The following is a 230,686-nucleotide window of genomic DNA, read 5'->3' as shown; positions in this document are numbered from 1 at the left end:
ATTTGTAATTTTTTTAATAGGTTATGCAAGAAGTCTAATATAAAATTTAAAAATACGAAATTATTCGTATTTTTATTTTGTTTTTTTAAGATTGCAATTGTTATTGGAAAAACTGAACTTTTTTATATATAATTACTATTAAACATATATAGAAACGAGGACATATTATGGAGTTGAAAGCTATTGGTGCTTCAAATGGAATTGCCATTGCTAAAGTATATAAGTTAATTGAACAACGAATTGAAGTTGAAAAAGAACAAGTTACTAATATTGAAGAGCAATTACGAAATTTAGAACAAGCATTTAATGTATCGCTTACTGAAATTCGGAAATTGTATACTGAAACTCTTAAAAAACTTGGTGAAGATAAAGCTAAAATTTTTATGGCTCATGAGCAAATTATTAGTGATCCCACTATTATTGATGAAATAAAACAGATGATTACTAGTGAACAAGTTACTAGTTCGTATGCGAGTTTTGTTGTTGCTAATAAATATATTGCGATGTTTAAAGCGATGGATGACGCTTATATGCGCGAAAGAGCAAGCGATATTGAAGATGTTACTAATCGTTTAATTAAGCATTTATTGGGAATAAAAATTCAAGATTTAGCAATTATTGATGAAGAAGTAATTATTGTTAGTTCTGATTTAACACCATCGCAAACGGTGCAATTAAATCCGGAATTTGTGAAAGGATTTCTTTGTGATATTGGTGGTAGAACTTCGCATGCGGCGATTATGGCGCGTAGTTTAGAAATTCCGGCGATTGTAGGATTAAAAGATATTACTAGTAAAGTAGAAAATGATGAACTAATTATTATGGATGGAAAAACTGGTGTTGTCATAACTAATCCTAGTAGTGCTCAACAAGTTGAATGAAAAGAATTGCAAACGCAATGAAAAATTAAGCAACAACAATTGCAAAAATATAAGGATGAACCAACGATAACTTTAGATGGGCATAAAGTTACTTTAGAAGGAAATATTGGTTCTTTTCACGATGTTGATAGTGTTATTGATAATGGTGGTAATGGAGTGGGATTATTTCGTTCGGAATTTTTATATATGAATAGTAATCAATGACCAACAGAGGAAGAACAGTTCCAAGCATATAAAGCTGTCTTAGAGAAAATACCTAATGATATGGTTGTTATTCGGACACTTGATATTGGTGGTGATAAGCATTTATCGTATTATCAGTTTGAATCGGAAATGAATCCCTTTTTAGGTTATCGCGCAATTCGTTTGTGTTTAGATCAGATTGATGTTTTTAAAACGCAATTGCGAGCATTACTAAGAGCATCGGTTTATGGTAAATTAGCAATTATGTTTCCTATGATTGCTACTGTGAATGAGTTTAAAGAAGCTAAAGCCATAACTTTACAATGTAAAGAAGAATTAAAGCAAGAAAATATTGCTGTTAGTGATGATATTCAAATTGGAATGATGGTTGAAATTCCTGTTGCTGCCGTAATGAGTGATATTTTTTCTCAATATGCTGATTTTGTTTCGATTGGAACTAATGATTTAATTCAATATGGAATTGCTGTTGATCGAATGTCACCGAAGGTATCATATTTATATCAACCTTATCATCCAGGAATATTAAGACTAATTAAAATGACAATTAATGGTGCTCATTTAAATAAGAAATGAGTTGGAATGTGTGGCGAAATGGCAGGAGAAATTTTGGCATTACCATTATTATTAGGAATGGGATTAGATTACTTTTCAATGTCATCAACATCAATATTAGAAGCAAGAAAAATTATTAATAGTTTAACTAAAAAAGAGACAGTTGTTCTTGTGAATGAGGCTTTAAAATGTCATAATGAAAATGAAGTAATTGCTCTTGTTACTAAATTTTTACAAGAAAAGAAATTAATTTAATGTTTTTAAATATGATATTGGCAACTACAACAATAAATAAGAATATGGGTATTGCTTTAACTGTTAGTTGTCTTATTTTGACAATTTTATGTTTTGTTATTCATTGACTATTAGTAACAAAATATTTTTCAAAAGTTGTTTATAAGGATACATTGTGATTTTTTATTAAGAAAAATATTTTCTTTTTATGTGGATGTATGTTTACTCTTGGGTTTATCGCTTCCTTAATTTCTGTATTGAGAATATTTAGTTAAAAGATATATGATAAGAAAGGATACATTATGATTTATTCACATCGTGCTTTAGAAAAAAAGTGACAAGAGTATTGAAAAAATAAACAAATATTTAAGACGCCTAGTAATATGGCAACTAAAAAAACTTATATTCTTGATATGTTTCCATATCCATCTGGTGCTGGATTACATGTTGGTCATTTAAAAGGTTATATTGCTACTGATGTAATGGCGCGATTTCGTAAGATGCAAGGTTATGCTGTTTTGCATCCTATTGGTTGGGATGCGTTTGGTTTACCAGCTGAACAGTATGCTTTAAAAACAAAAAATAATCCTGTAAGTTTTACTTTGGAAAATATTAGTAATTTTCGTCATCAATTGCAACGCTTAGGTTTTTCTTATGATTATAATAAAGAAATAAATACTACTGACCCTAATTATTATCAATGAACACAATGAATATTTTCACAAATTTATAAAAAAGGTTTAGTTCAATTAAAATGAAGTGATGTTAATTGATGTGAAAAATTAGGAACAGTTTTAGCTAATGAAGAGGTTTTAGTTATTGAAGGAAAAATGGTTTCTGAAAGAGGTCATTATCCGGTTATTAAAAAACCAATGCAACAATGAGTTTTAAAAATAACTAATTATGCTTCAAGACTATTAAAAGGATTAGATGATTTAGATTGACCTAATTCCGTTAAAGAATTACAAAGAAATTGAATTGGTGAACGATTAGGGGCATTAGTGGATTTTAAAATTCAAAATTCATTAGAAAAAATTTCAGTTTTTACTACAAGGTTGGATACGATTTTTGGTGTTAGTGCTATTATTTTAGCACCAGAGCATCCATTAGTAGTTTCGCTTACTATTAATAATAATGAGCAACAAATGAATGAGTATTTATCAGAAGTTAAAATGAAAACTGATTTAGAACGCCAAGAGTTAAATAATGATAAACAAGGGGTATTTACGGGTAGTTATGCGTTGCATCCGTTAACAAATGAATTACTTCCGATTTGAGTTGCTGATTATGTATTATATCATTATGGAACAGGAGCAATAATGTGTGTTCCCGCACATAGTGGTGAAGATTATCATTTAGCATTAAAATATAATTTACCAATAAAGATTGTTATTGAAAATGATAATATGAAAATGCCAATAACTGGTAATGGTATTCATATTAATTCTCAGTTTTTGAATGGACTAAATAATGAACAAGCCATTAGTAAAATTATTAATGTTTTAGAAGCAAAGGCAATCGCTAAAAAACATACAACTTATAAATTACGCGATTGATTGTTTTCTCGCCAAAGATATTGAGGTGAACCGTTTCCAATTATTTTTTGAGATGATGGTACGACTGGTTTAGTTGATGAGTTAGATTTACCGGTAATGTTACCATTAACAAATAATATTGTTTTAACAGTTAATGGTCAGTCGCCATTGGCAAATATGGTTGATTTTGTTAATGTTACTAGAAACGATGGTGTTAAAGGGAAAAGAGATACAAATACAATGCCACAATGAGCAGGTAGTTGTTGATATTATTTAGCATATATTTTGAAACAAGATGATGGTAGTTTTATTCCCTTAAATAGTAAAACCGCATTTAAATTATTAGAACAATGATTACCAGTTGATTTGTATGTTGGTGGTCAAGAACATGCGGTGTTGCATTTATTATATGCTCGATTTTGACATCAAGTATTGTATGATTTAAAAGTTGTTCCAACGCCAGAACCTTTTATGAAACTTGTTAATCAAGGAATGATTTTAGGTGTTGATGGTGAAAAGATGTCAAAATCAAAAGATAATGGTGTTAATCCTGATGATATCATTATGACGCATGGTGCTGATGCTTTACGCGTTTATGAGATGTTTATGGGACCATTAACAGCATCAATGCCATGAAATATTCAAGGTATTGATGGTACAAGGAGATGATTAGATCGGATTTATCGTTTAGTAACTGAACATCTTGCTTGAATTATTAAAAATAATGATGGTCAAATGGATAAAATTTATCATCAAACAGTGTTTAAAGTAACTACTGATTTGGAAAATTTAGGTTTTAATACGGCGTTATCATCATTAATGGTTTTTGTTAATGCTTGTTATAAAACAAAGCAAATTTATTTACCTTATTTTTTAGGATTTATCAAAATGTTAAGTTTATTTGCTGTGCATTTAGCAGAAGAACTATGATTAATATTAGCCCAAGAAAATAGTGTAGCTGTTCAAAAATGACCTGAATATGATGCTAAGTATTTAGTGAAAGATGAAGTTGTTGTTATTATTCAGGTTAATGGTAAATTACGAGGAAAATTAAATGTTGTGCCGAATTTATCACAAGAAGAAATTTTAAAAATTATTCAAAATGATGACTATTTACAAAAAATTTTATATCAATATGAAATTAAACAAACAATATTTGTAATGAATAAAATTATTAACTTTGTTACTAAAGTAGTGGATAAACACGATGATTAAGCGAGCGATTATTTTTGCGGCCGGAGTTGGCAGAAGATTAAAATTAAATCATCAACATAAATCATTATTAAATATTAATGGTGAAATTTTAATTGAAAAAATAATAAATAATTTATTAGTGGCTAAAATTAATGAAATTATTGTTATTACTGGTTATCGTCATCAAGATTTTTTATATTTAGTTGATAAGTATGTGCAAGTTAAGCTTGTTCATAATACGCAATATGAAAATGGTTCTAGTGCCTATGCTGGTTATTTAGTTAAAGATTACTTACAAGATAATACAATTATTATTAGTGGTGATATGGTAATGGGGCGAAATTTTTTTATGAATTTAACAGCAAAATCAATTATGTGTGCCGTTAAACGAGTAACTAAAAAGATTGATTGAGTGTATAATATAGGTAATAACAATAATATTATTGGTTATGAAAAAAGTAATAATATGCATAAGCTATTATTAGGTGAATGGTCATTGTTAGATGAACGATGAGCAAAGGCGATTAGAGAACAATTGCAAATTAAGTTTGCTGAAAATGAGATTTCTCAATATCAAATGGTGGATATTCTTATTGCTAGTGCTTTAAAAAATAAAATTGTTATTACTCCTTATATATTAAGTGAAGATGACCAATGAGATATTGATACACCAGAAGATTTAGAAATTTCAGTTGCTAAAACGATAAAAATTTCATAGTTATTATTGATATATTTAGTTTAAAGAGATTGTAAAAATTTCTTAGATTAACTAAATAATATTTGATTTAGTTATTAAAAATAGAGTGGAGGTTATTGCTTGAATTTTAAAATAAAAAATTTTTTAGAATTTATTTTTAAATTTAAATAGAAAAGGAACGGTTTATATGTCGTCAAAGCTTGGATTTAAAAAGTCTTTAGCTAGTTTTTGGAGTAACTTTAAAGAAAAAAGTCAAGGTGTTCTTCAAAAATTATCTAAAGCATTTATGTTGCCAATTGCGTTGTTACCAATTGCGGGATTATTTTTAGGAATTGGAGCAACAATTGAAACACTTGCTAAAAATGCTGATGCAGAAGCTTGAGAAACTTTTGGAACATTTTTAAAAATGATGGGTGATGTCCCATTTGCTAATTTACCAGTATTATTTGCAATTTCAGTTGCAATTGCTTTTACTAATGATGCGGGAGTTGCAGGTTTAACCGCATTAATTGGGTTTCTAATTTTTGTTGTTGTAATTGCGGTCTTTATGAATCAAGCGGTAATAAACTATAACTATGTTTTATCATATGTTGATGATGCGGGTAAAGATCAGAAGATTGTAGTTTCATTAAAGGAATTATATACGGTAAAAGATTTAATACCAAAATTAACTGCTGAATTTAGTAAATTATTAGGAGGAACATTGGGTGGAAAACCAATTGATGATACTTTTTATCAAGTAATATCGTCAAATGAAACGCCAATTAACTATAATTTATGATTTTGAAAAGGTGATTTAGCAGTTGATAATAAATTAACGACATCAATTTTAGGTATTGGACCAACACTAAATTCAGGAGTATTTGGAGGAATTATTGTTGGGGCGTTAGTTGCTTTTCTTTACAATCGCTTTTATCTAACAGAATTACCTTCTTACATTAGTTTTTTTAGTGGCGTAAAATTTGTCCCAATTGTGGTATTCTTTGCTGTTATTCCCTTGGCGTTTATTTTTATTTTAATATGACCGCCAGTTGGAGCAGCATTTAATTGATTTGGGCGTTCATCAGGAACATTACCTGTGGGATTAGATTCATTATTTTTTGGATTAATTGAACGGTCATTAATTCCTTTTGGATTGCATCATGTGTTTTATGCACCATTGTGATGATCTGGTGCTGGTGGAGCGATTAGTGACTTTGCTAGTACGGGGGATGTAGCTAATCCATTAACTTTAACAGCTGTTGGTGACCAAACAGGATTTATGGCAGTTATTGCTGATGGAAAATTAGCATTGCAAGATATGTGAGGTCGGGGATTACGACTAGGACGATTCCAAGCAGGTAAGTTTCCCTTTATGATGTTTGGATTGCCAGCCGCTGCCGCCGCTATGGCATTGACGGTACCTAAGGAAAATCGAAATACAGCATTAGGAGTATATGCTTCTGCTGGATTAACCAGTTTCTTAACAGGAATTACTGAACCGTTAGAATTTAGTTTCTTATTTGTGGCTCCGTGGTTATTTTATGGGATTCATGTGCCATTAGTAGGAATATCATTTATGTTAATGAATGTTTTACAAGTAAAAATTGGAATGACTTTCTCTGGTGGAGTATTAGACTGAATTATTTATGGAATTGTTCCAAGTTTTAGTGGTCAAACAACTAATTGATGAGTTGTACCAATTGTTGGTGCAGCCTATGCAGCGATTTATTTCTTCTTATTTTATTTCTTGATTTTACGATTTAATATTAAAATTCCGGGAAGAGAAGCTGTTGAGGGGCAGATTCATTTATTTACAAAAAAAGATTATCAAGCAGCAAAAAGTCAATCTAAGAATATGTCGCCAATAGAAGATAATATTATTAATGAGAAAAAAGAAAAGATTACCAATAGTAATGAAATGCTAAAAAAAGATAAGAAATCTGGAAAAGTAATCGTTACAGCAGAAAAAATATTAGCTGCTTTGGGTGGGGCAGAAAATATTGAAAATATTGATGCTTGTGCTTCAAGATTGCGAGTGCAAGTCGTTAATATCAATAAAGTTGATGCTGGCGAATTAGAAATTTTAAGTACTAAGCGTATTAAAAAGAGTGGTAAGAAGCAAGTGGCCGTAGTTTTTGGTGGTCAATCAGATATTTGAAAAAATAAAATTAAGGAAATTTTGTATCGCTCTTCTTCCGCATAAAATAGTAAAAAATAATAAATATTTAGTAGTAAATAGTAATTAATTAAGAGTGAATTTAAAAAAAATTAAATTCACTCTTTTTTCAGTTGAATTTAAAAATTAATATGTTTTAATAAGAAAAAGAAGCTGAAAGGATTGATTATTAAATGATGAATGATAAGTTAACTAAGTTATTAATTATTTCGAGTTTATCAATAGGAGTTACAAGCAATTTAGGTATTATTAATAATATTAAAAGTAAAGAAGAAAAATCTGTTGATGTTTTAAATCTTATTACCAATAAAACAGTTGATGAAGAACAATGAGAACAAAATATTAAATTTATCTTAGAAGATTTTATTTTTTCAAAATCGTTGATTTTTAATTGAACTGTTAATACTCTTAAAAAAGATTTTAATATTTCTGAACAACAAAAACAACCATATAATTTTTCTTTAACGGATGCTAAATATTATTATTACAAAATTCTTAATGATGTTAGAAGATTTATTGATAGTCAATTAAATATTCGGTGAAGGGTTGATCTTGAAGTTAAGAAAATTAAATGAAGAGATAGTAATGCGCAGTTAACAGCAGCTTTAATTAGTTCATTTGATTTATATGTTGATCGGCCTTTAACTAGTTATTTAGATGTGTATTTGTGAAGTAATAAAATGCAAAAGCATTATTTAGCAACAGGTCTTAGTTATAATGTTGGATTTAATATTATAAAATAAATTATTAAGGTAAGATGGTGGGATATATCACTTTTGTTTTAATGACAAAAGTGATTTTTTCACATATAATTAAAGATATATATAATATATGAAAGGAAAATAATTAAATGTTTAGTTTTGGTAATTTTTTTAAAAAAAAGCAAATTGAAATTTTATCACCAGTAGAGGGTGAAGTAATTAATATTACTGATGTTGATGATGAGGTGTTTAATGAAAAGATGTTAGGTGATGGTGTCGCATTAATTCCGACTGCTAATGAGTTTTATGCACCGTTTGCAGGTACGATAACTTCAATATTTCCTACGAATCATGCTTATGGAATTCAACATCGAACAAAAGTAGAATGTTTACTACACATTGGTTTAGATACGGTTAATTTAAAAGGTAGGGGGTTTGCACCAAAAGTTAAGCAAGGTCAAAAAGTAAAGGCTAATGAATTATTAGCAGTTGTTAATTGAAGTGAAATTGCTGGTGAGATTAAATCAAATCAATCGCCGTTAATTTTTTTACCTGATAGTTTAAAAGGTAAAAAAATTACTAATATTAAATTAGGTCCTGTTAAATCTGGTGAAGTTATTGCAATAATTCAATAAATTATTTAATAAAAAAGATGAATTCATTGAATTCATCTTTTTTATTAAAATTAGTATTATTTAGAATTATCTTTTAAATAAGTGTCATATAGTTTTTCAACTTCTTCTCAGTTAATAATGTCAAAAAATTTAGTTACATAAGTTTTACGGTCGGTACGATAGTCAATATAATAGGCATGTTCTCAAACATCAATACCGATTAAAGGATAGGATTTTAAAAATCAAGGATTATCTTGGTTAAAGGTGTTAAAAATTTTTAATTTACCATTACGATCAATTAATAATCATGTTCAACCACTACCAAAGACTTGTAAGGCGGCGTCACGCATTTTTTCTTGTCATTTTTCCATTGACCCGTAGGTTTTTTCAATGAGAGTTTTTAATTTACCATTACTAATTGGTTTGTCTTTCGCTAGGATACTAAAAAAGAAATTATGGTTAATTAATCCGCCACCGAATTGGCGAATACCAACATGGCATTCATTTGGTAAGGTTAAATAGTCGCGCATTAATTGATTTAGATCGGTAGGCTGATTGTTATTTTCTAATTTTGCAAGGGTATTATTTAAACCATCTTCATATGCTTTGTGATGTTTGTTGTAATGATAATCCATGGTTTCTTTAGATATAATTGGTTCTAGAGCATCTAACGAATAATTTAATTCTTTTCTTTGAAACATTTATAATTTCCTCCTTTTAATAAATTAATTATATACACATATACTATATAAATGTATAATAATTATATAAGAAAGTAAAAATGGAGTAAGGTTTAAAAGATGAGTTCTGAAAGTTTTTCGCATTCCCAACAATTAAAGTCGTGCAAATGATATTCTCCACAGTATCAAATTCCAAAAACTTTTGTTGATGATTTACAGGTTTATAATTATAAATTGTTTTCTAAAGTTAGTACTTGTTTATTTCTCATAACAGTTTTTGTTTTTCCAATAATTTTTGATTTACTTCGGATCTATGTTTTAAATAATAATAATTATATTTTTTTATTTTTAATTCTTAATTTAGTTTCGTATGGTTTTAGTTTTGGATGATTAATGGTTGAAGATGCAAAAAAATTTATTAATAGTGGTGCTTGAGCAATTTATTTATTTGTAGTTTCCCAAACAGTTAGTACGATTTTATTTGCTATTTTTATTAAAACATCGCCATTATTTTATGAGCAAGTTGGTAATAAAATCAAAATTACGAATGCTGGTTATGCTCTTAGTTCTTTTATCCAAAGCATTACTGGATTAGTAACAATTTTTATAATTTTGTTTTTTAGTAAGCAGTTAGCAAGTAAGATAGGTAATACATTATTTTATAATGTGCTATTAGTTGCTATTGTGATTATTATTTCTTTGTTAATTATTTTTCAAGTTACTACTGTTTTTAAGTTTATTAATGATGCTATTGGTATTAAGAAATCTGCTAATCAAACTGAAATTGAAAAATCTTTAAGTACTATTAGTGGCAAGATTGGTTTATTTATTATGGTTGTTATTACAGCACCATTATTGGAAGAATTAGCAACTAGGCATAGTATTTTTATGTTATCAAGATATCGTTGATTGGGGTTTTTTATTTCTTCTTTTTACTTTGCTTGAATGCATATCCGCTTGGCTGGCGATATTCAAAATATTTTTAGTTATTTAGGTTTTTCTTTGTCGTTGTCGTTACTATTTATTTTTGGTCGTGAGAATGTAACATATCCATTTTTAATTCATTTAATAAATAATTTGATTTCTTATACAGTTTTGGTTGCAACTTAGGATGGTACAATTTGTTATTGATGAAAATGATGCTCATCAAACAATTATTAAATTTATGCGAAAAACTTTTAATACTGTTCCTTTACGACTACTTTATAAGTTATTTCGTTTAAAAAAGATAAAATTAAATGGTGAAGTTATTACTGATTTGAAGTATTATTTAAAACCTAATGATACGATTATTGTTTTAGATAATTTAACTTTCAAAAATGAAGTAAAAAAGCAATTTGCTAGTCAAATTGCTTTAACAATTATTTATGAAGACGAATATATTTTAATTGTTGATAAACCCCATAATGTTTTAATTCACCATCCTGTGGGTGATTGTTTAGATTTAGCAGTTCGTAAGTATTTGCAAATTAATAACAGTTATTCTTTTACTATTAGTCATGTACATCGTTTAGATAAATTAACAAGAGGTTTAGTAATTTATGCGAAAAAGAAAATTGCTTTAAATATTTTTCATCAATTTTGAAATCAAAATAATATTACTAAAAAATATTTAGCGTTATTAGCTACTAATAAGGAATTACCATTAGTTGTTAAAGGTTATATATTTCAAGATATTATGCAAGGAAAAATGGTATTTAGTCCTAAATTAGAATTGCCAAATTGTAAAGTAGCAGTAACGAAGTTTAAAATGTTTAAAAAAGTATTAAAGTTTAGTTGATATGAGATCCAACTGATTACGGGAAGAAAACATCAAATTAGAGCATCTTGTGAATATTTAAAAACACCAATTGTGGGTGACATTAAATATGGTTCTAAATATAATTTAAATGATCGTATTATGCTTTTTGCTTATAAGTTAGAGTTTAAAAATTTACCGGTTCCTTTGGATTATTTAAATAATAAACAATTTGTTTTACCAGATATTGATAAGATATTAGAAATAAATAGCAGAGAAATTAATTAAGTTTGTGATAAAATGATTTAAATTGAAGGGGAATGGCCAATGTATTCAACAAGCAAAAGTTTTTTTAATACACTGTTAGGAATTATTGGAACATTTTTAGGTTCAGTTTTTCAGTTTGTTCTTATTTATTTAATAATTAAATATTATGGGGCGAAGATGAATGGATTAGTACGAACTATTATGGCAATTTCATTTACTATTGGTTTGGCTGAGAGTAGTTTAGGAATTATGGGAATTTTTTATTTGTATCATCCCTTAGCAAAGAAAGATTGAATTACTGTTAATGATATTGTTGGTACGATTAAAAATAATTATATTAAAACGGGGATAATTTATTTATCATTAGTTATTTTTTTAGGTTTAGGCTTTTCTTTGTATGCCTATTGAAATAATGTTAGTGAAATTATTACTGATGATGTTATTCAAGTGATGCCGTTTTGACAATTATGAATTATTATCATATCGTTGTCATTAAAAAATTTAATTTCATTTTTCATTGTTGGTGCTTATGAAAATTTAATTCAAGCAGATAATGGTAATTATTTTAATCGGATTGTGCATTTAACTTGTGATTTATTAGTTTTTACAGGTGTTATTTTGTGAATGTGGATTAGTGCTAGAAATGGCAATCCCAATGCTTATTTACCATTTTTAGTTTATATTTTTCATGGAATTATTAAATCAATTTTAATTTATATTTATGTGAAATTAAAGTATCCATGATTGCAAACTAAAGAGTGAACTAAAAATGATAAATTATTGCAAGAGAGTAACTATGTAGCGGTTAAAAGTTATGCGGTAGCAATTTTTAATAATATTGATTTTGTTTTAATTTCTTTATTTATTGGTTTTCGTACAGCGTCAGCGTATTCCATATATATGACGGTGGCGATAAATATGAGAGTAATTATGCTATTATTTATTACTTCGTTTAAAGACTTTTTTGGTACATGAATTTCTTATCAAGGAAGAATTCGTTGGAATACATTTGTTAAATTTGAATTGTTTGCTTATATGGTGGCTGCTTTTATGTTTGTTGTGCAATTTATTATGTCACCATATTTTGTTAATGGCTTATATGGTGAATTGAAGGTTCAAATGCTAGCAACTGTTAGAAGTTCTAGTAATCCAGAGTTTGAGAATATTGCGATTAAGACTATTTTTGATACCCCACATTTATCGCTAATTTTTGCTATTAATTCAGCATTATTAATGATAACTGAACCGGCGAGTATTTTAATTTATGGTGCGGGAAGACATCGTGAAACTACGAAGCATGCTTATATACAAGTGGTTATTAGTTTGATTATTAGTTTAATTTTAGGGTCAGTTTTTACATATTATTTAAAAGATGCACAGTTAACAATTTATGCTTTAGTATTATCAACAACTTTTGGATTATTTTATCGTTGAATTTATAGTAGTAGTTATACTTGGAAGTATTTAACATATAATAGTAATGCTCGGTTTTGATGAAAGAATTTGGCAATTATTATTATTCCAATGATTTTTTCAATTGTTATTGCTTATAAATTAATTTTTTCTAATCCTTATTATCAATTTGCTAACTATGAACAATTGTCGTCACAATTACGAATTAAAGGAATTATAAAATTATTTATGTTAATTCTTGTTATTTCTGTTCCGGGGATTATGTTATTAGCGGCGATTACTGAACCTTTGCAGTTAATGGCGATATTATCGCGAAGTTCATTAACTAATTGGATTATTGTTCGTTTAAAAAAACAATTGAAAAATAAAGATGATTTTTATACAAAAGATGAATTGATCGCTTTTGATGATCCCGATAAAATTAAAGTTCATAGTATTGAAGCCGAAGATAAATGAAAAGATAATGAGCGAACAAATACTAAAAATAAGCAACAAGCAATTTATACATTAACAGGTAAAAATTAATTTAAGGAGAAAAAAATGAGTTTACAAAAATTTAATGTTCATTTTACAAAGCAAGAGTTACTCACGGGTACAGGAATTGGTGTTATTTCAGCTTTTATGTATTCATTAGCACCATTACTAATTATTTTTTTAGATACGCGAGCATTAAATAGTTTTATTTTAGCAACAATGCAAGAATTTGTTTCTTGAATTTTAGTTGTTTGTCTTACTAATAAACCATTAAAGTTTTTAAAACAAATCTGGAAAAATACTAAAAGTATGTTAGGAATGATTGTAATTATTGCTGGTATTTTTGGTGGTCCGATTGCGCAAGTGTTGTATATTTTATCAATTCAATTGGCAGCCCAAATGAGTGCTACGGCAACAGTGTTAGTAAATATTGCCCCAATTTTTACAGCTTTATTATCAAGGTTATTATTAGAAGAAAGAGTATCTTTTATTGCTTGGGCTGGATTACTTTTAACATCTTTAGCGGTTATTGGTTTGGTTATTTGACAAATTATTACTGAGTTTAATAAAACAATATTAAGTCCTGATCCTAGTGATATTCAACCGTGAGTAAAAGCTACTTGGGCAATAATTTTGTCATTGTTAACGGCGATTTTATATGCAATTGAATCAACAATTCTTCATTTTGCAATGAGTAAGTCTAAAAATAAAATTGATGAGAAAGATGCATTAATTTTAAAAGCGTTTAGTTCATCGTGGATAATGTTAATTTTTGTTTTACCAATAGTTTCAGTAATAGGTGGGGGTTATGGTTATGAAGGCTGAGTTCAATTTAGAATTTTTGGTGAATTGAAGGGGTTAACATTTTTATTTATTATCATTTCTAGTTTTGCGATTGCAATTGGGCGAATTTTATTTTTTCGCAGTATTAAAATTTTAAATGGTTCTTTTGGAATTGCTGCTCAATTGGCGATGTTGTTATGAACGCCGTTGCTTTCTTTAGCAATTTTTGGTTTATATAAAGTTACTAATTGTAATTTTGGTATTATTCAATCTAATATTTTAGATATGCAAATTAAAGATTTGTATTTGGGTGCTACGCAATGAGAATATTATGTCTTTTTAGTTCCAGTGCTTATTGGGTTAATATTGTTGCTGTTTAATGAAAAATTTTTAAAAAAAGATAAGGATGTTTGAATACCTCCAATGGAGTTGAAATAATAGACTTCTTGCGATACCTTTTTTATTAAAATATTCTTATAAAATATAATTTATGAGGATATCAAAATATGAACAATAATAAATTTAATACTTTTAATGATAAAGAATGGTTAAGATTAACAGGAATAAAAAAATCCACTTTTAATAAAATGTTAGATATTTTACAAGTAGCTGAAATAGAAAAATTTAAAAAAGGTGGTAAAACTAATAAATTATCACTAGAAAATAGATTATTGATGACTTTATCATATTGACGAGAATATCAGACTTATTTTCATCTTGGTAAAAATTTCGGAATTAGTGAAGCTAATTGTTATCGCAATATCAAGTGAATTGAAGATATTTTAATTAAAAACTCTGATTTTCAACAACTTGCTGGTAAAAAAGCACTAATAAATGATTATTTTAATGATAAAACTATTATTATTGATGCTACCGAAACTCCAATCCAACGCCCAAAAAAAGACAAAAACAATCTTATTCTGGTAAAAAGAAAAAACACACCATTAAAACACAAGTAATTATCGAACAAGAAACCAGAAAAATTATTGCAACAAGTTTTTCACTTGGGAAAAAACATGATTATGCTTTATTTAAAGAATCAAAAATCCCAAATTAATAGTTGATAGTGGTTATCAAGGAATACAAAAAATTCACAATAATGTTCTAATACCTACAAAGAAAACAAAGAAAAACCATTTAAATAAAGCACAAAAACAACATAATAGACTAGTTTCAAAAATGAGAATTATTATTGAAAATATTTTTGCTATTCTTAAAAAATTTAAAATTATGACAGAAAAATATCGTAATCGTAGAAAAAGATTTGGTTTAAGATTTAATTTAATTGCCTCAATTTATAATTTGCAATTATTAATTTAACATAAAAGATTTATTTAAAATTAAAGAATTTAAATAATAAATTCATTTTTTGTTGTGGCAAAATATTAATTTTTTAGATAAAAGACATAATTAATTAAAATTATATTTTTCTATTACTGTCTTTTTACAAATATTTGTAATTTTTTTAATAGGTTATGCAAGAAGTCTAATATATAATTAGTTTAAAGTTTTACTTTTTTATATTTTTTTGTTATTATTAAATATTGATGCGTATATACTTATATAAAAAGGGAGATATATAATATGGATTTATTAGGTGCTTGAGGTATTATTGGTTTTATTGCGATGATTTTATTAGGAATAGAATTAGTGTTTGTGGCGATATGAAGTCTTGATCGTTTACTTGTAAAGCGTAAAAAAGCAGTTAAAGCAACTAGCATAGAAGAACAAGATAATACTATTGAAGAAGTTAAGGTTGAAGAAGTTGAGTTAGATGAAATTGCAGTTCCAACTACTAGTAGTGCCAGAAGAACAACAAGAAACAAAGTTATAATATGTTAAAAAGTCAATCAATAAATAATTGATTGACTTTTTATTTATTACTAGTTAGAGTTTAATTTATTAAATTATGAAGTAATTAGTCATAATTAATATATGTTATAATTTAATGGTGAAATATTATGGGGTGGCTCGAATGAATGAAAAATTAGCAAAAAAGGAAATTTTGCGGTTAAGAAAGTTAATTGAGCAGTGAAATAATGAGTATTATTTAGAAAATAAACCATCAGTTAGTGATGAATACTATGATGCGAAGATGAAAAATTTACAACAATTAGAAAATGATTTTCCGCAGTTTTTAAGCAAAAATTCACCAACACAATCTGTTAGTGGCAAAGTAGCTTATGGTTTTAATAAAGTTCAGCATAGTTATCCAATGTTAAGTTTAAATAATGCTTTTACCGAAGAAGATTTAATTAATTTTGATAATCAGATAAAATCTTTAACTGGTCAAGAAAGTATTGAATATCTTTGTGAATTAAAAATTGATGGTTTGTCGGTTTCGTTGCAGTATGATAATGGTTTTTTAATATCAGCAGCCACTAGAGGTGATGGTATTACTGGTGAAAATGTTACTGATAATGTTAAAACAATTGCTAATATTCCGCAAAAGATTGAATTAGTAAATAAGTTGTTAGTACGGGGTGAAGTATTTTTAGCTAAAAGTGATTTTAAAGATTTAAATGAATTGCGTTCTAAAGAAAAAATGCCAGTATTTGCTAATCCGCGTAATGCTGCTGCTGGTAGTTTACGCCAATTAGATGCAAACATTACGGCAAGTCGTAATTTAAAAGTTTTTTTATATTATTATGTTAATGGTCAAGAAAATGGGATGAAAACCCAAGAGGAAGTTTTAGTGACATTAAAAAAATTAGGTTTTCCAATTAATAATGAATATCGTTTATGCAATAGTATTACTGAAGTATGAGAATATATAAAAGAATATGACCTTAAAAGAAAACAATTAGATTATGATACTGATGGCATTGTAATTAAAATTAATGATTTATCATTATATAATATTATTGGACAAACAAGTAAAAGCCCTAAATGAGCAATAGCATACAAATATGCTGGTATTGTGGTAACGACTAAATTACTAGATATCTTTGCATCAATTGGAAGAACGGGTAAAGTAACATATAATGCTAAACTAGAACCAGTAAATTTACAAGGAACAGTTGTTAAGGCGGCGACATTGCATAATGCTGATTATATTATTAATCGTGATATTCGGATTGGTGATGTTGTATTAATTAAAAAAGCTGGTGATATTATTCCTGAAGTTATTAATCCCGTTTTAAAGTTAAGAAAAGAAGGAAATGAACCTTGAAAATTAATTGAATATTGTCCAAATTGTAATAGTAAATTAGAAAATGCTGTTTTAGAAGTTGATCAGTATTGTATTAATATTAATTGTTCACAAAGAATTGTTCGTTCATTAATACATTATTGTTCAAGAAGAGCGATGGATATTAGTGGTGTTAGTGAGAAAATAATTATTCGGTTGTATCAATTAGGTTGATTAAAAAAAGTTAGTGATTTATATTTATTGGAAAATCGGAAACAAGATATTATTGCTTTAGATAATTTTGGTGAAAAATCATTTAATAATATGATTAAGGCAATTAATCGTTCAAAGATGAAGTCATTGCAACATTTGTTATTTGGTTTAGGAATTCGTCATATTGGTGAGAAAACTGCTTTGCAGTTAGCAAAACATTATGAAGATATTGATAATTTACTTAAAGCTAAAAGTGAGCAGTTAGAAATGATCTATGATATTGGTGCGGTCATTATTGAAAGTGTGATTGATTGATTTTCACATCAAAAAAATTTACAATTAATTAATGATTTAAAAATTTATGGTGTTAATATGAAATATTTTCCAATGGCAAATGATAATAAAAATAATCCTTTTTTAAATAAAACAGTTGTGATTACGGGAACATTCACAAAACCAAGAAGTTATTATGTTGAAGAATTACAAGCATTTAATGCTAATATTACTAATACAGTTAGTAAAAATACTGATTATTTATTAGTTGGTAGTAATGCTGGCAGTAAATTAGAAAGTGCTAAAAAATTTAATATTAAAATTTTAACATTAGCAGAGTATGAGCAATTAAAAGAAGGAGTGTAAGTAGTAGTGGAAAATATTACTTCGGAATTATTACGAGAAATTACTAATAATTTAATGTTAGAGTTGGAAGAAGAAGAGTATAAGTTATTAGCAGAAGAGTTTTATATTGTTTTAGAACAAATGAAGTTAGTACAGACAATTGATGTGGAAGGTTATGAACCAATGCATTATCCATTTTTAAATTCGCAACATTTATTACGCGAAGATGATAATGTAATGATTAATGAACAATCACTTGTTTTGCAAAATGCGTGAGAAGTAAAAGATGATTATATTGTTATTAATAGGGTGGTTGAATAATGATGAAAATGACAATTGAATTATTGCATCAGCAATTATTACAGAAGAAAACATCACCGATTAAAATTGTTCGTGATGCGATTGCTAAGGCAAAAAAATATGAACATTATAATGGTGTTGTTAAATTATTAGAAGAAGAAGCGATGGTCATTGCTAAGCATTTGGAATCAATGCCAATTCCTGAAAATAATTATTTATTTGCTATACCTTATGCCGTTAAAGATAATTTAGCAACTAAGAACATTGTAACTAGTGGAGGAACAAAAATTTTGGAAAATTTTGTGCCGACATTTGATAGTAAAGTAGTTAAAGATATTAATGATTATCAAGCTGTTAATATTGCTAAAACAACGCTTGATGAATTAGGAATGGGTGGTACTGGTTTGGATAGTTTTACGGGTTTTGTTTATAATCCGTGAAATAAAAATCATATTACGGGGGGTAGTTCGTCAGGAAGCGCGGCGTTGGTTGCTTTGGGTGTTGTTCCGTTTGCCTTGGCAAGTGATACGGGTGATTCGATTAGAAAACCAGCATCGTATACAGGGATTGTTGGTATTAAACCGACTTATGGACTTATTTCTCGCTATGGATTATTTCCTTATGCACCGTCTTTAGATACTGTTGGTGTGCTTGCTAATACTGTTCGTGATTGTGCAATTGTTATGGATGCGACGGTTAAGTTTGATGCGAATGATTTGACTAGTCAACAAGCAAAGGAAAAAGATTATTTGCAAAATCTTAGTGCTGATATTAAAAAATATCGTTTGGCAACTATTAAGTCGGTTAATGATGGTTTGCGACCGTTAACGGGAGTTTTGTGGTCTTCGGTAATTAGTAAATTAAAAGAACAAGGTTTACTTATTGAGGATATTGATTTTCCGCTTGATTTATTAAAAGCATTATTACCAGTTTATATGGTTATTTCGTTTGCTGAAGCTACTAGTTCACAAAGTAATTTAACAGCAGTTAATTTTGGGAAACGAATTAGTAAAGAAGATGATTCTTATCAAAATATTATGATTAAAAGTCGTAGTGTATTGGGAAAGACAGTTAAAAGAAGATATGTTATTGGGGCATATGCTTTGGCACAAGCAAATCAACAGGAATTATTTTTGCAAGCAAAAAAGGTGCGACGAAAAATTGTTGATCATTTTGAAAAAATTTTTACTGATTATGATGGACTGTTATTGCCAGCAACTGGTGGTGATGCGCCAACAATTGAGAAAACTATTAATCATAAATTAGAGTTAAGTGATGTTAATAACTTAACAAATGATGCGTTGTTATTAGCTAATTTTTCGGGTGCGCCTTCAATTACAATTCCTATTGGTTTAGTAAATGAATTGCCATTTGGAATGACAATTAATTGTTTACCATTTGCTGATCAAAAGGCGTTAAATATTGCTTATGGAATTGAAAAAATTATTAACTTTGAAAATTCTTGTCATCATCGAAAGGAAAAATAAATAATGAAATTACAACCTGTTATTGGAATTGAAATTCATATTGAATTAAAAACAAAAACAAAGATGTTTTCTAATAGTCCGGTGACATTTGCTAGTATTCCTAATAGTCAAGTAAATGAAATTGATTTAGGTTATCCGGGAAGTTTACCCTCTATTAATAAGCAAGCTGTAGTATTAGCTATTAGAGCGTGTCAAGCGTTAAATATGAAGATTAATCCAGTATTATCATTTGATCGTAAGAATTATTTTTATCCGGATTTACCTAAAGGATATCAAATAACCCAACAAAATAATCCGATTGGTAGTAGTGGTAAATTAGCGATTACTACTAACAATATACAACAAGATATTTTGATTACGCGGTTGCATTTAGAAGAAGATACCGCTAAACAAATTCATTTAGATAATATTACTTTGTTAGATTATAATCGGGCGGGAATTGGTTTAATTGAGATTGTTAGTGAACCTGTTATTTATGATGTTGAGACGGCAATTAATTATATTGAAACATTGCGTAAGACATTATTACATTTAGGGGTTAGTAATGCTAAAATGAGTGAAGGTTCATTTCGTTGTGATATTAATATTTCTTTACGACCGATAGAAAGTAAGGATTTTTTTAAACGCGTGGAAGTTAAAAATTTAAATTCTTTAAATAATGTTAAAAGAGCGATTGAATTTGAAATTAAACGACAAACTAATTTAATTAATCAAGGAACGCCTTTAAAGAGTAATGAAACACGCAGATTTGATGAAAAAACAAAAACAACAATTTTAATGCGTTCTAAAGAGTCAACGGTTGATTATAAGTATTTTCCCGAACCAAATATAGTTCCGATTATTTTAGAACAGCATTGAATTGAAGAGATTATTAATACTAGTCCAGAATCGTATCCCCAAAAACAAATTCGTTATGTAGAAACATATGGTTTGCATATTAATGAAGTTAATGTTTTGTTACAAGATATTGAATTAACTAATTTTTTTGAAAAGACAATTGAACATACTAAACATTATCGTTTGGTATTAAATATGCTTATTGGTGATATTAGTGCTTATTTGAAACAAAAAGATGCTTCTTTATTAGATACGCAGTTAACAGCGATTAATTTGGTCCAGATGGTTAATATTTTACAACGAAAGGAAATATCACAAAGACAAGCCAAGACATTATTATTACATTTATTAGAAAATAATGTGAGTGTTGAGCAGAGTATTAAACAACTTAACTTACAACAAATAAATGATGAAAAGATAATTAGGAGTTTAATTAAACCGTTTATTTTGGAAAACTTACAAATATTGAAAGATTATCCTTCTCGCCCTGAGCGAGTGTTAAAGTTTTATATGGGACACTTAATGAAAGTTACTAAGGGACAAGTTAATCCTGAAATAGGACAAAGGATTATTGAAGAAATAATTGTTGAAAACATTAGTAATTAATTAAATTTAAAAACAGCACAATGTGCTGTTTTTAAATATCTTCGGTTTCTTTTGCTCCCGTAATGTATTCGTGAATTTCTTGGATGTATTTGTTTTTAGCAATGAATAGAACTTCGTCACCGTAGCTAAGAATGGTATCGGCATCTGGCAGGATAATTTTTTTGTTGTGTTTAATGTGAATGATGTTAACTCTTTTGTTGTTAATTAGTTTGATTTCTTCAAGGGGTTTTCCTAAGATAATTTTGTTTGTGGCTTCAACTAAACTAATGCTAAATTCACCATCAACATCTTTAATGTCAACTTCTAGACCTCATAGGGCTTTTAGGGCAGTTTGTCTTCCTGAGGAAATATCGGGTTTGACAATTTGATTAATCCCAATTGCTCGTAAAATCTTTTCATGAGGATTATTAATAGCTTTAGCAATGATATTGGTAGTTTGTAATTCTTTTAGGTTAACAGCTACTAGAACTGATGATTGAATGTTGCTACCGATAGCAATAATAATGTCATTAATATTTTTAATTCCAATACTTTCTAATGCTTCTAAGTCAGTGGCATCTAATTCGTAGCCGTTAATGTTAGCAAAATTTCCCGTAATTTTTCTGATTTTACTATTATCTTGATCAATAACAATGACATTGTGGTTCATTGATGCTAATGTTTCTGCAACTGCTGTGCCGAAATTACCTAAACCAATTATACAAAATTCTTTTGCTGCCATTATTTAACACCTCTTATATATTTGGAACTATTACCACAAAATTATACTATATTTTATCTTAAAATAATAATCTAAGTATAGTATAATTGGATAATAAACGAGTAATCGGCATCGCGAGGGTCAGAATGAAAGATATTGATAAATTTTCTAATAATAAAAAATATCTTACTTGATTTAAAAAACTTGGTCAAGTTTTTAAAAATATTTTTATTGGTAATACTGTTAATAAGAAAATTTTTCGAAATTATTTATATGCTGTTTTGATGGGAACAATTTTATTAATGACACCTTGAGCTGTTAGTAAGAGTTATCAATGAGATTTTTTAACAGCATTGTTTACTGCTTCAAGTGCATTTTCTGATACTGGATTAAGTTTAATATCGCCAGCTAAAGACTTAACTTTTTTTGGTCAAATTGTTTTATTGTTGCTAATTCAAATTGGTGGTATTGGAATTATGACTTTAAAGATTATTTTGTTTATTGTAATTGGAAAAAATATTAGTATTGAAGAAAGAATGCTTTTGCAATCAGAAAGAGGTAATACTAAACTTGGGGGCACTGTCCAGTTAATTAAAAATGCTTTTTATGTTTTAGCAATTGTGGAAATTACTGGTGGCGTGATGTTATTTTTTTATTTTTATTTTACACCGATTGATTATTTAAATTCTTTAAAATCACAATCAATTAATTCAATTATTGAGCTATTAGGAAAATCGTTTAACACGCCAGATAAATTTAAAGAAATGTTAATTGCTAAGGTTTCTGATTGAGAAAATTTTGTTACTGCGGGCAAGGAATTTCCTAATGAATTAGCACGAATTATTAATGGTTTTACTAATAAATATGATAATAATGCTGTAGGGTTTTTACAAATAATTGATAATGATTATTTGCAACAATTAATTACTAAGAATTTTAATGTTACCTATCGAAATTTTGGTAGTAGTTTTTGATCAGGGATTTTTCATTCGGTTTCAGCTACTAATAATGCTGGTTTTGATATTATTGGCCCTAATTCTTTAAGTCCCTATCGGACACAATATTTTGTTCAAGTAGTTTTTTTAGTTCAACTGATTATTGGTGGTATTGGTTATCCTGTTTTTTATGATTTAAAGCAAAAGTCGGTGGCGCGTTATCGTGGTATTAAAGTTAATTTTTCATTATTTACTAAAATAAGTATGATATACTATTTTTCAATTTCTTTTATTGGTATTTTAGCAGTAATTTTGGTTGAATATTTTGTCCCAACAAAGCTTAGTAATACTTTTATTAATGGTGGTATTAGAAATGTTACTAATACTAATGCTGAAACTTTAATGGCGATTATTTTTAATACTTTTTCAACAAGAAGTGCTGGATATAGTACGATTGATATTAGTTATTTTAAATCTCCCTCAAAGTTTATTTTTTCGATTTTGATGTGGATTGGAGCGTCACCTAGTTCTACTGGTGGTGGAATTAGAACGACAACGCTAGCATTAGTTATGGTGAGTATTATTGCTAGTGCGAGACGAAAAAGTAATATCAATATGTTTAAAGCTAAAGTTCCTAATGAGACAGCAAAGCGTGCAACAGCGGTTTTTATTATGGCGATTTTAATTGTCTTTTTGGCGTCTTTAATTATTATTAGCGAAAATGTGCAGGTGCCGATTGTTGAGGCTTTGTTTATATCTTCGTCGGCATTTGGAACGGCAGGTTTAACAATGATTCCTGATTTTGACCTAACTTTTTCTGATTATGGTGTTATCAGTAAATTATTTTTAATTATTTTAATGTTTATTGGTCAATTAGGAGTATCAAATACTTTATTATTAGCAGCAAGAAAAAATGAAATTGAACGATTTGCATATTTAGAACAAGATGTGCCTATTGGTTAGGAGGAAATATAATGGCAGTTATAATGGATGGAAAAGCGATTGCTAATGAGATTCAAAATAATTTGAAAAACAATATTAGTAATTATTTAGAAAAAAATTTACGAAAACCTCATTTAGTAGTATTTTTGGTGGGAACAGAAGAAGCATCAAAAGTATATGTTAATCACAAAATAAAGGTTTGTGAAAAGTTAGAAATTCAAGTTAGTTTAAAAACTTTTAATAAAAATGTTAGTGAGCAGGACTTATTAACAGTAATTAATAAAGTAAATAATGATGATACGGTTGATGCGATTTTGGTGCAGTTACCATTACCTAAACATCTTAATAAAAATCGGATTTTAGATCATATTAATGCTCATAAAGATGCTGATGGTTTACATTATATTAATGCAGGTAAGTTATTTCAAGGGTTAAAAACGATTGCTCCTTGTACCCCATTAGGAGTAATTAAACTGTTAGAAGCGTATAATATTGATGTTTTTAAAAAAACGGTTACAATGGTCGGAACAAGTAATCTTGTTGGTAAACCTTTGGCTATTATGTTGCATCATTTAGGGGCAACAGTTACATTATGTAATGAAAATACTGTTGATTTAAAAAAGCATACGATTGGTAGTGATATTGTTATTAGTGCTGTTGGTGTTGCTAATTTAATTGATGAAACAATGATTAAAGCTAATGTGATTGTAGTTGATGTGGCTATTGTTCGTGATTTGGAAACAAATCGAATTTGTGGTGATATTAAGTTTGATACGGTTAAAGAAAAAGTTAGTTATATTACTCCAGTTCCTGGTGGTATTGGACCAATGACAATTGCAATGTTAGTAACTAATGTTTATGACTTGTATGTTGTTAATATGAATAAGAAAAATTTGAATGTTGTTAATATGAATAATAAAAGTTTAATTGTGGAGTAGTAATTTATGTGAAATCATTTAGAAATTGTTAATCAAGTTTTATTTATTCTTATTAGTTTTTTATTAAGTATTATTTTTGTTGCTTATCTGGTTTTATCTTTATTGTGATTGATATTTTCTTTTATTAAAAAAGGTAATAGTAAAAATCGTTATGGTGGTGAATATTTAGAAGCTATTTTTCGTCAAGAAAAATATCATTTTAAAATTAAAATAACTAAAGTAACGATGCGTTATTTTAATGTTAAATATTATAAGCAAGAAGTTAATATTAAAACTAGTGATTATTATAACGATAGTATTTTTCATATTTATAATTGTTTAACTTATGTTGCAAAAATAAAATGAAAACAAAATGGTAAAGGGTATGTATTTTTTATTCATCTAGCAAATTTTATGTTTATTTTTGCATTATTATGTTATTTTGGAATGATAATTTTGTTTTTGCAGTTTTATTCACAAGATTTAATTAGTATTACAAATCTTAATTTAATTAGTAGTACGATTGGATACACTAGTTTAGTGGTACTAATTTTAGGTTGAACTTTATGAGTTTATTTTTATGAGTTAATGCGAAAAGATATTTTACTGTTAGCAGAAGATTATTTAAATGAGCAAGAATATGAACGCATTAGAAAAATTACTCTTATAAAAACTATAATTGTGGGTAGTGATTCATTGTTTATATTTACATTTTAAAAAAGTCCCTTCTTTTTTAAAGAAGGAACTTTTTTTATGAAGGAATTAATTTCTAATATGATAAATAAAGATAAATATTGAAATAAAATTAAAATAAAATATAATTAACAATATAATATATAGAATTGGAGAATATTATAAATTAATAGAAGAGTAGAAAGGTGGTAAGATGAGAAATATCTTAAAAAATTTGATTACAATGGTATTAACTGCTATTCCTGTTTTAAGTGTAGTTGCTTGCAGTAAAAATAATGATGATATATCTGAAAGTTCTGAAGAAAATGCTATAGTAGATCCTCTTGTTCAGGCCAAAAATTTAATTAATGAAGAAGTAATGAATAGACATCGCGAAAAAATTTATACTGCTAATAGTTTAGCTTTAAATGATTCCCAAATTAAAAATACTATGGATCCATTAGTTAGTAAAGCAAATCTTGAAAGTTCCGCTGTGTATTTAGAAAATAATGAGCAAATTAGTGAACAGATTTTGCGAATGTTGCAAAATGATTTAATTGGTTCTATTAACAGGAAACTTAAAGACAAAATGATTTATTTTGCAAATATAAAGACTCCGACAAGTTTTATTAAAGATAAGGCTAGATTTATAGTAACAAAAGTATCTTTTGACCAAATGATTAGAGTTCTTGGTGATTTAAAAGGTAAGGAATCACATAAGTTAAATATTAAATTTGATAGTAGAGAGCATTATGTTTATAAACTACAATTATGAATTGAACTTGATTTGGCTTTAAAGCAAGGTCAAGCCACACATAATATTTATCTTGATATTTATTTAACACAGGATAAAAAAGCTTTTACGAATAAGATTACTGAGTTAACGGCGTTAGTACAAGAACATATTAAAGCGAATGTTACCTTTGATTTAGAAAAAATGAATTTTCAAGCTTTAAGTGAAAAAAATATAAAAAACCAAATCTTAAACCAAATTAATACTAATAATGAAGAAAAATTAATTATTTCTAATACGGGTTTACAAACAAATCTATTAATAAATTCTTTAAATTCAACAACAAATCCTAAGGAATATTTAAAATTTTTGAAAATTTCTAATACTATAGAAATGAATACTAAAATAAGTGATTTTCTTACTAAAGATGAAAAATTTCAGAAATCTAATTCTGATTTTGCTACCGCACCGGCAGATAAACAAATTTGCTTGGGAAAATTTGATTTTACTTTTTGAAATGCTACTTATTTTGACTTACCATTGCAGAGAATTGTTTTAAAAGATAATATGATTGTAGCTTCTAAATTATCATTTGAAACACAATTATTGAATATTAGTGAAGTTTTGGTGTACTATTTTTCAAAAGTTTTTTCTGAAAAGAATAAAATTCGAGGTTCTTATAAAGATTCTGTATATCTGATAGTTCCTTCATCTGTATGAAAAAAATATGTGAACTTAACTAATGGTGTTGAAGACAATAAGGTTTTTAATACAGGTAAAAAAATGGATAAGATTTTTCAAGATACAATTGAAGAGTATAATAAAAAATTATTGCTAGAAAGTCGCTTTTCAAGTTCTGTCTTTAAGTCTTTGACTAAAGAAACTAAAATATTGGTTCAATGGGATGCGAAGAAAACACAGGGTGCTTTTCGACGACATTCGGGGTTAAGTAATGCTTCTGTGCAATTAGAAGCTGGATTTTTTACTTTAAATATTATCAAAGATGGTAATTTTTGATACGGTTTAGAGACTTAATGTACAGACAAATGTGGAGACAATAATAAATATATAGATAGTATAAAAAAATTTACTTAAGTAAATCTTAAGTAAATTTTTTTATTTTTTGTTTAAAATTACAGGAATTATTAAAGGATTTCTTCGTTTTATTTTTGAAATATAAGGACTTAGGGTTTCTTTAATTTCTTTTTTGATTGCTCCAAAAGTAGGATGGTTACTAGCTAATACCTTTTTGATTGCCTTTGTTACAATGTTAATTGATTCAGCAATAAGAGCACTGGAATCTTTAACATAAAATGAGCCACGAGAGATAATTGTTGGATTACATAGTAATTCATTAGTCTGACTATTAATGGAAACAACAACAGCAATTAAACCATCATTAGCAAGAATTTGGCGATCACGAGTTATTCTTGTTGTTAAACCAGAAGTATCTTTACCGTCAACATAAATTGCACTAGCTTCAATTCTTTTTCCAAGAATAGCTTTACCTTTGTAAAGATTAATTTGGTCACCATTGGCACAAATAAAGATATTTTCTTTAGCAACCCCAACGCTTTCTGCAGTTTGTCCGTGTGCTTTTAACATACGATAATCACCGTGCATTGGCATAAAGTATGTTGGCTTAATTAAGGTTAGCATTAGTTTTTGCTCTTCTTGTGAAGCGTGTCCTGATGTATGTAAAGAATTAAATGAGGAGTTTTCTAAGACATTAGCCCCTAACCGTGATAAGCGGTTAACAACCATTTCAACACTAGCTTGATTTCCGGGGATAGGACTAGAAGAAAAGATAACGGTATCACCAGGAATAATAGAAATTGCTTTATGAGTTCCAGTTGAAATTCGTGAAAGTGCTGCCATTGGTTCTCCTTGAGAACCTGTACAAATAATTAAAATTTCATCTTTATGATATTGATCAGTTTCGTGAGGTTTAATAAATTGTTTGTCAGAAATCTTTAAATGTCCCATTTCACGAATAATTTTAATAATTCGTTCTAAACTGCGACCAAAAATTAAAATTTTGCGATTGTATTTTTGTGCTACTTCAATAATTTGTTGAATGCGGTGGACATTAGAAGCAAAAGTAGAAATTAAGATTCGTCCTTTAGCTTTTAAAAAGTAATCACTAATATTTTTAATAATTTTTGTTTCGGTCATTGTATAACCTTCAATTTCAGAATTAGTTGAGTCTGATAAAAATAAGGTAACACCCGTTTGCCCCATTTTTGCCATTTCCTCTAAATCTGCTTTATGACCTAATGGTGTTCAATCAAATTTATAATCACCAGTAGTAACGACTTTACCATTAGGAGTATTAATAGCAATGCCAAAAGCATCAGGAATTGAATGATTAACAGCAAAATATTTAAGTTGAAAGTTTTTTAGCAGACCTTTCATTTTATTTTGATCTTCATTGCTACCATCAATTTCAATGATTTTGGTTTTTTGACCAATATTAAATTCTTTTAATCGTTCACGAATTAAGGCTGCTGCTAGTCTTGGCGCATAAATAAAAGGAATATCAATTTCTTTTAAAAGATAAGGAATACCACCAATATGGTCCTCATGGCCGTGAGTAATAAATATTGCTTTTACTTTTTTAGCATTTTCTTTTAAATATGTATAGTCAGGAATAATTGCATCAATTCCTAATAATATTCCTTCGGGAAATTTAACACCAGCGTCAATAATAATGATTTCATCATCATGTTCAATACAATAAGTATTTTTACCAACTTCTTCTAAGCCACCAAGGGCAAATACTTTAGTATTTCTAATATCATCAATAATAATTTCATTATTTTTGTTAGATGTTTGATTTTCATTGAAGATTTTAATTTTGGTATTTGGTTTATTTTTTTGATTTGTTGTCATGAATTTTTACACCCCACTCATTATTAAATGAAAGGTTTACTTAAAATCTTAAAAAATCATTTTTGCAAAATTTTTTTGTAAACATTTTATTTTTGGTTGCCTTTAAATTTAGGCAATTTTAGTTTATTTATTTCTCAGTTGAAATATTTATTACTTCGCTTATAAGTATAACCAATTGTCATTCTTTTTTCAAGGTTCATTTTTATCAATTAGGTCATAGTATAAAATACCTTCTAAATGTTTTTGCTCGTGTTGAAAAACAATTGCTTCATAGCCACGAGCAGTAATCGTAACATTTTTTTTCTTTAAATAATCATAACCAGTAACAATAACTTTAAAATAACGCGGAACAAACCCTTTATGGTAATTATCAATGCTTAAACAACCTTCGCCACTTTTTAAAGCAATAATTTGTTCACTATGAGCTGTAATTTTAGAATTAATTAAGGCATGTTGAATGATAGTTTTTTTATTACTTTTATCAATTTGTTCAATATGAATGTAATACATTTGCTTATTACAACCAATTTGGGGCGCTGCTAATCCCACAGCAGGAATTAGTTTTAGTGATGAGTTTAATGTTTCATTTTGGGAAGTAATAACAAAATCAATTAGTTTTTGCATTATTAATTCATCGTTTTTTGATACTGGAAATAATACAGGTTGACATTTTTCGCGTAATTTAATGTTATCATCTTTAACTAATCATTCATTACTAGGATTGTTGTCTTGGTACATAATTTACTCCTTATTTTGCTTATTTTTATAGATTATAGCATAAGTTTTTAGTATAATTAATATATTATTTATAGGTGAAAAAATGAAAATTATTGCAGGAAAGTATTATAAAAAAAATCTTATTAGTCAACAAAGTACAACAACAAGACCAATTTTAAGTAGAATTAGAGAGAATCTTTTTAATGTTTTAAATAATTATTTTTATTATGAAAATAAAGTGGCATTAGATCTTTTTGCTGGTAGTGGTAGTATTGGTCTTGAAGCATTATCAAGAAACATTAGTTATTGTTATTTTAATGATTATGATTCGCAGGCATTAGAATATTTAAAAAAAAATATTGTTAATTTAAAAGTTGCCGATCATAATTATATGATTACTAACTTATCATATTTGGTATGTTTAAAGTTTTTAGTTAGTAATAATATTAAAATTGATTTAGTTTTTATTAATCCACCGTATAAAGAAATTAGTTATTATTATGAAACAATAAAGTATTTATTGGCACAAAATATTGTTAATAACTATGGTATTATTATGCTTGAATCTAATATTGCATTAGATATTAATTATGAGCATTTAGAATTATTAACAATGAAGAAATATGGTAAAATATTCTTATATTTTTATCGCTACACTATGGAACGGAAGTAATTTCTTAAAATGAATAAAAAAATGGGATTATTAATTATTCTTTCTGGACCTAGTGGTGTTGGTAAAGGAACAATTAGAGAAGAATTATTTAAAGACCAAAATTTAAATTTAGTTTATTCTATTTCAATAACAACAAGAAAACCAAGAAGTAATGAATTAAATGAAAAGGATTACTTTTTTGTTAATGAAAAAGCTTTTCAAGAAAAAATTGCTAATAATGAGTTATTAGAATATGCTAAATTTGTTGATAATTATTATGGGACACCAGAAAAATATATTGATAAATTATTATCACAAGGTAAAAATGTTGTTTTGGAAATTGAGGTTCAAGGAGCGTTACAAGTATTAACAAAAAGACCAGAAGCGATATCGTTTTTTGTTTTACCGCCTAGTTTTGAAGAATTAACTAGAAGAATTATTGCACGTCGAAGTGAGCCAGAAGATATTGTTCAGAAGCGATTATTAAAAGCTAAAGGGGAAATGAATATTACTAGTAAATATAAATATGTTATTGTTAATGATAATTTACAACAAACTGTTTCAGAAATTAAAACTATTATTATGAATGAAATTAATGCTAATAAAAATTAAAAATCTAAGGAAAAATCCTTCCTTAGATTTTTTCTTACTAATTTACGATATAATTATATTATTAGAAAAGTAAAGGATGACTTGATATGAAAGTTAGCTTCCATTTTAATAGCGATATTGGTCAGTTTCGTGCTAATAATCAAGATGCAGTTCAATTTGTAAAAAATGAATATGGCCAATATTTTGGTATTGTTTGTGATGGTTTAGGAGGACATAATGGTGGTGAAACTGCTAGTTGAATGGCTGTTAATTTATATGTTAGCTTATTTGTTAAAACTGACTTTAGTAATTTTGGTAATTATGAAGTTAATAACTGACTTCGGCAGGCAACAATGTTTGTGCAAGAATCAATGATTAATTATGTTAAAGAATATCCGCAGTTAACTGATATGGGAACTACTGTTTCTTTAATATTAATAACCAATAACAAAGCTTATTTATTAAATATTGGTGATTCGCGGATTTATGAGTATTATCAAGAGAATTTTCAGCAATTAACAACTGACCATAATGTTCTTAATATGTTACATAATAATAAAACTAATGCTAATATTGAAAAAACATTGTGGAAAGCATTAACTAGTGCTTTAGGACCAAATAAGAAATTGCAAATTGATACTTTCTTAGTTAGTAATATTAAAGGCATAACTTTTATGCTAACTACTGATGGATTGCATGATTATTTAGAAAATTATGAAATGATTGATATTTTACAGAGTAATAATAAGTTGTCACAAAAAGCTAAGAGTCTAGTTGATTTAGCATTGGATAATGTTTCAACTGATAATTTAACAATTCTCATTGTTGAGATTAAATAAGGAGTTATGACGGATGCAAATAGAAAATGGTATTATTTTACAACAACGATATCAAATAATTAATAAAATTGCTAGTGGTGGGATGGCAGATGTTTATCGGGCTAATGATAGTTTTTTAAATCGAATTGTAGCGATTAAGATTTTAAATCAACAAGCAGCTAACAATTCACAAGTTTTAAAGAAATTTTATAAAGAAGTGGAAGCAACAACGAGAATTCGTCATGATAATGTTGTTGAAGTTTATGATGTTTTTGAACAAGATAACCGCTGATGCATTGTTTTAGAATTAGTTGAAGGTTATACATTAAAAGATCGATTATTACGAACAGGACCATTATCAATTAAAGAATGTTTACAGATTTTTCAAAGCATTTTAGATGGTGTTGCTGTTGCCCATCAAGGAAATATTGTTCATCGTGATTTAAAACCAGAAAATATTTTAATATCTTTTGATGGTAAGATTAAAGTATCTGATTTTGGAATTGCAATTATTACTGATGATGATAAGACAACAACAAGTAAAATTGTGGGAACAGCAAAATATATATCGCCAGAAACTGTCCAGTCATTACAAATTGATCATCGTAGTGATATTTACTCATTAGGAATTGTGTTATTTGAATTGTTAACTGGTTCTTGTCCTTTTAATGGTCAAAATCCAACATTAGTAGCGGTAAAGCAAGTTAGAGAACCGTTACCAAGTGCAAGAGGGATTAATCCAAATATTTCACAAGCATTGGAAAACATTATTATTAAATCAACGGCTAAAAATTGTGAAGAAAGATATCAGAGTATTAAGGCGTTAAGTCAAGATATTAAAGCATTACAAGATATTAGTAATGCTAAAATAAAACCTTTAAAATTAAAAAATTGCATTGTTTTAACACGCGATAACCGAAAGCAAAAGATATTTATTAAAAATCGTGAGCAATTAATGTCATATTTTTTAACTCCTAAGTTTCTAATGATGATTTTTATTATTACTAGTTTTATTTTTCTTGTTTTCTTATTATTGGTATTTTATAGTATATGATTGGTTTAGTCATTCGTGTCATTAGTGAGTTTTGTGATGTTATTATCAATAATGAAATTTATCATTGTCAAGCAAGAGGAGCTTTAAGATTATCTAATCAAAGAATTCTTGTTGGTGATTTTGTAACTATTGAAGTTATCAATGAACAAGAAAAGCAAGCGACAATTATTGAAATTCATCCCCGAAAAAATCAATTAATGCGACCAGCAGTAAGCAACATTGATCAAGTTATTATTGTTAGTGCTTTAAAACAACCTAATTTTAGTAGTTTTTTACTTAATAAGTACTTAATATGAGTTGAAGCTCACAATTTGGCAGTAGTTTTAGTTTTTACTAAAGCCGACTTGTTATTATCTGGTGATAAGGTTTATGATTATATTTCTAGTTATAAAAAATTAGGTTATGAATGTCTAATTTTATCAATTAATAATGCAAATAATCAATGAGAAAAGTTAAAGGAAGTTACAACTGATAAGATTTCAATTTTAAGTGGCCAAACTGGGGCTGGGAAGTCTTCAATTTTAAATATGTTAGATCCGCAACTTAAAATTAGAACGCAAGAAATATCTAAGGCTTTGAATCGTGGTAAACATACGACAACGCATAATGAATTAATAATTATGGCAAATAATATTAGAATTATTGATTCACCAGGATTTTCATCATTTTCGTTGAATGATATTTCATTATCAGAAATAGCGAACTCATTCCGGCTCTTTAAAAAATTTCTTGTTAATTGTCATTATCGGCAATGCCGACATTGAAAAGAACCAAAGTGTGGTGTTAAACAAGCATTAATTAATAAAGATATTCCGCAATTTATTTATGATGATTATATTAAAGTTTTAGAACAAAAACAATTACAAGAAAAAGGAAGGTACTAAATAATGAAAAAACTTGTTATTGCTGCTAGTATTTTAGATGCTAATTATTTGTGTTTAAAAAAGCAATTACAACAATTGCAAGAAGCAAATATTGATTGAATCCATTATGATGTTATGGATGGTAATTTTGTTAATAATTTAAGTTTTGGAGCTAAAATATTACAAGATATTACTAAATATTTTGATATTTTTATTGATTGTCATTTGATGGTAAAAGTTAATTGTAATATGGCAACATATTTAATGCCATATATTGAAGCTAAAGCTAATAGCATTACGATGCATTATGAAGCATTAACACCAGAGCAAATAAAAGAATTCATTAGTTTTTGTCAAGATAATAAAATTAAAAAGGTTTTAGCTTTAAATCCAACAACACCAATTGAATTATTAGAGCCATATTTAGAACAATTAGATGCCGTTCTTTTAATGAGCGTGGTTCCTGGTAAAGGCGGACAAAAATTTATAATGGCATCGTTAGATAAGATTAAAAATTTAAAAACCAAAATTGTTATTAATAACTATCATTGTTTAATTCAAGTTGATGGTGGTATTAATAATGATATTGCTAAGTTATGTCAAAAGCAAGGGGCAGATATTGTTGTTGTTGGGAGTTATTTAATGCAACATTCACATATGAAACAGGCAGTTAAGGAATTAAAAAATAATGAATAAAGATTGTTTTGTAATTGTTTGTTAAAATATTAATATTGATTTATCAAAGTGAAAAGATTGTCAATTTATTGCTGTTGAAAAAGGAGCCATAAAGCTAATTAATGAAAATTATCCGATTGTTTTAGCTTGTGCTGATTTTGACCCATTAGTAAGGAACAGTTAGAAATAATAAAAAAGCATGTTAAAAATATTGAAATACTACCACAAGAAAAAGATATTTTAGATAGCGAATATGCTATTAAAAAAGCGATTGCAATGCAGGCTACTAGTATTAAACTAATAGTTAGTGGTCATCGTTGAGGAATGATTTATGGTTTGATTAACTTATTAATTAAGTATCAAGATTATAATTTAGAAATATATAATGAAACGAATATTTTAAGATTTATTAATAGGACCACATTTTTTTAAAAACTGAATATTTTGAATATCGTTATTTTGATTTTTTACCGTTGATGGATACTAAATTAAGTTTAAAAGGTTTTAAATATTCTTTAAATGAAAATTATGAATTAAAACCATATGATAATTATTTTATTAGTAATGAATTAGAAGACCTTAGAGGGGAAATTAATATTAAACAAGGTTGTGGTATTTTAACAATTAGTAAAGAATATGAAAAAAATGACTAATATGATTTAGTCATTTTTTTCATATAGAATTAAATTCCTTTGCGTTTTAATGTTCTTAAAGCACGAGTTGACATTTTAACTTTTTTTACTTGGCCATCAATTTCCACTTTTACAGTTTGTAAATTAACATTTCATTTTCTTCTTGATGCATTCATGGCATGAGAACGCTTATTACCAGACAGAACACTTTTACCAGTTACTTCACATTTTCTTGACATTTTAGTTCTCCTTTATAAAATCAATATCACAACAATAATAATATCATACTTATTGGGCTTTTCAACAATTAAAATATTATTTTGACATTTAAACGGATTAATGTTATTATTTATAATGGTGAAAAAAAGAAAGGAGTTAATGTAATGAAAATGATAATAATTACCAATAATTCTTTTCTTAAATTAATTCCAGCTTTTAGCACTTAAATATAAATATTTAAGTGCTTTTTAATATAGAAAGGAAGCAGATATGGCTCAAAATTTACTTTTAACAGCATCACAAAAACCGCAAAATTATTATCAATGGTTTTTATTTTCTTGTCAGCATGTTTTTGCAATGTTTGGTGCGAATATTTTAGCACCATTAGTTATCAATAATATTTCCGGTCAAATGATAATTACTACTTCAATGGCATTATTTGCTTCGGGATTAGGAACCTTAATTTATATATTAGACTTCTTGCGATACCTTTTTTATTAAAATATTCTTATAAAATATAATTTATGAGGATATCAAAATATGAACAATAATAAATTTAATACTCTTAATGATAAAGAATGGTTAAGATTAACAGGAATAAAAAAATCCACTTTTAATAAAATGTTAGATATTTTACAAGTAGCTGAAATAGAAAAATTTAAAAAAGGTGGTAAAACTAATAAATTATCACTAGAAAATAGATTATTGATGACTTTATCATATTGACGAGAATATCAGACTTATTTTCATCTTGGTAAAAATTTAGGAATTAGTGAAGCTAATTGTTATCGCAATATCAAGTGAATTGAAGATATTTTAATTAAAAACTCTGATTTTCAACAACTTGCTGGTAAAAAAGCACTAATAAATGATTATTTTAATGATAAAACTATTATTATTGATGCTACCGAAACTCCAATCCAACGCCCAAAAAAAGACAAAAACAATCTTATTCTGGTAAAAAGAAAAAACACACCATTAAAACACAAGTAATTATCGAACAAGAAACCAGAAAAATTATTGCAACAAGTTTTTCACTTGGGAAAAAACATGATTATGCTTTATTTAAAGAATCAAAAATCCCAATTTTAAAAAATACCAAATTAATAGTTGATAGTGGTTATCAAGGAATACAAAAAATTCACAATAATGTTCTAATACCTACAAAGAAAACAAAGAAAAACCATTTAAATAAAGCACAAAAACAACATAATAGACTAGTTTCAAAAATGAGAATTATTATTGAAAATATTTTTGCTATTCTTAAAAAATTTAAAATTATGACAGAAAAATATCGTAATCGTAGAAAAAGATTTGGTTTAAGATTTAATTTAATTGCCTCAATTTATAATTTGCAATTATTAATTTAACATAAAAGATTTATTTAAAATTAAAGAATTTAAATAATAAATTCGTTTTTTGTTGTGGCAAAATATTAATTTTTTAGATAAAAGACATAATTAATTAAAATTATATTTTTCTATTACTGTCTTTTTACAAATATTTGTAATTTTTTTAATAGGTTATGCAAGAAGTCTATTAGTTACTAAGGCAAAAGTTCCAATATATTTAGGTTCTTCTTTTGCATATATGACAACTATAGGCATATTATTAAAAATAACGGATCGGACTAGCAATGGTTCTGTTTTTTTAGCGTTATTTTTTGTTGGTTTAGGATATATGTTAGTTGCTTTAATTATATATTTTATTGGTAATAAGTGAATTAATAAAATCTTACCACCCTTAGTAATTGGACCAATGATTATTATAATTGGTTTATCGGTGGCAGGAATTGCTATTAATAATTCAGGTTTAAATCCTCCAAATTGAGTAAGTGAAAAAGAGGTTTATCCTTACTGAATAGCAATTTTAATTGCAGGAATTACTTTATTGGCAATTATTAGTTTTAATATTTTATGTAAAGGAATTTTTAAGGTAATTCCGATTTTATTGGGAATGATTGTTGGATATTTACTCGCATTAATATTTCATTTTAGTAGTAGTTATGAAATTATTAATACATCTTTACTTACAAATGTTAATAATTGAAGCTGAGACCCTTGAAATAAAACTGTTTTTAAAGGAATTTGAAACATTGATAATAAAATATTAGTTACTGCTATTTTTAGTTTATTACCATTAATATTTATTACTATTGCTGAGCATATTGCTGATCATATAAATATTGGTCAAATTACAGGAAATAATTATTTAAAAAATCCAGGATTACACGGGACATTGTTAGGTGATGGTTTAGCTACTTCGGTGTCAGCAATTATTGGGGGGGGGGCCACCTAATACAACATATAGTGAAGATGCTTCGGTTGTTTCAATTACTAGAATGGGTTCTGTTTGGGTAACTGGTGGAGCGGCAGTAATCGCAATTGGGGTTTCATTTTTAGCTCCGGTTACTCAAATAATAACGATGGTTCCTAAACCCGTTATGGGAAGAGTAGGAATTGTTCTTTTTGGATTAAGTGCTACTAATGGCATTAAAGTATTATTTGATAATCAAGTAAATTTAAATGATATGAAAAATATATTTGTTATTGGTATTATGCTAATTTTAGCCATTGGTCAAGCTGTTCTGAATATTGCAGATGGTTTAAGATTAACAGGTATGTCATTATCTTCAATTGTTGGTATTATTTTAAATTTATTATTGCATAGTAATTTATGAATTAAACTTAAAATTTTATTAAATAAGGAATAATCGTATTTAAATTTATTCTTGTATTGTATCTTAAAGTTAGAATTATTGTAACTAAAAAATCCGGAAAGGTCGCGTTTAGTTTTCTTAGGTATTGCTTTGAAGAAGTAAAACAATCAGCTAATTATACTATTTAATTACTAAACTAACCCTACCTTTCTTGTTATTGTCATTTTTATTCATTATCATTTTATCATATTATTGAATTTTTACACAATGAAAAATTATTAATTTTATTAAATTTTCACTAATTATCTAAATTTATGTTTTCTATATTTATTCGTATATACAATACTGCCCTTATTAATTCAACTATCATCATTTTTATTATTATATTTATTTCATAATGAATTTTTATATATTTCTTTTCTGATTTCTATTTCTAAATTAATATTTTCATTAATGAAATGTAATACATTTAATTTGTTTAAATTTGCCATTCTTAAATGTAATAAGTTATTTAAATTCTTATGATTATATATTTTTGCTCCATATCCTAATTGTTGTTTTATTAAATGTGATACATCACTTTCAATGCTACAACCGATATTTCATTCTAAATTTTGGTTATGAATACCATGCTTATTGTTTTTAAAATAATTACTATTTATCCTTAAATTTGTTTTAATATCTTTATTTAATTCATTTTTAGCAACATTACGAATGTTTTTTATCAATTCTTGATGATTTCCATTTTTATATAATTCAATTCAACTATTTAGTGTTAATTTGCGATTTTCAAAAACAATATTAAATGCCATTTGTTTTAATTTTTTAATAGCGTGATAACCATCTAAAATATATCTAACATTACCAAAACTATTGGCAATTTCTCTAATTCAAGTAGCACCATCACCACAAACAATTATTCTGTCATAATTAATATTCACATAATGTTTTTGTAATTCCTTAATTAATAAATCACGATAATCCATCGTATTTATTCTTTTGCCAACTTTTAACATTAGAAAATGACCTCGTTTGTTTTCTAACGCTCTACGAGCATTTTTGTAATTTTTTTCTTTATGTCCGGTATGAAAAGTAACCAAACGAATTCTTTGGTCTTGCTTAACTTTTTGAGCTAATGTCGCTAAAAATGTCTCATCTAGTTGAATATATAGATCCTTATTTTTGAGATCAATTCTAGTTTTAGTTTCTTTTTCTGCTAATTGAAAATATTCAGCAATATCATATTTATTTAAAATATTCGAAATACTAGCTTTTGAAATATAACAATGATTTAGAGCATCTAAAACATCACGATAGCGCTTACCATCGCCCAAAAGACTTAAAACTTTAAATTGGACATCAAAATAAATTCTTTGTTTAGACAATAAACCAATTTCTTTATCTAGTAAACATACATATTCAAATTTACCTGATTTTTGATTTCAATATTTATATCGTCGTCGTTTAAAAGTAACATCACCAAAAATTGTAATAATTGTTCTTGATGCAAAATGAACTACTTTATAACCTTGCTTTAAGCGATAATGATATTTATATAAATATTCATCTAGTTTTTCGTATTCATTAGCTAGTTGTTCGCATTTGCTGATGTACATATTTTTATGGGTTGTAAATAAACTAAACCAATGCTTGTTTTCTGAGCTTTTTACATTATTATTAATTTTTAGCATAATAAATTACCTTTCTTGATAGTAATTTTAATAAAATTTGGTCAGCTTTTTTCTTTAATGATAAATGTTTTTTAGAACTAGTATTTAATATCGTGAAAAAATGATAGAAATTCTTATTTAATTGTTTATAATTAATTTGTAGTAATTAAACTTTATAAATTTGAGAAAGGACGCTGATTAATGGGTAAATTTTTATTAATTACTAAAAATTCACAAAAATAGAAAGTCAATAAAGATGAAAAAATTATTAGCAATCTTAGGAACAATAACAATAGCTGGAAGCGGGATGGCAGGCCTTGTAGGCAACGTTCCAGCCCCAACAAATAATAATATTAATTACAAACAAATAAATAATTTGGAAAGTTTAAATAGAGTTAAAAGGGCTAGAGCTGCTAATTATAGCCCAGATGAATATAATAGAGAAGCTGCTAACGGTTGTTATCCTGATATTGACAATAGTTTTAATTGAACGGAACTTGGTTTATCAATTTTAACTGGTGCGGGTTTAGGTGCCGCTAAATCAACCTTACCACAAGTAAACGCTCATCCACTTTTGAGTCTTAAAATAGGAAAATTTCATAAACCTTCTATATCTGGTGCCGTTAAAGGAGGGTTTGCTGCTGGGTTGGCTGATATAGGTAGCCAAAGTATTCAACCATTAAAAAATAAACTTTCTTCATGCGGAACTGGTTATACAAAAAAAAATTAACTTGTTTAGGAACAATCACTTTAATAGGAACAACTACAACCATTTTATTTAGTTTGTTGTCAAAATGATAATAATAAAAATATTCAAACCAGTAATTAGAATTACTGGTTTTTATTTTGCAAAAATAGAAAGGAGGGAAGAGATAAAACATGACATGGGAAATCTTCTATTGAATTTAAAGATGCAGATTAATGATTTTTATGCTTTAAAAAATAAAAAGATTATATAAAATATTGTTTTTGTTGATTTAACATAAAAAATATTCAAACCAGTAATTAATTAAAATTACTGGTTTTATTTTGTTAAAATAGAAAAAATGAAAAAATTGTTTAAGAGCAGTATTGTCATATAAAGCTACATTTTGGGGTAGCGATTTTAACAGTTTAATTATTTTTAAATTCAGTTTTAAATTCTAATATTTTTCATTTGGCATATCTTTCATTTTTATCTCATTCTTGTATTTTCATTTTTATGTTTTTTAATTTTTTATTTTGATATGATAAAAAATCTTTATTTTCTCAATATCTTGGTTCACTGTTTTTTTCTCAATTTAAATCATATTCTAATGATTTTAATATTGGTAGTATAATATTGTCATTTTTATCAACATAAAATTCTCAATCATTAAGTTTCATTCGCGGAGGCAAGTTTTTGGGCATAAATTCATTTTCTACATTAACTTTTATTTCTCATTTTTGATTTCACTTGCTGTTGTCATCTTTTGATGATTTAAGTGTTAATTTTGATTTTTTTAAGTTTAATTCGTATGACTCATTCTTAATTTGTAATATTGGTTTATTTTCTTTTTTAGAACAACCAACTATTGGTAATGTTGTTAGTCCTAAAAGAGCTATTATATTTAAAATTTTCACAAATTTAACTCGGTCGCGTTTAGTTTTCTTAGGTATTGCTTTGAAGAAGTAAAACAATCAGCTAATTATACTATTTAATTACTAAACTAACCCTACCTTTCTTGTTATTGTCATTTTTATTCATTATCATTTTATCATATTATTGAATTTTTACACAATGAAAAATTATTAATTTTATTAAATTTTCACTAATTATCTAAATTTATGTTTTCTATATTTATTCGTATATACAATACTGCCCTTATTAATTCAACTATCATCATTTTTATTATTATATTTATTTCATAATGAATTTTTATATATTTCTTTTCTGATTTCTATTTCTAAATTAATATTTTCATTAATGAAATGTAATACATTTAATTTGTTTAAATTTGCCATTCTTAAATGTAATAAGTTATTTAAATTCTTATGATTATATATTTTTGCTCCATATCCTAATTGTTGTTTTATTAAATGTGATACATCACTTTCAATGCTACAACCGATATTTCATTCTAAATTTTGGTTATGAATACCATGCTTATTGTTTTTAAAATAATTACTATTTATCCTTAAATTTGTTTTAATATCTTTATTTAATTCATTTTTAGCAACATTACGAATGTTTTTTATCAATTCTTGATGATTTCCATTTTTATATAATTCAATTCAACTATTTAGTGTTAATTTGCGATTTTCAAAAACAATATTAAATGCCATTTGTTTTAATTTTTTAATAGCGTGATAACCATCTAAAATATATCTAACATTACCAAAACTATTGGCAATTTCTCTAATTCAAGTAGCACCATCACCACAAACAATTATTCTGTCATAATTAATATTCACATAATGTTTTTGTAATTCCTTAATTAATAAATCACGATAATCCATCGTATTTATTCTTTTGCCAACTTTTAACATTAGAAAATGACCTCGTTTGTTTTCTAACGCTCTACGAGCATTTTTGTAATTTTTTTCTTTATGTCCGGTATGAAAAGTAACCAAACGAATTCTTTGGTCTTGCTTAACTTTTTGAGCTAATGTCGCTAAAAATGTCTCATCTAGTTGAATATATAGATCCTTATTTTTGAGATCAATTCTAGTTTTAGTTTCTTTTTCTGCTAATTGAAAATATTCAGCAATATCATATTTATTTAAAATATTCGAAATACTAGCTTTTGAAATATAACAATGATTTAGAGCATCTAAAACATCACGATAGCGCTTACCATCGCCCAAAAGACTTAAAACTTTAAATTGGACATCAAAATAAATTCTTTGTTTAGACAATAAACCAATTTCTTTATCTAGTAAACATACATATTCAAATTTACCTGATTTTTGATTTCAATATTTATATCGTCGTCGTTTAAAAGTAACATCACCAAAAATTGTAATAATTGTTCTTGATGCAAAATGAACTACTTTATAACCTTGCTTTAAGCGATAATGATATTTATATAAATATTCATCTAGTTTTTCGTATTCATTAGCTAGTTGTTCGCATTTGCTGATGTACATATTTTTATGGGTTGTAAATAAACTAAACCAATGCTTGTTTTCTGAGCTTTTTACATTATTATTAATTTTTAGCATAATAAATTACCTTTCTTGATAGTAATTTTAATAAAATTTGGTCAGCTTTTTTCTTTAATGATAAATGTTTTTTAGAACTAGTATTTAATATCGTGAAAAAATGATAGAAATTCTTATTTAATTGTTTATAATTAATTTGTAGTAATTAAACTTTATAAATTTGAGAAAGGACGCTGATTAATGGGTAAATTTTTATTAATTACTAAAAATTCACAAAAATAGAAAGTCAATAAAGATGAAAAAATTATTAGCAATCTTAGGAACAATAACAATAGCTGGAAGCGGGATGGCAGGCCTTGTAGGCAACGTTCCAGCCCCAACAAATAATAATATTAATTACAAACAAATAAATAATTTGGAAAGTTTAAATAGAGTTAAAAGGGCTAGAGCTGCTAATTATAGCCCAGATGAATATAATAGAGAAGCTGCTAACGGTTGTTATCCTGATATTGACAATAGTTTTAATTGAACGGAACTTGGTTTATCAATTTTAACTGGTGCGGGTTTAGGTGCCGCTAAATCAACCTTACCACAAGTAAACGCTCATCCACTTTTGAGTCTTAAAATAGGAAAATTTCATAAACCTTCTATATCTGGTGCCGTTAAAGGAGGGTTTGCTGCTGGGTTGGCTGATATAGGTAGCCAAAGTATTCAACCATTAAAAAATAAACTTTCTTCATGCGGAACTGGTTATACAAAAAAAAATTAACTTGTTTAGGAACAATCACTTTAATAGGAACAACTACAACCATTTTATTTAGTTTGTTGTCAAAATGATAATAATAAAAATATTCAAACCAGTAATTAGAATTACTGGTTTTTATTTTGCAAAAATAGAAAGGAGGGAAGAGATAAAACATGACATGGGAAATCTTCTATTGAATTTAAAGATGCAGATTAATGATTTTTATGCTTTAAAAAATAAAAAGATTATATAAAATATTGTTTTTGTTGATTTAACATAAAAAATATTCAAACCAGTAATTAATTAAAATTACTGGTTTTATTTTGTTAAAATAGAAAAAATGAAAAAATTGTTTAAGAGCAGTATTGTCATATAAAGCTACATTTTGGGGTAGCGATTTTAACAGTTTAATTATTTTTAAATTCAGTTTTAAATTCTAATATTTTTCATTTGGCATATCTTTCATTTTTATCTCATTCTTGTATTTTCATTTTTATGTTTTTTAATTTTTTATTTTGATATGATAAAAAATCTTTATTTTCTCAATATCTTGGTTCACTGTTTTTTTCTCAATTTAAATCATATTCTAATGATTTTAATATTGGTAGTATAATATTGTCATTTTTATCAACATAAAATTCTCAATCATTAAGTTTCATTCGCGGAGGCAAGTTTTTGGGCATAAATTCATTTTCTACATTAACTTTTATTTCTCATTTTTGATTTCACTTGCTGTTGTCATCTTTTGATGATTTAAGTGTTAATTTTGATTTTTTTAAGTTTAATTCGTATGACTCATTCTTAATTTGTAATATTGGTTTATTTTCTTTTTTAGAACAACCAACTATTGGTAATGTTGTTAGTCCTAAAAGAGCTATTATATTTAAAATTTTCACAAATTTAACTCCTTCATTTTGTTTTTTCAATATAATATATATATAATTATACAAAAATTCTTAATATCATTAGAAAAATGGCAAAACCGATTAAAAATTGAAAGGTATAGTAAAAAGCTGGTACCGTTTTAAAAACTGGAAAAATGGCGGTTGAAAAGTTAACTGTTGCTTTTGCAATAATTGCTAACGGTCGCAAAATCGTGATGATTTGTGAAGCTTTGAGTATTCAGTTTATCATTTTGATACTAGCATTTTGAATGGCACAACCAATATCATTAAAGGTTGGTATTCATCGTCCAGAATATTTGCAATTTGCTGGTGGAATTAAATCGTCTCATTCACTGTTATTTGAGCCATCAGGGATAAAGGCTGTTGAATTTAATACATTAAAGTCATAAATTTTAAAATTGTAGTTGGAGATATTCCCTTTGTGATAAAGTGTAAAAGTTAAGGTAAAAATGTTAATACCATAACGAATATCAATATCCGTATTTAAATAATTAATACTGTTAGCGGTTTTGTTGGTTGGCAAGGCAATGAGTTTATTATCATAAGATTTAAGAACATTAAAATCAATTTGATAAATGCTATTGGTGTTGTTAATAGCATTGTAATTATCTTGGTGCATTTTTTTGTCAAAAGTAAAGAAATAACTTCTTAGTAAGAATTCTGAGTTTCCTATAATATTTACTAAGTATTTTTTGGGATAAAAGGTAATTAATGAACGATAAAAGAAACCGATTTGAATAAAGTAATCCTTCTTATAGTTTTCTACACCCTTAAAATCAATTTCGGTATGAGTTTTTTCGTCCATATCAAAAGTCGCATAAAATAAACTAGCAAAGAAATTGCCAAGAATTTCATAGATTTCGTTAAAAACATTTTTGTAATCGCTATTGTTAATACTGGGAATGTTGTTTTTAAAATAAAGGTAAATATCATTTTTTAAATTGGGGTCATAGCGTAGAAAACTAAATCTAACATTGAGGTAATTTAAGGTACCAAAAAGATATTTAATTAGATAATAATCGTTAGAATTCGTAGTGCCATATTTTCAGATTTCATTTTCACCGTGTAGCAATTGTAAATACTTATTTCCAGCAATTAGAGTTTTGTTAAATGCCTTAATTTTCAAAACATTTTCATTTTTATCACTAGAAGTTTTATGATAAAAATAACTCTCGTCTTTAAAGCCGTGATTTTTAATCGTAAATTCTTTGTAATAACCTTTTTCTAGGGTGTCAATGAAATTAAATACGGGCGTTCAATAGAGATACGAGTAATTAAATTTATCAAAATCACCACGGTGAATCATTAAGTAATCAAGATTATCAACAACATCGTTATAGTTATGGTTGCCATCAAATTTGGTGGTTTTTTCTGGTAAATCAATATCAGTCGAGGGTTTAATTTCTGATTGTGCGTTAAATTCTAATATTTTTCATTTGGCATATCTTTCATTTTTATCTCATTCTTGTACTTTCATTTTTATGTTTTTTAATTTTTTATTTTGATACGATAAAAAATCTTTATTTTCTCAATATCTTGGTTCACTGTTTTTTTCTCAATTTAAATCATATTCTAATGATTTTAATATTGGTAGTGTAATCTTGTCATTTTTATCAACATAAAATTCTCAATCATTAAGTTTCATTCGCGGAGGCAAGTTTTTGGGCATAAATTCATTTTCTACATTAACTTTTATTTCTCATTTTTGATTTCACTTGCTGTTGTCATCTTTTGATGATTTAAGTGTTAATTTTGATTTTTTTAAGTTTAATTCGTATGACTCATTATTTTGCCTTTTACTTCTAATTAGTGATTGTGCTGTTGATTTGTCATTATTAATGTTTTGTGGAATGGTAAAAATGTTATTGAAACTAATAATTAACACGGTAAATATTTTCATAAACATTTTTATCACTCCTTTTTAAAATATTTTATTTTTCATTATTCTTTTAGTTTTAATCTTTTTTAATATAAAACGAATTAAACAGTTTACTATTTCTGTTATGGTTACTCACACTAATGAATAACCTATAATCATTAATTTACCAATTGCTCCAAAATTTTTAATAAATTGTTGCAAATTTTCAATATCTGTATGTAACAATAAAACTATACTTAAAGATATGAATATAATGTAATTAATTATTATTCATCAATATTTTTTTAAAGAATTAATGAGTTTGTTTGATTTCATTTTTCAAGGCTCTTTTTGCTTTAATTTTATGAATAATAAAGCGAATTAATTTTTCAAATTTAATTCCAAAATATATTGCTCCACCCCATCAAAAAACAAATATTCCCGCGAGCATAATACCACTATTAAATTTGCCAAAGAAATCAACCATTTCTTTATTCATAAAATTATTAAATTCATTACTTGTTCCAGTTATTCATTTAGTATCGCTTGCTGTTAATGCACAAATTAATAGGCTTATAAAAATGAAAATGATACTTAATAATATTTTTAACCACTGTTTTTTAAAAGAATTTTTAATTCTTAATTTTAATGGCATTTTTTCTTTTGAATTATCTTTTTTAAATAATCTTACTAAAAGTTTTTTCATTTTAACTCTCCTTTCATATTTTTTATCGTCCTTTAATCACAATAAATAAAGCAACAAGTACACAAGTAACGCCAAGAATGGTAAAGATTGGATGTTGCGAAAATGTTCGTGCCATTGGTTTAAACAGTTCTAAAATTGTTAAATTGCTAGTAATAAACTTTTGGAAATTGGCAAGGCCTTCGCTAATATAGTTTGTTAAAGTTTCAAAATGGCTACCAGCTAAAAGTCCAAGAACAGTTATTAAGATAAAAATAATAATTAGTTTAAACATTTTTAGTTACCTTGTTTTGTTTTTATTGGTTTTATTTGTTTTTTAGCTTTTCCTCATGCACTTAAACGACCTTTATTTTTAACCGCATATTGGCGTTGTCTTTCTAAATTAACTTGTTGACTACCAAATCCAAGAATAATTGCCATAAGAAATTCTACAGCCAGCGTTAAGAATAGAGGAAATATTAGTTGAATATTTGTCCCCGGTACTTCTAAACTTCAAATTAAGTCAAAGACCTTATAAAGCATTTGAGCAAGAAAGTCCGCCATTTTTGCAAGATTTGCCATTTTTTATTGTTCCTTTTCTTTCATTTTTCTTAAAAATTTGCTAAATTTATCCATTTTTAAGTATTCTAAGTCTTCTAAATCAATTGCTGTGTCAGTATAGTATTTGTCTTCATAGTCAGGATTTACTTTTGAATTTAAGTAATCTCTTAAAAACGCTAGGTAAAAAGAATTGTAAGTGTTTAATATTGGTAGAGGAATTTTTAGTTTAAAAAAATAAATATCAAGTTCAGGGATATCTCGGTATTTAATGCGACGACCTTTTTTGCTATTTTTAGCATCAATTAAGGTGTTTCGTCAGCGTTCATATTCTTCAATGCTCGTAAAGGTACCATAGATGACTTTTAAGTAGGGGCGAAAAATATTAACGGGTTTTTTACGAATTCCCACAATCACATTATTGGCAATATCACGAACTTTAACTCAAATATGTTTGTCTCTTTGACCGCTAGCTAACACAATATGACCGAAATGGCGTGCCAAAGCGAAATATTCTTGAATACCGGTTTCTTCGTTTTTGGTATTATTTTTTTCTCAATCAGTTCCTTCTAAAAATAAGTTGGTTTCATCTCATAAAAGTAAGGTTTTGTCTGGCAATACCGGATAATCAAAATCTAATAATCCCATATGACCTAAACTTAATTTTTGAGTTTCTAGTAATGGAAAGGTTGAGGCGATATGATATTTCTTCTTTTTTAGTAATTTTGATGCGTATACTAGAAAGGCAGTTTTTCCAGTTCCTAATGAACCAATAACGATGTTTAATGGTGAGTTTTTTAAGAAGTTAATAACTTTGTTAATTTGTGTTAAATTACCGATTTTAAAAAGGAAAATTAAAATACACCCTGCTAAAAATAAATAGCTCACAATGTTTTTAAAATAACCGTTGTAAATGTATCAAATTGCTCCTCAATGTCATAAAATTAAAAATGAGGTGCGATTTAATTCAATAAAATGGTTATTTTTTTCTATTATTCATTTGCAAAATTTCATCTTGCACCTCACTTTATTTTTTTGTTAGCGTACTGCTCCAAGTAATTTTTCAAACATTTTAAAGCAAATAAAGAATATTGCCAAAATAAATGGAAAAATGAAGATTCAGTAGTCAGCAAAGAAGTTACCGACTTGTGGCATATTAACAGCAATAATTTCTCACATTTTAGTAAACGCTGTTATAATCGCATTTCATAATTTAGTCATCGCGTCACTAGCTGTTATTTTTTCTACTGTTGCTGGTGCCTCGGCTAAGAAAGTTCCAATCATATAATCACCCCCTTTCTTCTTAAGGCCTTCTTCATTTGTCTTTATCTAAATACTGATATGGTTTTTCAAAGTAACATTAGAATAAATCACGCCATAATCGCTGTTAATAATCAAAAAGCAATGTTTGCTATTAAAAGCCAAAGTGGCGCTTCGGTTAAATCAATTTCTTTACCACCACTAATATGAGCCGGAATGGTTGTAATTTGAATAAATAAATCTCAGAAAGTTTGTTTAATTTGCTCTCAATTAAATTCTTTTAAGTTTATTGTCATTTTCTATTTCCCAAAAATCATTTTTATTGGTAAATACATAATTGAAATTAATGCGAAAAGAAAAGTAATGATAATAATTAATCCGGCAATAAACGCAACTTGTGCAGGCATTTTTTCTATCGGAACAAACAGTTTTAAGAACTCCATAATAATTTCTCAAAACATTATTTTTTATCCTTGTTATTTTCTTTTAAATTAGGAGTTTTAACTCATTCTTCAAAGCGGGCAATAAATACTTTTTCGTCTTTTGTGAAATTACCAGTATTATTTTTAATGGCATTTTTGTATTTAATTCGCATTTTTATTTTGGCATAAATTTTATAAGCAAAATATGCCGATAGCATTATGCTGATAATAATAAATATTAGTCCAATTGCAATATTCATTTTTAATCTCCTTTAAAATAGTTATAATTCATATCTTTTTTATTGTTTTCTTTTTCGGCAATGAAGAAACTTAATAATTCTTGGCCTTTAATTAACTTGGTTTCTTGTTCTTGTTGATTAATTGAAATTACTTGATATTTACTATCTTTTATTATCCCAATGCAAATGGAATTTTCGTATTTTCCTTTATAAACAAATCGCTTTGGAAACCAAATGCCGATTTGTTCATTAAATCACGGAATTTTTGGTGCTTTAATAAACATTGCGTTTTGTGTTTCTTTTAAGAGATATTTTTTAGTATTTAAGAAAATGTTTTCAATGTTTTTCATAGTAAATTACCTTTCTTATGAATAAACTAAGTTATATTAACTAAGTTGTTAGTTAACTTAGTTTTTTAAACACTTATATATCGCAGATTTAAGTGTTTAAAAAGCTTTGTTATTAAATTTTATTTTTTAATTAGATAAAGATTTTAATAATTTTAAACTTAGTATGTCCCTTATATAGAAATTTCTACACTTTAACATCCGCATCCTGCCCTTGGAACTAATTTAATAGCGTGTATATTTTCAGGAAATCCACCCATTCATTTTTTTATTGCAAAACGAAACAAATTGCTATAGCTAATAGGGGGTTATCTATCAACTGGTAAACTTCTTTCGGTTATGGCGACCACCCACAATTTATCGTGCTTTAATACATACCAACATTATTAATTCACTTGTATTTAATTTTCAAAGAACAAATTTTTAACACCTTATAAAATAAAAAGACAATCATTGCTGACTGTCTTAATACTTATTCAAATCTTTATCTACCTAACAAAACTTTATGCGTCCATCCGGAAATTTAATAAATGCAAAATTGTTAAACTATGGCATTTTTAGTTGCAAAAAAATTAAAAGTAGATATAATTTAAAATGATTGAATTAAACAATTGCCTAGTTAGCTCAGTTGGTAGAGCAACCGGCTGTTAACCGGTAGGTCGTAGGTTCAAACCCTACACTAGGCGCCATTTTAGGGCCCGTTGGTGAAGCGGTTAACACACACGCCTTTCACGCGTGCATTCACGGGTTCAAATCCCGTACGGGTCACCATTAAGTGATATAAATAATCTAACTTTACAATAAAGTTGGATTTTTTTGTTTTTATGATAATTTATTGGTGGTGTTATTTTATAGTAATTATTATATAATAGACTTCTTGCATAACCTATTAAAAAAATTACAAATATTTGTAAAAAGACAGTAATAGAAAAATATAATTTTAATTAATTATGTCTTTTTACAAATATTTGTAATTTTTTTAATAGGTTATGCAAGAAGTCTATTGTTAAAGAAACTATTCCGGGCGAAGAAAGTTGCAAATTTTAATAACATTTGATAAATAAGATATGAAAAAATATTAAGTCTTTTAGGAAAAATTATTTTAATTGGAACAAAAACAATAATTTAATCTCTGTGAAAAATAAGAAAAACATTCAAACCAGTAATTTTAATTAATTACTGGTTTTTATTTTGATAAAATAGAAAGGAAAAAAAGTAAAAATTACTTATTTGTTTAAGGGTATTGTTATCATAGAAAAATGCATTTCTGTCGTGGTTGCTTGAGTAGTTATTTAAAAGTGTTTATTTTAATTGGTTTCTGATTGTGCCTCGAATTCTAGTATTTTTCATCAGTTTCATCTTGCACCGGCAAAGGTATCTTTTTGGTATTCAAATTTTACTTTAATATTTTTTATTTTAATATTTTGTTTTTGTTCTTTTTCAACTTCTGTTCATTTTGTATTTATTTGTAATTCGTTAAGTTTTTTAATAATATTAATTTGATTTTGGTTTATATAACTTTGAATTCGCCCTTTATTGTTTCATAATTCTTCCACAGGATTTATCGGTTTTATTCCTGATTGCTTTTCTATATCATTTAATAAAAATTGTAATTCTGTTTTTCACGTTGATGCATGTTTATAAGGATTTTCATTTTTTCATATTGTAAATTCTGCTTTTTCTAAGTTAATTTTAGAAACTTGATTACTTTTTTTACTGTCTAAGTCTAACGGCGTTGGTCTATTTGTTTTATTGGAGCAAGAAGTTACGGATAATATCGTTAATCCTGAAACAACTATTGTACTTAAAATTTTCATTATTTTAATTCCTTTATTATCTTATTTTTTCAATATATATATATATATATATAATATATTACAGGAAAATCCTTAAAATCATTAGAAAAACGGCAAAACCGATTAAAAATTGGAAGGTATAGTAAAAAGCTGGTACTGTTTTAAAAACTGGAAAAATGGCGGTTGAAAAGTTAACTGTTGCTTTTGCAATAATTGCTAACGGGCGTAAAATTGTAATGATTTGTGACGCTGTTAGCATTCAGTTTAGCATTTTAATGCTAGCATTTTGAATGGCACAACCAATATCATTAAAAGTTGGTATTCAGCGTCCGGAATATTTGCAATTTGGTGGCGGAATTAGGTCATCCCATTCTGAGTTGGTTGAACCATCGGGGATAAATGCTGTGGAATTAAGAACATTAAAGTCATAAATTTTAAAATTGTATTTAGAGATATTACTTTTGTGATAAAGGGGGAAATGTTAAGGTAAAAATATTAATACCATAACGAATATCAATATCAGTATTGAGTTAATTGATATTGTTAGCGGCCTTGCTGGTTGGCAAGGTAATTAGTTTATTATCATAGGATTTTAAGACATTAAAATCAATTTGATAGATACTATTATTGTTTTTAAAGGCATCATAATTCTCTTGATGCGTTTTTTTGTCAAAAGTAAAGAAATAACTTCTTAGTAATAATTCTGAGTTTCCTATAATATTTACTAAGTATTTTTTGGGATAAAAGGTAATTAACGAGCGATAAAAGAAACCAATTTGAATAAAGTAATCTTTGTTATAGTTGTCTACTCCTTTAAAAACAATTTCAGTGTAAGTTTTTTCATCCATATCGAAAGTGGCATAAAATAAACTAGCAAAGAAGTTACCAAGGATTTCATAGATTTCGTCAAAAATATTTTTGTAATCGCTGTTTTTAATACTAGGAATGTTGTTTTTAAAATAAATGTAAATGTCATTCTGCAAGTCAGGGTCGTATCTCAAAAAACTAAATCTAACATTGAGGTAATTTAAGGTACCAAAAAGATACTTAATTAAGTAATAATCGTTAGCGCTCGCAGTGTCATATTTTCAGATTTTCTTTTCACCATGTAATAATTGTAAATAGTTATTACCTGCAATTAAAGTTTTGTTAAATTCCTTAATTTTCAAAACATTCTCATTTACTACATTTTTATCACTAGAGGTCTTATGATAAAAATAGCTTTCATCTTTAAAGCCGTGATTTTTAATCATAAATTCTTTATAGTAACCTTTTTCTAAGGTGTCAATGAAATTAAATACCGGTGTTCAATAGAGGTAGGAGTAATTAAATTTATCAAAATCACCACGGTGAATCATTAAATAGTCAAGATTATCAATAACATCGTTATAGTTATGGTTAGCGTCAAATTTGGTGTTTATTGTTGGTAATTCAATATCAGTCGAAGGTTTGGTTTCTGATTGTGCGTCTAATTCTAGTATTAAAATAGAATTAGAGGCAGTTTAGAAAATGCTACACCAGTAGCACTTGCTTATAGAGGAAATTTACCTCAAAATTATAATTTAAATAGTGAAATTGATAATCATTTTATTATAATTTATGGCGTTTATGGTGTTTTGGGAGCTAATATGCATGAAATAAATTCTAGCTCAGTTCTTACTTTTCGTTATATGGATCCTTCAACAGGAATAAACGGTACTGTTGATGCTTCACTTATAAGAACACTAATTTCTAATAGAGATAATTTGGGTAATTCATTAACAAGTTATTTAATTTCTTATGATAGTCAAAGACCTAATTTATCTTCAATGATTACAATCACAAATTTAGGAAATATACGTGGTTTGAATATGCCAATGAATGCAAATAATCAAAATTTGATTGATTTAAACATAGATTTAATTATAGATGAAGTAGTTTCGGCAAATATAATAAATGTTCCAGCTCGTTTTCAAGATAGAAATGGACAACGGCGCTTTTATATTTCTGATATGACTAGAAACTGGGCCGATATTAGGCATCGTGATTATAATGGTTTTGTAAGAGTTAATTTTTCTGGAACTAGCCCTCTTTCTAATATTACATATACACAAGCAAATAATCATAATATTAGACAAGCTTTAAACACATATAATTCAATGGATGAACAACATATACAAACTATTACAAACCAACTTAATGATCATTTAAGAACAAATGGAAATGGACATTTATTGCATTCTATTACAGAAGTTGGCCGAGCTGCTCTGGCTGGGGGGCTATATTATTGGCGGTTCTGTTGCTTTAGCTTCCGAAACTTTAGGCTTGTCTATTGTTATTGGTGGAATTGTTGCTCTGGGTGTATGGATTATTTCTTAGTAATTGTTGATTTTTTAGGTGTAATAAAACACTCGTTAAATTAACAAAACAAATAAAAATAAATAATAAATATGCAAAAATTATTAAGTTTTTTGGGTGTAATCACTTTTAATCGGAACAAACACAACAAGTTTAAATTTCTTGTGAAAATAATTATTCAAACTTTTAGAAATTACTTTGTTAAAAATTTTTGTAATATTTGAAATGGGGTTTTAGTGTTTAATGATGAATGATGACGCTCAAAGTTATAAAAGTAATAATATTTGTTTAAATAATTTTGAAGTTCGTTTTGACTTAATTTTTTATCCTTAAAATTAGAGTAAAATAATTTGGTATAATTTTGGTGGAATCGTTCAATCTTCCCATTAGATTGAGGCGAACGAATTGGTGTTGTCTCGTGAATGATTCCACTTTTTGAAAGAAAGGTTGTAAAAGGCCTTTCTTTTATTTTGTATGCTTTTTTATTACTTCAATTAGTAGTAGTGAATTCCGGAGCATTGTCAGTACGGAGGCGTTTAATGGTTATGCCAAGTTCACCAAAATCTTTCATTGCTCTTTGCACAGCGTTAATGGCGTTATTAGTTCCTAAACTATCATAAACATAACCAAATACTATGCGTGTCATTTCGTCAATGAAATCATAAATATAATATCTTTTATCAACCGGAAAATTTGATGTGGTAATAATTTTAGCATCCATTTGTAAAAGACCAATCTCGGAAACTTCATAACGCTTAAAATGGCGTTTTGTTTGTTTAATTTGTTGTTTTAATTCTTTTCAACGAGGGTCAGATTTAATTCAACGATAAAAAGTTTTGATATTTTTTGGAATTTCTGAATTTTTGACATTATGAAAATTAATTTTTAAATTATTAAATAAAGACCACATTCCACCGGCTTGAAGATTTTTGTAATCAAAATATAAGTCACATAATTTTTTGCGAGAATTTAAACTATATTGATAATTAAGATTTTGTGGTTTTGTAGTTTTAAACAATAACAAATCTAAATTATCAGAATAATAAGCGGTCATAATTTTTTGTGCCCAACGATAAAAGCTTTTTGTTGCATTTTTAAAATATTTTTTAATAAGTTTTGTTAAGGTGGTTTCTTCAATATAGAAATAAGTACATAAATTTAAATATGCAGTAATGCGTTTTTTAGTTTTATAGTAATAAGGATTACGGCAGTTAGCACTTAGTCAACTTTGGATTTTTGCTTTTAAATCTGCTAAATCAGCTTGGGAAATAATATATTTCATTTTTAAACTCCTTAAATTAAGAAAATCGCATTACAAAAAATACGATTTTCAAACATGTTTATTAAAATTGCTAATTAATTAGGTATTTTGGCATAGAAAGAAGTTATACTATAAAATAATCCTATTGATTTAGTAAATGTTATCTTAACCTTAATTATTTCAGAAATTTCATAACCAAAATCTGAATCTAAATAACTAAAATCATCATAATTTTTTTTAACACCGTTATTTTTATAAAAATTAATTCAATCTTTATTTTTATTTCCAAGAGATAAGCTAAAAATGCGAGTTCGTTTAATTTCAAGAGGCAAATCTATGTTATCTTGAAATTTAATTTTAGCACCACCACCAATTTTACTAGGAATTAAAAAACTATTGTAAATGCTAGGAAACTCTAAATCATATTTTTTTAAATCACTGCTATTTTTATTGCACCCAGAAATAAACATTACACTTATTAAATTTAAAGTTGATAAAAGTTTTCACATAACAAAAAATCCTCCTTTCAAAGAAATTAGATTATATAATAATTTAGAGATATTTAAGAAAACTTTTTTAATATCATTAATAAGATAGTAACCGCTTGTTCACCAGTAATTGCTACCGGTGTTATTGCTCCATCAAGAAAAATTCTAATCATATAATCACCCCCTTTCTAAACAAAATATGATTTAACCTTATAAAATAAAATAACCATAAATAAGACAATGAATACTAATACCATTCAAAAGGCAATATTCGCTATTAAAAGTCAAAGTAGTTCTTTGGTTAAATCAATTTCCTTGCCAGAAACTCACGCCGGAATAACTTTAATTTGAATAAATAAATCTCAAAAATACAATTTTGTCATTTCTCAATCTAAATCTTTTCAAGCAACTAAAAACATAATAATTACCGCTTAAAAGGTCAAAAGAGTAGAAAAATAATTGCCGAGAAGAGCATTACAATTATTAAAATTGAAAACAAAAATACAACTTGGGGTGGTAAATCGGTAGCTGGATAAATTAATTCAATTAACTCAATAATTATTTTTTTAAACATTTTCTAAACCTACTTTTTAATTTCTTTTTCATCTTGTTCTAATAAATTTCGCTTAAACTTTGCAATAAATATTCTTTGTGAATAAGTAAAATCTTTTGGCAACTGTTTTGCTTCGCTACCATATTTCTTTTTATCTTTAAAAAATCGATAAATATTAATCGCAATATAGTATGCTAGTAATAATGTTAAAATCGTAAAAAACACTAATCCAAAAATACTCATTTTTCTTTTCTCCTTAATTTTTTAATTTTTAATTCTTATTTTAAATTGCAATTTTTCTTTCACTTTTTAAATCCTAGTGCTTCATTTTTCTTAGTTGATTTCTAAATCTTAAACTTTCTAACGAAGCATAATTTGCACTTTCAAATTCTACATAATTAATATTTTTAAATTCATAGATTGCTCCGCACATTTTAGTTTTAAAGTTATTAACTGTTGATTTTAAGTACTTTACAAATTCAGAATTTATGGTTCTATTAACAATATTATTCAAAGTATCGGTAAATATTTGTTTTCTAGTAATGGGGTTTTGACAGTTATAAGAGAATTGATAAGCCTTGATATTTAAGTCATATTGATTTAATGATTTTTCATTCAGAACATTTTTAGTTATATATTTGGAGCAATATTTTACAACCATTTCATTAGTGTTTTCACGAACTCTAATATTTTTATTAATTCCATAAGGTCAAAATTGTAATATAATTTTATATGGTATTTTTTCGGTGATTAAAATATGAAAATGAATAACGCCTCGTTTCTGATATTCATAGGTATACAAATACTTAATATTTTTATTTTTAACTTTAAATCAATATTTTAATTTTTTAAAAAATTTATTTAAATCACGCTTACATTTTCTAATGTCAAATTCATTAACATCAGCATAAGTGAGAGTTAAAAATGTAAGTTTTTTACAATCTCAAAAATTATGATATGCCTTCCGAATAACATTAGATTTTGCACGAATATTGCTATTAAGCAATTTTGTATCACAATTACCTTTATTTTTAACTCCATTAGCATTACGAGTATTTGCTTTGATGCGTTCTAACGGCATAACAATATTGCGAATATATTGACCATAATAAATTGTTTTCATATAAAAATCAGTCGGATTTTGAGGTTGTAAATTCATATTTTATGCTCCCATTTTAAATTTTCGCCAGTTGTGCTATTTAATCAAGTAATAGTCGGCTTCGCCGACTAACCCGCTAGCGGGCGGGGCATACGCCTTCCGCACCGCTTCGCAGACCGAAGTGATTATCAATTAACTGGACAAGTTTTTTTGATTTTTTGATAATTCAATTTTTTGCAAGTTAACTATTTTGGGGGTTTTTTCAAAAGTTAATTCGCAACTAAAAAATGATTTAACGTTTTTTTTTAACAGTTTATAAATTTCTTGTTGTTCTAGATTGTTATCATCAATTCATAAAGCCTTTTGTTCTCCGGTAGGCTCAAATAAGTCATTTTCATAACGCAAAAATTCGGCAGAATAACCTGACATCATAGAGCCATCTTTATTTTTAAATATTTTTCTTTTTATACTAACTAATTTAACTTTAAACATTATTATCTAAATTCCTTTTACTTTTATTTTTTAAAATTTTTTTAATATGATTAATAAATTTTTTCTCACAAGCAACATGCAAATATCGTTTATCACTAAATAGATGTAAACACCAGCGACATATTTTATAATTTATCTTTCCTTTCAAAATTTAAAAACCCTTTTCATCGCAAGAATTACAGATTCCAACTGTATTTTTATTACCAATGACATAGCTTTCGCTGTCTCATTCAATACAAAATATTACTGCCAAAAGAAAACACCCCCTAAAAGTTTGTAGAAAACAAAATCTTGTCATATGTATATGGTTTCTACAGATTTTTTAGTAAAATGTAATATACCACAGATGTTTAGTACAATCAAGAAAAATATTAAAAAAGTAGAAATTAATTTATTAATTCTTGTAATTTTTGAAATGGTGATTTATTTTGTAATGCTGAATGACAGCGTTGGAAGTTGTAATAGTAATAATATTGATTTAAGAAATGTTGGAGTTCATTTTGATTTAATTTTTTATCCTTAACATAAAATAATTTAGTATAATGTTGATGAAACCGCTCAATTTTACCGTTACTTTATGGCGAACGAATTGGAGTGGTTTCATGAATAACCCCATTCCTTGAAAGAAAGGCCGTAAAAGGTCTTTCTTTTACTTTGTATGCTTTTTTATTACTTCAATTAGTAGTAGTAAATTCTGGGGCATTATCAGTACGAAGGCGTTTAATAGATATTCCAAGTTCACTAAAATCTTTCATTGCTCTTTGCACAGCGTTAATCGCGTTATTGGTTCCTAAACTATCATAAATATAACCAAATACTATGCGTGTTATTTCGTCAATGAAATCATAAATATAATACTTTTTATCAACTGGAAAATTTAATGGGGTAATTATTTTGGCATCCATTTGTAAAAGACCAATCTCTGAGACTTCATAACGCTTAAAATGGCGTTTTGTTTGTTTGATTTGTTGTTTTAATTGTTTTCAACGAGAGTCAGATTTAATTCAGCGATAAAAAGTTTTAATATTTTTTGGAATTTTTGAATTTTCAATATCGTGAAAACCCATTTTTAAATTGTTAAATAAAGACCACATTCCACCGGCTTGAATATTTCTATAATCAAAATATAAATTGCATATTTTTTCACGAGAATCTAAATCATATTGATAACTAATTTTGTTAGGTTTTTTATATTTTAAAATTAAACTATTAAAATCATCATTTTGATAAGCAGCAAGAATTTTATTAGCTCATTGATAAAATGTATTTCGTATACCGTGAAAATGCTTTTTTACTAATTTATTTAAAGTTATTGGTTCTAAATAAAATTGATTACATAAATTTAAATAACTAGTAACTCGTTTTTTGGTTTTATGGTAGTGTTTATGGTTATAAATTGTTGTTAATCAACTTTGTACTTTTGCTTTTAAATCTGCTAAGTCAGCTTGGGAAATAATATATTTCATTTTTTTAAACTCCTTAAATTAAGAAAATCGCATTGCAAAAAATACGATTTTCAAACATATTTATTAAAATTGCTAATTAATTAGGTATTTTTGCTAAAAATGAACTTATAAAATATTGTGGTTTATTTAATTGATATCTATCTAAATAAACAAATGACACTTTAATACTTTCAAGTTTAGGAATTTCTCAGCCATAAGTAGTCAATATATCTTCAGATGGTTTTGGTTTATAAACACCTTCTCGTTTAAAAAAATCCTCTATAGGATTATTAATACTTTGATTTTGGATTAAAAAGCTTTTTTCAGACATATCATCTGGAAAACGAACACCTTCGTCATAAAAAGTTATTCTTCCAGCAGAGCCAAAACTCTCTACATTAAAAAATGTATTATTTAAACTAGAAAATTGTAATTTTTTTTCATAAACATTACTTCTACACCCAAAAATAAACAGTACACATACTAAATTTAAAGCTGATAAAAATTTTCGCATAAAGAAAAATCCTCCTTTCAAAGGAATTATATTATAAAAAATATTGGCAATATTTAAGAGAACTTTTTTAATATCATTAATAAGATTGCTAATGGCACTACAAATTCAAATAACATCTGAAATGCCGGAATAACTTCAAACACTGGAAAGGCGGTTTTGGTAAAATTAATCGTTGTTTTGGCAATATCCGCAATGGGGCGAATTAAAAGATTAATCCCTGAAAGACCAAGCAATCAATTTAACATACTAACAGAAGCGTGCTGAATGCCACAAGATATCGCACTAAATAAACCTCAATAAGAACAATTGGGTGTCGGAATTAAGTCATCCATATTACCACTTATTCCACCGCCAATAAAAGCCGTTGAATTCAAAATGTTAAAATCGTATAAAGAATAATGATATTTAGTACTTTCATTTTTCTTTTTATATAGTGGAAAAGTTAGCGTAAAAATATTAATTCCATACATGACATCAACTTTAGCCTTGTAAAAATGCAATTTATTGCTAGTAACATTCCATAATTGGTTATCGTATGCTTTTAACACATTAAAATTTATTTGATAAGAACTTTTACCAGTTTTAAAATCATTAGCAATTTGTTTATCTTTAACAAAAAAATAGGAACGAAAAATCATATTCTTACTATTCTGCATTGTGGAATTAAAATTAATTAAATACTGTTTGGGATAAAAGGTAATTAAGGAGCGATAGAAAAAGCCCATTTGTAAAACATTTTTAGGAATTTCTTGCATTCCTTTGTAATCTAATTCTACATAAGTAGAAGTATCCATATCAAAACTTGCATAAAAGAATTGTACGAAAAAACCACCTAAAACTTTATAAATTTTATTAAATAAACCATTAATAAAATCAACAGTTAAATCTTTTTGATAATGAAGCATAAAATCTTTAAAATCAGTTTTTAATTTATCATCATAGCGTAAAAAATGGAAAGTATTACCATAATAATTAACTTGTCCAAAAAAAGTATTAATAAAATCTCCTCCAAAACCTGTTTGTGAGCCAGATTTTCAAAGTGATTTACCATTTTCTAAAAACTCATTATTACCCACAATACTACCGTGCTCAGTTTTTATAGTGATAACATCACCAAAACTAGAAAAGGAAAGTTTCCTAAAAATAACTTTTTCAATGAAACCTTGTGGATATGAATTTTTGCGACTTAAACTAAATTTACTATTTTTTTTAAAACCATTTAATTTTATTGACACTTCATTCATATATTTAAAATTATCGTCAAAGAAATTAAAAATAGGAACTCAATATAAGTAACTATAATTAAATTTATCAAAATCTCGGCGTTGTATCATCAAATAATCTAGTTTATCTTGAAACTGAGTATAATCATACTCACCATCATTTTTATTTATTTCCGTAGGTAACGGTTGCTCGTTATCTTTCTCTGGTTGTAGTGGCACTTTAGCTGAAAATAAACTTATAAAATATTGTGGTTTATTTAATTGATATCTATCTAAATAAACAAATGACACTTTAATACTTTCAAGTTTAGGAATTTCTCAGCCATAAGTAGTCAATATATCTTCAGATGGTTTTGGTTTATAAACACCTTCTCGTTTAAAAAAATCCTCTATAGGATTATTAATACTTTGATTTTCGATTAAAAAGCTTTTTTCAGACATATCATCTGGAAAACGAACACTTTCATCATAAAAAGTTATTCTTCCAGCAGAGCCAAAACTCTCTACATTAAAAAAAGTATTTTTAATACTAATAAACTCTAATTCACAATTATTTCCGCATTGACTAAGGTTTGAGGCTCGTTTTTGTCGTTTCATAAAGGAATGTTCCATATTAGGTTTTGGTGGTTGTTTTGTATCAAAGAAAGCCCCTAATGGCACCAAACCAATAAACATTATAATAAATCAAGAAATAATCTTATGCATCTCATCACGCCTTAAAACTCTTTTTTATCGCTTTAAAAGCATCACAAAATTTATATTGATTATGTTGTGGACATTCACAATTAACAACTTGCATTTGGTGCTTTCTAAAAACTTTATTAAAGTAATAACCCCTAATAATTAATTTATTAATACCAGTTATTAACAAATAAACGATTAATAATCAAAAATACACCTTAAAAACTACATTTTGGAAATCAAACAATATAAAATCTTTAAAAAACTCATCTGTGTTAGTTCGAATTTTTGTTAAAAACACTCAAATTATAACCATAACAGTATGAAATATAATAAAAAAATGCATAAAACCTAAAACGCTTTTAAATAATTTAATACTTAATATTTTCTTTAACATTTTCATTTTTTAACTCCTTAAAATTAAATATATTGTTGATAAAATACAAATCGTTCCTAAAATTTGAAAAATCGGATGTTGGGAAAATAACCTTATCATTGGTTTAAACAAATCTAAAATTTTAATATTATTTGATAGAACTTTATTAAAATATTCTAAACCCTCACGCACATAGGCTCATAAACCTAAAAAGTCGTTTAAAGCAAAAATGGAAAAAACAGCAACAAGAATAAATAATATTATTAATTTAAACATTTTCTAAAACCTACCTTTTTATTCGCCGTCCGGCTGCTTAACTCACGGTCTATTTTTAGGGCTATTACCACTAAATTTCTTAATTGAACCACTAGATGATTGTTTCTTAGTTCCTCAATTAGCAACTGATTTTCGATATTTTTTACGAAAACCAACTTTTGGTCGTTCAATATGAATACCTAAAATACCACCAATTACAAGATTTATCACAAGCATAATTAGCGGAAAAATAATAATGCGAATATCTGTTCCGGGAATGGTTAAAGTTCAAATTAAATCAAAAACTTTATAAAACATATCGCCAATCAAACTAGCCATTTTTTCTAAGTTTTCCATTTTTTAAACTCCTTTACTTGTTTTTCTTCTTCAGATTATTTTTTAACTTAGTAAGTATCTTACTGAATTTTTCCATTTTTAAATATTCTAATGCTTCAATATCCATTACATTATCATTTCAAAATTTATGTTGATAATTATCATTCAAAGCACGATTACTTAATTCACGCAAGAATGATAAATATTTATTATCATAAAGGTTTAAAATTGACATCGGAATTTTTAATTTAAAGAAATAAATGTCTAATTCCGGAATGCTACGATACTTGATTTTGCGACCTTTTTTATCATTTTTTGCATTAATTAGCGTTAATCGTCATTGTTCGTATTCACTTACCGATTTAAAAGTGCCATAAATAACTTGTAAATAAGGACGAAAGATACTAACCGGTTTTTTTCTAATACCAACAATTATTGAATTCGCAATATCACGAACTTTAACTCATATATGTTCGGCTCTTTGTCCGCTCGCTAATACAATATGGGTGAATTGTCGAGCCGAAGCAAAATATTCTTGTAAACCTTGGGTTACTCTATCATTTTCTTTATAATCAGTACCTTCAAGAAATAAATTAGTTTCATCTCATAACAGTAAATGTTTTTCATCTAAAATTGGATAATTATAATCTAAAAGTGACATATGCCCTAATGAAAGCATTTGTTTATCTGTAATCGGAAAAGTAGAAATCGTTTTTCAACCACTTAATAAGTAAGAAGTTAAAACCATTAAAGCGGTTTTTCCAGTCCCTAAGGCACCAATGACTAAATTTAAAGGTGAATTTAATAAGAAATTAATAAAACTTCGACGAGCAAAGAAATGAGAAATTTTAGTATATAAAATATACAAAGCAATTAATAAATAAATAATATCAAATAACATTCGTCAACTTTGGGGATTATAATAATGCAAAATTGCACCATAGAATCACTCAATAATAAATAAAGTGCGATTTAAAGCGACAAAATCATATAATCTTAAATTTATTTTCTTAAACAATAGCATAACTTAAATCACACTTTCTTTATTTTTATTACTATCTGCCCGGCATTAATTTTTCAAACATTTTGAAAGCAATTAAAAATAAACCAATAATTACCCCAAGCAAGAAAACTCAATATGTAGCAAAGAAATTAACAACATTTGGCATATTACCACCAATAATATCAGTTCAAATATTACCAAACGCTTTAATTAATGCTTTTCATAAGTTAGTAACCGCTTGTTCACCAGTAATTGCTACCGGTGTTATTGCTCCATCAAGAAAAATTCTAAACATATAATCACCCCCTTTCTAAACAAAATATGATTTAACCTTATAAAATAAAATAACCATAAATAAGACAATAAATACTAATACCATTCAAAACGCAATATTTGCTATTAAAAGTCAAAGTAGTTCTTGGGTTAAATCAATTTCCTTACCAGAAACTCACGCCGGAATAACTTTAATTTGAATAAATAAATCTCAAAAATATAATTTTGTCATTTCTCAATCTAAATCTTTTCAAGCAACTAAAAACATAATAATTACCGCTTAAAAGGTCAAAAGAGTAGAAAAATAATTCCCGAGAAGAGCATTACAATTATTAAAATTGAAAACAAAAATACAACTTGGGGTGGTAAATCAGTAATTGGATAAATTAATTCAATTAACTCAATAGTTATTTTTTTAAACATTTTCTAAACCTACTTTTTAATTTCTTTTTCATCTTGTTCTAATAAATTTCACTTAAACTTTGCAATAAATATTCGTTGTGCATAAGTAAAATCTTTTGGCAACTGTTTTGCTTCGCTGCCATATTTCTTTTTATCTTTAAAAAACCGATAAATATTAACCGCAATATAGTATGCTAGTAATAATGTTAAAATCGTAAAAAACACTAATCCAAAAATACTCATTTTTCTTTTCTCCTTAATTTTTTAATTTTTAATTCTTATTTTAAATTGCAATTTTTCTTTCATTTTTTAACTCCTAATGTTTCATTTTTCTTAGTTGGTTTCTAAATCTTAAACTTTCTAATGAAGCATAATTTGCACTTTCAAAGTCTATATAATTAATATTTTTAAATTCATAGATTGCTCCGCACATTTTGGTTTTAAAGTTATTAACTGTTGATTTTAAGTATTTTACAAATTCAGAATTTACAGTTCGATTAACAATATTATTCAAAGTATCGGTAAATACTTGTTTTCTAGTAATGGGATTTTGACAGTTATATGAGAATTGATAAGCCTTGATATTTAAGTCATACTGGTTTAATGACTTTTCGTTCAGGACATTTTTAGTTATATATTTAGAGCAATATTTTACAACCATTTCATTAGTGTTTTCAGGAACTCTAATATTTTTATTAATTCCATAAGGTCAAAATTGTAAAATAATTTTATGAGGTATTTTTTCGGTAATTAAAATATGAAAATGAATAACGCCTCGTTTCTGATATTCATAGGTATACAAATACTTAATATTTTTATTTTTAACTTTAAATTAGTATTTTAATTTTTTAAAAAATTTATTTAAATCACGCTTACATTTTCTAATATCAAATTCATTAACATCAGCATAAGTAAGAGTTAAGAATGTAAGTTTTTTACAGTCTCAAAAATTATGATATGCCTTCCGAATAACATTAGATTTTGCACGAATATTGCTATTAAGCAGTTTTGTATCACAATTACCCTTATTTTTTAAACCGCTAGCATTACGAATATTTGCTTTGATGCGTTCTAAAGGCATAACAATATTGCGAATATATTGACCGTAATAAATGGTTTTCATATAAAAATCGGTCGGATTTTGAAGTTGTAAATTCATATTTTATGCTCCAGTTTTAGATTTTCGCCAGTTGTGTTATTTAATCAAGTAATAGTCGGCTTCGCCGACTAACCCGCTAGCGGGCGGGGCGGCATACGCCTTCCGCACCGCTTCGCAGACCGAAGTGATTATCAATTAACTGGACAAATTTTTTTGATTTTTTTATAATTCAATTTTTTCCAAGTTAACTATTTTGGGGGTTTTTTCAAAAGTTAATTCGCAACTAAAAAATGATTTAACGTTTTCTTTTAACAGTTTATAAATTTCTTGTTGTTCTAGATTGTTATCATCAATTCATAAAGCCTTTTGTTCGCCCGTAGGCTCAAATAAGTCATTTTCATAACGCAAAAATTCGGCAGAATAACCTGACATCATAGAGCCATCTTTATTTTTAAATATTTTTCTTTTTATACTAACTAATTTAACTTTAAACATTATTATCTAAATTCCTTTTACTTTTATTTTTTAAAATTTTTTTAATATGATTAATAAATTTTTTCTCACAAGCAACATGCAAATATCGTTTATCACTAAATAGATGTAAACACCAGCGACATATTTTATAATTTATCTTTCCTTTCAAAATTTAAAAACCCTTTTCATCGCAAGGATTACAGATTCCAACTGTATTTTTATTACCAATGACATAGCTTTCGCTGTCGCATTCAATACAAAATATTACTGCCAAAAGAATATACCCCCAAATAATTTATAAAAACCAAATGTACTAAACATCTATGGTTTCTACAGATTTTTTAGTAAAACTTATTGCTTCTTATTTTTAAATGTGATATATTTTGTAATGAACTTACATTATGCGAGTGTAGTTTAATGGTAGAACTTCAGCCTTCCAAGCTGATTGTGTGGGTTCGATTCCCATCACTCGCTCCATTAGATAAATAAAACTAGACTTTTAGAAGTCTAGTTTTTTGTTGTATAATTTATAAGAGTGAGGGAATAGTGATGTTAAGTAGTGAAAAGATGCGAAGTGATAATAAATTAAGAAGTATTTTTTTTGTTTTGTGGCAAGCACTAATCCCGGGGTTGATGATTTGATTACTTTTAGATCCGCAATTAAATTTATTAAAATTGAATTTTAAAGATAGTATTGCTTTTGGATATATGTTTTTAATTGGAATGGGAATGCTACTATATGCTTTTATTACAACATTAGTTTGTTTTTTATGTGGTTATCATCAACAAGAACAGTTTATTTATAGTATTATTGTGATGTTAGAATTTGTTGTGTTATATTTAACTAGTTTATGATTATTATCAGTTTTTTGACGCTTCATTATTGCCATCTCATTAGCTATTTTAGGAACTTTAGTGATGACAATTATTGTGATGACAATTACAAATTATTTTTATAAAGAATAATAACTAAATAAATAATAAGTCATTTGTTCAACCTTTTTGTAACTCTTCGTATTTATCATTTAATATTTCTTGATAGATTGATGATGAAGTTTGTTCTCATAGGTAATTGACTCAATAGCCATCAAATTAGGTTTTGATATTGAATTCATCATCAAATCGTTTTAACATCAGTTATTGTTAAACTAAATTCGTGTAAAAAATGATTAATTAAATTGTTATTGCGATAAATAGTTTCGCTAATAAAAGAAGCAATATCAAATAAGGGATCGTTTTTCATTAGACTTCTTGCGATACCTTTTTTATTAAAATATTCTTATAAAATATAATTTATGAGGATATCAAAATATGAACAATAATAAATTTAATACTCTTAATGATAAAGAATGGTTAAGATTAACAGGAATAAAAAAATCCACTTTTAATAAAATGTTAGATATTTTACAAGTAGCTGAAATAGAAAAATTTAAAAAAGGTGGTAAAACTAATAAATTATCACTAGAAAATAGATTAGACTTCTTGCGATACCTTTTTTATTAAAATATTCTTATAAAATATAATTTATGAGGATATCAAAATATGAACAATAATAAATTTAATACTTTTAATGATAAAGAATGGTTAAGATTAACAGGAATAAAAAAATCCACTTTTAATAAAATGTTAGATATTTTACAAGTAGCTGAAATAGAAAAATTTAAAAAAGGTGGTAAAACTAATAAATTATCACTAGAAAATAGATTAGACTTCTTGCGATACCTTTTTTATTAAAATATTCTTATAAAATATAATTTATGAGGATATCAAAATATGAACAATAATAAATTTAATACTTTTAATGATAAAGAATGGTTAAGATTAACAGGAATAAAAAAATCCACTTTTAATAAAATGTTAGATATTTTACAAGTAGCTGAAATAGAAAAATTTAAAAAAGGTGGTAAAACTAATAAATTATCACTAGAAAATAGATTATTGATGACTTTATCATATTGACGAGAATATCAGACTTATTTTCATCTTGGTAAAAATTTCGGAATTAGTGAAGCTAATTGTTATCGGAATATCAAGTGAATTGAAGATATTTTAATTAAAAACTCTGATTTTCAACAACTTGCTGGTAAAAAAGCACTAATAAATGATTATTTTAATGATAAAACTATTATTATTGATGCTACCGAAACTCCAATCCAACGCCCAAAAAAAGACAAAAACAATCTTATTCTGGTAAAAAGAAAAAACACACCATTAAAACACAAGTAATTATCTAACAAGAAACCAGAAAAATTATTGCAACAAGTTTTTCACTTGGGAAAAAACATGATTATGCTTTATTTAAAGAATCAAAAATCCCAATTTTAAAAAATCCCAAATTAATAGTTGATAGTGGTTATCAAGGAATACAAAAAATTCACAATAATGTTCTAATACCTACAAAGAAAACAAAGAAAAACCATTTAAATAAAGCACAAAAACAACATAATAGACTAGTTTCAAAAATGAGAATTATTATTGAAAATATTTTTGCTATTCTTAAAAAATTTAAAATTATGACAGAAAAATATCGTAATCGTAGAAAAAGATTTGGTTTAAGATTTAATTTAATTGCCTCAATTTATAATTTGCAATTATTAATTTAACATAAAAGATTTATTTAAAATTAAAGAATTTAAATAATAAATTCGTTTTTTGTTGTGGCAAAATATTAATTTTTTAGATAAAAGACATAATTAATTAAAATTATATTTTTCTATTACTGTCTTTTTACAAATATTTGTAATTTTTTTAATAGGTTATGCAAGAAGTCTATTATTGTTCATATTTTGATATCCTCATAAATTATATTTTATAAGAATATTTTAATAAAAAAGGTATCGCAAGAAGTCTATTATCTCAAACATTTAGAGCACCCGTAATCGCATCAACAACTTCACTAACTTTACTAATAATATTACCAACAACTGGAATATATCCAATAACTGGTAAAGCAATTTGCTCAATAATTTTTAAAATTTTATTGTTTTCTTCTTTAAAATCCAATTGTAATGCTTCATTAGGAAATTTCGGGTTAAGATAACCATTGTGTTCTAAAAGTTGGTTATAATTTTTAAAAGGAATAACAATATCTTTTAAAGAATAGTCATCAGATATTAATGATGACAGCACTAAGGCATCGCAATTATCAACAAAATAATCAGTAGACTTCTTGCATAACCTATTAAAAAAATTACAAATATTTGTAAAAAGACAGTAATAGAAAAATATAATTTTAATTAATTATGTCTTTTATCTAAAAAATTAATATTTTGCCACAACAAAAAACGAATTTATTATTTAAATTCTTTAATTTTAAATAAATCTTTTATGTTAAATTAATAATTGCAAATTATAAATTGAGGCAATTAAATTAAATCTTAAACCAAATCTTTTTCTACGATTACGATATTTTTCTGTCATAATTTTAAATTTTTTAAGAATAGCAAAAATATTTTCAATAATAATTCTCATTTTTGAAACTAGTCTATTATGTTGTTTTTGTGCTTTATTTAAATGGTTTTTCTTTGTTTTCTTTGTAGGTATTAGAACATTATTGTGAATTTTTTGTATTCCTTGATAACCACTATCAACTATTAATTTGGGATTTTTTAAAATTGGGATTTTTGATTCTTTAAATAAAGCATAATCATGTTTTTTCCCAAGTGAAAAACTTGTTGCAATAATTTTTCTGGTTTCTTGTTCGATAATTACTTGTGTTTTAATGGTGTGTTTTTTCTTTTTACCAGAATAAGATTGTTTTTGTCTTTTTTTGGGCGTTGGATTGGAGTTTCGGTAGCATCAATAATAATAGTTTTATCATTAAAATAATCATTTATTAGTGCTTTTTTACCAGCAAGTTGTTGAAAATCAGAGTTTTTAATTAAAATATCTTCAATTCACTTGATATTCCGATAACAATTAGCTTCACTAATTCCGAAATTTTTACCAAGATGAAAATAAGTCTGATATTCTCGTCAATATGATAAAGTCATCAATAATCTATTTTCTAGTGATAATTTATTAGTTTTACCACCTTTTTTAAATTTTTCTATTTCAGCTACTTGTAAAATATCTAACATTTTATTAAAAGTGGATTTTTTTATTCCTGTTAATCTTAACCATTCTTTATCATTAAAAGTATTAAATTTATTATTGTTCATATTTTGATATCCTCATAAATTATATTTTATAAGAATATTTTAATAAAAAAGGTATCGCAAGAAGTCTAATAAATAAAAATGGATAATTTTATTTTGTTATTATTTGCATTAAATTGATAAAAAATATAAAATTAAAAAGTAGATGTTGAATAAAATTAAAAACTATTAATAATTTTTGAAAGGAGAAAATGATATTGATTAAAACAAATTCTAATCATTGAAAAAATATTAATAAAATTACTAAAAAAATAACTATTGTTAGTAAAAATAAATTGTGATTAGGATTAATTTTAACTTTTACAGTTATTGCGATAATTATTCCAGGTGTATATTTATTAACATTAGATATGGTTAGTGTTTTTACCAATGCCATTAATTTAGAGGATAGTGATAATAAAAAAATTCCAGATATTAGTCCTAAAATCCTTAATCCTGATGATAAAGGGTTAACTGTTAAACCAATTCCTGATGATTCAGCACCTGGGATTATTAATGATAGGTTACTTTTAGATGGGGCTAAAATTAGTGTTAAAAACTATGATAAGTTTAAAAGTTTACGGTTTATTGAATTAGAGAATTTAGTATTAAAATATTTTAAAAATTATGTTCAAAATAATAAATTTTTACAAAAAAATAATAAAACTTATAAAAAATTTGATTATCGTTATAAATATCTTACTGCTGAAAATGGTAAAGAAATTGATAATAGTTTTATTCAAGATGATGTGAAAGTAAAAAAAGTGTTAGTTAAAGATATTGAAAGATATGAGATTAATCGCCCTGATATTTATGAAGTTGTTAATGCTAATATTTTTTCATTATCTTTTAATTTAAAAATTATTAATACAAATGTGTTTTATAAAAATTATTTTGACTTTTATTCATTTCAAGGGTCTAGAGAGCAAATTTCTCAAAATAATATAACTAATGCTACTACTGGTTATTTAACTAGTGAACGGGTATTGTTTACTGATAAAGTATTAGGAAAAGAAATTTATCGCGAAGTAAATGATTCGTTAAGAGATTTTATTTTTGCAAATCCAATTGAGTTTGGTAATGATATTAAGATTAAACCAATAATTACTACCCAATTTCTTAATGAGTGTGCTAATATTAATGATTGAGATACTTGTAGAGAAAAGTTATATGATGCATCCCAAGTTCTTATTGAAGAAAATAAAATTTATCGTTCTGATTTAGTAATTTATATTTATTTTATTAGTAGTAATATTAAAGTTGATAAGTTATATGAATCTTATGAGCAATTGCCAATTCAGCCTTTTATTGTAACTAATCATTATACTAATAAAGTTGCTAGTCAGAAATTATTAATTAGTTCAACGAATCGATTGAAACAGAAGCGCAACAAAACTATTGCTGAATATATTGCTTTTGCTATTTCATTTCCAAAACTTGTTTTAGAGAAAATTCAAGATTGAGAATTTTTAAATGATAATTGAAAAGATAGGGTAAAAAAAGGAATTTATAATTATCTTTATAATTATCTTGTAACTAATAAAAAATTTAATATTATTGATGATGTTAGTTTACCAATATTATCGGAAAATCAATATTCTAATTTATTAAATTTAAAAAAGAAGTTAAACATTGTTGAAATTAAGCAGATTAATTTTAATGCCTACAAATATACTATGAATATTATTGGTTTTAATGATGAAGAAATTATTTTAACAGGAATTAGTTTTTTTGCTTAGAGAAATTATTGTTAGTATTGTTGCTAAAAATATTGTGTTATTAAATAATGAAAGAATGGTTAAAAATGTTAAATAAAAATGATTTAAATGAAAGTAATGATATTTATGAAATAGGTAAAAAACGATTAGATCAAAATAATAATCGCATTATTACTTTAAAGCAAGATATTAATGCCACAAGAATTTACTATGGCTCATTTTTAGAAAAAATGGCACGATTAATATTAATTTTAAGTCAGGTTTTATTTATTGTTACTATTTTTTTAAATGCTATTAATTATGCGAAATGATTTTTAGATTTTAATAGTGAAGTCACAACAACAGTTAGAATGATTATTATTTCCATAATATTTATTTTTTCAACGATTATGGCGTTATTATCGTCATTATTTTTTATTATTCCATTATTAGTGTGCAAAACTATTGTTAGTATTAAAAGTTGGTCAATTGTGTTTATTTTAACTGGTATTATCATTTTTTCTCTTATTTTTGCATTTAGTATTTATTTGAGAATTTATAATATTGGAACAAATAATACTATTATTTTAAGTATTGTGGGGTTTATTTTATTAATAAGTGGCGCGTTATTGTTATTAAGGAAAGTGAAAAATATGTCACGTGATTTAGAAAAAGCAATTATTGAAAGTTATTTTCTTTAAATATTATTTTGAACATTAAATTTAAAATGTTATAAAAGATGATGAAAAGTGGTGATATAAGTGAGTTTGAAATTAATAAAAAAAGCAACATTAAAAGTTTGATGGAATACTAAACGAGAAATAACATTGCGGTTATTAATAATTATTAATGTTGTTTTATTTTTATGTTTAAGTTATTTCATTGGTTTTGGTTGAGGACAAAATTTGCAAATTGATAAATTTATTATTGGTTTAATAAAGGATAGAAAATTTTTTAAAAATTCATATTATTTAGGACTAAGTAGTTGTGGTTTGACAGCAGTTTTAACATTAATTACGCTTATTGTAATGTTAAAAGTTAAAGAAGAAAATTTTTTGAAAATATGAGTTATCATAATTGCTGTTTTATGAATAATTTATTTTTTAATAGTTTTTACTATTAGTTTATTAAATAACTATTGACCACAATGATTATTAACTAGTTTTATTATTTTTAATTTAAATTTTCTTATTTTAGAAGTTAGTACCATTTTTTTATTTAAAGAAATAAAATATCAAAAAATTTTAAAGTTATCTTTTGAATATAAAAATGATAATAAAATTGGAGTAAAATAATGAAAAAAAAAGTTAAAAAATCACAAAAGAAAAAAATAAAGATTAGTAATAATCTTTATTTAAAATTATCAGTTTCTTTTTCAATTTTAATTATTTTTGTTAGTATTGGTTTTACTATTTTTAAATCTTATAATTGGGTATTTGAATATAATCCCTATAATAAAGATTGTATTAATTTTTCAAAAGAAATTGATAATATTTTCTTATTTGGCAAAGAACATAAATTTTTTGTTGCTGAAAAATCTAACGAACAAAATTTTTTAACAAAAGATTTAGCAAATTCAATTGTTAAAGAATTTAATGAACGATCACTAGTTAATAGTTTATCCTCAATTAATTATACTTTAAGAAAGGAATTCTTAGATAAATTAAATATTAAAAAAGATGGTTTAAAATTTTTTTATGAAGCAAAGGAAATTAAGTATCTGAAATTTTTGCCAGTTAGACATAATATGAATAGTTATGGTGTTGTTAATCTTAGTCATAATAACTATTGGTATAATTTAAAAATTAATTATTTATATCAAATAGTTATATATACCGATAAAGATGTTAAACCAACAATTTTAAATAAAAGACCTTTATTTACTTATGAGATAAATAATATTGATATAAAAACATTAATCCAAAAATATGTTGAAAATTTCCCTAGTTTTTTTGATTTAAATAATTTTATAAATAATCATTTTCTTTAAATTTGTAATTATAATATTAATGATATTCATCAAGATTTTCAAAATCAACTTGAATTTAAGGTATACTATCAATACGCAATATATTAATAGTTTAAAGCAGTTAGATAGTTTTAGCTTTAATAAAAAAATTTATTGTATATTAAACTAAGAAACTTGCAAATTAATTTATCAAAAACAAATATTAATTTTAATATTAAGGAATTACCTAAATATGAAGGAAGAAAACAAAATGATAATAACTCTAGTTTACGACCAACTTTTTTAGGAACAATCCTATTAACTGTTAATGATCAGCAATTAGAAGTAAAATTGAATTTTCAACCACAAGAAATTATTATTTTTGAATCTGAGACTGACAATGTTGCGAATTTAAAAATGAATAAAGGAGAAGTTAAATAATGAGTTCAAAAGAAAAAAAATTATTTAGTTTTAGTGAACAATTCCCAGAATTTGATAAACTAGAACAAGAATATAATGCTTCACCGCCAACTAAGAAATTAAATGAATTAGATGAACAACGATTTCAATATGTTAATCCGCTTCAAAATAGTTTGTCGCAACGAAAAATGTATTGAGATTCGAAATCGGAAAGAGGTGCTCGGATTTTAATTATTTTCGCACAAATTTGTTTAGTAGTTATTTCGTATTTTTTTGGTCGCGATATTCTTGGGAAATCAATTTTATTATTAGCTGATCAATTAGATTTTCAATTTATTACAGATTTAGAAGTATCATTTGATAAAATAATTGGAATAATTTTTTTAACTTTATCGACATTATATTCATTATTATATTTTATTCCTATGGCCGTTTGTCGGCGTGCGGGCACTATTTTTGGTTGAGCGATAGCATATATTATTTTTGCTGTTTTTTATTTTTTAATAATGATGGTTTTTATTGTGATGGCTTTAGTAGTTTTTTCTAGTTTTAAATTTGTCGCGACTAATTTAGCAATTTATTTAACAATGATTTTTATTTTAGTAGTAATATGAATTGTTGGTGCTGCTGTGTTAATTGTCAAAGCTGATGATATTAAACAACAAATAAGTGTTGAATAAAAAGGAGAATGAAAATAATGGCAAATACAGAACTTAGGCAACGAATTTTAAAGTTAATGCAACAAGCATCAGTTGGTATTTTTGAGAAAGAAAATGTTTTTAAATTGGCAACATTAGCAATGTTAACTGGTGAATCAATTTTTCTTTTGGGAAAACATGGTGTAGCTAAGTCGTTAGTTTCACGGCGAATGAAATATTTATTTTGCCAAGCCAATGTTTTTGAAAATTTAATGAATCGTTTTTCAACGCCAGAAGAAATTTTTGGACCAATTTCAATAACTGATTTACAAAATGGTATTTATCGGCGGTTAACAACAAATTATTTGCCAAGTGCGGATATTGTATTTTTGGATGAAATTTGAAAAGCTGGACCTTCAATTCAAAATACATTGTTAACGATTATTAATGAAAAAATATTTCGTAATGCGGGGAAAGATTATAAGGTACCATTAAAATTATTAATATCAGCATCAAATGAATTGCCAGAAGTTAATCAAGGATTAGAAGCATTATTTGATCGCTTTATTATTCGTTATGTGGTTTGCAGTATTGCTAATGAAGAAAATTTTAATGCTATGATTGAATCAGCAACTAAATTAGATGTTATTGTTGATGAACAATTACAAATTACTAATACTGAGTATCATACTTGGTTACAAGAAATTGCTAAAGTAAAATTATCAGATTTATCATTAAAGTTTATTTCTCGGTTCCGGAAAAAATTATATTTAGTAACTGAAGGGAAAGCATATATTTCTGATCGTCGTTGAAATAAGATTGCTTTTTTGATGAAAGCATCGGCTTTTTTTAATGCTCGTCTTGAAACTGATAAACCAGATTGAATTATTGTTGTTCATTGTATTTGAGATACAGTAGAACAACAAAAAGAATATGCTAGTTTATTTTATGAGGTTTATACTAATGCATTAACATATGAGTTAAAAGAAAAACAAGAACAACTAGAAAATCGATTAGATAAATTAAATGAACAATTAAATAAAGTTCAATTAGAAAATATTAAGTTTTCAGTATATACTAATCCTTTTAAAGGGCAATTAGTTGGTAATTATCATCGCTTATTAGTAACAAATAAAGATTTGCCGATTTGTTTTCTTTCATTAGCTGATTATCAAAAAATTAGAAAAAATTTTGATGATTTTGAAATTGTTAAATTATCTTTTGGGAAAACCTTAAATCAATTAAATCGTCATATTAAAGTCAATTTATCTTATTATACCGATAATAAGTTAATTGATAGCAAAAAAAATATTTATCCGATTGAAATTGAAGATTTGGAGTCAACTTTAAATCAAGTTACAAAAATAACAAAAGAGGTTGATAAAACGGAAAAAGAAATTAAAAATTTAACAAAAGATTTTAAAAATGAAAAAGACCGTTTATGTTCTTTATCAGCAATATTTTTTGATGAACAGTATAAAATGATTTTAGATGTTGCTTTTAATGATTTAGAAACTATTGATGAAGAAAAATTTGATATTTTACAAATTAATTCATAAGAAAAAGAGTTGTTACAAATGATAAAGTTTTTAGAAAATGCTATTGATTTAGAATTAAAAAAGCAAATTTTACTATTAAAAGAAGTTGATAAAAATATAAAATCATTTCAAACTTTTAAAACTAATTTTAAATGATTGGCAACAGCATTTGATGATGAGATTAATCATTTTTATGCGAGTCAAATTGAATCAGAAATTATTTCTCAATCATTATCGGTTAACATTAAACAAGAAATTTATTTATATTATTGAATTCGTGAAAATGGCATTAAAGGTTTAAAAGATAATTATGAAAAAGTATATTTTACTTTAGAAAAGGTGGTATCACCATTTGTAATGAAAATGAATTACTATCACTATCTTTTAAATGATAAAACGAAAGACTTACAACTTATTTTTCAAAATTTTATTAATAATTGAGAACAATTATTAATAAAGCGAGTTATTGATTTTAAATTATCATCAATTAATGAATTAAGAAAAAAATATTTACGCGAAGTATATGACCGCATTGAAGTTGTTAAAAAATTTCGTCGTTTATATGGATTTATTTGAAATTTTTTTGGTCGTTTTTGAGATGGCAATGTTAAAGAACTTGAAAAGTTAGATTTAACACAATTACAAAAATTGGCAAATTTTTTGCAGACTGATCCGGCAATTATGACAATTGCTAAATTATTAGGACGATTAAAAGGGCAATCTGATAAATTAGAAGCCGTAATTACTGAAAAGATTAATATTGAATATGAAATTCGTCCTGCTAGTAAATGACCAGAAGAAATTATTGGGATTACCGAAAGTGCTGATTTAGAACATTTATTACCAATGGAACTAGTTCATTTAAATATTCCTAAGTTACAACCAATTTTTTATAAAAAATTTCTTGAAAAAAAATTATCAACATTTGAATTTATTTCTAATGATGTAGTTAATGTTGAAACAATAACAAAAGAAAAAAGTCATCATCCACTTCCAGAAACTGAGGGACCATTTATTTTGTGTATTGATACTTCAGCTTCAATGCGTGGTGAACCGGAATATATTGCTAAGGCATTAAGTTTAGCAATTGTTAAACTTGCTTTAAAGCAAAGGCGAGATTGTTATATGATTAATTTTTCTGATTCGTTAGAAGTATTTGATTTAACAACAGTTAGATCATCATTAAAAAATTTAGTTAAATTTTTATCACATTCATTTCATAGTAGTACGAATATAACTCCTGCTATTATTCAAACTATTAATGTGATGAATTATAAAAAATATCAAAATGCTGATGTATTAATTATTAGTGATTTTTTAACAATTGATTTATCATCAAAACTAGTTAATCAAATTCAAGAACTTCATAATAATCGTAATCGTTTTCATTCAATAACTATTGGTAATAATGGAAATGAACAAGTAACAAGATTTTTTGATAATAATTGAATATATGACCCGCAAAATCCTTTTACTAAAAATGATATTATTGCGGATTTAGAAATTAAAACTAGGAGTAAAAGTAGTGAATAAAAAATATTTAAGATCTAATCTTTTAGAAAAAAGAGGAATTCATTAATGTGAATAAAATTTAAGGCAATACTTTTTAAAAAATCATTTAGTTTAACTTTTTGTGGATGCATACTATTATTATTTTCGTTACCATTGTGTGTTTTGATTGTTGATATTCTAATAGTAGTAACCAATTATTAAAAATTAATCTTGCATATATTTTAAGTCTTTCGCCAGTAACTTCATCATCAAATGTGGCTTTGATAACTTTTTTGTTATGAGGATTTTTATTTTCTTTAGCAATTATTCCTTTTGTTTATTGAATAGACTTCTTGCATAACCTATTAAAAAAATTACAAATATTTGTAAAAAGACAGTAATAGAAAAATATAATTTTAATTAATTATGTCTTTTATCTAAAAAATTAATATTTTGCCACAACAAAAAATGAATTTATTATTTAAATTCTTTAATTTTAAATAAATCTTTTATGTTAAATTAATAATTGCAAATTATAAATTGAGGCAATTAAATTAAATCTTAAACCAAATCTTTTTCTACGATTACGATATTTTTCTGTCATAATTTTAAATTTTTTAAGAATAGCAAAAATATTTTCAATAATAATTCTCATTTTTGAAACTAGTCTATTATGTTGCTTTTGTGCTTTATTTAAATGGTTTTTCTTTGTTTTCTTTGTAGGTATTAGAACATTATTGTGAATTTTTTGTATTCCTTGATAACCACTATCAACTATTAATTTGGTATTTTTTAAAATTGGGATTTTTGATTCTTTAAATAAAGCATAATCATGTTTTTTCCCAAGTGAAAAACTTGTTGCAATAATTTTTCTGGTTTCTTGTTCGATAATTACTTGTGTTTTAATGGTGTGTTTTTTCTTTTTACCAGAATAAGATTGTTTTTGTCTTTTTTGGGCGTTGGATTGGAGTTTCGGTAGCATCAATAATAATAGTTTTATCATTAAAATAATCATTTATTAGTGCTTTTTTACCAGCAAGTTGTTGAAAATCAGAGTTTTTAATTAAAATATCTTCAATTCACTTGATATTCCGATAACAATTAGCTTCACTAATTCCGAAATTTTTACCAAGATGAAAATAAGTCTGATATTCTCGTCAATATGATAAAGTCATCAATAATCTATTTTCTAGTGATAATTTATTAGTTTTACCACCTTTTTTAAATTTTTCTATTTCAGCTACTTGTAAAATATCTAACATTTTATTAAAAGTGGATTTTTTTATTCCTGTTAATCTTAACCATTCTTTATCATTAAGAGTATTAAATTTATTATTGTTCATATTTTGATATCCTCATAAATTATATTTTATAAGAATATTTTAATAAAAAAGGTATCGCAAGAAGTCTAATGAAAAATGATCATCTGTAATATAGCACACACTTATGTTAGTTTAATAATTTGTGTTATTACGATTATTAGTGTTACTAATGAGGGATTAAAAATCATGAATGTTTGAATGGTTTTTATTACTTTTGCAATTGGCATTACTTATGAATGTTATGAGTGAGTGTTAGAATTTTTACAAAATAAACAACAACATTTAAATCAAATTAAATATGCTTTAAATAAAGAAAATTCTATTAATCAAGAAGAACAATTATTAATTGCAGTTGATAAATTAAAAATTCGTTTACAAAAATTAAAAAAAAACATTGGATTGTGCTCATATAAATGGTAATATCATTTCACAAAATTTAGAATTGAAGCAAATTAAAAGTTCTTCTTATAATAAAAAATATTATGAAAATAAAGTTAAGGAAAAAAATTTAGTTTAGGATATATTAAGGGACGCATAAAGTTTTGTTAGGTGGGAAAATATTTGAATAAGTATTAAGACAGTCAGCAATGGTTGTCTTTTTATTTTATAAGATGTTAAAATTTGTTCTTTGAAAATTAAATACAAGTGAGTTAATAATGTTGGTATGTATTAAAGCACGATAAATTGTGGGTGGTCGCCATAACCAAAAGAAGTTTACCAGTTAATAGATAACATCCTATTAGCTATAGCAATTTGTTTCGTTTTGCAATAAAAAAATGAATGGGTGGAGTTCCTAAAAATATACACGCTATTAAATTAGTTCCAAGGGTAGGGCGGATATTAAAGTGTAGAAATTTCTATATAGGGATATACTAAGTTTAAAATTATTAAAATCTTTATCTAATTAAAAAAAATTTACTAACAAAGCTTGTTAAACACTTAAATCTGCGATATATAAGTGTTTAAAAAAGTAAGTTAACTAACTTAGTTAATATAACTTAGTTTATTTATAAGAAAGGTAATTTATTATGAAAAACATTGAAAACATTTTCTTAAATACTAAAAAATATCTTTTAAAAGAAACACAAGACGCAATGTTTATTAAAGCACCAAAAATTCCGTGATTTAATGAAAAAATCGGCATTTGGTTTCCAAAGCGATTTGTTTATAAAGGAAAATATGAAAATTCTATTTGCATCGGAATAATAAAAGATAGTAAATATCAAGTAATTTCAGTTAATCAACAACAGCAAGAAACCAAGTGAATTAAAGGACAAGAATTATTAAGTTTCTTCATTGCCGAAAAAGAAAACAACAAAAAAGATACAAATTATAACTATTTTAAAGGAGTTTAAAAATGAATATTGCGATTGGAATAATATTTACTATTATTTGCATAATGTTATTGGCATATTTTGCTTATAAAATTTATGCCAAAATAAAAATGCGAATTAAATATAAAAATGCCATTAAAAATAATACTGGTAATTTTACAAAAGACGAAAAAGTATTTATTGCTCGCTTTGAAGAATGAGTTAAAGCTCCTAATTCAAAAGAAAATAACGCGGATAAAAAATAATGTTTTGAGAAATTATTATGGAATTCTTAAAACTGTTTGTTCCGACAGAAAAAATGCCTGCACAAGTTGCTTTTATTGCCGGATTAATTATTATCATTACTTTTCTTTTCGCATTAATTTCAATTATGTATTTACCAATAAAAATGATTTTTGGGAGATAAAAAATGATAATAAACTTAAAAGAATTTAATTGAGAACAAATTAAACAAACTTTCTGAGATTTATTTATTAGACTTCTTGCATAACCTATTAAAAAAATTACAAATATTTGTAAAAAGACAGTAATAGAAAAATATAATTTTAATTAATTATGTCTTTTATCTAAAAAATTAATATTTTGCCACAACAAAAAACGAATTTATTATTTAAATTCTTTAATTTTAAATAAATCTTTTATGTTAAATTAATAATTGCAAATTATAAATTGAGGCAATTAAATTAAATCTTAAACCAAATCTTTTTCTACGATTACGATATTTTTCTATTACTGTCTTTTTACAAATATTTGTAATTTTTTTAATAGGTTATACAAGAAGTCTATTAAAGAATTACAAAAACATTATGTAAATATTAATTATGACAAAATAATTGTTTGTGGCGATGGTGATACTTGAATTAGAGAAATTGCCAATAGTTTTGGTAATGTTAGATATATTTTGGATGGTTATCATGCTATTAAAAAATTAAAACAAACAGCATTTAATATTATTTTTGAAAATCGTAAAGTAACACTAAATAGTTGAATTAAATTATATAAGGATGGAAATCATCAAGAATTAATCAAAAACATTCGTAATGTTGCTAAAAATGAATTAAATAAAGATATTAAAACAAATTTAAGGAAGGCGAGTAATTATTTCAGTAATAATAAGCAAGGTATTCATAATCAAAATTTAGAATGAAATATCGGTTGTAGCATTGAAAGTGATGTATCGCATTTAGTAAAACAACAATTAGGATACGGAGCAAAAATATATAATCATAAGAATTTAAATAACCTATTACATTTAAGAATGGCAAATTTAAACAAATTAAATGTATTACATTATATTAATGAAAATATTAATTCAGAAATAGAAATCAGAAAAGAAATATATAAAAATTCATTATGAAATAAATATAATAATAAAAATGATGATAGTTGAATTAATTATAAAGGTAATGCTGTAACAAATAAATATAATAGATTTAAGTAAGTAAAAATATTAGTTAAAATTTAATAATAATTAATAATTTTTTATTGTGTAAAAATTCAATAAATATGATAAAATAAAAAAGAATAAAAATGACAATAACAAGAAAGGTATGGTTAGTTTAGTAATTAAATAATATAATTAGCTGATTGTTTTACTTCTTCAAAGCAATACCTAAGAAAACTAAAAGCGACCTATATTAAGAATTACTTAATACCAATGGGTTTTTTTATTTTATAATTATAGCCCATATTTAAAGAAACTATCTTTTAGGAGGAATTAATAATTAATGGAAATTGATGATTGGCTCATTTTTAATATGAGTTGACAAATTACATTATCTTGGTTAGCACCAACAATATTTATTTTATTATTTTTAAGTGCTTTTTTTTCAGCAATGGAAACAGCATTAACTTCAATTAATATTATTAGGATTAAAAATTTAGCAAAAACTAATAAAAGGCAGGCAAAAAAAGCTAAAAGAGTATATCTTTTAGTTAAAGATTATAGTATTACGATTACAACGCTGTTAATCGCTAATAATTTAGTTAACATTGCTTTAGCGACATTTGTTACTTTCTTTTTTGATAATCAATTGGGTTTACCAACATATTGATCACTAATAATATCAACAATGTTTTCTTTAGTAATTGTATTGTTATTTGGCGAAATTATTCCTAAAAATATTGCGCGATGAATTCCTGAAAGGTTAGCTATTAGTTGTTCTTGAGTGATTGTTGTGGTGCGGTTAATTTTTTACCCGTTAGCTTATATGTTTTCAAAAATTAAATTAAAATCAGAGCATCCTTCAACAACAGAAAGAGAGTTATTAGAACTTGTAAAAACTATTGAAAATGAAGGAGTTTTGGAAAAGCAAGAGCGTCATTTAATTACTTCAGCAATTATGTTTGATGAAAAAACTGTTAAAATGGCAATGCAACCAAGAGATAAAGTAATAACAATTAATTACAATAGTTCTATTAGTGATATTAAGACTTTATATCGGCAAAAGAGGTTTACTAGAGTACCTGTAATAAATTCTAATACTAAGGTTGTTAAGGGAATTCTTAATGTTAAGGATATTATTATTATTAATACTCTTGATGATGAATCATTAACGATACCAGCGCTTTTGCAAAAACCGTTATTTTTGTCTAAAAATACCAAATTAAGTGTTGCCTTAGAAAAAATGCAAAAGAGTAAGATGCATTTAGCAATTGTAACAAGTAGTAAAACTAAAAAAGATTTTATTGGTATTATTACAATGGAGGATTTAATTGAAGAATTAGTTGGTGAAATTTATGATGAGCATGATGCAACAGGAAAAATTTATGAAATTGGGCATCATAAATTTCAAGTAGTAGGAACAATTAAGTTAAAAAAGTTATTTCAAACTTTAAATGAATCAGTACCTGTAACAAATGCTAAGTCATTAAATGAATGATATCGTGAAATTAGCGGTGAAGGAAAAATTACTAAGAAAAGTCCAGAATTTCAATATAATAACTATATTTTCCGAATTATTAAAGTAAGAAATTCTTATGCTTCGTTTGAAATTGAAGTATTAACAAATAATAAAACTGAAAATTGAGAATAGTTAATTGGTTGCCTGTTATTATTAAGTAATAGGCGATTTTCTTGGGGAAAATATTGATTTTTTAGTAAAACTACTATATAATTAAAAAATAAGGCCCAAGTGGTGGAATGGTAGACACAATGGTCTCAAAAACCATCGGTTGATCCGTATCGGTTCGAGTCCGATCTTGGGCACCATTAATTTTAGAAAGCATTTTTGATATGAAAATAATTAATTCAATAGATAATTCATTAATTAAGGATTTAGTTAAGTTAAAAGAGAGTAAGTATCGTAAAGAAAAGGAACAGTTTCTTATTGAAGGGTTTCACTTAATTGAAGAGGCTAAGAAACAAAATAAGTTATTAATGATTTTAACAACACAAGATATTGCTAATAAAATAGAAGATTTTAGTAATATAATTGTTGTTAATGAGCAAATTATTAAAAAAATATCTACAACTGTTAATCCACAACCAATTATTGGTGTTTGTAGTTTTTTAGATAGTTATGAAGTTGATAAAAATTTAGTTGTTATGTTAGATAAGATTCAAGATCCGACTAATTTAGGAAACGTCATTCGTAGTTGTGTTGCCTTTAATGTCCAAACATTATATATTAGTAATGATAGTGTTGATATTTATAATGATAAAGTAATTCGGACTTCAATGGGGGCGATATTTCATTTAAATATTATTAAAACTAATTTGGAACTTATTATTGCTAGTGTAAAAGATAAAGGTTTTAAAGTTTATGGTACAGTATTTAAAGAAGCTAATAATCGTTTGCGAGATGTAAAATTTAATAGTCAAGTAGCATTATTATTTGGTAATGAGAGTAAAGGAATAAATCCTCATTTATGACCATTGATTGATGATAATTTTTATATTCCAACATCAAATGGAGTAGAATCTTTGAATGTTGCTAATGCTTTAACTATTAGTCTTTATGAAATAATGAATCAAAATTAATGTAACTTTTTTAGTTGCATTTTTTATGTCTTAGAGGGGAGCTTATTAGACTTCTTGCATAACCTATTAAAAAAATTACAAATATTTGTAAAAAGACAGTAATAGAAAAATATAATTTTAATTAATTATGTCTTTTATCTAAAAAATTAATATTTTGCCACAACAAAAAATGAATTTATTATTTAAATTCTTTAATTTTAAATAAATCTTTTATGTTAAATTAATAATTGCAAATTATAAATTGAGGCAATTAAATTAAATCTTAAACCAAATCTTTTTCTACGATTACGATATTTTTCTGTCATAATTTTAAATTTTTTAAGAATAGCAAAAATATTTTCAATAATAATTCTCATTTTTGAAACTAGTCTATTATGTTGTTTTTGTGCTTTATTTAAATGGTTTTTCTTTGTTTTCTTTGTAGGTATTAGAACATTATTGTGAATTTTTTGTATTCCTTGATAACCACTATCAACTATTAATTTGGTATTTTTTAAAATTGGGATTTTTGATTCTTTAAATAAAGCATAATCATGTTTTTTCCCAAGTGAAAAACTTGTTGCAATAATTTTTCTGGTTTCTTGTTCGATAATTACTTGTGTTTTAATGGTGTGTTTTTTCTTTTTACCAGAATAAGATTGTTTTTGTCTTTTTTTGGGCGTTGGATTGGAGTTTCGGTAGCATCAATAATAATAGTTTTATCATTAAAATAATCATTTATTAGTGCTTTTTTACCAGCAAGTTGTTGAAAATCAGAGTTTTTAATTAAAATATCTTCAATTCACTTGATATTCCGATAACAATTAGCTTCACTAATTCCGAAATTTTTACCAAGATGAAAATAAGTCTGATATTCTCGTCAATATGATAAAGTCATCAATAATCTATTTTCTAGTGATAATTTATTAGTTTTACCACCTTTTTTAAATTTTTCTATTTCAGCTACTTGTAAAATATCTAACATTTTATTAAAAGTGGATTTTTTTATTCCTGTTAATCTTAACCATTCTTTATCATTAAGAGTATTAAATTTATTATTGTTCATATTTTGATATCCTCATAAATTATATTTTATAAGAATATTTTAATAAAAAAGGTATCGCAAGAAGTCTATTAAATAAAAATGGTTAAGAAGATAGCACATGATTATTATTGCTACCACGATATATAAATCAAATGCTTAATTAAAAAAAATTTTAAAATAATAAATTAATAATGAAATAATGTTTCAAAGAAAAATTTTTTTTCATTTTATAGTGTATTAAAATAAAACTTGCTTTAAGATATTAAATTAATTAGTAAGAAAAGAAGGAATGTTAGGGTGAAAAAAATATTAATTATTGGCTCAGTAATTGTTGGTCTTGAACTTGCAAAGAAATTATTAGCACAATCTAAATAATAAAATAACAATTATTGAAAAAAATCAAGATGTTTGTTCCGAAACATCAATTTTAAATTCAAATATTATTCATATGGGTTTTGACGCAACACCAGGAACTTTAAAAGCAATTTTGGGAATGCAAGGTCATAATATTTGAAAAAAAGATATTTATTCATTAGTTGGTAGGCAATGGGACTTAGTTATGGGGTTTCTAAATTTGTAATGGGTTCTGTTGGTGATCGTAGTAATGCGCGTTGATTCTTAGGAATCGGTTTAATTTTGTCATCATTAATGAATTTTGCAATGGGATGAACGATTGGTATTAATATTACTAATATTAGATTTCTTGCGATACCTTTTTTATTAAAATATTCTTATAAAATATAATTTATGAGGATATCAAAATATGAACAATAATAAATTTAATACTCTTAATGATAAAGAATGGTTAAGATTAACAGGAATAAAAAAATCCACTTTTAATAAAATGTTAGATATTTTACAAGTAGCTGAAATAGAAAAATTTAAAAAAGGTGGTAAAACTAATAAATTATCACTAGAAAATAGATTATTGATGACTTTATCATATTGACGAGAATATCAGACTTATTTTCATCTTGGTAAAAATTTCGGAATTAGTGAAGCTAATTGTTATCCGAATATCAAGTGAATTGAAGATATTTTAATTAAAAACTCTGATTTTCAACAACTTGCTGGTAAAAAAGCACTAATAAATGATTATTTTAATGATAAAACTATTATTATTGATGCTACCGAAACTCCAATCCAACGCCCAAAAAAAGACAAAAACAATCTTATTCTGGTAAAAAGAAAAAACACACCATTAAAACACAAGTAATTATCGAACAAGAAACCAGAAAAATTATTGCAACAAGTTTTTCACTTGGGAAAAAACATGATTATGCTTTATTTAAAGAATCAAAAATCCCAATTTTAAAAAATACCAAATTAATAGTTGATAGTGGTTATCAAGGAATACAAAAAATTCACAATAATTTTCTAATACCTACAAAGAAAACAAAGAAAAACCATTTAAATAAAGCACAAAAACAACATAATAGACTAGTTTCAAAAATGAGAATTATTATTGAAAATATTTTTGCTATTCTTAAAAAATTTAAAATTATGACAGAAAGATATCGTAATCGTAGAAAAAGATTTGGTTTAAGATTTAATTTAATTGCCTCAATTTATAATTTGCAATTATTAATTTAACATAAAAGATTTATTTAAAATTAAAGAATTTAAATAATAAATTCGTTTTTTGTTGTGGCAAAATATTAATTTTTTAGATAAAAGACATAATTAATTAAAATTATATTTTTCTATTACTGTCTTTTTACAAATATTTGTAATTTTTTTAATAGGTTATGCAAGAAGTCTATTGAAGTTAAAAAAATTGTTAGTGCTAATGGTAGTAAAAATAAGGTTATTGAAAAAACTTGATTTTATTATTTTAAAAAATATGTTTTATTAAATAAAAATTTGTGAATTATTGCTTTTGCTAATTTATTTATATATGTATTAAGAAATGGTGTTTCTGATTGAACATTAACTTTCTTTAAAGAACAGCATAATTTTGATGTTAAGAATCAAGGTAAATGATTAAGAAGTATTTTTGAATGAATGGCTGTTCCAGGAACGATATTAATGGGATTTACCGCTAAAACATTATTTAAAGGAAGATTAACATCGATTATGATAGCAGCAATTGCTATTACGACATTATCAATTGTTGGTTTATGACAAGCTCAATATCAAAGTATTTGACAAATTGCTCTCTTTATGGGAATTGCTGGTTTTTGTATTTATGGTACAGTTGCGTTTATTGGGATGCAAGCGATGGATTTATCAAATAAAAGAGTTGTAGCGACAGCTGCTGGTTTTACGGGGATATTTGGTTATTTTGGTGATGCTGTGATATCTAAAGTTGTTATTAGTTCGGGATTACAAAGTTTAAGCAATCGTTGGGATGCAACCTTTATATTTTTAATAGTTTGTGGTGTAAGTGCTTGTATATTATTATCATTAGTATGAAATAAATCGTATCACGATAATGAAAATGAATAGAATTTATAGTTATTATAATTAGATTTAATATTTACTTGTGATAAAAGAAAGATAAAAAAAGAAACTATATTTAAAATATAATTTCTTTTTTTTATTAGGGTTTACATAGAATTTGTTATAATTAAACAAGTTATTATATGATAGTAGGGTGAAGTAAATGACAGAACAACAATTACAGGAATTATTAGTGCAAGCAAAAAAAGAAGTTAATGAATGTCAAGATTTAGATCTTTTACAAACTTTAAAAATAAAATATTTAGGTAAAAAATCGCAATTAGATAGTTTATTAGGAACAATGCGTAATTTAAAAAATGAAGAAAGAATTGCTTTAGGAATGATTGTTAATGTTTTTAAGAAGGAAATAATTAGTTTATTCGAAACTCAAGAAAAATTTTTAAAGCAAGAAAATTTGGCATTAGAATTAAAATCAGAAACAATTGATGTTAGTTTACCAGTGAATAGTTTTTTGATTGCTAATCGTCATCCTTTAAATTTAATTATTTGTGAGATTAGTCAAATTTTTGAACAGTTAGGGTATGAAATTGTGCAAGGACAGGAAGTAGATACTGATGAATATAACTTTGAAAGGTTAAATTTAGCTAAAAATCATCCAGCTCGTGAGATGCAAGATTCATTTTATTTAGATAGTAATTATTTGTTAAGAACACATTGTACTAATGTTACGGCTCGTTATTTAGAAAAATATAAAGATGCTTCTTTACCGTTAGCTATTGTTTCTATTGGTAATGTTTATCGTCGTGATGATGATGATGCTACGCATAGTCATCAGTTTATGCAAATTGATGGTTTTTTAGTTGCACCAAATATTTCCTTTGCTAACTTGAAATGAACTTTAAATTATTTAATTAAACGGTTATTTAATGAAGAAAGTAAAATGCGCTTGCGCCCCAGTTATTTTCCTTTTACGGAACCATCAGTTGAGGTGGATGTAAGTTGTACTAAGTGTGCTGGTATTGGATGTAGTATTTGTAAACATACAGGGTGATTAGAAATTTTAGGTGCTGGAATGATTAGTCCGAATGTTTTTATTAAAAATAATCTTGTTGCTTCTTTACAAGGTTTTGCTTTTGGTATTGGTATTGAGCGGGTTGCAATGTTAAAATATGGTATTGAAGATATTCGTCATTTTTATAATAATGACTATCGTTTTTTAAAGCAATTTAGAAATTTTTAGAATAATAGGAGAGCGGATATATATGATTTTTACTCGTAAATTTTTAAATGAATATGTTGATTTAAAAAATATTAGTAATGAAGACATTGAACAAGCATTAAATGATAGTGGTTTTGAAGTTGAAAGAGTTTTTAGTTTTGATACTTTAAATACTAATATTTTTATTGGGAAAGTATTATCAAAAGTTAAAATTGCTAATTTTGATAAGTTATCGTATTGTATGCTTGATATTAATGAAGAGTTACCGATTCCTGTTGTTTGTGGTGCTAATAATGTTGAAGAAAATCGTTTTGTTATTTTTGCTAAAATTGGTGCTCATTTAGCTAATGGTATGATTATTGAAGAAAGAATGATTGCTAATAAGCCTTCCTTAGGAATGATTTGTTCGTTACAAGAATTAGGAATCCCTAAGGAAGTTTTAGCTAATCAAGATGCTGTTGGGGTTTATTTATTTCCTGAGGATGTTAATTATCCATTAGGTAATCCTAATCCTTTAAGTTATATTTTTGAAAATGATACTGCTTTTGTTATTAATTTGACCTATAATCGTAGTGATTGTTTAAGTGCTTATGAATTAGCTCGTGAGCTAGCAGCATTCTTTAAATTGCCTTTAAAATCATTAATAACTGATGATTTTTCTCATTTAGGAAATTTAGTTAATGATAAGTTATCATTAGATATTAAAATTGATAACAATCTTGTTAAAGCGATGAAAAATGTTACCGTGTTAATTGATAGTAGTGCCGTTACGCCAAAGTGATTATTTTCAAGACTTTGTTATGCTAATATTCGTCCAAATAATTTAATTCAAGATTTACTAAATTATGTTTCTTGAGAAACCGGACAACCATTAGTAGGGTATGATTTTTTAAAAATTAATAGTGAAATATCAATTCAAAAAGCGATGGCAGAAACGAAAATTAATGACCAAGAGATATCTTTACAAGATTTTGTTATTGCTAGTGATGATATTATTGAAGTGTTAGGTGTTATGACTAATAAGAAATATGAAATTATTAATGCAACTAAACAATTTGTGGTTTTAGCATTACATTTAAATGAGAAGCAGATGTATGAGCAACAGAAAAGATATTTATCATTACTTAATGCTAATAATTTATTACGATGGTCAAAACCATCAAATGGGCATAATTTAGAAATTGCTATCCAAAGGTTTTTAGAGTTATTAACATCAATTGTAACTATTAAACAAGTATCACCAATAATTAATAATGAAGTGTTAGCGATAGAAAATGTAACGATAAAAACATCATTAAAAATCCAGAAAAGTATTTTAGGTATTAGTGATTTAACAAAAAAAGATATTATTGAATTTTTAAAACCGTTAGGGTTTTTAATTTCGGAATCTGGTGTTAATGATGATTTAGTAATTACTGTCCCTAAGTATCGTCTTGATATTATGAATGAGGCTGATATTAGTGAGGAAATTGCTCGCAGATATGGTTATAACAATATTCCTAATATAATGCCATTATTTATGCCATTAAATAAAGAAAAAAATTGAAGTAAATATATTTTAGAAACAATTATTAGTTATTTATTAAATCAAAATATTTTTGAAACAAAAACTTATAATTTAGAGTCAAGTATTAATTTAAATCGTTTTAATTTTTTTAATGTTACAAAACCTGTTAAGGTATTACAACCAATGTCGTTAAATCATCAATATTTAAGAACTAGTTTAGTAAATTCCTTATTAAGGATAGCACAATATAATAATTTCCGAAAAATTAATAATATTAAAATTTATAGTTATGAAGATATTTATGATGATTTAAAATTTCATCATCAACAATTATCAATTTTATTGCAAGGTAAATGAATGGATATTCCTTATTTACCGCAAGCAATTACTGTTGATTTCATTAATACTAAGGGATTATTGCAAGGAATATTGCGGAAATTAAACTTTAATGATCAAGATGTTCAGTATGTTCCTTCAACATATGATGATTTGCATCCGCATTTACAAGCTAATGTTGTAATAAAAAATCAGCAAATTGCGACAATTGGTAAAGTGCATCCAAAAATTCAACAAGAATTAGATTTTAAAGATGATAATTTTATTATTTCATTAAATATGACATTAATTAATGAACTTTTTAAATACGATATTAAATATCAAACAATTATTAGAAATATGTTTTCTTGATTTGATTTGTCGATTTTAGTTAAGAAAGATACAAACTATGATAGGATTATTAATCCATTATTAAATATTAGTAACAAATTAGTTGATTTGCAACTTATTAATGAGTATGAAAATGTTGATAAACTTGGTCAAGATAAAAAATCTTGAACTTTACGGTTATTTTTTAATGATGTAAGAAAACAACTTACTGATGAAGATTTAAAAGAGCAATATGATTTATTTTTAAAAGCAATGAAAGATTTAAAAGTTATGGTGCGTTAATCGCTATTTATTAACTAGAAAGGTATAAAAATGAAAACAATAATTAATGATAATTTTAAAAATGATGATGAATTACAATTGACAAAAAGAGAAATAGTAATTCGTAATTATAATCCTTGAAAAGCAATATTTTTTATGTGTTTGCCAACGGTTATAATTATGATTATTATGTCAACATATAATTTGATTGATAAGTTTTTAGCATTACAATTTGCTGATAGTTATGTTATTAGTACATTTTTAGAAAATAATCCTTTAATTAAAGAAAATAATTTACAAATGTTAGCTCGAAATATTATTAATGTTGCAACCCAATATTCTTCTTCAACAATTGGTTTATTGACAGCTTTTAGTTTATTTATTGCTATTGGGACATCAACAAGGTTTGGTATTGCTTATGGAGAAAGAAATAATCCATTAATATCGCGAACTATTGGTAATGGAATTTCTTTAATGATTATTGTTGCTATTGTTTTAACACCAATTTTAGTATTTACTAATGAACCGCTAATTGCTTTGCAATCAAAAAATTCGCAAATGACAAATCCCGAAGTATATAAAATTACTTTGCAGTTGGCAGTTGGTTATACGAAGTGGTTTATTTTCTTTTTATTTTTTGTATTATTAAGTAATTTTTTAATTAACTTATTAAGATCTGAAGGTCAAGTTTTTTGAGCAACAATTATTATTTTTACTTCAGTAATTGTTAATGTTGTTTTAGATATTGTATTAATGGTTTATGGTAAATTAGGATTAGAAGGGGCAGCGATTGCGACAGTTATTTCGTGATTTTGAAATATTATTTTTGCATTATTAGTTATCTATTTAGATCCGAAATCAAAGCTAAAAATTTATTGAGAAGATTTGAAAATTGAAAAAACGATTTTATATAATATTATTGCTATCGGAATGACACCATTATTTATTAATATTTCAGTTGCTGTGACATCAGCACTATCTAATTTTTTTGTTTCAATGTTAAGTAGTGAATTACCTCGGCCGGGTTTTACTGTTCCATGAGTTGTGCAGTTATTTGCTGGGATTGCGCCATGAATTGCGTTAACTGATTCTCCTTTGATTGGTGTTAGTCAAGGCGGAAGGGCATTATTATCTTATTCTTATGGTGCTAAAGATTATCAAAGGATTTGGGATATTCTTAAAAGGATAATTTTAGTGCAATTTTTAATATTAATAATTACCGAATTAATTATTGGTATTTTTGGTAATGAAATGTTAAGTCTATTTATTTCTAATGTTGATACGACTTATCGTTGATATTTCTTGTTAAGTTATTTAGTTTATCCAACAGTTGTTGTGCCATATATTGGGATTATTTTTTATCAATCAATTAGTCGCCCTAAGATGTCATTATTTTTTTCGGCGCTTCGTTCAATAATTGTTTTTATACCTTGTATTGTTATTGGTTATTTCGTTGCTTTGGTAACTAAAAATGCTCATTATTATTTTTTATTTTTAGGTTTGGTAGCACCAATTTCAGCTTTGATATTAATCCCAATATTAATTATGACTTGAAAAAAATATCGTTCTTATTTAAAATTAGATAGTGCAAAAAAAGTGAGGAAGAATAGTGGAATATTCACAAAGTTATTTAAAAAATAATCCAGTTATTAATTTGGATAATGTTATTACAATTAATCCCGAAGTGATAAGAGCTAGTAATAGTCATATTAAAGAAGTTAATTATGCGCATCTTAAAGGGATAATAATTTATAATTCACAAGTTAATTCATTAATTATTGATGTGCAAGTGACAGTAACGATAACATTATTATGTGCTTTAAGTTTACAACCTTTTACTTGAACTAATGAATGAAATTGAAAGGATGAGTATGGTTTTGATTACTTTAATTGTAATTTAAACTATATTAATGAAAAAATATTTTGTTTAGATAAGTATTTGTGAGATGAAATATTTGCAATAACCCCTATCAATTTAACAGTAAAAGATGTTAAAATATCTAAGAAAGGTAAAAAATGACAATTTATTACTGAAAAAGAAGTTTCTAATTCTTTAGAACAAGATAGTCGTTGAATGCCCTTAAAAAAATTGAAATTAGAAAGTATTAAGGAGGATAAATAATGGCAGTTCCGTTTCGACGTACATCAAAAACAAGAAAAGCAAAAAGAAGAACACATTTTAAGTTAGCACATCCAACATTAGTTAATTGTACTAATTGTGGTGCAAATATTAAGCCGCATCGTGTTTGTAAAGAATGTGGTTATTACAAAGGCAAAGAAGCAGTTAAAATTGTTGAGTAAAATTTGTATTTAATTTCAAATGATGATAAAAAAAGAGCATTGCTTATAATAGCAGTGCTTTTTTTAAAATTTTTAATAAATTGTGTTAAATTTTATTGAAAAACTTGTTAATTATGAATATAATGTGTTTACTAGTGGGAGAAAGTGGGTTATAATATGCTGTTAGGACAATTTAAACATAGTCTTGATGATAAAGGCAGAATTATAATTCCGACACGCTTTCGTAGTAAACTAGGTGAACAAGTAGTCATTTCTAAAGGATTTGATGGGTGTTTAGTATTAAGAGCGTATGATGTGTTTATTAAATGACAAGAGCAAATTTTATTAAGTTCAGAAGGTTTAAAGGATAGTCGTATCTTACAACGACAAATTTTTGCTAATTCTTTAGAACTTAATATTGATAAAGTTGGAAGAATTAATCTTCCATCAAATTTATTAATATTAGCTAATATTAAGAAGGAAGTTATGATTATTGGACTTGCCAATAAAATAGAAATTTGAGACATTAAGGCCTGAGAAAATTATTTAGTAAATGCTGAAAATAATTTAGAACAATCTGCTCAAAATTTAATAATGAATATTGAGGAGAAAAATTAATGCTAAAACATAAACCAGTTTTATTGTCAGAAACCCTAGACTTATTAAATATTAAATCTGATGGTATTTATGTGGATTGTACTTTAGGAAGGGCAGGACATAGTGAGAAAATTTTAGAAAAGTTAACAACTGGAAAATTATATTGTTTAGAACAAGATAAACAAGCAATTGTTGATGCAAAAGTAATATTAAATAAATTTCATAATTATGAAATTATTGCCACTAATTTTCGTCATTTAAAGAAAGAATTACAATTAAGAAATATTTTACAAGTTGATGGTATTATTTATGATTTAGGAGTATCATCACCACAATTAGATGAAGCAGAGCGAGGATTTAGTTATCATCAAGATGGTCCCTTAGATATGCGAATGGATCAAAAACAAGCGCTATCAGCAGAAGTTATTGTTAATAATTGAAGTTTTGAAGATATTGTTAATATTTTATGAATTTATGGTGAAGAAAAGTTTGCAAGAACAATAGCTCGTGCTATTGTAAAATATCGTGAAAATAGTAAAATTATAACAACATTACAACTTGTTGATATTGTTAAGAGTGCCTTATCAATGAAAATTTTAAAAAAGGCTAAACATCCAGCCAGAAAGACATTTCAAGCATTAAGAATTGCCGTTAATGATGAATTAGATAGTTTGCGAGTTTCATTAAAGCAATCTTTGCAACTATTAAAATCAAAAGGGGTGCTTGTGGTTATTAGTTTTCATTCTTTGGAAGATCGGATTGTTAAAACATTATTTAAAGAACAGGTAGTTCCTAAATTTGATCCATTATTATCTAAATTACCAATATCAATCAAATGGGACCCTAGTTTTGAATTATTAACTAAAAAAGCTGTTTCTCCTTGTGAGCAAGAAATTCAAGAAAATTCTCGTGCTCGTAGTGCTAAATTAAGGGCAATCAGAAAATTTTAAGGAAGGTATTGTTAGTGATTAATCAAGAGCTTTATGCAGTTATTGAAATAGATACTAAACGCATTAAATTTATGGTTTTTAGTTATCATAAATCACAGTTTAATGTTTTGTTTAATCATATGCAAAATGGTAATTTTTGTGAGAATGGTGTTGTATTAGAACCTAAAATTGTCGGTAAACTTATTAATATGATGGTTAAAAAGGCTAATTTGCAATTAGCAATTCAAATTAAACGCGTGGCTTTGAATTTAGTAAGTAATGGTTTAACTATTCGTCAAGGACAAGCAATAATTGAAATTAATCGTAAGCAACATCGGATTACTAATGAAGATATTAGTAATTTGATTGCAATGAGTAAAAATATTTCTCTTGCTAATGATGAAGTTATTTGTTTGACACGACCATATAAATTTATTGTTAATGGGCAGAAAAAGCTACCATACCCGCCGATTGATGAGTTAGCAACAAGTGTTGCGGTTAATTCGTTAGTTTATACAATTAAAAAAGAAGTTTATAATTCACATTTAGAAGCAATAAATTATAGTAAATTAGAGTTGTTATCTTTAGTTTTAATGCCTTTTTGTCATGCTTGAGCAACAGTTTCTCGCAAAGAATTACAAGAGGGAGCAATTATTATTGATTGAAATTATGATAATACGCAAGTAAGTATTTTTGCTAAAGAAACACTGTATGATTTAAATATTATTGATTATGGGTTTAAAAATCTTATTGCTGATTTACAATATGCTTTGCAATGTCCGTGAGATGTTGCTGAAGACTATTTACATAAAATTATTAATATTGATAATAATTTTTTGGATAATAAGATTATTTATTCTAAATATGATTATGAGAAAAAGAAATATTTGGAGTATAGTCATCAAACATTAAAAAAAATTATTATTACTCGTGTTGAGGCAGTTTTAATTAAAATCACAGAGCATTTGGCACATATTTTGAAAGCAAGAAATTTGCCAATTGTGTTTTTGGGTGAAGTAATGAAGATTGCTGGTTTTGTTAATTATATTAATAAAAATAGTAATTTAGCATCATTACGGTTTTATAATTCTAATATTATTGGTGCTAATGATGAAATTTGGTCAGGACTTATTGGTAATGCTTATTATCAACACTTATTAAACAAAAATACTATTGAAAAAGTATTTTCAATTGATAGAATAAGTAGAGAACCACAATATCCGCACATACCTAAGAATCATAAGTTAGATTATGTTCATAAGTATTAGTAATATTTGCCGGTTTAATTTATAAAGAGGAGATGAAGAGAAATGAATAATGATACTCAACTAGAACAATATGATCAAGTAGCTCATATTAAAGTAATTGGTGTTGGTGGAGCAGGAAACAATGCTGTTAATCGTATGATCGAGGCAGGAGTTCAAGGTGTTGATTTCATTGTTGCAAATACTGATGCTCAAGTATTAATCGTTTCTAAAGCTCGTGAAAAGATTATTTTAGGCAAACAATTAACTAAAGGTTTAGGAGCAGGTGCTAATCCAGAAATTGGTAAGCAAGCAGCAATTGAAACTGAACCGGAAATTAAAAAGATGTTAGAAAATTCTGATATGGTTTTTATTGCCGCTGGGATGGGTGGTGGAACTGGTACGGGAGCTGCACCAATTATTGCCCGAATTGCTAAAGATTTGGGTGCTTTAACAATTGCGATTGTTACAAGACCATTTACTTTTGAAGGTCGTTTAAGAAGTTCTTATGCTGTTCAAGGTATTGAAGAATTAAGAAAGCATGTTGATTCATTAATAATTATTTCTAATGATAAGTTATTGCAAGTAATTGGTGGTGTGCCCTTAACAGAATCATTTAATGAAACTGATAATATTTTACGACAAGGAGTGCAAACAATTACTGATTTAATTGCTGTTCCCGCGTTAATTAATTTAGATTTTGCTGATGTTAAAACAGTTATTGAAAGTAAGGGTAGTGCTTTATTTGGTATTGGTATTGGCACTGGTGAAAATAAAGCTATTGAGGCTGCTAATAAAGCGATTTCTTCACCATTATTGGAAGCATCAATTAAAGGGGCTCAAAATGCGATTGTGAATGTTACAGGTGGTAATACTATGTCATTATTTGATGCTAATGATGCTGTTGATATTGTTCGTCAAGCTGCTGGTAGTGAAGTAAATATTATTTTTGGTGTTGCTGTGAACGAACATCTGGATGATGAAATGATTGTTACGGTTATTGCTACTGGTTTTGATGAAAGACAAATTGAGAATGCTAATCCTCAGGTTATTGAAGAAGCACGATTAAAAAGATTTCGCCCCGTAGGAGCAGAAAATTTGTCTAATTTTGGTTATGAAAATGATCAGTTGCAAGAACGAAATGTTATTTATAAACCGCAACGAGTTGGTAATTTTAAACCATCTGGTGATGGTTTACAAGAGGAATTAAATAATGATGATGATTTACCACCATTTTTAAGAGGGCGATAATGATGTTTAAAAGAAGACAAAAAAAATCAGCAATATTAGTTCCTAATGATGATATGGCATCTAACCCAGTATTGTCACAGTTGCATTCAACAATGAGACTTCAAGATAATGATTTAAGTCCTACTGTGCAGTCATTAGCAGTTGATGAGAATTTAACAAAACCATTATTAGAATATGAATTAGAAGCTTATGCTCAAGTTGTTGCTTTAGCAGACCGTTTAGTTGCTGGTGAAAATTTAATTGTTAATGTTGCAAATTTATCACCAATTGATCGCAAACGCACTTTAGAGTTTTTAGGTGGCGTTATTTATACTTTGCAAGGTAAAGCTCAAAAAATTGATGCTTGTGCTTATGTTTTTATTAGTAATGAAAATTTTTAATAGTTATTATTTTAGCGATCAGAGATTTTTATGTAAAATAAATATTTAATAGACATAATTGGTGTCTATTTTTTTATGTTATGATTTTAATAGGTGATGATTATGAATTATTCCAGAGATTATATATTATACTTCTTGCATAACCTATTAAAAAAATTACAAATATTTGTAAAAAGACAGTAATAGAAAAATATAATTTTAATTAATTATGTCTTTTATCTAAAAAATTAATATTTTGCCACAACAAAAAATGAATTTATTATTTAAATTCTATTAATTTTAAATAAATCTTTTATGTTAAATTAATAATTGCAAATTATAAATTGAGGCAATTAAATTAAATCTTAAACCAAATCTTTTTCTACGATTACGATATTTTTCTGTCATAATTTTAAATTTTTTAAGAATAGCAAAAATATTTTCAATAATAATTCTCATTTTTGAAACTAGTCTATTATGTTGTTTTTGTGCTTTATTTAAATGGTTTTTCTTTGTTTTCTTTGTAGGTATTAGAACATTATTGTGAATTTTTTGTATTCCTTGATAACCACTATCAACTATTAATTTGGTATTTTTTAAAATTGGGATTTTTGATTTTTTAAATAAAGCATAATCATGTTTTTTCCCAAGTGAAAAACTTGTTGCAATAATTTTTCTGGTTTCTTGTTCGATAATTACTTGTGTTTTAATGGTGTGTTTTTTCTTTTTACCAGAATAAGATTGTTTTTGTCTTTTTTTGGGCGTTGGATTGGAGTTTCGGTAGCATCAATAATAATAGTTTTATCATTAAAATAATCATTTATTAGTGCTTTTTTACCAGCAAGTTGTTGAAAATCAGAGTTTTTAATTAAAATATCTTCAATTCACTTGATATTCCGATAACAATTAGCTTCACTAATTCCGAAATTTTTACCAAGATGAAAATAAGTCTGATATTCTCGTCAATATGATAAAGTCATCAATAATCTATTTTCTAGTGATAATTTATTAGTTTTACCACCTTTTTTAAATTTTTCTATTTCAGCTACTTGTAAAATATCTAACATTTTATTAAAAGTGGATTTTTTTATTCCTGTTAATCTTAACCATTCTTTATTATTAAGAGTATTAAATTTATTATTGTTCATATTTTGATATCCTCATAAATTATATTTTATAAGAATATTTTAATAAAAAAGGTATCGCAAGAAGTCTATTGAATGAGAAACAAATGGTGATTGATAAATTAAAACAAGAAAATAATATTTTAAAAAAACGAATTTATACTTTAGAAAAATATATTAATGATTTGCAAAGAAATTTCCGTGATAAACAAACTGAAATTATTAATAATGCTAATCAAAATGCTAATATTATTATTGCTAAAGGTATTAATATTGCTTATAACTTTAAAATTGAATTAGAGCAATTATGATTAGATTTAGAAAGTAAGCAAACTGATCCAGTGATGGTGTTAAAATTAATTGATAACTTTTTAGAAAAGCATCAACAAACATTTTTAGTAAATTCTAATAGAACGCATCAAGTTTTTCAAGATTTAGAAGCATCTTTACAATTAGTTAAAAATAATTCATAATTTTAACAATTTTTATTGCATAATTGATTAATATTAAGTTATGTGGATATTGTAACTTAAAAGCAAAAATAACAAGTTTATATAAGATTTTGTTATTTTTTTATTTTGTTTATAAATTTAAATTAGAGAGAGGATATTAAAAAATGAATGAAGATATTTTTATAATTTTTGTTGGGAATAGAATCGTAAAAGTTCCTGAAATGATATTACAAATAATAAAAATAAATAATAAAATGCAATTTGATGAACTTTATAGTTTGCTTATCGCAAATGAAACTAAAAATAAATTGCAAAAGTTTATTACTAGATTTTCTAAAGAAAAAGGTTTGGAATGCCAGCAAGAGTTTAATAGTTTTATTATTTCATTAGTAGAATATAAAAAAAATCAGCAAATTTTAAAATTATTGCTACTACAAATCGCATTTATAAAATTTTAAAATTAGATAAAATTTCTTTATTTGATGATGTCCCTAAGATTATTAATGAAAAATTGTTAGGGTGAAGGTTTAAAAATAATAAATCTGCAATTGAATCTTTAAAAATAGTTTTAGAATTAGGTGCGGATGTTAATATTAAAAATAGTTTGGGTGAGACCCCTTTACATCGAGCTAAAAATTTTGCTAATATTAAAATTTTAATTGCATATGGTGCGGATGTTAATGCTGTCAATAATAAGGGCATTAGACCAATTCAGAAAACTAGGAATTCTGATATTATTAGGTTATTAAGAGAAAATGGTGCTAATTCTAATGTTGACAATAATTTAATAATAAAATCAATTCCTAAAATTAAGAGTGCGGATATTATTAAATTATTAATTGGCAATGGTGTTAATGCTAATGCTAATGCTAATGTTAATGCTAATGGTAATTCTATTAAATTATTACTAGAAAGTTTACCTAATGTTAATGCTCAAGATAATTTTGGTAATACTTTACTGCATTATGCTAACAATATTACTGTTGTTAAAATGTTATTATTTCGTGATGCTAATACTAATGTTGAGAATTTTGAAGGCAAAACGCCGTTAGATCTTGCAACTGGTGAAAAGTATGATTTGTTGTTAAAATGTGGTGGTAAACATGGCAATTTTTCAAAATTTAAAGCGGTTAATTCGCAAGATAGTGAATTAATTGATTTTAATAATATTTTTCATTATGAGAGTAGTCCATTGGAACAACAAAAATGAGATGAATTTTTAAATGATATTATAGAACAAGATTCAAAATAACGAAACAGTTTGAATTAAAATACCACAAGTGTTGGAACGATAAAATGTTTGTAATTAAGTTTATTCAAGTGGGTTAATTTTCTTAATAATCTTTTTAAATAAATATTGCTAAAAAATGATAAAGAATGTAGAATAAATAATAATATTTAAATAAATATATTTATTTGGGAGGATAAAAAATGGCAAAAATTTTAAAGTTGTTAAGCAACATAACAATTATTGCTATCGCTGGTAGCACAGTAGAACTTGCAGAAATAGATATTATCTTTAATTATTTTTCATTAATCACAAGAATTATGAGTAAAGTTTTATTAAAAATAAGTAGTAATTTAGTTAAAATTTTTTCTACTAAAAAAACAAGTAGAAAAATCTAACAAATTAATTTTAAATAAAATAATTTTCACAATGAACTTGGTACTCTTAACATCAAAAAGCAGTTGTCAACAAATATTACTGGTTCGCCAATGAGAATCAATAATAACAACTGAAGAAGTGGCGGATGCTAGGGATAAATTTAAAAATAAAAGTCAAGATTAACATAAATAAGGAGTTTAAATAAATGCGAATTATATTATCAGGAGTCGTGGGAGCTGGCAAGTCAACTATTAGTGAAAAATTATCAAAAAGATATGCCGATTATTTATTAATGAATGAGCCAGTAAAGGAAAATCCATATTTGGATGAATATTATCGTAATCCGCAACAAACAGCTTTTAAAATGCAAGTATATATGTTAATGGCACGAAGTCAACAATTAAAGTTAACTAAGGGTAAAGCAAATGTAATTTTTGATCGTAGTGTGATGGAAGATGTTATTTTTGTTGAAGTATTAAAAGACTTACAACTTATTAATGATATTGATTATCAAGTTTATTGTGACTTTTATCACAATGTGGTTTTAGAAAGTGTTTATTTAGATAATTTAATTACTCCCGACTTAATTGTTTTTTTGCGCGTGTCTTCATCAACGGCGATTCAGCGCATAAAAGTTCGTGGCCGAAGTAGTGAATTATTAGTTGATGAAAATTATTGAGTTTTATTAAATGAGAAGTATGAACAATGATATGAAAAATATAAAACTAAGTTTAATTTTTTAGTTATTGAAAGTGATGATAAGTCAATTGATGAAATAACTAATATTATTATTAGTAAATTAAAATAAAAAATAAATCACTAAGTAGAAGGTAATAAATATTTACCTTCTACTTTTTGTTATTTTAGGTTAGTGTTATAATTTATTGTGAAATGATTATCTAATGATTGCTTAGTTGTCCAGGATAAATTCATTTAGGAAGTATTTTAATGTCGCTAATAAATGTGATATTATAGTTTCAGTTGTTAGACATTTTGTCGTCAATAAACTAGATTTTGGATGTTTATTAAAGTTAGTAAGAGAATTTCTTAATAAAAAATAAAGGAGAATTATAGATGCGTGATTGAAAAAGTACTTTGTTAATGCCACAAACTATGTTTGAAATGCGAGCTAATTTAAAAGATAAAGAATTGCATTATCAGCAAAAGTGGCAAAAAGAACAATTATGGTCACAAATTTTATTGAAAAATGAATTTGGTAAAAAATTTATTTTACATGATGGACCACCTTATGCTAATGGTAGTATTCATGTTGGTCATGCTTTGAATAAAATTTTAAAAGATATTATTGTGCGAAATCGTAGTTTTAATGGTTATTATGCACCATTATTATTTGGTTGAGATACACATGGATTGCCAATTGAAACCGCAGTTACTAAGTTAAATATTGAGTGAAAAAAATCAGATCCAGTTTTATTTCGTAATAAGTGTTATGAATATGCTCAAGAGCAAATAGCAATTCAAAAGCAACAATTTGCTCGCTTAGGGTTATTAAATATTCCTAATGATGAATATATTACTTGTGTTCCCACATATGAAGGTTATCAAATTGATTTTTTAATAATGATGATTGAACAAAAGCTTATTTATCGGGGATTAAAACCTGTATATTGGTCACCAAGTAGTCAAACAGCGTTAGCTGAAGCAGAAGTAGAATATATGGAAAAGACATCACCAAGTATTTTTGTTGCTTGTGATTTGAAAGCTGGTAATGGTGTTTTAGATAATGATGTGCGATTAGTAGTATGAACGACAACACCGTGAACATTAACTAGTAATCAATTTATTGCTGTTGGTAAAGATATTGAATATGTTGTTATTAACTCCAACCAAGGTAAATTGATCGTTGCTAAGGAATTATTAGCAAAAGTTAGTGAACAATGTCAGTTATTAGATGTTAAAGTTGTTAAACAATTAATTGGTGCTAATTTAGTTGGTATTACTTATTTTCATCCGTTATATAGCAATATTATTAATAAAGTAGTTTTGGGACATCATATTACTTTAAATGAGGGGACAGCATTAGTTAATACTGCTTGTGGTTTTGGTGTTGATGATTTTATTATTGGTCAGCAAAATAATACCGCCCCAATTGTTAGTGTTGATGCTGCTGGTTATTTTACTGATATAATTAATGATGAACAATTATATGGTAAATTTTATGAAGATACTAATAAAATTATTACTACCAGATTAAAAGCTGACAATAAATTATTAGCTTTATCTTTTATTAAGCATTCTTATCCTCATGATTGAAGAACTAAAAAGCCAATTATTTATCGTGCAACTGAACAATGGTTTGTTGCTATTAGTGCGATTAAATCACAATTATTGGAACAAATTAATCAAGTTAAATATTTACCAGTTTGAGGGCAAGAAAGAATGCGTCAGATGATTATGCATCGTGATGATTGATGTATTTCGCGTCAAAGATTATGGGGAGTACCGATTACTATTTTATATGGTGAAGATAATGAACCGATTTATGATGTGGCATTAATTAAACATTTTCGTGATTTAATTGCGCAATATGGAACAGCAATTTGATGAAGTTGATCATTAGATAAGTTATTGCCAAAAAATTATGTGCATCATCAAGCCCCTAATGGTAAGTTTCGTAAAGAAACTGATATTATGGATGTTTGATTTGATAGTGGAATTTCGCATTGAAACTTGTGGCAACAAAAGCATTGAAAATATCCTGTGGATCTTTATTTAGAAGGCAGTGATCAGTTTCGGGGATGATTTAATTCTTCATTAACTACGGGTGTTATTAGTTCATTAAAACGAGCTCCTTATGAACAAGTAATTATTCACGGCTTTATTAATGATGAAAAAGGGAAAAAAATGTCAAAATCATTAGGTAATGTTGTTGACCCTTTGGAAGTATGTAATACTTATGGTAGTGATATTTTACGATTATGGGTTTCATCAGTTGATTACACTGATGAAATGAAAATTGGTAATGATATTTTAAAACAAGTTAGTGAAACCTATCGTAAGATTCGTAATACAATGCGTTTTATGTTAGGAAATTTATTTGATTTTAAATTAGAACATATTGTTAAAGAGTATGAAATAGTTGATCAGTATTTATTAGTTAAAACTCAAGAATATCATCAAGCAACCCAAGTAGCATATAATAATTATGATTTTAATGAAGTATATGTATTAACAAATAATTTTATTGTTAATAGCCTTTCAGCATTTTATCTTGATTTTACTAAAGATATTTTGTATATTGAAGAAGCAAATAGTATGCGTCGAAAACAAGTACAAACAACAATTTATTATATTTTACAAACGCTATTGTTTAATTTGGCACCAATTTTAGTTCACACTTGTGAAGAAGTTTATGAGCATTTACCGTTAACAAATAAATTATCTTCAATTCATTTAATGGATATGGTTGTCTTACCAACATTTGAAAATATTAAGGAAATTAAAAATATTGGCTATAAACTTTTACAATTACGCGAAGATGTTAATAAGGCATTAGAACTAGCAAGAAATGAAAAAGTTATTGGTAAGTCTTTACAAGCTCAAGTTATTATGGAATTAAATGATAATTATCAAGAGTTAGCAACAATAAATAGTTTAGGACAAATGTTTATTATTAGTGAGTTAATTGTTACTAACAATTTAAGTGAGGGTGTTCAGTATCCAATGGCTAAAATTGCGGTAAAATTAAAACTTGGTGATAAGTGTGTTCGTTGTTGAATGATTGTGAGTGTTACGATGAATGAACTTTGTTCTCGTTGTCAAAAGGTTATTAGTAAATTAGAGGAAAATAAATAATGAATCGTCATTTCAAACAGTGAAAAAATTCAGTTAAGGAATATTTCAGTAATTATAATTGAAATTTAAAGAAAAAATTATTATTGTTAATAGGTATTTTTATTCTTATTTTAATTGATTTTGTAATTAAAAATGTTGTTATTAATAATTTAAATGAAAATGAAATGGTTAATTTTTTACCAGGATTTATTCAAATAGAGTTAGTATATAACACAGGAGCGGCATTTGGAATTGGTGCTGAAAATCCTCAATTAATGGTTGTTGTGCAAAGTATTATTATTTTATTAATTTTAGTAGCATTTTTATTTGCCCAAACAACAATGATGAATATTGGTTTAGCATTAATTGTTGCTGGTGCATTAAGCAATTTTGGTGATCGGTTTTCAAATCAAACTGTTGAATGAGGCGTTGTTGATTATTTTTCTTGACAATTATTTCCGCCATATTCAATTTTTAATATTGCTGATATGTTTGTGGTTGGCGGAACAGTGGTAATTATTTTTGCAATTATTTTAACACCAATAACTAGTTATTGAGAACAATAAGATGGAAAAGAAATTAGTTATTATTGTTGAAGATGCACCAAGTATTAAAAGAATTGATAAGTATTTGCAATTAAAATTTTCTGCGGTTAGAGGACTTTCTCGTACCCAAATTCAAAAATTAATTACTAATGAAAAAGTTATTGTTAATAATCAAATTATTACTAATAACTATAATGTTAAGCAAAACGATGTGATTACAGTTAATTTTCAAGAAGAGAAATCTTGACAAGGCGAAAATCTTGATAAAAAAGATTTAGATATTGTTTATGAAGATGAGTATTTATTAGTAATAAATAAACCAAAAAATCTTGTTGTTCATCCCGGAGTTGGTAATTGAGATAATACACTAGTTAATATTTTATTAGCTAAAGATATTAAATTATCTGATAATGATATTGCAAGACCAGGTATTGTCCATCGTTTAGATAAAAATACAACAGGGTTACTTATTATTGCTAAATGTAATTCTGTTCATCAAAAGTTAACTAGTCAGTTACAAAATAAATCTTTAACTAGAAAGTATTTTGCTCTTGTTCGTGGTATTATTAATAAAGAGAATGGCTTTATTGATGGTCCCATTGGTCGTGATCCTAAAAATCGTAAACGAATGGCGATTGTTTTTAAAAATAGTAAACCAGCTCAAACTAAATTTAATGTTATTAAAAGATTTTTAGAAAGTAATATTACTTTTCTTGAATGTGAGTTATTAACAGGAAGAACACATCAAATTCGTGTTCACTTAAGTTCTATTAAACATCCTATTTTAAGAGATCATTTATATGGAATTAAACAAGATTTAGATGAACCTTATGAACAATATTTACATGCTCATGAGATTGCATTTATTCATCCTATTAGTGGTAAGAAAATGCAGTTGAATTGTGAATTACCAGAATCTTTTAAAACAAGGTTAGATAGTTTACAATAAGGTTTTTAATCACTTAGTGATAAGCTTTATCTAATAAGGGAGTATGACAATGGAAAGAAATACATTTGATATTTTAAAAATGCAATTAGTTGAGTATTTTAAACAAATTGAAAAATATCAAATTCATCAGCGGAAATGAAGCTGAAAGCGAAATAAAGAACATAATTTATATTTAATTAATTTATTTAATAAGAGTTATCAAGTTATTAAGATTTTGGATTATTTTAATCATTCAGAGATGTGATCGGCAAAAGATTTAAAACAAAATCAGTTAGATATTGATAGTTTTCGTAAAGAAATTGCTACTAATAGTCATAGTAAATTACAAGTATTAACAATTGTATTAACTAAAGTTATTCATGAACCATTGCTTTTTAGTAATAACGATGGGATTGTTTTTGTTAATCCAGAAACTTTAGTTGCGCAATTGAAACCAATTTATTCACAAATTGATCAAATTGAAACCATTACTTTTCAAGAAAAACCTAGTAATGATGACGAGGTTTTTGATCCGAAGTCAATTACTAGTGATGATTTAAAAGAAGGTTCGTTATTACAAAAACGAATGAAGGATTTTCATAATTTAACAACTAAGCAAAATATATTTTTAGTTTATGTGTTTACATTTATTCCTTTGCTATTACCAATTTTAGTGCCATTTTTTGTGCCACAAATTCGTGAGATTTTGCAAGGAAAAAATGATAATAGTTTAATTGATGGAGGATTTGAGTCACAATTAATGTTAGGTGGTTCTTATAAACATTTAATTTTTCAAGCTGGTCAGTTTTGGCGATGAATAGTTTATCCATTAGCGGGTGACAATATGTTTAATTTATTTTTATCGTGTTTAGTTATTTTTTATTGTGCTCGTTTAGTTGAGTCATTTTATAAACCATGAAAGTTAGGGTTAATTATTCTTTGTACAACAGTAATTGTTGGCTTTACTCATTCAGTTGTTGCTAGTGCGATGTACCATTTTAAGTCGCAAAAGATACCAAATATTTTAACAGGACCTTTATATTGAGCGTGAATGGTAATTCCACCACTTTATATTTTTAGTTTTACTAAAAAGGATTTTTCAGCTTTTGTTGTTCGCAGAAGACTAATCTTACCAACAGTTTTTATGTTTTTAACATTTATTTCAAGTGGTGACCGTTTAGCAATGCCATTAGTTTTGACTTTTTTCGTTAGTTTTTTTATTAGTTATTTTTTAGGTTATACTAAACAAGCATGAGAATGAAAGCGCGGTATTGCTGTTGTTGCTGTTTTAGTATTAGTGTTAGTGGTGTTAATTTTATATTTAACTAATAATCGTTTTTTTACTGATGAAGATGGTTGAACTCATACAATTCTTGAAGATTATGTTAAGCTAGGTTTAATTTCACAGGAAAAATTAGATATTGTTGGTATATTTAGATAGATGATGTAAAAACGCTTATCTTATTTAATATGAGATCAATATTTTATGAGTGGTGCTAAAGTTTCTGCTTTAAGAAGTAAAGACCCTAATACGCAGGTTGGTGTTTTTATTGTTAACGACCGCCAGCAAATAATTGCTACTGGTTATAATGGTTTACCACGACTTTTAGATGATGACAACTATCCGTGAGATCGGACAGGAAAATTTTTAGAAACAAAATATCCATATATTAGACTTCTTGCATAACCTATTAAAAAAATTACAAATATTTGTAAAAAGACAGTAATAGAAAAATATAATTTTAATTAATTATGTCTTTTATCTAAAAAATTAATATTTTGCCACAACAAAAAATGAATTTATTATTTAAATTCTTTAATTTTAAATAAATCTTTTATGTTAAATTAATAATTGCAAATTATAAATTGAGGCAATTAAATTAAATCTTAAACCAAATCTTTTTCTACGATTACGATATTTTTCTGTCATAATTTTAAATTTTTTAAGAATAGCAAAAATATTTTCAATAATAATTCTCATTTTTGAAACTAGTCTATTATGTTGTTTTTGTGCTTTATTTAAATGGTTTTTCTTTGTTTTCTTTGTAGGTATTAGAACATTATTGTGAATTTTTTGTATTCCTTGATAACCACTATCAACTATTAATTTGGTATTTTTTAAAATTGGGATTTTTGATTCTTTAAATAAAGCATAATCATGTTTTTTCCCAAGTGAAAAACTTGTTGCAATAATTTTTCTGGTTTCTTGTTCGATAATTACTTGTGTTTTAATGGTGTATTTTTTCTTTTTACCAGAATAAGATTGTTTTTGTCTTTTTTTGGGCGTTGGATTGGAGTTTCGGTAGCATCAATAATAATAGTTTTATCATTAAAATAATCATTTATTAGTGCTTTTTTACCAGCAAGTTTTGTTGAAAATCAGAGTTTTTAATTAAAATATCTTCAATTCACTTGATATTCCGATAACAATTAGCTTCACTAATTCCGAAATTTTTACCAAGATGAAAATAAGTCTGATATTCTCGTCAATATGATAAAGTCATCAATAATCTATTTTCTAGTGATAATTTATTAGTTTTACCACCTTTTTTAAATTTTTCTATTTCAGCTACTTGTAAAATATCTAACATTTTATTAAAAGTGGATTTTTTTATTCCTGTTAATCTTAACCATTCTTTATCATTAAGAGTATTAAATTTATTATTGTTCATATTTTGATATCCTCATAAATTATATTTTATAAGAATATTTTAATAAAAAAGGTATCGCAAGAAGTCTATTGTTCATGCGGAATTGAATGCGATTTTAAGTTCCACAGTTAAATTAGAAAATAGTGTTATTTATGTTAGTTTATTTCCTTGCAATGAATGTGCAAAAGCAATTATTCAGTCAGGAATTCAAACCATTATTTATGAAGAAGATAAATATGAAAATACGGAAAATAATATCGCTGCTAAAAGAATGTTACGTGATGCTAATGTGGTGTTAAAGAAATTGGCGTTTAGCGGAATTACAATAAAGGTTTAATTAGTAAAAAAACTACGCTATAGCGTAGTTTTTATTTGTCACTATATGGAAGGATAACTTTTAGAGTATCAGGTTCTTCGCGTTTAGCAAGGTACTTATCAATACCATAATAGTTATTATTAGACATTTTAATCTTATCAATATAGGTTTTTGCGAGTTCAACTTCTTCGTAGAAATCAATTAGGAATCAGTCAAGAAATTTGATTGTTAGGAAATCTTTGGCTTCTTGACAGGTTGCAATTAGAGTATTAGTTTTTTCAATAAATTGTAACTTGTAAGTCAGATATTTTTCCATTAATTCTAATAAACTTTTTTCGTGGTGCGCTTCTGGTTGAATTGGATTAACAATAAGTATTTCATCACGACCAATTAAATAATTATATATTTTTCTTGTATGTAAGACTTCATCTTGTGCTTGAATTTGAAATCAAGTACTTGCTCCGGGAAATCCAAGGGTGTTACTAACTGAAGACATTACATAACAATCTAATTGTAGTTTGTTATGGTCATCAGCATATTTATTTAATAGACTATGAATATTGGGATTCATTTTTTTCCTCCTTGATGGGTATAGTAATCATTATTAACTTATTTTACTACTTTTTTTCAATTTATAAAATGTAATTTTCCAAAGTCAATTGCCTTATCTTCAATACCGTCTTGTTTTATTTTCGCAATGGTTTTGTCAACAATTGTATTAGCACCCAAAGGAAAAATCCGGTTATATTCTTGTTCTAATTGTTTAATACTTTTTAAAAAGAAGTAACGACTAATAATGGCAGCACATCCGACAGCAAAAAATTTATCTTCGGCGTGGGTTGTAAATGATAACTTTAAATCATTATCAGCAACATTAAGAATTTTTAAATATTCTTCATATTTTTTTTTGTTAACAAATTGGTCAATAATTACTTTTTTGCAGTTAACTTTATTGGCAAGTTTTCTTATTACTTGATGATGCCCAATGGTTTTTAAAATATGACTGTTTTGATATGTTTCATATAGCTTATTGTATTGGCGGTTATTAATGATGATAGTACTATATTCTAATTGTTGGATTAATTGTTTAGCGATAATATTAATTTGCATTGTTGATAACATTTTAGAATCACGAATTTTTAATGATTTAATTAATGCTAAATCTTTTTCTTTAATATAACAGGCTGTTACTACTAAGGGACCAAAAAAATCACCAACTCCTGATTCATCACTGCCAATAATATTAATTTGCTCTTTTAATATCATATCTGGTTTTCATTTGTTTCATTGTGTTTTAACTTCAACTTCATCACCACCTTGGAAAATGATTTTTAAAGAACGATATAATAAAATAGTTATATTATAGTATTTGTATTTAGCAATAATGTTAGGATTATTAACAGGCACTTTATAGGCACCATAATAGGTTATTACTTGGTTTTTATTTTCTTCATTCAGTTGTAAACTGTAAGTTGCCATCATATTCACTTCTTTCACTCTTAAATATTATCATAATTTTTGTTGGCATATAAATATAACCCAAAATATTAATTAAGAGTTTTATTTATAAATTGTTTCTTTGTTATAATTTAAATAATATTATTTTAAAAGGATGGCAATAAAAATGATTAAAGGTGTGGGAATTGATATTGTTAGCATTAAACGAATACAATTAAAAAAATCATTTATTAATAAAGTATTACATTTAGAAGAAATTAGTTATTTACAAACAATTAAAAGTGAAACCGAAAAAAAACAATTTTTAGCAGGAAGATGAGCATTAAAAGAAGCATTGTATAAAGCAATAAATAATGTTAATGAGGTTTTAATTTTTCGTGAAGTTAATATTCAATTAGTAAATAAACAATTACAATGGATTGGATTTGAACATAATAGTTGATTATCAATTAGTCATGAAAAAGAATATGCCGTTGGTATGGCAATATTAACATTATAAATATACGACAGTAATATCTTTTAACTTAAAAATCGGTGCTATATTTTACAATAAAATGGGAAAGGTAGGTGATATAATGTTAAATAATCTTGTTTTAGTAGGAAGGATTTTTAATCCACCAGAAATTATTCATAATCAAACTGGTGAAAAAACATCAAAAATGATGCGATTAACTATTAGTGTAACCCGACCTTTTAAAAATAAATTAGGTCATTATGATGAAGATTATCTTGTTATTAAAGTATGAAATAATTTAATTGCTGATATCGTATCATTTTTAGTAATTGATACGATGGTTGCTATTAAAGCTAGAATTCAATCATTTCAATATAAAGATAATGAGAATCATTATTTAGAAATTATTGCTGATCGCATTATGCGGGTTGGTCAGTATATTCTTGAATAAATAATCTGCTTGATAATTAATTACCCTTGATATTTTTATTATTTTATTACATAATAAAAAGTGTAATTTAGTAGTAATTATATAAATTATATTTAAAAATTGGATTGGTCTACTCCAATGATAAAGATAGCCAGTTTTTTAAAATTATTTAAAAAAATATAGCAGTTCAGGAATGTACTCTGCAATAAAAAAGTTTGTTTAATTTTAAAGATAAATTAATTCATCTTTAAAAAAATTAGCACTTTAATTCTCAACTAAAAATTAAAGTGCTTTTATTTTTTATTTTTTATATACTAATCAGAAAGGAATATTAGATGTGGATCCAAATAAGGTATTTTTAATGCGCAGAATTAACCAAATAATTCCAATACTTAAGTTTTTCAATCAATTTTTAGATTTATCTCAGAATCTTAATTGAGATGAATTTAAAGAAAAAATTATTAGTTATGAAACTGAACAACGAATAAAAAATCTTAACAAAGAAAATTACAAAATGCCTAATATTATTAAAGATGAATATTATAAATTTCGTAATGATTATTTGCTTTTTTTAGATATGGATGAAGATATTGAACAAATAAAATTAAATTTTAAGGTCATTGCGGTTGATAAGCGTATTGCTGTAAAATTAACTAATACTAATATGACAATTAGTTATAAGTTTTGTTATTGAACGAAGTTAAATAATAGAGATTCATTAAAATGTATGGAAAATTTATTAAAGTTATGGGCTGACCCGAATGCCGTAGCATTTTCTGGTTTTGGTAGAAATCCAATTCATTTAGCTAAAAATAGTGATAAAATAAATCTTTTTTTAGATAATGGTGCTAATATTAATCTTCAAAATGCATTTGGCGATACTGCATTTTTAATAAATACAAGAAAACATCTCATTTGTTATTCGCGTCATAATGTGAAAAATTATCTTATCAATGTACAAACTTTATTGAATCGCGGCGCTAATATTTATATTAGGAATCGCGATGGTATGAATTTTGGTAAGTTAATTGCTGATTCTAGATCTTTAACCGGTAAAAAAGCAATTATAGAAGTAGTTAATAAACACAAAATTAATATTGAACAGTTAGCAAAAAGAGCCGTAGATGAAGCATCACAACTTCAGACATTAGAACAGCAAAATACTCTAAGAACAGTTAATAGACTTCTTGCATAACCTATTAAAAAAATTACAAATATTTGTAAAAAGACAGTAATAGAAAAATATAATTTTAATTAATTATGTCTTTTATCTAAAAAATTAATATTTTGCCACAACAAAAAATGAATTTATTATTTAAATTCTTTAATTTTAAATAAATCTTTTATGTTAAATTAATAATTGCAAATTATAAATTGAGGCAATTAAATTAAATCTTAAACCAAATCTTTTTCTACGATTACGATATTTTTCTGTCATAATTTTAAATTTTTTAAGAATAGCAAAAATATTTTCAATAATAATTCTCATTTTTGAAACTAGTCTATTATGTTGTTTTTGTGCTTTATTTAAATGGTTTTTCTTTGTTTTCTTTGTAGGTATTAGAACATTATTGTGAATTTTTTGTATTCCTTGATAACCACTATCAACTATTAATTTGGTATTTTTTAAAATTGGGATTTTTGATTCTTTAAATAAAGCATAATCATGTTTTTTCCCAAGTGAAAAACTTGTTGCAATAATTTTTCTGGTTTCTTGTTCAATAATTACTTGTGTTTTAATGGTGTGTTTTTTCTTTTTACCAGAATAAGATTGTTTTTGTCTTTTTTTGGGCATTGGATTGGAGTTTCGGTAGCATCAATAATAATAGTTTTATCATTAAAATAATCATTTATTAGTGCTTTTTTACCAGCAAGTTGTTGAAAATCAGAGTTTTTAATTAAAATATCTTCAATTCACTTGATATTGCGATAACAATTAGCTTCACTAATTCCGAAATTTTTACCAAGATGAAAATAAGTCTGATATTCTCGTCAATATGATAAAGTCATCAATAATCTATTTTCTAGTGATAATTTATTAGTTTTACCACCTTTTTTAAATTTTTCTATTTCAGCTACTTGTAAAATATCTAACATTTTATTAAAAGTGGATTTTTTTATTCCTGTTAATCTTAACCATTCTTTATCATTAAGAGTATTAAATTTATTATTTTTCATATTTTGATATCCTCATAAATTATATTTTATAAGAATATTTTAATAAAAAAGGTATCGCAAGAAGTCTAATGAATCGGTAAGAAAATTAAGCGCTGAGCAATATGCTAGGAACAGGTTTGAACAAGAAAGTGAGTGCGTAGGAGTAAATTTCTCAGAAAATGCTTTTTTAGAACAGTCGTCTTGTTCAGCAGCAAATTCATTGGCAATTAAAAATGAAATTGAAGATTTTCAACCTGAGACAATGAATTTTGACCTTAGTAATTTTAATAACTATCTAATGGACTTTGAAATTGGTGCAGGTGATGGTTGTTAAATGGATTTTGAAGTTGAACAAGGTTATACTTTACCTGCGTTGTCAGACACTACTCTAAAAACTACTAAACTTAAAGATATTTCTTTGCAAATATGCAAAAAAGAACCAACAAGAAAGTTCATCAACAAAAGTGTTAAAGAATATGACGAGCAATAACAAGCACGACTAAGAGAATTAGAACAATAGACTTCTTGCATAACCTATTAAAAAAATTACAAATATTTGTAAAAAGACAGTAATAGAAAAATATAATTTTAATTAATTATGTCTTTTATCTAAAAAATTAATATTTTGCCACAACAAAAAATGAATTTATCATTTAAATTCTTTAATTTTAAATAAATCTTTTATGTTAAATTAATAATTGCAAATTATAAATTGAGGCAATTAAATTAAATCTTAAACCAAATCTTTTTCTACTATTACGATATTTTTCTGTCATAATTTTAAATTTTTTAAGAATAGCAAAAATATTTTCAATAATAATTCTCATTTTTGAAACTAGTCTATTATGTTGTTTTTGTGCTTTATTTAAATGGTTTTTCTTTGTTTTCTTTGTAGGTATTAGAACATTATTGTGAATTTTTTGTATTCCTTGATAACCACTATCAACTATTAATTTGGTATTTTTTAAAATTGGGATTTTTGATTCTTTAAATAAAGCATAATCATGTTTTTTCCCAAGTGAAAAACTTGTTGCAATAATTTTTCTGGTTTCTTGTTCGATAATTACTTGTGTTTTAATGGTGTGTTTTTTCTTTTTACCAGAATAAGATTGTTTTTGTCTTTTTTTGGGCGTTGGATTGGAGTTTCGGTAGCATCAATAATAATAGTTTTATCATTAAAATAATCATTTATTAGTGCTTTTTTACCAGCAAGTTGTTGAAAATCAGAGTTTTTAATTAAAATATCTTCAATTCACTTGATATTGCGATAACAATTAGCTTCACTAATTCCGAAATTTTTACCAAGATGAAAATAAGTCTGATATTCTCGTCAATATGATAAAGTCATCAATAATCTATTTTCTAGTGATAATTTATTAGTTTTACCACCTTTTTTAAATTTTTCTATTTCAGCTACTTGTAAAATATCTAACATTTTATTAAAAGTGGATTTTTTTATTCCTGTTAATCTTAACCATTCTTTATCATTAAGAGTATTAAATTTATTATTGTTCATATTTTGATATCCTCATAAATTATATTTTATAAGAATATTTTAATAAAAAAGGTATCGCAAGAAGTCTAATTAAAAAAAGAAAATAAGAAATTAGAACAATTACAGGTAGTTAGAGAACGGGGTGTAAGAACTAAAGCAGGAGACAGGCAACAATTAGAGCAAGCAAAAGAAAGTAACCAACAAGAAAAAGAAAAAAGAAGGTTAGAAAATATCTTGAAACTTGAAGCAGAGACTGCCAAAGTAGCAAAGCAAATGCTAGCACAACAAGCGAAGGAAAAGCAAGCAAGAGAAAAAAGACAACAAGAAAAAGAAAAGCAAGAAAAAGAGAAAAGAAGTAAAGAAAAAAGACAAAAAGAGATGTCTTCATTTAATTAAAATTTAATTTAAAGTAATTAGTAAAGTAATGCTCTTTAATTAGATAGGGAGAGATTATATATCGGGCAAAACATTAGTAAAGAAGATAGCAAAAATAAATATATGTATACAATTTATGAAGAAAAAATTCGTTGTATTAATGAGCATATTAAATTTGATGTTTTGTCAAAAATGAAAGACTTTGAAACTTGAATAATGAGAAATCAAAGTCAAGACAAGGAAAATATTTGTACATATGTTAATATTTGAATTCCTAAGGGTACAACAATTAATTCAAGAACAATAAATATTGTAAATAAACTTGTTAACTTAGTTAAAACTAATGATATTTTAGGATTTAAAGAAAAATATGAAGCAATAACAAATTATAATTTTGTTAATAATGCTATTGAATATTATGTTGGAAATTATCATTACATTTTTTCAAGAAAAAAATTTAATGTTGATTTTTTAGTGACTAAAACAAGAAAGATGTTAAGTTTTTTAAAAAAATCTATTTACAAGGTGAGAGTTTTGATCAATTTTTCCAAAGAGAAGATAATAGTTAAAGAACAATAAATATAAATGTTATTCAGTTAATGAAAGGTGATTGATTCTGAAAAAATATTTATAATGCGTAAAAATAATAATTTAATAATAATGCCATCAACTATATGTGAAGTGATACCGAACTATTTTGCTCTTAATTATAATGAGTGCGTTATGAAATTATTTACTAATGAAGTTGAAGAAAAAATATATCTTATGGATAGTGATATCCAAAGTAAATTTGATGTATTTGGCTATACTTATTTTTCAGATTCAGAAGCAGAAAACTTAAAGGATTTAATTTTTAAAATTATTGCGATTGATAAAAGTATTTTTATGAAATTAAAACTTGATAATATTTTTTTTAACCTGCCAAAAAATTAGATATTAGAATAATTGATAGGATCTTTTTAAATTATAATGTTAATAAAAATACTGAAGAAGCATTTACTTGTCTAACAACTTTATTAGATTTAGGCGCGGATATTAATACCATTGATATTAATAGTGGTAATACTTTACTTCATTTTATCATAAAAAATAATTTAGAATTGCTGTTCTTATTAATTTTAAAGAGAGCTAATATTAAAAATAATGATGGTGAAACCCCGCTTCATATGGCAATAATGCTTAATTGTGTCAGGGAGGTAAATTATTATTGGCAAGTGGCGCTAATATTGAAAGTAAAACTGCTGCTAGTAAGACACCTTTAATGCTAGCGGTGCTTGAAAATAATATTAAAATGGTTGAATTAATCTTAAAAAAGGGTTCTAATGTCAATATTGGCAATCAAGATGGGATGACGCCTTTACATATCGCAAGTACTAATAATAATTTTACAATTGTAAAATTATTATTAGAAAAGGGAGCTGATGTTAATATCAAAGATAATGCTGGTAAGTCGGCACTTTATTTTGCTAGAATAACACAAAATTTAGATATAATTAATCTTTTATTAGCAAGCGAGGCAAATTTAAATATCTAAAAATTAAGAAATTTTAATTATCTAAATAGTAAATAAATAATAATTTATTAAAAATAAAGGGAGAGAATATTTGTGAATGAAAAAATTAGTGCAGAAATAACAAAACGCATCAATGAATAGACTTCTTGCGATACCTTTTTTATTAAAATATTCTTATAAAATATAATTTATGAGGATATCAAAATATGAACAATAATAAATTTAATACTCTTAATGATAAAGAATGGTTAAGATTAACAGGAATAAAAAAATCCACTTTTAATAAAATGTTAGATATTTTACAAGTAGCTGAAATAGAAAAATTTAAAAAAGGTGGTAAAACTAATAAATTATCACTAGAAAATAGATTATTGATGACTTTATCATATTGACGAGAATATCAGACTTATTTTCATCTTGGTAAAAATTTCGGAATTAGTGAAGCTAATTGTTATCGGAATATCAAGTGAATTGAAGATATTTTAATTAAAAACTCTGATTTTCAACAACTTGCTGGTAAAAAAGCACTAATAAATGATTATTTTAATGATAAAACTATTATTATTGATGCTACCGAAACTCCAATCCAACGCCCAAAAAAAGACAAAAACAATCTTATTCTGGTAAAAAGAAAAAACACACCATTAAAACACAAGTAATTATCGAACAAGAAACCAGAAAAATTATTGCAACAAGTTTTTCACTTGGGAAAAAACATGATTATGCTTTATTTAAAGAATCAAAAATCCCAATTTTAAAAAATACCAAATTAATAGTTGATAGTGGTTATCAAGGAATACAAAAAATTCACAATAATGTTCTAATACCTACAAAGAAAACAAAGAAAAACCATTTAAATAAAGCACAAAAACAACATAATAGACTAGTTTCAAAAATGAGAATTATTATTGAAAATATTTTTGCTATTCTTAAAAAATTTAAAATTATGACAGAAAAATATCGTAATCGTAGAAAAAGATTTGGTTTAAGATTTAATTTAATTGCCTCAATTTATAATTTGCAATTATTAATTTAACATAAAAGATTTATTTAAAATTAAAGAATTTAAATAATAAATTCATTTTTTGTTGTGGCAAAATATTAATTTTTTAGATAAAAGACATAATTAATTAAAATTATATTTTTCTATTACTGTCTTTTTACAAATATTTGTAATTTTTTTAATAGGTTATGCAAGAAGTCTAATATGTTGGTAATAAAAGTCATATTTATCCAACAGCAGAAGTAATGACTAATTTAAAAACTGTTGGTTGTGATTTTTCTTGAACAGCAAAAGATCGAACATTAGTTTATACAGTTGAAAATAGTAAGGCACAAGTTCAAAAATTAAATTATCATATTAAAAATTATACATAAATTGTTTTGATAAAATTATTAATTATTTAAAAAATGTAATGATTACGATATAATTACTATGTAATTTAAAGATAATCATAAAGAAGGTAATTATTTTGCAAGGATTTCTAACTAATGGAAAAGATTATATTAATATTTTAGGACAAAATTTAGCAATTCAATATTTAATTATTTCTTGTATTATTATTGGGCTAGTATTTATTGCAATTATTAGTGCAATTTTATTGGTTATTAACTATCGCAATCGTAACCTGAAAAATTCAGCTTGAGAAAAATTTAAAAATGAAAAATTAATTTATAATATTGAATCAGAAGTAATTAAAATGGGGCAAGCATTAAAAAATAAATAGTTATATTTTTATAAGGTAGGCAATAGATATGTCATGAAAAGAAAAAATAATGGATAAGTTTTTTAATAAAGCAGAACAAAAACGATTTAATGATAATAAATTAAAGACAGAGCAACTTGATCCGTATTTTCCTTATGAAAGAAAACAAAAGCAAAATGATGTTCCCCGTGTAATTAATCGTTATGAGTTTACAGTTGATGATAAAAAATATTTTAATTCTGGTATTAATAAAGAACCACCACCATATTATGAAGAAAATTATAGTTTACCAAAAGCAAGAGTTTATAGCCCTAAAAATGGTTATAGTCGTGAATTTGGTAGCATGCCGTACCAACAAAATCCGCCAACAATAACTTCTTATCAATATCCACAACAACCAATTTTAGATTCATCACCTAATGATTTTTTAGAGGATAATCATAATGATTATAGTCCAACTTTATATCAAAAAGCATATCAAGAACCATATTTATCATATGATGAACCACGAAGACAAGAGATACCTTATCGTTCGTTAAGTTTAAAAACTATTCCTAAAGAAATTGCTAATGAGGTTCGTAGTGAAAAATATCGTTTGGTTTTAACAATGATTATTGGTTTTTTAGGAATAATCGCTTCTTCAATACCATTAATTTTATGATTTTTAAAGCAACAAAATATTGTTATTGACAATGAAAATTTAATTCCGCATCCAACTTTGATGATACCGTTATGTATTGTGTCATTAGGTTTATTTTTTATTTCTTTATTTGATTGAATTAAAATTAAAAAAGAAGTGGAAGGATATTTAAAAAAAGCTAAATTAGGAAATAATGTTATTCCTAATTTCATTATTGCTAATTATCGAAAAATGCATATTCGTAGTATTATTATTAATTGAGTAGCTTTTCCTTTGTATATTATTGGTGCTGCAATTATTGCTATTCTTTATGGATTATCAGGCGCAACACAGCCAAAACTTTTTGGGTTTTTAATTTTAGATATGACGATTAGAGATTTAACAACAGAAATTATTATTTTAACAGTAATATTATTTGCCTTATTTTTTTTACAAGTATTAAATATTATTTTTGTTCGTAAAAGAAAAGCTAATATTATTGGTTTTTATGGTTATGAAATTATTAATCCTTATGAAATGTATGAATTAAAGCGAATAATAAATCGTCGCTGTTTATGAACTTGATTAACAATTATTGTGATTATTTTTTTTGTTATTGCGATTCCGATTTGATTATTACGAAGAAAAAAAATTAAGGTTGCTTCAAGTTAAAATGTATTTTCATTTATTTATAAATCTTTTTATTAAAAATGATAGAAATTATCATTTGCAAAATATTAATCAAAAATTAATTGTTAAGCAAGATTTTAATATTATTATTGATAATATTGAACAAGAAATAATTTGTGAGCGAGAAAATTTACAGCAGTTACAAACAATATATATTGCTGTAAATTGTTCTCGTGACCTTAATTTTGAACAATGACACCGAATTTTAAATATATTACAACCATTAGCAAGTAATATTATTGAATATAATTTAGAATTACATTGTAATAATACTGATGAATTATTTTTGTTATGAAATAGTTATGGTGTTAATCGATTAATATGAAAAATAATTTCATTTAGTCGGGCGGTATTATTACAAAATAATTATCGTGATAATATCAATTATGTTAAGCAAATTAATAAAGCATTAGTTAGTGGTTTTAAAAATCAAGCAATTGATTTATTTTATAATTTAAAAGGTTCTTCTAAAGCTGTTATTGAAAATGATTTAAATATTTTAAGAAAATTGCCTGTTAATCATATTAGTTATTATGAAGCGGATAATAATTGTGTTGTAATTACATATCAATGATTGAAAAATATTTTAAAAGAAAATGGTTATTTACCTTATGAGAAAAATAATTTTATTACTAATAGAGGCATTAAATCGCAACATCAATATAGTTATTGAACTTTACAAAATTATTTAGGTGTTGGTATGGGTGCTAGTTCTTTTCATAAAAATTCACAAATAGTTATTTGCCAAAATACTAACGAATATCCATTATGGCGACAAACAATTACTAAAATTACAAAACAAGAATATTATGGACAAATTTTTATTATGGGTTTAGGACTAATTGAAGGCGTTGATTTACGAATAAAACAAAATCAATTAGCTTATGAATATTTTCAAAATGCGATTAATAAACTCATAGTAAAAAAGAAACTAAATATTAAAAATAATTTTCTTTTTTGTTATCAAGATGAGTGAGAAAATTTAGATGAGATTTTATTATCATTTATTTAATATCGCAAACAAGTTATAATGGAGAAGGAAATATCAATTGCTGGTTTAGCTCAGTCGGTAGAGCACACCCATGGTAAGGGTGAGGTCAAGAGTTCAATTCTCTTAACCAGCACCATTGGAGAGTTGTGTGAGTGGTTTAAACAGTCATCTTGGAAAGGTGATGAATTCAAAAGGATTCCACGGGTTCGAATCCCGTACTCTCCGCCATAAAATGAAATAATGAAATATAGTAAATAAATATTTATAAATGAGTTTTATTGAACAAAAGGATTATTTTAGATGAAAAAGTTAAATTACATAATGGTATTATGATGCCAGTTATGGGTTTTGGAACATATAAAATTAAAAATAATGAATTAGGTAAGGAAGTGATTTTAGAGGCTTTAAATCAAGGTTATTGTCATATTGATACGGCTAAAATTTATGGGAATGAAGAAATCGTTGGGCAAGCAATTAAAGAAAGTAAGATTTCTCGCAGTGAAATTTTTGTTACGACTAAACTTTGAGGTAATGAATTAACAAAAGAACAGTATTTACAAGAGATTGATAGTTCATTAGAAAAATTAGGTTTGGAATTTGTTGATTTATTTTTAATGCATTGACCGTGAAATAATCGTAAAGTTGCTTGAGAAGTATTAGAGGAAATATATCGTGCTAAAAAAGCTCGTGCGATTGGTGTTAGTAATTTTAATATTGAGCATTTAGAACAACTAAAACAAGATGCTAAAGAGTTACCCGTTGCTAATCAAATTGAGTTTCATCCGGGATTAAATCAAACAGAATTAAGAGCATATCATCAAAAAAATAATATTGTAACTATTGGTTGAGGAACAATGAAATATCATGACTCTTTACCAGAAACTTGTGAGCAAATTGCTCGTGAATATAATAGACTTCTTGCATAACCTATTAAAAAAATTATAAATATTTGTAAAAAGACAGTAATAGAAAAATATAATTTTAATTAATTATGTCTTTTATCTAAAAAATTAATATTTTGTCACAACAAAAAATGAATTTATTACTTAAATTCTTTAATTTTAAATAAATCTTTTATGTTAAATTAATAATTGCAAATTATAAATTGAGGCAATTAAATTAAATCTTAAACCAAATCTTTTTCTACGATTACGATATTTTTCTGTCATAATTTTAAATTTTTTAAGAATAGCAAAAATATTTTCAATAATAATTCTCATTTTTGAAACTAGTCTATTATGTTGTTTTTGTGCTTTATTTAAATGGTTTTTCTTTGTTTTCTTTGTAGGTATTAGAACATTATTGTGAATTTTTTGTATTCCTTGATAACCACTATCAACTATTAATTTGGTATTTTTTAAAATTGGGATTTTTGATTCTTTAAATAAAGCATAATCATGTTTTTTCCCAAGTGAAAAACTTGTTGCAATAATTTTTCTGGTTTCTTGTTCGATAATTACTTGTGTTTTAATGGTGTGTTTTTTCTTTTTACCAGAATAAGATTGTTTTTGTCTTTTTTTGGGCGTTGGATTGGAGTTTCGGTAGCATCAATAATAATAGTTTTATCATTAAAATAATCATTTATTAGTGCTTTTTTACCAGCAAGTTGTTGAAAATCAGAGTTTTTAATTAAAATATCTTCAATTCACTTGATATTGCGATAACAATTAGCTTCACTAATTCCGAAATTTTTACCAAGATGAAAATAAGTCTGATATTCTCGTCAATATGATAAAGTCATCAATAATCTATTTTCTAGTGATAATTTATTAGTTTTACCACCTTTTTTAAATTTTTCTATTTCGGCTACTTGTAAAATATCTAACATTTTATTAAAAGTGGATTTTTTTATTCCTGTTAATCTTAACCATTCTTTATCATTAAGAGTATTAAATTTATTATTGTTCATATTTTGATATCCTCATAAATTATATTTTATAAGAATATTTTAATAAAAAAGGTATCGCAAGAAGTCTAATAAAACCATTCAACAATTATTTTTACGATGAGCTTATCAACATCAAAGTTTAATAATTCCTAAGTCAATGCATAAGACGCGGATTATTGAAAATAGTGCGATTGATGATTTTAAAATTAGTGATGAAAATATGAAGTTAATTGATAGTTTACCACAATCACGAAAAGGTCCTGCCCCTAATAATTTTGATTTTGGAAATTAGAAAAAAACCTTGTAATTAGATTTACAAGGTTTTTTTCTATATTGTTAACTTTAAACTAATGAAGAGTTTGATTTTAAAGCTACTTCTAAATTGTTTCCTGCGGTTAATAAATAAGAATGAAGCATATCTTTTTCAATATTATTTAATTTATTTAACAAAATGCTATCAATTTGTTCTTTAATTAATGCCGCCTTTTTAATGATTTCTTGTGCTTTAGGAGTTAAAGTTAATAGTTTTGAACGACGGTCACTAGCAAGAACTTTACAAGTAATATATCCCTTTTTAACTAATGTTGATATCACGGCTGATGTGTCAGCTTTGGATTTGCAAAGTTCTTTTGCAACATTAACAATAATGGGTTTATCTTTGATTTTATCAATTACTAATAAAATATTTATATGCACCGGCATTAGATTTTTAATTTCTAATTTTCTTAATAAGTCAATGTATAACTTTTCTTTAAGTTGCGAGATTTTATATAATAGAGCTAGATGATTTATCATTGTCATTCATTAGACCACCTTTTTGTTGTTTTTTCTTCATAACATAATTATATAATAAATTATCAAAATAATTCAAATATATTTTATATTATATCTTAAATAGTCTAATAGACTTCTTGCATAACCTATTAAAAAAATTACAAATATTTGTAAAAAGACAGTAATAGAAAAATATAATTTTAATTAATTATGTCTTTTATCTAAAAAATTAATATTTTGCCACAACAAAAAATGAATTTATTATTTAAATTCTTTAATTTTAAATAAATCTTTTATGTTAAATTAATAATTGCAAATTATAAATTGAGGCAATTAAATTAAATCTTAAACCAAATCTTTTTCTACGATTACGATATTTTTCTGTCATAATTTTAAATTTTTTAAGAATAGCAAAAATATTTTCAATAATAATTCTCATTTTTGAAACTAGTCTATTATGTTGTTTTTGTGCTTTATTTAAATGGTTTTTCTTTGTTTTCTTTGTAGGTATTAGAACATTATTGTGAATTTTTTGTATTCCTTGATAACCACTATCAACTATTAATTTGGTATTTTTTAAAATTGAGATTTTTGATTCTTTAAATAAAGCATAATCATGTTTTTTCCCAAGTGAAAAACTTGTTGCAATAATTTTTCTGGTTTCTTGTTCGATAATTACTTGTGTTTTAATGGTGTGTTTTTTCTTTTTACCAGAATAAGATTGTTTTTGTCTTTTTTGGGCGTTGGATTGGAGTTTCGGTAGCATCAATAATAATAGTTTTATCATTAAAATAATCATTTATTAGTGCTTTTTTACCAGCAAGTTGTTGAAAATCAGAGTTTTTAATTAAAATATCTTCAATTCACTTGATATTGCGATAACAATTAGCTTCACTAATTCCGAAATTTTTACCAAGATGAAAATAAGTCTGATGTTCTCGTCAATATGATAAAGTCATCAATAATCTATTTTCTAGTGATAATTTATTAGTTTTACCACCTTTTTTAAATTTTTCTATTTCAGCTACTTGTAAAATATCTAACATTTTATTAAAAGTGGATTTTTTTATTCCTGTTAATCTTAACCATTCTTTATCATTAAGAGTATTAAATTTATTATTTTTTATATTTTTATATCCTCATAAATTATATTTTATAAGAATATTTTAATAAAAAAGGTATCGCAAGAAGTCTAATAAAGCACAAAAACAACATAATAGACTAGTTTCAAAAATGAGAATTATTATTGAAAATATTTTTGCTATTCTTAAAAAATTTAAAATTATGACAGAAAAATATCGTAATCGTAGAAAAAGATTTGGTTTAAGATTTAATTTAATTGCCTCAATTTATAATTTGCAATTATTAATTTAACATAAAAGATTTATTTAAAATTAAAGAATTTAAATAATAAATTCATTTTTTGTTGTGGCAAAATATTAATTTTTTAGATAAAAGACATAATTAATTAAAATTATATTTTTCTATTACTGTCTTTTTACAAATATTTGTAATTTTTTTAATAGGTTATGCAAGAAGTCTAATGAAAAAATGAACCTGCATTAGGTTCATTTTTTAAAATTTACGGGGTGGCTTTCTTTCATGATTGTTTTCTGGTTTACAAGTCGGACAGTCACTACAGTTATTTATATTATTACTTTGATGTTCTGCTCCTGGTGTACGACAAGTACATTGGCAGGCAACACAGCGTAGTTTACAATTATCAGTCATTATTTCTCCTTTCGAGTAATGTCTCTTAATTGTATCACATAATTTAGGGTTGCTTGTCTACTTAATATTAAGGATATACTTTTTAGATTATTAATTAATTTAAGTAATAAAATTATATTTAAGTTATTTTTTATTTACAAAAGATAAATATTAGCGTATTATAAAAATTAAAATAGAAAGATTATATTTTAATGGAAAAAGAAAAAAAGGGTTTAACACATATTGGTTTTATATTATCAGCTTTAGCTGGTGCTGTTGGTTTGGGAAATATTTGAGGTTTTCCAACGCAAATGCATCGTAATGCTGCTGCTGCTTTTTTAATTCCATTTTTTATTGCAATTTTAGTTTGCGGTTTGCCAATTTTAATTTTGGAAATTAATTTAGGAAATAAGTGAAGGAAATCACATATTAGACTTCTTGCATAACCTATTAAAAAAATTACAAATATTTGTAAAAAGACAGTAATAGAAAAATATAATTTTAATTAATTATGTCTTTTATCTAAAAAATTAATATTTTGCCACAACAAAAAATGAATTTATTATTTAAATTCTTTAATTTTAAATAAATCTTTTATGTTAAATTAATAATTGCAAATTATAAATTGAGGCAATTAAATTAAATCTTAAACCAAATATTTTTCTACGATTACGATATTTTTCTGTCATAATTTTAAATTTTTTAAGAATAGCAAAAATATTTTCAATAATAATTCTCATTTTTGAAACTAGTCTATTATGTTGTTTTTGTGCTTTATTTAAATGGTTTTTTTTGTTTTCTTTGTAGGTATTAGAACATTATTGTGAATTTTTTGTATTCCTTGATAACCACTATCAACTATTAATTTGGTATTTTTTAAAATTGGGATTTTTGATTCTTTAAATAAAGCATAATCATGTTTTTTCCCAAGTGAAAAACTTGTTGCAATAATTTTTCTGGTTTCTTGTTCGATAATTACTTGTGTTTTAATGGTGTGTTTTTTCTTTTTACCAGAATAAGATTGTTTTTGTCTTTTTTTGGGCGTTGGATTGGAGTTTCGGTAGCATCAATAATAATAGTTTTATCATTAAAATAATCATTTATTAGTGCTTTTTTACCAGCAAGTTGTTGAAAATCAGAGTTTTTAATTAAAATATCTTCAATTCACTTGATATTGCGATAACAATTAGCTTCACTAATTCCGAAATTTTTACCAAGATGAAAATAAGTCTGATATTATCGTCAATATGATAAAGTCATCAATAATCTATTTTCTAGTGATAATTTATTAGTTTTACCACCTTTTTTAAATTTTTCTATTTCAGCTACTTGTAAAATATCTAACATTTTATTAAAAGTGGATTTTTTTATTCCTGTTAATCTTAACCATTCTTTATCATTAAGAGTATTAAATTTATTATTGTTCATATTTTGATATCCTCATAAATTATATTTTATAAGAATATTTTAATAAAAAAGGTATCGCAAGAAGTCTATTAAAATATTTGAAGAATTTGGTGGTAAAAAGGGCAGATATTTTGGTTGGTTGCAATCAACTGTTGTTTGAGTTATGGCTTCATTTTATGCTATTTTAGTAGCATGAACTTTAGTATCTTTGGTTGTTAGTTTTGTTCCTTCGTGATTAAATGAAACTGATTTTTTTACTAATAAAGTGTTACAAATGGATAAAACATCGTTATCTGGTTTTACTGATTTAGGTGGTATTAATTGATATATTTTATTAGCATATTTAATTGTTTGAGGCATTGTTATTGGAATTGTTAGTTTAGGTGTTGAAAAAGGAATTGATAAAGCTAATAAGATTTTTATGCCAGGATTATTTATTATGTTAGTTTGTATGGCAATATATTCTGGAACTTTAACTGGTGCTGGAACAGGGTTACAACATTTATTTGAACCTAATATTGCTAAATTAAAAGAAATGAAAACATGAACGAGTGCTTTTGGATCAGGTTTTTTTACTTTAAGTATTTGTACAGCGGCAATAATTATCTTTTCTGGTTATGCTCCTAAAGATCAGGATAATACTAATCAAGCTTTTATTATTGTTTTTGGTGATGTTTTAGTAGCAATGATTGCGGCGATTACAATTTTTTCTGGTATTGGAAACATTGCTGTTTTAGAAAATAAGAATTTTGAAGAAGTATTTGGTGCTGGTGAAACTTCGTTAGTGTTTAGTGTTTTTCCAAAGATATTTGCAGAAATTAATAATGTTACTTATGGTCTTGGTAATTTTCTAGGGATTATTTTCTTTTTAACGGTTTTCTTTGCTGGAATTTCATCATTAATTATGGTAACAGAGGGGGCAACATCACCGCTTCATTTAGATTTGAATGTTAAACGATTGCCAGCAACAATGATTGTTGGTGGAGTGGCGATGGTGTTAGGATTTGGTTTAGTATTTAAAAATTCAGCATTGTTAATTGATGCCATTGCTTCGTGAGTTTCTGGTTTATGACAATTAATTATTGGTATTATTGAAATTATTGGGGTATGTTTTGTTTGAAAAAAAAATTCAAATTATCTGTGATTATAATAATAAGAATTCTTGAATTAAATTAAGAAAGTTATTTAAGTTAACATTATTTGTTGTTGCACCATTAGTGTTAATAATTAGTATTATTATGAATTTCTGAGTTTTTGTTAATAACATTATTATTCAGCCCTTTATTTTTGCAGCAGTTGGTGGTATAATTGGTATAACGGTAGTTGTTATGCTTGCTTTTATATTAGCTTTTAATAAAGAGATTAAACAATTATTTCAAAAAATATGAAGTGAAAGGAAAAAAGGGTAATGTCAGGAGTAGCTATTAGTATGATGGTATTTATTTTAACAAGTTTAGTTTTAGGATTTTTATTCTTTTTGTATCGTCAATATCAATGTCAAAAGCAAACAAAAAAATGAAAGATGGTAATTAGCAATTAATTACCATCTTTTTATTTTATTTATGTGCTAAAATAAATTTTAAGAATGATGAAGGAGGTATATTTTACTAAGGATACTTTGTAAGGAAGGTTAGTTAATGAATAATTTTATATCAGTATTAAGTAGTATCATTATTGGATTAACAAGTGTGACACAAGTTGCTTCCAGTAAAATTCAATTAGTTAATCAAAAAAGTAATGTAGTATGTTTACAAACAATAAAAAACCATTGCAAATGGATATATCAAATTATGATGCTATTGTTAAAGCAATATTTGATTTTGATATTAAACCATTTAGAGATGCTAAAGTATGAACAGAATCTTATAATGCTGGTTGAAAATTTTGAAATTCAGGTTTAAAAATTGTTTTTAATAAGCAAACAGTACAAGCTACGAAAGAAGTTTTACGATTTAAAAATGTTTCTAGTTATTCGGATATAAAAAATACTTTGACAATATTTTTTAGTAAATATAATAATCTTCAACAATTAATAAAAAATCATTCACAAAACTTTCATATAATTCAAAAGGCATTTAAAGATTTTTTAATTGTTCTTTTTGATATTTTTCCGCAAGATAAAAATATTGGTATGAAATTAGCGGAAGATTATTGACCATTTTTAAGTGATTATACTCCCAACATTGCTAATTTATTTTTAAAAGAACAAGTTAGTAGTATTATGAAAGTATTAAATCAGATTAATAATGTCTTTAATATGCTTAATAGCATTTTCTTTTTAGGAATACCTACTGTGATTTTAGGAGCGATTTATAAATTAGCATCAAGTTTTTTTATAAATATGATTAAGACCGATCAAGGAAAGGGAGTATATTTCTTTATTAGGTTGTATATTTATCCTGAAGGTTTTGAACCATTATAATAAATAAAAAGATTTTCTTGAAAGGTAACAGTTAGTTTAATTGTTATCTTTAAATTTAATATGAAAAATTGGTAACTTTATAATATTTACATATCTTGGAGACTGGTCAAGAAAGATTATTTTTAGCGAAAGTTTGAGAAATGTTTTATAATTAAATTCCAAACCAAGAATATTTTAGATTAAAATTTGGAGAAAGGAATTTTTATTATTTAATTTGCTTTGTATTAATTTAAATATCTTTGCACATATAAATGTCAATATATTAATAACAATTAAAAAGGAGTATACAAGATTGAAAAAATTATTAAATTTATTAAGTGCAGTAAATTTAGTTGCTATTGGGTTAATTTCAGTTGTTAGTTGTGGTAGTAGCAAATCTAAAATTAACTCAATTGCTACACCAAGATCAGCAGAAGAAACAATTGATGATGAACCGCGATTAGGTAATTCTAGCCCTAATAACTTCAAATTTGATCTAAGTAAAATTAGTCAAAAAGAAATATTATTAGATGAAACATCTAATGCTGAATTTTTAACAAAACAGTCAATTCTTGAAGCAGACATTAGTGAAAAAGTAAAAAGGGCAGTTTTAGAACTTTTAAAAGAAAATGATAATTCTTTAACTGAAAATGATTTTATCGTTGATTTTAGCCAAAATTTTCCAGTTGACATAAGAAATGTAACAAATATTAATATTAAAGCAAAGGTTAGTCAAAAAAATAATAATAACAATAATGCCGAAATAATAATAAATATTAAAAGAGGGTTTTATATAAGTGTTAAAATTATATCAATTGAATCTCCTCAAAAAATAATTGCTAATGATCCAACAAAAGTTACTAAAGAAGAATTAAAAACAGCATTATTGCCAGAAATTTTAAAAGCATTAGAAAAATTAAATTCTGTATTTTCTAATGCTGTAAATATAAAATATATAGTAATCAAAGAATTTGAAATAGAAAATCTAAGTTTTCTCCTTGATTTATCTTCTGAAAAAATATTAACAAAGTTTAATATTAGTTTTGAATTTGTAAGTCGTCTGATACTAGGTCCAGTGTTTGCTTTAAACATAAATTTAAATAATTTTAAATTACCGATGGCATTTAAAAATTAGTTAAATATAAAGAAGGATTATAAATTTTGATTTATTCTTAGAAAGAAAGGTTATAAAAGAACTTTCTTTTTATTACTTTGATTAGTTGCAAATTTTTTAGTTGAATTTTTTTAGATCTTAGAGAGCAACTTATTTAAATAAAAGTGGTTGGTTAAGAAAATTAAAAATTAAAAATCTTAAAATGATAAATTAATAATAGACTTCTTGCATAACCTATTAAAAAAATTACAAATATTTGTAAAAAGACAGTAATAGAAAAATAGACTTCTTGCGATACCTTTTTTATTAAAATATTCTTATAAAATATAATTTATGAGGATATCAAAATATGAACAATAATAAATTTAATACTCTTAATGATAAAGAATGGTTAAGATTAACAGGATTAAAAAAATCCACTTTTAATAAAATGTTAGATATTTTACAAGTAGCTGAAATAGAAAAATTTAAAAAAGGTGGTAAAACTAATAAATTATCACTAGAAAATAGATTATTGATGACTTTATCATATTGACGATAATATCAGACTTATTTTCATCTTGGTAAAAATTTCGGAATTAGTGAAGCTAATTGTTATCGCAATATCAAGTGAATTGAAGATATTTTAATTAAAAACTCTGATTTTCAACAACTTGCTGGTAAAAAAGCACTAATAAATGATTATTTTAATGATAAAACTATTATTATTGATGCTACCGAAACTCCAATCCAACGCCCAAAAAAAGACAAAAACAATCTTATTCTGGTAAAAAGAAAAAACACACCATTAAAACACAAGTAATTATCGAACAAGAAACCAGAAAAATTATTGCAACAAGTTTTTCACTTGGGAAAAAACATGATTATGCTTTATTTAAAGAATCAAAAATCCCAATTTTAAAAAATACCAAATTAATAGTTGATAGTGGTTATCAAGGAATACAAAAAATTCACAATAATGTTCTAATACCTACAAAGAAAACAAAAAAAAACCATTTAAATAAAGCACAAAAACAACATAATAGACTAGTTTCAAAAATGAGAATTATTATTGAAAATATTTTTGCTATTCTTAAAAAATTTAAAATTATGACAGAAAAATATCGTAATCGTAGAAAAATATTTGGTTTAAGATTTAATTTAATTGCCTCAATTTATAATTTGCAATTATTAATTTAACATAAAAGATTTATTTAAAATTAAAGAATTTAAATAATAAATTCATTTTTTGTTGTGGCAAAATATTAATTTTTTAGATAAAAGACATAATTAATTAAAATTATATTTTTCTATTACTGTCTTTTTACAAATATTTGTAATTTTTTAATAGGTTATGCAAGAAGTCTAATTAATATTTTTAAATTCATAGATTGCTCCGCACATTTTGGTTTTAAATTTATTAACTGTTGATTTTAAGTATTTTACAAATTCAGAATTTACAGTTCGATTAACAATATTATTCAAAGTATCGGTAAATACTTGTTTTCTAGTAATGGGATTTTGACAGTTATATGAGAATTGATAAGCCTTGATATTTAAATCATATTGATTTAGTGATTTTTCATTCAGGACATTTTTAGTTATATATTTAGAGCAATATTTTACAACCATTTCATTAGTGTTTTCACGAACTCTAATATTTTTATTAATGCCACAAGGTCAAAATTGTAAAATAATTTTATGGGGTATTTTTTCGGTGGTTAAAATATGAAAATGAATAACACCTCGTTTTTGATATTCATAGGTATACAAATACTTAATATTTTTATTTTTAACTTTAAATCAGTATTTTAATTTTTTAAAAAATTTATTTAAATCACGCTTACATTTTCTAATATCAAATTCATTAACATCAGCATAAGTAAGCGTTAAGAATGTAAGTTTTTTACAATCTCAAAAATTATGATAAGCCTTTCTAATAACATTAGATTTTGCACGAATATTGCTATTAAGCAATTTTGTATCACAATTACCCTTATTTTTTAAACCACTAGCATTACGAGTATTTGCTTTGATGCATTCTAAGGGCATAACAATATTACGAATATATTGACCGTAATAAATGGTTTTCATATAAAAATCAGTCGGATTTTAAGGTTGTAAATTCATATTTTATGCTCCAATTTTAGATTTTCGCCAGTTGTGTTATTTAATAGACTTCTTGCGATACCTTTTTTATTAAAATATTCTTATAAAATATAATTTATGAGGATATCAAAATATGAACAATAATAAATTTAATACTCTTAATGATAAAGAATGGTTAAGATTAACAGGAATAAAAAAATCCACTTTTAATAAAATGTTAGATATTTTACAAGTAGCTGAAACAGAAAAATTTAAAAAAGGTGGTAAAACTAATAAATTATCACTAGAAAATAGATTATTGATGACTTTATCATATTGACGAGAATATCAGACTTATTTTCATCTTGGTAAAAATTTCGGAATTAGTGAAGCTAATTGTTATCGCAATATCAAGTGAATTGAAGATATTTTAATTAAAAACTCTGATTTTCAACAACTTGCTGGTAAAAAAGCACTAATAAATGATTATTTTAATGATAAAACTATTATTATTGATGCTACCGAAACTCCAATCCAACGCCCAAAAAAAGACAAAAACAATCTTATTCTGGTAAAAAGAAAAAACACACCATTAAAACACAAGTAATTATCGAACAAGAAACCAGAAAAATTATTGCAACAAGTTTTTCACTTGGGAAAAAACATGATTATGCTTTATTTAAAGAATCAAAAATCCCAATTTTAAAAAATACCAAATTAATAGTTGATAGTGGTTATCAAGGAATACAAAAAATTCACAATAATGTTCTAATACCTACAAAGAAAACAAAGAAAAACCATTTAAATAAAGCACAAAAACAACATAATAGACTAGTTTCAAAAATGAGAATTATTATTGAAAATATTTTTGCTATTCTTAAAAAATTTAAAATTATGACAGAAAAATATCGTAATCGTAGAAAAAGATTTGGTTTAAGATTTAATTTAATTGCCTCAATTTATAATTTGCAATTATTAATTTAACATAAAAGATTTATTTAAAATTAAAGAATTTAAATAATAAATTCATTTTTTGTTGTGGCAAAATATTAATTTTTTAGATAAAAGACATAATTAATTAAAATTATATTTTTCTATTACTGTCTTTTTACAAATATTTGTAATTTTTTTAATAGGTTATGCAAGAAGTCTAATCAAGTAATAGTCGGCTTCGCCGACTAACCCGCTAGCGGGCGGGGCATACGCCTTCCGCACCGCTTCGCAGACCGAAGTGATTATCAATTAACTGGACAAATTTTTTTGATTTTTTGATAATTCAATTTTTTGCAAGTTAACTATTTTGGGGGTTTTTTCAAAAGTTAATTCGCAACTAAAAAATGATTTAACGTTTTCTTTTAATAGTTTATAAATTTCTTGTTGTTCTAGATTGTTATCATCAATTCATAAAGCCTTTTGTTCTCCGGTAGGCTCAAATAAGTCATTTTCATAACGCAAAAATTCGGCAGAATAACCTGACATCATAGAGCCATCTTTATTTTTAAATATTTTTCTTTTTATACTAACTAATTTAACTTTAAACATTATTATCTAAATTCCTTTTACTTTTATTTTTTAAAATTTTTTTAATATGATTAATAAATTTTTTCTCACAAGCAACATGCAAATATCGTTTATCACTAAATAGATGTAAACACCAGCGACATATTTTATAATTTATCTTTCCTTTCAAAATTTAAAAACCCTTTTCATCGCAAGAATTACAGATTCCAACTGTATTTTTATTACCAATGACATAGCTTTCGCTGTCGCATTCAATACAAAATATTACTGTCAAAAGAAAACACCCCCTAAAAGTTTGTAGAAAACAAAATCTTGTCATATGTATATGGTTTCTACAAAAAATTAGCAATCTACTATTTACACTGCCAAAATAATATACTATAATTATTTTATCAGCATTCTAGTATGTAGACTGCTAAAATAAATGGGGAGGTTTGATAAATATGCAAATTAATGAAATACCTAATTACAGCAATGATCCTAAGATTTTAGAAAAATTTGCTCGTAATTTAAATGAGATGCATATTGAAGGCAAAACTGATCCAATAATTGGTCGTGATGATGAAACCCGACGAATTATTGAAATTTTATCGCGAAAACAAAAAAATAATCCAGTACTTATTGGTGAACCCGGAGTTGGGAAAACAGCTATTATTGAAGGATTAGCACAAAGAATTGTTAAGGGTGATGTTCCTAGTAATTTAAAAAATAAAATTATTTATGAACTGGATATGTCATCAATAATTGCGGGTGCTAAATTTCAAGGTGAATTTGAAGAGCGATTAAAGGCAGTTATTAACAAAGTTAAAGCCTCAGCTGGAGAAATTATTTTGTTTATTGATGAATTGCATTTAATTGTGGGAATGGGTAAAACTCAGGGAGCAATTGATGCTTCAAATATTTTAAAACCAATGTTAGCTCGTGGTGAACTGCGATGTGTGGGAGCAACAACATTGGATGAATATCGCGAATATATTGAAAAAGATGGTGCTTTAGAACGAAGATTTCAAAGAGTTCTTATTAAAGAACCAACTGTTGATGATACAATTTCAATTTTACGCGGTTTAAAAGATCGTTATGAATCATATCATGGTGTGCGAATTCATGATAATGCTATTGTTGCTGCCGCTAATTTAGCTAATAAATATATTAGTGATCGATTTTTACCTGATAAAGCAATTGATTTAATTGATGAAGCGTGTGCCAACATTAAAACAGAAATTGGTTCAATTCCTGCTCCGCTTGATGATGTGAAGCGAAAAGTAATGCAATTGGAAATTGAAAAGGCGGCTTTATTAAAGGAAAAAGATCATAAGTCAAAGCAACGATTAGATGAATTAATTGCAGAATTAGAAAAATTGAAAGTGAAGGAAAATTCTTTAGAATTAGTTTGGAATGAAGAAAAAGCACAATTAGATGAAATTAAAAATACTAGATTACAAGTAGAACAATTAAAAACAGAATTGGAACAAACACAATTAAAAGGTAACTTTAACCGTGCCGGTGAAATTCAATATGGTTTATTACCAAAATTAGAAAAAAAATTGGATGAGATTACTAATAAAACAAAAATTAATGCATTATTAAAAGAAGATGTTACTGAACAAGATGTTGCTAATATTGTTGAAAGATGAACAGGGATTCCTGTTAGTCGCCTCGTTGAAAGTGAAAAACATAAGTTACTTAATTTGACTAAGCATTTACGAATTAGAGTTAAAGGTCAAGATGAAGTTTTACAGTTAGTAAGTAATGCAATCATTAGAGCAAGAAGTGGGATTAAAGATCCAAATCGACCGATAGGTTCATTTATTTTTTTAGGTCCTACTGGAGTTGGAAAAACTGAAGTAGCTCGTGCCCTTGGCGAATATTTATTTGGTTCGGAAAAAAATATTATTAGGCTAGATATGTCAGAATATATGGAAAAACATTCGGTAAGTAATTTGCTTGGAGCCCCTCCGGGTTATGTGGGTTATTTGCAAGGTGGACAGTTAACCGAAAAAGTACGCAGAAATCCATATAGTATTATTTTATTTGATGAGATTGAAAAGGCACATAGTGATATTTTTAATATCTTATTACAAATTTTAGATGAAGGAATAGTTAGTGATCGGCATGGTAAAATAATTGATTTTAAAAATACAATTATTATTATGACTTCAAATCTTGGTTCGGAATTTTTATTATCACCAAGAGAAGATAGTAAAGCATTGGTAATGCAAAAATTAAAAACAACATTTCGTCCGGAATTAGTTAATCGGATTGATGAAATTGTTATTTTTAATTCATTATCAGAAAAGATTATTAAAGAAATTATTGATAAAGAGTTAGCATTATTGAATGATCGTTTAGAAATGACTAAAGATATTAAATTAGTTTTTGATAATAAGGTTAAAGAAAAAATTCTTGAAGAGGGTTATGATCAGCAGTTTGGTGCCCGACCAATTAAGCGATATATTCAAAAGCATATTGAAAATTTACTTGCTAAGTCAATTATTGAAGACCATATTAAAGAAAATCGCATTTATTCGTTAACTGTTAAGAATGGTAAAATTATCATTGCTAGTAAGGAAAAGTTAAATTAATGATTGATTTTTCTAGTAATTGTTATATAATTTTATTATTGGCAGTAAACAAGATTAAGTGCTAAAAGTAGGAATGAAATTATGTTAACGATAAGACAAAAAGAAATATTGAAGTTTATTATTGATGAATATATTCAAAGTGCGCAACCAGTATCAAGTAAAATCTTAATTGAAAAGTATAAGTTACCTTATTCTTCAGCGACAATTCGTAGTGAGTGTGCGTTTTTAGAAGAGACAGGATTATTAGAAAAAACTCATGTTTCTAGTGGTCGGATACCAGCATCACTTGGTTATCGTTATTATGTTGATAATTTAATGGATGTTCGTAATGGTGATAATGATATTAAGCAACAATTAGAAAATATTTTTGCTAATCGGCAATTAGTTATTGAAGATATTATTGAACAAACAGCTGAAATATTAAGTGCGATGACTAATTTGATTACAGTAGTTATTGGTTCTAATTCGCAAGAAGATTGTTTGAAAAAAATTGAATTAGTTCCTATTAGTGAAGAAAATGCGGTTGCAATTTTTATTAGTGAAAAGGGACATGTTGTTAATAAGACTTTTAATATTAAAGATGTCACCTTGAAAGATTTAGTTTTAGCGATTGAATTATTTAATAGTCGTTTAATTGGTACAAAATTAGAAGATATTAAAGAAAAAATGCAAGCTTTACAACCAATATTGGAAAAGCAAGTTTTGAAACATGAATATATTTTACAGTCATTTATTAATACTTTAGTTAGTTTTAAAAAGCGTGAACATTCAACACATGGTCTTCAATATATGTTAGATAATCCTGAATTTAATGATGTTAATAAAATTAAAGAAATTGTCCGATTTATTGAAGATTATTCGCCTTGAAAACAGTTTATAAAAAGAGAAAAAGAACAGCAAGAATATAATCAAGAAAATATTCATATTCTTATTGGCAATGAACTAGGAAAACAAACAGATGATATTGCTGTTATTAGTACTGATTATCATACTGGTAATAAGCAAATTGGACAGTTAGCGGTAATTGGTCCTAAGCGGATTGATTATGATAAGATGTCAGAATTATTAGATTGAATATCACGCAAAATTGAAGAGAGTTTTTAAGAGAAAGGGATAAGAGATATTATGAATAATGATAAGCAAAAAGAACTTGATAATCAAAATTTAACTGATGTTAGTGGAACAACGGATGATATTACCAAATTACAATTAGAAATTACAAATTTAAAAATGTTATTAGAAGCAAGTGAGAATGATAAAATTCGTGCTTTAGCTGATTGAGATAATGCAAGAAAACAATACGATAATGACCTTAAAGAAGTTAGAAAGTATCGTTCGCAAGCAATGATTGTGCAATTATTACCAATTATGGATAATTTTGAACGAGCATTAAATGTAAAAAATGTTGGTGCTGATGTTAAAAATTTTCTTCAAGGGTTTGAAATGATGATTAATCAATTAAAAGTAATTTTAACTAATGAAGGTGTTACTGAGATTGATGTTAAAGTTGGTGATATGTTTAATAGTCATTTACATTATGCAATTGAACAAGTTGAAAGTGATAAATATCAACCAAATGAAATTACTAAAATTTTACAAAAAGGATATCATTTATATAATCGGGTTTTACGAGTTGTCACCGTACAGGTAGCAAAGGAAAAGATGATTAATAATAATGAAGGAAATCAAGAAAATATGGAAATGAAAGAGGAAAAATAAAATGGCAAAAATTATTGGAATAGATTTAGGAACAACAAATTCTTGTGTGGCATTTATGGATGGTGCTGAACCAAGAGTAATTGAAACTCCAGATGGAGCCAGAACCGCACCATCGGTAGTAGCATTTAAAAATGAAGAAATTCTTGTTGGAAATAGTGCAAAACACCAAGCAGTAGCGAATATTAATACTATTTTTTCAATTAAAAGTAAAATGGGAACTGACGAAAAAATTAATATTAATGGTAAGGACTATACACCAGAAGAAATTTCGGCAAAAATTTTAAGTTATGTGCGTGATTTTGCAGAAAAGAAACTTGGTGAAAAAATTACTAAAGCAGTAATTACGGTTCCAGCATATTTTAATAATGCACAAAGACAAGCAACAGAAAATGCTGGTAAAATTGCTGGTTTTGAAGTTGAACGAATTATTAATGAACCAACAGCAGCAGCGCTAGCATATGGTATTGATAAAGTTAATAAAGAGCAAAAAATATTAGTTTATGATTTAGGAGGCGGAACTTTTGATGTTTCAATTTTGGAATTAGCTGATGGCGTTTTTCAAGTGTTAGCAACATCAGGTGATAATAAATTAGGTGGTGATGATTTTGACCAAATAATTACTGATTGATTAGTTGCTGACTTTAAAAAAGAAACTGGTATTGATTTATCAAAAGATAAATTGGCAATGCAACGAGTAAAAGAAGCTTCAGAACAAGCTAAAAAAGAATTATCTGGTAGTTTACAAGCAACAATTTCATTATCATTTATTTCAGCTAATGAATCAGGACCCGTACATTTACAAAAAACCTTAACACGAGCAGCATTTGATAAAATGACAAGGTTATTAGTTGAACGAACTTTAAAGCCTGTTGAAAATGCATTAAATGATGCCAAATTAAAAGCTAGTGATTTAGATCAAGTTTTATTGGTGGGTGGTTCAACAAGAATTCCAGCTGTTCAAGAAGCAGTTAAAAAAATATTAGGGAAAGAACCTAATCGTAGTATTAATCCTGATGAAGTTGTTGCTTTGGGAGCTGCTATTCAAGGTGGAATTATTGCTGGTGATGTTAAAGATATTTTATTGTTAGATGTAACCCCATTGTCATTAGGAATTGAAACTTTAGGTGGTGTAATGACACCTTTGATTCCAAGAAATACAACAATTCCAACATCAAAGTCACAAGTATTTTCTACTGCTGATGATAATCAACCGGCTGTGGATATTCATGTTTTACAAGGTGAAAGACCAATGGCTAGTGATAATAAGACTTTAGGTCGTTTTCAATTATCAGGAATTGATAAGGCACCAAGAGGAGTACCACAAATTGAAGTAACATTTTCAATTGATGTTAATGGTATTGTTGCGGTTAAAGCTAAAGACTTGAAAAATAATAAAGAACAATCAATTACAATTAAATCTGATGAAGGTTTAAGTGAAGCAGATATTAAAAGAATGGTTGAAGAAGCAGAAGCTAATAAAGAAGCTGATGAAGCTCGTCGTAAAAATATTGAGTTAGTAAATAAAGCCCAAACTTATTTACATGATATTGAACGAGGAATTGAAGAAGGCAAAGAAAAAGTAACTGAAGAACAAAAAATAGCGATGAATGATATGAAAGCAGAAATTGAAAAACTGATTAAAGAAGAAGATTATGTTGGTTTAGAGAAAAAAATGACTGACTTGGAACAAATGATGATGCAAGTAGCACAGTTTATGCAACAACAAGCTAATTCTGAAGGTCCAGAAATTAATGAACAAGAAAATAATGATAAAAAAGATGATGTTATTGATGCTGAATCTAATGATTCTGGTGTTGAATCTAGAGATGAGAAGAAGTAAATTATGAATGATTCTTACTACACATTGTAGTAAGAATTATTTTATGAGCAAGGTAGGGTTAAAAAATGAACACTAAAAATAAGAGAGACTTTTATGAAATATTAGGTTTATCGCGTAATGCGAGCAATGATGATATTAAACGAGCTTATCGTAAGTTAGCTAAGCAATATCATCCTGATGTTTATAAGCAAACTGATGCTGAAGCTAAAATTAAAGAAATTAATGAAGCGTATGAGGTATTGTCTGATTCTCAAAAACGACAAATGTATGATCAATATGGCAGTGCTGACCCAAATATGTTTAGTGGTGCTCAAGGTTTTGGTAATTTTGAAGATATGTTTGGTGATATTGGTAGTGTTTTTGGTGATTTCTTTGGTGATATTTTTGGTGGTGCTCAAAGAACGCGACAACGGCATTCGCAAGCACATAAGGGCGAAGATATTTTTTATCGCGAAACTATTAGTTTAAAAGATGCAATTTTAGGAACAACGATTCAGTTTAAAGTTAATGTTAATTTTCCTTGTGATGAATGTCATCAAACAGGTGCAAAAACACCAAAAGATGTTGTGAAATGTTCAAATTGTAATGGTCGGGGGATTGAAGTTACTGAGCAAAGAACAATGTTAGGAATTATTAGACAAGAAAGACCTTGTCATTCTTGTCACGGAATTGGTGAAATTATTAAAAATAAATGTTTACAATGTAAAGGTAAAAAGTTTATTACTAAACAAGAAACCATTAGTCTTGATGTCCCGAAAGGAATTTTTTCTGGACAAAAAGTGCGTGTTCAAGAAAAGGCTCATTATGGACTTAAAGGACAATCTCGTGGTGATATTTATATTGAAATTGAAGTTCAAAAGCATGCTTTTTTTCAGCGTGATGATTTAGATTTATTAATTACGATTCCAATATCTTTTATTGATGCAATGTTAGGAGCAATCATTAAAGTTCCAACATTTGAGAAAACAGTAGAATTTAAAATTCCTTCTAAAACTAAAAATAATGCTGTTTTTACGATTCCTAAAATGGGAAGTTATCATCCTTTAAATAGTAAAAAACGCGGTGATATTATTGTTAAAATAGAAATTGCTTTTCCAAAGCATATTTCAAAACAGCAAGAAAAGATTTTACAACAGTTAAATGATGAATTAGATTTTAATCCCAACAATGAATTTATTAAAAAATTTAAATAGTTAAAAAATATCGTTAATCAACGATATTTTTTATATTTGTGCTGAAAATAATCGCACCGAGATTATTTATTTACAATATGGTTTTATAAAATATGACAAATATGTTAAAATTAAAGTGTTATTTTTTTAAAAGAAAGGATAAAGAAAAAATGGAATCAGATATTAATGAGCAGCGATTTAATGATTTGTTTCAAACTTCTTTGGAAGAAATTAAAGCAATAATTAAAGTACCTTCATTTAGTAATGGTGAAGTTAATGAACAGTATCCTTATGGAAAAAATGTTCATCAAGTATTAGAGGATGTTATTGATTTAGGTAAAAAACTTGGTTTTAAAACTAAATTAGCAATACAAAATCGTTATGGATATATTGAGTATGGTTCTGGTAAAGAATTAATTGGAATTTTATGTCATCTTGATGTTGTTCCCCCAGGTGATTTATCAAAATGAGAATTTCCTCCTTTTGAACCAACTATTAAAAATGATATTCTTTATGGTCGGGGAGTTATTGATGATAAAGGACCGGCGATTATAAATTTATTTGCTTTAAAATATTTAGTTGATGAAGGTTTTATTCCTCAGAAAAGAATTCGGTTAATTTTTGGCATTACCGAAGAAACAACATGAGATTCAATTCAGCATTATATGAATAATGAAGAAAAACCAAAATTTGCATATACTCCGGATGGTTATTTTCCGCTTGTCTATGCTGAAAAAACGATTTTAAATTTAAAAATTATTGAAAAAAATCCGCAACAAGATTTTACAATAAATGGTGGTGCAGCTTATAATGTTACTTGTGATCAAGCAGAATATCGTGGTTCACAATTAGAAACATTAATTACGGTATTAGAACAAAATAAGTTTTTATATAAAAAACAAGATAATAAGGTTATTGTTTTAGGAAAAGCTGCTCATGGTTCAAAACCACAAGAGGGAATAAATGCGGGATTACAATTAGCAATGGCATTAGCAACAATTAATAATGATAGTAAATTAGTTATGTGAATTGCACAACAATTAAGATTAGACCCCAATGCTATTAATATTTTTACTAATATTGAAGATGAATCAGGAAAGTTAACTCTTAATGTTGGTTTTATTGAAATGAATTCAAAAACTAATTTTATTGGTTGTGATTTTAGAATTCCCGTCCATACGGATGTTAATGTCATTTTAAAGAAATTAGAAGCTTCATTAGCACCATATAATTTAGTAATTGAGCAAGTTGATTTAAAAGAAAAATTATTTTTTGATAAAAACTCATTAATTGTTAAAAAATTATTAAATGTTTATCAGCAAGCAACTAATGATATGTCGCAACCGTTAGCAATTGGTGGTGGGACTTACGCTCGGAGTATGGAAAATTGTGTTGCTTTTGGGGCTATTTTTGATAGTAATACTTCAACGGAACATCAATATAATGAACAAGTTTTAATTTCAGATTTAAAAAAAGCAATGAAAATTTATATTCAAGCAATTATCGCTTTGGATAGTATATAGAAACGGAGATTTTATTTATGGAAGAAAATATAAATAGGCGGCAAAGAACTTGAAAAAAAGTTAGTAGTGGTGTTAATAAAGGAATTAATAAATCATTAAATGGTATTGAATGATTAGGAAATAAATTACCAAAACCATTTTATTTATTTATTTATTTGATTATTATTTTAATGTTAGTATCATTAATATTAAGTTATGCTTTACCTGATGGCGTTGTTTTAGAAAAATTTTATGATCGTAATACCAATAAAGTAGTTGATGAATATCAACTAAAGTTTTTTAATCTTATTGGTCGTGATGGCATTGTATGATGATTAAAAAACTTTATTAAGAATTTTATGGGTTTAGCAACAACGGGAATTGTATTGTTAACAACAGTATTTGTTGGTGTGGCTGATAAATCAGGCTTTATTGATGTTTCTTTAAGAAAAGTTGGTTCTAGTTTACCAAAAGTAATTTTAACTCCGGCTTGCATTTTTCTAGGATGCATTTCATCATTAGCCGCTGATGCTGGTTATTTAATTTTAATTCCGTTAGCAGGTACATTATATTATCGTGTCGGTAGACATCCTTTAACAGGAATGGCGGCAGTATTTGCTGGTGTTGCTGGTGGGTTTGCAACATCACTTATTCCGGGAAGTGTTGAGTTTATAATGGCTTCATTAACAAATGATTTTTTAGGTAAAGGTTCTGCTTATCAAGTAAATCCATTATCAACTTATTATTTTACATTATTACTTTTATTTGTGTTTACATTAATTGGTTGATTTATTACTGAAAAAGTTGTTGATAAAAGAATTATTGCTCATTATCCAATTGCCAAAAGAGATGATTTGCAAGTTAATAAAAATTTTCATTTAGATGATCAACAGAGAAAAGCAATGTGATTTGTTTTAGGATTTGTGATTATTTATATTATTGGAATATTATTAATGACTTTTATTCCCCAAGCACCATTTAATGGTTTTGTTAATAATATTACTAATATTACTCCTAATAAAAATTTAAAACCGGAAGACTATCAATTAACGACACACTTAGTATTAATTATTGGGTTTTTATTTTTAGGTATTGGAATAACTTATGGTTTTGCTGCCAAGACATTTAAAACTAAAGATGATATTGTTAATGCTTTAGTTATTGGATTTAAAAAAACTGTTCCAAGTTTAATTTTATTTTTAGTTATGACACAGTTTATTGCTGGTTTTGCGCAATCAGGAATTGATATTGCTTTAGGATATTATATTGGTTCGGCAATTAACTTTAATAATATAACATTAACTTTATTTGTCTTTATTGTAATCGTAACAATTATTAATTTATTTATTGGTTCAATGTCTGTTAAATGAGGGATTTTAGGGCCAATATTTGTAATGGCTTTATTAAAGTCGCAAATTCATCCAGCAGCTGCAATTGCTGCTTATCGTGTTGGTGATGCTTCAACAAATATGATTTCACCACTAATGCCATACTTTCCTTTAATAATTATTTGAGCAAAAGAATGAATTCAACCAAAACAAAAAGAGAAATTTGAAATTGGTTCAATGATGTCAATTATGTTTCCATATTCACTGTCTTTCTTATTAATGGGAACAATTATTTTTCTCCTTTGAAGTGTTACTGGACTTCCTGTTGGTGTTGATGGTCCAATTTATATTGATGTTGTTAGTAGCGGTAATATCGTTAAATCAATTATGTTACCAAAAAATTTAATTTATACTGTGCAGTCATCATTATAATATGTTATTAAAATAAAAAATTGAAGCTAGTAATTAAACAGATATTAAAAGAAAAATAAATTAATCTTGCTATTTTATTATTTCATAATATTCTTAGCAACATTAAAGATAGTCAGCTTTTTAAAAACATTTAAGAAGCTATAGCAGTTTGGGAATGTGTTCTGCAATAAAAAAATATCGTTTAAACGATTTATAAATATATTTAAAAAATTCACTAAATAATTAGTGAATTTTTTAATTAAATAGACTTCTTGCATAACCTATTAAAAAAATTACAAATATTTGTAAAAAGACAGTAATAGAAAAATATAATTTTAATTAATTATGTCTTTTATCTAAAAAATTAATATTTTGCCACAACAAAAAATGAATTTATTATTTAAATTCTTTAATTTTAAATAAATCTTTTATGTTAAATTAATAATTGCAAATTATAAATTGAGGCAATTAAATTAAATCTTAAACCAAATCTTTTTCTACGATTACGATATTTTTCTGTCATAATTTTAAATTTTTTAAGAATAGCAAAAATATTTTCAATAATAATTCTCATTTTTGAAACTAGTCTATTATGTTGTTTTTGTGCTTTATTTAAATGGTTTTTCTTTGTTTTCTTTGTAGGTATTAGAACATTATTGTGAATTTTTTGTATTCCTTGATAACCACTATCAACTATTAATTTGGTATTTTTTAAAATTGGGATTTTTGATTCTTTAAATAAAGCATAATCATGTTTTTTCCCAAGTGAAAAACTTGTTGCAATAATTTTTCTGGTTTCTTGTTCGATAATTACTTGTGTTTTAATGGTGTGTTTTTTCTTTTTACCAGAATAAGATTGTTTTTGTCTTTTTTTGGGCGTTGGATTGGAGTTTCGGTAGCATCAATAATAATAGTTTTATCATTAAAATAATCATTTATTAGTGCTTTTTTACCAGCAAGTTGTTGAAAATCAGAGTTTTTAATTAAAATATCTTCAATTCACTTGATATTGCGATAACAATTAGCTTCACTAATTCCGAAATTTTTACCAAGATGAAAATAAGTCTGATATTCTCGTCAATATGATAAAGTCATCAATAATCTATTTTTTAGTGATAATTTATTAGTTTTACCACCTTTTTTAAATTTTTCTATTTCAGCTACTTGTAAAATATCTAACATTTTATTAAAAGTGGATTTTTTTATTCCTGTTAATCTTAACCATTCTTTATCATTAAGAGTATTAAATTTATTATTGTTCATATTTTGATATCCTCATAAATTATATTTTATAAGAATATTTTAATAAAAAAGGTATCGCAAGAAGTCTATTGAAGCATTAGAATATTTAAAAATGGAAAAATTCAGTAAGATACTTACTAAGTTAAAAAATAATCTGAAGAAGAAAAACAAGTAAAGGAGTTTAAAAAATGGAAAACTTAGAAAAAATGGCTAGTTTGATCAGCGATATGTTTTATAAAGTTTTTGATTTAATTTGAACTTTAACCATTCCTGGAACAGATTATCATTAAGAGTATTAAATTTATTATTGTTCATATTTTGATATCCTCATAAATTATATTTTATAAGAATATTTTAATAAAAAAGGTATCGCAAGAAGTCTAATAAATAAAATTATTAATTTAAACATTTTCTAAACCTACCTTTTTATTCGCCGTCCATGTTGGTCAACTCACCGTCTATTTTTAGGACTATTACCACTAAATTTTTTAATTGGACCACTAGATGATTGTTTCTTAGTTCCTCAATTAGCAACTGATTTTCGATATTTTTTACGAAAACCAACTTTTGGTCGTTCAATATGAATACCTAAAATACCACCAATTACAAGATTTATCACAAGCATAATTAGTGGAAAAATAATAATACGATAAAGAATGGTTAAGATTAACAGGAATAAAAAAATCCACTTTTAATAAAATGTTAGATATTTTACAAGTAGCTGAAATAGAAAAATTTAAAAAAGGTGGTAAAACTAATAAATTATCACTAGAAAATAGATTATTGATGACTTTATCATATTGACGAGAATATCAGACTTATTTTCATCTTGGTAAAAATTTCGGAATTAGTGAAGCTAATTGTTATCGCAATATCAAGTGAATTGAAGATATTTTAATTAAAAACTATGATTTTCAACAACTTGCTGGTAAAAAAGCACTAATAAATGATTATTTTAATGATAAAACTATTATTATTGATGCTACCGAAACTCCAATCCAACGCCCAAAAAAAGACAAAAACAATCTTATTCTGGTAAAAAGAAAAAACACACCATTAAAACACAAGTAATTATCGAACAAGAAACCAGAAAAATTATTGCAACAAGTTTTTCACTTGGGAAAAAACATGATTATGCTTTATTTAAAGAATCAAAAATCCCAATTTTAAAAAATACCAAATTAATAGTTGATAGTGGTTATCAAGGAATACAAAAAATTCACAATAATGTTCTAATACCTACAAAGAAAACAAAGAAAAACCATTTAAATAAATCACAAAAACAACATAATAGACTAGTTTCAAAAATGAGAATTATTATTGAAAATATTTTTGCTATTCTTAAAAAATTTAAAATTATGACAGAAAAATATCGTAATCGTAGAAAAAGATTTGGTTTAAGATTTAATTTAATTGCCTCAATTTATAATTTGCAATTATTAATTTAACATAAAAGATTTATTTAAAATTAAAGAATTTAAATAATAAATTCATTTTTTGTTGTGGCAAAATATTAATTTTTTAGATAAAAGACATAATTAATTAAAATTATATTTTTCTATTACTGTCTTTTTACAAATATTTGTAATTTTTTTAATAGGTTATGCAAGAAGTCTAATAAAGCATAATCATGTTTTTTCCCAAGTGAAAAACTTGTTGCAATAATTTTTCTGGTTTCTTGTTCGATAATTACTTGTGTTTTAATGGTGTGTTTTTTCTTTTTACCAGAATAAGATTGTTTTTGTCTTTTTTTGGGCGTTGGATTGGAGTTTCGGTAGCATCAATAATAATAGTTTTATCATTAAAATAATCATTTATTAGTGCTTTTTTACCAGCAAGTTGTTGAAAATCAGAGTTTTTAATTAAAATATCTTCAATTCACTTGATATTGCGATAACAATTAGCTTCACTAATTCCGAAATTTTTACCAAGATGAAAATAAGTCTGATATTCTCGTCAATATGATAAAGTCATCAATAATCTATTTTCTAGTGATAATTTATTAGTTTTACCACCTTTTTTAAATTTTTCTATTTCAGCTACTTGTAAAATATCTAACATTTTATTAAAAGTGGATTTTTTTATTCCTGTTAATCTTAACCATTCTTTATCATTAAGAGTATTAAATTTATTATTGTTCATATTTTGATATCCTCATAAATTATATTTTATAAGAATATTTTAATAAAAAAGGTATCGCAAGAAGTCTAATATTGATGTTGTTAATAATGAAATCATTAATATGAATTAATATTATTATGAAAGGATACTAACTATGCGAAAAATAGTAAGTGGATGTTTAATATCCGTTATTACATTAGGAAATAGTTTTTATCAAGTAATTAATAATCATAAAATTAATGAAATTTATTCTCATAATTATTTTGAAATCTTGCAACGCGAAAAAGTTTCTTTTGACCGAAATATTGATTTTATTAACTTAATTATGCAACCTAACGATGATATTTCCGGATGGTTTACAGATATTTTAAAAGAAAATCATAAAACTAAGCTAGATAGTAATGATAAAATATTTTTAAGCAAGTGAGATAATATTTTGACTCGCAAAGCATCTAACAAGGCCACTAAAATAAAAGATGGATTGGAAACAATTGGATCATATTTTGAGTTTAATACTTTAGAAGCAATAAACAATATTTGAAACGATAATGATGAAGTTAATTGAATGCCTTTTTTTAAAATTAATACTGTAGGTGAAATGAAACAAGCGTTTATATCTTTTTTTGGGCAATTAAATTTTCTTTATGGTAAAAAATTCTTGAAAAATAGTTTAACAAAACTTCAATGAACTTATATTCAAGAATTGAATGCCTTGAATGGTATTGTTAATAAAGACGATGCTAATCAAATGATAAATTTATTACTTTTTGGTGCTGGCATTAATAAAGAAGATGCTTGAAAGTGATATCAAGGTGATTGAAATATAATTACTTATAATGGTCAAGAATTTAAAGATTATATTGTGAACCCTACTAGTGCTGCTCATAATGTTTTTGCTCATGAATATGGACACTTAGTTTCTTATTATACATATTTTAAAAATAATAATCAAAGCGGAGCATTTCATCTTTGAGAATGATTAAATAAAAAAATAAATTTTAATAATTATTTATCGCAAATGTTATTTTCATGAATTTTAGTTCCTAGTAATTATCATATTTTCCATCCGTTAGAATCTATTTGAATTGAAGAGTGATTTGGTGAGGCTTTTGCCTATTGAATGTTAACGCCGAAGCATTTACGAACTTATGGATGAGAAATATTAAATCAATATTTTATGTTAGAATTACCAAAAATTATTAAAAGTTAATTTAGTTAATTAATTTAGAAAATACTAAGAATTTTAAAATTCTTAGTATTTTTATTTATTACTATGATTTCTTGTTAATTTAAGAAATAGCAAATGCTTATTAATAAAACATTTGTTATAATAGTAAAAGTTATTACAATATTTTAAAACTGAATTAATTTGATATAATTTAATTAGTGAGGTAAGATATGAAAAATAATTTTGATATTATTAATAATACTGAATTTGATGTCACATTTTATACTGACTGGTGACATAAAATTTTAAATACAATAACTGATATGTTAAATATTGATGATGCTTTGGAATTATCGTTAAACATTATTAGTAAAGAAATGAGTTTAAAATTAAATCAAACTTATCGGCAAAAAAATTATGTTGCTGATGTGCTATCTTTTCCCGTTGAAGCAGATAATCAAAAGCTTTATGCGATGATTAATATGCGGATTTTAGGTGATATTTTTATTTGTTTTGAATTAGCACAAGAACAAGCCGATAAATACGAACATAGTTTATTGCGCGAGTTATCGTTTTTATTTTTACACGGTTTGTTGCATTTATTGGGATATGATCATCAAACTAAATCAGAAGAAGATATCATGTTTGCTTTACAAGATGAAGTATTAACAAAACTAAAAATTCCTAGAAATAAATAGAGGAGAAATTATGGAAAAAGATTATTTAAAAATATTAAAAGAGTTAAGTAATAATTCTTATAGTCCATATTCAAAGTTTCAAGTAGCAGCAATATTACAAATAAAGGATGATATAATAATTAAAGGTGTTAATCTTGAAAATGTCGCTTATGGTGAAACTATTTGTGCTGAAAGAGTAGCTTTGATGCAAGCATATACGCAAGGTTTTACAAAAGAAGATTTAATTGCCATTCATCTTTATACAAAAACAGGAATAACTCCTTGGGGTAGTTGTCGCCAAGTAATGAGTGAATTATTAACCGCAAATTGTCAAGTTTATATTTATAATGAAACAGAAATAGTTGGTACATATAAAAATGAACAATTGTTGCCGAATCGGTTTAAATCAATTAACTAAATAATATTAGGATAAAGAAATATATTTAAGATAAATTTATAGTAATGGAGCATAATTTTATGAAGGAAACAAATAGTAATTTATTATTAGTTGACATAAAAAATTTAAGTAAAAAATATCGTCAAAAATGAGCTTTACAAGATATTAATTTACAAATTTATTGTGGCGAACGAATTGGTTTAATTGGTGCTAATGGTAGTGGCAAATCAACTATTTCAGAAATTATTGCGGGAATAAGAAAGCCAACAGCAGGAGTACTTTGAAAAAAGTCAGAATTAGTTATTGGGATTCAGTTTCAAGATTCTAAATATCCGATGGGTATTACTATTTTAGATATGATTCAATATTACTTAGAAACTTTTAATATTAAATATCATTATGATGATTTAGAAAATTTATTAAAAACATATCAATTAGATGATATTAAGAAAAAACAAATTAATTCTTTATCTGGAGGTCAACAACAAAGATTAAATATTTTATTAGCGGTTATTCATAAACCGCAATTAATTATTTTAGATGAAGTATCAACAGGTTTAGATATTGAAGTTCGTGAAGATATTTTTGAATTTTTAGAAGAAAATATTGTTAAGAAAAATGTAACGATGATTTTAGTAACTCATATTATGAGTGAAGTAGAAAAGTTTTGTGAAAAAATTATTTTTTTACATAATGGTTTAATTAAAGAACAAATTACTGTTAAAGAAGTTATTGAACAATATGGTACCGTTGCTGAATATACAAAGGTAAAATTTAAATTTTATAAAGAACAAGATAAAAATAATAATTTTTCTTTAATGATTGATAATGAAAGGAAAAAAAATAATGTTCAATAACTTGCTGACAGAAAAAAGATTATTTAAAAGTTTTTTTAAACTTTTAATTCGTTATTATTCTCGCGGATATATGGCCATTAGTTATTTAATTTTTTTTCCTTTAATGATATTAATAATTGATTTCGTTGTTTTTTCCAGTGAATTACCTAATGTTGATGCTGAATTTTTATTAAGCAAAATAAAAAATATGATTGCGGGGGCATTAATGATTCAAGTAATGATTATTGGGTTTCAAATTATTTCAGGAACAATTGTTGAATTTCGTAATTCAATAATTATTAAACATTTTGGATCAATTAATATGAAACCCAGAACTTTTTTCTTAACTGTTATTTTATTTGGTTGTATTTTAAGTTTGTTTACAATTTTAATAACATTATTTTGAACTATCATTATTTTTGGGCGTCAATTTAATATTAGTGAACTTTTAAGTTTTATTAATTTACCAGTTATTGGTTATTTAATATTTTCTATTATTATTAGTATTAGTTTTGGAGTTTTATTAGCAACATTTTTTAAAACTCAAAAACAACATATGTTAATTTCTAATGCTTTATTTTTACCAATGATGCTTTTTAGTGGCGTATTTTTATCAAATTTAAATTTTGATAAGAATTTAATTTTTAAGATTTTTAGTTATTTATCAATTTTTAAATATCCAAGTAGTCTATTAATGAATAATATTGCTAACAATAGTATCTTATCCAACACAAATTTTATTATTAATATTTTAGTTTCTAGTGCCTTGCCCTTAGTATTTATTGGCGTTGCAATTAAATGGTGAAAATGATATGAATAATAATTTTCGTTCTGGTTTTATTGCCATTGTTGGTGAACCAAATGTTGGTAAATCTACTTTATTAAATACTTTAATGTTAAAAAAAATTGCTATTGTTAGTAATAAACCGCAAACAACAAGAAATCGAATTCAAGGAATTTTGATTACCGATGATTATCAAATAATTTTTATTGATAGTCCAGGAATTCATAAGTCTACTAATGAATTAGGAAAAAGTTTAAATCGGGTGGCAATGCAAAGTACTAAAGGTGTTGAAGGTATTTTATGATTAGTTAATAGTTATGAAGAAATTTCATTAACACATCAATATATATATAAGTCTTTGCAGGAACGAGAAGTACCAATTTTTTTAGGATTGACAAAAATTGATTTAATTACTTCTGAGCAATTAGAGCAAAAAATTAAATTATGAAATGAACGATTTAATGTTCAAGAAATTATTGGTATTAGTTGTTTAAAAAATATTAATATTAGTTTTTTATTAAATAAACTGATGATGACATTACCGCTTGGACCACAGTATTTTCCTAAAAATATGTTTCAAGATCAACAAGAAGATTTTTTTGTTAAAGAAATTATTCGTGAGAAAATTCTCTTATTAACTCATCAAGAAGTACCACATGGTGTTGCAATTTTAATTGAGGAATTTAAAAAAGAAAGAACAAAAAAAATTATTCGTGTAATTGCTACTATTGTTGTTGAAAGAGATTCGCAAAAAGGAATTTTAATTGGTAATGGTGGTAAAATGATTAAAAATATTGGTTCGCAAGCAAGAATTGAATTAGAAGAAATTTTTGCAACCCAATTTTATTTAGAATTATTCGTTAAAGTAATAAAAAAATGAAGAGATAGTCCTAACATATTAGCAAAATTAGGTTATGGTAAAAAATAAAGGAAATAAAGTGCATTGACAACAAAAATTTCAGGAATAATTGTTAATAAACAAGATTATCAATTGGTTGATGCTATTGTTAATATTTATACTATTAATGGCATTATTGCTATTTATTATATTGAAGATAAATATTAGTTGCGTCTAAACAGAATTCATCAATCGAAGTTATTTCTACTTTATTGGTAAAATTATTTACTAATAAATTGAAAATTTTATGTGAATACTCAATATAAAGTTTACGATTGGTGTTAATACAAATTAATGGCGGACATAACGCTTTTGCTTGATATAAGGGCATGGCGGTTTTAATATTATATTTTCTCGCTTCATAGTTAGCTGAAGCAACAATTGCTCTTCTGGATTGACTACTAACAACAATAGGTTTGGAAATAATCCTTGGATCAATAACTTGATGACAACTAGCAAAAAAAGCATTCATATCAATATAAAATATCACTTTCATCTTTTAACTTATCCTTTTTAGTTAATATAAAATCTATTTGGTGGTATTTTTAAGGGTATTAAAAGCATCATCTACTAATTTTATAACATCAATTTCTTTGCTTTGTAAAAGGTTATTGAAAGATAAATGAGCTAAATATTCAATATTTCCTTTCTTATGACCAACGATTGGACTATAAATTAAACCTTGTAAAGAAAAACCATATTTTTTAAAAAAAGCAATTAAATTATTTAATACTTGATAATGCACTATGGGGTTTTTAACAATGCCCCCCTTTTCAATTTGCGTTCTACTACTTTCAAATTGTGGTTTAATTAAACAAACTAATTGACCTGAGGGCATTAAAATTTCTGTTAAAACCGGAATAATTTTTGTTAATGAAATAAAGGCAACATCAATAGCACAAAAACTAATATTATCTTTAAACATTTCTTTCTTGACATAACGAAAATTAGTGTTTTCCATAACAATTACTTGGGGGTGAGTTCGTAATTTTCAAGCTAATTGATTAGTACCGACATCTAAACTATAAACCAATTTTGGTTTATTTTGTAACATACAATCAGTAAAACCGCCCGTAGAAGAACCGATATCTAAACATACAAGATTTTCTAAATTGATATTAAACGTTTTAAGAGCTTTACTTAATTTATATCCTCCACGAGAAACAAATTGATTATCTTGTTTTTTTATTCTAATAATACTATTAGGGGCAACTAAAGTTCCTGACTTAATAATTAATTCATCATTTACAAGTACTTGATGATTAATAATGGCACTTTGAGCTTCAGTTAGGGAATGAAATAATTCTTTTTGAACTAATAATATATCTAATCGGATTTTTTCCATTGTTGCTCTTCACTTACGATAAATTTTTCATTTTGTTTATTGATTTGTTATTGAGGATAATAAATTCGTTAAATTCTAAAGGGTATATTGTAGCAATAGCATTAATATATTTTTCCATAATATTAAGCTTTACAATTAAAAGATTTTGTGTTGGCAATCGGTCTAATAAAGAAGGAATTTTAGCTTTTCGGGCTAAGGTTTCACGATGTAATAAAAAATATAATGCTAAATAAAAACCAAAATTATAATAATAAGTTTTATTATTTTCTTTGTGATTAAAAATTGCTACCGATTCAAATGAATTACCAATCAGATGGGCGAGAAGATAAAATTTTTCATTTCTTACTAATCCTAAACCTTTTAACTCATTAATATTTTTAATTTTACTATTATAAATATCTTGTAGTTGTAATTCAATTGGTGATTTAATTGCAGAATTAACCGCTAGGTTTTGAAAAAATTCATTAATTACTTTCAGATTTTTAATTTTTTTAATTTCTAAATCAAAAAGATAAATTTGACTACAAACTATAGCTTTGCAAGAAATTAAATGACGAATAAATAACTCGGGACTTAATTTTTCGTTAACAATTAATAGACCTAATGCTTGCATAAAAATACTATGTTTAGTAACAACATTTAAAATATACAAGCCATCTTGGATAATTTCTGGATTATTGGTTTGTTTTATGGTTTTAATTAATGTTTTCTTTGCTAATTTAATAGATTTCTTCAGTAATTTATTTCCCATAGTTGTCATCCTTGTTAGTCATTTTTCTCATTATCAGCAATACTTTGCAAAATGCCATTAATATATTTATATTCAGTATTGATGAAATACTTTTTAGTAATAAGAACTGCTTCATTAATAATAATTGCTGAATTTTTCTTTAAAATCAGTAATTCATAAGTTGCTCATAATAAAATCCCTTGTTCTAAATTAGATAATTTAGAAAAATGTCACCCTACTTTTAAGTACTTATTAATAATTTTAATTATAATTTTTCGTTGTTCAAAAAGATGGATTAAATTATTAATAATTTCCACATTAAAATCTGCTTCGTTTTCTTTAATTTCTTTAATAATTGTTTCTAAGTCATAATTTAATAATTGTTGTTGATAGATAAAAAAAATTATGCTTTCTCTTATATCATGCTGTGATTTTTTTTCCATATCTTTACCACCGTTATTACTAATTTTAGCATAAAAGAAAGCATATTTTCTATTAAATAGAAAATATGCTTAATTCAAATATTTTATTATTCTTTAATATGTTTTTCATTAATATAATTTTCATATTCGGCATCTGTTAGTACCTCATCAAAATTACCAATAATTGTATTTGCTTGTAATGATTGAATAACAATTCTAACAAAATCTTTAAAATCAGAATTTTCAGTAACTAAGCGATCAATTGTTGCTCAATCAAGAATTTCTTTTTCTTTTGCTGGAAATAAAATAATACTTTGCTTAATATTATTAGGATTTAGCTTAATAACACCAATATTAAAAGCATCATTAAGTCTTTTTAATTCATTAATAAAGTCATTTACTTTCAGAAATTTTTAAGGCTACTAAATACCCTTCATTGGCTCAAGATGAATTAGATACTGCTTGAAAATAAGATTCACGAAGATTAGCAAAACTTAATTCTTTTTTTAATTCAAATGAATAAAACTTTGTTTTCAAAGACCCTAAATATTCTTTTTGTAATTTTAAAGTTTTTTTACTAAAATCATTAAATGGAAAATGAACGCCGACAATATCAGGATGCAATCATTTATTTTTACCAGAAACTTTTTTACTTGAAAGTTCATGAAAAATTGTTTTACTAGAAATGTTAAAAGCAGAATTATGTAAAAATTTGACAACAACGGAATGTAAATCTCTTTCATTAAATACAGAATGATTTCTTATTTTATCCAATTTAATATTTCCATTTTCAATATTATTTGGTATATTGTTAGTATTTCCTTCTTCAAGTTGTTTTGTACAACATTCATCATTAGTATTTTCAAGCACTTTTGTTTTAACATCATTCATCGTTGTCATACAAGAATTTGTTGTTTCTAAATTAATTTCACCATTATTTGATGTTTTATTAATTGGTTCTGACCTCTCTGTTATATTGCTTTCATTCTTTAAAGCGAACTTACCAGACTCACGATATCAAATAAAATTTGAATGAGGATTATTTTGAATATCATTAATTAAAATAATAGACAGTTTTGAAATTGGCGTTTTTGATATTTTTTTCATTTTATTAATAAGATTAGTAAATTTTAATTCATTGCCAAAATTTCAAATTTCTTCTGCGGTTAATGATTGATTTTTAACTTTTAATACTTTTTTAGCAAAATCTAAAAACATATTTGAAATTCCTTTCTTTAATTTAATAAATTTCTAATAATGGATTTAAGGATATCTTTGTTCATTAATTGCATTATCAATAATTTCTTGTTTTAAATTAAATTTTTTATAATTGGCATTCATAATAAAAATGGAATTTTTATTAGTTTGAATATTATTTGTTAATATCGTTGCTAGTGTTAAAAGAGGTCGCTTTGATAATTTTTTCATTCTCATCATACTATTCATAAGTTTTAATTTTCTACCATATTTTCATATTTCTTTGATTGTTAATGGTTCTTTTTTAAAAATTAATACCTCATAAGCAAAATCTAAATAAATATAATTATGGTTATTAGAAAAGCGATTTCCTTTTCTAATAAGTCTAATTAATTCATCCATTATTCTCAACATTTTACCCATTATGATATCCACCTTTTTTCTTGTAATAATTTTGAAATTTCAACAAATAAAAATACCATTCCATAAGTATCGCGTTCAAAATACAATAACATATTGGTAGTATAATTATTTTGTCATTCCTTTAAACTAATAGTTTTTCAAGTATTATTTAACTTTCTAAAAAAATCTGGATTTTTAATTTGCAATTAATTATATAATCGCTTACGAAATAAAGTTGATGCATCGGTTCCCTTTTGCACTTTTAAATCATCATAAGAAAATTCCAAATTAAAAGCCGGTAATGTTTTCTTAATTGAAAGACTACCATTAAATTCTGCTTTATAAATTGCAAAGTTTTTAAAAAAATCCATTAAATCAACTGTTCGTTCATAAATTTGCATTAAGATTTCTTTATGAATGGGATATAATAATGCTAATTTTTTTAAAACTTGCTTCTCAAAACTTTTATTATATGCAACATAAGTACCTAAACCAAAGCACATTAAATCATTAATTAATTTTTCTACTAAAATTAAGCGGTGATTACTCACGCCATCAGCTAAATAACTATAATGTTTAATATTATGTTTTTCTTCATTAAACTTATTATCCAATAAAATATGAACCGAATATTGAAACGGAATTTGTTCATATTGTTTACAATTATAATATTTAGGAATGGCACTTTTAACAGTTTCAAAATCATACATATAAATGGGATATTGATATTGTTGATATGTTTTTTTGTAAATATGATTTTGCTTTTAAATCAACGATAGATTCTTTTCCTTGAATTACTTTAATTTGTCGAGATTGATTGTAACTAAATTTTTTATTTAAAAGCAACGGGTTAGTTAAATCCAATAAATTATCTTCATAATATAATTTAGTTTTTTTACTTTTTGTTAACTGATAAAGATTAAATATTGTATGTTTTTTAGGCAATTTAGAATAAATATGGTTACAGTAATCATAATTGCCATTATTATGACATTGACTAGTTTTTAACCACGCTAATATTTTGTCTACTGGCATTTGAAAAATATTTTTAATTTGCTTAATATCTTCGTTAAAATCGCGCTTTCTTAAACCTTTTTGTATACCAATCATAATATTTTCTTCTTTTGCACCAGTAGTTGTTAAATCATAATCATTTGTTAAAATAAATAAAGAATCATAGTCTAACGCAAATTGATGGATATAATTGCTATTTAAATGAATTAGACTTCTTGCGATACCTTTTTTATTAAAATATTCTTATAAAATATAATTTATGAGGATATCAAAATATGAACAATAATAAATTTAATACTCTTAATGATAAAGAATGGTTAAGATTAACAGGAATAAAAAAATCCACTTTTAATAAAATGTTAGATATTTTACAAGTAGCTGAAATAGAAAAATTTAAAAAAGGTGGTAAAACTAATAAATTATCACTAGAAAATAGATTATTGATGACTTTATCATATTGACGAGAATATCAGACTTATTTTCATCTTGGTAAAAATTTCGGAATTAGTGAAGCTAATTGTTATCGGAATATCAAGTGAATTGAAGATATTTTAATTAAAAACTCTGATTTTCAACAACTTGCTGGTAAAAAAGCACTAATAAATGATTATTTTAATGATAAAACTATTATTATTGATGCTACCGAAACTCCAATCCAACGCCCAAAAAAAGACAAAAACAATCTTATTCTGGTAAAAAGAAAAAACACACCATTAAAACACAAGTAATTATCGAACAAGAAACCAGAAAAATTATTGCAACAAGTTTTTCACTTGGGAAAAAACATGATTATGCTTTATTTAAAGAATCAAAAATCCCAATTTTAAAAAATACCAAATTAATAGTTGATAGTGGTTATCAAGGAATACAAAAAATTCACAATAATGTTCTAATACCTACAAAGAAAACAAAGAAAAACCATTTAAATAAAGCACAAAAACAACATAATAGACTAGTTTAAAAAATGAGAATTATTATTGAAAATATTTTTGCTATTCTTAAAAAATTTAAAATTATGACAGAAAAATATCGTAATCGTAGAAAAAGATTTGGTTTAAGATTTAATTTAATTGCCTCAATTTATAATTTGCAATTATTAATTTAACATAAAAGATTTATTTAAAATTAAAGAATTTAAATAATAAATTCATTTTTTGTTGTGGAAAAATATTAATTTTTTAGATAAAAGACATAATTAATTAAAATTATATTTTTCTATTACTGTCTTTTTACAAATATTTGTAATTTTTTTAATAGGTTATGCAAGAAGTCTATTTAATATTTTATTTTCCAATTTCTAAAATTTTAACTTTATATTTTGTTTCTTTACCTTTAATTTCAACAATATCATTAACACTGTGATCAAAAATGGCTTTAACTAAGGGAGTCTCATTAGAAATTTTATTTTCAAAAGGATCAGCCTCCACAGTACCAACAACTTTAAATGTTGATTTATCATTAGTTTCTAAATTAAGAATAGTTACTATTGAACCAATTCTAATGTTTTTAGTTCCTTGACGATCAGTAGCAATAACTTTAGCACGAGCTAAAGTATCTTCAATTTCTTTAATTCGACCTTCAACTTCAGCTTGGCGATTTCTTGCTGATTCATACTCAGCATTTTCTGATAAGTCACCTTGGTTTCGTGCTTCAACTAATTCTTTAATTACTTGCGGACGAATAATATTGATTAACTCATTTAATTCTTGATTTAATTCTTCTTTACCTTCTTTAGTTAACAAAATTTCATTATTGTTATCTTCCATTACTTTTTCTCCTTTATTTAATATGTATTATAACATATATTAGACTTCTTGCGATACCTTTTTTATTAAAATATTCTTATAAAACATAATTTATGAGGATATCAAAATATGAACAATAATAAATTTAATACTCTTAATGATAAAGAATGGTTAAGATTAACAGGAATAAAAAAATCCACTTTTAATAAAATGTTAGATATTTTACAAGTAGCTGAAATAGAAAAATTTAAAAAAGGTGGTAAAACTAATAAATTATCACTAGAAAATAGATTATTGATGACTTTATCATATTGACGAGAATATCAGACTTATTTTCATCTTGGTAAAAATTTCGGAATTAGTGAAGCTAATTGTTATCGGAATATCAAGTGAATTGAAGATATTTTAATTAAAAACTCTGATTTTCAACAACTTGCTGGTAAAAAAGCACTAATAAATGATTATTTTAATGATAAAACTATTATTATTGATGCTACCGAAACTCCAATCCAACGCCCAAAAAAAGACAAAAACAATCTTATTCTGGTAAAAAGAAAAAACACACCATTAAAACACAAGTAATTATCGAACAAGAAACCAGAAAAATTATTGCAACAAGTTTTTCACTTGGGAAAAAACATGATTATGCTTTATTTAAAAAATCAAAAATCCCAATTTTAAAAAATACCAAATTAATAGTTGATAGTGGTTATCAAGGAATACAAAAAATTCACAATAATGTTCTAATACCTACAAAGAAAACAAAGAAAAACCATTTAAATAAAGCACAAAAACAACATAATAGACTAGTTTCAAAAATGAGAATTATTATTGAAAATATTTTTGCTATTCTTAAAAAATTTAAAATTATGACAGAAAAATATCGTAATCGTAGAAAAAGATTTAGTTTAAGATTTAATTTAATTGCCTCAATTTATAATTTGCAATTATTAATTTAACATAAAAGATTTATTTAAAATTAAAGAATTTAAATAATAAATTCATTTTTTGTTGTGGCAAAATATTAATTTTTTAGATAAAAGACATAATTAATTAAAATTATATTTTTCTATTACTGTCTTTTTACAAATATTTGTAATTTTTTTAATAGGTTATGCAAGAAGTCTATTATTTGTCTTTTTTTGCTTTTGCAAGATGCTGTAAATAATCAAAATAGTTTTGTAAAATTAATTGAGCTGCTAATTTATCTTTATTCATTTTTCGTTTTTTTCGTGAAACATTAGCAGTTAACATTATTTGATTAGCAGATCGTGATGTTAATCTTTCATCTCATAAAATAATTTCGCAATTAGTTTTTGTTTTTAGTTGCAAAACAAAATCTTCAACCATTATTGTTGTTCTACTTTTAGTTCCATTCATATTTAAGGGATGACCAACAATAATTATATCAAGATTTTCTTGTTTAATAAATTGTAATACTAAATTAATAGCTTGAGAAAAATTATATTCAGGAAAATTAATTGTTGTTTTTGAAAAACTAATAATTCCTTGACCAATAGCTAAACCAATTGTTTTGCTACCCACATCTAAGCCTAAATATTTCATAACGCATCTTCTTGTTTTAATTGTTGTAATAATTCTTGCATTTTTATTTCATTATTAAATCCGCCTAAAGCTAATTGCATATTTCCGCCACCAGAACCTTGACATTGTTTTGTTAAAGATTTAACAATTGTAACGGCACTTAATCCTTCTTTAATTAAAGATTCACTAACAACTACTAATACCGAATTTTTTGTATTAATATTTTTATTAGTAAAAATAATTACTAATTTATTATCTAATAACCGATATTTATCCGCTAATAACTTTAAAGTAGCAATCGCAAGATCATTAAATTGATAAATTAAAATATTATATGTTGGCAATGAAATAATTTCCAGATTTTGATATTGATTAATTTGTTCTTGAATTAGTTTTTGTTCAGCTTTTTTTTCTCATTTTTTAAAAGCAATTTGAAGTTCATAATATAATGCACGCAATTGTTTTCATATATCATTACTAATATTATTCATACTAGTAATGGTATTAAATAGTTGTTCAAGATAACTATCTGCTAATAAATTTTTATTATATTTTGCCAATTTTTCAGCACTTTTTGTTTTTAAATCTTTAATTTGTTCATCATAATAATTATTAATTGTTTGTTTTGATGTTAAAGCTTGAAAACGATAAATACCAGTTCCTTTGGATTCAATACTAGTAATTAATAATTGTTCAATATCACCTGTATATTTAACATGCGTTCCCCCACATAATTCAATAGAATAATTACCAAACTTAACAACACGAACTTTTTTGTCATATTTCTCGTTAAAAAAAGCCATAGCATTCATTTTAATTGCTTCATCATAACTAGTAATATAAATTTCACAACTATCATTTTGTGCAATTCATTTAGTAACTAAATCATTAATAGCTTGTAAATTTTGGGTTGTAATTTCTTTATTGTAAGCAATATCTAGTCGTAAATATTGATAGTTATTAAATGAACCAATTTGCATGGCATCAGCACCTAAAATTTCTCTAATCGCTGAATGCAATAAATGAGTTCCTGAGTGATTTTTCATTCCATAATTACGATGATGATGATTAATAACAGCACAAACAATATCATTAGTTTTTAAAGTACCGTTAACTTGGATCCGATGAATATGTTGCTTATTGGGTGCTAATTTGACATCAATAACTTCACCAAGCATTGTGGCATTACTAATTATTCCTGTATCGTTAGTTTGACCACCTTTTTCAGCATAAAATGGTGTGGCATCAAGTATCACATCAACAATATCATCTTTAACTGATGTTAACATTTCTTCACCATAAAATAAAGCTACGACTTTAGCTTGCGGATTTTCTTCTACTTCGTAACCAATAAAAATGCTAGGGATTTTTAAATCTAATAATAATTTATTTTGCATATCCATCGCTTCAATTTGTTGATTACTTCGTGCATTACGAGCATCTTTTCTTTGTTCTTCTAATAATTCATTATATCTTACTAAATCAATAGTAATTTTTTTTTCACTTGCTAACTCAATAGTTAAATCAATCGGAAAACCATAAGTATCATATAGTTTAAAAGCATTTTCAGCCGTAATTGTTTTTTCTTCAATTAGCATTTCATTAAAATGATTAAGACCTTGTTTTAGATTATTAAAAAACTTTTCTTCTTCCTTTTTAACAGTACTAGTAATAATCTCTTGTTTTGCTTCTAAATGAGGATAATAATCTTTCATCAAATTAACAACAATAATAACTAATTTATATAAAAACGGTTCATTAATATTCAATTTATGACCATAAACCATTGCTCGACGAATTAAACGGCGAATAACATAACCGCGATCTTTATTACTAGTAAAAACACCATCACCAATAGCAAAAGAAATCGCTCTAATATGGTCACTAATAACTTTAAACGCAACATTAATTTTTGTTTGTTCATTAGGTTTTTCAAAAATATTATTTGGAACATAAGAAACTTTAACTAATTTAGTAATGCCTTCAATTATCGGTAAAAATAAATCAGTTTCAAAATTAGTAGGTACTTCTTGGATTATACAAGCTAATCGTTCTAAACCTGCTCCTGTATCAATATTTTTACGAGGTAAATCATGATAATTACCTTGCCCATCATTATTACTGTCTGAAAAAACAATATTTCAAATTTCTAAATAACGATCATTTTCAATATCATCTTGCAATAACTTCAAACCATAGTTTTCTTTATCTCAAGCAATTCCCCGATCATAAAAAATTTCCGTATTTGGACCGCAAGGACCCTGACCCATATCTCAAAAGTTGGTATTACGACTCCCAAAAATAATCCGACTTGAATCTAAACCAATAACTTCTTTTCAAATTTTAATGGTATCAGTATCATCTAGAAAAACAGTAACAATCAGTTTATTAGCATCAATACCTAATCATTGTTTACTAGTTAAAAATTCTCAGGCAAAAACAATAGCCTCTTTTTTAAAATAATCACCAATTGAAAAATTACCTAGCATTTCAAATAAAGTATGATGTCTTGCTGTGTAACCAACATTTTCAATATCATTAGTTCGTAAGGCCTTTTGTGAGTTTACTAATAGTTGATGAGGTGGAGCTTTTCTACCATCAAAATACGGTTTTAAGGCTGCAACGCCAGAATTAATTCATAATAATGAATTGTCATTAACAGGAATTAATGATGCACTAGGTAAAGGATAATGACCATTTTTAATAAAGAAATCAAGAAATTTCTGTCTAATCTCACTAGTTGTTAAGTATTTCATTAATTTATACCCCTTTAATTTAAAATTTATAAAAGCAATTTCTTATTATAAATATCGTTAGCAACTGCTTTAATTGTTGCTATTGTTGGTACCGCAATAATCATTCCTCAAATACCAATAATTGCCCCAAAAATAGAAATTCCCATTAATATTATCACTGGATGTAATTTGGTTACTCGTCCAAAAATTTTTGGATAAACAAACGAATTTTCAATTAATTGAACAATAAATGCACCAACTACAGCAACAATCATTGGTACTCAACTAACTAATTCATTTGTTCCTGATGGTGCTACTAAAGCATCTAATACTCCCGCTAAAGCAATGGGAACCATTCCAATAAATGGTCCCACATAAGGGACAATATTAGCAAAAGTCATAAATAAACCTAATACCGCAAAAGAACTTTTATATGTGGAGCCACCCGCCACATAACCAGCAATAACTATCATAATAGTTGTAAAAGTAAACATATAACTCATATCAATTAATATTCCGCGACCATAACCAAATAAAGATTTTTGTAAAGCATTCGCAATAATTTCTTTGCGTTTAATATTTTTCCCAGGAATTAATTGCGTTTTTAAAAAATTAGTAAATGATTTATCGCCACCTAACAAAAACATTGTAATCATAATCGTAATAAATAAACCATAAAAAATACTAGCTATCGTTCAAAAATAGCGATTAAGAAAAATATTAGTTAAATTGGAGGCTGTTGTATAACCATAAATTGTATTAATAATATCAACTAAAAATGTTGCTGAAAAAAATCATTGTGCTGTGGCGCCAAAACTAAATAGTAACTGATACATTTTCCCTAATTTGTTACCATCAAAAGCAACACCAATTTTTGCATTATTAATTACAACTTCATTTACTATATTTAAATTATTGTCATCTATAGTAATGTTATTTGTTATTAACCCTGCTTTGATTTCAGTATATAAATTTTTAAAATATTCACTAACACTATCTAATGATGGTTGTTTTAAGTAGCGCAAATAATCAACAACAAATTTATTAGTTGAATCCAAATAAATACCATAGTCATTGCGTAATTTTGTTAATAAAATTTCCCAAGCACCTTTATTAGTATCAAGTGCTTTACTTTTAATTTGACTTAATATATCTTGTCAATTATCTTTTATTGGTTTTCAATCAACATTAGTTTGTAATCGTCATTGTTCAGTTTCTGTATCATAAGCAAAACCAAAAATATGTGATAAAAGTGATTTATTTTGATCAACTCCTGTACCTTTTCAATTATCTAATCTTTCTTTAATAACTGTACTATCCCCTAAAAACTGACTAATAAAACTTACAAATTGGTCAATAAATAATCAAAGCAAAAAAACAATAATAAAAATACCAATAATTAGAGAAATAAAAAAAGTTAAATATTTTGCCACAGTTTTGTTAAACTTTAATTTAATCAAACGATAAATTAATGGATTGAGAACTCAAATCACAGCTAATGCTAATCCCAAGGGAATAAAGGCTAAAATAACATTAAGAATAATTTGATCAGCACCCGTAAGTTTTAATAATAAAAGAACTACTAAACAAATTAAAATTATAAATAATCATCTTGTTCATTTGTGGTCAAAACTAATAGTAAATTTGGAAGAATTACCTTTTCTGTTACCATTATTGGTTTTTATTTCAATGTTTTTAGTATCTGTTCTTTCCATTTTACAAATCGTTCCTTAAAATATTTTAAAAAATAAATTTACAATTAAAATTATATCATAAGAAATTAAATTTATTAAGAATACCTAAATGGTCGTTATGTAAAAAATTATTTGTTTTAATAATTAATATTTGATAATATAACTACATAAGATTACTTTAGATTTTTCTATTAAATTTACTAAAAAACAAAGAAAGGTTAATTTAGGATGCCAAAATTTTTGCAGTTTTTCTTCATACCTATTATTATTTCAATAAATTCAAATAACTTCAATAAATTAATAAATAAAAGTGTAGAAACCATATACATATGACAAGATTTTGGTTTTTACAAACTTGCTGTTAATTAATAGACTTCTTGCGATACCTTTTTTATTAAAATATTCTTATAAAATATAATTTATGAGGATATCAAAATATGAACAATAATAAATTTAATACTCTTAATGATAAAGAATGGTTAAGATTAACAGGAATAAAAAAATCCACTTTTAATAAAATGTTAGATATTTTACAAGTAGCTGAAATAGAAAAATTTAAAAAAGGTGGTAAAACTAATAAATTATCACTAGAAAATAGATTATTGATGACTTTATCATATTGACGAGAATATCAGACTTATTTTCATCTTGGTAAAAATTTCGGAATTAGTGAAGCTAATTGTTATCGGAATATCAAGTGAATTGAAGATATTTTAATAGACTTCTTGCATAACCTATTAAAAAAATTACAAATATTTGTAAAAAGACAGTAATAGAAAAATATAATTTTAATTAATTATGTCTTTTATCTAAAAAATTAATATTTTGCCACAACAAAAAATGAATTTATTATTTAAATTCTTTAATTTTAAATAAATCTTTTATGTTAAATTAATAATTGCAAATTATAAATTGAGGCAATTAAATTAAATCTTAAACCAAATCTTTTTCTACGATTACGATATCTTTCTGTCATAATTTTAAATTTTTTAAGAATAGCAAAAATATTTTCAATAATAATTCTCATTTTTGAAACTAGTCTATTATGTTGTTTTTGTGCTTTATTTAAATGGTTTTTCTTTGTTTTCTTTGTAGGTATTAGAACATTATTGTGAATTTTTTGTATTCCTTGATAACCACTATCAACTATTAATTTGGTATTTTTTAAAATTGGGATTTTTGATTCTTTAAATAAAGCATAATCATGTTTTTTCCCAAGTGAAAAACTTGTTGCAATAATTTTTCTGGTTTCTTGTTCGATAATTACTTGTGTTTTAATGGTGTGTTTTTTCTTTTTACCAGAATAAGATTGTTTTTGTCTTTTTTTGGGCGTTGGATTGGAGTTTCGGTAGCATCAATAATAATAGTTTTATCATTAAAATAATCATTTATTAGTGCTTTTTTACCAGCAAGTTGTTGAAAATCAGAGTTTTTAATTAAAATATCTTCAATTCACTTGATATTGCGATAACAATTAGCTTCACTAATTCCGAAATTTTTACCAAGATGAAAATAAGTCTGATATTCTCGTCAATATGATAAAGTCATCAATAATCTATTTTCTAGTGATAATTTATTAGTTTTACCACCTTTTTTAAATTTTTCTATTTCAGCTACTTGTAAAATATCTAACATTTTATTAAAAGTGGATTTTTTTATTCCTGTTAATCTTAACCATTCTTTATCATTAAGAGTATTAGACTTCTTGCATAACCTATTAAAAAAATTACAAATATTTGTAAAAAGACAGTAATAGAAAAATATAATTTTAATTAATTATGTCTTTTATCTAAAAAATTAATATTTTGCCACAACAAAAAATGAATTTATTATTTAAATTCTTTAATTTTAAATAAATCTTTTATGTTAAATTAATAATTGCAAATTATAAATTGAGGCAATTAAATTAAATCTTAAACCAAATCTTTTTCTACGATTACGATATTTTTCTGTCATAATTTTAAATTTTTTAAGAATAGCAAAAATATTTTCAATAATAATTCTCATTTTTGAAACTAGTCTATTATGTTGTTTTTGTGCTTTATTTAAATGGTTTTTCTTTGTTTTCTTTGTAGGTATTAGAACATTATTGTGAATTTTTTGTATTCCTTGATAACCACTATCAACTATTAATTTGGTATTTTTTAAAATTGGGATTTTTGATTCTTTAAATAGACTTCTTGCATAACCTATTAAAAAAATTACAAATATTTGTAAAAAGACAGTAATAGAAAAATATAATTTTAATTAATTATGTCTTTTATCTAAAAAATTAATATTTTGCCACAACAAAAAATGAATTTATTATTTAAATTCTTTAATTTTAAATAAATCTTTTATGTTAAATTAATAATTGCAAATTATAAATTGAGGCAATTAAATTAAATCTTAAACCAAATCTTTTTCTACGATTACGATATTTTTCTGTCATAATTTTAAATTTTTTAAGAATAGCAAAAATATTTTCAATAATAATTCTCATTTTTGAAACTAGTCTATTATGTTGTTTTTGTGCTTTATTTAAATGGTTTTTCTTTGTTTTCTTTGTAGGTATTAGAACATTATTGTGAATTTTTTGTATTCCTTGATAACCACTATCAACTATTAATTTGGTATTTTTTAAAATTGGGATTTTTGATTCTTTAAATAAAGCATAATCATGTTTTTTCCCAAGTGAAAAACTTGTTGCAATAATTTTTCTGGTTTCTTGTTCGATAATTACTTGTGTTTTAATGGTGTGTTTTTTCTTTTTACCAGAATAAGATTGTTTTTGTCTTTTTTTGGGCGTTGGATTGGAGTTTCGGTAGCATCAATAATAATAGTTTTATCATTAAAATAATCATTTATTAGTGCTTTTTTACCAGCAAGTTGTTGAAAATCAGAGTTTTTAATTAAAATATCTTCAATTCACTTGATATTGCGATAACAATTAGCTTCACTAATTCCGAAATTTTTACCAAGATGAAAATAAGTCTGATATTCTCGTCAATATGATAAAGTCATCAATAATCTATTTTCTAGTGATAATTTATTAGTTTTACCACCTTTTTTAAATTTTTCTATTTCAGCTACTTGTAAAATATCTAACATTTTATTAAAAGTGGATTTTTTTATTCCTGTTAATCTTAACCATTCTTTATCATTAAGAGTATTAAATTTATTATTGTTCATATTTTGATATCCTCATAAATTATATTTTATAAGAATATTTTAATAAAAAAGGTATCGCAAGAAGTCTAATAAAAAAATAATCAATCACTTGATTATTTTTTAAAATTTTATTTACAATAACTAACTAGTAATTTTATTGTTCCCGTAATTGTTAATTGCATTATTTTATCATCTAAAATTATTGCTGATTCACCCATTTTAAAAGGTTCATCATTAATTGTTCCCGCCCCATTAACAACTGTTAATTGTAATCACTTAGTTTCATTAAAATCATAAGTTGTTGGCAATGAATTATTAATTAAATATAATGAAAAATATTCATTATTAACTAATAATCCATTTTCACGATGAATAACATCTAAGTTAGTATCAGGAACAGTAATTGTTGCTAAACTATCTTTTAAATGTAATGTTCGTAAATTTCCTTCGTCGTCTTTACGATCAAAATCATAAAGACGATAAGTAATGTCAGAAGATTGTTGTAATTCAAAAATTGTAACTTCGGGGGTTATCGCATGAACTTTACCAGGCGGAACATATAAAAAATCTCCGGGAACGATGGTAACTTCTTTTAAAAAATGCTTTCATTGCTTTTCATTAATCATTGTTGCTAATTGTTGATTATCCTTAGCGTTATGACCATAAATAATCTTAGCATCTTTGGGACAATCAAGAATATATCAACACTCTGCTTTTCCTAGACTTTGATGATGAGCTTTAGCATATTCATCATTGGGATGAACTTGAACACTTAAATAATCATCACTAGTAATAATCTTACTTAATAATGGAAATTCATTATAAGTTAAATTAAATAAATTCTTATTTCTTTCATAAAACTCTTTTAATGTTAGTCCTTGAAATGAACCGCTTATAATAGCAGTAGGATTTGAATCTAAAGCACTAATTACTCAAGCTTCCCCCATATTTGTTTCATTATTAATATCATATCCTCAATTTTGAAGGCGATGAGAACCTCATATTTTTTTAAGAAATTGCGGTTTTAATTTTAAAATTTGTGACATTAATTATTTCCCTCTTTTAAATCAAGTAGTATATTTCATAAAATTATATTTTTTTAAATTTAATTCATTATTTTTTATCATTAGTAATAGTCCATATGAAAAGCAAGTTATTAAGGTTCCAACAGCAATGATAATTAAGAAAATTGCTGTTTGTGCCCCATATGGAACGGCGCCAAGGAATGCCATAATTGGTCCTCCATGTTGGGCATAATTTTGAATTGAAAAGATTCCCGCTAATCCACCAGCAATTGATGAACCAATAACATTAGCAATAATAGCTCGTTTAGGATCCTTAATTGCAAAGGGAATCGCACCTTCAGATATGCCAATTGTTCCCATAATTAATGAGGCAATTCCTGCTTGTCGACTTTCAGCATCAAAATATTTACGAAAAATTATTGTACTTAAACCCATTCCAAGCGGTGCTACGGGAATAGCGGCTGCTATTGTCCCCATTGGTTGATAAATTTTCATTGTAACTAATGTACTAGCAGTAAAGAAAGCAACTTTATTAATTGGACCACCAATGTCAAATCCTGCCATTGCTCCAATTAATAATCCCATTGCAAAGGCAATTCCTAAGCCAATATTTTGATTACCATAAACTCAGGATAAACCATATTGCACTCAAGTCATAACATAAGAAATTGGGGCACCAATAACAAAAATAAATGTTAAAGATAACAATCCTCCAACCAAAATAGGAATAACAAAAATTGGAATGGCTGCTGATAGTGCTTGTGGTACTTTTCACGAATTAATTCATTTTACTAAATATCCTGCTACTAATCCAGCGATTAATGCACCAACAAAACCCATTGGTACCATATCAATTGGTTTATTTGTAACCGAGTCAATAATATTTACTTTAAAAAACTTAAAAAAATTATTTCCCTCGTTTCCTATTAAGGATGCTACCATTGCTGGCACTAAAGCAGCTCTACCCGCAATTGAATAAGCAATAAAACCACCTAAAATAGGAATCATTAAATACATGGCACTAGCCCCAATAATATTTAAATATTTTAAAAATTCAATATCATCAGGGGTAGCATTATTGTTTCCTGTAATAATTTTTGCTAAGCTAATAGATAGTGCAACTAAAATCCCACCCAAAATAACAAAAGGTACCATATAACTAACACCCGTCATAAAGTGTTTTAAAATAGAACTATTATTTTGTTTATTTTTAGTACTAAAATTAATTGCAGATAATACTTTATTATTATTTAAAGCATCAATTAATAATTGTTCAGGATTTTTAATTGCTTGACTTACTTTAACTTGTAAAATTTTTTTATTAGCAAAACGACTTAAATCAATGCCAATATCAGATGCAATTAAAATTGCATCAGCATTAGCAATATCTTCATTAGTAAATGAATTTTTAACTCCCGCTGCTCCATGAGTTTCCACATTAATGCCATAATCTAACTTCTTTGCTGCTTGTTTTAATTTGTCAGCAGCAATATAAGTATGAGCAACACCAACTGGACAAGCAGTAATAGCTAAAATATTTGTTGATTTGGTTACTATCTTTGGTTCGTTAGTTTCTTCACAAAACAAAGCGTTAATAATTTCTTCTTTACTAAGACTACTTGTTAAAATTTCTTTAACTTTTTCATCCAATAATCTTTGAGCAATGGAACTTAAAATATTTAAGTGTAAATCACTAGCTTGAATTTTAGGAACAAGTAAAACAATTGCCATTTGTACAGGTTGATCATCAATTGCTTTTCAATCCATTTTTTGTTTAAAACGCAAAAACATTACTGTTGGTTTTTTAATGACATCATCTTGGGCATGCGGAATAGCTAAACCTGCACCCATTCCCGTTGATGTTAAAGCTTCTCTTGTTTTTAGTGCTGTAATTAAAATAGTATCATCTTGACTGTTAATAATATTACTTTTAACAGCTAAACGAGCAATTTCATTAAAAACGTCATCTTGACTATTAACATCAAGATTAAAAACAATATTGTTTAATTTTAATAAGTTTGTATTCATTTTTTTATTACCTTTACTATATCTTTATATACTAATACTATCATATTTTTAGAATTTTAAATAATATTATTTTAATGTGAAAATTTATTGTATTGTTATATCATTTAATTCATTAGACTTCTTGCGATACCTTTTTTATTAAAATATTCTTATAAAATATAATTTATGAGGATATCAAAATATGAACAATAATAATTTTAATACTCTTAATGATAAAGAATGGTTAAGATTAACAGGAATAAAAAAATCCACTTTTAATAAAATGTTAGATATTTTACAAGTAGCTGAAATAGAAAAATTTAAAAAAGGTGGTAAAACTAATAAATTATCACTAGAAAATAGATTATTGATGACTTTATCATATTGACGAGAATATCAGACTTATTTTCATCTTGGTAAAAATTTCGGAATTAGTGAAGCTAATTGTTATCGGAATATCAAGTGAATTGAAGATATTTTAATTAAAAACTCTGATTTTCAACAACTTGCTGGTAAAAAAGCACTAATAAATGATTATTTTAATGATAAAACTATTATTATTGATGCTACCGAAACTCCAATCCAACGCCCAAAAAAAGACAAAAACAATCTTATTCTGGTAAAAAGAAAAAACACACCATTAAAACACAAGTAATTATCGAACAAGAAACCAGAAAAATTATTGCAACAAGTTTTTCACTTGGGAAAAAACATGATTATGCTTTATTAGACTTCTTGCATAACCTATTAAAAAAATTACAAATACTTGTAAAAAGACAGTAATAGAAAAATATAATTTTAATTAATTATGTCTTTTATCTAAAAAATTAATATTTTGCCACAACAAAAAATGAATTTATTATTTAAATTCTTTAATTTTAAATAAATCTTTTATGTTAAATTAATAATTGCAAATTATAAATTGAGGCAATTAAATTAAATCTTAAACCAAATCTTTTTCTACGATTACGATATTTTTCTGTCATAATTTTAAATTTTTTAAGAATAGCAAAAATATTTTCAATAATAATTCTCATTTTTGAAACTAGTCTATTATGTTGTTTTTGTGATTTATTTAAATGGTTTTTCTTTGTTTTCTTTGTAGGTATTAGAACATTATTGTGAATTTTTTGTATTCCTTGATAACCACTATCAACTATTAATTTGGTATTTTTTAAAATTGGGATTTTTGATTCTTTAAATAAAGCATAATCATGTTTTTTCCCAAGTGAAAAACTTGTTGCAATAATTTTTCTGGTTTCTTGTTCGATAATTACTTGTGTTTTAATGGTGTGTTTTTTCTTTTTACCAGAATAAGATTGTTTTTGTCTTTTTTTGGGCGTTGGATTGGAGTTTCGGTAGCATCAATAATAATAGTTTTATCATTAAAATAATCATTTATTAGTGCTTTTTTACCAGCAAGTTGTTGAAAATCAGAGTTTTTAATTAAAATATCTTCAATTCACTTGATATTCCGATAACAATTAGCTTCACTAATTCCGAAATTTTTACCAAGATGAAAATAAGTCTGATATTCTCGTCAATATGATAAAGTCATCAATAATCTATTTTCTAGTGATAATTTATTAGTTTTACCACCTTTTTTAAATTTTTCTATTTCAGCTACTTGTAAAATATCTAACATTTTATTAAAAGTGGATTTTTTTATTCCTGTTAATCTTAACCATTCTTTATCATTAAGAGTATTAAATTTATTATTGTTCATATTTTGATATCCTCATAAATTATATTTTATAAGAATATTTTAATAAAAAAGGTATCGCAAGAAGTCTAATGAAAGAAGAAACTGATTAGTTTTTAAAGAAATCGTTAATACCGCATGAATTAAACCTAATCCCATACCAATAACAAATGCTAAAAAAAACCTAAAAAACAAATATTATCACCAAGAAATAAATATTGTTTAATCACAATTGCATACGATAACCCCCCTAAAATCATTACGCCATCAACACCAAAATTTAAAATCCCTGCTTTTTGCATTATTAAACATCCCATAGCTGCGAATAGTAATGGTGCTGATAATGATAAACTACTAATAAAAATATTAACAATATTCATAATTATCGTCGCCCCTTATTAATTATCTTAGTTGCATCATTAACATCAGGTCGTTGGTTTACGAACGCCTCCCGCATTCTAAAATTAATTAAAAACTTCGGTTCTTGTTTTCATAAAATAATATAGCTTACTAAAACAGAAACGGTAATACAAAATGAAAAAATAATATCAATGATTTCATAATCAAATGATGTCAACGAAAGAAATTGAGTTTGCGAACGAATTAAACCAACTAAAATACTAAGCAACAAGACGCCAATACGCGAATTAAATGCTCATAAAGGAATCAACAAATTATCAAATTCTTGTAACATTGTTGAACTTAATGTTCCTAATTTATTTAAATTAGCAACAAAATAAGTATAGCCTGCAATTCCAGCAATTGCTCCAGAAATTGTGATAATAATTAATTGCTTAGCATTAGGATTTAATCTTGCATATTGCGCTGCCTCAGCATTAGCAACCGTTAATTCTAAACGAAAACCAAACACACGACGATCTAATAAAATCGTTACAAAACCATAAATAAACAAAGCAATAAAAATTGTAATGGAAAAATAAACCGTCATACTTAATTTAATTATTAAAGAAGCATTATTATTAATAATACCATCATTATATTGACTTCATTCTGGTAAATGATAATAAATATTAAAAGCAATAATATTAAGCAACAAAGTTGATGCCATTTCATTAATCTTAAAATAAGTTTTAAAAAAACCAGCAATGAGAGCATACAATGCCCCCGCAATAATTGATACTAAAATTAATAATATTGTTGTAAATTTAGTAGTAATACCAATAGAACTTAATAATCGTGAAGTAATAAATGTGATTGTTGCCCCAATAATCATTTGCCCAATAACTCCAAGATTATAAATTCGAAACCGAAATGCTACTAGCGAAGCTAATGATGCTAATAGCAAATATGAAAATGAATTTACAAAATTATGAAAATGATTAATATCATTAAAAGGCATTAAAAATAATGTATCATATGCTTTCAAAGAACTAACTTTAAAAAGCGTAAAAATTATTGCCGATAAAACAAAAAGCAAAACTACTGTTAATGAAACCACCGTTACTGCTTTTAATTTTTTGTTAGTTCAAAAATTTCTTATAATATTCATTTTTAACCACCCGTAATCCTTATTTTAATTGTCGCTATTACTTGCACAATTTTATCTTTAAATATTAGACTTCTTGCGATACCTTTTTTATTAAAATATTCTTATAAAATATAATTTATGAGGATATCAAAATATGAAAAATAATAAATTTAATACTCTTAATGATAAAGAATGGTTAAGATTAACAGGAATAAAAAAATCCACTTTTAATAAAATGTTAGATATTTTACAAGTAGCTGAAATAGAAAAATTTAAAAAAGTTGGTAAAACTAATAAATTATCACTAGAAAATAGATTATTGATGACTTTATCATATTGACGAGAATATCAGACTTATTTTCATCTTGGTAAAAATTTCGGAATTAGTGAAGCTAATTGTTATCGCAATATCAAGTGAATTGAAGATATTTTAATTAAAAACTCTGATTTTCAACAACTTGCTGGTAAAAAAGCACTAATAAATGATTATTTTAATGATAAAACTATTATTATACTTCTTGCATAACCTATTAAAAAATTACAAATATTTGTAAAAAGACAGTAATAGAAAAATATAATTTTAATTAATTATGTCTTTTATCTAAAAAATTAATATTTTGCCACAACAAAAAATGAATTTATTATTTAAATTCTTTAATTTTAAATAAATCTTTTATGTTAAATTAATAATTGCAAATTATAAATTGAGGCAATTAAATTAAATCTTAAACCAAATCTTTTTCTACGATTACGATATTTTTCTGTCATAATTTTAAATTTTTTAAGAATAGCAAAAATATTTTCAATAATAATTCTCATTTTTGAAACTAGTCTATTATGTTGTTTTTGTGCTTTATTTAAATGGTTTTTCTTTGTTTTCTTTGTAGGTATTAGAACATTATTGTGAATTTTTTGTATTCCTTGATAACCACTATCAACTATTAATTTGGTATTTTTTAAAATTGAGATTTTTGATTCTTTAAATAAAGCATAATCATGTTTTTTCCCAAGTGAAAAACTTGTTGCAATAATTTTTCTGGTTTCTTGTTCGATAATTACTTGTGTTTTAATGGTGTGTTGTTTCTTTTTACCAGAATAAGATTGTTTTTGTCTTTTTTTGGGCGTTGGATTGGAGTTTCGGTAGCATCAATAATAATAGTTTTATCATTAAAATAATCATTTATTAGTGCTTTTTTACCAGCAAGTTGTTGAAAATCAGAGTTTTTAATTAAAATATCTTCAATTCACTTGATATTGCGATAACAATTAGCTTCACTAATTCCGAAATTTTTACCAAGATGAAAATAAGTCTGATATTCTCGTCAATATGATAAAGTCATCAATAATCTATTTTCTAGTGAAAATTTATTAGTTTTACCACCTTTTTTAAATTTTTCTATTTCAGCTACTTGTAAAATATCTAACATTTTATTAAAAGTGGATTTTTTTATTCCTGTTAATCTTAACCATTCTTTATCATTAAGAGTATTAAATTTATTATTTTTCATATTTTGATATCCTCATAAATTATATTTTATAAGAATATTTTAATAAAAAAGGTATCGCAAGAAGTCTAATGAATAATGATTTGACACTGCTTTAGCAAATTCTTTACTTCGTGTTGAAAAAATTACTGTAATTTTATCTTTAATAAAAGATTTAAAAATTGGTAAAAACTCCTCTTCTTGTTCCAAAGGTAAACCAACTGTTGGCTCATCTAAAACTAAAATTCGTGGTTTTTGGTACAAAGCTCTTAGTAATGCCACCTTTCTTTGTTCTGATAATGAAAGAATCCCAAACTGTTTATTTAAATCAACATAAATTTTATACTTCCGCATTAATTTTTCAATTTTAGCTTCAGTTTTTCCTCAATTAATAAATATTTTCAAAAATTGTGGTTCATTTCCCAAAACTATATTTTGACGAACACTAAAATCAGGAATAAAGTAAGTATCTTGTCCAGCATAACTAATTTGATAGTTAGGAGTAAAAAATTGTCCAATGCGTTTATTAGCAACTTTAATCACACCATTAGTAGGATTTTCCAAACCAGCTAATAAACGCACACAAGTTGTTTTACCAGCCCCATTATCACCAACTAAGGCATGAATTTCACCAGAATTTACCTTTAAAGTAATATTATTTAAAACTAAATTATCTTGATATTGTTTATAAACATTATTAAATTCAATTAAAGGTGATGACATTAGCTAGTTCCTTCTTTACAAAAATGTTGTGATAATGGAGCATTAATAACATTACATTGCAAAGGCTTTCACACAAATTTATTATTATCAAATTGTTGATGAGAAAATTTAATATCTTGGACATCAACAATAATATCACTAACGAAAATTCAATCAGTTAATAACTGTGGTTTTATTTCCTCAGAATGATAAATTTTAGATAATATACCTGTAAAATTACGATTAATACTAGCAAGTAAATAATTTTTGGATTTAATATGATATTTTTCTTTATTCATAATATCAACACTAACAAAATAATGTTTTTTTAAATTATCATTATTATCAATAAAAGATTTTACTAAATTATTACTATATAATAACAACGGATCAAAAATTAAACTAACTTGATGATTTTCTAATAATGCTTTTGCAGTATTATACATATTATTACGATTCCAATCAGAGCTAATTAAAGGATCACGATTATCAATTGATGTTTGCCAATCAACAAAATTAAACTCATAACCACCACCATCTTGCTTACTATCAATTTGCGCTTGATATAGTCCTTGTTGAAACCCAAAAGTTAATCGTTGTGCTAATTGATCATTTAAATATTCAACAGCACTAACTTGAATTTTATTATCAATAATTACAAAATCTTGATAATTTTTTAACATATAAATCCCTGATTGATATCCTAAATTATAACCCATTGTCAAAACATCAAATTTAATTTCAAATAAATTAACAATTTTATTACTAACAGAATTATGAACGTAATCATAATCTATGGTAATAATTTTATTACCCGTAGCAACCGACTTTTCTAACTCTTTTGTTAAACTAGGAATATTATTAGCAAAATTATGATTTAAAGCAATAAAATATTTTGTTTTATTTTTAGTATGCGTATTCAACATATTTTGTCAAAATAACAATTGCGTCGTCTTATCAGCAAAATTATCAATAATCCAATAATTATCTAAAATATCAATTGATGAATTATAAAAATTTTTTGTTGTTGCATTATCATAAATACTTAATGGATGATTAGCAAAAATAACTGCTTGATCAGTAACAGAACGACTACAACCAAAAATGGGAAGAGCAAAGATACTAGCAATATTAATACTATTTATTAATTTAAAGATTTTATCCACTTTATTCCCACCTTAACAAACTAATTATTAACTAGTTTGTGGATATTTTTTTCGTAAATGAAATAACAATGATACAATATCGGCGGGATTAAATCCCGAAATTCGTGAAGCTTGAGCGACTGTTAGCGGTTGAACTAACTTTAATTTTTCTTTGGCTTCAATAGCAATATTAGCAACAAAATCATAGTTAATATCTTGCGGAATTTGTTTTTTTTCTAATTTAATTTTTCGCATAATTTGCTTTTGATGACGAATTAAATAACCACTAAATTTATTTTTAATTTCACAATTAGTTTTTTGATTTTGATTTAATAAACTAATACTAGTAACATAAGGTAATAAAAAATTTAATGATATTTCTGGTCGTTTTAGTAAATCTCACGCACTAATACCAGCAGTTAACAATGAAAAATTACTTTCTTGTAATGCCTTTTGAATTGTTGAATTAGGTGTAAATCGTGTTACTCTTAATTCATTTTCAACAATATTTTGTAATTGACATTGCTTTTGATATTCATCTCACTCTACCCTACTTACTAAACCAATATCATAAGCATATTGTTTTAAACGATCTTCAGCATTATCATTTCTTAAAAAAATCCGATGTTCAGCTCGTGAAGTTAATAACCGATAAGGTTCTGATACTCCTTTAGTAACTAAGTCATCAATTAAAAAACGCCAATATACGCTTCATCTCTTCTTAAAATAAATGGTTCCTTATTCACTAATTGACAATGAACATTAATCGCTGCCATTAATCCTTGACAAGCAGCTTCTTCATAACCACTAGTACCATTAATTTGTCCAGCACTAAATAAATTTTTAATTATTTTGGTTTCTAAGGTTGTTTTTAGTTGTAAAGGATCAATAGCATCATATTCAATGGCATAAGCTCATTTAAGAACTTGAACATTTTCTAATCCCGGCAAAGTTCTTAACATCCGATCTTGAATATCAATCGGCATTGATGTAGAAAATCCTTGAACATAAATTGTTTCTAAAGCAACTGATTCTGGTTCTAAAAAAATTTGATGTCGTAATTTATCAGCAAATCTAACAACCTTATCTTCAATACTTGGACAATATCTTGGTCCAACACTAGTGGGGATAGCACGACACATTGCTGATGCCTTTAAATTTTCATTAATAATTTTATGAGTGTTTTCATTAGTATAAATAAGTCAGCAAGGAACTTGTTTTTTTAAAGGAACAAACTCTTTTGTAGAAAAAGAAAATGCTAATGGTAAATCAGTTCCTAATTCTAATTGCATTTTACTGTAATCAATACTATCTTTATGAACTCGTGGTGGTGTTCCCGTTTTTAAGCGAATAACTTTAAATCCTAATTGTGCTAATTGTTTTGATATTCCATAAGAACCTTTTTGTCCATCAGGACCTTCCTGTTTAACACTAGACCCTTGTAAAACTTTAGCTTCCATATAAGTACCTGTTGTTAAAATAACTTTTTTAGCTTTAATTATTGTACCGTCATTTAAAATGATACCCTTAACAGTATGATTTTCTATTAAAAACTCATTTACCATTGCTGATAGTACCGTTAAATTATCTTGTTGCCTAATAACATCATACATATATTTACTATATGCAATCTTATCCGATTGCGTTCTTAATGATCACACTGCTGGTCCGCGTGAACTATTTAATAGTTTCATTTGTAATGCTGTTTTATCCGCAGCTTTAGCCATCTCACCACCCAAAGCATCAATTTCTCTAACAACAATTCCCTTAGCAGGACCACCAATTGATGGATTACAAGGCATACTCCCAATCTTTGTCGGATCAAGAGTAACCATCAATGTCTTATGTTTCAATCGTGCACAAGCTAAAGCTGCTTCCACCCCAGCGTGTCCACCGCCAATAATAATTACATCATATGCCATTTAAATTACCTACTTTAATACCTTTTAATTTATTTCCCTTAAATTATATCTTATTTACTTCCCAAATAAAAACAAGACTTTTTTATAGGTCGCGTTTAGTTTTCTTAAGTATTGCTTTTAAGAAGTAAAACAATCAGCTAATTATATTATTTAATTACTAAACTAACCTGCCTTTCCCTATTATTGTCATTTTTATTCATTACCATTTTATCATATTATTGAATTTTTACACAATAAAAAATTATTAGACTTCTTGCGATACCTTTTTTATTAAAATATTCTTATAAAATATAATTTATGAGGATATCAAAATATGAACAATAATAAATTTAATACTCTTAATGATAAAGAATGGTTAAGATTAACAGGAATAAAAAAATCCAATTTTAATAAAATGTTAGATATTTTACAAGTAGCTGAAATAGAAAAATTTAAAAAAGGTATCGCAAGAAGTCTATTATATAAAAAATATCTTAAAAAGTCAAATATTCCCCTACTCTAGCGGTTTTTAATTACTTTTCTTTTCGTTCATATATTTTATTATTTATATAACAATAAAAGATATTAACAACAACAAATAAAATCAAAATAATGATACTAGCAATAATAACTAAGACAACTAACAATCAATTTGCAACATCTAATTTAGGTAAATAAGGGAAATACAATAAAGTTGTTTTATCATCTAATACTCCCATATACAAGCGAAGAATAATATATAAAAAGTAAAATAATGGATAAAGAAAGTTAATTCATAATTTTTTCTTTAAATATTCTTTAATAACAATTGGTTTTTCACCAATATGAAAACACATATAGCAAATTACTAATAATGGAACAATTAAATGCTGACTCATATTTTCAAATCAAGTAATTGGTGTCATTGTTGTTGTCGCAAAAGGGAGCATCATTGTCATATATGTTATAAAAGTAATAGAAATATATAATGAGATGACAATTAAACCACCTTGTCTTAAAATTAGTGGTTTATCACTTTTAAAATGATAAATTGCTGCCAATAAAAATCACACAAAAACAATAATATTACTTTGAATTGTAAAATAACTAAAATATTGACCTTGAAAACCCGTATAAGAAAAAGGTTCATCAATACTTCTCATTCAAGTTTTAGTTATTAAATGTTCAATATAACCAAAAATTAAAACTGATAATGTAAAAACTGCAATTACGATTTCATAAATGATGCTTCATTTATTAGAATCTTTAATAATTTTCATAAAATATCCTCCTTTAAATTAAAAATAATTAACTATTATTTATTCGCGGAAATAATATTTGTTTCAAATTAATTTGAACATTATCTAAGTCTTGAAAATTAGTTAAATTTGTAAAATTTAACTGTTCATAATTAATATTTAATTGTTGAAAAATAACAATGCTTTTCGTTACTAAAACAGGTTGTAATAAATACGCACTTACTTTTAAAACTTGTAATAAATTATTAATAACTTTATTTAAATTAACATCATGATTAGTAAATAATATTCAAGGAGTTCTTTCTTCAATATACTTATTAGTATAATGTAATAATTCAATTACTGCTTTAACAGCATCATTAATTAAATATTGATCCATTTTTGCTTCATAACTTTCAATTGTTAAATGAATGTGTTGTTCTAATGCCTTATCTAAATCATTAGTACTAGGAACATACTGCGGAATAACATTATTAAAATATTTTTCGGTCATTGTCATTGTTCTTGATAATAAATTACCTAAATTATTAACTAAATTACTATTATAAGAATCAATTAATAATTGTAAGCTATAATTACTATCTCTGGTAATATGTAAATCATTAACAAGAAAAAATCGTAAAGCGTCACTACCATACTCATTAATTAATTGTAATGGATTAATACTATTATCTTTTGATTTTGACATTTTATCATCATTCATTGTGATTCACGAATGACTAATTAGTTTATTAGGTAAACGAATATTTAATGCCATTAATAGGATTGGTCAGTAAATAGCATGAAATCTAGTAATTTCTTTACCTAAAAATTGCACAATTTCACTATTTTCGCCTCAATATTTATTAAATTCACTATTATCTGATGAAAGATAACCTAATGAACTTAAATAATTGCTTAAAGCATCAATTCAAACATAAATTATATGTTTGGAATTTTCTTTAACCGGAATCCCTCAATTAAAACTTGTTCTTGTAACACTTAAATCTTGAAGTCCCGGACTTAAAAAATTATTAATCATTTCATTCATTCGTGATTCGGGATAAATAAAGTCAGGATGTTGATGATAATAAGCTAACAATTGTTCTTGATACTTTGAAACTTTAAAAAAATAACTTTCTTCTTGTAAAAACTTTAATTGTTGATTACATAATAAATGCAACTTATCACGAGAAATTTGTGATTTAGTAACAAATTCTTCACAAGCAATACAATATCAGCCTTCATATTGATCTAAGTAAATATCTTCTTGGGCTAATAACTGATTAAAGATTTTTTCAACAACAATAGTATGTTCTTGACTACTAGTTCTAATAAATTTAGAATAATCAATGTGTAAGGCTGTTCATAAATCTTTAAACTTATTAACAATACCATCAACAAATTCTTGAGGAGTAATATTTGCTAATTGTGCCGCTTTAGCAATTTTTTGTCCGTGTTCATCACTACCAGTAGTAAAAAATACTTCATAACCTTGTTGTTTCTTATAACGCGCTAAAACATCACTTAAAACTGTTGTATACGCGTGTCCTAAGTGCAATTCATTATTCGGATAATATATTGGCGTCGAAACATAAAAATATTTTGGTTGCATAACTTCATCCTTTATCAAATTATTTATATTATATATTATATTACATCATTTCTTTATATAATTAAATTATAAATACCCTAAGGATGACTAATATGGAAGTAAAAATGAAAGGAAAACCTTTACAATTAATTAAAGAACCAATTAAAATTGGTGAAACTCTTGATTTTATCGCCACTAATCTTAATATGTCAGACTTTAAAATAACTGACATCGTCAATAAAAAGAAAGTAATCTCAGTTGTCCCTAGTGTTGATACTAGCACTTGTTTAACCCAAACTAAACATATGAACGAAAATATTAGTAAACTAGAAAATATGCAACTAATTACAATTTCAAGAGACCTACCCTTCGCCCAAAATAAAGCTTGTGAAAGTTTTAAAGACAATAACCACATCCTTATATCTGATTACAAATACCGTGATTTCGGCATTAAAACTGGTTTAGTAATCCAAAAACTAGAACTTCTAGCAAGAACCTTGTTAGTATTAGATGAAAATAACATAGTTATCTACATTGATATTAACGAAGAAACATCAGTGGAACCAAATTACGCTAAACTATGAGACTTTTTAAACAAATAATCACATATATTAAAAACACACTTTATACAAAGTGTGTTTTATTTATTTTATTATTAACTTATATAAGTTTTATATATGTGAAAGTCCTTTTAAATATAAACTTAATGAAACTTCATCTAAACTACCAACTTTAACAGTTAAATCAAGATCTGTTTCACCAAAAAAAGAAGTTAATTTATTATTTTTTGAAATTGGTGTTCCATCCTCAATAATTACTTGATCATAGTTTATTTTTCCCAAATATTTTTGTAATTGTTCTTTTAAAAGAGCAATAGCTTCGCTCCTTGAGTTTGTAAGTTCCTTCAAACCTCAGTTATAGCGAATTTTTAAAAAATTTTTAACTTTAGTTAAAATTTCTTCATTTGATTTTCTAATAAAACCAAAATTTTTTACTTTAAAACGAATCGTTGCCGTTTCTTTACCAATAGTAATATCCATATCGTATCATTCTGAATTACCAGTTAAATTATCAGTTTCTGAACCTTTAAATGAAATTTTTAAAAGTTGATAATCATCACCTAATAAAGTTTTAATTAATTCTTTTGCCTTATTATACGCATCTAATCTGGTATTACCCATATTTAATTTGTGGATATTAAAATCAAACTCAGTTTCAAAATACAATTTAATAAGTTGTATTATTAAACTATGATTTTCGTTAATTAAATCTTTTCGTTCACCAATTATTCGTAAAAATTCAGCTTTAATATGGGCAATTTTACCCTTTCAATCAGTTTTAGAACCCATAAAAGATTTAATATCCTTTAATTTATTTTTCCCAAAACTATTAACTAACTCATCCAATTTTTGTAAATCAGCATTTAAAAGTGCTAATTCATCTTGGTATTTTTTAATCTTAATTTCTAATTTGACCTTAATATTTTCTAGTTGTGCAATAGTTAAATCAATATTTTTTGTAGAAACCATATACAACTATTAATTTGGTATTTTTTAAAATTGGGATTTTTGATTCTTTAAATAAAGCATAATCATGTTTTTTCCCAAGTGAAAAACTTGTTGCAATAATTTTTCTGGTTTCTTGTTCGATAATTACTTGTGTTTTAATGGTGTGTTTTTTCTTTTTACCAGAATAAGATTGTTTTTGTCTTTTTTTGGGCGTTGGATTGGAGTTTCGGTAGCATCAATAATAATAGTTTTATCATTAAAATAATCATTTATTAGTGCTTTTTTATCAGCAAGTTGTTGAAAATCAGAGTTTTTAATTAAAATATCTTCAATTCACTTGATATTCCGATAACAATTAGCTTCACTAATTCTGAAATTTTTACCAAGATGAAAATAAGTCTGATATTCTCGTCAATATGATAAAGTCATCAATAATCTATTTTCTAGTGATAATTTATTAGTTTTACCACCTTTTTTAAATTTTTCTATTTCAGCTACTTGTAAAATATCTAACATTTTATTAAAAGTGGATTTTTTTATTCCTGTTAATCTTAACCATTCTTTATCATTAAGAGTATTAAATTTATTATTGTTCATATTTTGATATCCTCATAAATTATATTTTATAAGAATATTTTAATAAAAAAGGTATCGCAAGAAGTCTATTGATTATTTGATTGATAAATAATTGATTGTAAACTATTTAAAGTGCTTAAATCTTTAACACTTAAAGAACAAGCACTAATAATATTAAGAACTTGTATTAATCAAAAAAAGATAACTATTAGCAATACATTTTTTTTCATAATATCCCCCACTTTTCGCTTATTAGATGATGTCATTTATGATGATATTTTACCACTATGGATTATTTTATTTTCCATTAATCTTTTAACTAATGTTGTAATTCGTGGTTTTTCTAATGAATTAACAGCTTTAATAAAAATATTTTTTTGACCTAAAAGATATAATTTCTTTTGACAGCGAGTAATAGCCGTATAAATAAGATTTCTTTTTAACATATATGTTGCACTACTGTCAATAATCATTATTACAAATGGGTATTCACTACCTTGTGATTTATGAACAGAAATACTATAAGCTAAAATAAGATTATTCAACTCCTGATGATGATATTCAATAATTCTTTGCTCATAACGAACAATAATAACTTGTTTATTTTGTTCATTAGTAATAATGCTATCAATAATCCCAATATCACCATTATAAATATCTTTTTCACTATCATTTTTAGTTTGCATTACTTTATCACCAACACGAAAAATAGTTGTTGCAATTTTAATTTGCATTTTATCTTTACAAAAAGGGTTATAGGCTTCTTGCAATATTTCATTAATTGCATTAATGCCACAACGACCATTATACATTGAAGCAAGAACCTGAACTTCAAAGATATTGCTTTCATTAACTAATTGTAAAAATATCTTTGCCAAATTTTCTAAAAGTTGCTGGATTTGATAATATTCAATAAATTGAACTTCATTACTATTAGTAAATTCATAACTAAAATTATTTTGTTGCATTTGATATGCTAAATTAATAATTTCTGATTTTTCAAGTTGACGATAGACTTTCTGTAAACTAATAATATTTAAATGTGATACTTGTAATAAATCTCCTAAAACATTGCCACTACCAACAGAAGTTAATTGATTGTTATCACCAACTAAAACTAATTTATGTAAATTAGGACTAGCAACTAATAAATTATTAAATAAAATTGTATCAACCATGCTCATCTCATCAACAACAATTAAATCAAAATTTAATGGCTCAGTTTCATTATGATTAAATTTATTGTGATGCAAATCTCATTTTAATAATTTATGAATTGTCATTGCTTCAACATTAGTTTGCTCTTTTAATCGTTTAGCGGCTCTTCCTGTGGGTGCACAAATCGCAACTGTATTATGAGGATAATGTTTTTGATATAAAGCAATAATTCCTTTAATTAAAGTTGTTTTTCCTGTCCCTGGTCCACCATTAATAATGGTTAAATTTTTTTGAGTAAATTTTAATAATGCTAATTGTTGTTCTTTATTATAACTAATATTATTTTCTTGTTCAATAATATAAATATCTTGAATAATAACAGCATCATTAATATTGTTATCTAATTTTTGTAATTGATTTAAATATTTAGCAATAAAAATTTCACTATAATAAATTTCTATATCATAAAAATTATTATTATCAACGATAATTTTATTTTTATTAACAGCTTGCATTACTACTTGATTAATTAATTTTTCATCTAAATTACTATACTTCATAAGTTGTTTTAAAATTATATTAACTGAAAAATAACTATGTCCTGTCTTAAAGGACTCTTGACGAATAATATATCTTAATGCATATACTAAACGCGAAACATTATCAAGATTAATTTCTAACACTCTAGCGAGTTGGTCAGCTTTATGAAAAGTTCAAAATTCACATTGATCACTTAACACATAAGGATTAACTTTTATTAATTCTAAAAGTTTTTCTCCATATTGTGCTTGTAACTTATGCAATAAATCAAAAGATAACTGAGCTCGTGAAAATCATTGTGTTAATTGATGATCATTTTTTTGCTTTTTAATTTGTTCATAAATAATTTGCGCTTGATTTTTTTTAATACCAATATTAAATAAAATTTTATCATCACAATAAATCTTATTTAAAACATCATCTTGTAAATAATCAATAATCTTTTGAGCTGTAGTTTTACCAATTGTCGGAAATAATGGTGACGACAAATACTTCACTAAATATTCATTGTCTTCAATAATTACTGTTTCATATTGTTTAACTTGAAATTGTTTACCATACTTTGGGTGACTAACAAATTGCCCTTGTAGTTCATATAACTGTTCGGGTTGCAAATTAAATAAATAACCTTTAACAAAAATATAACGATTAATACTATCATGTAACAAAAACTTACAAATTATAAAACCATTAGTTTCAAAAATAATTATTTTTAAATAGCCTTTAATTTTTTCCATTATGTTCTCCTTAATTACTAAAAAAGATTTTACTTATTTTTTAAATCATTATAAGGAAACTCATGATTCAAATAATGTCAATAAGCTGGGTTCGGATTAGCACGAGAATAATTTTTTTTAAATTGTTTTCAAGCACTATGAAAGTTATCTTGTGATAAATGGTTATTAATAACTAAATAAATAAAGACTAATGAAGCACTACGATTAACTCCTCAAACACAATGAACGAAAACATTTTCTTCCTCTTTAAGATGTTCATCAATAAAATTTAAACCTGCTTTTAAAACTTTTTTGTCTAAGGTACCAATTTCTGGATAATCTAACAAATTTAAATATAATTCTTTTTTATCATCGCTTAAATAAACTTGTTCTGATTGGTCATCAAGATTAGGGATTTTTTGAGCAAAAAAATCACTCGCAGCACTGACGATAAATTCACAAAATGCTGGTTTTGATTGATAATCTCCTAAATATAAATAATTAATAATTTTACGATAATTTTTCATTTTTATCTCCTTTTTCTTTTATGTTTCATATCATAACGATAATTAAAAATATACACATAAAATCATACTAAAAATAATAATAAAATAGTAAAAATAATCATAAAGAAAATAAAAGTAAATATACCATCAAAATTAATAAAAGAAACTTCTTGATTATATGAAAGAAATGGATAATTATAAATTTTAATCCAATCAATCTTACCATTAGTAGTAAATAAATCTGGGTGTTTATTATAATCTAATAAGCGTAATGCCCCCCGCACTAAAATACACATTAAATAAATTAAGGGATATAAAATAATAATTAATAGCTTTCAACGAAAAAAATTTCTTGAATAGATTATATCTTCATAACTAATAATCACAATGTAAATAATTAACAGTAAAGGAATAATACCATTTTGAAACGCAATAATAATCCAATGTCAACCTTTAATAGTATACGGTGTAGATATTAATATTCATGGAAAAATAATTATTCAATAAACTAATAAAGTAAATGATGCATAAACAGAAAAAGCAATTTTAGCTGTTGGTTTAGTCCATCTTGTTAATCCTTCATTGCGATAAAAAACTAACGCATTAACAAAATATGCTAAAATTAAAATATTTACTTGCACCACAAAAAAACTTAAATAATTACCACTCCGACCATTAGCAGGGGTTTCATCAAAAGCTGTTCCTTGATAATCAAATAAAGCTATCAAATAACCAATTACCAAAACAACAGTACATAAACTAATAGCAATAACTTTATATATTGTTCTTCAAGTTAATAAACCCAAAATATAATGTTTAACCATTATCTTCAATTCTCCCTTTACTAATAATTTCAGCAACTAATTTCAATGTTATTTTTGCCAACTTCCGACTAATATTGTCTAAACTCTTATTAAACTGATTAATATTTTTTAATTGATGATAAACATTATCCGAAACTGCTTTTAAAACTAAGATGGGACATTGTTGTAAATATGCTACTTGACAAATAGCTGCACATTCCATATCAACAATTGTTACTTTCTTACCAACATTTTCTTGAATTATTTGTGCTTGTGATACACTATTAATAAAACTATCACCTGTAGCAAGATTAGTTATCATAATATTATTATTTTTACTAAATTTTTTTCAAGGTTCATAAATACAATTATATGCTTGTGGCAATTTTGGTAATTGTCCATATTTATAATCAAATGCTGTTAAATCAACATCATAATAAAATACTTGTTGAACCAAAAATAATGAACTAATTTTTATTTCTTCACTAATAGCACCTACACTACCAATATTAATTAATAAATCTAAATTATAATTTTGTAACAAATGATAACTATTAATAGCACTATTAACTTTTCCAATACCACTTTCAGTAATAATAATTTGGTGGTCAAGATAATTTCATACAACTAAATTCTCACTAATATCTGTTTTTTTAGCAATTTTACTTAATTCCTTATTTAAAATTGTTAACTCTTGGCTCATTGCCGCTATAACCCCAATTATCATTATCTGCGTACCATTTTAGAATGACGATATTGTCGTTTTTCAAAAATAACATTATTTAATGAAATGAATAAATAAGTTAACCCAGTAATTAATATAAATATAAATAAAAATGTTACTGTAATTGTTGCAATACCATAAGTATAATGATGATAGTTTAAAAATCAATAAGGATATTCTAAATCAAAACTTTCTAAGGGAAATTTCTCATAAAGACTATCAATAAATGAATTTTGATGGCGAAGTTCACCGCGGACCATTATAAACAAAAAATAAAAAAATGGATAAATATAAACTTTATATAAAGATTGACGATTAAATCTTCGTAAATCATAATGAAATTTACCTGACATTCAAAAAAAATAAATAAGCATTCCTATGGGAATAATAAAATGTAAAAATATTGTAAAAATTCAACCTTTAAGGTCATATATAGTTTTATTAACAATTCCTGGTAATAAACCAACCGTAAAAACTATTGAAGTAACAGTAATATATAGCGTAACAAATAAACGAATCAAAAAGGAATGGATATCTAGTTTTTGATAAGTAAAATGAAAATATGCTACAAAATAAAAATAAATAATAACAATAATATTAGTTTGTTGTGTAAAAAAGGAAATAAAAATTGTTCCTTTATCAGTATATAATAAATCATATTTTGCTAAATAAGAGTGGAAAAATAAATAATCAATAAAATCTCAAATTAAAACAATTGTACCAACAATAGCAAAAATCAATGTATAAAAACCTTTAACTGAAAAACTACGACTAATTTTTTTCATTTTTATTCTCCTTACAATTAATTATATAATTAGCTATCATAATTTAAAAAAATTTTTTATAAACTTTTTCAATTTCTTGACCAATATTATCAATCCCATTTTTATTAACTACTTCTAAATAATGATAATAAAAAATTTTTTTAAAAGCTTCATCAAGATTCGTAAAGGCTAATTTTCGTAAATTATCAATATGAGGATAATTTCTTTCAAAAGAAATTTTATCAGCAATAAAAATAATTTTATCTAAATTACTCATTGTAACAGCAGCAGTAGAATGATTACTAATTGCTAATAAAATTTCTTTATCATTAAAACCTAAATGATGTTCTAAATATAATGCTCCTGTTTTTGAATGTCAAGTTGGTACGGGATCACTTAAAAATTGTGGTAAATACTGTTGTAAATATTGCTGATGTTTAGCATCTTCTCATTGTTTAGTTATATCGTGATAAACTCCTGCTATTTCAGCTTTTAAACAATTAACTTGATAATGATTCGCTAATTGTTTTGCCATTGTTCCTACATTTAAACAATGAAGGTAACGAGTTTTATCCATATGTAATAACAAACGATCAGCAATATAAAGTAAATTATCATTAATATATGCTAAAACTTTAGAATCAATTGTTGTTATCATTCCTTGGCGAATTTTAGTTGAACTAATATTAGCAAAAAGTGGTTGTAAAATAACTTTATTATATGATTGCAATATTTTTTCATTTAAAAGATATTCTGCTCTTTGAGCAATAACAAAAATAACTTTAGTTTTTAAAATTGCAATATTATGTCAGCGATGCAAATTATTAGCTTGATCAGAACCAATAATAATATAATATTGATGATTAAAACCATATTTTTCTTGTAAAGATATTACCGTATCAATCGTATACGAAATGCCTTGACGATCTATCTCACAAGTTTCTAACTTCATTCAAGGATATTTACTAATGACAAGATTAATCATTTTAATCCGATGAAGAGAATTAGTTAATTGTCGTTTTTTTAAAGGTGAACAATATGCGGGAACAATTAAAAGCATATCAGCTTTTAATTGTTTATAAGCTTGAAGCATAATTTCTTTATGTTGGTTATGAATAGGATCAAAACTCCCACCAAAAATAATAATTTTCATCTTATTCCTTTCTGATTATAGTATTGGTTTAATAATTTGATAATCACAATTTTCTGGTAATAGCAACCTCAATTGTTGCTTTCGAGCTTTAAATGAAATTCATCCATAACCATAAATTTGAATGCCAATTTTTTCTTCATTATTTTTAGAAATTTTAATTTGATGTTCAACCATCTTAATATTTGGTTTTAAAAGTAAAATTTGTTGCTTTCAAATTCGCGAACAATTTTCAATCTTACTACGATGTAAAACTAATTTATTAGAACCATAAAAATGAAATGATGTTGCTAACCCTTCAATAAACGAAAATTGAAATAATCCCACAATAGTTATTGTTTTTCCATATTCTAATTGATAAGTTTTACTTTTAATTTTTGATTCAAAATTTAAATTACGATAAGCATTATTATTTAAATAATAATTTAATTCATTGCTATTAGCAAATCCTGGAGTATCATAAAAATATAAGTAGTCACGATAAGCAATAGCAATTAGATTCATTGTTGTATTAGGAAAATAACTTATTAATGATAATTTACGAGGAAACTGTTGTTGTAATGATAATACCTTATTAATTAATGAACTTTTACCAACATTAGTTTTTCCAATTCAATAAATATCAGTTTGTTGTTTTGTTAAAAGTTCAACAAATTCATCAATAAAATAATTTTTTGTACTACTAATAAGAATAATAACAATTGGTTCTAGTCCAATTAATGTTATTTGTTTTCTAACTCAATCTTTAAGTTTATTAAAAGCAATATATTGCATTATGGTATCAATTTTATTAATTATTAGATAAAATCTTAAATTCTTTAATTGATAATGATACTGCCAAATTAAAATTCCAAAAAAGTCGATTATATTAATAACATAAAAAAACTACCCCATCATTATTTTTAATCCTCATAAATAAATCATCATAATTATAATTAACATTATTAACATTTACTAGTTCATTATAATGTTTAATCCGAAAACATCGCCAACAATAAAAATGAGAATTATTTTGAATTTTTTAAATGTAACCAGCTTGTAAATTATTATTAGATTGTAATTCTGAACCACACCCATAACATGCCATCGCGAACATTTTAACGATTTAAAAAATTATTAAATTGTTTATTTTTAAGCATCATAATTTCTTCCTTATATGGTGGTTCAGAATTATTTCAAGGAGTTTCTAAAATTTTAATTATATTAACAAATTTAGGATGATAAAGAATACTACACAAACTATCAAAGCCTAAATTACCATAACCAATATTCTCGTGGCGGTCTTTAAGGGAACCTTTAATATTTTTAGAATCATTAAGATGAATAACAAATAATTTATCCAAACCAATTATCTTATCAAATTCTTCAATAACTTGTTCTAAATTATTAACTAAATCATAACCTGCATCATTCAAATGACAAGTATCCCAACAAACACCAACTAAATGTGAATATTTAACACCCCGAATAATTGTTTGTAATTGCAAAAAATTAATTCCTAATTCACTACCTTTACCTGACATTGTTTCTAAAGCAATTTTAATATTTTGATTAGGTTCCAACACTTCATTTAACCCATCAATAATATATTGTAAACCAATACTAGCATCAGCACCAACACTACTTCCAGGATGCAATACGATATATTTAGCACCAATTGCTAAAGAACGATTGATTTCTGTTTTTAAAAACTCCTTAGCTAGCATATAAGTATTAGGATTAATACTATTACCTAAATTAATAATATAGGGTGCATGAATAATAACATTATTAATATCTAAATTATGGTTTTCTAATCCTCGTTTAAATTCATCAATTTTTAACTGGTCTAAGGGTTTTCTTCTTGTATTTTGAGGGGCTCCCGTATAAAACATCATGGCATTAGCTCCATAACTAATAGCCTCATTTAATGCTCCTACTAGATAATCAGGACTTTTCATTGATACATGACAACCTAATATTAATTTATTTTTCATCAACATAATCACCTTTATATTTTAAGTTATATGGAAATTATACTATAAATTATTTTCTTATCTTACATAAAATAAGAAGTAAGGCGAATAACCTTACTTCTTAAAACTTTTCTTACGATATTTTTGAATAACTTTTTTAACTTCTTCTTTTCTTTGTTTTTTATAACCTGGTTTAATTGGTTGAGAATGATACTTGGAGATAACTTTTTGTAAATCATTTACTGATGCTTGGGGAATACTTTTAATAACCTTCTTTGTTGGCTTCTTAACTTTTTCATTTCATAATGTAAAATTAATTCCCTTTTTAGTTAAATATGCAATTCCTTCTTCGTCTGACGAATCATAAAATAAATAAGAATATCCATGATATTTTCCTCTACCTGTTCTTCCTGCACGATGAAAATAATATGTTAAATCATACGGTAAATTTAATGAAATAACATGTGAAACTCCTGTTAAATCAATACCTCTTGAAGCAATATCAGAGCAAACAACAAATTTAAATTCAAGATTATTAATTCGTTTTAGCATTTTAATGCGTTCACGCGATTTTAAACTACTATGAATTTGTCCGGCTTTAATATTTTGTTCTTGTAACAAATCAAGAACTTGGTTCATATCTTCTTTTTTATTAACAAAAATTAAACATAAAAATGGATCAACTGTTGTTAAAAGATTTTTCAAAATTTCAATCCGATTACGATATCGGGTTTTAACTAAAAAATGTTCAATATTTGTTTGAATTTTATAATCGCTTAAATCAAAAATTGTCGTATTTTTTAAATATTTCTTTAAAAAATTTTGTAATTCATTATTAATAGTTGCTGAAAATACCATAAATTGTGTATTTGAAGCAAGTTTTGATAATAAAAAATCTACTTCATTAACAAAATCTAAATCAAAAACCATATCTACTTCATCCAAAACAACCATCTTACTAGTAGTTAAAGCTAACGCTTGTTCATCAATCATTCGCTTTAATCTTGTTGGTGTTCCAATAACTAAATGCGGATAATTAGTATTAAACTTTTGCTTTTGTTGCTCTAAATCTTGACCACCAATTAAATTAGCAATTTTCAAATTAGGATTATTTTTAATAAATTTTTGACTAACATTATATATTTGCACCGCTAGCTCTCTTGTTGGTACAATTATAATTGCTTGCGTCTTGTTAATTGTTGGATTAATTTTACTTAAAACTGCTAATAAATAACCAACAGTTTTCCCAGTTCCTGTATTAGCACTAACAATAACATTTTGTCCCTTAACCATTAAAGGCAACATCTTCTTTTGAATATTTGTTGGAGCAACAAATTTTAATGAATCAATTGTTGCTAACACTTCATTACTTAAACCAATATCTTGAAATCTCATTACTACCACCTCTAAATAGTTTTATTAAAAACTATTATTTTTTTTCAAATCAGAAGTAATTATACCACAAAATAAAACCGCAGAGAATTTACTCTACCTATCGTTCATTAGGAAATCACAATATATTCTTTTAAATTTGTTATTTTTGAAATAAAATTAATAAATAGAAAAAAACTATAAAACTTGAAAGTTTTACAGTTTTTATTAAATATCTATTTCAAATAAACTAAAGGGCGCATAAAGTTTTGTTAGGTGGGAAAAGGTTTGAATAAGTATTAAGGACAGTCAGCAATGATTGTCTTTTTATTTTATAAGGTGTTAAAATTTGTTCTTTGAAAATTAAATACAAGTGAATTAATAATGTTGGTATGTATTAAAGCACGATAAATTGTGGGTGGTCGCCATAACCAAAAGAAGTTTACCAGTTGATAGATAACACCCTATTAGCTATAGCAATTTGTTTCGTTTTGCAATAAAAAAATGAATGGGTGGATTTCCTAAAAATATACACGCTATTAAATTAGTTCCAAGGGTAGGATGCGGATGTTAAAGTGTAGAAATTTCTATATAGGGGATATACTAAGTTTAAAATTATTAAAATCTTTATCTAATTAAAAAATAAAATTTACTAACAAAGCTTGTTAAACACTTAAATCTGCGATATATAAGTGTTTAAAAAACTAAGTTAACTAACTTAGTTAATATAACTTAGTTTATCTATAAGAAAGGTAATTTATTATGAAAAACATTGAAAACATTTTCTTAAATACTAAAAAATATCTCTTAAAAGAAACGCAAAACGCAATGCTTATTAAAGCCCCAAAAATTCCATGATTTAATAAACAAATCGGCATTTGGTTTCCAAAGCGATTTGTTTATAAAGGAAAATACGAAAATTCAATTTGCATTGGAATAATAAAAGATAGTAAATATCAAGTAATTTCAATTAATCAACAAGAGCAAGAAACTAAGTTAATTAAAGGGCAAGAATTGTTGGGTTTCTTCATTGCCGAAAAAGAAAACAACAAAAAAGATATAAATTATAACTATTTTAACTCAATTTATAATTTGCAATTATTAATTTAACATAAAAGATTTATTTAAAATTAAAGAATTTAAATAATAAATTCATTTTTTGTTGTGGCAAAATATTAATTTTTTAGATAAAAGACATAATTAATTAAAATTATATTTTTCTATTACTGTCTTTTTACAAATATTTGTAATTTTTTTAATAGGTTATGCAAGAAGTCTAATATTGAATACTAATTCTAGAAAAACATTTATCTTTAAAAAAATAAACTAACAAAATTTAACTTTGTTAAAGTTTCTCTACCAAGAAAGGTGATTTTTTATGTTAGAAATTAATAATAATGTAAAAACCATAGAAAACAAGCATTGATTCAGTTTATTGGCAACTCATAAAAATATGTACACCAATAAATGTCAACAATTAGCTAATGAATATGAAAAATTAGATGAATACTTATATAAATATCATTATCGCTTAAAACAAGGTTATAAAGTAGTTCATTTTGCAACAAGAACAATTATTACAATTTTTGGTGAAGTTGTTTTTAAACGACGCCGATATAAATATTGAAATCAAAAATCAGGTAAATTTGAATATGTATGTTTGTTAGATAAAGAAATTGGTCTATTACCCAAACAACGCATTTATTTTGATGTTCAATTTAAAGTTTTAAGTCTTTTGGGTGATGGTAAACGCTATCGCGATGTTTTAGATACTCTAAATCATTGTTATATTTCAAAAGCTAGTATTTCAAGTATTTTAAATAAATATGATATTAGACTTCTTGCGATACCTTTTTTATTAAAATATTCTTATAAAATATAATTTATGAGGATATCAAAATATGAACAATAATAAATTTAATACTCTTAATGATAAAGAATGGTTAAGATTAACAGGAATAAAAAAATCCACTTTTAATAAAATGTTAGATATTTTACAAGTAGCTGAAATAGAAAAATTTAAAAAAGGTGGTAAAACTAATAAATTATCACTAGAAAATAGATTATTGATGACTTTATCATATTGACGAGAATATCAGACTTATTTTCATCTTGGTAAAAATTTCGGAATTAGTGAAGCTAATTGTTATCGCAATATCAAGTGAATTGAAGATATTTTAATTAAAAACTCTGATTTTCAACAACTTGCTGGTAAAAAAGCACTAATAAATGATTATTTTAATGATAAAACTATTATTATTGATGCTACCGAAACTCCAATCCAACGCCCAAAAAAAGACAAAAACAATCTTATTCTGGTAAAAAGAAAAAACACACCATTAAAACACAAGTAATTATCGAACAAGAAACCAGAAAAATTATTGCAACAAGTTTTTCACTTGGGAAAAAACATGATTATGCTTTATTTAAAGAATCAAAAATCCCAATTTTAAAAAATACCAAATTAATAGTTGATAGTGGTTATCAAGGAATACAAAAAATTCACAATAATGTTCTAATACCTACAAAGAAAACAAAGAAAAACCATTTAAATAAAGCACAAAAACAACATAATAGACTAGTTTCAAAAATGAGAATTATTATTGAAAATATTTTTGCTATTCTTAAAAAATTTAAAATTATGACAGAAAAATATCGTAATCGTAGAAAAAGATTTGGTTTAAGATTTAATTTAATTGCCTCAATTTATAATTTGCAATTATTAATTTAACATAAAAGATTTATTTAAAATTAAAGAATTTAAATAATAAATTCATTTTTTGTTGTGGCAAAATATTAGACTTCTTGCGATACCTTTTTTATTAAAATATTCTTATAAAATATAATTTATGAGGATATCAAAATATGAACAATAATAAATTTAATACTCTTAATGATAAAGAATGGTTAAGATTAACAGGAATAAAAAAATCCACTTTTAATAAAATGTTAGATATTTTACAAGTAGCTGAAATAGAAAAATTTAAAAAAGGTGGTAAAACTAATAAATTATCACTAGAAAATAGATTATTGATGACTTTATCATATTGACGAGAATATCAGACTTATTTTCATCTTGGTAAAAATTTCGGAATTAGTGAAGCTAATTGTTATCGCAATATCAAGTGAATTGAAGATATTTTAATTAAAAACTCTGATTTTCAACAACTTGCTGGTAAAAAAGCACTAATAAATGATTATTTTAATGATAAAACTATTATTATTGATGCTACCGAAACTCCAATCCAACGCCCAAAAAAAGACAAAAAAATCTTATTCTGGTAAAAAGAAAAAACACACCATTAAAACACAAGTAATTATCGAACAAGAAACCAGAAAAATTATTGCAACAAGTTTTTCACTTGGGAAAAAACATGATTATGCTTTATTTAAAGAATCAAAAATCCCAATTTTAAAAAATACCAAATTAATAGTTGATAGTGGTTATCAAGGAATACAAAAAATTCACAATAATGTTCTAATACCTACAAAGAAAAACCATTTAAATAAAGCACAAAAACAACATAATAGACTAGTTTCAAAAATGAGAATTATTATTGAAAATATTTTTGCTATTCTTAAAAAATTTAAAATTATGACAGAAAAATATCGTAATCGTAGAAAAAGATTTGGTTTAAGATTTAATTTAATTGCCTCAATTTATAATTTGCAATTATTAATTTAACATAAAAGATTTATTTAAAATTAAAGAATTTAAATAATAAATTCATTTTTTGTTGTGGCAAAATATTAATTTTTTAGATAAAAGACATAATTAATTAAAATTATATTTTTTTTATTACTGTCTTTTTACAAATATTTGTAATTTTTTTAATAGGTTATGCAAGAAGTCTATTGTGTAAAAATTCAATAATATGATAAAATGGTAATGAATAAAAATGACAATAACAAGAAAGGTATGGTTAGTTTAGTAACTAAATAATATAATTAGCTGATTGTTTTACTTCTTCAAAGCAAATACCTAAGAAAACTAAACGCGACCTAAAATAAATCTCAATTTGCAATTTTTGCAGTCTTATGCTTTTAAAAATTCTATTTATTCTCTCTTCACATATAAACTAAACAATCAGCTGGTTCACCACAAGCACAAGTACCAGCATTTTCTTTATCTTCTTTAAAATCTACTTGCGCATCAAAAAATTCTGAATAACCAGTTTCAATTGATTTATTTGCTAATGGTCCTTTATTAACAGCCATAATAATTGTTTTTCCTTCGCTTAATGCTGATGTAACTAAATCAATATTACCATCAAAGATTTCTACAACATTTTCCAAATTTTTAGGCATTATTATAACTCCTTAAAATTATATATTTCTTACTAATTAATAGCTTCAATAGCCACAGTAATAACTTTTCTTAAAGCATCACAAGAGCTATTAAATTGGTCTTGTTCTTGTTCACTAATATCCAATTGTACTACTCTTTCAATGCCATTACTTCCTATGACTGCGGGAATACCTGTATAAATATCTTTTTGGTGATATTCACCGTTTAAATAAGCACCCACAGGTAAAATCACTTGTTCATCATTTAAAACTGCTTTAACAATTTTTGCTAAACAAACACCAATTCCATAATGAGTAGCTTTTTTTAATTTAATTATTTCATAAGCTTTTTGAATAACTAATTTATGAATTGATTTTAATGTTTCATCATTAATCAACTGGTTTTTCTTTAAAGTCATTAAATTTTCAGCACCAACAATTGCTTTGGAATATAATGCAACGGATGAATCACCGTGTTCACCAGCAATATATGCGGTCACCGATGTTGGTGAAATTTTAAAATGTTCTCCTAAAGCAAACATTAATCGCGAAGAATCAAGAATTGTTCCTGATCCAAAAATACGATTTGTAGCAAAACCACTAACTTTTTGAGCAATAAATGTTAATACATCAACAGGATTAGAAGCAATAATTACAATACCGCCAAATCCAGAATTTTTAATTTCTTTCATAATATTACTAATTATTTTAGCATTATCAACTACTAAATCTAGTCTTATTTCATCAGGTTTTTGCGGACGGCCAGCGGTAATGACAATAATGTCAGCATCTTTACAATCAAGATATGAACCGTTTGTTATTTTATGAAAAGGTCTTTCTTGTCATGCTAAAGTATCCTCAAAGTCTAATCTATTACCGTGGGCAACATCTTGAAAAGCATCAATTAAAACATATTCTGATGCTAAACCAGTATTAATGCAAGAATACAAGAATGATGAGCCTACTGCTCCACAACCAACTAAAACTATTTTTCTTCTATTATTCAATATTACCTACCTCCTATTAAGTTTATTTTATCACTTTTTTAACATAAATTATTTTACAAATATTAAATCTCTTGAAGACTTAGTTAATATTTCATAACCTTTCTTAGTTACTAAAATATCATCTTCAATTCTAACACCACCTAATTGAGGAATATAAATTCCTGGTTCAACAGTAATTACCATTCCTACTTCTAAAATAATATCCGAATTATTCGTTATATATGGATATTCATGAACTTCAATGCCTAAACCATGACCAGTACTATGAGTAAAATATTTACCATAACCTTTTTTAGTAATATATTCACGACATATTTTGTCAATTGTACCTGATGATATTCCAGGAGCAATCGCCTTAATTCCTAAATCTTGAGCTTCTAAAACAATCTGATAAATATCTTCTAATTTTTTATCTAGTTTATTACCAATAACAAAAGTTCTTGTCATATCAGAACACAACCCTTGATAAATAACACCAAAATCACAAGTGATAATTTCATTATTATTTATTACTTTATTAGTAGCCCTACCGTGGGGTAACGACGAACGAACACCTGATGCTACAATGCAATCAAAACTCGGTTTTTCACCACCAAATTTAAGGAAATTATCAATAATAATTCTTTCTAATCGCTTCTCGGTCATATTAGGTTTTACTTTTTTAATAATTGCTTTAAATGTTTTATCACCGATCTTAGCAGCCTGTTTTAATTTTTTAATTTCATCCTTAGTTTTAATCATACGGATTTTGTTTACTAATACAGCTTTTAATGAAACCGTTAATTTTTCACTTCAAGTTGTAAATAAAGCATATGAAGTATATTCGCTTTCAAAACCTAATGTTATAATGTTATGTTTCTTAATTAATTCATTTAATTGTTCATAAATATTTTCCATTAAAATAATGTCATCAATATTTTTTGCCTGCACTTTTCCATCTTCAATATATCGTCCATCTAAAATTAAAAACGACTTTTCTTTAGTAACTAATAAATATCCTGCTGTTGAAGAAAATGTTGTATATCACAAACGATTATAATCAGATGCAATTAATAAACCATCAACTTTTTGTTCTTTTAATAGTTTTTTAACAATTTTATTTTGCATAATATTTATCCTTTCGTATTAATAAATTAAATATAAAAAAAAAGAAAAGGATTATTTCTTTTCTTTATGCATTGTTTTTGCGTTACAACGCGAACAATATTTATTAAATTCTACTCGTTCGGGATGCAACTTTTTATTTTTCTTATCAATATAATTTTCTTCTTTACAAATTTCACAACGTAATGTAATACCTTCACGCATCCTTATTCCTCCTTTTATACCCAATATGTTAAATTATATAACAAATTACTAACAAGTTACTAACAAATTACTAACACATAAAAACTGCAACAATTAATATCAACACTAAACTGGCAATACTCTTTTGCAATATTAAAACTTAAATTATGATTATTTATTAACTAATTTTGGACAATAAAATAAAAATATAAAAATCCAAAACCACCAAAAAAGGATATTAATAAAAATAAATTAACTTTAAAACGATACAAGCAAACAAAACTAATAATAAAACTGATTACTAAATAAAGCATTACTTGAATAGTTTTAGTACTCTTTTCATAAATCCATGAAAAATTATTATCTAAAAAAATATTACTAATTAGACCAATAACTACTCAAATTAAAATTGCAATCGTTACTGGTTTCATTATTTTATAAATATTATGAAATAATTTATTTTTGGAATTTTTTCAAGATTTATTATTAGCTCAAATCATAATAAATGCTGCTGGCACAGTCATCAAGATATATGCTACTAAAACTAAAATAATAGTAACACCAATATTATGATTAGGTTTAGTTATTATTGTTGCTAAAAATCCTGTAATTTTTGTTGCAAAAGGTCCAGGTGTTGCATTAGTTAAAGCAAAAATCGTTTCCAATTCAGGAGAACTAATAAGTAATATATCACTAACACGATTTAAAATATCTAAAAAATAATACTTAAATAAAGCAAAAAAAGCTTGCCCACCACCAAAAGTTACTAAACCAATTATTAAAACGCCAATAAAAAATAGCAAAATTAACATTATTTTTTGCCTCGTTTCTTTTTCGGTTTATGTTTTTGTCTTAACCGCAGATAATTATAAAGAATAGTAACCAAACAAGAAATAATAATAACAACTGCCGGAAAGTTTAAATACCACAAATTCAGTTGTCATGTTAAAGCAAGATATCCCACACATAAGAAAATAATCGGAATACTAATAGTTAAAGATAATTCCTTCATACTATTTCTTAACATTTTAAAAATCATTTTCGTTAGCAATGCTAAAATAACTGGTAAGATTGCTAAATTAATATAATAGACTTCTTGCATAACCTATTAAAAAAATTACAAATATTTGTAAAAAGACAGTAATAGAAAAATATAATTTTAATTAATTATGTCTTTTATCTAAAAAATTAATATTTTGCCACAACAAAAAATGAATTTATTATTTAAATTCTTTAATTTTAAATAAATCTTTTATGTTAAATTAATAATTGCAAATTATAAATTGAGGCAATTAAATTAAATCTTAAACCAAATCTTTTTCTACGATTACGATATTTTTCTGTCATAATTTTAAATTTTTTAAGAATAGCAAAAATATTTTCAATAATAATTCTCATTTTTGAAACTAGTCTATTATGTTGTTTTTGTGCTTTATTTAAATGGTTTTTCTTTGTTTTCTTTGTAGGTATTAGAACATTATTGTGAATTTTTTGTATTCCTTGATAACCACTATCAACTATTAATTTGGTATTTTTTAAAATTGGGATTTTTGATTCTTTAAATAAAGCATAATCATGTTTTTTCCCAAGTGAAAAACTTGTTGCAATAATTTTTCTGGTTTCTTGTTCGATAATTACTTGTGTTTTAATAGACTTCTTGCGATACCTTTTTTATTAAAATATTCTTATAAAATATAATTTATGAGGATATCAAAATATGAACAATAATAAATTTAATACTCTTAATGATAAAGAGTGGTTAAGATTAACAGGAATAAAAAAATCCACTTTTAATAAAATGTTAGATATTTTACAAGTAGCTGAAATAGAAAAATTTAAAAAAGGTGGTAAAACTAATAAATTATCACTAGAAAATAGATTATTGATGACTTTATCATATTGACGAGAATATCAGACTTATTTTCATCTTGGTAAAAATTTCGGAATTAGTGAAGCTAATTGTTATCGCAATATCAAGTGAATTGAAGATATTTTAATTAAAAACTCTGATTTTCAACAACTTGCTGGTAAAAAAGCACTAATAAATGATTATTTTAATGATAAAACTATTATTATTGATGCTACCGAAACTCCAATCCAACGCCCAAAAAAAGACAAAAACAATCTTATTCTGGTAAAAAGAAAAAACACACCATTAAAACACAAGTAATTATCGAACAAGAAACCAGAAAAATTATTGCAACAAGTTTTTCACTTGGGAAAAAACATGATTATGCTTTATTTAAAGAATCAAAAATCCCAATTTTAAAAAATACCAAATTAATAGTTGATAGTGGTTATCAAGGAATACAAAAAATTCACAATAATGTTCTAATACCTACAAAGAAAACAAAGAAAAACCATTTAAATAAAGCACAAAAACAACATAATAGACTAGTTTCAAAAATGAGAATTATTATTGAAAATATTTTTGCTATTCTTAAAAAATTTAAAATTATGACAGAAAGATATCGTAATCGTAGAAAAAGATTTGGTTTAAGATTTAATTTAATTGCCTCAATTTATAATTTGCAATTATTAATTTAACATAAAAGATTTATTTAAAATTAAAGAATTTAAATAATAAATTCATTTTTTGTTGTGGCAAAATATTAATTTTTTAGATAAAAGACATAATTAATTAAAATTATATTTTTCTATTACTGTCTTTTTACAAATATTTGTAATTTTTTTAATAGGTTATGCAAGAAGTCTAATGGTGTGTTTTTTCTTTTTACCAGAATAAGATTGTTTTTGTCTTTTTTTGGGCGTTGGATTGGAGTTTCGGTAGCATCAATAATAATAGTTTTATCATTAAAATAATCATTTATTAGTGCTTTTTTACCAGCAAGTTGTTGAAAATCAGAGTTTTTAATTAAAATATCTTCAATTCACTTGATATTGCGATAACAATTAGCTTCACTAATTCCGAAATTTTTACCAAGATGAAAATAAGTCTGATATTCTCGTCAATATGATAAAGTCATCAATAATCTATTTTCTAGTGATAATTTATTAGTTTTACCACCTTTTTTAAATTTTTCTATTTCAGCTACTTGTAAAATATCTAACATTTTATTAAAAGTGGATTTTTTTATTCCTGTTATTCTTAACCATTCTTTATCATTAAGAGTATTAAATTTATTATTGTTCATATTTTGATATCCTCATAAATTATATTTTATAAGAATATTTTAATAAAAAAGGTATCGCAAGAAGTCTAATATAAATATTTAATATCAATATATTTAAATAGTAAAGTTGCAAGAAAAATAAAAGCAATCATATTAGGCAAATATGCAACAAACGATGCTAATAGTGCTCCGATAATACCAGCTATTTTATAATCAACAGAAGCTGATACTTGAAAAATGCTTGGTCCAGGAATAGTATTTGCTAAAATTAATAAATGATTAAATTCATCCTCAGTTATTCATCGCTTCTTAACTACAACTTCATTTTTAATTAAAGGCATTACGGCATTACCGCCACCAAAACCAAAAAAAGATATTTTCAAAAAAACATAAAACAATTGTCAATATAATTGCCATTTTGAGTATTTTGTTTTTTTCATCATATCAACCTTTAATATCTTATAAAAAGAAAAAGAATCAGCATCTAATTCTCTTTCTTAATAATTTCAATAATAATTTATTATTTTCTTAGTTTTAATTGTTCAATTACTTTACGATAACGATTAATATCATGAGTTTTTAAGTAATCTAACATATTTCGTCTTTGTGATACTTTTCTTACTAAACTTCGTTCAGTAACAACATCTTTACGATGTATTTTTAAATGTGCAGTTAAATTAGTAATAGCCTCTGTTAAAATTGCTATTTGTACTTCTGCTGAACCCGTATCTTTTTCTTTTCTACCAAATTTAGCAATAATTTGTTTTTTATCCTCAGCTGTAATTGCCATTTAATAAATCCTCCAATAATTATAAACTTAACTAAAACAAATTAATAAAACAGAAGGTATTTTAAAAACTTGTAATAGTCGTATTCGCATAAATATTAACCTATTTTACGAAAATATTCAAGTGTTTTGCTGTAATCTTCACTAATTAACTGTTTTAAATGTTCTAAACTTTTAACAGCAACATTATCTCGTAAATACTTTAAAAAGGAAATTTTAATTTTTACACCATAAATATTATTATTGAAATTAAGAATATATGATTCACATTTTAAAACATTATCAATTCTAATAATACAAGAAATTGCTTGATAGTTTTTATTATCTAAACTAACATTAGTAATATAAACACCCTCATTTAATATTGAAAAATTATCATTTAAATGAATATTTGCTGTTGGAAATTGAATTTTATTACCTAATTTATTACCTTTAACAACAATAGCTTTAATATTATAAGGTTGCAATAATAACTTATTAGCACTAACAATTTGTTTTTTTTGTAGTAAATGAAAAATATATGTTGTTGATACCCGAATATCATTATTAATTAAAACTTTATTAACAACAATTACTTTAGAAAAATTTTTCTGCAAATGACTAATATTTCCCAGACCAAAATTTGCAAAACGAAAATCATCACCAACAACGATAATATCAATATTCAATTGTTTAAGATAAAAAATAAACTGTTCAACTGATCATTTTCTTGTATTATCATTAAATGGAAAAATAACAAAATTATCAAATCCCATTAATGAAACTAATTTTTGCTTATCTTCCATATCAAGCAAATCATCATATTGTTGTTGTAAAATTATTTTCTTTGGTGCTATTGAAAAAGTAAAAAATAGTGATTGATAATTATTTTCTTTAGCTTCCTTTAATACTGTTTGAGTTAATAACTGATGTCCAATATGAAGCCCATCAAAAAATCCTAAACACGCTACTTGTTTATTTGAAAATTGCTGTTTTTCATCAATAGTATTAATTATTTTCATCATTTCATAATCCTTTTTTACAATAATATTTATTATCTAGTCCCTTAACATATATTGCTAATGGAATTTGATTATTATCAGTTAACAATACAGTATCATTTTCAACATCTTTTAATTGAATAACCTTACCATTTTTAATATCTTTTGTTTCCTTAACATTAATAATTGGCATATAGTCTTGTAATACATTTGATAGTGAAATCATATTTCGTTCTTGAATTTTATCAAGTTCGCAACAATTACTAATCTTATATGCGCCACTAGCTACTCTTTGCAATTTTTTTACTGTTGCTATCGTATTTAAAGTTTTAGCAATATCTACTACTAAACTACGAATATATGTTCCTTTTCAACATTTAACTTTTAAAGAAACATAAGGAAAATCAAAACTTACTAACTCTAAATAATCTAACTTAACAAGTCGTTTTGCTAATAATACTTCTTGTTCCTTGCGAGCATATTCATAAAGTTTTTTCCCTTGAAACTTAATCGCCGAATATTTAGGGGGTATTTGATTGTATGATAACGGAAAAAAATTTAAACAATTAAGAAATTGTTCTTTTGTAATTAACTTATTATCATTAGCAATAACATTACCAGTAATATCACCACTATTAGTTAAAACATTAAATTGCATTGTTACTAAATACTCTTTCGTTTCGTTCAATAATAATGAAGAAATCTTTGTCGCTTGATTGACCAAAATTATTAGTACACCCGTAGCTAGAGGGTCTAAAGTTCCGGCGTGACCAACTTTATAATATTTAAACTTTTTTTTAAGATAAGATACTACTTGATGCGACGTCATCCCAGTAGGTTTATCAATTAGTAAAATTCCTGAATTCATTATAATAAAAAATCTCCAAAGATATTATATCATACTTAAAAGACCTTGAAAAATTTACCAATACAACTAAAAAGGAAACAATTAAATTGTTTCCTCCAAAAACTTAATACACATATTTTCTCAACTCTTTCAATATGCGTAAGCATTAAGTAAAACTATTACTAGAATTACTTAGTTAAATATTAACACAATATAATCAAATTATCATCCTTTTTATTAGCAACAAGAAATAATTTTAAGCCATCATTAAATTTAAGTAATTATTCAGTTAATCATTGCTGTCGTTTTTCTTTTTCTTGTTGGTTTCTTTCTTGCTCTGCTTTTGCTTGTTGGACTAGCATTTCCTTTGCTACTTTGGCAGTTTCTGCTTCAAGTTTAAAAATATTTTCTAATATTCCTTTTTCTTCTTCAATTTGTATATTTTCTTGCGTCTTTTTATTATTAGCTATTTTCTTATTAAGTTCTATTTCGGAATAATTAGAACTATTAGTATTGATAGTAAAGTCTATTAAATCAATAGACTTCTTGCATAACCTATTAAAAAAATTACAAATATTTGTAAAAAGACAGTAATAGAAAAATATAATTTTAATTAATTATGTCTTTTATCTAAAAAATTAATATTTTGCCACAACAAAAAATGAATTTATTATTTAAATTCTTTAATTTTAAATAAATCTTTTATGTTAAATTAATAATTGCAAATTATAAATTGAGGCAATTAAATTAAATCTTAAACCAAATCTTTTTCTACTATTACGATATTTTTCTGTCATAATTTTAAATTTTTTAAGAATAGCAAAAATATTTTCAATAATAATTCTCATTTTTGAAACTAGTCTATTATGTTGTTTTTGTGCTTTATTTAAATCGTTTTTCTTTGTTTTCTTTGTAGGTATTAGAACATTATTGTGAATTTTTTGTATTCCTTGATAACCACTATCAACTATTAATTTGGGATTTTTTAAAATTGGGATTTTTGATTCTTTAAATAAAGCATAATCATGTTTTTTCCCAAGTGAAAAACTTGTTGCAATAATTTTTCTGGTTTCTTGTTCGATAATTACTTGTGTTTTAATGGTGTGTTTTTTCTTTTTACCAGAATAAGATTGTTTTTGTCTTTTTTTGGGCGTTGGATTGGAGTTTCGGTAGCATCAATAATAATAGTTTTATCATTAAAATAATCATTTATTAGTGCTTTTTTACCAGCAAGTTGTTGAAAATCAGAGTTTTTAATTAAAATATCTTCAATTCACTTGATATTGCGATAACAATTAGCTTCACTAATTCCGAAATTTTTATTAAGATGAAAATAAGTCTGATATTCTCGTCAATATGATAAAGTCATCAATAATCTATTTTCTAGTGATAATTTATTAGTTTTACCACCTTTTTTAAATTTTTCTATTTCAGCTACTTGTAAAATATCTAACATTTTATTAAAAGTGGATTTTTTTATTCCTGTTAATCTTAACCATTCTTTATCATTAAGAGTATTAAATTTATTATTGTTCATATTTTGATATCCTCATAAATTATATTTTATAAGAATATTTTAATAAAAAAGGTATCGCAAGAAGTCTAATATAAGAAAAAACAAATTCATATCATGGATTTAAATAAGTTTAATGATTCAATTTTTAATAAAGAAACTTTAATAGGAAAGTTAGAATTAACTAAAGAAAATTTGAGTAATCCAATGCTTTTAAATAATTTGTTTGTCGGAGAAAACTATTCTTGTTTGGATGATTTTTTATGTGTGGCAAAAAAATGACAAGATATGCAACTTCGTTTTAATGCAGCAACAGCTCACATAGAAATAGAAAATAAGATGGTGGAACAAGAAAATGAACGCCGAGAAATAGAAAAGAAATTTAAAAAAATTAATGAATTAAATATCAAAAAATTAAAATGTGGTAATTTAAATGATGCGGAATTAAAGATTTTTAATTCGTATCAACAAGATCTTGATTCTTTAGGTATTGTTAATTATTACGATCATATGTTTCAATGAGAACAAAGTTCCAAAAATAAGTATTTGCTAGCAGCTAAAGAAAAACTGTTAGTAATTAATGAATAGGAATTAAAGCGAAGAAAAATGAGTAACGAAATGTGAATACATCAACAAAAAGATATTTTATATACAATGAAATCAAAAAAAGAGTTTGAAAATAACTTAATAGTTTATAAACAAAAATTAGAGAAAGAAAATAAGATTATAGCAGAAGAAGATAATAAATATCAAGTTACTATACCGGTAGCATTAATTAAAGAACGAGCTATAAAAAATAAACTTAGAAAATTAGAAAGACAAGAATATAACAAGCAAGCTCACTTAATTGAAGAAGAAATAAAAAGAAATGATGTTTGAACAAAATTATGAGATTTAGAATAGACTTCTTGCGATACCTTTTTTATTAAAATATTCTTATAAAATATAATTTATGAGGATATCAAAATATGAAAAATAATAAATTTAATACTCTTAATGATAAAGAATGGTTAAGATTAACAGGAATAAAAAAATCCACTTTTAATAAAATTTTAGATATTTTACAAGTAGCTGAAATAGAAAAATTTAAAAAGGTGGTAAAACTAATAAATTATCACTAGAAAATAGATTATTGATGACTTTATCATATTGACGAGAATATCAGACTTATTTTAATCTTGGTAAAAATTTCGGAATTAGTGAAGCTAATTGTTATCGCAATATCAAGTGAATTGAAGATATTTTAATTAAAAACTCTGATTTTCAACAACTTGCTGGTAAAAAAGCACTAATAAATGATTATTTTAATGATAAAACTATTATTATTGATGCTACCGAAACTCCAATCCAACGCCCAAAAAAAGACAAAAACAATCTTATTCTGGTAAAAAGAAAAAACACACCATTAAAACACAAGTAATTATCGAACAAGAAACCAGAAAAATTATTGCAACAAGTTTTTCACTTGGGAAAAAACATGATTATGCTTTATTTAAAGAATCAAAAATCCCAATTTTAAAAAATACCAAATTAATAGTTGATAGTGGTTATCAAGGAATACAAAAAATTCACAATAATGTTCTAATACCTACAAAGAAAACAAAGAAAAACCATTTAAATAAAGCACAAAAACAACATAATAGACTAGTTTCAAAAATGAGAATTATTATTGAAAATATTTTTGCTATTCTTAAAAAATTTAAAATTATGACAGAAAAATATCGTAATCGTAGAAAAAGATTTGGTTTAAGATTTAATTTAATTGCCTCAATTTATAATTTGCAATTATTAATTTAACATAAAAGATTTATTTAAAATTAAAGAATTTAAATAATAAATTCATTTTTTGTTGTGGCAAAATATTAATTTTTTAGATAAAAGACATAATTAATTAAAATTATATTTTTCTATTACTGTCTTTTTACAAATATTTGTAATTTTTTTAATAGGTTATGCAAGAAGTCTAATATCTTTAGTTCACCTCCTAAAATAATTACTTTATTAGTGGTACTTAACTTTATTAAAAGGATATTTTAATATATATCTTTTCATATTAATTTAGAAAAATGTTTACAAATTATTTTCTAAATATTATAACTCAAAAAATTTTAAATAAAATAAAAAAAGAATAATTAAATAATTATTCTTTTAAGTTTTAATATAGCCAACTTTCTGGCATTAAAATGTTGGTTGCCCAATTAATGAACCAATTACTAAAAATACTATTGATAATACCATAATAACTATTAACAAAGGCCAAAGTCCTTTTAATAATGAACCATATGAAATATGTGAAAGAGCAATAGCTCCCATAACAACACCAGAAGTTGGAGTTACTAAATTAACAATTCCTGATGCTAAACTAAAACTAGTAATTGCTCCTGATGTTAAACCAACCCCTAATGCAGGAGCAATAATACTAAAAACTGCTGTTGCAAAACCACTAGCAGAAGGAATTAAAAATGATAAAGGAATAAATAAAAAATATAACATTAAAGGAATAACTCATTGTGGTAAATTAACAATACTATTTTTAATTCCCGCAATCAGAATTTCTTGCATTCCTGTGCGTTGTAAAATTTCTGTAATTCCACCAGCTAATGCAATTACTAAACAAACAGATAAAATAGCAGAACTTCCTTGTAAAATATCATTAACTAACATTTGTTCTGATTTTCAATTAACAAAACCAATAATAATTGTCGCAATTAAAAAGAACGAAGAAACTTCTAATAAACCGCCTACACCAACTCCCGGAATAAATTTGGTTATATATGGCACTTCAGTATTAATTTTTTTTCCAAATTCTTTAAAAATACTAATGCCAAATTCATTTCAAGCAATTAAATAAAAAATCATTACTACAAATGCTAAAGCAAATAAGATCAATGAAACAACTCTTCGCTTTGTTAATGGTACTTCCAAAATTGATTTTTTAAAAATTTTTTGATGCTCACTATGCATTGAAAAAACAACTGAATTATGCTTATCTTTTTTAACACGATAAGCATAAAACATTACAAACCCTATCGCCACCGCTGTCATTACAATTCAAATTATAACTCTTCAAATTATTCCAGTAGTTACTGCTAACTCACCAACAATTCCACCATTAATTGCAGCCTGAACAGCCGTACCAATTAAAAATGGATTAATAATTGAACCTAAAACACCAATCCCAGCTCCTAATAAAATAATTAATAATCCCGTAAAAGCATCAAATCCCGCAGCTAAAATAATTGGTAAAATTAACGCATAAAATCCTAATGTTTCTTCTGCCATCCCATATGTTGTTCCTGAAACGGAAAAGAAAATCATTAAAATCGGAATTAACCACAATTCCTTATTTTTTAAATTAGAAATTAATCTACCAATCAAAGCATCTAAAGCTTGAGTTTTCATCATCACATTAACAAAAGCACCTAAAATTAATACAAAGATAATAATTGATGCCCGACCTTTATTAGTAAAACTTTCCATTGGAACTCAAAAAATATCAATAATTCCTGCTGGCGTTTTAGCAACCGCCGGAATTCAAGATAAAAAAACTAAAATAACAATAATTAAAAATAAAATAGTAAATGCCGTTGGCATTTTAAATTTAAATCACTTTTTCATATCGCTAATTAACCATTACTACTAGCACAGCTCATCTAATAATATTAATTTCTAAAAATTTTCTCACTTCAAAACTAAATTGATATTTACTATCCTTCATAATTTGTATCCCTTTCTAATTTCACATATTTGCATATATTTTAGCACAAAAAACAACAAGAATTAACTTGTTGCTTCTCATAATATTTAATTTAACAAAGAAAAAGACTATTTTTTATAAACTGAAACTTTCGTTCTCTTTTTACCATAGCGCTCATATTTAACAACACCCTCAACTAAAGCAAACAAAGTATCATCACCACCACGACCAACACTATTTCCAGGATGAATCTTAGTTCCCCGTTGACGATAAATAATCGCCCCCGTCTTCGCTAATTGTCCATCACTTAACTTAGCACCTAATCGTTTAGAATGTGATTCACGACCATTACGACTAGAACCAACACCTTTTTTAGAGGCAAAGAATTGAATATCTAACTTAAATCTCATCATAATAATTATATCTCCTTAATTTCTATATTTTGTGGATATTGCTCAGCAATAGTTTGCAACTGATAAACCATTGTATTCAACACAATTTGATTAACAGCTTGTGTTTCGAAAACCTTAATAATAATATCATCCTGAACCGAAATACTAATACTATCCTGACATTGCCGATCTAATGCATTTAAAGTTCCAAAAACAACAGCACTAATCGCACTACAAACAATATCTTGACCCTTTGCTTTAAAACCAGAATGACCACTAACAATTACTTGATAATAATTATTTTGCTGTCTTTGAATCTGAACCCGAACCATTATTACTATCACTAATTTCTGCTGTCGGCACAGTTTTTGACTTAGTTTCAACAACTTTAGAAACCTTTTTTGCTCCATCTAATAAAATATCAATAATTTTCACTTGTGTATATGGTTGACGATGACCATACTTAGTTTTACTATTTTTCTTTGCTTTATAAGTAAAAACCACAATCTTTTTTTCTTTACCTTGTTTAATTATTTGACCAACAACCTTAGCATTTGGTACGAACCTTTGACCAATGTTACCATCAATCATTAAAACCTTATCAAACTCAACAATATCGCCAGCATTACCAACGATTTTTTCAATTCAAATTACTTGTTCCTTTTCAACGCTTAGTTGTTTGCCACCAGTTAAAATAATAGCAGACATATATACATACCCTCCAGCTTAGACTCGCCAATTTAGGTGAGATTAAACTACTTATAACCTATTTCGTGCGGTTGAAACCGTTTAAAGTTATCACAAATTAATCTTGCAATACTTACAACATTAATAATTATAACCTAAAATAAATATTTTCGGTAGCAAAATATGTAAATTTTTTTATGTCCTAATCTTCATTATTACTTATGACAAATAATAAAACCTAAATTTTCTAATTATATTTAAATATCAAATTTAAAAAGATTTGTTTCAATAATTTTATCTTTAATCATTTGATCTCTTTTTTCAATAACATCTTTATCTCAATTTTTATTTTCTTTCCAAATGCGTTTAACAGCATAATCACCAAAAGTACTTTCATCTTTTGATAATCAAGATGATTTTTTATTAAGTAATTCTTTATTAGACTTCTTGCATAACCTATTAAAAAATTACAAATATTTGTAAAAAGACAGTAATAGAAAAATATAATTTTAATTAATTATGTCTTTTATCTAAAAAATTAATATTTTGCCACAACAAAAAATGAATTTATTATTTAAATTCTTTAATTTTAAATAAATCTTTTATGTTAAATTAATAATTGCAAATTATAAATTGAGGCAATTAAATTAAATCTTAAACCAAATCTTTTTCTACGATTACGATATTTTTCTGTCATAATTTTAAATTTTTTAAGAATAGCAAAAATATTTTCAATAATAATTCTCATTTTTGAAACTAGTCTATTATGTTGTTTTTGTGCTTTATTTAAATGGTTTTTCTTTGTTTTCTTTGTAGGTATTAGAACATTATTGTGAATTTTTTGTATTCCTTGATAACCACTATCAACTATTAATTTGGTATTTTTTAAAATTGAGATTTTTGATTCTTTAAATAAAGCATAATCATGTTTTTTCCCAAGTGAAAAACTTGTTGCAATAATTTTTCTGGTTTCTTGTTCGATAATTACTTGTGTTTTAATGGTGTGTTTTTTCTTTTTACCAGAATAAGATTGTTTTTGTCTTTTTTTGGGCGTTGGATTGGAGTTTCGGTAGCATCAATAATAATATTTTTATCATTAAAATAATCATTTATTAGTGCTTTTTTACCAGCAAGTTGTTGAAAATCAGAGTTTTTAATTAAAATATCTTCAATTCATTTGATATTGCGATAACAATTAGCTTCACTAATTCCGAAATTTTTACCAAGATGAAAATAAGTCTGATATTCTCGTCAATATGATAAAGTCATCAATAATCTATTTTCTAGTGATAATTTATTAGTTTTACCACCTTTTTTAAATTTTTCTATTTCAGCTACTTGTAAAATATCTAACATTTTATTAAAAGTGGATTTTTTTATTCCTGTTAATCTTAACCATTCTTTATCATTAAGAGTATTAAATTTATTATTGTTCATATTTTGATATCCTCATAAATTATATTTTATAAGAATATTTTAATAAAAAAGGTATCGCAAGAAGTCTATTAAATAATTTTTCACATTTTTCAGAAAATATTTTATTGGAAATAGATTTATTTAATTTTTCATGTAATAATGTACAATTACCTAATTTATAAATATAATCTTCTATACTATGTTCTTTATTTTTTCAAAATTTATCTTTTGTTTCTCATTCCTTATATTTAATAGGCATAATATGTTCTAAATTAATATTATGAAATGAAATATCTTCATTTTCATAACTATAAGTCAGAATACTATATAAATATCATTTAATAATATTATTATCTTCATAACCTCGTTCATAATCAATAATCTCTTGTGAAATTTTCTTAACATCACTAAAATAACTATTCATTTTTTCAATCAACTTTATTATTGAAAGAAAATCATCATCATTTTTTTGTTATTATCTAGTTTTAGAAAAGCTAATTTATATTTTAATGTAAAAACCATAATTTTTTTAAAATCATTTTCTATAAAATTAGCTTGCTCACCTCCAATTTTTAACTTTAGTAAATAATATTTATAAAGCTTATCTATAAAAATAAAAATTTCATTTTCTAAAAAATAATTACCTTCCCTATTTACCAAAAGCATACTTACTAAAATAGGTTTTATAGATTTGTAATTTAGCAAATTTAAACCTACTATAATCTTATTAACATTTTTATAATTAGAATGTTGATACTTCTTCTCTGATTTAAAAAGTTCATGATATAGTTCCAAATATTTTAATGCCTTATCTACAAATTCAACTGCAATTTGATAACTATCTTTTTTATTTGTAAGCTTAATTAGTTGAAATATTTCACGAAAATTAGATATTAAATTGCTTTTTTTAACTTTTGTTATATCTTTAAATTTATCAAAATAACATGCTTTAAAAAAATCTAATAAAAAAATATCAACATCTTTCAAATCTCTATAACACATAACAATTTTTTTCTATGTCAGCAATATCTGTCTCAAATTTATCAATTTTTTGTTCAGCATAATATTTATAAATATTATTTTTAATAATATCAAATGCTGATAATTGCAATCCTTTAGCCTTTATTGTTTCAAAAATTTTTGGTGCTTTATCCTCATTAGCTAATTCAAAAATAGCAAACTTAAAATTAGGAACTATTTTATAAAATAATCAAACCATAACTACAAATGTTTTATGATACTTTTCTCCATAATCATTTTCTCATTTAGGTCTTAAAAAATGCTCATGCTTAGATACAACTTCTTCATTATCCAACTTTTCAATTAACTTCGATAAAAATTCTTTAATTTGATTATAAGCTTTATAAACTTTTGTTTTACGTGCTTTCTTTAAGTCTTTATCTTTCAAATTAAAAGAATTATCATTTTTTTTAGGAATTAATTCTTTAAATAAAAGTTCTCAAACATCTTTATCATCCTTTTGATGAGTTACATATTTTAAATGCTCATATTTAACTTCAAAATTCGGTTTGTCTGAATTATAAAATAATAATTTCCTAATATAAAAATAAAATTCTTTAAACTGTTTCTTAAACCTACTAACATTGTTTTCTTTGATATAAATTTCTTTATACTCATCTAACAAACTAAATGATGCTAATAAAAATAAATATCAAGTTGTAATTCTTTGTTGCCCATCTATTACTTCTTTAAACTGAAATTCCCCATTTATTCTCGTATTAGTTAAATAAATTGTTCCAAAAAATATATCTTCAGAATATTCTATCTTTTTAGGTAAATCATTTTCTTCTTTAGCAATAAAGCCTTTGTCAAATAATTCTGTAATTTCTTCTAAAAAATCCTTAATTTGTTGTTCACCTCAAGCAAATTTTCTCTGATATATAGGTATATAAAAACTATATTCTACTCCATCTGAATCTTTTAATAGACTTCTTGCATAACCTATTAAAAAAATTACAAATATTTGTAAAAAGACAGTAATAGAAAAATATAATTTTAATTAATTATGTCTTTTATCTAAAAAATTAATATTTTGCCACAACAAAAAATGAATTTATTATTTAAATTCTTTAATTTTAAATAAATCTTTTATGTTAAATTAATAATTGCAAATTATAAATTGAGGCAATTAAATTAAATCTTAAACCAAATCTTTTTCTACGATTACGATATTTTTCTGTCATAATTTTAAATTTTTTAAGAATAGCAAAAATATTTTCAATAATAATTCTCATTTTTGAAACTAGTCTATTATGTTGTTTTTGTGCTTTATTTAAATGGTTTTTCTTTGTTTTCTTTGTAGGTATTAGAACATTATTGTGAATTTTTTGTATTCCTTGATAACCACTATCAACTATTAATTTGGTATTTTTTAAAATTGGGATTTTTGATTCTTTAAATAAAGCATAATCATGTTTTTTCCAAGTGAAAAACTTGTTGCAATAATTTTTCTGGTTTCTTGTTCGATAATTACTTGTGTTTTAATGGTGTGTTTTTTCTTTTTACCAGAATAAGATTGTTTTTGTCTTTTTTTGGGCGTTGGATTGGAGTTTCGGTAGCATCAATAATAATAGTTTTATCATTAAAATAATCATTTATTAGTGCTTTTTACCAGCAAGTTGTTGAAAATCAGAGTTTTTAATTAAAATATCTTCAATTCACTTGATATTGCGATAACAATTAGCTTCACTAATTCCGAAATTTTTACCAAGATGAAAATAAGTCTGATATTCTCGTCAATATGATAAAGTCATCAATAATCTATTTTCTAGTGATAATTTATTAGTTTTACCACCTTTTTTAAATTTTTCTATTTCAGCTACTTGTAAAATATCTAACATTTTATTAAAAGTGGATTTTTTTATTCCTGTTAATCTTAACCATTCTTTATCATTAAGAGTATTAAATTTATTATTGTTCATATTTTGATATCCTCATAAATTATATTTTATAAGAATATTTTAATAAAAAAGGTATCGCAAGAAGTCTATTATAAATTAATGTTGCAATTTGCTGTAAATTTTCTAAACTCTGATTTTTCTTTGCTTTTCTAATCATTTATATCCCTCGTTTATACAATTTTATTACACAAAAATTTATTAAATAACTTTGTTATCTTGATTTTTAGTTCATAAGAACGCAAGAGCAATAATCGCAATAATCGCACAAGCATAGAAATAATAAAAGACATTGTCTCAATTACCATTACCAGCAATTCCCGCAACAACTGGTTTTGACATCACAGCATCTCCAAAATATCCAAATAATCCTGTAAGTCCTGAAGCTGTGGCCGCGGCTTTTTTATTCGTTAATTCAATTGCCGTTGCTCCAATCATTGCCTGTGGCATATAGACACCAAAACCAGCAACAATTATTGCCGTAATTAATACGGAGATATTACCTCTAGGAGCATTTTGAAAGATAACTAGACCACCAATACCAATAATTAATCCAAAAATCATTAATGGTGCTTTCCGATTTTGAAATAAATATCTAGCACCATAGGCTGCAAATATTCCACCGGCAATTCCTGATCATTCAAAAAATGACCACAATCACTTACTATCTTTTAACTTAATACCATGCATTTCATCGGCAATTTTTATTGCTCACGAAGACATTCCTTGTCGTAAAACATAAACTCAAATATTTGCAAATGCTAAAATTCAAACATATTTATTTTTTAAAATATATTTAACAAAAATTTCTTTGATTTTCAATTCTGTTTTTTCTTTAGCATTTTCAGTTATTCCTTTTCATTTTTCAACAGTTGGTAATCCTTCGGCTTCAGGTCGGTCTCGCAAACCTCAAAAAACCAAAGGTAAAAAAATTAAAGCAATAATACTAGGCACTCAGTAATATAACCCATAAATTGTCCCACCCGGGTCAATTAATTCAATTAAAGGAATAATAATTAGTGGAGCAAAAGCGGCTCCTAATCCTTGTCCGGAATTTCAAATCGCAAGTCGTGGTGATCGTTCTTTATCAGTAAATCAATGTGCCATCATTCTCGCAGTAGCTGGCCAACCCATACCTTGAAATATTCCTAATGCTGTTAAAATAATAATCATTACCACTAATGGAGCAATCGTAATTTGACCATTACCAATTTGAATAACACCACCTAAAGCAATATTTAAGATGGCTGAAACTAGTAATCCGATCGTCATCACAATTCTTCCTGAACTACGATCAGCAAAACCACCAATAATAAACTTACTACATCCATAAGTAATTGAAAAAAACATTCCCATTAATGCATAATTATATGTACTTAACCCTCCAGTTTCCATTAAATGGCTACCAGTTATATCAACTGATTTTCGAGTAAAGTAATACATCATATAACCTAAAATTGATACAATAAATACTTGATTTCTTAAAAAATTAAACTTTTTATTAACAGTTTTTAAATCACTACTAAACGGCTCTTTAGCAGCCGGTGGTTTAAATATATTTTTCATTATTATCTCTTTCCATTTTCATTATTTTTTATTTCTTAGATTTTACTTTTAGAAAATTATGTCTCATCTCCTCAATTTCTGCGATTTCATGAACATCATTAAAAAGATGAAATAGCATATAATTTAACTCATCAGGCTTTTTAATGTTAAGACGAAAAAATTCAACAGTTTCATCAATAATACCTAATAATTCTAATCCCTGTTTATTATTAATTTTCTTGCTCAAAAATCTTTCTTTAATTATTATTGGCATATCACGCATAAAACTATAATCACTAAAAACTTTATCATCTTTGTGAATGAACATAAATTTTAAATGCCATTACTCTTAACATAATCGTTTTAACAGCTGTTTTAACAGCTGTAACTTTAGCAGCCATCATATTACGAATAAATATTGCCACAATCACAGTTATGGTTCCAATAGGAATGATTATTGAAACAATAATATCAATATCAACATCAAATTGAGTTGCAAAATATGATTTAGCAATCGTATATGAGTTTTGAATAACTAATACCATTACAAAAAAACCAAAATTACCACCGCGCCATCATTTTCGTGGTAAAAAAGGAGGACTATCAACCTTAAAAATTCAGCGATTTAAAGTAGAAATCACAACATTAAAAATACCATAAATAATAGCAATTATTGTCGTAATAAAGTTAAAAAAGCAAAAAACAATTGTTAAACTAGTAATAAAATCTAAATAAATTTTAGTATTAAAAATAAAGTAGTTATTGGGATATACCGTTGATAATTGATATTTTTTTTCAAAAAGTCTTCTACAAAGATTTTTAATATTAATTAATATATAAAAAAATAAAGCAATAAGAGCAATCGCCGCACTAATAAAAACATAGGAATAAGCAAGATTAATATTTTTGATTCGGTCATTTCAAGCCGCTTCTCAATCAACAACATCAGTTTTTGTCCCAAAAAAATCAAATTTCATTAATGAAAAATAAATAATTGGATAAATAGTTAACTTAATTAATTGCTTATAAATTTCTTGTTTCTCAACATTTGTAAGAGTTGCTTCTTTAAGTTGATTTAAAAGTTTACTAATTTCTGGTGTATTATTTACCATCCCTCTTTCTTGAATAAATAAAATTAGTACATAAATTAACATCGCTGTAAAAATCATTCAAAAAATTGTTAACAATACATATTGTTTACCTAAAAACTTAGATAAGCGCTCTTGTGATAACTGAATTTTTGGTGATAACTTTTTAACTTTGCGATTCACCATCATTCCCCCTATAAAAAATATTAATATTTTCTTAAACTATATAAATAATAGCATATTTTATTATTCACACCAATAAAATATTAGAATTATCAATTTATTACACCACAGACTTATGATAAACACAAGAATTTTTTTAAAAAGGGTGAATTTATTTTTTATTTAAAATTTTTATAAATAACGACAAATTCTAAGAAAATTGTTAAAAATAGTTTACAATTAAATTCCAAGGTAAAAAGATTGCAGATTAATTTTTTTGGAGAAAGACTCTTGATTGTTGAATAAATTTTTATTAATTAGTAAAAATTCACGAAAAGGAAATTAATTAATATGAAAAAATTACTGGGAATCTTAGGAACAATAACAATAGCAGGAAGCGGAATGGCAGGACTTGTTGGAAATGCACCAGCTACAGCAAAAAATGAAATTAATCATTTACAAACAAATAATTTATTAAGAAATAAAAGAACACCGAATAGTGAAAAAACAACCACACTCAATACTATTAGTCATACTCAAAGCACTTCATTAGGTGGTAAATTAGGGGGAGAAGTGAACATTTTTGTAATTAAAACCACAGGTGAGATTGAAGCAAAACATAGTATTACTGATTCTAATGAAAATGTAAATAAAGTTGAAACTGAAAAGATAGACAAACCAACAATATAGATAGTTAAATACTTTATAAAAAATAATTATTCAAAATTATAAAAATTATTTTGTTAAAGCTTTTTGTAATGTTTGAAATGGGGTTTTAGTGTTTAATGATGAATGACGACGCTCAAAGTTATAAAAGTAATAATATTTGTTTAAATAATTTTGAAGTTCATTCTGATTTAATTTTTTATTCTTAGCATAAAATAATTTGGTATAGTGTTGGCGGAATCGTTCAATTTTTCCGTTACTCTGAAGAGAACGGATTGGTGTGCTTTCATGGACAATTCCGTTCCTCGAAAGAAAGGTTGTAAAAGGCCTTTCTTTTACTTTGTACGATTTTTTATTACTTCAATTAGTAGTAGTAAATTCAGGAGCGTTGTCAGTACGAAGTTGTTTAATTGTTATACCAAGCTCGCCGAAATCTTTCATTGCTCTTTGCACGGCATTAAGGGCATTGTTAGTTCCTAAACTATCATAAACATAACCAAATACTATGCGTGTCATTTCGTCAATAAAATCATAAATATAATTTTTTTTATTAACCAGAAAATTTGATGGGGTAATAATTTTAGAATCCATTTGTAAAAGACCAATCTCGGAGACTTCATAACGCTTAAAATGGCGTTTTGTTTTTTTTGATTTGCTGTTTTAAATCTTTTCAACGAGATTCGGATTTAATTCAACGATAAAAAGTTTTGATATTTTTCGGAACTTCTGAATTTTTAATATCGTGAAAACCGATTTTTAAATTTTTAAATAAAGACCACATTCCGCCGACTTGAAGATTTTTGTAATCAAAATATAAATTGCATACTTTTTTGCGAGAATTTAAACTATATTGATAATTAAGATTTTGCGGTTTTGTAGTTTTAAACAATAGACTTCTTGCATAACCTATTAAAAAAATTACAAATATTTGTAAAAAGACAGTAATAGAAAAATATAATTTTAATTAATTATGTCTTTTATCTAAAAAATTAATATTTTGCCACAACAAAAAATGAATTTATTATTTAAATTCTTTAATTTTAAATAAATCTTTTATGTTAAATTAATAATTGCAAATTATAAATTGAGGCAATTAAATTAAATCTTAAACCAAATCTTTTTCTACGATTACGATATTTTTCTGTCATAATTTTAAATTTTTTAAGAATAGCAAAAATATTTTCAATAATAATTCTCATTTTTGAAACTAGTCTATTATGTTGTTTTTGTGCTTTATTTAAATGGTTTTTCTTTGTTTTCTTTGTAGGTATTAGAACATTATTGTGAATTTTTTTTATTCCTTGATAACCACTATCAACTATTAATTTGGTATTTTTTAAAATTGGGATTTTTGATTCTTTAAATAAAGCATAATCATGTTTTTCCCCAAGTGAAAAACTTGTTGCAATAATTTTTCTGGTTTCTTGTTCGATAATTACTTGTGTTTTAATGGTGTGTTTTTTCTTTTTACCAGAATAAGATTGTTTTTGTCTTTTTTTGGGCGTTGGATTGGAGTTTCGGTAGCATCAATAATAATAGTTTTATCATTAAGAGTATTAAAATTATTATTGTTCATATTTTGATATCCTCATAAATTATATTTTATAAGAATATTTTAATAAAAAAGGTATCGCAAGAAGTCTATTATATTCTTTCTTGCTTTAATTAACTTCATTTATGGTTTCCTTTTTTCCTATGGCCGATTTTTTATTCCTGTTTAATTACCTCATTCAACTGTTCAAATGTCATTATTCATTTTCAATTGTCATTTTGAATATAGCGTTCAAAATAAACATAAAAATTTTTAAAATTAGTAAAATTAAAATCATAATAACCATATTGTAAGTACTCGTCATTATGATTAGCGATAACTTTTTGCCCTAACACTTTCGTGTCATTAATAAATTTTTTGCTAACTAATTTATCATAATAATTATTTCTTAAAGAATTTACTAATTTATGTCAACTAATAACAAAAGCTAATTGATTAAAACCAAAATATTCAGCTTTAAATTCACTAATTCATCATTGCTCTTTTTCATCTAAACACTGACATTTTTTGACATTATAATTAGGATGTTGAAAAAATTCTTCTAATAATTTAATTTTAATATCATTAATACTACCATTAATATTTCTAATAAAATCATGGAGTTTACTATAAAAATGTTTACCATCTTGTTTTCCAGACTCAATATGGTCTTCATAATCAAGAGGTCACATTTTTAATAATTTGCTTAACTGAATTTTATGTTGCTTACATCTCTCACCAATCCCATTTTTATTTTTTGATTGACCAATATAAACGGGAATTAGTTTATCAAGTTTAACTGTTGGCAACGGAATATATAAAGCATAAATACCTTTTTTATTTAAATCATCAGAACTGTGTGGCTTTTCTACTAATCATTCATATAGTTTTATTTTTTCTAAAAAACTTTTTTGAATCATAAGTTTCCTTTCATTTATTAATCATTTAAAATATCGTCAATTGATAATGATATTTGATCATTAGCATTAGATATTTTTTTATCCTTTTTTAAAGAGGAAATTAATGATGCTGATTGCAAATTATGCTTTCTTAAATCATAATAACGGTCATCTTGAATTCATTCCACATTAACATCCCCTAAAAAATCACTAACACTTTCTAATAAACGACCATAATGAACTTTATTAATTGCAAAATTTTCAATCTTATTATTTTTAGTTAAAATATGAACTTTACTATTATTAGGAATTACAAATGATGTAATTACATAGGGAATAATAGTTTTAGTTATTTTAAAAGAATGAACCCCTTTGGCTGGACGATGTAGTAAAGGAATATTATTAATTTTAATTTTTTTAACCCCTGCTGTAGTAAAAGAAACATAACTATCATGCTCATAATTAACAACATTTAATGACACAACTTTATCATCATCTTTTAAATTAATCGCTTTAACACCTTTAGCTTTGGGACTAATAATCGCAATATCATTTTCATCATATCTAACAACAAAACCTTTTTTAGTTGTTAAAATAACTTGTTTTTTACCATTACTTAAATTAAAACCAACAACCTCATCATTGGGTTGCAAATTAATTGCTTTTAAAGCCTTAGATATTCTTGTTGCTGTAAAATGACTAATAACAGTTCTTTTAATAAATCCTAAATTAGTTGCTAAAATAACAAATTGGTCTTGAATATCAAAATCATTAATTAATATCACGCCAATAACTCTTTCGTCACCCGTCATTGTTGAAAAGTTATTAATATGGTGTCCGATATCCTTTCAACGACTTTCTTTGACTTTATGTAAAGGAACAATACAATAATTACCTTGACTAGTAAACAGTAACAAAGTACTTAATGAAGTAGTTGATAATGAAGCAACATTAATATCTAAAGGTTTTCGTCCATAATCTTTCATATCTTGTTTAGCAACTACTTTTTCATTAATAACTTTAATATAACCATCACGCGATATCGTAACAAAAATATTTTCTTCATTAATTATTTCTGTTTTTTCAATAATAATTTCTTCCACCATATTCTCAATAACTGTTTTTCGTGGCGAATTAAATTCTTGCGAAATAGTTTGCAATTGTTGAATAATCAAAGCTTTTTGTTTTTCTTTTTTCTTAATAATTTCTTGTCAAGTTCTAATTTCTTTTTGTAAAGATTTTTCCTCTTCTTTTAAAGCATTAACATCAGTTGATGTTAACCGATACAATCGTAACGAAACAATAGCTTCTGATTGTAATTCCGTAAAATGATAAGTTTTAATTAAATTTTTCTTAGCATTAGCCTTATCAGTTGATTTACGAATCGTAGCAATAACCTTATCTAAAATTGTTGTAACTTTAATTAAGCCACTAACAATTTCTAAACGAATAATCGCTTTTTCTAAATCGTATTTAGTTCTTTTTTGAACAATATCAAATTGATGCTTTAAATAAGCATCTAATAAGTTTAATATCCCCGAACAAATTGGTTTGTTATCTTCAAGAACGACCATATTAAGATTGTAAGATACTTGTAAATTACTATGTTTTAATAAATATTTCCGAATTGTCTCAGCATCAGCATCCTGTTGTAAATTAATTTCAATATGAACTCCTGACATATCACTTAAATCAATAATATCCTTAATACCACTAAGTTTTTGTTCTTCTTTAATATCCGCAATTCGCGTTACTAAATCACTTTTAACAACTTCATAAGGCAATTCCTTAATAACTCATTTTCGATGACGCGGTGTCCCTTGTAATTCCATTTTACTACGAATAATAATCTTACCACGACCAGTTTTATAAGCATTTAATATTCCATCCCGTCCTTGAATAATACCACCCGTAGGTAAATCAGGCCCTTTAATAATTTTCATAATTTCTTTTAATGAACATTCAGGATTATTAAGACGATAAACTAAGGCAACAATTAATTCCGATAAGTTGTGAGGCGGAATATTGGTTGCATAACCAGCAGCAATACCCATACAACCATTTAAAAGCAAATTAGGAAAGTATGCTGGTAATACTGTCGGTTCAGTTTCTGAATCATCAAAGTTAGGGGTTCAACCAACAGTTTTTTTATCTAAGTCTTGTAATAAATACTTAGAAATTGCATTTAAACGCGTTTCGGTATACCGCATTGCCGCTGCTGAATCACCATCAATGGAACCAAAATTACCATGACCATCAATTAGTGGTACTCTTAACTTTCAAGGTTGCGCCATTCGCACCATTGCTTCATAAATGGGAACATCACCATGCGGATGATATTTACCAATTACTTCACCAACAACCCGAACTGATTTTTTGTGAGGCCGATCAAAAAATAACCCTAAATTATTCATTGCATATAAAATTCTTCTTTGCACTGGTTTTAAGCCATCACGAACATCAGGCAACGCTCGCTCTTGAATAATATATTTCGCATATAAACCAAACCGTTCAGCAACAATTTCATCTAATTCGTGAACCACACTATTTCTGTTACTTTTCATTTCATTCCTCCTTTCATCTTATGAAGCAATAATTAAATTATCTTCTAATGTAAAATTAATGTTAGCTTCAATTCATTTTTTGCGTTTATCACTATCATCACCCATTAAAGTAATAATCTTTTTTTCAGCTTTATGGCGATCACCAATAGTAACTTGCACTAGTTGTCTAGTTTCTGGATTCATTGTTGTTGTTCATAATTGATCGGCATTCATTTCTCCAAGTCCTTTATAGCGTTGAATTTCACTTTTAGTATGTTTTTCTAATTGCTTATATAAATCTTTTTGATTTCAAGCATAACTAATTTCATTAGATTTTTTGTTACTAATTTTATATAACGGTGGTAATGCTAAATAAATCTTTTGTGCAGCCATTAAAGGGTTCATATAACGATAAAAAAAAGTTAATAATAAAATTTGAATATGAGCACCATCAACATCAGCATCGGTCATAATAATAATTTTATCATAATTAACATCATCTAAATCAAAATGCTCACCAATGCCACCACCAATAGCATTAGTAATCATATTAATTTCAGGATTTTTTAATAATGTTGCTAAATTAGATTTTTCAGCATTAATTATCTTCCCTTTTAAAGATAAAATGGCTTGAAAACTTCGCGCTCGCCCCATTTTAGCAGTGCCACCAGCCGAATCACCTTCAACAAGAAATAATTCATTTTTATTAGGATTCCGGTTTTGCGCTGGTGCTAACTTGCCAATTAACATTCGGTCTTTTAAACCTTTTGATTGTCTTTGTCCTCTTGCTTGTTCGCGAGCTTTTCTTGTAGCTTCTCTTACTTCTCTAGTTTTAATAATCTTTGTTAAAATTTCATAAGCAATAGTCTTATTTTCTTGTAATCAAAAAGAAAATTGTTTAGTGACAATATTATCAACAATATTTTTAATTTCATTAGTTCCTAATTTACTTTTAGTTTGTCCTTCATATTGAATCATATTTTCAGGAATCCGTACCGAAATAACTGCTGTTAATCCTTCACGAACATCACTACCTTCAAAGTTTTTTTCTTTTTCTTTTAAAAGATTTTCTGTTCTAGCATAATCATTAATAACTTTCGTTATGGCAGTACGAAAACCAACAACATGGGTTCCCCCATCAACAGTTTTAACATTATTAGCAAAACTAATAATATTTTCACTATAAGCATTACTATATTGCATCCCAACTTCTAATTGAACATTATCCATTTCACCTTTTAAAAGCATAATTGGACTAATAATTTTTTCATCAGCGATTAAATATTTAACAAATTCTTCTAAGCCATTATTAAAACAAAATTGTTCTTCTTTTTTACTATGTTCATCAACAACAATAATTTTTAAACCACTAATTAATAATGCTGACTCGCGAGCTCGCTCACAAATCATTGAATATGAAAACTTAAAATTATTAAATATCGTACTATCAGGGCGAAAATGAACTACAGTACCAGTTTTTACTGTTTTACCAATTAATTTTAAATGTCGTGCTAAATGACCTCCATTTTTAAAACCAATTTCGTAAATTTTTTTATCACGATAAATTGTTACATAACAAAATTCACTTAGCGCATTAACAACCGATGCCCCCACACCGTGTAAACCACCTGATGTTTTATAACTATTATCATCAAATTTACCACCAGAATGTAACATTGTAAAAATAACTTCTGGTGTTGATTTTCCTTTTTTATGCATTCCCGTAGGAATCCCCCGACCATTGTCTGCAACAATAATTGAATCATCTTTTTTAATAGTAATCTTAATTTCATTGCAATATCCAGATAATGCTTCATCAATCGAATTATCAAAAATCTCTCATACGAGATGATGCCATCCTTTCCTATCTTTTGAACCAATGTACATCGACGGTCGTTTACGAACACCCTCTAATCCCTCAAGAACTTGAATTGAAGATTCATCATAGCTATTTAGCATTTAAGTCACCCCTTTATTGTTGTTAATTATTATTTACTTATTATACTTATTAATAAAATTTAAAATATCTTGATATACTTGTTCTTTACAAATTTCATTTAAAATTTCGTGACGCATTCCTGAATATAATAAAATGCTTGTTTTTTTAAAACTATATTGACGATATTTTCTTGCAGTTTTTTCAACATCTTTACCAAAATTACTAACCGGATCACTCATTCCCCCAATAAAAAATATTGGTAAAGTTTTCCGAGTTTTAATAATATTTTTCTTTTTCATAATATACAATAAACCTGTAAACATATCTTTAAAAGCACTAGCAGTAAATATTTGTCCCGTTAAGGGGTCCTTTCTAAATTTTTCTTGAATATTTTTATCACGAGTTAGTCAAGCTAAATCATTATCTTTTTCTTTAATTTTCTTACTAAATTTTTTATAAATTAAATTATTAATAAAATTACTCGGAGCATGTAATGGTTGTCGTTTTTGTAAATATTTAGCAATAAATTTACCAGTTCATAATTGCATTTTTGATTTTCAAGTTGTGGCACAAATAACTAATGATTCAATAGTATAAGAGTATAATGTTACATAATGTCGCACTAAAAATGAACCCATTGATTGCCCTAACATTGTAATTCCTAATTTAGGATAATTATGAATAATATAATCATTCACTACTTTTAAATCTAATACCAGCTTATCTCAACCATCCTTAACACTAAAAAACCCTAAGTGGTCTTTATCAGTAACCGCTTTTCCGTGTCCCCGAAGATCATTACCAATAACGATTCAACCATTAGCATTTAAATACTTAGCAAATTCATCATAACGAAAAGCATATTCACTTGACCCATGCACCAACTGCATGACCCCTTTAGGTTTACTGACTTGATCTCATATATATAAATGAAGTTCATTGTTATCAAACGATAAAATTTTTAATTCTTGCATTTTTTCATCTTCCTTTTCTAAAATTACTACTTTAAGTACAAAACTTAATTTCTATAATGTTACTTTGAATATCTGATGACTAAAACTATTATAAGAATTATGCCATATATAATGATTATATTATAAATTAAGCAATAAATTTTAAATTAAACAATAATATAATAAAATTACCTTATAATAATATAATATTAAATAATTAATATTAGAAAAGAGATGATTATATGAGTACTGCATCAATCATTATGACAACCTTGGGATGTGTTATTGGTTATTTAGTTGGTTCACTATCACCAGCAATTCTTATTAGTAAATATTATTTTAAAACTGATGTCCATAACCATTATTCCAAAAATGCCGGAGCTACTAATGCTGCCAGAATTATGGGAACCAAATTTGGTTTAATTATTCTTATTTTAGATGGTTTAAAAATTGGTCTTGTTTTAGCAATTGTAAAATTACTATCACTAATTAATTCACCAACCTTTACTCTTACTGAAAGCTCAGTTTATATTAGTGCTGTTTTTGCTGTTTTCGGACATTGCTTGCCAATTTATCATAAATTTAAAGGTGGTAAAGGTGTTGGACCATTTTTAGGCTTTACACTTTTTCTTAATCCGATTTATTTTATTATTGCAACTATTGTATGATGAACAATATTTCTAACTATTCGCATTGTTTCTATTGCTTCATTAATATGTGCCATATCTATTTTTTGTTGCTCTTGAATTACACAAATAAACAATTTGCCTGTAAATATGTGAATCAATCACTCCGAGTTATTTTTTTCATACTTATTGCCTAATTATTGAACCCAATTAATTGTTGGTTTGATTGTTTTAATTGTTATTTTACGACACTATCAAAATATTTATCGAATTTTTACTGGACAAGAAAAACAATTTAGTAATAAAAAATAACTTTGTTAGTTTCATACTCCTTATTGAAGTTATTTTTTATCATTCTTATTCAATGATTTAAATTTCCATTTTTGTTTTATTAATAATAAAGTAAAGTTAAAAAGGTTTAAACTTTATAAAGTTTAAACCTCAATCATTTTTTTATTACAGAACACATTCCCAAACTGCTATAGCTTCTAAAAATATTTAAAAACTGACTATTTTTTAATGCTAATAGGTAAGTCATCCTAAGTTATTTTATTTATTAGTTATGCATTATTCTAATAAATAAATGGTATTAACTTACTTTTTAATTAGACTTCTTGCATAACCTATTAAAAAAATTACAAATATTTGTAAAAAGACAGTAATAGAAAAATATAATTTTAATTAATTATGTCTTTTATCTAAAAAATTAATATTTTGCCACAACAAAAAATGAATTTATTATTTAAATTCTTT

299 protein-coding genes, 6 tRNA genes, 5 pseudogenes and 1 other annotated feature are annotated in these 230,686 nt (G+C 25.5%); of the genes and pseudogenes, 160 read left to right on the top strand and 150 right to left on the bottom strand.

From position 1 onward, the window contains the following. Positions 1-167: 167 nt before the first annotated feature. From ptsP to AACK86_RS04015, 6 genes are all read left to right on the top strand, one after another. Positions 168-1,892 carry a phosphoenolpyruvate--protein phosphotransferase gene (ptsP, locus tag AACK86_RS04040; RefSeq protein WP_338981463.1) on the top strand — a complete coding sequence of 575 codons (1,725 nt, stop codon included), beginning with the start codon at positions 168-170 and terminating at the stop codon, positions 1,890-1,892. Between the two features lie 281 nt (positions 1,893-2,173). Next, complete coding sequence (gene leuS / locus AACK86_RS04035) at positions 2,174-4,621, top strand: leucine--tRNA ligase (RefSeq protein ID WP_338981461.1); 2,448 nt, start codon at positions 2,174-2,176, stop codon at positions 4,619-4,621. Next, positions 4,614-5,318: an NTP transferase domain-containing protein gene (locus AACK86_RS04030; RefSeq protein ID WP_338981459.1), complete on the top strand. Its 705-nt coding sequence runs from the start codon at positions 4,614-4,616 to the stop codon at positions 5,316-5,318. The genes leuS and AACK86_RS04030 overlap by 8 nt, the downstream gene beginning before the upstream one ends. Positions 5,319-5,484: 166 nt before the next feature. Further along, positions 5,485-7,482, top strand: coding sequence for a PTS transporter subunit EIIC (locus tag AACK86_RS04025; RefSeq protein WP_338981457.1), 1,998 nt, complete (start codon positions 5,485-5,487; stop codon positions 7,480-7,482). A gap of 146 nt (positions 7,483-7,628) precedes the next feature. Continuing rightward, positions 7,629-8,198, top strand: coding sequence for a hypothetical protein (locus AACK86_RS04020; protein WP_338981455.1), 570 nt, complete (start codon positions 7,629-7,631; stop codon positions 8,196-8,198). Between the two features lie 107 nt (positions 8,199-8,305). After that, complete coding sequence (locus tag AACK86_RS04015; protein ID WP_338981453.1) at positions 8,306-8,791, top strand: PTS glucose transporter subunit IIA; 486 nt, start codon at positions 8,306-8,308, stop codon at positions 8,789-8,791. A 56-nt stretch (positions 8,792-8,847) separates the two neighbouring features. Here AACK86_RS04015 and AACK86_RS04010 read toward each other — a convergent pair whose 3' ends face one another. Beyond that, positions 8,848-9,471 carry a superoxide dismutase gene (locus AACK86_RS04010; RefSeq protein ID WP_338981451.1) on the bottom strand — a complete coding sequence of 208 codons (624 nt, stop codon included), beginning with the start codon at positions 9,469-9,471 and terminating at the stop codon, positions 8,848-8,850. Positions 9,472-9,570: 99 nt separating this feature from the next. Here AACK86_RS04010 and AACK86_RS04005 point away from each other — a divergent pair, with 99 nt between their 5' ends. From AACK86_RS04005 to gatB, 12 genes are all read left to right on the top strand, one after another. Next, positions 9,571-10,560 carry a type II CAAX prenyl endopeptidase Rce1 family protein gene (locus tag AACK86_RS04005; protein WP_338981449.1) on the top strand — a complete coding sequence of 330 codons (990 nt, stop codon included), beginning with the start codon at positions 9,571-9,573 and terminating at the stop codon, positions 10,558-10,560. 1 nt (position 10,561) lies between these two features. After that, the gene (locus AACK86_RS04000; protein WP_338981447.1) at positions 10,562-11,476 is read left to right on the top strand and encodes an RluA family pseudouridine synthase; all 915 of its coding nucleotides are present in this window, start codon (positions 10,562-10,564) and stop codon (positions 11,474-11,476) included. A 39-nt stretch (positions 11,477-11,515) separates the two neighbouring features. After that, positions 11,516-13,393 carry a hypothetical protein gene (locus AACK86_RS03995; RefSeq protein ID WP_338981445.1) on the top strand — a complete coding sequence of 626 codons (1,878 nt, stop codon included), beginning with the start codon at positions 11,516-11,518 and terminating at the stop codon, positions 13,391-13,393. Between the two features lie 15 nt (positions 13,394-13,408). After that, positions 13,409-14,563 (top strand): EamA family transporter, encoded by a 1,155-nt coding sequence (locus AACK86_RS03990; protein WP_338981443.1) that lies wholly within the window; start codon positions 13,409-13,411, stop codon positions 14,561-14,563. Between the two features lie 68 nt (positions 14,564-14,631). Then, positions 14,632-15,084 carry a transposase family protein gene (locus AACK86_RS07625; protein ID WP_422398216.1) on the top strand — a complete coding sequence of 151 codons (453 nt, stop codon included), beginning with the start codon at positions 14,632-14,634 and terminating at the stop codon, positions 15,082-15,084. Next, positions 15,069-15,182, top strand: a complete 114-nt coding sequence (locus tag AACK86_RS07620) for a hypothetical protein (RefSeq protein ID WP_422398364.1) — start codon at positions 15,069-15,071, stop codon at positions 15,180-15,182. The genes AACK86_RS07625 and AACK86_RS07620 overlap by 16 nt, the downstream gene beginning before the upstream one ends. Further along, complete coding sequence (locus tag AACK86_RS07615; protein ID WP_422398363.1) at positions 15,164-15,445, top strand: transposase family protein; 282 nt, start codon at positions 15,164-15,166, stop codon at positions 15,443-15,445. Before AACK86_RS07620 ends, AACK86_RS07615 begins: the two co-directional genes overlap by 19 nt. A 264-nt stretch (positions 15,446-15,709) precedes the next feature. Continuing rightward, positions 15,710-15,967: a hypothetical protein gene (locus AACK86_RS03980; RefSeq protein WP_338981441.1), complete on the top strand. Its 258-nt coding sequence runs from the start codon at positions 15,710-15,712 to the stop codon at positions 15,965-15,967. 133 nt (positions 15,968-16,100) lie between these two features. Next, complete coding sequence (gene ligA / locus AACK86_RS03975; protein WP_338981439.1) at positions 16,101-18,107, top strand: NAD-dependent DNA ligase LigA; 2,007 nt, start codon at positions 16,101-16,103, stop codon at positions 18,105-18,107. A 6-nt stretch (positions 18,108-18,113) separates the two neighbouring features. Further along, positions 18,114-18,407, top strand: a complete 294-nt coding sequence (locus tag AACK86_RS03970; RefSeq protein WP_338967449.1) for an Asp-tRNA(Asn)/Glu-tRNA(Gln) amidotransferase subunit GatC — start codon at positions 18,114-18,116, stop codon at positions 18,405-18,407. Continuing rightward, on the top strand, positions 18,407-19,873 hold the full coding sequence (locus AACK86_RS03965) for an amidase family protein (RefSeq protein ID WP_338981437.1): 1,467 nt from the start codon (positions 18,407-18,409) through the stop codon (positions 19,871-19,873). The genes AACK86_RS03970 and AACK86_RS03965 overlap by 1 nt, the downstream gene beginning before the upstream one ends. After that, positions 19,874-21,316, top strand: coding sequence for an Asp-tRNA(Asn)/Glu-tRNA(Gln) amidotransferase subunit GatB (gene gatB, locus AACK86_RS03960; protein WP_422398362.1), 1,443 nt, complete (start codon positions 19,874-19,876; stop codon positions 21,314-21,316). 31 nt (positions 21,317-21,347) lie between these two features. Here the strand turns inward: gatB and AACK86_RS03955 are convergent, their stop codons facing one another. Continuing rightward, positions 21,348-22,037 carry a TrkA family potassium uptake protein gene (locus tag AACK86_RS03955; protein ID WP_338981433.1) on the bottom strand — a complete coding sequence of 230 codons (690 nt, stop codon included), beginning with the start codon at positions 22,035-22,037 and terminating at the stop codon, positions 21,348-21,350. Between the two features lie 125 nt (positions 22,038-22,162). Here AACK86_RS03955 and AACK86_RS03950 point away from each other — a divergent pair, with 125 nt between their 5' ends. The 4 genes from AACK86_RS03950 (at position 22,163) to AACK86_RS03935 (ending at position 27,250) form a co-directional block, all read left to right on the top strand. Continuing rightward, positions 22,163-23,914: a TrkH family potassium uptake protein gene (locus tag AACK86_RS03950; RefSeq protein ID WP_338981431.1), complete on the top strand. Its 1,752-nt coding sequence runs from the start codon at positions 22,163-22,165 to the stop codon at positions 23,912-23,914. An 11-nt stretch (positions 23,915-23,925) separates the two neighbouring features. Then, positions 23,926-24,831, top strand: coding sequence for a bifunctional 5,10-methylenetetrahydrofolate dehydrogenase/5,10-methenyltetrahydrofolate cyclohydrolase (locus AACK86_RS03945; RefSeq protein ID WP_338981429.1), 906 nt, complete (start codon positions 23,926-23,928; stop codon positions 24,829-24,831). Between the two features lie 6 nt (positions 24,832-24,837). Next, complete coding sequence (locus tag AACK86_RS03940) at positions 24,838-25,527, top strand: hypothetical protein (protein WP_338981427.1); 690 nt, start codon at positions 24,838-24,840, stop codon at positions 25,525-25,527. A 169-nt stretch (positions 25,528-25,696) separates the two neighbouring features. After that, positions 25,697-27,250: a hypothetical protein gene (locus tag AACK86_RS03935; RefSeq protein WP_338981425.1), complete on the top strand. Its 1,554-nt coding sequence runs from the start codon at positions 25,697-25,699 to the stop codon at positions 27,248-27,250. 81 nt (positions 27,251-27,331) lie between these two features. On the opposite strand, the gene AACK86_RS03930 is transcribed toward AACK86_RS03935, so the two are convergent. Then, complete coding sequence (locus AACK86_RS03930; RefSeq protein ID WP_338981423.1) at positions 27,332-29,107, bottom strand: ribonuclease J; 1,776 nt, start codon at positions 29,105-29,107, stop codon at positions 27,332-27,334. Between the two features lie 159 nt (positions 29,108-29,266). Then, positions 29,267-29,845 carry a peptide deformylase gene (gene def, locus AACK86_RS03925; protein WP_338981421.1) on the bottom strand — a complete coding sequence of 193 codons (579 nt, stop codon included), beginning with the start codon at positions 29,843-29,845 and terminating at the stop codon, positions 29,267-29,269. Between the two features lie 82 nt (positions 29,846-29,927). Between def and rsmD the strand changes: the two genes are divergently transcribed. The 8 genes from rsmD (at position 29,928) to AACK86_RS03885 (ending at position 35,130) form a co-directional block, all read left to right on the top strand. Next, positions 29,928-30,497, top strand: a complete 570-nt coding sequence (gene rsmD / locus AACK86_RS03920; RefSeq protein WP_338981419.1) for a 16S rRNA (guanine(966)-N(2))-methyltransferase RsmD — start codon at positions 29,928-29,930, stop codon at positions 30,495-30,497. Positions 30,498-30,506: 9 nt separating this feature from the next. Further along, the gene (gene gmk / locus AACK86_RS03915; protein ID WP_338981417.1) at positions 30,507-31,088 is read left to right on the top strand and encodes a guanylate kinase; all 582 of its coding nucleotides are present in this window, start codon (positions 30,507-30,509) and stop codon (positions 31,086-31,088) included. Between the two features lie 86 nt (positions 31,089-31,174). Beyond that, a complete protein-coding gene (locus AACK86_RS03910; RefSeq protein ID WP_338981415.1) occupies positions 31,175-31,906 on the top strand; it encodes a protein phosphatase 2C domain-containing protein in 732 nt (243 codons plus the stop codon). Positions 31,907-31,919: 13 nt separating this feature from the next. After that, positions 31,920-32,948 (top strand): protein kinase domain-containing protein, encoded by a 1,029-nt coding sequence (locus AACK86_RS03905; protein ID WP_338981413.1) that lies wholly within the window; start codon positions 31,920-31,922, stop codon positions 32,946-32,948. Beyond that, on the top strand, positions 32,936-33,823 hold the full coding sequence (gene rsgA, locus AACK86_RS03900) for a ribosome small subunit-dependent GTPase A (protein WP_338981411.1): 888 nt from the start codon (positions 32,936-32,938) through the stop codon (positions 33,821-33,823). Before AACK86_RS03905 ends, rsgA begins: the two co-directional genes overlap by 13 nt. A 3-nt stretch (positions 33,824-33,826) precedes the next feature. Further along, positions 33,827-34,498, top strand: coding sequence for a ribulose-phosphate 3-epimerase (gene rpe / locus AACK86_RS03895; RefSeq protein WP_338981408.1), 672 nt, complete (start codon positions 33,827-33,829; stop codon positions 34,496-34,498). Between the two features lie 126 nt (positions 34,499-34,624). Further along, positions 34,625-34,909: a hypothetical protein gene (locus AACK86_RS03890; RefSeq protein WP_338981406.1), complete on the top strand. Its 285-nt coding sequence runs from the start codon at positions 34,625-34,627 to the stop codon at positions 34,907-34,909. Between the two features lie 44 nt (positions 34,910-34,953). After that, positions 34,954-35,130 (top strand): hypothetical protein, encoded by a 177-nt coding sequence (locus tag AACK86_RS03885; protein WP_338981404.1) that lies wholly within the window; start codon positions 34,954-34,956, stop codon positions 35,128-35,130. Positions 35,131-35,159: 29 nt separating this feature from the next. On the opposite strand, the gene rpmB is transcribed toward AACK86_RS03885, so the two are convergent. Beyond that, entirely contained in the window at positions 35,160-35,348 is a 189-nt protein-coding gene (gene rpmB / locus AACK86_RS03880; protein ID WP_338981403.1) for a 50S ribosomal protein L28, read from the bottom strand. A gap of 259 nt (positions 35,349-35,607) precedes the next feature. Between rpmB and AACK86_RS03875 the strand changes: the two are divergent. The 5 genes and pseudogenes from AACK86_RS03875 to AACK86_RS03860 form a co-directional block, all read left to right on the top strand. Further along, positions 35,608-35,796 (top strand): annotated as a pseudogene (locus AACK86_RS03875) (solute carrier family 23 protein); the annotation flags it as partial. Between the two features lie 72 nt (positions 35,797-35,868). Beyond that, positions 35,869-36,321 (top strand): transposase family protein, encoded by a 453-nt coding sequence (locus AACK86_RS07610; protein WP_422398217.1) that lies wholly within the window; start codon positions 35,869-35,871, stop codon positions 36,319-36,321. Further along, the gene (locus tag AACK86_RS07605; RefSeq protein WP_422398306.1) at positions 36,306-36,698 is read left to right on the top strand and encodes a transposase family protein; all 393 of its coding nucleotides are present in this window, start codon (positions 36,306-36,308) and stop codon (positions 36,696-36,698) included. Before AACK86_RS07610 ends, AACK86_RS07605 begins: the two co-directional genes overlap by 16 nt. A 94-nt stretch (positions 36,699-36,792) precedes the next feature. Next, the gene (locus tag AACK86_RS03865; RefSeq protein ID WP_338982680.1) at positions 36,793-37,626 is read left to right on the top strand and encodes a solute carrier family 23 protein; all 834 of its coding nucleotides are present in this window, start codon (positions 36,793-36,795) and stop codon (positions 37,624-37,626) included. Then, the gene (locus AACK86_RS03860; protein WP_338981397.1) at positions 37,607-38,041 is read left to right on the top strand and encodes a solute carrier family 23 protein; all 435 of its coding nucleotides are present in this window, start codon (positions 37,607-37,609) and stop codon (positions 38,039-38,041) included. Before AACK86_RS03865 ends, AACK86_RS03860 begins: the two co-directional genes overlap by 20 nt. Before the next feature lie 248 nt (positions 38,042-38,289). Here AACK86_RS03860 and AACK86_RS03855 read toward each other — a convergent pair whose 3' ends face one another. Then, positions 38,290-39,678, bottom strand: coding sequence for an Mbov_0401 family ICE element transposase-like protein (locus AACK86_RS03855; RefSeq protein ID WP_338981395.1), 1,389 nt, complete (start codon positions 39,676-39,678; stop codon positions 38,290-38,292). 235 nt (positions 39,679-39,913) lie between these two features. On the opposite strand from AACK86_RS03855, the gene AACK86_RS03850 reads away from it, so the two are divergent. Then, on the top strand, positions 39,914-40,387 hold the full coding sequence (locus AACK86_RS03850) for a hypothetical protein (protein WP_338981393.1): 474 nt from the start codon (positions 39,914-39,916) through the stop codon (positions 40,385-40,387). A gap of 383 nt (positions 40,388-40,770) precedes the next feature. Here the strand turns inward: AACK86_RS03850 and AACK86_RS03845 are convergent, their stop codons facing one another. Together AACK86_RS03845 and AACK86_RS03840 are read right to left on the bottom strand one after the other, a co-directional pair. Next, positions 40,771-41,259 carry a hypothetical protein gene (locus AACK86_RS03845; RefSeq protein ID WP_338981391.1) on the bottom strand — a complete coding sequence of 163 codons (489 nt, stop codon included), beginning with the start codon at positions 41,257-41,259 and terminating at the stop codon, positions 40,771-40,773. A 192-nt stretch (positions 41,260-41,451) separates the two neighbouring features. Then, positions 41,452-42,840, bottom strand: coding sequence for an Mbov_0401 family ICE element transposase-like protein (locus AACK86_RS03840; RefSeq protein ID WP_338981395.1), 1,389 nt, complete (start codon positions 42,838-42,840; stop codon positions 41,452-41,454). A gap of 235 nt (positions 42,841-43,075) precedes the next feature. Here AACK86_RS03840 and AACK86_RS03835 point away from each other — a divergent pair, with 235 nt between their 5' ends. Further along, complete coding sequence (locus tag AACK86_RS03835) at positions 43,076-43,549, top strand: hypothetical protein (RefSeq protein ID WP_338981393.1); 474 nt, start codon at positions 43,076-43,078, stop codon at positions 43,547-43,549. A 383-nt stretch (positions 43,550-43,932) separates the two neighbouring features. Here AACK86_RS03835 and AACK86_RS03830 read toward each other — a convergent pair whose 3' ends face one another. The 11 genes from AACK86_RS03830 to AACK86_RS03780 all read right to left on the bottom strand — a co-directional run bounded on the left by AACK86_RS03830 (position 43,933) and on the right by AACK86_RS03780 (position 49,799). Further along, on the bottom strand, positions 43,933-44,421 hold the full coding sequence (locus tag AACK86_RS03830; RefSeq protein ID WP_338981391.1) for a hypothetical protein: 489 nt from the start codon (positions 44,419-44,421) through the stop codon (positions 43,933-43,935). Positions 44,422-44,467: 46 nt separating this feature from the next. Beyond that, positions 44,468-46,330, bottom strand: coding sequence for a hypothetical protein (locus AACK86_RS03825; protein ID WP_338981389.1), 1,863 nt, complete (start codon positions 46,328-46,330; stop codon positions 44,468-44,470). A gap of 271 nt (positions 46,331-46,601) precedes the next feature. Continuing rightward, positions 46,602-46,994 (bottom strand): hypothetical protein, encoded by a 393-nt coding sequence (locus AACK86_RS03820; RefSeq protein WP_338981387.1) that lies wholly within the window; start codon positions 46,992-46,994, stop codon positions 46,602-46,604. Positions 46,995-47,016: 22 nt separating this feature from the next. After that, positions 47,017-47,265, bottom strand: a complete 249-nt coding sequence (locus AACK86_RS03815; RefSeq protein WP_338968622.1) for a hypothetical protein — start codon at positions 47,263-47,265, stop codon at positions 47,017-47,019. 2 nt (positions 47,266-47,267) lie between these two features. Beyond that, entirely contained in the window at positions 47,268-47,552 is a 285-nt protein-coding gene (locus AACK86_RS03810; protein ID WP_338968625.1) for a hypothetical protein, read from the bottom strand. A 3-nt stretch (positions 47,553-47,555) separates the two neighbouring features. Then, positions 47,556-48,542, bottom strand: coding sequence for a hypothetical protein (locus tag AACK86_RS03805; RefSeq protein ID WP_338968627.1), 987 nt, complete (start codon positions 48,540-48,542; stop codon positions 47,556-47,558). Between the two features lie 24 nt (positions 48,543-48,566). Continuing rightward, positions 48,567-48,812 (bottom strand): hypothetical protein, encoded by a 246-nt coding sequence (locus AACK86_RS03800; RefSeq protein WP_338981385.1) that lies wholly within the window; start codon positions 48,810-48,812, stop codon positions 48,567-48,569. Positions 48,813-48,853: 41 nt separating this feature from the next. Continuing rightward, on the bottom strand, positions 48,854-49,084 hold the full coding sequence (locus tag AACK86_RS03795) for a hypothetical protein (protein WP_338968629.1): 231 nt from the start codon (positions 49,082-49,084) through the stop codon (positions 48,854-48,856). A 3-nt stretch (positions 49,085-49,087) separates the two neighbouring features. Beyond that, complete coding sequence (locus tag AACK86_RS03790; protein ID WP_338981383.1) at positions 49,088-49,249, bottom strand: hypothetical protein; 162 nt, start codon at positions 49,247-49,249, stop codon at positions 49,088-49,090. Further along, entirely contained in the window at positions 49,249-49,470 is a 222-nt protein-coding gene (locus AACK86_RS03785; protein WP_338968631.1) for a hypothetical protein, read from the bottom strand. Before AACK86_RS03785 ends, AACK86_RS03790 begins: the two co-directional genes overlap by 1 nt. Before the next feature lie 2 nt (positions 49,471-49,472). Beyond that, entirely contained in the window at positions 49,473-49,799 is a 327-nt protein-coding gene (locus AACK86_RS03780) for a hypothetical protein (RefSeq protein WP_338968632.1), read from the bottom strand. Between the two features lie 610 nt (positions 49,800-50,409). Here AACK86_RS03780 and AACK86_RS03775 point away from each other — a divergent pair. Both AACK86_RS03775 and AACK86_RS03770 read left to right on the top strand, forming a co-directional pair. Beyond that, positions 50,410-50,485 (top strand) — tRNA-Asn (locus AACK86_RS03775). Between the two features lie 6 nt (positions 50,486-50,491). Then, a tRNA-Glu gene (locus AACK86_RS03770) sits at positions 50,492-50,567 on the top strand. Between the two features lie 536 nt (positions 50,568-51,103). Here the strand turns inward: AACK86_RS03770 and AACK86_RS03765 are convergent. Continuing rightward, entirely contained in the window at positions 51,104-51,613 is a 510-nt protein-coding gene (locus tag AACK86_RS03765) for a hypothetical protein (RefSeq protein ID WP_338981380.1), read from the bottom strand. A 155-nt stretch (positions 51,614-51,768) separates the two neighbouring features. Between AACK86_RS03765 and AACK86_RS03760 the strand changes: the two genes are divergently transcribed. Next, entirely contained in the window at positions 51,769-52,023 is a 255-nt protein-coding gene (locus tag AACK86_RS03760; protein WP_338981378.1) for a hypothetical protein, read from the top strand. Between the two features lie 99 nt (positions 52,024-52,122). On the opposite strand, the gene AACK86_RS03755 is transcribed toward AACK86_RS03760, so the two are convergent. Further along, positions 52,123-52,950, bottom strand: a complete 828-nt coding sequence (locus AACK86_RS03755; RefSeq protein ID WP_338981376.1) for a hypothetical protein — start codon at positions 52,948-52,950, stop codon at positions 52,123-52,125. Between the two features lie 270 nt (positions 52,951-53,220). Here AACK86_RS03755 and AACK86_RS03750 point away from each other — a divergent pair, with 270 nt between their 5' ends. Further along, positions 53,221-53,994 carry a hypothetical protein gene (locus AACK86_RS03750; RefSeq protein WP_338981373.1) on the top strand — a complete coding sequence of 258 codons (774 nt, stop codon included), beginning with the start codon at positions 53,221-53,223 and terminating at the stop codon, positions 53,992-53,994. A 128-nt stretch (positions 53,995-54,122) separates the two neighbouring features. On the opposite strand, the gene AACK86_RS03745 is transcribed toward AACK86_RS03750, so the two are convergent. The 19 genes from AACK86_RS03745 to AACK86_RS03660 form a co-directional block, all read right to left on the bottom strand. Continuing rightward, positions 54,123-55,211, bottom strand: a complete 1,089-nt coding sequence (locus tag AACK86_RS03745; RefSeq protein ID WP_338981371.1) for a DDE-type integrase/transposase/recombinase — start codon at positions 55,209-55,211, stop codon at positions 54,123-54,125. A gap of 74 nt (positions 55,212-55,285) precedes the next feature. Beyond that, positions 55,286-55,699, bottom strand: coding sequence for a hypothetical protein (locus AACK86_RS03740; RefSeq protein WP_338981369.1), 414 nt, complete (start codon positions 55,697-55,699; stop codon positions 55,286-55,288). A gap of 167 nt (positions 55,700-55,866) precedes the next feature. Continuing rightward, complete coding sequence (locus AACK86_RS03735) at positions 55,867-56,097, bottom strand: hypothetical protein (protein ID WP_338981367.1); 231 nt, start codon at positions 56,095-56,097, stop codon at positions 55,867-55,869. 164 nt (positions 56,098-56,261) lie between these two features. After that, complete coding sequence (locus AACK86_RS03730) at positions 56,262-56,474, bottom strand: hypothetical protein (protein WP_338981365.1); 213 nt, start codon at positions 56,472-56,474, stop codon at positions 56,262-56,264. Positions 56,475-56,547: 73 nt separating this feature from the next. Continuing rightward, positions 56,548-57,390 carry a rolling circle replication-associated protein gene (locus AACK86_RS03725; RefSeq protein WP_338981363.1) on the bottom strand — a complete coding sequence of 281 codons (843 nt, stop codon included), beginning with the start codon at positions 57,388-57,390 and terminating at the stop codon, positions 56,548-56,550. Positions 57,391-57,522: 132 nt separating this feature from the next. Continuing rightward, the gene (locus tag AACK86_RS03720; protein ID WP_338981361.1) at positions 57,523-57,822 is read right to left on the bottom strand and encodes a hypothetical protein; all 300 of its coding nucleotides are present in this window, start codon (positions 57,820-57,822) and stop codon (positions 57,523-57,525) included. A 386-nt stretch (positions 57,823-58,208) separates the two neighbouring features. Next, positions 58,209-58,355, bottom strand: a complete 147-nt coding sequence (locus tag AACK86_RS07600; RefSeq protein WP_422398361.1) for a hypothetical protein — start codon at positions 58,353-58,355, stop codon at positions 58,209-58,211. 42 nt (positions 58,356-58,397) lie between these two features. Continuing rightward, the gene (locus tag AACK86_RS03715) at positions 58,398-59,288 is read right to left on the bottom strand and encodes a transposase family protein (protein ID WP_338981359.1); all 891 of its coding nucleotides are present in this window, start codon (positions 59,286-59,288) and stop codon (positions 58,398-58,400) included. A gap of 76 nt (positions 59,289-59,364) precedes the next feature. Further along, complete coding sequence (locus AACK86_RS03710) at positions 59,365-59,781, bottom strand: hypothetical protein (RefSeq protein WP_338981357.1); 417 nt, start codon at positions 59,779-59,781, stop codon at positions 59,365-59,367. Between the two features lie 53 nt (positions 59,782-59,834). Continuing rightward, on the bottom strand, positions 59,835-61,709 hold the full coding sequence (locus AACK86_RS03705; protein WP_338981355.1) for a hypothetical protein: 1,875 nt from the start codon (positions 61,707-61,709) through the stop codon (positions 59,835-59,837). Positions 61,710-62,091: 382 nt separating this feature from the next. Further along, positions 62,092-62,337, bottom strand: coding sequence for a hypothetical protein (locus AACK86_RS03700; protein ID WP_338967003.1), 246 nt, complete (start codon positions 62,335-62,337; stop codon positions 62,092-62,094). An 18-nt stretch (positions 62,338-62,355) separates the two neighbouring features. Further along, the gene (locus tag AACK86_RS03695; RefSeq protein WP_338981353.1) at positions 62,356-62,673 is read right to left on the bottom strand and encodes a hypothetical protein; all 318 of its coding nucleotides are present in this window, start codon (positions 62,671-62,673) and stop codon (positions 62,356-62,358) included. 13 nt (positions 62,674-62,686) lie between these two features. Then, the gene (locus AACK86_RS03690) at positions 62,687-63,676 is read right to left on the bottom strand and encodes a hypothetical protein (RefSeq protein WP_338981351.1); all 990 of its coding nucleotides are present in this window, start codon (positions 63,674-63,676) and stop codon (positions 62,687-62,689) included. Positions 63,677-63,707: 31 nt separating this feature from the next. Next, complete coding sequence (locus tag AACK86_RS03685; protein WP_338981349.1) at positions 63,708-63,950, bottom strand: hypothetical protein; 243 nt, start codon at positions 63,948-63,950, stop codon at positions 63,708-63,710. A gap of 15 nt (positions 63,951-63,965) precedes the next feature. Beyond that, the gene (locus AACK86_RS03680) at positions 63,966-64,196 is read right to left on the bottom strand and encodes a hypothetical protein (RefSeq protein ID WP_338966950.1); all 231 of its coding nucleotides are present in this window, start codon (positions 64,194-64,196) and stop codon (positions 63,966-63,968) included. 164 nt (positions 64,197-64,360) lie between these two features. Then, positions 64,361-64,573, bottom strand: coding sequence for a hypothetical protein (locus AACK86_RS03675; RefSeq protein WP_338981347.1), 213 nt, complete (start codon positions 64,571-64,573; stop codon positions 64,361-64,363). A gap of 73 nt (positions 64,574-64,646) precedes the next feature. Continuing rightward, entirely contained in the window at positions 64,647-65,132 is a 486-nt protein-coding gene (locus tag AACK86_RS03670) for a rolling circle replication-associated protein (RefSeq protein ID WP_338981345.1), read from the bottom strand. A 30-nt stretch (positions 65,133-65,162) separates the two neighbouring features. Beyond that, the gene (locus tag AACK86_RS03665; protein ID WP_338981343.1) at positions 65,163-65,489 is read right to left on the bottom strand and encodes a hypothetical protein; all 327 of its coding nucleotides are present in this window, start codon (positions 65,487-65,489) and stop codon (positions 65,163-65,165) included. A 162-nt stretch (positions 65,490-65,651) separates the two neighbouring features. Further along, positions 65,652-65,924: a hypothetical protein gene (locus tag AACK86_RS03660; RefSeq protein WP_338981341.1), complete on the bottom strand. Its 273-nt coding sequence runs from the start codon at positions 65,922-65,924 to the stop codon at positions 65,652-65,654. Positions 65,925-66,306: 382 nt separating this feature from the next. Here AACK86_RS03660 and AACK86_RS03655 point away from each other — a divergent pair. The 6 genes from AACK86_RS03655 (at position 66,307) to AACK86_RS07590 (ending at position 68,506) form a co-directional block, all read left to right on the top strand. Further along, positions 66,307-66,380: transfer RNA gene (locus AACK86_RS03655), tRNA-Gly, on the top strand. Positions 66,381-66,452: 72 nt separating this feature from the next. Continuing rightward, the gene (locus AACK86_RS03650) at positions 66,453-66,869 is read left to right on the top strand and encodes a DxFTY motif-containing membrane protein (RefSeq protein ID WP_338981339.1); all 417 of its coding nucleotides are present in this window, start codon (positions 66,453-66,455) and stop codon (positions 66,867-66,869) included. Positions 66,870-67,214: 345 nt separating this feature from the next. Further along, positions 67,215-67,406, top strand: a complete 192-nt coding sequence (locus tag AACK86_RS03645) for a hypothetical protein (protein ID WP_338981337.1) — start codon at positions 67,215-67,217, stop codon at positions 67,404-67,406. A 39-nt stretch (positions 67,407-67,445) separates the two neighbouring features. Next, a complete protein-coding gene (locus tag AACK86_RS03640; protein WP_338981335.1) occupies positions 67,446-67,637 on the top strand; it encodes a hypothetical protein in 192 nt (63 codons plus the stop codon). 39 nt (positions 67,638-67,676) lie between these two features. Then, on the top strand, positions 67,677-68,129 hold the full coding sequence (locus AACK86_RS07595; RefSeq protein ID WP_422398216.1) for a transposase family protein: 453 nt from the start codon (positions 67,677-67,679) through the stop codon (positions 68,127-68,129). 23 nt (positions 68,130-68,152) lie between these two features. Further along, positions 68,153-68,506: a transposase family protein gene (locus AACK86_RS07590; RefSeq protein ID WP_422398360.1), complete on the top strand. Its 354-nt coding sequence runs from the start codon at positions 68,153-68,155 to the stop codon at positions 68,504-68,506. A gap of 199 nt (positions 68,507-68,705) precedes the next feature. On the opposite strand, the gene AACK86_RS03630 is transcribed toward AACK86_RS07590, so the two are convergent. From AACK86_RS03630 to AACK86_RS07580, 3 genes are all read right to left on the bottom strand, one after another. After that, complete coding sequence (locus AACK86_RS03630; RefSeq protein WP_338981333.1) at positions 68,706-69,032, bottom strand: hypothetical protein; 327 nt, start codon at positions 69,030-69,032, stop codon at positions 68,706-68,708. Between the two features lie 201 nt (positions 69,033-69,233). Then, on the bottom strand, positions 69,234-69,626 hold the full coding sequence (locus AACK86_RS07585; protein ID WP_422398359.1) for a transposase: 393 nt from the start codon (positions 69,624-69,626) through the stop codon (positions 69,234-69,236). Further along, positions 69,611-70,063: a transposase family protein gene (locus AACK86_RS07580; RefSeq protein WP_422398216.1), complete on the bottom strand. Its 453-nt coding sequence runs from the start codon at positions 70,061-70,063 to the stop codon at positions 69,611-69,613. Before AACK86_RS07580 ends, AACK86_RS07585 begins: the two co-directional genes overlap by 16 nt. A gap of 188 nt (positions 70,064-70,251) precedes the next feature. Between AACK86_RS07580 and AACK86_RS03620 the strand changes: the two genes are divergently transcribed. The 8 genes from AACK86_RS03620 (at position 70,252) to AACK86_RS03585 (ending at position 77,813) form a co-directional block, all read left to right on the top strand. Continuing rightward, positions 70,252-71,778 carry a hypothetical protein gene (locus tag AACK86_RS03620; RefSeq protein WP_338981329.1) on the top strand — a complete coding sequence of 509 codons (1,527 nt, stop codon included), beginning with the start codon at positions 70,252-70,254 and terminating at the stop codon, positions 71,776-71,778. A gap of 65 nt (positions 71,779-71,843) precedes the next feature. After that, positions 71,844-72,437 (top strand): LPXTG cell wall anchor domain-containing protein, encoded by a 594-nt coding sequence (locus AACK86_RS03615; RefSeq protein ID WP_338981327.1) that lies wholly within the window; start codon positions 71,844-71,846, stop codon positions 72,435-72,437. A 60-nt stretch (positions 72,438-72,497) separates the two neighbouring features. Then, positions 72,498-73,031 (top strand): hypothetical protein, encoded by a 534-nt coding sequence (locus tag AACK86_RS03610; RefSeq protein ID WP_338981325.1) that lies wholly within the window; start codon positions 72,498-72,500, stop codon positions 73,029-73,031. After that, on the top strand, positions 73,031-73,726 hold the full coding sequence (locus AACK86_RS03605) for a hypothetical protein (RefSeq protein ID WP_338981323.1): 696 nt from the start codon (positions 73,031-73,033) through the stop codon (positions 73,724-73,726). Before AACK86_RS03610 ends, AACK86_RS03605 begins: the two co-directional genes overlap by 1 nt. Positions 73,727-73,858: 132 nt before the next feature. Continuing rightward, on the top strand, positions 73,859-74,125 hold the full coding sequence (locus tag AACK86_RS03600) for a hypothetical protein (RefSeq protein ID WP_338981322.1): 267 nt from the start codon (positions 73,859-73,861) through the stop codon (positions 74,123-74,125). After that, positions 74,125-74,784 (top strand): hypothetical protein, encoded by a 660-nt coding sequence (locus AACK86_RS03595; protein WP_338981320.1) that lies wholly within the window; start codon positions 74,125-74,127, stop codon positions 74,782-74,784. The genes AACK86_RS03600 and AACK86_RS03595 overlap by 1 nt, the downstream gene beginning before the upstream one ends. Positions 74,785-74,801: 17 nt before the next feature. Continuing rightward, positions 74,802-76,301: an AAA family ATPase gene (locus AACK86_RS03590; protein ID WP_338981318.1), complete on the top strand. Its 1,500-nt coding sequence runs from the start codon at positions 74,802-74,804 to the stop codon at positions 76,299-76,301. 18 nt (positions 76,302-76,319) lie between these two features. Beyond that, positions 76,320-77,813 (top strand): VWA domain-containing protein, encoded by a 1,494-nt coding sequence (locus AACK86_RS03585; RefSeq protein WP_338981316.1) that lies wholly within the window; start codon positions 76,320-76,322, stop codon positions 77,811-77,813. Positions 77,814-78,285: 472 nt separating this feature from the next. On the opposite strand, the gene AACK86_RS07575 is transcribed toward AACK86_RS03585, so the two are convergent. Then, positions 78,286-78,753: a transposase family protein gene (locus AACK86_RS07575; protein WP_422398215.1), complete on the bottom strand. Its 468-nt coding sequence runs from the start codon at positions 78,751-78,753 to the stop codon at positions 78,286-78,288. Continuing rightward, positions 78,695-79,114, bottom strand: coding sequence for a transposase family protein (locus AACK86_RS07570; RefSeq protein WP_422398214.1), 420 nt, complete (start codon positions 79,112-79,114; stop codon positions 78,695-78,697). The genes AACK86_RS07575 and AACK86_RS07570 overlap by 59 nt, the downstream gene beginning before the upstream one ends. Positions 79,115-79,279: 165 nt before the next feature. Here AACK86_RS07570 and AACK86_RS03575 point away from each other — a divergent pair, with 165 nt between their 5' ends. From AACK86_RS03575 to AACK86_RS03535, 8 genes are all read left to right on the top strand, one after another. Beyond that, the gene (locus AACK86_RS03575; RefSeq protein WP_338981312.1) at positions 79,280-79,513 is read left to right on the top strand and encodes a hypothetical protein; all 234 of its coding nucleotides are present in this window, start codon (positions 79,280-79,282) and stop codon (positions 79,511-79,513) included. Between the two features lie 608 nt (positions 79,514-80,121). Continuing rightward, complete coding sequence (locus AACK86_RS03570) at positions 80,122-80,448, top strand: hypothetical protein (protein WP_338981310.1); 327 nt, start codon at positions 80,122-80,124, stop codon at positions 80,446-80,448. 2 nt (positions 80,449-80,450) lie between these two features. Beyond that, positions 80,451-80,672, top strand: a complete 222-nt coding sequence (locus AACK86_RS03565) for a hypothetical protein (protein ID WP_338967872.1) — start codon at positions 80,451-80,453, stop codon at positions 80,670-80,672. Further along, positions 80,672-80,833, top strand: a complete 162-nt coding sequence (locus tag AACK86_RS03560; protein WP_338981308.1) for a hypothetical protein — start codon at positions 80,672-80,674, stop codon at positions 80,831-80,833. The genes AACK86_RS03565 and AACK86_RS03560 overlap by 1 nt, the downstream gene beginning before the upstream one ends. A 495-nt stretch (positions 80,834-81,328) precedes the next feature. Next, on the top strand, positions 81,329-81,868 hold the full coding sequence (locus tag AACK86_RS03550; RefSeq protein ID WP_338981306.1) for a hypothetical protein: 540 nt from the start codon (positions 81,329-81,331) through the stop codon (positions 81,866-81,868). A 286-nt stretch (positions 81,869-82,154) separates the two neighbouring features. Next, positions 82,155-83,462, top strand: coding sequence for a hemolysin family protein (locus AACK86_RS03545; protein ID WP_338981304.1), 1,308 nt, complete (start codon positions 82,155-82,157; stop codon positions 83,460-83,462). Between the two features lie 93 nt (positions 83,463-83,555). After that, positions 83,556-83,638 (top strand) — tRNA-Leu (locus AACK86_RS03540). Positions 83,639-83,662: 24 nt separating this feature from the next. After that, entirely contained in the window at positions 83,663-84,409 is a 747-nt protein-coding gene (locus tag AACK86_RS03535) for an RNA methyltransferase (protein ID WP_338981302.1), read from the top strand. 215 nt (positions 84,410-84,624) lie between these two features. Here the strand turns inward: AACK86_RS03535 and AACK86_RS07565 are convergent, their stop codons facing one another. Together AACK86_RS07565 and AACK86_RS07560 are read right to left on the bottom strand one after the other, a co-directional pair. Further along, positions 84,625-85,017, bottom strand: a complete 393-nt coding sequence (locus AACK86_RS07565) for a transposase family protein (protein WP_422398306.1) — start codon at positions 85,015-85,017, stop codon at positions 84,625-84,627. Continuing rightward, complete coding sequence (locus tag AACK86_RS07560; RefSeq protein ID WP_338982632.1) at positions 85,002-85,454, bottom strand: transposase family protein; 453 nt, start codon at positions 85,452-85,454, stop codon at positions 85,002-85,004. Before AACK86_RS07560 ends, AACK86_RS07565 begins: the two co-directional genes overlap by 16 nt. 525 nt (positions 85,455-85,979) lie before the next feature. On the opposite strand from AACK86_RS07560, the gene AACK86_RS03525 reads away from it, so the two are divergent. The 14 genes from AACK86_RS03525 to AACK86_RS03465 all read left to right on the top strand — a co-directional run bounded on the left by AACK86_RS03525 (position 85,980) and on the right by AACK86_RS03465 (position 98,170). Beyond that, on the top strand, positions 85,980-86,177 hold the full coding sequence (locus tag AACK86_RS03525) for a hypothetical protein (protein WP_338981300.1): 198 nt from the start codon (positions 85,980-85,982) through the stop codon (positions 86,175-86,177). Positions 86,178-86,196: 19 nt separating this feature from the next. Continuing rightward, positions 86,197-86,649, top strand: a complete 453-nt coding sequence (locus tag AACK86_RS07555; RefSeq protein ID WP_422398213.1) for a transposase family protein — start codon at positions 86,197-86,199, stop codon at positions 86,647-86,649. Next, on the top strand, positions 86,634-87,026 hold the full coding sequence (locus AACK86_RS07550) for a transposase family protein (protein WP_422398358.1): 393 nt from the start codon (positions 86,634-86,636) through the stop codon (positions 87,024-87,026). The genes AACK86_RS07555 and AACK86_RS07550 overlap by 16 nt, the downstream gene beginning before the upstream one ends. A 270-nt stretch (positions 87,027-87,296) precedes the next feature. Continuing rightward, positions 87,297-87,881 carry a hypothetical protein gene (locus AACK86_RS03515; RefSeq protein ID WP_338981296.1) on the top strand — a complete coding sequence of 195 codons (585 nt, stop codon included), beginning with the start codon at positions 87,297-87,299 and terminating at the stop codon, positions 87,879-87,881. Between the two features lie 157 nt (positions 87,882-88,038). Next, positions 88,039-89,076: a phenylalanine--tRNA ligase subunit alpha gene (pheS, locus tag AACK86_RS03510; protein WP_338981294.1), complete on the top strand. Its 1,038-nt coding sequence runs from the start codon at positions 88,039-88,041 to the stop codon at positions 89,074-89,076. A 22-nt stretch (positions 89,077-89,098) separates the two neighbouring features. Then, positions 89,099-91,510 (top strand): phenylalanine--tRNA ligase subunit beta, encoded by a 2,412-nt coding sequence (pheT, locus tag AACK86_RS03505; RefSeq protein WP_338981292.1) that lies wholly within the window; start codon positions 89,099-89,101, stop codon positions 91,508-91,510. Positions 91,511-91,540: 30 nt separating this feature from the next. Continuing rightward, positions 91,541-93,130 carry an MATE family efflux transporter gene (locus tag AACK86_RS03500; RefSeq protein ID WP_338981290.1) on the top strand — a complete coding sequence of 530 codons (1,590 nt, stop codon included), beginning with the start codon at positions 91,541-91,543 and terminating at the stop codon, positions 93,128-93,130. Continuing rightward, the gene (locus AACK86_RS03495) at positions 93,099-93,611 is read left to right on the top strand and encodes a hypothetical protein (RefSeq protein WP_338981288.1); all 513 of its coding nucleotides are present in this window, start codon (positions 93,099-93,101) and stop codon (positions 93,609-93,611) included. The genes AACK86_RS03500 and AACK86_RS03495 overlap by 32 nt, the downstream gene beginning before the upstream one ends. Next, positions 93,611-93,790, top strand: coding sequence for a 50S ribosomal protein L32 (rpmF, locus tag AACK86_RS03490; RefSeq protein WP_338981286.1), 180 nt, complete (start codon positions 93,611-93,613; stop codon positions 93,788-93,790). The genes AACK86_RS03495 and rpmF overlap by 1 nt, the downstream gene beginning before the upstream one ends. 156 nt (positions 93,791-93,946) lie before the next feature. Further along, positions 93,947-94,387 (top strand): division/cell wall cluster transcriptional repressor MraZ, encoded by a 441-nt coding sequence (gene mraZ / locus AACK86_RS03485; RefSeq protein ID WP_338981284.1) that lies wholly within the window; start codon positions 93,947-93,949, stop codon positions 94,385-94,387. Next, on the top strand, positions 94,387-95,316 hold the full coding sequence (gene rsmH / locus AACK86_RS03480) for a 16S rRNA (cytosine(1402)-N(4))-methyltransferase RsmH (protein ID WP_338981282.1): 930 nt from the start codon (positions 94,387-94,389) through the stop codon (positions 95,314-95,316). The genes mraZ and rsmH overlap by 1 nt, the downstream gene beginning before the upstream one ends. 14 nt (positions 95,317-95,330) lie before the next feature. Then, positions 95,331-96,563, top strand: a complete 1,233-nt coding sequence (locus AACK86_RS03475; protein WP_338981280.1) for a hypothetical protein — start codon at positions 95,331-95,333, stop codon at positions 96,561-96,563. Between the two features lie 42 nt (positions 96,564-96,605). Beyond that, complete coding sequence (ftsZ, locus tag AACK86_RS03470; protein ID WP_338981279.1) at positions 96,606-97,790, top strand: cell division protein FtsZ; 1,185 nt, start codon at positions 96,606-96,608, stop codon at positions 97,788-97,790. 2 nt (positions 97,791-97,792) lie between these two features. Continuing rightward, positions 97,793-98,170, top strand: a complete 378-nt coding sequence (locus tag AACK86_RS03465) for a cell division protein SepF (protein ID WP_338981277.1) — start codon at positions 97,793-97,795, stop codon at positions 98,168-98,170. 297 nt (positions 98,171-98,467) lie between these two features. On the opposite strand, the gene AACK86_RS07545 is transcribed toward AACK86_RS03465, so the two are convergent. Both AACK86_RS07545 and AACK86_RS07540 read right to left on the bottom strand, forming a co-directional pair. Continuing rightward, entirely contained in the window at positions 98,468-98,860 is a 393-nt protein-coding gene (locus AACK86_RS07545; RefSeq protein ID WP_422398357.1) for a transposase family protein, read from the bottom strand. Then, complete coding sequence (locus tag AACK86_RS07540; protein ID WP_422398212.1) at positions 98,845-99,297, bottom strand: transposase family protein; 453 nt, start codon at positions 99,295-99,297, stop codon at positions 98,845-98,847. The genes AACK86_RS07545 and AACK86_RS07540 overlap by 16 nt, the downstream gene beginning before the upstream one ends. Positions 99,298-99,380: 83 nt before the next feature. On the opposite strand from AACK86_RS07540, the gene AACK86_RS03455 reads away from it, so the two are divergent. The 10 genes from AACK86_RS03455 (at position 99,381) to AACK86_RS03410 (ending at position 108,286) form a co-directional block, all read left to right on the top strand. Further along, positions 99,381-99,746, top strand: a complete 366-nt coding sequence (locus AACK86_RS03455; protein WP_338981272.1) for a hypothetical protein — start codon at positions 99,381-99,383, stop codon at positions 99,744-99,746. Between the two features lie 143 nt (positions 99,747-99,889). After that, positions 99,890-100,183 (top strand): hypothetical protein, encoded by a 294-nt coding sequence (locus tag AACK86_RS03450; protein ID WP_338981271.1) that lies wholly within the window; start codon positions 99,890-99,892, stop codon positions 100,181-100,183. A 53-nt stretch (positions 100,184-100,236) separates the two neighbouring features. Continuing rightward, positions 100,237-100,977 carry an ankyrin repeat domain-containing protein gene (locus AACK86_RS03445; protein WP_338981269.1) on the top strand — a complete coding sequence of 247 codons (741 nt, stop codon included), beginning with the start codon at positions 100,237-100,239 and terminating at the stop codon, positions 100,975-100,977. Positions 100,978-101,156: 179 nt separating this feature from the next. Beyond that, positions 101,157-101,351 (top strand): hypothetical protein, encoded by a 195-nt coding sequence (locus AACK86_RS03440; protein WP_338981267.1) that lies wholly within the window; start codon positions 101,157-101,159, stop codon positions 101,349-101,351. A 185-nt stretch (positions 101,352-101,536) separates the two neighbouring features. After that, the gene (locus AACK86_RS03435; RefSeq protein WP_338981265.1) at positions 101,537-102,139 is read left to right on the top strand and encodes a deoxynucleoside kinase; all 603 of its coding nucleotides are present in this window, start codon (positions 101,537-101,539) and stop codon (positions 102,137-102,139) included. 266 nt (positions 102,140-102,405) lie between these two features. After that, positions 102,406-105,147: an isoleucine--tRNA ligase gene (gene ileS, locus AACK86_RS03430; RefSeq protein WP_338981263.1), complete on the top strand. Its 2,742-nt coding sequence runs from the start codon at positions 102,406-102,408 to the stop codon at positions 105,145-105,147. Further along, the gene (gene lspA / locus AACK86_RS03425; RefSeq protein ID WP_338981261.1) at positions 105,147-105,692 is read left to right on the top strand and encodes a signal peptidase II; all 546 of its coding nucleotides are present in this window, start codon (positions 105,147-105,149) and stop codon (positions 105,690-105,692) included. Before ileS ends, lspA begins: the two co-directional genes overlap by 1 nt. Position 105,693: 1 nt before the next feature. Beyond that, entirely contained in the window at positions 105,694-106,620 is a 927-nt protein-coding gene (locus AACK86_RS03420; RefSeq protein WP_338981259.1) for an RluA family pseudouridine synthase, read from the top strand. A gap of 49 nt (positions 106,621-106,669) precedes the next feature. After that, positions 106,670-108,040, top strand: a complete 1,371-nt coding sequence (locus AACK86_RS03415) for a hypothetical protein (protein ID WP_338981257.1) — start codon at positions 106,670-106,672, stop codon at positions 108,038-108,040. A 45-nt stretch (positions 108,041-108,085) separates the two neighbouring features. Next, entirely contained in the window at positions 108,086-108,286 is a 201-nt protein-coding gene (locus AACK86_RS03410; protein ID WP_338981255.1) for a hypothetical protein, read from the top strand. 153 nt (positions 108,287-108,439) lie between these two features. On the opposite strand, the gene AACK86_RS07535 is transcribed toward AACK86_RS03410, so the two are convergent. Both AACK86_RS07535 and AACK86_RS07530 read right to left on the bottom strand, forming a co-directional pair. After that, positions 108,440-108,832 carry a transposase family protein gene (locus AACK86_RS07535; protein WP_422398306.1) on the bottom strand — a complete coding sequence of 131 codons (393 nt, stop codon included), beginning with the start codon at positions 108,830-108,832 and terminating at the stop codon, positions 108,440-108,442. Between the two features lie 112 nt (positions 108,833-108,944). Next, complete coding sequence (locus AACK86_RS07530) at positions 108,945-109,271, bottom strand: helix-turn-helix domain-containing protein (RefSeq protein ID WP_422398211.1); 327 nt, start codon at positions 109,269-109,271, stop codon at positions 108,945-108,947. A gap of 67 nt (positions 109,272-109,338) precedes the next feature. On the opposite strand from AACK86_RS07530, the pseudogene AACK86_RS03400 reads away from it, so the two are divergent. After that, a pseudogene (locus tag AACK86_RS03400) lies at positions 109,339-109,587 on the top strand (deoxycytidylate deaminase); the annotation flags it as partial. Between the two features lie 31 nt (positions 109,588-109,618). On the opposite strand, the gene AACK86_RS03395 reads toward AACK86_RS03400, so the two are convergent. Continuing rightward, a complete protein-coding gene (locus tag AACK86_RS03395) occupies positions 109,619-110,137 on the bottom strand; it encodes a ferritin-like domain-containing protein (RefSeq protein WP_338981251.1) in 519 nt (172 codons plus the stop codon). Positions 110,138-110,175: 38 nt separating this feature from the next. Beyond that, positions 110,176-111,045 carry a ribonuclease HIII gene (locus AACK86_RS03390; RefSeq protein ID WP_338981249.1) on the bottom strand — a complete coding sequence of 290 codons (870 nt, stop codon included), beginning with the start codon at positions 111,043-111,045 and terminating at the stop codon, positions 110,176-110,178. A 145-nt stretch (positions 111,046-111,190) separates the two neighbouring features. On the opposite strand from AACK86_RS03390, the gene AACK86_RS03385 reads away from it, so the two are divergent. The 3 genes from AACK86_RS03385 (at position 111,191) to AACK86_RS03375 (ending at position 113,103) form a co-directional block, all read left to right on the top strand. Then, on the top strand, positions 111,191-111,523 hold the full coding sequence (locus tag AACK86_RS03385; RefSeq protein ID WP_338981247.1) for a holo-ACP synthase: 333 nt from the start codon (positions 111,191-111,193) through the stop codon (positions 111,521-111,523). 76 nt (positions 111,524-111,599) lie between these two features. Further along, a complete protein-coding gene (locus AACK86_RS03380; protein WP_338981245.1) occupies positions 111,600-111,929 on the top strand; it encodes a single-stranded DNA-binding protein in 330 nt (109 codons plus the stop codon). A gap of 493 nt (positions 111,930-112,422) precedes the next feature. Beyond that, the gene (locus AACK86_RS03375) at positions 112,423-113,103 is read left to right on the top strand and encodes a hypothetical protein (RefSeq protein WP_338981243.1); all 681 of its coding nucleotides are present in this window, start codon (positions 112,423-112,425) and stop codon (positions 113,101-113,103) included. A gap of 153 nt (positions 113,104-113,256) precedes the next feature. On the opposite strand, the gene AACK86_RS07525 is transcribed toward AACK86_RS03375, so the two are convergent. Together AACK86_RS07525 and AACK86_RS07520 are read right to left on the bottom strand one after the other, a co-directional pair. Next, the gene (locus AACK86_RS07525) at positions 113,257-113,703 is read right to left on the bottom strand and encodes a transposase family protein (protein ID WP_422398210.1); all 447 of its coding nucleotides are present in this window, start codon (positions 113,701-113,703) and stop codon (positions 113,257-113,259) included. Continuing rightward, on the bottom strand, positions 113,634-114,086 hold the full coding sequence (locus tag AACK86_RS07520) for a transposase family protein (protein WP_422398209.1): 453 nt from the start codon (positions 114,084-114,086) through the stop codon (positions 113,634-113,636). The genes AACK86_RS07525 and AACK86_RS07520 overlap by 70 nt, the downstream gene beginning before the upstream one ends. A gap of 313 nt (positions 114,087-114,399) precedes the next feature. Here AACK86_RS07520 and AACK86_RS03365 point away from each other — a divergent pair, with 313 nt between their 5' ends. Then, a complete protein-coding gene (locus tag AACK86_RS03365) occupies positions 114,400-114,555 on the top strand; it encodes a hypothetical protein (protein ID WP_338981239.1) in 156 nt (51 codons plus the stop codon). Between the two features lie 196 nt (positions 114,556-114,751). On the opposite strand, the gene AACK86_RS07515 is transcribed toward AACK86_RS03365, so the two are convergent. After that, positions 114,752-115,144, bottom strand: coding sequence for a transposase family protein (locus AACK86_RS07515; RefSeq protein ID WP_422398356.1), 393 nt, complete (start codon positions 115,142-115,144; stop codon positions 114,752-114,754). After that, a complete protein-coding gene (locus AACK86_RS07510; protein WP_338982632.1) occupies positions 115,129-115,581 on the bottom strand; it encodes a transposase family protein in 453 nt (150 codons plus the stop codon). Before AACK86_RS07510 ends, AACK86_RS07515 begins: the two co-directional genes overlap by 16 nt. Before the next feature lie 213 nt (positions 115,582-115,794). On the opposite strand from AACK86_RS07510, the gene AACK86_RS03355 reads away from it, so the two are divergent. From AACK86_RS03355 to AACK86_RS03300, 14 genes are all read left to right on the top strand, one after another. Beyond that, complete coding sequence (locus AACK86_RS03355; protein ID WP_338981237.1) at positions 115,795-115,956, top strand: hypothetical protein; 162 nt, start codon at positions 115,795-115,797, stop codon at positions 115,954-115,956. A gap of 195 nt (positions 115,957-116,151) precedes the next feature. Further along, a complete protein-coding gene (locus tag AACK86_RS03350) occupies positions 116,152-116,514 on the top strand; it encodes a hypothetical protein (protein WP_338981235.1) in 363 nt (120 codons plus the stop codon). A gap of 144 nt (positions 116,515-116,658) precedes the next feature. Further along, on the top strand, positions 116,659-116,868 hold the full coding sequence (locus AACK86_RS03345) for a hypothetical protein (protein ID WP_338981233.1): 210 nt from the start codon (positions 116,659-116,661) through the stop codon (positions 116,866-116,868). Continuing rightward, on the top strand, positions 116,865-117,197 hold the full coding sequence (locus AACK86_RS07505; protein WP_422398355.1) for an ankyrin repeat domain-containing protein: 333 nt from the start codon (positions 116,865-116,867) through the stop codon (positions 117,195-117,197). Before AACK86_RS03345 ends, AACK86_RS07505 begins: the two co-directional genes overlap by 4 nt. Next, on the top strand, positions 117,143-117,469 hold the full coding sequence (locus AACK86_RS03340; RefSeq protein WP_338981231.1) for an ankyrin repeat domain-containing protein: 327 nt from the start codon (positions 117,143-117,145) through the stop codon (positions 117,467-117,469). The genes AACK86_RS07505 and AACK86_RS03340 overlap by 55 nt, the downstream gene beginning before the upstream one ends. Positions 117,470-117,654: 185 nt before the next feature. Continuing rightward, positions 117,655-118,107 carry a transposase family protein gene (locus AACK86_RS07500; RefSeq protein ID WP_338982632.1) on the top strand — a complete coding sequence of 151 codons (453 nt, stop codon included), beginning with the start codon at positions 117,655-117,657 and terminating at the stop codon, positions 118,105-118,107. Further along, entirely contained in the window at positions 118,092-118,484 is a 393-nt protein-coding gene (locus AACK86_RS07495) for a transposase family protein (protein WP_422398306.1), read from the top strand. Before AACK86_RS07500 ends, AACK86_RS07495 begins: the two co-directional genes overlap by 16 nt. 212 nt (positions 118,485-118,696) lie before the next feature. Then, a complete protein-coding gene (locus AACK86_RS03330; RefSeq protein WP_338981228.1) occupies positions 118,697-118,825 on the top strand; it encodes a hypothetical protein in 129 nt (42 codons plus the stop codon). 95 nt (positions 118,826-118,920) lie between these two features. Further along, positions 118,921-119,175, top strand: a complete 255-nt coding sequence (locus AACK86_RS03325; RefSeq protein ID WP_338981226.1) for a hypothetical protein — start codon at positions 118,921-118,923, stop codon at positions 119,173-119,175. A 28-nt stretch (positions 119,176-119,203) separates the two neighbouring features. Further along, a complete protein-coding gene (locus AACK86_RS03320; RefSeq protein ID WP_338981224.1) occupies positions 119,204-120,445 on the top strand; it encodes an MSC_0882 family membrane protein in 1,242 nt (413 codons plus the stop codon). Then, complete coding sequence (locus AACK86_RS03315) at positions 120,432-121,475, top strand: hypothetical protein (RefSeq protein WP_338981221.1); 1,044 nt, start codon at positions 120,432-120,434, stop codon at positions 121,473-121,475. Before AACK86_RS03320 ends, AACK86_RS03315 begins: the two co-directional genes overlap by 14 nt. A 39-nt stretch (positions 121,476-121,514) precedes the next feature. Further along, a tRNA-Thr gene (locus AACK86_RS03310) sits at positions 121,515-121,590 on the top strand. A 2-nt stretch (positions 121,591-121,592) separates the two neighbouring features. Further along, positions 121,593-121,682, top strand: a tRNA-Ser gene (locus AACK86_RS03305). A 50-nt stretch (positions 121,683-121,732) separates the two neighbouring features. Next, positions 121,733-122,380: an aldo/keto reductase gene (locus tag AACK86_RS03300; RefSeq protein WP_338981219.1), complete on the top strand. Its 648-nt coding sequence runs from the start codon at positions 121,733-121,735 to the stop codon at positions 122,378-122,380. A gap of 153 nt (positions 122,381-122,533) precedes the next feature. On the opposite strand, the gene AACK86_RS07490 is transcribed toward AACK86_RS03300, so the two are convergent. Together AACK86_RS07490 and AACK86_RS07485 are read right to left on the bottom strand one after the other, a co-directional pair. After that, positions 122,534-122,926 (bottom strand): transposase family protein, encoded by a 393-nt coding sequence (locus AACK86_RS07490; RefSeq protein ID WP_422398306.1) that lies wholly within the window; start codon positions 122,924-122,926, stop codon positions 122,534-122,536. Beyond that, the gene (locus AACK86_RS07485; protein ID WP_338982632.1) at positions 122,911-123,363 is read right to left on the bottom strand and encodes a transposase family protein; all 453 of its coding nucleotides are present in this window, start codon (positions 123,361-123,363) and stop codon (positions 122,911-122,913) included. Before AACK86_RS07485 ends, AACK86_RS07490 begins: the two co-directional genes overlap by 16 nt. Positions 123,364-123,499: 136 nt before the next feature. Here AACK86_RS07485 and AACK86_RS03290 point away from each other — a divergent pair, with 136 nt between their 5' ends. Beyond that, entirely contained in the window at positions 123,500-123,634 is a 135-nt protein-coding gene (locus AACK86_RS03290) for a hypothetical protein (RefSeq protein WP_338981215.1), read from the top strand. Positions 123,635-123,684: 50 nt separating this feature from the next. Here AACK86_RS03290 and AACK86_RS03285 read toward each other — a convergent pair whose 3' ends face one another. From AACK86_RS03285 to AACK86_RS07475, 3 genes are all read right to left on the bottom strand, one after another. Continuing rightward, on the bottom strand, positions 123,685-124,044 hold the full coding sequence (locus AACK86_RS03285; protein ID WP_338981213.1) for a hypothetical protein: 360 nt from the start codon (positions 124,042-124,044) through the stop codon (positions 123,685-123,687). A 370-nt stretch (positions 124,045-124,414) separates the two neighbouring features. Then, positions 124,415-124,882 (bottom strand): transposase family protein, encoded by a 468-nt coding sequence (locus AACK86_RS07480; protein ID WP_422398208.1) that lies wholly within the window; start codon positions 124,880-124,882, stop codon positions 124,415-124,417. Next, positions 124,824-125,162, bottom strand: coding sequence for a helix-turn-helix domain-containing protein (locus tag AACK86_RS07475; RefSeq protein ID WP_422398207.1), 339 nt, complete (start codon positions 125,160-125,162; stop codon positions 124,824-124,826). Before AACK86_RS07475 ends, AACK86_RS07480 begins: the two co-directional genes overlap by 59 nt. Positions 125,163-125,349: 187 nt before the next feature. Between AACK86_RS07475 and AACK86_RS03275 the strand changes: the two genes are divergently transcribed. Together AACK86_RS03275 and AACK86_RS03270 are read left to right on the top strand one after the other, a co-directional pair. After that, positions 125,350-125,490 carry a hypothetical protein gene (locus tag AACK86_RS03275; RefSeq protein ID WP_422398206.1) on the top strand — a complete coding sequence of 47 codons (141 nt, stop codon included), beginning with the start codon at positions 125,350-125,352 and terminating at the stop codon, positions 125,488-125,490. Between the two features lie 548 nt (positions 125,491-126,038). Then, positions 126,039-126,272: a hypothetical protein gene (locus tag AACK86_RS03270; protein ID WP_338981211.1), complete on the top strand. Its 234-nt coding sequence runs from the start codon at positions 126,039-126,041 to the stop codon at positions 126,270-126,272. Positions 126,273-126,425: 153 nt separating this feature from the next. Here the strand turns inward: AACK86_RS03270 and AACK86_RS07470 are convergent. Together AACK86_RS07470 and AACK86_RS07465 are read right to left on the bottom strand one after the other, a co-directional pair. Beyond that, a pseudogene (locus tag AACK86_RS07470) lies at positions 126,426-126,817 on the bottom strand (transposase family protein). A 245-nt stretch (positions 126,818-127,062) separates the two neighbouring features. Then, complete coding sequence (locus tag AACK86_RS07465; RefSeq protein ID WP_422398205.1) at positions 127,063-127,254, bottom strand: hypothetical protein; 192 nt, start codon at positions 127,252-127,254, stop codon at positions 127,063-127,065. Between the two features lie 142 nt (positions 127,255-127,396). On the opposite strand from AACK86_RS07465, the gene AACK86_RS03260 reads away from it, so the two are divergent. From AACK86_RS03260 to AACK86_RS07455, 7 genes are all read left to right on the top strand, one after another. Then, positions 127,397-128,383, top strand: coding sequence for a sodium-dependent transporter (locus tag AACK86_RS03260; protein WP_338981209.1), 987 nt, complete (start codon positions 127,397-127,399; stop codon positions 128,381-128,383). Continuing rightward, complete coding sequence (locus AACK86_RS03255; protein ID WP_338981206.1) at positions 128,346-128,642, top strand: hypothetical protein; 297 nt, start codon at positions 128,346-128,348, stop codon at positions 128,640-128,642. Before AACK86_RS03260 ends, AACK86_RS03255 begins: the two co-directional genes overlap by 38 nt. After that, entirely contained in the window at positions 128,642-128,773 is a 132-nt protein-coding gene (locus tag AACK86_RS03250) for a hypothetical protein (protein WP_338981205.1), read from the top strand. The genes AACK86_RS03255 and AACK86_RS03250 overlap by 1 nt, the downstream gene beginning before the upstream one ends. Before the next feature lie 204 nt (positions 128,774-128,977). Further along, positions 128,978-129,655 carry a hypothetical protein gene (locus AACK86_RS03245; protein WP_338981204.1) on the top strand — a complete coding sequence of 226 codons (678 nt, stop codon included), beginning with the start codon at positions 128,978-128,980 and terminating at the stop codon, positions 129,653-129,655. Positions 129,656-129,947: 292 nt separating this feature from the next. Beyond that, a complete protein-coding gene (locus tag AACK86_RS03240; RefSeq protein ID WP_338981202.1) occupies positions 129,948-130,769 on the top strand; it encodes a lipoprotein in 822 nt (273 codons plus the stop codon). Between the two features lie 328 nt (positions 130,770-131,097). Then, on the top strand, positions 131,098-131,289 hold the full coding sequence (locus tag AACK86_RS07460; RefSeq protein ID WP_422398204.1) for a hypothetical protein: 192 nt from the start codon (positions 131,098-131,100) through the stop codon (positions 131,287-131,289). 245 nt (positions 131,290-131,534) lie between these two features. Beyond that, positions 131,535-131,927: a transposase gene (locus AACK86_RS07455; RefSeq protein WP_422398338.1), complete on the top strand. Its 393-nt coding sequence runs from the start codon at positions 131,535-131,537 to the stop codon at positions 131,925-131,927. A gap of 165 nt (positions 131,928-132,092) precedes the next feature. On the opposite strand, the gene AACK86_RS03230 is transcribed toward AACK86_RS07455, so the two are convergent. Next, positions 132,093-132,821 (bottom strand): rolling circle replication-associated protein, encoded by a 729-nt coding sequence (locus tag AACK86_RS03230; RefSeq protein ID WP_338981200.1) that lies wholly within the window; start codon positions 132,819-132,821, stop codon positions 132,093-132,095. A 148-nt stretch (positions 132,822-132,969) separates the two neighbouring features. On the opposite strand from AACK86_RS03230, the gene AACK86_RS07450 reads away from it, so the two are divergent. Together AACK86_RS07450 and AACK86_RS07445 are read left to right on the top strand one after the other, a co-directional pair. After that, positions 132,970-133,422, top strand: coding sequence for a transposase family protein (locus AACK86_RS07450; protein WP_422398203.1), 453 nt, complete (start codon positions 132,970-132,972; stop codon positions 133,420-133,422). After that, on the top strand, positions 133,407-133,799 hold the full coding sequence (locus tag AACK86_RS07445; protein WP_422398306.1) for a transposase family protein: 393 nt from the start codon (positions 133,407-133,409) through the stop codon (positions 133,797-133,799). The genes AACK86_RS07450 and AACK86_RS07445 overlap by 16 nt, the downstream gene beginning before the upstream one ends. A gap of 258 nt (positions 133,800-134,057) precedes the next feature. Here the strand turns inward: AACK86_RS07445 and AACK86_RS03220 are convergent, their stop codons facing one another. Further along, positions 134,058-134,357, bottom strand: coding sequence for a hypothetical protein (locus AACK86_RS03220; RefSeq protein ID WP_338966992.1), 300 nt, complete (start codon positions 134,355-134,357; stop codon positions 134,058-134,060). 422 nt (positions 134,358-134,779) lie between these two features. On the opposite strand from AACK86_RS03220, the gene AACK86_RS03215 reads away from it, so the two are divergent. The 7 genes from AACK86_RS03215 (at position 134,780) to AACK86_RS03185 (ending at position 144,911) form a co-directional block, all read left to right on the top strand. Next, on the top strand, positions 134,780-136,918 hold the full coding sequence (locus tag AACK86_RS03215; protein WP_338981196.1) for an ATP-dependent Clp protease ATP-binding subunit: 2,139 nt from the start codon (positions 134,780-134,782) through the stop codon (positions 136,916-136,918). 81 nt (positions 136,919-136,999) lie between these two features. Next, complete coding sequence (hrcA, locus tag AACK86_RS03210; RefSeq protein WP_338981194.1) at positions 137,000-138,022, top strand: heat-inducible transcriptional repressor HrcA; 1,023 nt, start codon at positions 137,000-137,002, stop codon at positions 138,020-138,022. 21 nt (positions 138,023-138,043) lie between these two features. Next, a complete protein-coding gene (locus tag AACK86_RS03205; protein ID WP_338981192.1) occupies positions 138,044-138,637 on the top strand; it encodes a nucleotide exchange factor GrpE in 594 nt (197 codons plus the stop codon). 1 nt (position 138,638) lies between these two features. Beyond that, the gene (dnaK, locus tag AACK86_RS03200; RefSeq protein ID WP_338982642.1) at positions 138,639-140,477 is read left to right on the top strand and encodes a molecular chaperone DnaK; all 1,839 of its coding nucleotides are present in this window, start codon (positions 138,639-138,641) and stop codon (positions 140,475-140,477) included. 65 nt (positions 140,478-140,542) lie between these two features. Then, the gene (gene dnaJ / locus AACK86_RS03195; protein ID WP_338982640.1) at positions 140,543-141,670 is read left to right on the top strand and encodes a molecular chaperone DnaJ; all 1,128 of its coding nucleotides are present in this window, start codon (positions 140,543-140,545) and stop codon (positions 141,668-141,670) included. Between the two features lie 149 nt (positions 141,671-141,819). After that, a complete protein-coding gene (locus tag AACK86_RS03190) occupies positions 141,820-143,172 on the top strand; it encodes a Sapep family Mn(2+)-dependent dipeptidase (RefSeq protein WP_338982638.1) in 1,353 nt (450 codons plus the stop codon). Positions 143,173-143,189: 17 nt separating this feature from the next. After that, on the top strand, positions 143,190-144,911 hold the full coding sequence (locus AACK86_RS03185) for an AbgT family transporter (RefSeq protein WP_338982636.1): 1,722 nt from the start codon (positions 143,190-143,192) through the stop codon (positions 144,909-144,911). A 412-nt stretch (positions 144,912-145,323) separates the two neighbouring features. On the opposite strand, the gene AACK86_RS07440 is transcribed toward AACK86_RS03185, so the two are convergent. The 3 genes from AACK86_RS07440 to AACK86_RS03175 form a co-directional block, all read right to left on the bottom strand. Further along, complete coding sequence (locus AACK86_RS07440; RefSeq protein ID WP_422398306.1) at positions 145,324-145,716, bottom strand: transposase family protein; 393 nt, start codon at positions 145,714-145,716, stop codon at positions 145,324-145,326. Next, complete coding sequence (locus tag AACK86_RS07435) at positions 145,701-146,153, bottom strand: transposase family protein (RefSeq protein ID WP_422398298.1); 453 nt, start codon at positions 146,151-146,153, stop codon at positions 145,701-145,703. Before AACK86_RS07435 ends, AACK86_RS07440 begins: the two co-directional genes overlap by 16 nt. Positions 146,154-146,550: 397 nt before the next feature. Beyond that, positions 146,551-146,751 carry a hypothetical protein gene (locus AACK86_RS03175; protein WP_338982634.1) on the bottom strand — a complete coding sequence of 67 codons (201 nt, stop codon included), beginning with the start codon at positions 146,749-146,751 and terminating at the stop codon, positions 146,551-146,553. Between the two features lie 80 nt (positions 146,752-146,831). Between AACK86_RS03175 and AACK86_RS07430 the strand changes: the two genes are divergently transcribed. Next, a complete protein-coding gene (locus AACK86_RS07430; protein WP_422398297.1) occupies positions 146,832-147,203 on the top strand; it encodes a helix-turn-helix domain-containing protein in 372 nt (123 codons plus the stop codon). Further along, the gene (locus tag AACK86_RS07425; protein ID WP_422398350.1) at positions 147,188-147,580 is read left to right on the top strand and encodes a transposase; all 393 of its coding nucleotides are present in this window, start codon (positions 147,188-147,190) and stop codon (positions 147,578-147,580) included. The genes AACK86_RS07430 and AACK86_RS07425 overlap by 16 nt, the downstream gene beginning before the upstream one ends. Positions 147,581-147,693: 113 nt before the next feature. On the opposite strand, the gene AACK86_RS07420 is transcribed toward AACK86_RS07425, so the two are convergent. Both AACK86_RS07420 and AACK86_RS03165 read right to left on the bottom strand, forming a co-directional pair. Then, a complete protein-coding gene (locus tag AACK86_RS07420; RefSeq protein ID WP_422398354.1) occupies positions 147,694-147,837 on the bottom strand; it encodes a hypothetical protein in 144 nt (47 codons plus the stop codon). Then, a complete protein-coding gene (locus AACK86_RS03165; protein WP_338982632.1) occupies positions 147,822-148,274 on the bottom strand; it encodes a transposase family protein in 453 nt (150 codons plus the stop codon). The genes AACK86_RS07420 and AACK86_RS03165 overlap by 16 nt, the downstream gene beginning before the upstream one ends. A gap of 133 nt (positions 148,275-148,407) precedes the next feature. Between AACK86_RS03165 and AACK86_RS03160 the strand changes: the two genes are divergently transcribed. From AACK86_RS03160 to AACK86_RS03130, 7 genes are all read left to right on the top strand, one after another. Then, positions 148,408-149,463: a hypothetical protein gene (locus AACK86_RS03160; RefSeq protein WP_338982630.1), complete on the top strand. Its 1,056-nt coding sequence runs from the start codon at positions 148,408-148,410 to the stop codon at positions 149,461-149,463. A 188-nt stretch (positions 149,464-149,651) separates the two neighbouring features. Continuing rightward, positions 149,652-150,119: an rRNA maturation RNase YbeY gene (gene ybeY, locus AACK86_RS03155; RefSeq protein ID WP_338982628.1), complete on the top strand. Its 468-nt coding sequence runs from the start codon at positions 149,652-149,654 to the stop codon at positions 150,117-150,119. Positions 150,120-150,129: 10 nt separating this feature from the next. Further along, positions 150,130-150,516 carry a cytidine deaminase gene (gene cdd / locus AACK86_RS03150; protein WP_338982626.1) on the top strand — a complete coding sequence of 129 codons (387 nt, stop codon included), beginning with the start codon at positions 150,130-150,132 and terminating at the stop codon, positions 150,514-150,516. 59 nt (positions 150,517-150,575) lie between these two features. Further along, a complete protein-coding gene (locus tag AACK86_RS03145; RefSeq protein ID WP_338982624.1) occupies positions 150,576-151,352 on the top strand; it encodes an ABC transporter ATP-binding protein in 777 nt (258 codons plus the stop codon). Then, positions 151,342-152,151: an ABC transporter permease gene (locus tag AACK86_RS03140; protein WP_338982622.1), complete on the top strand. Its 810-nt coding sequence runs from the start codon at positions 151,342-151,344 to the stop codon at positions 152,149-152,151. Before AACK86_RS03145 ends, AACK86_RS03140 begins: the two co-directional genes overlap by 11 nt. Continuing rightward, the gene (gene era, locus AACK86_RS03135; protein WP_338982620.1) at positions 152,114-153,043 is read left to right on the top strand and encodes a GTPase Era; all 930 of its coding nucleotides are present in this window, start codon (positions 152,114-152,116) and stop codon (positions 153,041-153,043) included. The genes AACK86_RS03140 and era overlap by 38 nt, the downstream gene beginning before the upstream one ends. Positions 153,044-153,058: 15 nt before the next feature. Beyond that, on the top strand, positions 153,059-153,181 hold the full coding sequence (locus AACK86_RS03130) for a hypothetical protein (RefSeq protein ID WP_338982619.1): 123 nt from the start codon (positions 153,059-153,061) through the stop codon (positions 153,179-153,181). On the opposite strand, the gene AACK86_RS03125 is transcribed toward AACK86_RS03130, so the two are convergent. From AACK86_RS03125 to AACK86_RS03090, 8 genes are all read right to left on the bottom strand, one after another. Then, a complete protein-coding gene (locus AACK86_RS03125; protein WP_338982674.1) occupies positions 153,153-153,485 on the bottom strand; it encodes a hypothetical protein in 333 nt (110 codons plus the stop codon). The genes AACK86_RS03130 and AACK86_RS03125 overlap by 29 nt on opposite strands. 57 nt (positions 153,486-153,542) lie before the next feature. Continuing rightward, the gene (locus tag AACK86_RS03120; protein ID WP_338982618.1) at positions 153,543-154,358 is read right to left on the bottom strand and encodes a TlyA family RNA methyltransferase; all 816 of its coding nucleotides are present in this window, start codon (positions 154,356-154,358) and stop codon (positions 153,543-153,545) included. Between the two features lie 13 nt (positions 154,359-154,371). Beyond that, the gene (locus AACK86_RS03115; RefSeq protein WP_338982616.1) at positions 154,372-155,109 is read right to left on the bottom strand and encodes a hypothetical protein; all 738 of its coding nucleotides are present in this window, start codon (positions 155,107-155,109) and stop codon (positions 154,372-154,374) included. A gap of 14 nt (positions 155,110-155,123) precedes the next feature. Then, complete coding sequence (locus AACK86_RS03110; RefSeq protein WP_338982614.1) at positions 155,124-155,531, bottom strand: transcription antitermination factor NusB; 408 nt, start codon at positions 155,529-155,531, stop codon at positions 155,124-155,126. Between the two features lie 363 nt (positions 155,532-155,894). Next, positions 155,895-156,728: a hypothetical protein gene (locus AACK86_RS03105; protein ID WP_338982612.1), complete on the bottom strand. Its 834-nt coding sequence runs from the start codon at positions 156,726-156,728 to the stop codon at positions 155,895-155,897. A gap of 45 nt (positions 156,729-156,773) precedes the next feature. Beyond that, on the bottom strand, positions 156,774-157,130 hold the full coding sequence (locus tag AACK86_RS03100) for a hypothetical protein (protein ID WP_338982611.1): 357 nt from the start codon (positions 157,128-157,130) through the stop codon (positions 156,774-156,776). A 185-nt stretch (positions 157,131-157,315) separates the two neighbouring features. Beyond that, positions 157,316-157,819: a DUF2779 domain-containing protein gene (locus tag AACK86_RS03095; protein ID WP_338982609.1), complete on the bottom strand. Its 504-nt coding sequence runs from the start codon at positions 157,817-157,819 to the stop codon at positions 157,316-157,318. After that, positions 157,797-158,219, bottom strand: a complete 423-nt coding sequence (locus tag AACK86_RS03090) for a hypothetical protein (protein ID WP_338982607.1) — start codon at positions 158,217-158,219, stop codon at positions 157,797-157,799. Before AACK86_RS03090 ends, AACK86_RS03095 begins: the two co-directional genes overlap by 23 nt. Positions 158,220-158,398: 179 nt before the next feature. On the opposite strand from AACK86_RS03090, the gene AACK86_RS07415 reads away from it, so the two are divergent. Genes AACK86_RS07415 through AACK86_RS07405 form a run of 3 tightly spaced genes read left to right on the top strand, consistent with a single transcriptional unit; the run spans position 158,399 to position 159,228 of the window. Next, positions 158,399-158,851 carry a transposase family protein gene (locus AACK86_RS07415; RefSeq protein WP_338982632.1) on the top strand — a complete coding sequence of 151 codons (453 nt, stop codon included), beginning with the start codon at positions 158,399-158,401 and terminating at the stop codon, positions 158,849-158,851. Continuing rightward, positions 158,836-159,084 carry a transposase gene (locus AACK86_RS07410; RefSeq protein ID WP_422398353.1) on the top strand — a complete coding sequence of 83 codons (249 nt, stop codon included), beginning with the start codon at positions 158,836-158,838 and terminating at the stop codon, positions 159,082-159,084. Before AACK86_RS07415 ends, AACK86_RS07410 begins: the two co-directional genes overlap by 16 nt. 3 nt (positions 159,085-159,087) lie before the next feature. Beyond that, positions 159,088-159,228: a hypothetical protein gene (locus AACK86_RS07405; RefSeq protein WP_422398206.1), complete on the top strand. Its 141-nt coding sequence runs from the start codon at positions 159,088-159,090 to the stop codon at positions 159,226-159,228. A 178-nt stretch (positions 159,229-159,406) separates the two neighbouring features. Here AACK86_RS07405 and greA read toward each other — a convergent pair whose 3' ends face one another. After that, positions 159,407-159,889 (bottom strand): transcription elongation factor GreA, encoded by a 483-nt coding sequence (gene greA / locus AACK86_RS03080; RefSeq protein ID WP_338982605.1) that lies wholly within the window; start codon positions 159,887-159,889, stop codon positions 159,407-159,409. 108 nt (positions 159,890-159,997) lie between these two features. On the opposite strand from greA, the gene AACK86_RS07400 reads away from it, so the two are divergent. Further along, positions 159,998-160,450, top strand: coding sequence for a transposase family protein (locus tag AACK86_RS07400; RefSeq protein WP_338982632.1), 453 nt, complete (start codon positions 159,998-160,000; stop codon positions 160,448-160,450). After that, on the top strand, positions 160,435-160,827 hold the full coding sequence (locus AACK86_RS07395) for a transposase family protein (protein ID WP_422398352.1): 393 nt from the start codon (positions 160,435-160,437) through the stop codon (positions 160,825-160,827). Before AACK86_RS07400 ends, AACK86_RS07395 begins: the two co-directional genes overlap by 16 nt. Before the next feature lie 169 nt (positions 160,828-160,996). On the opposite strand, the gene ruvX is transcribed toward AACK86_RS07395, so the two are convergent. Genes ruvX through AACK86_RS03060 form a run of 3 tightly spaced genes read right to left on the bottom strand, consistent with a single transcriptional unit; the run spans position 160,997 to position 165,863 of the window. Further along, positions 160,997-161,434, bottom strand: coding sequence for a Holliday junction resolvase RuvX (gene ruvX, locus AACK86_RS03070; protein ID WP_338982601.1), 438 nt, complete (start codon positions 161,432-161,434; stop codon positions 160,997-160,999). Next, the gene (gene alaS, locus AACK86_RS03065) at positions 161,422-164,169 is read right to left on the bottom strand and encodes an alanine--tRNA ligase (protein ID WP_338982599.1); all 2,748 of its coding nucleotides are present in this window, start codon (positions 164,167-164,169) and stop codon (positions 161,422-161,424) included. The genes ruvX and alaS overlap by 13 nt, the downstream gene beginning before the upstream one ends. Before the next feature lie 26 nt (positions 164,170-164,195). Continuing rightward, positions 164,196-165,863, bottom strand: a complete 1,668-nt coding sequence (locus AACK86_RS03060; RefSeq protein ID WP_338982597.1) for an AI-2E family transporter — start codon at positions 165,861-165,863, stop codon at positions 164,196-164,198. Between the two features lie 416 nt (positions 165,864-166,279). On the opposite strand from AACK86_RS03060, the gene AACK86_RS03055 reads away from it, so the two are divergent. Further along, complete coding sequence (locus AACK86_RS03055) at positions 166,280-166,615, top strand: transposase family protein (protein ID WP_338982595.1); 336 nt, start codon at positions 166,280-166,282, stop codon at positions 166,613-166,615. A 113-nt stretch (positions 166,616-166,728) separates the two neighbouring features. Here the strand turns inward: AACK86_RS03055 and AACK86_RS07390 are convergent, their stop codons facing one another. From AACK86_RS07390 to AACK86_RS03030, 7 genes are all read right to left on the bottom strand, one after another. Continuing rightward, positions 166,729-167,121 (bottom strand): transposase, encoded by a 393-nt coding sequence (locus tag AACK86_RS07390; RefSeq protein WP_422398347.1) that lies wholly within the window; start codon positions 167,119-167,121, stop codon positions 166,729-166,731. Then, positions 167,106-167,477, bottom strand: a complete 372-nt coding sequence (locus AACK86_RS07385) for a helix-turn-helix domain-containing protein (protein ID WP_422398244.1) — start codon at positions 167,475-167,477, stop codon at positions 167,106-167,108. Before AACK86_RS07385 ends, AACK86_RS07390 begins: the two co-directional genes overlap by 16 nt. Positions 167,478-167,708: 231 nt before the next feature. Continuing rightward, positions 167,709-167,939: a transposase family protein gene (locus AACK86_RS03045; RefSeq protein ID WP_338982655.1), complete on the bottom strand. Its 231-nt coding sequence runs from the start codon at positions 167,937-167,939 to the stop codon at positions 167,709-167,711. 244 nt (positions 167,940-168,183) lie between these two features. Next, the gene (locus AACK86_RS07380) at positions 168,184-168,576 is read right to left on the bottom strand and encodes a transposase family protein (RefSeq protein ID WP_422398306.1); all 393 of its coding nucleotides are present in this window, start codon (positions 168,574-168,576) and stop codon (positions 168,184-168,186) included. After that, positions 168,561-169,013 (bottom strand): transposase family protein, encoded by a 453-nt coding sequence (locus AACK86_RS07375; RefSeq protein ID WP_338982632.1) that lies wholly within the window; start codon positions 169,011-169,013, stop codon positions 168,561-168,563. The genes AACK86_RS07380 and AACK86_RS07375 overlap by 16 nt, the downstream gene beginning before the upstream one ends. A 107-nt stretch (positions 169,014-169,120) precedes the next feature. Beyond that, a complete protein-coding gene (locus AACK86_RS03035; protein WP_338982593.1) occupies positions 169,121-170,038 on the bottom strand; it encodes a type I phosphomannose isomerase catalytic subunit in 918 nt (305 codons plus the stop codon). A gap of 3 nt (positions 170,039-170,041) precedes the next feature. Further along, positions 170,042-172,045 carry a fructose-specific PTS transporter subunit EIIC gene (locus AACK86_RS03030; protein ID WP_338982591.1) on the bottom strand — a complete coding sequence of 668 codons (2,004 nt, stop codon included), beginning with the start codon at positions 172,043-172,045 and terminating at the stop codon, positions 170,042-170,044. 181 nt (positions 172,046-172,226) lie between these two features. On the opposite strand from AACK86_RS03030, the gene AACK86_RS03025 reads away from it, so the two are divergent. Then, positions 172,227-172,679, top strand: a complete 453-nt coding sequence (locus AACK86_RS03025; protein ID WP_338982589.1) for a transposase family protein — start codon at positions 172,227-172,229, stop codon at positions 172,677-172,679. After that, complete coding sequence (locus AACK86_RS07370) at positions 172,664-172,807, top strand: hypothetical protein (protein WP_422398351.1); 144 nt, start codon at positions 172,664-172,666, stop codon at positions 172,805-172,807. Before AACK86_RS03025 ends, AACK86_RS07370 begins: the two co-directional genes overlap by 16 nt. 113 nt (positions 172,808-172,920) lie before the next feature. On the opposite strand, the gene AACK86_RS07365 is transcribed toward AACK86_RS07370, so the two are convergent. The 4 genes from AACK86_RS07365 to AACK86_RS03010 all read right to left on the bottom strand — a co-directional run bounded on the left by AACK86_RS07365 (position 172,921) and on the right by AACK86_RS03010 (position 175,236). Continuing rightward, positions 172,921-173,313 (bottom strand): transposase, encoded by a 393-nt coding sequence (locus AACK86_RS07365; RefSeq protein ID WP_422398350.1) that lies wholly within the window; start codon positions 173,311-173,313, stop codon positions 172,921-172,923. Next, positions 173,298-173,750, bottom strand: a complete 453-nt coding sequence (locus AACK86_RS07360) for a transposase family protein (RefSeq protein WP_338982632.1) — start codon at positions 173,748-173,750, stop codon at positions 173,298-173,300. The genes AACK86_RS07365 and AACK86_RS07360 overlap by 16 nt, the downstream gene beginning before the upstream one ends. 149 nt (positions 173,751-173,899) lie before the next feature. Next, positions 173,900-174,106: a hypothetical protein gene (locus tag AACK86_RS03015; protein ID WP_338982585.1), complete on the bottom strand. Its 207-nt coding sequence runs from the start codon at positions 174,104-174,106 to the stop codon at positions 173,900-173,902. Between the two features lie 2 nt (positions 174,107-174,108). Then, entirely contained in the window at positions 174,109-175,236 is a 1,128-nt protein-coding gene (locus tag AACK86_RS03010; RefSeq protein WP_338982583.1) for an ABC transporter permease subunit, read from the bottom strand. 133 nt (positions 175,237-175,369) lie between these two features. Here AACK86_RS03010 and AACK86_RS03005 point away from each other — a divergent pair, with 133 nt between their 5' ends. Then, positions 175,370-175,741 (top strand): transposase family protein, encoded by a 372-nt coding sequence (locus AACK86_RS03005; RefSeq protein ID WP_338982581.1) that lies wholly within the window; start codon positions 175,370-175,372, stop codon positions 175,739-175,741. A 152-nt stretch (positions 175,742-175,893) separates the two neighbouring features. Here AACK86_RS03005 and AACK86_RS07355 read toward each other — a convergent pair whose 3' ends face one another. The 5 genes and pseudogenes from AACK86_RS07355 to mnmG all read right to left on the bottom strand — a co-directional run bounded on the left by AACK86_RS07355 (position 175,894) and on the right by mnmG (position 180,468). After that, complete coding sequence (locus AACK86_RS07355; protein ID WP_338982644.1) at positions 175,894-176,286, bottom strand: transposase family protein; 393 nt, start codon at positions 176,284-176,286, stop codon at positions 175,894-175,896. Next, positions 176,271-176,723: a transposase family protein gene (locus AACK86_RS07350; protein ID WP_422398296.1), complete on the bottom strand. Its 453-nt coding sequence runs from the start codon at positions 176,721-176,723 to the stop codon at positions 176,271-176,273. Before AACK86_RS07350 ends, AACK86_RS07355 begins: the two co-directional genes overlap by 16 nt. A 39-nt stretch (positions 176,724-176,762) precedes the next feature. Continuing rightward, positions 176,763-177,422, bottom strand: a complete 660-nt coding sequence (locus AACK86_RS02995; protein WP_338982576.1) for an ATP-binding cassette domain-containing protein — start codon at positions 177,420-177,422, stop codon at positions 176,763-176,765. Continuing rightward, positions 177,422-178,567 carry a hypothetical protein gene (locus AACK86_RS02990; protein WP_338982574.1) on the bottom strand — a complete coding sequence of 382 codons (1,146 nt, stop codon included), beginning with the start codon at positions 178,565-178,567 and terminating at the stop codon, positions 177,422-177,424. The genes AACK86_RS02995 and AACK86_RS02990 overlap by 1 nt, the downstream gene beginning before the upstream one ends. A gap of 27 nt (positions 178,568-178,594) precedes the next feature. Continuing rightward, positions 178,595-180,468 (bottom strand): annotated as a pseudogene (gene mnmG / locus AACK86_RS02980) (tRNA uridine-5-carboxymethylaminomethyl(34) synthesis enzyme MnmG). Positions 180,469-180,781: 313 nt separating this feature from the next. On the opposite strand from mnmG, the gene AACK86_RS02975 reads away from it, so the two are divergent. Next, on the top strand, positions 180,782-180,970 hold the full coding sequence (locus AACK86_RS02975; protein ID WP_338982568.1) for a hypothetical protein: 189 nt from the start codon (positions 180,782-180,784) through the stop codon (positions 180,968-180,970). Between the two features lie 10 nt (positions 180,971-180,980). Here AACK86_RS02975 and AACK86_RS02970 read toward each other — a convergent pair whose 3' ends face one another. Beyond that, a complete protein-coding gene (locus tag AACK86_RS02970) occupies positions 180,981-181,706 on the bottom strand; it encodes a hypothetical protein (protein WP_338982566.1) in 726 nt (241 codons plus the stop codon). Between the two features lie 28 nt (positions 181,707-181,734). Then, positions 181,735-183,279 carry a methionine--tRNA ligase gene (gene metG / locus AACK86_RS02965; protein ID WP_338982564.1) on the bottom strand — a complete coding sequence of 515 codons (1,545 nt, stop codon included), beginning with the start codon at positions 183,277-183,279 and terminating at the stop codon, positions 181,735-181,737. Positions 183,280-183,383: 104 nt separating this feature from the next. On the opposite strand from metG, the gene tpx reads away from it, so the two are divergent. After that, positions 183,384-183,860: a thiol peroxidase gene (tpx, locus tag AACK86_RS02960; RefSeq protein WP_338982562.1), complete on the top strand. Its 477-nt coding sequence runs from the start codon at positions 183,384-183,386 to the stop codon at positions 183,858-183,860. A 69-nt stretch (positions 183,861-183,929) separates the two neighbouring features. Here tpx and AACK86_RS02955 read toward each other — a convergent pair whose 3' ends face one another. The 13 genes from AACK86_RS02955 to AACK86_RS02900 form a co-directional block, all read right to left on the bottom strand. Then, a complete protein-coding gene (locus tag AACK86_RS02955) occupies positions 183,930-184,787 on the bottom strand; it encodes a hypothetical protein (protein ID WP_338982560.1) in 858 nt (285 codons plus the stop codon). After that, positions 184,735-184,926: a hypothetical protein gene (locus tag AACK86_RS07345; protein ID WP_422398349.1), complete on the bottom strand. Its 192-nt coding sequence runs from the start codon at positions 184,924-184,926 to the stop codon at positions 184,735-184,737. The genes AACK86_RS02955 and AACK86_RS07345 overlap by 53 nt, the downstream gene beginning before the upstream one ends. After that, positions 184,911-185,363, bottom strand: a complete 453-nt coding sequence (locus AACK86_RS02950) for a transposase family protein (RefSeq protein ID WP_338982558.1) — start codon at positions 185,361-185,363, stop codon at positions 184,911-184,913. The genes AACK86_RS07345 and AACK86_RS02950 overlap by 16 nt, the downstream gene beginning before the upstream one ends. Positions 185,364-185,428: 65 nt before the next feature. After that, positions 185,429-185,572, bottom strand: coding sequence for a hypothetical protein (locus AACK86_RS02945; RefSeq protein ID WP_338982556.1), 144 nt, complete (start codon positions 185,570-185,572; stop codon positions 185,429-185,431). Between the two features lie 36 nt (positions 185,573-185,608). Next, the gene (locus AACK86_RS02940; RefSeq protein WP_338982554.1) at positions 185,609-187,777 is read right to left on the bottom strand and encodes an ATP-dependent RecD-like DNA helicase; all 2,169 of its coding nucleotides are present in this window, start codon (positions 187,775-187,777) and stop codon (positions 185,609-185,611) included. A 29-nt stretch (positions 187,778-187,806) separates the two neighbouring features. Continuing rightward, positions 187,807-188,283 carry a dual specificity protein phosphatase gene (locus tag AACK86_RS02935; protein ID WP_338982552.1) on the bottom strand — a complete coding sequence of 159 codons (477 nt, stop codon included), beginning with the start codon at positions 188,281-188,283 and terminating at the stop codon, positions 187,807-187,809. 2 nt (positions 188,284-188,285) lie between these two features. After that, positions 188,286-189,086: a hypothetical protein gene (locus AACK86_RS02930; protein ID WP_338982550.1), complete on the bottom strand. Its 801-nt coding sequence runs from the start codon at positions 189,084-189,086 to the stop codon at positions 188,286-188,288. Continuing rightward, positions 189,079-189,768, bottom strand: a complete 690-nt coding sequence (gene mtnN / locus AACK86_RS02925) for a 5'-methylthioadenosine/S-adenosylhomocysteine nucleosidase (RefSeq protein WP_338982547.1) — start codon at positions 189,766-189,768, stop codon at positions 189,079-189,081. Before mtnN ends, AACK86_RS02930 begins: the two co-directional genes overlap by 8 nt. 23 nt (positions 189,769-189,791) lie before the next feature. Continuing rightward, positions 189,792-190,574, bottom strand: a complete 783-nt coding sequence (locus tag AACK86_RS02920) for a hypothetical protein (protein WP_338982545.1) — start codon at positions 190,572-190,574, stop codon at positions 189,792-189,794. A gap of 43 nt (positions 190,575-190,617) precedes the next feature. Continuing rightward, positions 190,618-191,706 (bottom strand): nicotinate-nucleotide adenylyltransferase, encoded by a 1,089-nt coding sequence (locus AACK86_RS02915; protein WP_338982543.1) that lies wholly within the window; start codon positions 191,704-191,706, stop codon positions 190,618-190,620. A gap of 15 nt (positions 191,707-191,721) precedes the next feature. Then, positions 191,722-192,477, bottom strand: a complete 756-nt coding sequence (locus AACK86_RS02910; protein ID WP_338982541.1) for a GTPase — start codon at positions 192,475-192,477, stop codon at positions 191,722-191,724. 323 nt (positions 192,478-192,800) lie between these two features. Further along, complete coding sequence (locus tag AACK86_RS02905; protein ID WP_338982539.1) at positions 192,801-193,679, bottom strand: deoxyribonuclease IV; 879 nt, start codon at positions 193,677-193,679, stop codon at positions 192,801-192,803. Positions 193,680-193,772: 93 nt separating this feature from the next. Continuing rightward, positions 193,773-195,053 carry a DEAD/DEAH box helicase gene (locus AACK86_RS02900; RefSeq protein WP_338982537.1) on the bottom strand — a complete coding sequence of 427 codons (1,281 nt, stop codon included), beginning with the start codon at positions 195,051-195,053 and terminating at the stop codon, positions 193,773-193,775. A gap of 738 nt (positions 195,054-195,791) precedes the next feature. Here AACK86_RS02900 and AACK86_RS02895 point away from each other — a divergent pair. The 6 genes from AACK86_RS02895 to AACK86_RS07325 all read left to right on the top strand — a co-directional run bounded on the left by AACK86_RS02895 (position 195,792) and on the right by AACK86_RS07325 (position 198,714). Continuing rightward, positions 195,792-196,139 carry a hypothetical protein gene (locus tag AACK86_RS02895; protein ID WP_338982535.1) on the top strand — a complete coding sequence of 116 codons (348 nt, stop codon included), beginning with the start codon at positions 195,792-195,794 and terminating at the stop codon, positions 196,137-196,139. 268 nt (positions 196,140-196,407) lie between these two features. Next, a complete protein-coding gene (locus tag AACK86_RS02890) occupies positions 196,408-196,911 on the top strand; it encodes a UPF0236 family transposase-like protein (protein ID WP_338982533.1) in 504 nt (167 codons plus the stop codon). Between the two features lie 19 nt (positions 196,912-196,930). Next, on the top strand, positions 196,931-197,383 hold the full coding sequence (locus AACK86_RS07340) for a transposase family protein (protein WP_338982632.1): 453 nt from the start codon (positions 196,931-196,933) through the stop codon (positions 197,381-197,383). Then, entirely contained in the window at positions 197,368-197,760 is a 393-nt protein-coding gene (locus tag AACK86_RS07335; RefSeq protein WP_422398306.1) for a transposase family protein, read from the top strand. Before AACK86_RS07340 ends, AACK86_RS07335 begins: the two co-directional genes overlap by 16 nt. A gap of 134 nt (positions 197,761-197,894) precedes the next feature. Then, positions 197,895-198,314, top strand: a complete 420-nt coding sequence (locus AACK86_RS07330) for a transposase family protein (protein WP_422398295.1) — start codon at positions 197,895-197,897, stop codon at positions 198,312-198,314. Then, on the top strand, positions 198,256-198,714 hold the full coding sequence (locus tag AACK86_RS07325; protein ID WP_422398294.1) for a transposase family protein: 459 nt from the start codon (positions 198,256-198,258) through the stop codon (positions 198,712-198,714). The genes AACK86_RS07330 and AACK86_RS07325 overlap by 59 nt, the downstream gene beginning before the upstream one ends. A 368-nt stretch (positions 198,715-199,082) precedes the next feature. Here AACK86_RS07325 and AACK86_RS02875 read toward each other — a convergent pair whose 3' ends face one another. The 7 genes from AACK86_RS02875 to AACK86_RS02845 form a co-directional block, all read right to left on the bottom strand. Next, the gene (locus tag AACK86_RS02875) at positions 199,083-199,337 is read right to left on the bottom strand and encodes a hypothetical protein (protein ID WP_338982530.1); all 255 of its coding nucleotides are present in this window, start codon (positions 199,335-199,337) and stop codon (positions 199,083-199,085) included. A gap of 32 nt (positions 199,338-199,369) precedes the next feature. Then, positions 199,370-200,326 (bottom strand): L-lactate dehydrogenase, encoded by a 957-nt coding sequence (locus AACK86_RS02870; protein WP_422398348.1) that lies wholly within the window; start codon positions 200,324-200,326, stop codon positions 199,370-199,372. A 45-nt stretch (positions 200,327-200,371) separates the two neighbouring features. Beyond that, complete coding sequence (locus AACK86_RS02865; protein WP_338982526.1) at positions 200,372-201,430, bottom strand: Xaa-Pro peptidase family protein; 1,059 nt, start codon at positions 201,428-201,430, stop codon at positions 200,372-200,374. 51 nt (positions 201,431-201,481) lie between these two features. Further along, entirely contained in the window at positions 201,482-201,631 is a 150-nt protein-coding gene (gene rpmG / locus AACK86_RS02860; protein ID WP_215826806.1) for a 50S ribosomal protein L33, read from the bottom strand. Positions 201,632-201,792: 161 nt separating this feature from the next. After that, positions 201,793-202,422: a chromate transporter gene (locus tag AACK86_RS02855; RefSeq protein ID WP_338982524.1), complete on the bottom strand. Its 630-nt coding sequence runs from the start codon at positions 202,420-202,422 to the stop codon at positions 201,793-201,795. Continuing rightward, the gene (locus tag AACK86_RS02850; protein WP_338982522.1) at positions 202,422-202,712 is read right to left on the bottom strand and encodes a hypothetical protein; all 291 of its coding nucleotides are present in this window, start codon (positions 202,710-202,712) and stop codon (positions 202,422-202,424) included. The genes AACK86_RS02855 and AACK86_RS02850 overlap by 1 nt, the downstream gene beginning before the upstream one ends. Before the next feature lie 155 nt (positions 202,713-202,867). Further along, positions 202,868-203,218 carry a transposase family protein gene (locus AACK86_RS02845; RefSeq protein WP_338982670.1) on the bottom strand — a complete coding sequence of 117 codons (351 nt, stop codon included), beginning with the start codon at positions 203,216-203,218 and terminating at the stop codon, positions 202,868-202,870. 109 nt (positions 203,219-203,327) lie between these two features. On the opposite strand from AACK86_RS02845, the gene AACK86_RS07320 reads away from it, so the two are divergent. Then, positions 203,328-203,780, top strand: a complete 453-nt coding sequence (locus AACK86_RS07320; protein WP_338982632.1) for a transposase family protein — start codon at positions 203,328-203,330, stop codon at positions 203,778-203,780. Next, positions 203,765-204,157, top strand: coding sequence for a transposase (locus AACK86_RS07315; RefSeq protein ID WP_422398347.1), 393 nt, complete (start codon positions 203,765-203,767; stop codon positions 204,155-204,157). Before AACK86_RS07320 ends, AACK86_RS07315 begins: the two co-directional genes overlap by 16 nt. A 113-nt stretch (positions 204,158-204,270) precedes the next feature. On the opposite strand, the gene AACK86_RS02835 is transcribed toward AACK86_RS07315, so the two are convergent. The 7 genes from AACK86_RS02835 to AACK86_RS07305 all read right to left on the bottom strand — a co-directional run bounded on the left by AACK86_RS02835 (position 204,271) and on the right by AACK86_RS07305 (position 208,895). Continuing rightward, complete coding sequence (locus AACK86_RS02835; protein WP_338982518.1) at positions 204,271-204,765, bottom strand: transposase family protein; 495 nt, start codon at positions 204,763-204,765, stop codon at positions 204,271-204,273. Positions 204,766-204,830: 65 nt separating this feature from the next. Further along, positions 204,831-205,127 (bottom strand): chromate transporter, encoded by a 297-nt coding sequence (locus AACK86_RS02830; RefSeq protein ID WP_338982516.1) that lies wholly within the window; start codon positions 205,125-205,127, stop codon positions 204,831-204,833. A gap of 137 nt (positions 205,128-205,264) precedes the next feature. Further along, entirely contained in the window at positions 205,265-205,534 is a 270-nt protein-coding gene (gene rpsO, locus AACK86_RS02825; RefSeq protein WP_338982514.1) for a 30S ribosomal protein S15, read from the bottom strand. Positions 205,535-205,629: 95 nt separating this feature from the next. Then, positions 205,630-206,532 carry a riboflavin biosynthesis protein RibF gene (ribF, locus tag AACK86_RS02820; RefSeq protein WP_338982512.1) on the bottom strand — a complete coding sequence of 301 codons (903 nt, stop codon included), beginning with the start codon at positions 206,530-206,532 and terminating at the stop codon, positions 205,630-205,632. After that, a complete protein-coding gene (truB, locus tag AACK86_RS02815; RefSeq protein WP_338982510.1) occupies positions 206,519-207,379 on the bottom strand; it encodes a tRNA pseudouridine(55) synthase TruB in 861 nt (286 codons plus the stop codon). The genes ribF and truB overlap by 14 nt, the downstream gene beginning before the upstream one ends. A 686-nt stretch (positions 207,380-208,065) precedes the next feature. After that, a complete protein-coding gene (locus tag AACK86_RS07310; RefSeq protein ID WP_422398346.1) occupies positions 208,066-208,458 on the bottom strand; it encodes a transposase in 393 nt (130 codons plus the stop codon). Beyond that, positions 208,443-208,895: a transposase family protein gene (locus AACK86_RS07305; protein ID WP_422398293.1), complete on the bottom strand. Its 453-nt coding sequence runs from the start codon at positions 208,893-208,895 to the stop codon at positions 208,443-208,445. Before AACK86_RS07305 ends, AACK86_RS07310 begins: the two co-directional genes overlap by 16 nt. 93 nt (positions 208,896-208,988) lie before the next feature. Here AACK86_RS07305 and AACK86_RS02805 point away from each other — a divergent pair, with 93 nt between their 5' ends. From AACK86_RS02805 to AACK86_RS07290, 5 genes are all read left to right on the top strand, one after another. Further along, positions 208,989-209,459, top strand: a complete 471-nt coding sequence (locus AACK86_RS02805; RefSeq protein WP_338982506.1) for a hypothetical protein — start codon at positions 208,989-208,991, stop codon at positions 209,457-209,459. Between the two features lie 30 nt (positions 209,460-209,489). After that, complete coding sequence (locus tag AACK86_RS02800) at positions 209,490-209,774, top strand: hypothetical protein (RefSeq protein WP_338982504.1); 285 nt, start codon at positions 209,490-209,492, stop codon at positions 209,772-209,774. A 65-nt stretch (positions 209,775-209,839) separates the two neighbouring features. After that, complete coding sequence (locus AACK86_RS07300; protein ID WP_422398292.1) at positions 209,840-209,992, top strand: hypothetical protein; 153 nt, start codon at positions 209,840-209,842, stop codon at positions 209,990-209,992. A gap of 14 nt (positions 209,993-210,006) precedes the next feature. Then, positions 210,007-210,291 (top strand): helix-turn-helix domain-containing protein, encoded by a 285-nt coding sequence (locus tag AACK86_RS07295; protein ID WP_422398291.1) that lies wholly within the window; start codon positions 210,007-210,009, stop codon positions 210,289-210,291. After that, positions 210,276-210,668: a transposase family protein gene (locus AACK86_RS07290; protein WP_422398306.1), complete on the top strand. Its 393-nt coding sequence runs from the start codon at positions 210,276-210,278 to the stop codon at positions 210,666-210,668. The genes AACK86_RS07295 and AACK86_RS07290 overlap by 16 nt, the downstream gene beginning before the upstream one ends. Positions 210,669-211,049: 381 nt before the next feature. Here AACK86_RS07290 and AACK86_RS02790 read toward each other — a convergent pair whose 3' ends face one another. From AACK86_RS02790 to AACK86_RS02735, 14 genes and pseudogenes are all read right to left on the bottom strand, one after another. Further along, positions 211,050-212,489: a YfcC family protein gene (locus tag AACK86_RS02790; protein WP_338982502.1), complete on the bottom strand. Its 1,440-nt coding sequence runs from the start codon at positions 212,487-212,489 to the stop codon at positions 211,050-211,052. 207 nt (positions 212,490-212,696) lie between these two features. Beyond that, complete coding sequence (gene rpmA, locus AACK86_RS02785) at positions 212,697-212,978, bottom strand: 50S ribosomal protein L27 (RefSeq protein WP_338982669.1); 282 nt, start codon at positions 212,976-212,978, stop codon at positions 212,697-212,699. An 8-nt stretch (positions 212,979-212,986) separates the two neighbouring features. Continuing rightward, positions 212,987-213,292, bottom strand: a complete 306-nt coding sequence (locus AACK86_RS02780; protein WP_338982500.1) for a ribosomal-processing cysteine protease Prp — start codon at positions 213,290-213,292, stop codon at positions 212,987-212,989. An 85-nt stretch (positions 213,293-213,377) separates the two neighbouring features. Beyond that, positions 213,378-213,668, bottom strand: a pseudogene (gene rplU / locus AACK86_RS02775) (50S ribosomal protein L21); the annotation flags it as partial. Positions 213,669-213,678: 10 nt separating this feature from the next. Beyond that, positions 213,679-213,751: a sequence feature (ribosomal protein L21 leader region), on the bottom strand. Between the two features lie 503 nt (positions 213,752-214,254). Next, positions 214,255-214,647, bottom strand: coding sequence for a transposase family protein (locus tag AACK86_RS07285; protein ID WP_338982644.1), 393 nt, complete (start codon positions 214,645-214,647; stop codon positions 214,255-214,257). Further along, on the bottom strand, positions 214,632-215,084 hold the full coding sequence (locus AACK86_RS07280) for a transposase family protein (protein WP_422398290.1): 453 nt from the start codon (positions 215,082-215,084) through the stop codon (positions 214,632-214,634). Before AACK86_RS07280 ends, AACK86_RS07285 begins: the two co-directional genes overlap by 16 nt. A 19-nt stretch (positions 215,085-215,103) precedes the next feature. Next, positions 215,104-215,487, bottom strand: a complete 384-nt coding sequence (locus AACK86_RS02765; RefSeq protein ID WP_338982497.1) for an HNH endonuclease family protein — start codon at positions 215,485-215,487, stop codon at positions 215,104-215,106. 17 nt (positions 215,488-215,504) lie between these two features. Beyond that, complete coding sequence (locus AACK86_RS02760; RefSeq protein WP_338982495.1) at positions 215,505-216,050, bottom strand: hypothetical protein; 546 nt, start codon at positions 216,048-216,050, stop codon at positions 215,505-215,507. 4 nt (positions 216,051-216,054) lie between these two features. Beyond that, positions 216,055-216,930, bottom strand: coding sequence for a GmrSD restriction endonuclease domain-containing protein (locus AACK86_RS02755; RefSeq protein ID WP_338982667.1), 876 nt, complete (start codon positions 216,928-216,930; stop codon positions 216,055-216,057). A 247-nt stretch (positions 216,931-217,177) separates the two neighbouring features. Beyond that, the gene (locus AACK86_RS07275; RefSeq protein WP_422398345.1) at positions 217,178-217,468 is read right to left on the bottom strand and encodes a transposase family protein; all 291 of its coding nucleotides are present in this window, start codon (positions 217,466-217,468) and stop codon (positions 217,178-217,180) included. 213 nt (positions 217,469-217,681) lie between these two features. Then, positions 217,682-218,005 (bottom strand): transposase family protein, encoded by a 324-nt coding sequence (locus AACK86_RS07270; protein WP_338982202.1) that lies wholly within the window; start codon positions 218,003-218,005, stop codon positions 217,682-217,684. 177 nt (positions 218,006-218,182) lie between these two features. Continuing rightward, positions 218,183-219,547, bottom strand: coding sequence for an MFS transporter (locus AACK86_RS02745; RefSeq protein WP_338982493.1), 1,365 nt, complete (start codon positions 219,545-219,547; stop codon positions 218,183-218,185). Between the two features lie 28 nt (positions 219,548-219,575). Continuing rightward, a complete protein-coding gene (locus tag AACK86_RS02740; RefSeq protein WP_338982491.1) occupies positions 219,576-219,854 on the bottom strand; it encodes a hypothetical protein in 279 nt (92 codons plus the stop codon). Further along, entirely contained in the window at positions 219,832-220,800 is a 969-nt protein-coding gene (locus AACK86_RS02735) for a hypothetical protein (protein WP_338982489.1), read from the bottom strand. The genes AACK86_RS02740 and AACK86_RS02735 overlap by 23 nt, the downstream gene beginning before the upstream one ends. A 327-nt stretch (positions 220,801-221,127) precedes the next feature. On the opposite strand from AACK86_RS02735, the gene AACK86_RS02730 reads away from it, so the two are divergent. After that, positions 221,128-221,466 (top strand): hypothetical protein, encoded by a 339-nt coding sequence (locus AACK86_RS02730; protein WP_338982487.1) that lies wholly within the window; start codon positions 221,128-221,130, stop codon positions 221,464-221,466. Positions 221,467-221,511: 45 nt separating this feature from the next. Here AACK86_RS02730 and AACK86_RS02725 read toward each other — a convergent pair whose 3' ends face one another. From AACK86_RS02725 to AACK86_RS02690, 8 genes are all read right to left on the bottom strand, one after another. Then, positions 221,512-222,033, bottom strand: coding sequence for an integrase core domain-containing protein (locus AACK86_RS02725; RefSeq protein ID WP_338982485.1), 522 nt, complete (start codon positions 222,031-222,033; stop codon positions 221,512-221,514). 34 nt (positions 222,034-222,067) lie between these two features. Beyond that, a complete protein-coding gene (locus AACK86_RS02720) occupies positions 222,068-222,331 on the bottom strand; it encodes a hypothetical protein (RefSeq protein WP_338982483.1) in 264 nt (87 codons plus the stop codon). A 169-nt stretch (positions 222,332-222,500) separates the two neighbouring features. After that, on the bottom strand, positions 222,501-222,893 hold the full coding sequence (locus AACK86_RS02715; protein ID WP_338982665.1) for a transposase family protein: 393 nt from the start codon (positions 222,891-222,893) through the stop codon (positions 222,501-222,503). Next, positions 222,878-223,018, bottom strand: coding sequence for a hypothetical protein (locus tag AACK86_RS02710; RefSeq protein ID WP_338982481.1), 141 nt, complete (start codon positions 223,016-223,018; stop codon positions 222,878-222,880). The genes AACK86_RS02715 and AACK86_RS02710 overlap by 16 nt, the downstream gene beginning before the upstream one ends. Positions 223,019-223,149: 131 nt before the next feature. Beyond that, positions 223,150-223,893, bottom strand: coding sequence for a hypothetical protein (locus AACK86_RS02705; RefSeq protein WP_338982479.1), 744 nt, complete (start codon positions 223,891-223,893; stop codon positions 223,150-223,152). Between the two features lie 17 nt (positions 223,894-223,910). Next, on the bottom strand, positions 223,911-226,436 hold the full coding sequence (parC, locus tag AACK86_RS02700) for a DNA topoisomerase IV subunit A (protein WP_338982477.1): 2,526 nt from the start codon (positions 226,434-226,436) through the stop codon (positions 223,911-223,913). A gap of 18 nt (positions 226,437-226,454) precedes the next feature. Continuing rightward, positions 226,455-228,374: a DNA topoisomerase IV subunit B gene (gene parE, locus AACK86_RS02695; RefSeq protein WP_338982476.1), complete on the bottom strand. Its 1,920-nt coding sequence runs from the start codon at positions 228,372-228,374 to the stop codon at positions 226,455-226,457. Between the two features lie 33 nt (positions 228,375-228,407). Continuing rightward, the gene (locus AACK86_RS02690) at positions 228,408-229,328 is read right to left on the bottom strand and encodes an alpha/beta hydrolase (protein ID WP_338982474.1); all 921 of its coding nucleotides are present in this window, start codon (positions 229,326-229,328) and stop codon (positions 228,408-228,410) included. A gap of 221 nt (positions 229,329-229,549) precedes the next feature. Here AACK86_RS02690 and plsY point away from each other — a divergent pair, with 221 nt between their 5' ends. Beyond that, positions 229,550-230,245, top strand: coding sequence for a glycerol-3-phosphate 1-O-acyltransferase PlsY (plsY, locus tag AACK86_RS02685; protein WP_338982472.1), 696 nt, complete (start codon positions 229,550-229,552; stop codon positions 230,243-230,245). Positions 230,246-230,686 lie beyond the last annotated feature (441 nt).

It is taken from the genome of Spiroplasma endosymbiont of Eupeodes luniger (assembly GCF_964019525.1).
GTDB lineage: Bacteria > Bacillota_I > Bacilli_A > Mycoplasmatales > Nriv7 > Nriv7.
Note: the sequence above shows the minus strand (reverse complement) of the source record. Positions and strands in the feature narration are given on the sequence as shown.